The sequence below is a fragment of the Serratia nevei genome (assembly GCF_024160145.1).
GTDB classification, from domain to species: Bacteria; Pseudomonadota; Gammaproteobacteria; order Enterobacterales; family Enterobacteriaceae; genus Serratia; species Serratia nevei_A.
This window is the reverse complement of sequence record NZ_JAMYWQ010000003.1, coordinates 1-221,524: the sequence shown is the minus strand read 5'-3', so window position 1 is coordinate 221,524 and position 221,524 is coordinate 1. Positions and strand designations below refer to the sequence as shown.

At 61.2% G+C, this 221,524-nt stretch carries 227 protein-coding genes and 5 pseudogenes (1 of these 232 cut by a window edge); 127 read left to right on the top strand and 105 right to left on the bottom strand.

Annotated features, from left to right (window positions below):
• Nucleotides 1–313, top strand: partial view of a tRNA dihydrouridine(16) synthase DusC gene (dusC, locus tag M6G53_RS04570; RefSeq protein ID WP_038879839.1) — the final stretch only. Its footprint begins 620 nt before the window's first position; 313 of the gene's 933 nt are visible here — the last part of the coding sequence; the start codon falls outside the window, past its left edge; its stop codon occupies nt 311–313.
• Between the two features lie 42 nt (nt 314–355).
• On the opposite strand, the gene M6G53_RS04565 is transcribed toward dusC, so the two are convergent.
• From M6G53_RS04565 to M6G53_RS04555, 3 genes are all read right to left on the bottom strand, one after another.
• A complete protein-coding gene (locus tag M6G53_RS04565) occupies nt 356–622 on the bottom strand; it encodes a hypothetical protein (protein WP_253329320.1) in 267 nt (88 codons plus the stop codon).
• Between the two features lie 279 nt (nt 623–901).
• Nucleotides 902–1,666 (bottom strand): arylamine N-acetyltransferase family protein, encoded by a 765-nt coding sequence (locus M6G53_RS04560; RefSeq protein ID WP_253329318.1) that lies wholly within the window; start codon nt 1,664–1,666, stop codon nt 902–904.
• Nucleotides 1,667–1,755: 89 nt separating this feature from the next.
• On the bottom strand, nt 1,756–3,045 hold the full coding sequence (locus tag M6G53_RS04555) for an oligosaccharide flippase family protein (protein ID WP_366519479.1): 1,290 nt from the start codon (nt 3,043–3,045) through the stop codon (nt 1,756–1,758).
• A gap of 156 nt (nt 3,046–3,201) precedes the next feature.
• On the opposite strand from M6G53_RS04555, the gene M6G53_RS04550 reads away from it, so the two are divergent.
• Nucleotides 3,202–4,053: an ATP-grasp fold amidoligase family protein gene (locus M6G53_RS04550; RefSeq protein WP_253329314.1), complete on the top strand. Its 852-nt coding sequence runs from the start codon at nt 3,202–3,204 to the stop codon at nt 4,051–4,053.
• Between the two features lie 12 nt (nt 4,054–4,065).
• Here M6G53_RS04550 and M6G53_RS04545 read toward each other — a convergent pair whose 3' ends face one another.
• Nucleotides 4,066–4,953, bottom strand: coding sequence for a LysR substrate-binding domain-containing protein (locus tag M6G53_RS04545; protein WP_253329312.1), 888 nt, complete (start codon nt 4,951–4,953; stop codon nt 4,066–4,068).
• A gap of 116 nt (nt 4,954–5,069) precedes the next feature.
• Between M6G53_RS04545 and M6G53_RS04540 the strand changes: the two genes are divergently transcribed.
• A complete protein-coding gene (locus M6G53_RS04540) occupies nt 5,070–5,849 on the top strand; it encodes a HalD/BesD family halogenase (RefSeq protein WP_253329310.1) in 780 nt (259 codons plus the stop codon).
• A 37-nt stretch (nt 5,850–5,886) separates the two neighbouring features.
• On the opposite strand, the gene ansP is transcribed toward M6G53_RS04540, so the two are convergent.
• Both ansP and M6G53_RS04530 read right to left on the bottom strand, forming a co-directional pair.
• Nucleotides 5,887–7,353 (bottom strand): L-asparagine permease, encoded by a 1,467-nt coding sequence (ansP, locus tag M6G53_RS04535; RefSeq protein WP_253329308.1) that lies wholly within the window; start codon nt 7,351–7,353, stop codon nt 5,887–5,889.
• Nucleotides 7,354–7,788: 435 nt separating this feature from the next.
• A complete protein-coding gene (locus M6G53_RS04530; RefSeq protein WP_253329306.1) occupies nt 7,789–8,226 on the bottom strand; it encodes a PACE efflux transporter in 438 nt (145 codons plus the stop codon).
• Nucleotides 8,227–8,337: 111 nt separating this feature from the next.
• On the opposite strand from M6G53_RS04530, the gene M6G53_RS04525 reads away from it, so the two are divergent.
• Nucleotides 8,338–9,231 (top strand): LysR family transcriptional regulator, encoded by an 894-nt coding sequence (locus M6G53_RS04525; protein WP_253329304.1) that lies wholly within the window; start codon nt 8,338–8,340, stop codon nt 9,229–9,231.
• Nucleotides 9,232–9,299: 68 nt separating this feature from the next.
• On the top strand, nt 9,300–9,926 hold the full coding sequence (locus M6G53_RS04520; protein WP_253329302.1) for a LysE family translocator: 627 nt from the start codon (nt 9,300–9,302) through the stop codon (nt 9,924–9,926).
• A 3-nt stretch (nt 9,927–9,929) separates the two neighbouring features.
• Here M6G53_RS04520 and M6G53_RS04515 read toward each other — a convergent pair whose 3' ends face one another.
• Nucleotides 9,930–10,493, bottom strand: coding sequence for a DedA family protein (locus tag M6G53_RS04515; RefSeq protein WP_253329300.1), 564 nt, complete (start codon nt 10,491–10,493; stop codon nt 9,930–9,932).
• Nucleotides 10,494–10,542: 49 nt separating this feature from the next.
• A complete protein-coding gene (locus M6G53_RS04510) occupies nt 10,543–11,220 on the bottom strand; it encodes a DJ-1/PfpI family protein (RefSeq protein WP_253329298.1) in 678 nt (225 codons plus the stop codon).
• Between the two features lie 91 nt (nt 11,221–11,311).
• Between M6G53_RS04510 and M6G53_RS04505 the strand changes: the two genes are divergently transcribed.
• The 3 genes and pseudogenes from M6G53_RS04505 to pbpG all read left to right on the top strand — a co-directional run bounded on the left by M6G53_RS04505 (nt 11,312) and on the right by pbpG (nt 14,486).
• A complete protein-coding gene (locus M6G53_RS04505; RefSeq protein WP_253329297.1) occupies nt 11,312–12,256 on the top strand; it encodes a GlxA family transcriptional regulator in 945 nt (314 codons plus the stop codon).
• 45 nt (nt 12,257–12,301) lie between these two features.
• A pseudogene (locus M6G53_RS04500) lies at nt 12,302–13,405 on the top strand (adenosylhomocysteinase).
• Between the two features lie 151 nt (nt 13,406–13,556).
• Nucleotides 13,557–14,486, top strand: coding sequence for a D-alanyl-D-alanine endopeptidase (gene pbpG, locus M6G53_RS04495; RefSeq protein ID WP_253329295.1), 930 nt, complete (start codon nt 13,557–13,559; stop codon nt 14,484–14,486).
• Between the two features lie 34 nt (nt 14,487–14,520).
• On the opposite strand, the gene M6G53_RS04490 is transcribed toward pbpG, so the two are convergent.
• Nucleotides 14,521–14,976, bottom strand: a complete 456-nt coding sequence (locus M6G53_RS04490) for a GNAT family N-acetyltransferase (protein WP_253329294.1) — start codon at nt 14,974–14,976, stop codon at nt 14,521–14,523.
• A 76-nt stretch (nt 14,977–15,052) separates the two neighbouring features.
• On the opposite strand from M6G53_RS04490, the gene M6G53_RS04485 reads away from it, so the two are divergent.
• The 3 genes from M6G53_RS04485 (at nt 15,053) to M6G53_RS04475 (ending at nt 17,529) form a co-directional block, all read left to right on the top strand.
• A complete protein-coding gene (locus M6G53_RS04485; protein WP_253329292.1) occupies nt 15,053–15,457 on the top strand; it encodes a VOC family protein in 405 nt (134 codons plus the stop codon).
• Nucleotides 15,458–15,648: 191 nt separating this feature from the next.
• Nucleotides 15,649–16,506, top strand: a complete 858-nt coding sequence (locus M6G53_RS04480; RefSeq protein ID WP_253329290.1) for an alpha/beta fold hydrolase — start codon at nt 15,649–15,651, stop codon at nt 16,504–16,506.
• Nucleotides 16,507–16,608: 102 nt separating this feature from the next.
• Nucleotides 16,609–17,529: a DUF808 domain-containing protein gene (locus tag M6G53_RS04475; protein WP_253329288.1), complete on the top strand. Its 921-nt coding sequence runs from the start codon at nt 16,609–16,611 to the stop codon at nt 17,527–17,529.
• A 42-nt stretch (nt 17,530–17,571) separates the two neighbouring features.
• Here the strand turns inward: M6G53_RS04475 and M6G53_RS25720 are convergent, their stop codons facing one another.
• The 7 genes from M6G53_RS25720 to M6G53_RS04445 form a co-directional block, all read right to left on the bottom strand.
• On the bottom strand, nt 17,572–17,655 hold the full coding sequence (locus tag M6G53_RS25720) for a small membrane protein YohP (RefSeq protein WP_016928643.1): 84 nt from the start codon (nt 17,653–17,655) through the stop codon (nt 17,572–17,574).
• A 103-nt stretch (nt 17,656–17,758) separates the two neighbouring features.
• Nucleotides 17,759–18,298 carry a GNAT family N-acetyltransferase gene (locus tag M6G53_RS04470; RefSeq protein WP_253329286.1) on the bottom strand — a complete coding sequence of 180 codons (540 nt, stop codon included), beginning with the start codon at nt 18,296–18,298 and terminating at the stop codon, nt 17,759–17,761.
• Between the two features lie 347 nt (nt 18,299–18,645).
• Nucleotides 18,646–19,095 carry a type II toxin-antitoxin system PemK/MazF family toxin gene (locus tag M6G53_RS04465; RefSeq protein WP_253329284.1) on the bottom strand — a complete coding sequence of 150 codons (450 nt, stop codon included), beginning with the start codon at nt 19,093–19,095 and terminating at the stop codon, nt 18,646–18,648.
• Between the two features lie 152 nt (nt 19,096–19,247).
• Complete coding sequence (locus M6G53_RS04460; RefSeq protein ID WP_253329282.1) at nt 19,248–20,060, bottom strand: MetQ/NlpA family lipoprotein; 813 nt, start codon at nt 20,058–20,060, stop codon at nt 19,248–19,250.
• A gap of 129 nt (nt 20,061–20,189) precedes the next feature.
• Entirely contained in the window at nt 20,190–21,041 is an 852-nt protein-coding gene (locus M6G53_RS04455) for a DUF1460 domain-containing protein (protein ID WP_253329280.1), read from the bottom strand.
• A 104-nt stretch (nt 21,042–21,145) separates the two neighbouring features.
• Complete coding sequence (locus M6G53_RS04450) at nt 21,146–21,688, bottom strand: GNAT family N-acetyltransferase (protein WP_253329278.1); 543 nt, start codon at nt 21,686–21,688, stop codon at nt 21,146–21,148.
• Nucleotides 21,688–22,155 carry an acyltransferase gene (locus M6G53_RS04445; protein WP_253329276.1) on the bottom strand — a complete coding sequence of 156 codons (468 nt, stop codon included), beginning with the start codon at nt 22,153–22,155 and terminating at the stop codon, nt 21,688–21,690. The genes M6G53_RS04450 and M6G53_RS04445 overlap by 1 nt, the downstream gene beginning before the upstream one ends.
• A gap of 205 nt (nt 22,156–22,360) precedes the next feature.
• Between M6G53_RS04445 and M6G53_RS04440 the strand changes: the two genes are divergently transcribed.
• A complete protein-coding gene (locus M6G53_RS04440; RefSeq protein WP_253329274.1) occupies nt 22,361–22,951 on the top strand; it encodes a Yip1 family protein in 591 nt (196 codons plus the stop codon).
• Between the two features lie 57 nt (nt 22,952–23,008).
• Here the strand turns inward: M6G53_RS04440 and M6G53_RS04435 are convergent, their stop codons facing one another.
• The 4 genes from M6G53_RS04435 to M6G53_RS04420 all read right to left on the bottom strand — a co-directional run bounded on the left by M6G53_RS04435 (nt 23,009) and on the right by M6G53_RS04420 (nt 27,037).
• Nucleotides 23,009–23,860, bottom strand: a complete 852-nt coding sequence (locus M6G53_RS04435) for a DMT family transporter (protein ID WP_253329272.1) — start codon at nt 23,858–23,860, stop codon at nt 23,009–23,011.
• A 353-nt stretch (nt 23,861–24,213) separates the two neighbouring features.
• The gene (gene dld / locus M6G53_RS04430; RefSeq protein ID WP_253329270.1) at nt 24,214–25,917 is read right to left on the bottom strand and encodes a D-lactate dehydrogenase; all 1,704 of its coding nucleotides are present in this window, start codon (nt 25,915–25,917) and stop codon (nt 24,214–24,216) included.
• Nucleotides 25,918–26,042: 125 nt separating this feature from the next.
• Nucleotides 26,043–26,837 carry a type I methionyl aminopeptidase gene (map, locus tag M6G53_RS04425; RefSeq protein ID WP_253329268.1) on the bottom strand — a complete coding sequence of 265 codons (795 nt, stop codon included), beginning with the start codon at nt 26,835–26,837 and terminating at the stop codon, nt 26,043–26,045.
• The gene (locus M6G53_RS04420) at nt 26,834–27,037 is read right to left on the bottom strand and encodes a ParD-like family protein (protein ID WP_006324220.1); all 204 of its coding nucleotides are present in this window, start codon (nt 27,035–27,037) and stop codon (nt 26,834–26,836) included. The genes map and M6G53_RS04420 overlap by 4 nt, the downstream gene beginning before the upstream one ends.
• A 168-nt stretch (nt 27,038–27,205) precedes the next feature.
• Here M6G53_RS04420 and ddlA point away from each other — a divergent pair, with 168 nt between their 5' ends.
• A complete protein-coding gene (gene ddlA / locus M6G53_RS04415) occupies nt 27,206–28,309 on the top strand; it encodes a D-alanine--D-alanine ligase (protein WP_033637551.1) in 1,104 nt (367 codons plus the stop codon).
• A gap of 34 nt (nt 28,310–28,343) precedes the next feature.
• Here ddlA and M6G53_RS04410 read toward each other — a convergent pair whose 3' ends face one another.
• Together M6G53_RS04410 and M6G53_RS04405 are read right to left on the bottom strand one after the other, a co-directional pair.
• Complete coding sequence (locus M6G53_RS04410; protein ID WP_253329266.1) at nt 28,344–29,123, bottom strand: ABC transporter substrate-binding protein; 780 nt, start codon at nt 29,121–29,123, stop codon at nt 28,344–28,346.
• 34 nt (nt 29,124–29,157) lie between these two features.
• Complete coding sequence (locus M6G53_RS04405) at nt 29,158–30,312, bottom strand: methionine aminotransferase (protein WP_253329264.1); 1,155 nt, start codon at nt 30,310–30,312, stop codon at nt 29,158–29,160.
• A 118-nt stretch (nt 30,313–30,430) separates the two neighbouring features.
• Here M6G53_RS04405 and M6G53_RS04400 point away from each other — a divergent pair, with 118 nt between their 5' ends.
• The 3 genes from M6G53_RS04400 (at nt 30,431) to M6G53_RS04390 (ending at nt 34,756) form a co-directional block, all read left to right on the top strand.
• On the top strand, nt 30,431–31,351 hold the full coding sequence (locus tag M6G53_RS04400) for a LysR substrate-binding domain-containing protein (RefSeq protein ID WP_253329262.1): 921 nt from the start codon (nt 30,431–30,433) through the stop codon (nt 31,349–31,351).
• Nucleotides 31,352–31,463: 112 nt separating this feature from the next.
• The gene (gene bglX, locus M6G53_RS04395; RefSeq protein WP_253329260.1) at nt 31,464–33,761 is read left to right on the top strand and encodes a beta-glucosidase BglX; all 2,298 of its coding nucleotides are present in this window, start codon (nt 31,464–31,466) and stop codon (nt 33,759–33,761) included.
• A 71-nt stretch (nt 33,762–33,832) separates the two neighbouring features.
• Entirely contained in the window at nt 33,833–34,756 is a 924-nt protein-coding gene (locus tag M6G53_RS04390; protein ID WP_253329258.1) for a DUF7916 family protein, read from the top strand.
• A gap of 12 nt (nt 34,757–34,768) precedes the next feature.
• On the opposite strand, the gene M6G53_RS04385 is transcribed toward M6G53_RS04390, so the two are convergent.
• On the bottom strand, nt 34,769–35,479 hold the full coding sequence (locus M6G53_RS04385; RefSeq protein WP_253329256.1) for a methyltransferase: 711 nt from the start codon (nt 35,477–35,479) through the stop codon (nt 34,769–34,771).
• 842 nt (nt 35,480–36,321) lie between these two features.
• Here M6G53_RS04385 and M6G53_RS04380 point away from each other — a divergent pair.
• The 4 genes from M6G53_RS04380 to M6G53_RS04365 are packed head-to-tail and all read left to right on the top strand — an operon-like array spanning nt 36,322 to nt 39,859.
• Complete coding sequence (locus M6G53_RS04380; RefSeq protein ID WP_253329254.1) at nt 36,322–37,371, top strand: ABC transporter substrate-binding protein; 1,050 nt, start codon at nt 36,322–36,324, stop codon at nt 37,369–37,371.
• On the top strand, nt 37,368–38,369 hold the full coding sequence (locus M6G53_RS04375) for a FecCD family ABC transporter permease (RefSeq protein WP_253329252.1): 1,002 nt from the start codon (nt 37,368–37,370) through the stop codon (nt 38,367–38,369). Before M6G53_RS04380 ends, M6G53_RS04375 begins: the two co-directional genes overlap by 4 nt.
• Nucleotides 38,362–39,141, top strand: a complete 780-nt coding sequence (locus M6G53_RS04370) for an ABC transporter ATP-binding protein (protein WP_253329250.1) — start codon at nt 38,362–38,364, stop codon at nt 39,139–39,141. The genes M6G53_RS04375 and M6G53_RS04370 overlap by 8 nt, the downstream gene beginning before the upstream one ends.
• Nucleotides 39,134–39,859, top strand: coding sequence for a substrate-binding domain-containing protein (locus M6G53_RS04365; RefSeq protein WP_253329358.1), 726 nt, complete (start codon nt 39,134–39,136; stop codon nt 39,857–39,859). The genes M6G53_RS04370 and M6G53_RS04365 overlap by 8 nt, the downstream gene beginning before the upstream one ends.
• A gap of 28 nt (nt 39,860–39,887) precedes the next feature.
• On the opposite strand, the gene M6G53_RS04360 is transcribed toward M6G53_RS04365, so the two are convergent.
• Entirely contained in the window at nt 39,888–40,688 is an 801-nt protein-coding gene (locus M6G53_RS04360; protein ID WP_253329357.1) for an alpha/beta fold hydrolase, read from the bottom strand.
• Nucleotides 40,689–40,925: 237 nt separating this feature from the next.
• On the opposite strand from M6G53_RS04360, the gene M6G53_RS04355 reads away from it, so the two are divergent.
• On the top strand, nt 40,926–41,681 hold the full coding sequence (locus M6G53_RS04355) for a CDP-diacylglycerol diphosphatase (protein WP_253329248.1): 756 nt from the start codon (nt 40,926–40,928) through the stop codon (nt 41,679–41,681).
• A gap of 47 nt (nt 41,682–41,728) precedes the next feature.
• On the opposite strand, the gene M6G53_RS04350 is transcribed toward M6G53_RS04355, so the two are convergent.
• From M6G53_RS04350 to M6G53_RS04325, 6 genes are all read right to left on the bottom strand, one after another.
• Nucleotides 41,729–42,031 carry a hypothetical protein gene (locus tag M6G53_RS04350; protein ID WP_253329246.1) on the bottom strand — a complete coding sequence of 101 codons (303 nt, stop codon included), beginning with the start codon at nt 42,029–42,031 and terminating at the stop codon, nt 41,729–41,731.
• On the bottom strand, nt 42,028–42,663 hold the full coding sequence (locus M6G53_RS04345; RefSeq protein WP_253329244.1) for a division plane positioning ATPase MipZ: 636 nt from the start codon (nt 42,661–42,663) through the stop codon (nt 42,028–42,030). Before M6G53_RS04345 ends, M6G53_RS04350 begins: the two co-directional genes overlap by 4 nt.
• 271 nt (nt 42,664–42,934) lie before the next feature.
• Nucleotides 42,935–43,276, bottom strand: coding sequence for an HNH nuclease YajD (gene yajD, locus M6G53_RS04340; RefSeq protein ID WP_016928619.1), 342 nt, complete (start codon nt 43,274–43,276; stop codon nt 42,935–42,937).
• A 54-nt stretch (nt 43,277–43,330) separates the two neighbouring features.
• A complete protein-coding gene (locus M6G53_RS04335) occupies nt 43,331–43,792 on the bottom strand; it encodes a GNAT family N-acetyltransferase (protein WP_149572071.1) in 462 nt (153 codons plus the stop codon).
• A gap of 53 nt (nt 43,793–43,845) precedes the next feature.
• Nucleotides 43,846–44,739: a LysR family transcriptional regulator gene (locus tag M6G53_RS04330; protein WP_253329242.1), complete on the bottom strand. Its 894-nt coding sequence runs from the start codon at nt 44,737–44,739 to the stop codon at nt 43,846–43,848.
• A 59-nt stretch (nt 44,740–44,798) separates the two neighbouring features.
• Nucleotides 44,799–45,983: an MFS transporter gene (locus M6G53_RS04325; RefSeq protein WP_253329241.1), complete on the bottom strand. Its 1,185-nt coding sequence runs from the start codon at nt 45,981–45,983 to the stop codon at nt 44,799–44,801.
• Between the two features lie 369 nt (nt 45,984–46,352).
• Here M6G53_RS04325 and fabG point away from each other — a divergent pair, with 369 nt between their 5' ends.
• Nucleotides 46,353–47,105: a 3-oxoacyl-ACP reductase FabG gene (gene fabG, locus M6G53_RS04320; RefSeq protein ID WP_253329239.1), complete on the top strand. Its 753-nt coding sequence runs from the start codon at nt 46,353–46,355 to the stop codon at nt 47,103–47,105.
• Nucleotides 47,106–47,155: 50 nt separating this feature from the next.
• On the opposite strand, the gene lsrK is transcribed toward fabG, so the two are convergent.
• Nucleotides 47,156–48,721 carry an autoinducer-2 kinase gene (lsrK, locus tag M6G53_RS04315; RefSeq protein ID WP_253329231.1) on the bottom strand — a complete coding sequence of 522 codons (1,566 nt, stop codon included), beginning with the start codon at nt 48,719–48,721 and terminating at the stop codon, nt 47,156–47,158.
• A gap of 192 nt (nt 48,722–48,913) precedes the next feature.
• On the opposite strand from lsrK, the gene lsrG reads away from it, so the two are divergent.
• The 4 genes and pseudogenes from lsrG to M6G53_RS04295 all read left to right on the top strand — a co-directional run bounded on the left by lsrG (nt 48,914) and on the right by M6G53_RS04295 (nt 50,758).
• Nucleotides 48,914–49,207, top strand: a complete 294-nt coding sequence (gene lsrG / locus M6G53_RS04310; RefSeq protein ID WP_253329229.1) for a (4S)-4-hydroxy-5-phosphonooxypentane-2,3-dione isomerase — start codon at nt 48,914–48,916, stop codon at nt 49,205–49,207.
• 87 nt (nt 49,208–49,294) lie between these two features.
• Complete coding sequence (locus M6G53_RS04305) at nt 49,295–50,200, top strand: EamA family transporter (RefSeq protein ID WP_253329227.1); 906 nt, start codon at nt 49,295–49,297, stop codon at nt 50,198–50,200.
• A gap of 83 nt (nt 50,201–50,283) precedes the next feature.
• A pseudogene (locus tag M6G53_RS04300) lies at nt 50,284–50,451 on the top strand (LysE family translocator); the annotation flags it as partial.
• Nucleotides 50,452–50,539: 88 nt separating this feature from the next.
• Nucleotides 50,540–50,758, top strand: a complete 219-nt coding sequence (locus M6G53_RS04295; RefSeq protein ID WP_253329223.1) for a DUF7661 family protein — start codon at nt 50,540–50,542, stop codon at nt 50,756–50,758.
• A 9-nt stretch (nt 50,759–50,767) separates the two neighbouring features.
• On the opposite strand, the gene M6G53_RS04290 is transcribed toward M6G53_RS04295, so the two are convergent.
• From M6G53_RS04290 to M6G53_RS04270, 5 genes are all read right to left on the bottom strand, one after another.
• Nucleotides 50,768–51,616: a PA4780 family RIO1-like protein kinase gene (locus M6G53_RS04290; protein ID WP_253329221.1), complete on the bottom strand. Its 849-nt coding sequence runs from the start codon at nt 51,614–51,616 to the stop codon at nt 50,768–50,770.
• Nucleotides 51,617–51,736: 120 nt separating this feature from the next.
• Nucleotides 51,737–53,227 (bottom strand): alpha-amylase, encoded by a 1,491-nt coding sequence (gene amyA, locus M6G53_RS04285; RefSeq protein ID WP_253329219.1) that lies wholly within the window; start codon nt 53,225–53,227, stop codon nt 51,737–51,739.
• Nucleotides 53,228–53,339: 112 nt separating this feature from the next.
• Complete coding sequence (locus M6G53_RS04280) at nt 53,340–53,999, bottom strand: DUF799 domain-containing protein (protein ID WP_253329217.1); 660 nt, start codon at nt 53,997–53,999, stop codon at nt 53,340–53,342.
• Nucleotides 53,996–54,352, bottom strand: coding sequence for a DUF4810 domain-containing protein (locus M6G53_RS04275; RefSeq protein WP_253329216.1), 357 nt, complete (start codon nt 54,350–54,352; stop codon nt 53,996–53,998). The genes M6G53_RS04280 and M6G53_RS04275 overlap by 4 nt, the downstream gene beginning before the upstream one ends.
• An 18-nt stretch (nt 54,353–54,370) precedes the next feature.
• Nucleotides 54,371–55,042, bottom strand: coding sequence for a CsgG/HfaB family protein (locus tag M6G53_RS04270; protein WP_253329214.1), 672 nt, complete (start codon nt 55,040–55,042; stop codon nt 54,371–54,373).
• Nucleotides 55,043–55,522: 480 nt separating this feature from the next.
• Here M6G53_RS04270 and M6G53_RS04265 point away from each other — a divergent pair, with 480 nt between their 5' ends.
• Complete coding sequence (locus tag M6G53_RS04265) at nt 55,523–56,428, top strand: bifunctional helix-turn-helix transcriptional regulator/GNAT family N-acetyltransferase (RefSeq protein ID WP_366519482.1); 906 nt, start codon at nt 55,523–55,525, stop codon at nt 56,426–56,428.
• Nucleotides 56,429–56,512: 84 nt separating this feature from the next.
• Nucleotides 56,513–57,811, top strand: a complete 1,299-nt coding sequence (locus M6G53_RS04260; RefSeq protein ID WP_253329210.1) for an SLC13 family permease — start codon at nt 56,513–56,515, stop codon at nt 57,809–57,811.
• On the opposite strand, the pseudogene M6G53_RS04255 reads toward M6G53_RS04260, so the two are convergent.
• Nucleotides 57,786–57,968, bottom strand: a pseudogene (locus M6G53_RS04255) (diaminopimelate epimerase); the annotation flags it as partial. The gene M6G53_RS04260 and the pseudogene M6G53_RS04255 sit on opposite strands and share 26 nt — an antisense overlap.
• On the opposite strand from M6G53_RS04255, the gene M6G53_RS04250 reads away from it, so the two are divergent.
• Together M6G53_RS04250 and M6G53_RS04245 are read left to right on the top strand one after the other, a co-directional pair.
• A complete protein-coding gene (locus M6G53_RS04250; protein ID WP_436286516.1) occupies nt 57,904–58,467 on the top strand; it encodes a type III PLP-dependent enzyme domain-containing protein in 564 nt (187 codons plus the stop codon). The pseudogene M6G53_RS04255 and the gene M6G53_RS04250 sit on opposite strands and share 65 nt — an antisense overlap.
• Nucleotides 58,468–58,506: 39 nt before the next feature.
• Nucleotides 58,507–59,541, top strand: a complete 1,035-nt coding sequence (locus M6G53_RS04245) for an alpha/beta hydrolase family protein (protein WP_253329205.1) — start codon at nt 58,507–58,509, stop codon at nt 59,539–59,541.
• Between the two features lie 368 nt (nt 59,542–59,909).
• Here the strand turns inward: M6G53_RS04245 and M6G53_RS04240 are convergent.
• The 3 genes and pseudogenes from M6G53_RS04240 to bhsA (M6G53_RS04230) all read right to left on the bottom strand — a co-directional run.
• Nucleotides 59,910–60,071: pseudogene (locus tag M6G53_RS04240) on the bottom strand (diaminopimelate epimerase); the annotation flags it as partial.
• 113 nt (nt 60,072–60,184) lie between these two features.
• Nucleotides 60,185–60,442: a multiple stress resistance protein BhsA gene (gene bhsA / locus M6G53_RS04235; RefSeq protein ID WP_004939517.1), complete on the bottom strand. Its 258-nt coding sequence runs from the start codon at nt 60,440–60,442 to the stop codon at nt 60,185–60,187.
• 192 nt (nt 60,443–60,634) lie between these two features.
• Complete coding sequence (bhsA, locus tag M6G53_RS04230; RefSeq protein WP_253329203.1) at nt 60,635–60,892, bottom strand: multiple stress resistance protein BhsA; 258 nt, start codon at nt 60,890–60,892, stop codon at nt 60,635–60,637.
• 176 nt (nt 60,893–61,068) lie between these two features.
• On the opposite strand from bhsA (M6G53_RS04230), the gene M6G53_RS04225 reads away from it, so the two are divergent.
• Complete coding sequence (locus M6G53_RS04225; RefSeq protein ID WP_253329201.1) at nt 61,069–61,713, top strand: TetR/AcrR family transcriptional regulator; 645 nt, start codon at nt 61,069–61,071, stop codon at nt 61,711–61,713.
• Nucleotides 61,714–61,748: 35 nt separating this feature from the next.
• Here the strand turns inward: M6G53_RS04225 and M6G53_RS04220 are convergent, their stop codons facing one another.
• The 4 genes from M6G53_RS04220 to M6G53_RS04205 all read right to left on the bottom strand — a co-directional run bounded on the left by M6G53_RS04220 (nt 61,749) and on the right by M6G53_RS04205 (nt 64,980).
• Nucleotides 61,749–62,567 carry a MetQ/NlpA family ABC transporter substrate-binding protein gene (locus tag M6G53_RS04220; RefSeq protein WP_253329199.1) on the bottom strand — a complete coding sequence of 273 codons (819 nt, stop codon included), beginning with the start codon at nt 62,565–62,567 and terminating at the stop codon, nt 61,749–61,751.
• A 19-nt stretch (nt 62,568–62,586) separates the two neighbouring features.
• Complete coding sequence (locus tag M6G53_RS04215; RefSeq protein WP_253329197.1) at nt 62,587–63,255, bottom strand: methionine ABC transporter permease; 669 nt, start codon at nt 63,253–63,255, stop codon at nt 62,587–62,589.
• Nucleotides 63,248–64,273 (bottom strand): methionine ABC transporter ATP-binding protein, encoded by a 1,026-nt coding sequence (locus M6G53_RS04210; RefSeq protein WP_253329195.1) that lies wholly within the window; start codon nt 64,271–64,273, stop codon nt 63,248–63,250. Before M6G53_RS04210 ends, M6G53_RS04215 begins: the two co-directional genes overlap by 8 nt.
• A 263-nt stretch (nt 64,274–64,536) precedes the next feature.
• On the bottom strand, nt 64,537–64,980 hold the full coding sequence (locus M6G53_RS04205; RefSeq protein WP_253329193.1) for an acetyltransferase: 444 nt from the start codon (nt 64,978–64,980) through the stop codon (nt 64,537–64,539).
• A gap of 241 nt (nt 64,981–65,221) precedes the next feature.
• On the opposite strand from M6G53_RS04205, the gene M6G53_RS04200 reads away from it, so the two are divergent.
• The 18 genes from M6G53_RS04200 (at nt 65,222) to urtE (ending at nt 88,383) form a co-directional block, all read left to right on the top strand.
• Nucleotides 65,222–66,094, top strand: a complete 873-nt coding sequence (locus tag M6G53_RS04200; protein WP_253329191.1) for an oxygenase MpaB family protein — start codon at nt 65,222–65,224, stop codon at nt 66,092–66,094.
• Nucleotides 66,095–66,257: 163 nt separating this feature from the next.
• Entirely contained in the window at nt 66,258–67,361 is a 1,104-nt protein-coding gene (locus tag M6G53_RS04195; protein WP_253329182.1) for a suppressor of fused domain protein, read from the top strand.
• Between the two features lie 29 nt (nt 67,362–67,390).
• Nucleotides 67,391–67,918, top strand: coding sequence for a cysteine hydrolase family protein (locus M6G53_RS04190; protein WP_049201024.1), 528 nt, complete (start codon nt 67,391–67,393; stop codon nt 67,916–67,918).
• A gap of 334 nt (nt 67,919–68,252) precedes the next feature.
• Nucleotides 68,253–69,260 (top strand): tryptophan--tRNA ligase, encoded by a 1,008-nt coding sequence (trpS, locus tag M6G53_RS04185; RefSeq protein WP_253329180.1) that lies wholly within the window; start codon nt 68,253–68,255, stop codon nt 69,258–69,260.
• 117 nt (nt 69,261–69,377) lie between these two features.
• On the top strand, nt 69,378–70,211 hold the full coding sequence (phnC, locus tag M6G53_RS04180; RefSeq protein ID WP_253329179.1) for a phosphonate ABC transporter ATP-binding protein: 834 nt from the start codon (nt 69,378–69,380) through the stop codon (nt 70,209–70,211).
• 41 nt (nt 70,212–70,252) lie between these two features.
• Complete coding sequence (gene phnD, locus M6G53_RS04175) at nt 70,253–71,185, top strand: phosphonate ABC transporter substrate-binding protein (RefSeq protein WP_019454696.1); 933 nt, start codon at nt 70,253–70,255, stop codon at nt 71,183–71,185.
• A 78-nt stretch (nt 71,186–71,263) separates the two neighbouring features.
• The gene (gene phnE / locus M6G53_RS04170) at nt 71,264–72,127 is read left to right on the top strand and encodes a phosphonate ABC transporter, permease protein PhnE (protein ID WP_019454695.1); all 864 of its coding nucleotides are present in this window, start codon (nt 71,264–71,266) and stop codon (nt 72,125–72,127) included.
• Nucleotides 72,124–73,023, top strand: coding sequence for a phosphonate ABC transporter, permease protein PhnE (gene phnE / locus M6G53_RS04165; RefSeq protein WP_253329170.1), 900 nt, complete (start codon nt 72,124–72,126; stop codon nt 73,021–73,023). The genes phnE (M6G53_RS04170) and phnE (M6G53_RS04165) overlap by 4 nt, the downstream gene beginning before the upstream one ends.
• A gap of 231 nt (nt 73,024–73,254) precedes the next feature.
• The gene (locus M6G53_RS04160) at nt 73,255–73,719 is read left to right on the top strand and encodes a YehS family protein (protein ID WP_004939471.1); all 465 of its coding nucleotides are present in this window, start codon (nt 73,255–73,257) and stop codon (nt 73,717–73,719) included.
• A 176-nt stretch (nt 73,720–73,895) separates the two neighbouring features.
• Nucleotides 73,896–76,463 (top strand): putative mucin/carbohydrate-binding domain-containing protein, encoded by a 2,568-nt coding sequence (locus M6G53_RS04155; RefSeq protein ID WP_253329168.1) that lies wholly within the window; start codon nt 73,896–73,898, stop codon nt 76,461–76,463.
• A 224-nt stretch (nt 76,464–76,687) separates the two neighbouring features.
• Nucleotides 76,688–78,526, top strand: coding sequence for an allophanate hydrolase (gene atzF / locus M6G53_RS04150; protein WP_253329166.1), 1,839 nt, complete (start codon nt 76,688–76,690; stop codon nt 78,524–78,526).
• Nucleotides 78,519–82,139, top strand: coding sequence for an urea carboxylase (gene uca / locus M6G53_RS04145; protein ID WP_253329165.1), 3,621 nt, complete (start codon nt 78,519–78,521; stop codon nt 82,137–82,139). The genes atzF and uca overlap by 8 nt, the downstream gene beginning before the upstream one ends.
• 14 nt (nt 82,140–82,153) lie before the next feature.
• Nucleotides 82,154–82,855, top strand: coding sequence for a GntR family transcriptional regulator (locus M6G53_RS04140; RefSeq protein ID WP_253329163.1), 702 nt, complete (start codon nt 82,154–82,156; stop codon nt 82,853–82,855).
• A gap of 32 nt (nt 82,856–82,887) precedes the next feature.
• Entirely contained in the window at nt 82,888–84,156 is a 1,269-nt protein-coding gene (gene urtA / locus M6G53_RS04135) for an urea ABC transporter substrate-binding protein (RefSeq protein ID WP_253329161.1), read from the top strand.
• A gap of 56 nt (nt 84,157–84,212) precedes the next feature.
• Nucleotides 84,213–85,793: an urea ABC transporter permease subunit UrtB gene (gene urtB, locus M6G53_RS04130; RefSeq protein WP_253329159.1), complete on the top strand. Its 1,581-nt coding sequence runs from the start codon at nt 84,213–84,215 to the stop codon at nt 85,791–85,793.
• Nucleotides 85,793–86,869, top strand: coding sequence for an urea ABC transporter permease subunit UrtC (gene urtC, locus M6G53_RS04125; protein ID WP_253329157.1), 1,077 nt, complete (start codon nt 85,793–85,795; stop codon nt 86,867–86,869). Before urtB ends, urtC begins: the two co-directional genes overlap by 1 nt.
• Nucleotides 86,866–87,672: an urea ABC transporter ATP-binding protein UrtD gene (gene urtD, locus M6G53_RS04120; RefSeq protein ID WP_049195077.1), complete on the top strand. Its 807-nt coding sequence runs from the start codon at nt 86,866–86,868 to the stop codon at nt 87,670–87,672. The genes urtC and urtD overlap by 4 nt, the downstream gene beginning before the upstream one ends.
• A gap of 12 nt (nt 87,673–87,684) precedes the next feature.
• Nucleotides 87,685–88,383 carry an urea ABC transporter ATP-binding subunit UrtE gene (urtE, locus tag M6G53_RS04115; RefSeq protein WP_253329155.1) on the top strand — a complete coding sequence of 233 codons (699 nt, stop codon included), beginning with the start codon at nt 87,685–87,687 and terminating at the stop codon, nt 88,381–88,383.
• A 7-nt stretch (nt 88,384–88,390) separates the two neighbouring features.
• Here urtE and M6G53_RS04110 read toward each other — a convergent pair whose 3' ends face one another.
• The gene (locus tag M6G53_RS04110; protein ID WP_366519481.1) at nt 88,391–88,690 is read right to left on the bottom strand and encodes a type II toxin-antitoxin system RelE/ParE family toxin; all 300 of its coding nucleotides are present in this window, start codon (nt 88,688–88,690) and stop codon (nt 88,391–88,393) included.
• Complete coding sequence (locus M6G53_RS04105) at nt 88,675–88,938, bottom strand: type II toxin-antitoxin system ParD family antitoxin (RefSeq protein WP_253329151.1); 264 nt, start codon at nt 88,936–88,938, stop codon at nt 88,675–88,677. Before M6G53_RS04105 ends, M6G53_RS04110 begins: the two co-directional genes overlap by 16 nt.
• A gap of 134 nt (nt 88,939–89,072) precedes the next feature.
• On the opposite strand from M6G53_RS04105, the gene M6G53_RS04100 reads away from it, so the two are divergent.
• A complete protein-coding gene (locus M6G53_RS04100; protein ID WP_253329149.1) occupies nt 89,073–89,585 on the top strand; it encodes a DUF2165 family protein in 513 nt (170 codons plus the stop codon).
• A gap of 22 nt (nt 89,586–89,607) precedes the next feature.
• On the opposite strand, the gene M6G53_RS04095 is transcribed toward M6G53_RS04100, so the two are convergent.
• The 5 genes and pseudogenes from M6G53_RS04095 to M6G53_RS25570 form a co-directional block, all read right to left on the bottom strand.
• Complete coding sequence (locus tag M6G53_RS04095) at nt 89,608–90,120, bottom strand: GNAT family N-acetyltransferase (protein WP_240022887.1); 513 nt, start codon at nt 90,118–90,120, stop codon at nt 89,608–89,610.
• 33 nt (nt 90,121–90,153) lie between these two features.
• Complete coding sequence (locus tag M6G53_RS04090; protein ID WP_253329147.1) at nt 90,154–90,450, bottom strand: type II toxin-antitoxin system RelE/ParE family toxin; 297 nt, start codon at nt 90,448–90,450, stop codon at nt 90,154–90,156.
• 1 nt (nt 90,451) lies between these two features.
• The gene (locus tag M6G53_RS04085; protein WP_253329145.1) at nt 90,452–90,712 is read right to left on the bottom strand and encodes a type II toxin-antitoxin system Phd/YefM family antitoxin; all 261 of its coding nucleotides are present in this window, start codon (nt 90,710–90,712) and stop codon (nt 90,452–90,454) included.
• Nucleotides 90,713–90,780: 68 nt separating this feature from the next.
• Nucleotides 90,781–92,016: an FAD-dependent oxidoreductase gene (locus M6G53_RS04080; protein WP_253329143.1), complete on the bottom strand. Its 1,236-nt coding sequence runs from the start codon at nt 92,014–92,016 to the stop codon at nt 90,781–90,783.
• Between the two features lie 76 nt (nt 92,017–92,092).
• Nucleotides 92,093–92,212: pseudogene (locus tag M6G53_RS25570) on the bottom strand (DUF4865 family protein); the annotation flags it as partial.
• 151 nt (nt 92,213–92,363) lie between these two features.
• Here M6G53_RS25570 and M6G53_RS04075 point away from each other — a divergent pair.
• Nucleotides 92,364–93,233 carry a LysR substrate-binding domain-containing protein gene (locus M6G53_RS04075; protein ID WP_253329141.1) on the top strand — a complete coding sequence of 290 codons (870 nt, stop codon included), beginning with the start codon at nt 92,364–92,366 and terminating at the stop codon, nt 93,231–93,233.
• On the opposite strand, the gene sseA is transcribed toward M6G53_RS04075, so the two are convergent.
• Entirely contained in the window at nt 93,230–94,075 is an 846-nt protein-coding gene (gene sseA / locus M6G53_RS04070) for a 3-mercaptopyruvate sulfurtransferase (protein ID WP_253329356.1), read from the bottom strand. The genes M6G53_RS04075 and sseA overlap by 4 nt on opposite strands.
• A 106-nt stretch (nt 94,076–94,181) precedes the next feature.
• Between sseA and M6G53_RS04065 the strand changes: the two genes are divergently transcribed.
• The gene (locus tag M6G53_RS04065) at nt 94,182–94,604 is read left to right on the top strand and encodes an NUDIX hydrolase (protein WP_253329139.1); all 423 of its coding nucleotides are present in this window, start codon (nt 94,182–94,184) and stop codon (nt 94,602–94,604) included.
• Here M6G53_RS04065 and M6G53_RS04060 read toward each other — a convergent pair.
• A complete protein-coding gene (locus tag M6G53_RS04060) occupies nt 94,592–96,031 on the bottom strand; it encodes an aminotransferase-like domain-containing protein (RefSeq protein WP_253329137.1) in 1,440 nt (479 codons plus the stop codon). The two genes, M6G53_RS04065 and M6G53_RS04060, sit on opposite strands and share 13 nt — an antisense overlap.
• A 180-nt stretch (nt 96,032–96,211) precedes the next feature.
• On the opposite strand from M6G53_RS04060, the gene M6G53_RS04055 reads away from it, so the two are divergent.
• The 3 genes from M6G53_RS04055 (at nt 96,212) to M6G53_RS04045 (ending at nt 98,386) form a co-directional block, all read left to right on the top strand.
• Nucleotides 96,212–96,394, top strand: a complete 183-nt coding sequence (locus M6G53_RS04055; RefSeq protein ID WP_253329135.1) for a DUF1127 domain-containing protein — start codon at nt 96,212–96,214, stop codon at nt 96,392–96,394.
• 9 nt (nt 96,395–96,403) lie between these two features.
• On the top strand, nt 96,404–97,027 hold the full coding sequence (locus M6G53_RS04050; RefSeq protein WP_253329133.1) for a glutathione S-transferase family protein: 624 nt from the start codon (nt 96,404–96,406) through the stop codon (nt 97,025–97,027).
• Between the two features lie 228 nt (nt 97,028–97,255).
• Nucleotides 97,256–98,386 carry a Gfo/Idh/MocA family protein gene (locus M6G53_RS04045; RefSeq protein ID WP_253329131.1) on the top strand — a complete coding sequence of 377 codons (1,131 nt, stop codon included), beginning with the start codon at nt 97,256–97,258 and terminating at the stop codon, nt 98,384–98,386.
• A gap of 102 nt (nt 98,387–98,488) precedes the next feature.
• Here the strand turns inward: M6G53_RS04045 and M6G53_RS04040 are convergent, their stop codons facing one another.
• The 3 genes from M6G53_RS04040 to M6G53_RS04030 are packed head-to-tail and all read right to left on the bottom strand — an operon-like array spanning nt 98,489 to nt 101,619.
• Complete coding sequence (locus tag M6G53_RS04040; protein WP_253329129.1) at nt 98,489–100,360, bottom strand: amidohydrolase; 1,872 nt, start codon at nt 100,358–100,360, stop codon at nt 98,489–98,491.
• Nucleotides 100,361–100,381: 21 nt separating this feature from the next.
• Nucleotides 100,382–100,927, bottom strand: coding sequence for an antibiotic biosynthesis monooxygenase (locus M6G53_RS04035; RefSeq protein ID WP_038880135.1), 546 nt, complete (start codon nt 100,925–100,927; stop codon nt 100,382–100,384).
• A gap of 47 nt (nt 100,928–100,974) precedes the next feature.
• Entirely contained in the window at nt 100,975–101,619 is a 645-nt protein-coding gene (locus M6G53_RS04030; RefSeq protein WP_004939390.1) for a hydrolase, read from the bottom strand.
• A 140-nt stretch (nt 101,620–101,759) separates the two neighbouring features.
• Between M6G53_RS04030 and M6G53_RS04025 the strand changes: the two genes are divergently transcribed.
• From M6G53_RS04025 to M6G53_RS03990, 8 genes are all read left to right on the top strand, one after another.
• Nucleotides 101,760–102,671, top strand: a complete 912-nt coding sequence (locus tag M6G53_RS04025) for a LysR substrate-binding domain-containing protein (RefSeq protein ID WP_253329127.1) — start codon at nt 101,760–101,762, stop codon at nt 102,669–102,671.
• Between the two features lie 44 nt (nt 102,672–102,715).
• Nucleotides 102,716–103,084, top strand: a complete 369-nt coding sequence (locus M6G53_RS04020; protein ID WP_253329125.1) for a cell envelope integrity TolA C-terminal domain-containing protein — start codon at nt 102,716–102,718, stop codon at nt 103,082–103,084.
• Nucleotides 103,085–103,241: 157 nt separating this feature from the next.
• Nucleotides 103,242–104,273 carry a fatty acid desaturase gene (locus M6G53_RS04015; RefSeq protein WP_253329123.1) on the top strand — a complete coding sequence of 344 codons (1,032 nt, stop codon included), beginning with the start codon at nt 103,242–103,244 and terminating at the stop codon, nt 104,271–104,273.
• Nucleotides 104,274–104,313: 40 nt separating this feature from the next.
• Nucleotides 104,314–105,243, top strand: a complete 930-nt coding sequence (gene osmF, locus M6G53_RS04010) for a glycine betaine ABC transporter substrate-binding protein OsmF (protein WP_253329121.1) — start codon at nt 104,314–104,316, stop codon at nt 105,241–105,243.
• A 61-nt stretch (nt 105,244–105,304) separates the two neighbouring features.
• Nucleotides 105,305–106,465, top strand: a complete 1,161-nt coding sequence (locus tag M6G53_RS04005; RefSeq protein ID WP_253329119.1) for an ABC transporter permease — start codon at nt 105,305–105,307, stop codon at nt 106,463–106,465.
• Complete coding sequence (locus M6G53_RS04000; RefSeq protein ID WP_130018415.1) at nt 106,462–107,397, top strand: ABC transporter ATP-binding protein; 936 nt, start codon at nt 106,462–106,464, stop codon at nt 107,395–107,397. Before M6G53_RS04005 ends, M6G53_RS04000 begins: the two co-directional genes overlap by 4 nt.
• Nucleotides 107,394–108,167, top strand: coding sequence for an ABC transporter permease (locus M6G53_RS03995; protein ID WP_253329117.1), 774 nt, complete (start codon nt 107,394–107,396; stop codon nt 108,165–108,167). The genes M6G53_RS04000 and M6G53_RS03995 overlap by 4 nt, the downstream gene beginning before the upstream one ends.
• 28 nt (nt 108,168–108,195) lie before the next feature.
• Nucleotides 108,196–108,957: a phosphate/phosphite/phosphonate ABC transporter substrate-binding protein gene (locus M6G53_RS03990; RefSeq protein ID WP_253329355.1), complete on the top strand. Its 762-nt coding sequence runs from the start codon at nt 108,196–108,198 to the stop codon at nt 108,955–108,957.
• Between the two features lie 6 nt (nt 108,958–108,963).
• On the opposite strand, the gene M6G53_RS03985 is transcribed toward M6G53_RS03990, so the two are convergent.
• The 3 genes from M6G53_RS03985 to M6G53_RS03975 all read right to left on the bottom strand — a co-directional run bounded on the left by M6G53_RS03985 (nt 108,964) and on the right by M6G53_RS03975 (nt 110,534).
• Nucleotides 108,964–109,683 carry an SDR family oxidoreductase gene (locus tag M6G53_RS03985; protein ID WP_253329115.1) on the bottom strand — a complete coding sequence of 240 codons (720 nt, stop codon included), beginning with the start codon at nt 109,681–109,683 and terminating at the stop codon, nt 108,964–108,966.
• Nucleotides 109,684–109,789: 106 nt separating this feature from the next.
• Nucleotides 109,790–110,170 carry an HVO_A0114 family putative DNA-binding protein gene (locus tag M6G53_RS03980; protein ID WP_253329112.1) on the bottom strand — a complete coding sequence of 127 codons (381 nt, stop codon included), beginning with the start codon at nt 110,168–110,170 and terminating at the stop codon, nt 109,790–109,792.
• Between the two features lie 34 nt (nt 110,171–110,204).
• On the bottom strand, nt 110,205–110,534 hold the full coding sequence (locus tag M6G53_RS03975; protein WP_253329110.1) for a hypothetical protein: 330 nt from the start codon (nt 110,532–110,534) through the stop codon (nt 110,205–110,207).
• A 98-nt stretch (nt 110,535–110,632) separates the two neighbouring features.
• Here M6G53_RS03975 and M6G53_RS03970 point away from each other — a divergent pair, with 98 nt between their 5' ends.
• Complete coding sequence (locus M6G53_RS03970) at nt 110,633–111,544, top strand: LysR family transcriptional regulator (RefSeq protein ID WP_253329108.1); 912 nt, start codon at nt 110,633–110,635, stop codon at nt 111,542–111,544.
• Here the strand turns inward: M6G53_RS03970 and M6G53_RS03965 are convergent.
• The 4 genes from M6G53_RS03965 to M6G53_RS03950 form a co-directional block, all read right to left on the bottom strand.
• Nucleotides 111,532–111,708, bottom strand: a complete 177-nt coding sequence (locus M6G53_RS03965) for a hypothetical protein (RefSeq protein ID WP_016928550.1) — start codon at nt 111,706–111,708, stop codon at nt 111,532–111,534. The genes M6G53_RS03970 and M6G53_RS03965 overlap by 13 nt on opposite strands.
• A 106-nt stretch (nt 111,709–111,814) precedes the next feature.
• Nucleotides 111,815–112,735: a drug/metabolite exporter YedA gene (yedA, locus tag M6G53_RS03960; RefSeq protein ID WP_253329106.1), complete on the bottom strand. Its 921-nt coding sequence runs from the start codon at nt 112,733–112,735 to the stop codon at nt 111,815–111,817.
• Between the two features lie 111 nt (nt 112,736–112,846).
• The gene (locus tag M6G53_RS03955) at nt 112,847–113,341 is read right to left on the bottom strand and encodes a DUF2878 domain-containing protein (protein ID WP_253329104.1); all 495 of its coding nucleotides are present in this window, start codon (nt 113,339–113,341) and stop codon (nt 112,847–112,849) included.
• A gap of 181 nt (nt 113,342–113,522) precedes the next feature.
• On the bottom strand, nt 113,523–114,176 hold the full coding sequence (locus tag M6G53_RS03950) for a helix-turn-helix transcriptional regulator (RefSeq protein WP_253329103.1): 654 nt from the start codon (nt 114,174–114,176) through the stop codon (nt 113,523–113,525).
• A gap of 103 nt (nt 114,177–114,279) precedes the next feature.
• Here M6G53_RS03950 and M6G53_RS03945 point away from each other — a divergent pair, with 103 nt between their 5' ends.
• The 6 genes from M6G53_RS03945 to M6G53_RS03920 all read left to right on the top strand — a co-directional run bounded on the left by M6G53_RS03945 (nt 114,280) and on the right by M6G53_RS03920 (nt 118,863).
• Nucleotides 114,280–115,734, top strand: a complete 1,455-nt coding sequence (locus M6G53_RS03945; protein WP_253329101.1) for an MFS transporter — start codon at nt 114,280–114,282, stop codon at nt 115,732–115,734.
• Nucleotides 115,735–115,764: 30 nt separating this feature from the next.
• Nucleotides 115,765–116,613, top strand: coding sequence for an AraC family transcriptional regulator (locus M6G53_RS03940; protein WP_253329099.1), 849 nt, complete (start codon nt 115,765–115,767; stop codon nt 116,611–116,613).
• Nucleotides 116,614–116,684: 71 nt separating this feature from the next.
• Nucleotides 116,685–117,395, top strand: a complete 711-nt coding sequence (locus M6G53_RS03935; RefSeq protein ID WP_253329097.1) for an AzlC family ABC transporter permease — start codon at nt 116,685–116,687, stop codon at nt 117,393–117,395.
• Nucleotides 117,392–117,703 (top strand): AzlD domain-containing protein, encoded by a 312-nt coding sequence (locus tag M6G53_RS03930; RefSeq protein ID WP_253329095.1) that lies wholly within the window; start codon nt 117,392–117,394, stop codon nt 117,701–117,703. The genes M6G53_RS03935 and M6G53_RS03930 overlap by 4 nt, the downstream gene beginning before the upstream one ends.
• Nucleotides 117,704–117,772: 69 nt before the next feature.
• Complete coding sequence (locus tag M6G53_RS03925) at nt 117,773–118,342, top strand: helix-turn-helix domain-containing protein (RefSeq protein WP_253329093.1); 570 nt, start codon at nt 117,773–117,775, stop codon at nt 118,340–118,342.
• A gap of 2 nt (nt 118,343–118,344) precedes the next feature.
• Complete coding sequence (locus M6G53_RS03920; protein WP_253329091.1) at nt 118,345–118,863, top strand: GNAT family N-acetyltransferase; 519 nt, start codon at nt 118,345–118,347, stop codon at nt 118,861–118,863.
• Nucleotides 118,864–118,866: 3 nt separating this feature from the next.
• Here the strand turns inward: M6G53_RS03920 and M6G53_RS03915 are convergent, their stop codons facing one another.
• From M6G53_RS03915 to ompC, 3 genes are all read right to left on the bottom strand, one after another.
• The gene (locus tag M6G53_RS03915) at nt 118,867–119,697 is read right to left on the bottom strand and encodes a 5'-nucleotidase, lipoprotein e(P4) family (protein ID WP_253329089.1); all 831 of its coding nucleotides are present in this window, start codon (nt 119,695–119,697) and stop codon (nt 118,867–118,869) included.
• 17 nt (nt 119,698–119,714) lie between these two features.
• Complete coding sequence (locus M6G53_RS03910) at nt 119,715–120,566, bottom strand: GNAT family N-acetyltransferase (protein WP_253329087.1); 852 nt, start codon at nt 120,564–120,566, stop codon at nt 119,715–119,717.
• A gap of 178 nt (nt 120,567–120,744) precedes the next feature.
• Complete coding sequence (gene ompC / locus M6G53_RS03905; protein ID WP_019454643.1) at nt 120,745–121,842, bottom strand: porin OmpC; 1,098 nt, start codon at nt 121,840–121,842, stop codon at nt 120,745–120,747.
• A gap of 241 nt (nt 121,843–122,083) precedes the next feature.
• On the opposite strand from ompC, the gene M6G53_RS03900 reads away from it, so the two are divergent.
• From M6G53_RS03900 to dinG, 4 genes are all read left to right on the top strand, one after another.
• Nucleotides 122,084–122,740 carry a glutathione S-transferase family protein gene (locus tag M6G53_RS03900; RefSeq protein ID WP_038880560.1) on the top strand — a complete coding sequence of 219 codons (657 nt, stop codon included), beginning with the start codon at nt 122,084–122,086 and terminating at the stop codon, nt 122,738–122,740.
• Between the two features lie 124 nt (nt 122,741–122,864).
• A complete protein-coding gene (locus M6G53_RS03895) occupies nt 122,865–123,197 on the top strand; it encodes a carboxymuconolactone decarboxylase family protein (protein WP_049200944.1) in 333 nt (110 codons plus the stop codon).
• Nucleotides 123,187–123,579, top strand: coding sequence for a tautomerase family protein (locus tag M6G53_RS03890; RefSeq protein ID WP_047728244.1), 393 nt, complete (start codon nt 123,187–123,189; stop codon nt 123,577–123,579). The genes M6G53_RS03895 and M6G53_RS03890 overlap by 11 nt, the downstream gene beginning before the upstream one ends.
• A gap of 66 nt (nt 123,580–123,645) precedes the next feature.
• A complete protein-coding gene (gene dinG, locus M6G53_RS03885; protein ID WP_033637643.1) occupies nt 123,646–125,844 on the top strand; it encodes an ATP-dependent DNA helicase DinG in 2,199 nt (732 codons plus the stop codon).
• Here the strand turns inward: dinG and M6G53_RS03880 are convergent, their stop codons facing one another.
• Entirely contained in the window at nt 125,845–126,279 is a 435-nt protein-coding gene (locus M6G53_RS03880; RefSeq protein WP_038880548.1) for an Lrp/AsnC family transcriptional regulator, read from the bottom strand.
• Nucleotides 126,280–126,415: 136 nt separating this feature from the next.
• On the opposite strand from M6G53_RS03880, the gene M6G53_RS03875 reads away from it, so the two are divergent.
• Nucleotides 126,416–127,324, top strand: a complete 909-nt coding sequence (locus tag M6G53_RS03875; RefSeq protein WP_060421219.1) for a DMT family transporter — start codon at nt 126,416–126,418, stop codon at nt 127,322–127,324.
• A 3-nt stretch (nt 127,325–127,327) separates the two neighbouring features.
• Here M6G53_RS03875 and prpR read toward each other — a convergent pair whose 3' ends face one another.
• Nucleotides 127,328–128,929, bottom strand: a complete 1,602-nt coding sequence (prpR, locus tag M6G53_RS03870) for a propionate catabolism operon regulatory protein PrpR (protein ID WP_253329085.1) — start codon at nt 128,927–128,929, stop codon at nt 127,328–127,330.
• Between the two features lie 247 nt (nt 128,930–129,176).
• Here prpR and prpB point away from each other — a divergent pair, with 247 nt between their 5' ends.
• The 7 genes from prpB (at nt 129,177) to M6G53_RS03835 (ending at nt 137,148) form a co-directional block, all read left to right on the top strand.
• Complete coding sequence (gene prpB, locus M6G53_RS03865) at nt 129,177–130,067, top strand: methylisocitrate lyase (protein WP_253329083.1); 891 nt, start codon at nt 129,177–129,179, stop codon at nt 130,065–130,067.
• 33 nt (nt 130,068–130,100) lie between these two features.
• On the top strand, nt 130,101–131,264 hold the full coding sequence (gene prpC, locus M6G53_RS03860) for a bifunctional 2-methylcitrate synthase/citrate synthase (protein WP_253329081.1): 1,164 nt from the start codon (nt 130,101–130,103) through the stop codon (nt 131,262–131,264).
• Between the two features lie 40 nt (nt 131,265–131,304).
• Complete coding sequence (locus tag M6G53_RS03855) at nt 131,305–132,756, top strand: bifunctional 2-methylcitrate dehydratase/aconitate hydratase (RefSeq protein WP_253329352.1); 1,452 nt, start codon at nt 131,305–131,307, stop codon at nt 132,754–132,756.
• Nucleotides 132,757–132,835: 79 nt separating this feature from the next.
• Entirely contained in the window at nt 132,836–133,465 is a 630-nt protein-coding gene (locus M6G53_RS03850) for a LysE family translocator (RefSeq protein WP_253329079.1), read from the top strand.
• Nucleotides 133,466–133,617: 152 nt separating this feature from the next.
• Nucleotides 133,618–134,247 carry an FMN-binding negative transcriptional regulator gene (locus tag M6G53_RS03845; protein WP_253329077.1) on the top strand — a complete coding sequence of 210 codons (630 nt, stop codon included), beginning with the start codon at nt 133,618–133,620 and terminating at the stop codon, nt 134,245–134,247.
• Between the two features lie 38 nt (nt 134,248–134,285).
• Entirely contained in the window at nt 134,286–135,245 is a 960-nt protein-coding gene (ybiB, locus tag M6G53_RS03840) for a DNA-binding protein YbiB (protein ID WP_253329075.1), read from the top strand.
• Between the two features lie 46 nt (nt 135,246–135,291).
• Nucleotides 135,292–137,148, top strand: a complete 1,857-nt coding sequence (locus M6G53_RS03835; protein WP_253329073.1) for a M3 family metallopeptidase — start codon at nt 135,292–135,294, stop codon at nt 137,146–137,148.
• 63 nt (nt 137,149–137,211) lie between these two features.
• Here M6G53_RS03835 and M6G53_RS03830 read toward each other — a convergent pair whose 3' ends face one another.
• From M6G53_RS03830 to M6G53_RS03820, 3 genes are all read right to left on the bottom strand, one after another.
• On the bottom strand, nt 137,212–137,847 hold the full coding sequence (locus M6G53_RS03830) for a carbonic anhydrase (protein ID WP_253329071.1): 636 nt from the start codon (nt 137,845–137,847) through the stop codon (nt 137,212–137,214).
• A 287-nt stretch (nt 137,848–138,134) separates the two neighbouring features.
• The gene (gene bhsA, locus M6G53_RS03825) at nt 138,135–138,395 is read right to left on the bottom strand and encodes a multiple stress resistance protein BhsA (RefSeq protein ID WP_015377148.1); all 261 of its coding nucleotides are present in this window, start codon (nt 138,393–138,395) and stop codon (nt 138,135–138,137) included.
• A 166-nt stretch (nt 138,396–138,561) separates the two neighbouring features.
• Nucleotides 138,562–139,191 (bottom strand): flavin reductase family protein, encoded by a 630-nt coding sequence (locus M6G53_RS03820; RefSeq protein ID WP_253329069.1) that lies wholly within the window; start codon nt 139,189–139,191, stop codon nt 138,562–138,564.
• Between the two features lie 118 nt (nt 139,192–139,309).
• Between M6G53_RS03820 and rlmF the strand changes: the two genes are divergently transcribed.
• The 5 genes from rlmF to M6G53_RS03795 all read left to right on the top strand — a co-directional run bounded on the left by rlmF (nt 139,310) and on the right by M6G53_RS03795 (nt 144,274).
• Nucleotides 139,310–140,275, top strand: a complete 966-nt coding sequence (gene rlmF, locus M6G53_RS03815) for a 23S rRNA (adenine(1618)-N(6))-methyltransferase RlmF (protein WP_253329067.1) — start codon at nt 139,310–139,312, stop codon at nt 140,273–140,275.
• A 293-nt stretch (nt 140,276–140,568) separates the two neighbouring features.
• Nucleotides 140,569–141,873: a methyl-accepting chemotaxis protein gene (locus M6G53_RS03810; protein WP_253329065.1), complete on the top strand. Its 1,305-nt coding sequence runs from the start codon at nt 140,569–140,571 to the stop codon at nt 141,871–141,873.
• Between the two features lie 186 nt (nt 141,874–142,059).
• Nucleotides 142,060–142,629 (top strand): TetR/AcrR family transcriptional regulator, encoded by a 570-nt coding sequence (locus tag M6G53_RS03805; protein ID WP_253329063.1) that lies wholly within the window; start codon nt 142,060–142,062, stop codon nt 142,627–142,629.
• Nucleotides 142,630–142,640: 11 nt separating this feature from the next.
• Complete coding sequence (locus M6G53_RS03800) at nt 142,641–143,279, top strand: GNAT family N-acetyltransferase (protein ID WP_253329061.1); 639 nt, start codon at nt 142,641–142,643, stop codon at nt 143,277–143,279.
• Complete coding sequence (locus M6G53_RS03795; protein WP_253329059.1) at nt 143,267–144,274, top strand: alpha/beta hydrolase family protein; 1,008 nt, start codon at nt 143,267–143,269, stop codon at nt 144,272–144,274. The genes M6G53_RS03800 and M6G53_RS03795 overlap by 13 nt, the downstream gene beginning before the upstream one ends.
• A gap of 10 nt (nt 144,275–144,284) precedes the next feature.
• Here the strand turns inward: M6G53_RS03795 and glnQ are convergent, their stop codons facing one another.
• From glnQ to dps, 5 genes are all read right to left on the bottom strand, one after another.
• Nucleotides 144,285–145,007 (bottom strand): glutamine ABC transporter ATP-binding protein GlnQ, encoded by a 723-nt coding sequence (gene glnQ, locus M6G53_RS03790; protein WP_025159986.1) that lies wholly within the window; start codon nt 145,005–145,007, stop codon nt 144,285–144,287.
• Nucleotides 145,004–145,663 carry a glutamine ABC transporter permease GlnP gene (glnP, locus tag M6G53_RS03785; protein ID WP_019454487.1) on the bottom strand — a complete coding sequence of 220 codons (660 nt, stop codon included), beginning with the start codon at nt 145,661–145,663 and terminating at the stop codon, nt 145,004–145,006. Before glnP ends, glnQ begins: the two co-directional genes overlap by 4 nt.
• Nucleotides 145,664–145,766: 103 nt before the next feature.
• Nucleotides 145,767–146,510, bottom strand: a complete 744-nt coding sequence (glnH, locus tag M6G53_RS03780) for a glutamine ABC transporter substrate-binding protein GlnH (RefSeq protein ID WP_253329057.1) — start codon at nt 146,508–146,510, stop codon at nt 145,767–145,769.
• A 338-nt stretch (nt 146,511–146,848) separates the two neighbouring features.
• On the bottom strand, nt 146,849–147,115 hold the full coding sequence (locus M6G53_RS03775) for a DksA/TraR family C4-type zinc finger protein (RefSeq protein ID WP_253329055.1): 267 nt from the start codon (nt 147,113–147,115) through the stop codon (nt 146,849–146,851).
• A gap of 140 nt (nt 147,116–147,255) precedes the next feature.
• Nucleotides 147,256–147,759: a DNA starvation/stationary phase protection protein Dps gene (dps, locus tag M6G53_RS03770; RefSeq protein WP_253329052.1), complete on the bottom strand. Its 504-nt coding sequence runs from the start codon at nt 147,757–147,759 to the stop codon at nt 147,256–147,258.
• A 366-nt stretch (nt 147,760–148,125) separates the two neighbouring features.
• Here dps and M6G53_RS03765 point away from each other — a divergent pair, with 366 nt between their 5' ends.
• Nucleotides 148,126–148,677, top strand: a complete 552-nt coding sequence (locus M6G53_RS03765; RefSeq protein ID WP_253329350.1) for a shikimate kinase — start codon at nt 148,126–148,128, stop codon at nt 148,675–148,677.
• Here the strand turns inward: M6G53_RS03765 and nanQ are convergent.
• Both nanQ and rhtA read right to left on the bottom strand, forming a co-directional pair.
• On the bottom strand, nt 148,659–149,126 hold the full coding sequence (gene nanQ, locus M6G53_RS03760) for an N-acetylneuraminate anomerase (RefSeq protein ID WP_253329050.1): 468 nt from the start codon (nt 149,124–149,126) through the stop codon (nt 148,659–148,661). The two genes, M6G53_RS03765 and nanQ, sit on opposite strands and share 19 nt — an antisense overlap.
• Nucleotides 149,127–149,257: 131 nt before the next feature.
• On the bottom strand, nt 149,258–150,145 hold the full coding sequence (rhtA, locus tag M6G53_RS03755; RefSeq protein ID WP_253329048.1) for a threonine/homoserine exporter RhtA: 888 nt from the start codon (nt 150,143–150,145) through the stop codon (nt 149,258–149,260).
• A gap of 400 nt (nt 150,146–150,545) precedes the next feature.
• On the opposite strand from rhtA, the gene ompX reads away from it, so the two are divergent.
• The gene (gene ompX / locus M6G53_RS03750) at nt 150,546–151,064 is read left to right on the top strand and encodes an outer membrane protein OmpX (protein WP_253329046.1); all 519 of its coding nucleotides are present in this window, start codon (nt 150,546–150,548) and stop codon (nt 151,062–151,064) included.
• Nucleotides 151,065–151,150: 86 nt separating this feature from the next.
• On the opposite strand, the gene M6G53_RS03745 is transcribed toward ompX, so the two are convergent.
• Nucleotides 151,151–152,134 carry a nitrilase family protein gene (locus M6G53_RS03745; protein WP_253329044.1) on the bottom strand — a complete coding sequence of 328 codons (984 nt, stop codon included), beginning with the start codon at nt 152,132–152,134 and terminating at the stop codon, nt 151,151–151,153.
• 91 nt (nt 152,135–152,225) lie between these two features.
• On the opposite strand from M6G53_RS03745, the gene M6G53_RS03740 reads away from it, so the two are divergent.
• Complete coding sequence (locus tag M6G53_RS03740; RefSeq protein ID WP_253329036.1) at nt 152,226–153,098, top strand: LysR family transcriptional regulator; 873 nt, start codon at nt 152,226–152,228, stop codon at nt 153,096–153,098.
• Nucleotides 153,099–153,102: 4 nt separating this feature from the next.
• On the opposite strand, the gene M6G53_RS03735 is transcribed toward M6G53_RS03740, so the two are convergent.
• From M6G53_RS03735 to M6G53_RS03715, 5 genes are all read right to left on the bottom strand, one after another.
• On the bottom strand, nt 153,103–153,633 hold the full coding sequence (locus tag M6G53_RS03735) for a GNAT family N-acetyltransferase (protein ID WP_253329034.1): 531 nt from the start codon (nt 153,631–153,633) through the stop codon (nt 153,103–153,105).
• Nucleotides 153,634–153,987: 354 nt separating this feature from the next.
• Entirely contained in the window at nt 153,988–154,500 is a 513-nt protein-coding gene (locus M6G53_RS03730; RefSeq protein WP_253329032.1) for a hypothetical protein, read from the bottom strand.
• A gap of 122 nt (nt 154,501–154,622) precedes the next feature.
• On the bottom strand, nt 154,623–155,390 hold the full coding sequence (locus M6G53_RS03725; protein ID WP_253329030.1) for a molybdopterin-dependent oxidoreductase: 768 nt from the start codon (nt 155,388–155,390) through the stop codon (nt 154,623–154,625).
• A complete protein-coding gene (locus M6G53_RS03720) occupies nt 155,383–155,988 on the bottom strand; it encodes a cytochrome b/b6 domain-containing protein (protein ID WP_063988827.1) in 606 nt (201 codons plus the stop codon). Before M6G53_RS03720 ends, M6G53_RS03725 begins: the two co-directional genes overlap by 8 nt.
• A 12-nt stretch (nt 155,989–156,000) precedes the next feature.
• Nucleotides 156,001–156,627: a hypothetical protein gene (locus M6G53_RS03715; protein ID WP_253329028.1), complete on the bottom strand. Its 627-nt coding sequence runs from the start codon at nt 156,625–156,627 to the stop codon at nt 156,001–156,003.
• A 140-nt stretch (nt 156,628–156,767) separates the two neighbouring features.
• On the opposite strand from M6G53_RS03715, the gene M6G53_RS03710 reads away from it, so the two are divergent.
• From M6G53_RS03710 to M6G53_RS03670, 9 genes are all read left to right on the top strand, one after another.
• The gene (locus M6G53_RS03710) at nt 156,768–157,439 is read left to right on the top strand and encodes a heavy metal response regulator transcription factor (RefSeq protein ID WP_253329026.1); all 672 of its coding nucleotides are present in this window, start codon (nt 156,768–156,770) and stop codon (nt 157,437–157,439) included.
• A complete protein-coding gene (locus M6G53_RS03705; RefSeq protein WP_253329025.1) occupies nt 157,436–158,857 on the top strand; it encodes a heavy metal sensor histidine kinase in 1,422 nt (473 codons plus the stop codon). The genes M6G53_RS03710 and M6G53_RS03705 overlap by 4 nt, the downstream gene beginning before the upstream one ends.
• Nucleotides 158,858–159,385: 528 nt before the next feature.
• Nucleotides 159,386–160,225 carry a winged helix-turn-helix domain-containing protein gene (locus M6G53_RS03700; RefSeq protein ID WP_253329023.1) on the top strand — a complete coding sequence of 280 codons (840 nt, stop codon included), beginning with the start codon at nt 159,386–159,388 and terminating at the stop codon, nt 160,223–160,225.
• Between the two features lie 167 nt (nt 160,226–160,392).
• The gene (locus M6G53_RS03695) at nt 160,393–161,022 is read left to right on the top strand and encodes a helix-turn-helix transcriptional regulator (protein ID WP_253329020.1); all 630 of its coding nucleotides are present in this window, start codon (nt 160,393–160,395) and stop codon (nt 161,020–161,022) included.
• A gap of 421 nt (nt 161,023–161,443) precedes the next feature.
• Nucleotides 161,444–162,031 (top strand): common pilus major fimbrillin subunit EcpA, encoded by a 588-nt coding sequence (gene ecpA, locus M6G53_RS03690; protein WP_253329018.1) that lies wholly within the window; start codon nt 161,444–161,446, stop codon nt 162,029–162,031.
• A 76-nt stretch (nt 162,032–162,107) separates the two neighbouring features.
• Entirely contained in the window at nt 162,108–162,776 is a 669-nt protein-coding gene (locus tag M6G53_RS03685) for an EcpB family pilus assembly chaperone (protein WP_253329016.1), read from the top strand.
• Between the two features lie 50 nt (nt 162,777–162,826).
• Complete coding sequence (locus tag M6G53_RS03680; RefSeq protein ID WP_366519477.1) at nt 162,827–165,346, top strand: CS1-pili formation C-terminal domain-containing protein; 2,520 nt, start codon at nt 162,827–162,829, stop codon at nt 165,344–165,346.
• A complete protein-coding gene (gene ecpD, locus M6G53_RS03675) occupies nt 165,336–166,967 on the top strand; it encodes a fimbrial adhesin EcpD (protein WP_253329014.1) in 1,632 nt (543 codons plus the stop codon). Before M6G53_RS03680 ends, ecpD begins: the two co-directional genes overlap by 11 nt.
• A 9-nt stretch (nt 166,968–166,976) precedes the next feature.
• Nucleotides 166,977–167,645: a fimbrial biogenesis chaperone gene (locus M6G53_RS03670; protein WP_436286515.1), complete on the top strand. Its 669-nt coding sequence runs from the start codon at nt 166,977–166,979 to the stop codon at nt 167,643–167,645.
• Here M6G53_RS03670 and M6G53_RS03665 read toward each other — a convergent pair.
• Both M6G53_RS03665 and M6G53_RS03660 read right to left on the bottom strand, forming a co-directional pair.
• On the bottom strand, nt 167,642–169,108 hold the full coding sequence (locus tag M6G53_RS03665; protein ID WP_253329012.1) for a sensor histidine kinase: 1,467 nt from the start codon (nt 169,106–169,108) through the stop codon (nt 167,642–167,644). The genes M6G53_RS03670 and M6G53_RS03665 overlap by 4 nt on opposite strands.
• Before the next feature lie 3 nt (nt 169,109–169,111).
• On the bottom strand, nt 169,112–169,825 hold the full coding sequence (locus M6G53_RS03660) for a winged helix-turn-helix domain-containing protein (RefSeq protein ID WP_253329011.1): 714 nt from the start codon (nt 169,823–169,825) through the stop codon (nt 169,112–169,114).
• 150 nt (nt 169,826–169,975) lie between these two features.
• Here M6G53_RS03660 and M6G53_RS03655 point away from each other — a divergent pair, with 150 nt between their 5' ends.
• The 4 genes from M6G53_RS03655 (at nt 169,976) to M6G53_RS03640 (ending at nt 172,244) form a co-directional block, all read left to right on the top strand.
• The gene (locus M6G53_RS03655) at nt 169,976–170,587 is read left to right on the top strand and encodes a cytochrome b/b6 domain-containing protein (RefSeq protein WP_061872175.1); all 612 of its coding nucleotides are present in this window, start codon (nt 169,976–169,978) and stop codon (nt 170,585–170,587) included.
• 10 nt (nt 170,588–170,597) lie between these two features.
• Nucleotides 170,598–171,374 carry a molybdopterin-dependent oxidoreductase gene (locus M6G53_RS03650; protein ID WP_253329009.1) on the top strand — a complete coding sequence of 259 codons (777 nt, stop codon included), beginning with the start codon at nt 170,598–170,600 and terminating at the stop codon, nt 171,372–171,374.
• 58 nt (nt 171,375–171,432) lie between these two features.
• Nucleotides 171,433–171,708, top strand: a complete 276-nt coding sequence (locus M6G53_RS03645; RefSeq protein ID WP_253329007.1) for a pentapeptide MXKDX repeat protein — start codon at nt 171,433–171,435, stop codon at nt 171,706–171,708.
• 65 nt (nt 171,709–171,773) lie between these two features.
• Nucleotides 171,774–172,244: a YkgB family protein gene (locus M6G53_RS03640; RefSeq protein ID WP_253329005.1), complete on the top strand. Its 471-nt coding sequence runs from the start codon at nt 171,774–171,776 to the stop codon at nt 172,242–172,244.
• A gap of 44 nt (nt 172,245–172,288) precedes the next feature.
• Here the strand turns inward: M6G53_RS03640 and M6G53_RS03635 are convergent, their stop codons facing one another.
• Complete coding sequence (locus M6G53_RS03635; protein ID WP_060421320.1) at nt 172,289–174,328, bottom strand: choline transporter; 2,040 nt, start codon at nt 174,326–174,328, stop codon at nt 172,289–172,291.
• A gap of 398 nt (nt 174,329–174,726) precedes the next feature.
• Here M6G53_RS03635 and betI point away from each other — a divergent pair, with 398 nt between their 5' ends.
• From betI to betA, 3 genes are all read left to right on the top strand, one after another.
• The gene (gene betI, locus M6G53_RS03630) at nt 174,727–175,329 is read left to right on the top strand and encodes a transcriptional regulator BetI (RefSeq protein ID WP_253329003.1); all 603 of its coding nucleotides are present in this window, start codon (nt 174,727–174,729) and stop codon (nt 175,327–175,329) included.
• A 14-nt stretch (nt 175,330–175,343) separates the two neighbouring features.
• Nucleotides 175,344–176,816 carry a betaine-aldehyde dehydrogenase gene (gene betB / locus M6G53_RS03625; protein ID WP_253329001.1) on the top strand — a complete coding sequence of 491 codons (1,473 nt, stop codon included), beginning with the start codon at nt 175,344–175,346 and terminating at the stop codon, nt 176,814–176,816.
• 138 nt (nt 176,817–176,954) lie between these two features.
• Nucleotides 176,955–178,622: a choline dehydrogenase gene (gene betA / locus M6G53_RS03620; protein ID WP_253328999.1), complete on the top strand. Its 1,668-nt coding sequence runs from the start codon at nt 176,955–176,957 to the stop codon at nt 178,620–178,622.
• Between the two features lie 101 nt (nt 178,623–178,723).
• On the opposite strand, the gene M6G53_RS03615 is transcribed toward betA, so the two are convergent.
• From M6G53_RS03615 to M6G53_RS03605, 3 genes are all read right to left on the bottom strand, one after another.
• On the bottom strand, nt 178,724–180,349 hold the full coding sequence (locus M6G53_RS03615) for an FMN-binding glutamate synthase family protein (protein ID WP_253328992.1): 1,626 nt from the start codon (nt 180,347–180,349) through the stop codon (nt 178,724–178,726).
• Between the two features lie 185 nt (nt 180,350–180,534).
• Complete coding sequence (locus M6G53_RS03610; protein ID WP_004939094.1) at nt 180,535–181,125, bottom strand: LuxR family transcriptional regulator; 591 nt, start codon at nt 181,123–181,125, stop codon at nt 180,535–180,537.
• Nucleotides 181,126–181,146: 21 nt separating this feature from the next.
• The gene (locus M6G53_RS03605; RefSeq protein WP_253328990.1) at nt 181,147–181,863 is read right to left on the bottom strand and encodes an EAL domain-containing protein; all 717 of its coding nucleotides are present in this window, start codon (nt 181,861–181,863) and stop codon (nt 181,147–181,149) included.
• A gap of 514 nt (nt 181,864–182,377) precedes the next feature.
• Here M6G53_RS03605 and M6G53_RS03600 point away from each other — a divergent pair.
• The 4 genes from M6G53_RS03600 to M6G53_RS03585 are packed head-to-tail and all read left to right on the top strand — an operon-like array spanning nt 182,378 to nt 187,344.
• Nucleotides 182,378–182,920: a fimbrial protein gene (locus tag M6G53_RS03600; RefSeq protein ID WP_253328988.1), complete on the top strand. Its 543-nt coding sequence runs from the start codon at nt 182,378–182,380 to the stop codon at nt 182,918–182,920.
• Between the two features lie 48 nt (nt 182,921–182,968).
• Nucleotides 182,969–183,655 carry a fimbrial biogenesis chaperone gene (locus M6G53_RS03595; protein WP_074054705.1) on the top strand — a complete coding sequence of 229 codons (687 nt, stop codon included), beginning with the start codon at nt 182,969–182,971 and terminating at the stop codon, nt 183,653–183,655.
• A gap of 12 nt (nt 183,656–183,667) precedes the next feature.
• Nucleotides 183,668–186,262, top strand: a complete 2,595-nt coding sequence (locus M6G53_RS03590) for a fimbria/pilus outer membrane usher protein (protein ID WP_253328985.1) — start codon at nt 183,668–183,670, stop codon at nt 186,260–186,262.
• Nucleotides 186,263–186,276: 14 nt separating this feature from the next.
• Nucleotides 186,277–187,344, top strand: coding sequence for a fimbrial protein (locus M6G53_RS03585; protein ID WP_436286514.1), 1,068 nt, complete (start codon nt 186,277–186,279; stop codon nt 187,342–187,344).
• Nucleotides 187,345–187,417: 73 nt separating this feature from the next.
• Here M6G53_RS03585 and M6G53_RS03580 read toward each other — a convergent pair whose 3' ends face one another.
• The 8 genes from M6G53_RS03580 to M6G53_RS03545 form a co-directional block, all read right to left on the bottom strand.
• Entirely contained in the window at nt 187,418–187,876 is a 459-nt protein-coding gene (locus M6G53_RS03580; protein ID WP_074054702.1) for a helix-turn-helix domain-containing protein, read from the bottom strand.
• A gap of 207 nt (nt 187,877–188,083) precedes the next feature.
• Complete coding sequence (locus M6G53_RS03575) at nt 188,084–189,664, bottom strand: malate:quinone oxidoreductase (protein WP_197766575.1); 1,581 nt, start codon at nt 189,662–189,664, stop codon at nt 188,084–188,086.
• Nucleotides 189,665–190,125: 461 nt separating this feature from the next.
• Nucleotides 190,126–191,553 carry an alkaline phosphatase gene (gene phoA, locus M6G53_RS03570; RefSeq protein ID WP_253328981.1) on the bottom strand — a complete coding sequence of 476 codons (1,428 nt, stop codon included), beginning with the start codon at nt 191,551–191,553 and terminating at the stop codon, nt 190,126–190,128.
• Nucleotides 191,554–191,682: 129 nt separating this feature from the next.
• A complete protein-coding gene (locus M6G53_RS03565; RefSeq protein WP_253328979.1) occupies nt 191,683–192,390 on the bottom strand; it encodes a glutathione S-transferase N-terminal domain-containing protein in 708 nt (235 codons plus the stop codon).
• Between the two features lie 75 nt (nt 192,391–192,465).
• Entirely contained in the window at nt 192,466–192,831 is a 366-nt protein-coding gene (locus M6G53_RS25655) for a GNAT family N-acetyltransferase (protein ID WP_253328977.1), read from the bottom strand.
• Between the two features lie 62 nt (nt 192,832–192,893).
• Nucleotides 192,894–193,151: a YjhX family toxin gene (locus M6G53_RS03555; RefSeq protein ID WP_004939031.1), complete on the bottom strand. Its 258-nt coding sequence runs from the start codon at nt 193,149–193,151 to the stop codon at nt 192,894–192,896.
• Nucleotides 193,152–193,384: 233 nt separating this feature from the next.
• A complete protein-coding gene (gene cynS, locus M6G53_RS03550) occupies nt 193,385–193,855 on the bottom strand; it encodes a cyanase (protein ID WP_253328975.1) in 471 nt (156 codons plus the stop codon).
• 19 nt (nt 193,856–193,874) lie between these two features.
• On the bottom strand, nt 193,875–194,528 hold the full coding sequence (locus M6G53_RS03545; RefSeq protein ID WP_253328974.1) for a carbonic anhydrase: 654 nt from the start codon (nt 194,526–194,528) through the stop codon (nt 193,875–193,877).
• A gap of 114 nt (nt 194,529–194,642) precedes the next feature.
• Between M6G53_RS03545 and cynR the strand changes: the two genes are divergently transcribed.
• Nucleotides 194,643–195,593 carry a transcriptional regulator CynR gene (gene cynR, locus M6G53_RS03540; protein WP_253328972.1) on the top strand — a complete coding sequence of 317 codons (951 nt, stop codon included), beginning with the start codon at nt 194,643–194,645 and terminating at the stop codon, nt 195,591–195,593.
• Here the strand turns inward: cynR and M6G53_RS03535 are convergent.
• Entirely contained in the window at nt 195,517–195,948 is a 432-nt protein-coding gene (locus M6G53_RS03535) for a hypothetical protein (protein ID WP_253328970.1), read from the bottom strand. The genes cynR and M6G53_RS03535 overlap by 77 nt on opposite strands.
• Before the next feature lie 339 nt (nt 195,949–196,287).
• On the bottom strand, nt 196,288–197,592 hold the full coding sequence (locus M6G53_RS03530; RefSeq protein WP_253328969.1) for an MFS transporter: 1,305 nt from the start codon (nt 197,590–197,592) through the stop codon (nt 196,288–196,290).
• Between the two features lie 694 nt (nt 197,593–198,286).
• On the opposite strand from M6G53_RS03530, the gene M6G53_RS03525 reads away from it, so the two are divergent.
• On the top strand, nt 198,287–199,879 hold the full coding sequence (locus tag M6G53_RS03525) for an ABC-F family ATPase (RefSeq protein WP_033637709.1): 1,593 nt from the start codon (nt 198,287–198,289) through the stop codon (nt 199,877–199,879).
• 51 nt (nt 199,880–199,930) lie between these two features.
• On the opposite strand, the gene moeB is transcribed toward M6G53_RS03525, so the two are convergent.
• Nucleotides 199,931–200,686 (bottom strand): molybdopterin-synthase adenylyltransferase MoeB, encoded by a 756-nt coding sequence (moeB, locus tag M6G53_RS03520; protein WP_253328967.1) that lies wholly within the window; start codon nt 200,684–200,686, stop codon nt 199,931–199,933.
• A gap of 2 nt (nt 200,687–200,688) precedes the next feature.
• Nucleotides 200,689–201,927 carry a molybdopterin molybdotransferase MoeA gene (gene moeA, locus M6G53_RS03515; RefSeq protein ID WP_253328965.1) on the bottom strand — a complete coding sequence of 413 codons (1,239 nt, stop codon included), beginning with the start codon at nt 201,925–201,927 and terminating at the stop codon, nt 200,689–200,691.
• Between the two features lie 157 nt (nt 201,928–202,084).
• Here moeA and M6G53_RS03510 point away from each other — a divergent pair, with 157 nt between their 5' ends.
• From M6G53_RS03510 to M6G53_RS03475, 8 genes are all read left to right on the top strand, one after another.
• A complete protein-coding gene (locus tag M6G53_RS03510; protein WP_060421380.1) occupies nt 202,085–202,621 on the top strand; it encodes a DUF924 family protein in 537 nt (178 codons plus the stop codon).
• A gap of 358 nt (nt 202,622–202,979) precedes the next feature.
• Entirely contained in the window at nt 202,980–203,936 is a 957-nt protein-coding gene (locus tag M6G53_RS03505) for an isoaspartyl peptidase/L-asparaginase family protein (protein WP_253328963.1), read from the top strand.
• A 19-nt stretch (nt 203,937–203,955) separates the two neighbouring features.
• Nucleotides 203,956–205,830: a dipeptide ABC transporter ATP-binding protein gene (locus tag M6G53_RS03500; RefSeq protein WP_253328961.1), complete on the top strand. Its 1,875-nt coding sequence runs from the start codon at nt 203,956–203,958 to the stop codon at nt 205,828–205,830.
• A gap of 23 nt (nt 205,831–205,853) precedes the next feature.
• Nucleotides 205,854–207,389 carry a glutathione ABC transporter substrate-binding protein GsiB gene (gene gsiB / locus M6G53_RS03495; protein WP_253328959.1) on the top strand — a complete coding sequence of 512 codons (1,536 nt, stop codon included), beginning with the start codon at nt 205,854–205,856 and terminating at the stop codon, nt 207,387–207,389.
• A gap of 52 nt (nt 207,390–207,441) precedes the next feature.
• Nucleotides 207,442–208,362, top strand: a complete 921-nt coding sequence (gsiC, locus tag M6G53_RS03490) for a glutathione ABC transporter permease GsiC (RefSeq protein ID WP_038880960.1) — start codon at nt 207,442–207,444, stop codon at nt 208,360–208,362.
• Between the two features lie 9 nt (nt 208,363–208,371).
• Nucleotides 208,372–209,280 carry a glutathione ABC transporter permease GsiD gene (gene gsiD / locus M6G53_RS03485; protein WP_253328958.1) on the top strand — a complete coding sequence of 303 codons (909 nt, stop codon included), beginning with the start codon at nt 208,372–208,374 and terminating at the stop codon, nt 209,278–209,280.
• A gap of 81 nt (nt 209,281–209,361) precedes the next feature.
• A complete protein-coding gene (locus M6G53_RS03480) occupies nt 209,362–209,604 on the top strand; it encodes a type II toxin-antitoxin system CcdA family antitoxin (RefSeq protein ID WP_078061989.1) in 243 nt (80 codons plus the stop codon).
• Between the two features lie 2 nt (nt 209,605–209,606).
• Complete coding sequence (locus M6G53_RS03475; RefSeq protein WP_253328956.1) at nt 209,607–209,915, top strand: CcdB family protein; 309 nt, start codon at nt 209,607–209,609, stop codon at nt 209,913–209,915.
• Nucleotides 209,916–209,950: 35 nt separating this feature from the next.
• On the opposite strand, the gene fghA is transcribed toward M6G53_RS03475, so the two are convergent.
• From fghA to ptrR, 3 genes are read right to left on the bottom strand one after another with little or no spacing between them, the layout of a single operon-like run.
• Nucleotides 209,951–210,793 carry an S-formylglutathione hydrolase gene (gene fghA / locus M6G53_RS03470; protein ID WP_015377214.1) on the bottom strand — a complete coding sequence of 281 codons (843 nt, stop codon included), beginning with the start codon at nt 210,791–210,793 and terminating at the stop codon, nt 209,951–209,953.
• 14 nt (nt 210,794–210,807) lie between these two features.
• On the bottom strand, nt 210,808–211,932 hold the full coding sequence (locus M6G53_RS03465) for an S-(hydroxymethyl)glutathione dehydrogenase/class III alcohol dehydrogenase (RefSeq protein ID WP_253329344.1): 1,125 nt from the start codon (nt 211,930–211,932) through the stop codon (nt 210,808–210,810).
• Nucleotides 211,933–211,962: 30 nt separating this feature from the next.
• Nucleotides 211,963–212,883: a putrescine utilization regulator PtrR gene (gene ptrR, locus M6G53_RS03460; protein ID WP_253328953.1), complete on the bottom strand. Its 921-nt coding sequence runs from the start codon at nt 212,881–212,883 to the stop codon at nt 211,963–211,965.
• 105 nt (nt 212,884–212,988) lie between these two features.
• Between ptrR and M6G53_RS03455 the strand changes: the two genes are divergently transcribed.
• From M6G53_RS03455 to mglC, 7 genes are all read left to right on the top strand, one after another.
• Nucleotides 212,989–214,146, top strand: coding sequence for a YbfB/YjiJ family MFS transporter (locus M6G53_RS03455; RefSeq protein WP_253328951.1), 1,158 nt, complete (start codon nt 212,989–212,991; stop codon nt 214,144–214,146).
• Nucleotides 214,147–214,390: 244 nt separating this feature from the next.
• A complete protein-coding gene (folE, locus tag M6G53_RS03450) occupies nt 214,391–215,056 on the top strand; it encodes a GTP cyclohydrolase I FolE (protein ID WP_004938969.1) in 666 nt (221 codons plus the stop codon).
• 79 nt (nt 215,057–215,135) lie between these two features.
• Nucleotides 215,136–216,308 carry a DUF418 domain-containing protein YeiB gene (yeiB, locus tag M6G53_RS03445; protein WP_301286106.1) on the top strand — a complete coding sequence of 391 codons (1,173 nt, stop codon included), beginning with the start codon at nt 215,136–215,138 and terminating at the stop codon, nt 216,306–216,308.
• Between the two features lie 126 nt (nt 216,309–216,434).
• Nucleotides 216,435–217,472 carry an HTH-type transcriptional regulator GalS gene (gene galS, locus M6G53_RS03440; protein WP_253328949.1) on the top strand — a complete coding sequence of 346 codons (1,038 nt, stop codon included), beginning with the start codon at nt 216,435–216,437 and terminating at the stop codon, nt 217,470–217,472.
• Nucleotides 217,473–217,735: 263 nt separating this feature from the next.
• Entirely contained in the window at nt 217,736–218,728 is a 993-nt protein-coding gene (gene mglB / locus M6G53_RS03435; RefSeq protein ID WP_253328947.1) for a galactose/glucose ABC transporter substrate-binding protein MglB, read from the top strand.
• Between the two features lie 99 nt (nt 218,729–218,827).
• Nucleotides 218,828–220,336, top strand: a complete 1,509-nt coding sequence (mglA, locus tag M6G53_RS03430) for a galactose/methyl galactoside ABC transporter ATP-binding protein MglA (protein ID WP_253328945.1) — start codon at nt 218,828–218,830, stop codon at nt 220,334–220,336.
• Between the two features lie 11 nt (nt 220,337–220,347).
• Nucleotides 220,348–221,358, top strand: coding sequence for a galactose/methyl galactoside ABC transporter permease MglC (gene mglC, locus M6G53_RS03425; protein WP_253328943.1), 1,011 nt, complete (start codon nt 220,348–220,350; stop codon nt 221,356–221,358).
• Nucleotides 221,359–221,524: the final 166 nt, after the last annotated feature.

The following is a 221,524-nucleotide window of genomic DNA, read 5'->3' as shown; positions in this document are numbered from 1 at the left end:
GAGCGCGCAGGATTGCCTGCAGGCGACCGGCTGCGACGCCATCATGCTGGGGCGCGGCGCACTCAACGTGCCGAACCTGAGCCGGGTGGTGAAGTACAACGAGCCGCGAATGCCCTGGCCACAGGTGGTCGAGCTGCTGCAAAAATACGTCCATCTGGAAAAGCAGGGCGACACCGGCCTGTATCACGTGGCGCGCATCAAACAGTGGCTGGGCTATTTGCGCAAAGAATATGACGAAGCCACCGAACTGTTTAGCGAAATACGCGCGCTGACAACCTCGGGAGATATTGCGCGCGTCATCTGTCGCAGCTAAAAATAAACCCGCACGCGGCGGGTTTATTTAATGGCGACGTTATCAGGCAGCTTTGTCGAGACGGTTTAATTCTATCTCGATATCCTGAATGGTTTTTTCAAGCCCTTCCAGGCAGGCACCCTGTTTATTCAGCAGGTCGTTAATGGCTTCGGCGAATGCCTTATTTTTGCATTCCCCCTGATCGAAGGCCAGCCAGTGTGTGGAGAGCGTCTCGGTATTCGACTGCGCATAGTGGCGCATTTCCTTCAGCTGGGAAGCGACGTTACGTAAATTATCCAGCTGCGCCTGTGCGTTTGCATTATTGCTCATGAATTTCTCCTTGAGTTGGCCGTTAAATAATTTCGACTGCGAGATTAAGCTTACCTCATCTAAATAAAAATATCACCCTTGGTGGACAGGTTGGTTATTTTTTGTTGAATGTGGTTGCATGTATTATTTGGCTGAACAAGGACTTGGGAAGAATTGTAAAAATAGATAAATACGGTTTTTTCGGTTATTTCCAGCCACCCCAGACGGGATGGCCGTTATTCTAACGCTTAAGTGCCGGCGTCGTGCCGGAGAATTTATTTTGTCTCGTGAACTTCTCTCTCAACGATCCACATCGATGGCGAAATGCTGCCACAGCGCGGCGCGCCGTTCCTCTTCCGAATGCAGCGTCGTTTCGTGGCGCTGGTGCTCTTCGGTCACGATCAGCTTCATGTCGCTGAGGGTCACCCGGCCGTGTTCTGTCGGCCGTGAACACACCAGGCGCTGGGTGAAATGCGACTGCGGCGAGGTGCTGTGGAAGCGGCACATTTCGTCGAACTCATGCCACTCGCGCGGCTGAACGGTAAAGCGATACAGGGTTTTGGCATGTGAGCGTTGGTCGCCGTTGCGGCGTTCCAGCAGGTAATACTCGCCCTCCCGCTCCAGGTGGAAGGTGCCGCTGGCCTGCGGTTGCGGCTCGCCGATGACGATCTTCAGCGGCGTCAGGAAGGAGTCGCCGAAACCGACGTCCACCAGCCAGGCCTGGCCTGCCAGATCCACCCGCAGCGCCAGATGGTCGTAGGGCGGGCCGAAATGGCCGTCGCGCGCGCGGATCTCGCCGGAAATAAAGCTGACTTTGAAACCGAGCTCCCGTAACAGCAGGGCGAACAGCGTGTTCAGCTCATAACAGAAACCGCCGTGGTTGCGCTCGACCACTTTGCTGAACAGCGCCTCCGGCGCCAGCTGAATACCCTGATGATAAATAATGCTCAGGTTCTCGAACGGAACGCTCAGCATGTGGCGATGGTGCAGCTGTTGCAACGTGGGGAGGTCAGGGCGGACGGCGCCGCTAAAGCCGATGTGCTGCAGGTAGCGTTGGGTATCCACAGGGTGTCTCGCATGAGAAAAAGTAGGCATAAAATAGCGGGCTTTGCGGTTTTTGTGAGCGCATTACGTGCTGCGCCTTGGCCGCCGGATTATTTTCCCGGCGGGCGTCTTAGGTAAAGCGCCGGGTTCAGTGAGCGCAGATGCATTTTCAGCACGGCCCCCCGTTGAAAGAGGTAGTTGAGTACGGTCAATGACAGCAGTTCGGTCAGCAGGGTGCTGTAAGCGGCGCCCATCATGCCGTATTGCCGAATCAGGCAGTACGACAGGGGAATATTGATGATAAACACCAACAACATTTTGCGGGAAAGGAACCCATAACCGGAAAACAGCACGATGTATTTATAGGCCACGGTTCCCAGGGCGGAGAGCAGGGTGGCGACGGCCAATACCCCCATGGCGGCATAGGCCGCCAGGTATTGCTCGCCGTACAACAGCGCGATGATCGGTTTGCCCAGCCAAACGATCCCGGCGACGATGACCAAGGCGATGACCAGCACTAACCCATTCAGTTTGGCTGCGGCGCGCATCGCGTCTTCGCGCCGATAGGCGAATATTTTCGCGAAGAACGAGGTGATGACGGCATTGGTAACGAACATCCAGGCGGTCGCCAACGTAATGGCGACGGAGTAAATGCCCAGTACCGAAGCGGAAACGAACCACATCAAAAACAGCTGCGCCAGTCGGGTATATATGGCGATGGAGACATTGGATATCGCCAACGGCAGGCCGCTGGCGAGCAGATAGCGCACATATTTGCGACGAATATGGCCGGGGGCCGAAAAGCCCGGATGGCGGCGATGATAAAGGTGATGGCGGATCAGATAGGGGATGAGGTACACCATCACGATAGGGATGGCCAGAAAGTACAGATGCAGATCAAAATAGACGATCAGCCAGCGGGCCAACAAGGCGCTGGCTAAGCCGGCCACGTTGGCCATGGTATTGAAACGCGATTCCAGCCGGGCGTCATGGTAAATGGCGAAGATGTCTTTGAGTGAGAAAAACGAGGCCAGGAACGTCGCGGCGCAAAAGTAAAAGGTCGTGAAGTCTTCCCGCAGCCCGGTGTAAAGCAAGATGATCGCTGAAAGCACCACGAAACAGGTTTGCCTAAGCCGGTTGGTGGAGAACATCAGCGCTGCGCCGGATCGCGGGTTGCGGCTAATGCGTTTGAAGAGGACGGTGTCCGAACCCAGCAAGGCCAACGTTTGGGTAATGGCGAAAATCGCAGTGGCAAAGGTGATCTTTCCGAAGCTTTCCGGCCCAATATACTTGGCCATATAGGCAGTGATAAATACAACGCCGAGGATCGACACCGTCTTTTCCGCTATCATCCAGGATGCGTTTCTTATTATGCTGAAGTCTATGATTTTTAATTTCACTGACGCTTCCCTGAACACCCGGTGATATAGGATTATTCTGCTTTTTTTACTCTTTCATTATCGCGAAGTCTGTTTTTTATTTTACAATTCAAGCCAATTGCATTTAAACTTTAGGCAGATCTTATATCATATTGTATTAATGGATGAGTCAACGGAATGAGAAAATTCGTAAAATACCTCTATAAGGTTTCACCTGACTTTGTTTATTATCAATTGTCGCATTATTTTGTTCACGGGTGCTTCGTCAACTTTTTGAATCCTAAGAGCTTTTCTGAGAGGATTTATCACAGGATGCGCTACCCGCGCGAAGAGTTCAGCCTGCTGGCAGACAAGGTGGCGGTGAGGGATTATATATCTCGTCGCGTTTCGGAAAAATACCTAACGCCGGTTCTCATGATAACCAGGAATTTTACTGAGGAGGACTACATGTCATTGCCTCAATCTTTTGTTATCAAAACAAATAATGCTTCACAGCAAGTGAAAATTGTCAGAGATAAAGATAGGGTGAGTTATGACGAGATTGCGAATACTCTCAAGGCATGGTCAAAAATAACGTATTGGAAGCGCTTTCGTGAGAAACACTATGCGAAGATCCCACTGCAAATTCTGGTTGAAAACCTGTTGGACATCGAACGCGACGGTGAACTGATCGACTACAAAGTGCATGTTTTTAACGGCAATCAGCCTTACCTGTTCGTGGAGTTGCTGCGTGGCGGCCCGGAGCCGACGTCGCTGGAATTTTTGGACCGCCATGCGCATCACTGCTTCTTTAGCCAAAAAGGTATCCCCCAAATCAATACGTTGCGCGAGAAGCCTGAATTTTGGGATGAGATGATTGAGGTCGCTCAAGCCGTTGCCGCCGATCTGGACTACTGCCGGGTCGATTTCTACCTGACGCGCGACAGGCTCTATATCGGCGAACTGACGCTCACCCCCGGTGCAGGCAATGAGGTGTATCAACCGCGCGCCACGAACCTGTTGCTGGGCGAAATGATGGCCAAAACCTGAACGATACGCCGCTCACTGGGCCAGCTCCTGCAGCCAGCCCAGAAACGCCGCCGCGCCGGGTTTTTCCAGCGTGCGCGGTGGGTAAATCACGTAGTAGGGTTTGCTGAGCGGCAGCGCCGGTTCGGCCAGGGTGACCAGCTGGCCTTCCGCCAGTTCACGGGCGATCAGCCGCCGCTGGCCGAGCAGCACCCCGCGCCCTTGCACGGCGGCGTCGATAGCCAGCGAAGTCAGGTTATAGGTGAGCCCACGCCGCGCCGGCGGCATTCGATCGGCGGCGGTGAACCACTCGTGCCAGCCCGGCAGAAACTGGCTCTCCTTGCCCCAGTCGACGTGGATCAGCGGCTGTTGCGTCCAGTCGCCGCGATCGCGCAGCGCCGGGCTGCACACCGGCTGCACCCGATCCTGAAACAGCCGCACCTTTTCCAGCAGCGGATAGTCTTGATCGCCGAAGCACAGGGCGAAGTCCGCCGCCGAATGGGCGAAATCGACCGCCGCATGGGTCGCGTGCAGCCGCAGATCGCCGTCGGGGCACTGCGCCAGCCAGTCGCCCAGTGCCGGGTTCAGCCACTTGGAGGCCAACGCCGGCAGGGCGAACACCGTCAGCGCCTGTTTGCCGCGCTGGCGCTCGACGTGCTGCTGCGCCACGCGCAGCGTTTCGAATGCCTCCTGCACGTAGGCCAGGTAATCCACGCCCTGTTCGGTCAGCGTAACGCCGCTTTTGGCGCGGATGAACAGCGTGATCCCCAGGTGTTGTTCGAGCTGGCGGATTTGCTGACTGACGGCGGCGGCGGTCAGCGCCAGCGTATCCGCCGCGCGGGCCAGGCTGCCGGTGCGGGCGGCGGTTTCGAACGCCAGAATGGCGCTCAGTTTGGGCAAGCGTGCACGGGAGGGTGAGTGCATGGGCAGGGCTATCGCTAAGAATTGGTTAGCTTATCCATAACGTATTTTTGTTATGGCGGCAATGCGCCATTCGCTACAGTGAGACGCATCCGGCTATCGCACACGAGGGGAATGTCATGCCGCAACTTGCCGATATTATCGATCTGTCCGCCCATCCCATCGACGGCGCCGCGTTCCGCGCCCGTTGCCGGCAAACGCTGGAGCGCACCGGTGCGCTGGTGCTGCCGGGATTTCTGCGCCCCGCCGCGCTGGCGACGGTGCGGCTGGAAGGCGCCGAACAGCATCACGCGGCGTTTTACGCCACCAGCAAACACAATGTTTATTTGCGGCCGCAGGACGACGCGCTGCCGGCCGACCACGCGCGCAACCGGCTGGTGGTGTCGTCCAAGGGCTGCATTACCGACGAGGATATTCCGCCGCACTCGCCGCTGCGTGCGCTGTACGATGCCCCGGCGTTTCGCGCGTTCCTCTGTGCGGTGCTGGATGAAGCGCAGCTGTATCCCTACGCCGATCGGCTGTCGTCTATCAACCTGCATTACGCCCACACCGGCCAGGAGCTGGGATGGCACTTCGACAACTCGTCGTTTGCCATCACGCTGCTGATCCAGAAACCGCAGGCGGGCGGGCGTTTCGAGTACGTGGAGAACCTGCGCGACGCCGATCGCGGCGAGATGAACTATGCCGGGGTCACGCAGGTGCTGGACGGGGAGCGGGCGGTCAAACGGCTGGCGATCGAGGAGGGGGATTTGGTGCTGTTTCGCGGGCGCAACGCCCTGCACCGGGTGACGCCGACTGAAGGCGACACCACGCGCATGTTGGTGGTGCTGGCCTACAATGCGCAGCCGGACGTGATGCTGTCGGAAAGCGCCAGAATGACGTTCTACGGCCGGTTATAGCGGATAAAAAAAACCGCCCGGAGGGCGGTTTGTCGAATCAGTGCGGGTGTTGCTCTTCGTGAGCCTGCTGTTCCAGCTTCACTTCCTGCGCGCGCTTGCGCAGGCCGAACCAGCCCAGCGTCAGCAGCACCGCCAGCACCGGAATGGTGGCGATGGTCCAGGTGCCGTTCGGGTAATCGAACGCCATCATCACCACCACGATCAGCAGGAACGCCAGCGTCAGCCAGGAGGTGAACGGCGCGCCCGGCATTCTGAAAGACACCGGCTGCGCGCGGCCTTCACGGATGGCTTTGCGCAGGCGCATCTGGCAAACGATGATAAATGCCCAGGAGGCGATGATGCCGAGCGAAGCGATGTTCAGTACGATCTCGAATACCTGCGACGGCACCAGATAGTTGAGCACCACGCCGATCACGTAGATGCCGCAGGTGACCAGGATGCCGGCGTAAGGCACCTGCTGGCTGCTCATTTTGGCCATCAGCTTCGGCGCGGAGCCGCCCATCGCCAGCGAGCGCAGGATGCGGCCGGTAGAGTAAAGGCCGGAGTTGAGGCTGGACAGCGCGGCGGTCAGCACCACGATGTTCATGATGGTGCCGATGTAAGGCACGCCCAGCTTGCTGAAGAAGGTGACAAACGGGCTTTGGCCGGCCTGGTAGGCGTTCCACGGCAGCAGCAGCACCAGCAGCACCACGGAACCGACGTAGAACAGGCCGATGCGCCAGATCACGCTGTTGATCGCTTTGGGCATCATTTTGGCCGGATCTTTACACTCGCCGGCGGCGGTGCCGATAAGCTCAATGCCGGCGAACGCGAAGATCACCCCTTGCACCAGCACCAGCGCCGGCAGCAGGCCGTGCGGGAACATGCCACCGTTTTCGGTGATCAGGTGCATGCCGGTGGTGTGGCCGGCCACCGGGGTGCCGGTGCCGAGGAACACCACGCCGACGATCAGGAACAGCGCGATGGCGGCGACCTTGATCAGCGCGAACCAGAACTCCATTTCGGCGAACCATTTCACGCCGATCATGTTCATGGTGGCGACGATGCCGAGCGCGCCGAGGGCGAACAGCCATTGCGGCACGTCGGCGAAGGTGCCCCAGTAGTGCATGTACAGCGCTACCGCGGTGATGTCGACGATGCCGGTCATCGCCCAGTTGAGGAAGTACATCCAGCCGGCGACGTAAGAGGCTTTCTCACCGAGAAATTCGCGGGCGTAAGAAACGAAGCTGCCGCTGGAAGGGCGATGCAGCACCAGTTCGCCCAGCGCGCGCAGGATGAAGAAAGAGAAGATCCCGCACACCAGATAGACCAGCGCCAGCGCCGGCCCGGCCAGTTCGAGGCGGCCACCGGTACCGAGGAACAAGCCGGTGCCGATCGAACCGCCGATGGCGATCATTTGGATCTGCCGGTTGCCCATGCTTTTGTGATAACCGGATTCATGGGAGTCTAGCCAGCGTCTTCTGGCGGCGTGTTTGTCGTCCGCCGACTTTTTTTGTGAATGCATTATCCGTCCTGTTTACCTGTCTATGATGAACTTCGCCCTGAGCTGCAGAGCAAACGATTGCCATCAGCAATCGTAATGAGAATGAGGTCGTGGCATCATTCCGCTGTTTATTGTGTATACAGCCGCCGTTAAATAACGGCGTGGCATGCTACCGTTTCCCGATAAATGTGGCAAAAAAACCTGTGCGCAAAGCGTGAGCAATGGTGTGTATTTTTTAAACTGAAAACAAAAGCGCATATTATTCAGTAAGATGAGTCTCATTATCAACACGGAAATATCGAACGATAAAAGTGATTGAAATCACAGAATAATAATTACCGTGCAAACTAAAGGGATTTGAAGGTTATTTCGCGTGAGGGGGAAGGCGGGCGGAAAATAAAGCGATGGCGCCTGCGCGGCGATGGGCGTGCGCAGGCGAATCGGACGAGGGGGTTTTTAGGCGGATTCACCGGCCGGCAGAGCCGAAGCCGGCAGGCCGAACAGCTTGTCGAACGCCCAGTTAAACAGGAAGGTGTAGCAAGGAATGATGACGATCAGCGCCATATCCAGCAGCAGCGCCTGCCACAGCGTGATGCCCATCCACCAGGCGATCAGCGGGATTAAAAATACCACCAGCGTCAGCTGAAACCCGACCGCATGCAAAATGCGGCGTTTAAGAGTGCGGGTGCGCGACACCTGGCGGCTCTCCCACCATTCGAATAAGGAATTGTAAATGAAGTTCCAGCTGACCGCGAGGGTGGTGATCACCACCGCCAGCGGCCCGGTGCTGGTTGGCGCGTGGCCCGACAGCAGCGCCAGCCCCAGCGCCGAGATCGTCATGCCGATGATTTCATAAGCGGTGACATATACCAGTTTGCGTTTGACGCCTTGCATTGTTTTCTCCCGATCTGTTTTTAGTTGCCTCTGTGGCGACGGCGGCTAAGATAGCGTCAATCACATTGATAGAAAAAGTCAGGAGCTGTCAGTTTAACTGACAGGTTAACGATGAACTTTTCCAGCGACAATATCGAACTGTTTTTGGCGGTGCTCGATCGCGGCTCGTTTTCCGCCGCCGCCCGTGCGCTGCGGCGCGTGCCGTCCGCCGTCAGCATGGGCATCGCCAACATGGAGGCGGAGCTCGGTTTCGCGCTGTTCGATCGCTCGCACCGCGAACCGACGCCGACCGCGCTGGCCCTGGCCCTGGCACCGCACGCCCGCCTGATCGCCGGGCAACTCAAGCAGCTGCAGGTGCACGCCATCGAACTTTCCCAGGGGCTGGAGAGCCGGCTTTCGATCGGCGTGGCGTCGGACATCAACGGCGCCGGCCTGCTGGCGGCGGTGAAAACGCTGTCGCAGCGTTATCCGCTGCTGAATATCGAAGTGCTCAGCGCGCCGCAAGATGACGTGTTGCACCTGCTGCACCAGGAGCGCATCGGCGTTTGCCTGGCGTTCGGCGGGTTGAACATCAACAGCGCCGAACAGTTCCACTTCGTGGGCGCGGAATCGCTGGTGGCGATGCTGTCGCCGCAGCATCCGGCGCTGGACGGCGCAGCGGGCGAGCTGTTTCTCGAGGATTTGGTCAACGTGCGGCAGATCATGGTGGCCAGCCGCGATCTGCCGATCGGCGATCTGCGCCCGCAGGTGGCGGAGGCTTACTGGCGCACCGACAGCCTGCCGATGGCGCTGAACATGGTGGAAGCGGGCCTGGGGTGGGGCAATTTTCCGCTGTCGCTGGCCGAGCCGCTGCTGGCGCAGGGGCGGCTGGTGCGGCTGAAATTCAAAAACACCAAGAACGAGCTACGCTTGCCAATGCATCTGATCTGGCTGAAGCACCGCCCGCTGGACAAGGCGGCGCGCGAACTGGTCGAGCTGATGCGCGCGGCGCCGCAGGGATCTTGACGCGCCGCCATTGCTTTTGTTTTCACCTCTGCGCTAGTTTGAATAAAAAATGACAACGGAGAGTGGGCATGTTGAGCGAGACGGCGCTGTCGATAATCAGCATTACCGGCGCGATTGCGCTGGGGGCGATGAGCCCGGGACAAAGTTTTATTCTGGTGGCGCGCACAGCGGTGGCTTCTTCGCGTAGCGACGGTATGGCAGTCGCGCTGGGGATGGGCGTCGGATGCTTTGTCTTCGCGCTGTTGGCCCTGCTGGGACTGCAGTCGCTGTTGCTGGCGCTGCCTTGGCTATACGGGACGTTAAAGCTGTTAGGCGGCGCTTACCTTATCTATCTGGCGTTCAACATGCTGCGTGGCGCCAATCGACCGCTGAACGTGGGTGACGCTGGCGGGCAGCCGCTGGGATGGCGCAAAGCCTTCACCACCGGTCTGCTGACCCAGTTGGGCAACCCGAATACTGCCATTGTCTTCGCCAGCGTGTTCGCCGCGTTGCTCAGCCACGCGATCGCGCCGTGGATGTATGTGGCGTTACCTTTGATCGCGCTGGCGGTCGATGTGGCGTGGTACGCCTTTGTCGCCTTCGTGCTTTCTTCGCCGCGCCCGCGCCGGATTTATCTGCGCTTCAAGGCCTGGTTCGATCGCTTGAGCGGCGGCGTGCTGGCGCTGTTGGGCATCAAACTGATGCTGAGCCGCTGAGCTTCACTCCGCGTGGCGTTTGCGCCACCAGAAGCGCACCAGCAGGATGGCGGCGATCGCCAGCGCGACAAACAGCAGGCTGGAGAGCTTTTTGTCGAAGCCGGTCACGAAGCTTTCGATCGCCTGGCCGCCGAAATAGCCGAGCATGACGAAGATCGTCGCCCACAGAATGGCGCCGAGGATGTTGAGCGGCACGAAGCGCGATGGTGGCAGGCGGCTGGCGCCAATCAGCACCGGGCCGATGATGCGAAAGCCGTACATAAAGCGCACGCCGAGCACGAACAGTATCGGGTGGCGAGCGATTAGCCTTCTGGCGCGTGCGATGCGCTTTTCCTGCCCCTTGAGCCGCGACAGGATCCGGCCTTCGAACCGGCGGCCGGCGAAGAACAACAGCTGATCCCCCAACGTGCCGCCGAGCGCCACCACCGCAATCACCCACGGCCAGTGCAGCAGCCCTTCATGGGCGGCGATGCCGCCCAGCAGCGTGATGGTCTCCCCCTCCGCCAGGCAGCCGATAAACAACGCCCAGTAACCGTAATCCGTAATGTAGTGGGCCAAATCGGTCATTCCTCACTCCTTATGTGGCTGACGCATAAGGGCAAGTATACGCCGATCGCTAGCCCTGAGCGATCTGCGCCACCAACGATCTGCGCCGCGCCAGACTTTCTGCCATCTGCGCCTGTACCCTGGCGTAAATGTGTGGCGGGGCCAGTTCCGGCGTGCCGCCGGTGAACGGCGGGGCCGGGGCGTATTCCAGATAGAGTTGGATCGTCTGGGCAGTGTCTTCGCCGTGCAGTTCGGCGATCAGCGCCAGCGCAAAGTCGATGCCGGCGGTGACGCCGCCGCCGCTGATCACGTTGCCGTCGCGCTCAACGCGTGCAGCGCTGGGTATGGCGCCGAACAGCGCCAGGCTGTCGCGCATCGACCAGTGGCAGGCGGCGCGTTTGCCCGGCAGCAAGCCGGCGGCGGCCAGGATCAGCGAACCGGTGCACACCGAGGTCAGGTAGCGGGCATCGGCGCCCAGCCGCCGGATTTGCCGCATGAATGCTTCATCCTGCAGCGCCTGGGTGCAGCCGCTGCCGCCCGGCACGCACAGCACGTCGCAGCGCGCGATCTCCGGCAGCGGGCGCAGCCGGGTGAAATGCAGGCCTTCCGATTCGACATCCGCGCCGTCTACTGAAGCGACGATGATTTCCGCGCCCGGCATGTGGCGCAGAAACTGCAGCGGGCCGGTGAAATCGAGTTGGGTGACGCCTTGATAGATGGGAAATACAATCACGAGTGGTTCAGACATGACATTCGCCTCATTTTTATCGTTGGACCTGGGCCATAATAGCCGCCCTGTTTTTGGCTGTTATGACAGATAACCCTCAAAAAGCGCCATCATGAAAACGATCGGTTTTGTGGTTTTTCCCGGTTTCAACCTGCTGGACTTTGCCGGCCCGCTGGCGGCGTTCGATAACGTCAGCCAGTTTACCGACCCACCGGCCTACCGCTGCGTGGCGATCTCGCCGCAGGGCGGGATGGTCGCCAGCTCGGCCGGGGTGGAGATCGCCACGCAGCCGTGCGGCGACGAGCGTTTCGATACGCTGGTGGTGGCCGGCGGCAGCGGCAACGTGATGGCGGCGCAGTCGCCGGCGCTGGTGGCGTTTCTGACGACCCACAGCCAGCGAGCGCGGCGCATCGCCAGCGTGTGCACCGGCGCGTTTATTCTGGCGGCCTGCGGTTTGCTGGACGGCAAGCGCGCCACCACCCACTGGTATCATGCGGCGCGGCTGCAGCAGAGTTATCCGCGCATCCGCGTCGACAGTAACCGTATCTTCATTCGCGACGGCGATATCTGGACCTCGGCCGGCATCAGCGCCGGCATCGATCTGGCGCTGGCGTTGATAGAAGACGACCTTGGCGCCACGATGGCGGCGGGCGTGGCGCGGCAGCTGGTGGTCTACCACCGGCGCCCCGGCGGGCAGTCGCAGTACTCGCTGCTGCTGGCGTTGAACCCGTCGTCGGATCGCATGCGCGCCGCGCTGTCGTTCGCGCGCGAGCACTTGCACCTGCCGCTGTCGGTGGCGGATCTGGCCGACGCCGCCTGCCTGAGCGAGCGCCAGTTCGGTCGGTTGTTCCGCGCCGAAACCGGGCAGACGCCGGCCAAGGTGATCGAACAGCTGCGGGTGGAGGCGGCCAGGGTGCGCATCGAAGAGAGCGCCGAGCCGCTGGAGGCGATCGCCCGTTCGGTGGGATTCAGCGATCCGGAGCGCATGAGGCGGGCGTTTATCCGCGTCTTTGGCCTGTCGCCGCAGGCGATCCGCCGGCTTGGCCGCGCGGGATAACTTTTTTGCCACGCCGGGCGGCGGGGCGCAGCAGAGGAGCAACGGATGTATCAGGATTTCGACAGTGAATTGAACTGGGCGATGCGCCATATGCCGCGCACCCGGGCGGCGGTGGCGGCGTTGCCGGATCTGCACGGGGTGCGGCTGGCGTGCAATATGCACCTGGATCTGAAAATGGCGCCGCTGGTGGCCGGCCTGCTGGACAAGGGCGCGGCGATCTTCCTGACCACCTGCAATCCCACCACGGTGCAGGACGACGTGGTGGCCTGGCTGGAACGGCGGGGCGCGCAGGCCTATGCCTGGCGCGACATGAGCGCCGGCGAATGGTCGGCGTCCTTCGACCGCGCGCTGGCCTGGCAACCGACTCACCTGTGCGAAATGGGAGCGGATTTGACCACCCGCCTGCACCAATCGCCGAGCGGCCCGCCGATCGTCGCCGGGCTGGAAGCCACCGGATCGGGCATCAACCGGTTGAACGGCGTGGCGCCGCGCTACCCGATCTTCAACTGGGACGATCTGCCGGTGAAAGAGGGGCTGCACAATCGGCATATGGTCGGGCTGACCGCCTGGCACACCTTCTTCCAGACCACCCATTTGACGCTGCACGAAAAGCGCGTGCTGGTGATCGGCTAGGGCCTGGTCGGGCAGGGGACGGCGGCGGCGGCCAGGGCTTACGGCGGCCAGGTGATGGTGGCGGAAATCGATCCGGCGCGCGCGCTGCAGGCGCGTTATGACGGCTGGCAGGTGGTGGATTTGGCGAGCGCTGTTGCCCAGGCGGACGTGATCGCCACCGCGACCGGCGCCAAAAACGTGCTCTCGGTGCAGCATCTGCAACAGGCGCAGGACGGCGTGTTTATCCTTAACGTCGGCCACGTGGCGGAAGAGATCGACGTCGGCTTCCTGCAAGGCCTGCCGCACCACGAGCCGATGCCTTATGTGAACGCTTACCAACTTAATGAAAAGACGGTCTATTTGCTGGCCAACGGTTCGATGTTCAACCTGACCGCCGGCTACGGCGACAGCCTCAACGCCTTCGATGTGACGCTGGCGGTGATGGCGGCCGGTATCGGCCATATCGTCGGCGCGGGGGCGCGGCAAACGCCGGGGCTGTACCTGTTGCCGCAGTCGGCCTGGCAGCCGGCGCTGTAACTTTTTTTATGCGGGCGTTCATCCCAGAGCGCCCGCGGGCTGCGTCGTTTTTCGGCCGACAGAATTTGTCACAAATCCGCCATACAATCCCAGTGCCAAGCGCTGAACCCTCACATATAATTCGCTGAGTTCAAGCCCCCATTTCAGAGTAATGCCTGTGAAAATACGTGTTTTGGTTCTGACCCTGCTCGCTTTGCAGGCGGGTGCAGGCTTTGCGCCGCGCGCGCTGGCCAGCGACAACGCCGCCGCTCTGCATGCCACCCAGCCGGAGCTGGCCTCCGGCAGCGCGATGGTCGTCGATATGCAAACCCATAAGGTGATGTATGCGCGCAACCCGGATGAAGTGGTGCCGATCGCCTCGATCACCAAGCTGATGACCGCCATGGTCACGCTGGACGCGCACCTGCCGCTCGATGAGATGCTGTCGGTGGATATCCGCCAGACGCCGGAGATGAAAGGGGTTTATTCGCGGGTGCGGCTGAACAGCGAAATCAGCCGCAAGGATATGCTGCTGCTGGCGCTGATGTCGTCGGAAAACCGCGCCGCCGCCAGCCTGGCGCATCACTACCCGGGCGGCTACAACGCCTTTATCAACGCGATGAACGCCAAGGCCAAGGCGCTGGGCATGACTCATACCCGTTACGTCGAACCCACCGGGCTCTCTATCCATAACGTGTCGACGGCGCGCGATCTGACCAAGCTGCTGATCGCCACCAAGCAATACCCGTTGATCGGCCAGCTCAGCACCACCACTGAGCGGATGGCCAGCTTCAAAGACCCGAACTACACGCTGCCGTTCCGCAACACCAACCATCTGGTGTACAACCCGAAATGGAACATTCAGCTGACCAAAACCGGCTTTACCAACCAGGCGGGCCACTGCCTGGCGATGCGTACCGTGATCGGTAACCGCTCGGTGTCGCTGGTGGTGCTGGATGCCTTCGGTAAATATACCCACTTCGCCGACGCCAATCGCCTGCGCAGCTGGATTGAAACCGGCAAGGTGACGCCGATCCCGGCCGCCGCCCGCGACTATCGTCGCCAAAAAGACGCCAGCCTGGCGAAGAACGACAGCGAATAACCCGCCTGGCGGCCTGCTCTTTTGCAGCAGGCCGCTATCGGCCCTCGGGCCGCCTGATGACAAATCCCCGCTCGCGATCGCCGTCGAAACCCGCTTTGAGATAAAGCTGGTGCGCGCCAGTGCGCTGCTGCCCCGACAGCAGCATCACCTTGTAACAGCCTTTGCGCCAGGCCAGCTGCAGCGCGTATTCGATCATCGCCAGCGCCACGCCGTGGCCGCGATAGGGTTCCGCCGTCACCAGGTGCTCGATGACGCCGAACGGCTGCGCCTGATGCGCCAGCCCCGGGATCAGCGCCAGCATGCAGGTGGCGATCGGCTGTTCCTCGTCCGCTGCCACCACCAGACGGATCGCCGGATCGTCCAGCAGGCGCTGCAGGGTGCGGCGCGCGTCGTCGGCGCGCAGTGGCGCGTCCTGCGGGCGCAGCTCGCGATACAGCGCCAACAGGCCGTTGAGATCGTCCGGCTGCGCCAGGCGATGAATGATGCTCATGGTTGCTCCTTTCCGCCGCTTCAACGGTAATCCGCTATCCTCCATTAATACCACAACGATTGCCGGAGAGGATGTTATGAGTCAGGTTTCGACCTTTGTCATGTTCCAGGGGGAGGCGCAGCAGGCGATCGACCTCTATAGCCAGGTGTTTGATCGTTTTCGGCTCATGCAGGTACAGCATTACGACCCGACGCCGGACGGCCGGCGATTGATCAAGCATGCCGCCATCGATTTCGACCGGCAGAACCTGGTGTTTATCGACAGCCCGATCAGCCATGATTTCGGCTTTACGCCGGCGGTGTCGCTGTTCATCAACCTGCCGAACGAACAGGCGCTGGAGCAGGCTTTCCACCGCCTGGCGGCGGGCGGCAAGGTGCTGATGCCTCTCGACGACTACGGCTTCAGCGCCCGCTTCGGCTGGCTCAACGATCGTTTTGGGCTCTCCTGGCAGCTCAATGTGCCGGCGGGGGATCTGCCCTGAGGCTGAGGGGGAGCGTGCAAAAGGCATGGCAGTTGCTGCTGTTATTTCATATGCTTACCGCCGGAATGGCAGGGGTGCTGCCGTAGGAAATACCGACAACATCAGGGAAAGGTGCACTTTGATTGATTTTGACCGCTATGTTGAGCAAGCGAAGTCTTACGCTGAGTGGCCGGGGGCGGGGGGGGGATACGTTGTCCGGCCGCGTTGAGGGCTTGAGCTATCGCCTGTATCGGCAAACTGCCGAGAGCGAAGACGTGATCGTGGTTTATCACGGCGGCGGGGTTAACAGCGCCGCCGGGTATGACATTCTTGCGCGCCAGCTGGCCGCCGAGCCAACGCTCGCGGTGTGCCTGGTCGATATTCGCGGGCATGGCGATTCCACGGGAGAGCGGGGGACGGTTGAGCGGCCTGAGCGTATTTGGCGCGATGTCGATGTCATCCTGGCGGAAATGCGCCTGCGTTTTCCGTTAGCGCGCAGGCACCTGCTTGGCCATTCCAGCGGCGCCGGGATGTTGCTCAACTACCTGACCCGCTATCCCTGCGAACAGCAGGCGGACAGCCTGATCCTGCTGGCGCCCGAGCTGGGGCCATTTGCCGGGATGGCCCGCGATCTGGCGGCGACGGCCCGTTTTGCCCAGGTGCGGCAATGGCCTTTTGTGGCCAATGCGCTCAGCGGTGGGCGGTGGTTTGGGCAATCCCGGGCGGTCAGCCTGAATTTTCCCCCGGCCGTGCTGGCCGCCGCCCCCGATTTTGTCTGCCAATACAGCGTCAATATGGCTAACGCCTTGACGCCACGCACCCCGGCAAAGCAACTGGCGGCGCTGCGATTGCCGACCTTGCTGCTGGCGGCAGCGCAGGATGAGTTGTTCAGCGCGCAATCCTTGCAGCGTTTCGTCGAACAGCATGGCAGTGTGCATGTTGCCTTTGGTTTGCTTGAGGGCAGTACGCATTTATCGTGCGTCTTTGAGGCCCACGGCCCGGTCCTTCAACATATCTCACGCGCGTTCGCTCTCGGCGCTGATGAGAGCCTGTCAGGCGAGAGGTTTTAACGTCCGCCCGGCGTTTTCCGCGATCCTCCCATATCCTTTCATAACGCTTTACCACTATGCTAAACGGATAATGAATCGTGAATATGAAAAGGATGAATCATTTTGGCAGGAAGTAGCTTACTTACCCTTATCGACGACATCGCCTCGTTGCTGGACGACGTTTCTTTGATGAGCAAGATGGCGGCGAAAAAAACCGCCGGGGTACTGGGGGACGATCTGGCGCTCAATGCGCAGCAGGTCACCGGTGTTAAAGCCGACCGCGAACTGCCGGTGGTGTGGAGCGTCGCCAAAGGCTCGTTGATCAACAAGGCGATCCTGGTGCCGCTGGCGCTGCTGATCAGCGCTTTCGCGCCCTGGGCGATTACGCCGCTGCTGATGGTGGGCGGCGCCTACCTGTGCTACGAAGGGTTCGAAAAGGTGTTTCACAGCCTGAGCCACGGCAAGGCGGCGCAGGAGGAAAAATCGGACGGGCCCGGCGCCAATGAGGATGCCGCGGCCTATGAGAAGCGCAAGGTGAAAGGCGCAATACGCACCGACTTCGTGCTCTCCGCCGAGATTATCGCCATCACGCTGGGCACCGTTGCCGGCGCCACCTTCAGCCAGCAGGTGATCGTTTTATGCGGCATCGCCGTCGTGATGACGCTCGGCGTGTACGGCATCGTCGCCGGCATCGTCAGGCTGGACGATCTGGGGCTGTATTTGAGCCGCAAAAGCAGCGCGTTGGCGCGCTCCCTCGGCGGCGGCATCGTGCGCGCCGCGCCTTATTTGATGAAAACGCTGTCGATCGTCGGCACGGTCGCCATGTTTATGGTCGGTGGCGGTATCCTGACCCACGGCCTGCCGCCGGTGCATCACCTTTTCGAAGATTGGGCCTCGTACACCACGGTGGTGCCGACGTTTGGCCATATCTTGCAGGGTGCGGTTCCGGCGCTGCTGAACGTGGCGTTCGGGCTGGTCGCCGGCGGCGTGGTGCTGGCGGTGGTGTCGGCGCTGGGCGCGGTGCGCGCGCGTTTCAAGGCATGATGAAAAGTCTCGCCCCGGGCGGGGCGGGACGGTGCAGACGCTTTAAAAAATCAGTTTGAGAACGCCGGTAATCGTCAACAAACCGACAATAAAGATGATGGCGACAATCCACAGAATAATTTTCATTTGATTCTCCCTTACCCGTTAAATGTGGCGCGCAACTGGCGCTAACTCAATGAAATCATTCTTCACTATAGACGCTAACTTCCTATCGTGCGTCGCCTTGCATTCAGGGATGCCGATTGTCGCCCGCGCCCAGCGCGCGCTGCATGAGGTGGGTGTCGCGCCATTCCCCCCGTTTGAACCCCACGGCCTTTAACGTCCCGACGCTGGTAAAGCCGAGCGACTGGTGCAGCGCCAGCGAGCCGCGGTTGGCGGCGGAATCGCCGACGATCGCCAGCATCTGGCGCCAGGGGCCTTGCTCGCAGCGGGCGATCAGCGCGCTCAGCAGCGCCTTGCCGACGCCTTTGCCCTGTTGCCCCTCGGCGATATACACCGAGTCTTCCACGGTAAAGCGATAGGCCGGCCGGGGGCGATACGGTGTGGCATAGCAGTAGCCCACAATACGGCCTTCGCTTTTTGCCACCAGCCAGGGCAGCCCGGCTTCTTGCACCTTGCTCAGCCGCAGCTGCATTTCCGCCAGGGTCGGCGGCTGTTCTTCAAACGAGGCGGCACCGTACAGCACGTGGTGGGTGTATATGCGCAGCACGGCGGCCATATCGCCCGGCGTGGCATCGAGGAGGCTGAGTAAGGGAGCGGAGAGCGTCATGGTAATGCCTGTTTACCTTGGAAATCAGCGGATGAACGCCATTATGCGCGCCGCTCGCCGCCGGGGTAAATCGGGTTTTCTTATGGTGAGATAAGAAAACCCTATGGGGTTGTCAGCCGCGCATCGGCAAACCCTGGCTGTCGTCATGATGCAGTGTGCGAACGGTAATGCAGGAGCGGGGAGAGAAGATTGCGATTTAAAAATCGGTGGGCGCCAGAGAGGCAAAAGCCCAGCTTGATGGCTGGGCTTCGCAGGTCCCTGAAAGGGAGGGTATAGCATAAGGGCCTTTATCGGCTACGGCGACAATTTCACCTGATTTGCCTGTTTTGTCAACAACAGCGTACTGGTCAGAACAGCATATTTCTGGCATTGACCGACTTAATGACGGCGCGTTGTATGTCAGCAACAAGCTCGCGCGACAGACACTGGGTAAGAAAGCCTCTCTCTTTACGGGCTCTGTTCAGCCGTTGGCGGCTAACTTGCTGCACCAGATCGCCCTTTGCCCAGCGCGTTTGCGGATGAAAGAATCTCATATCTTCGATGAGTTCACGCGTAATTTCGATGTGCAATCCCCGTTCGATCTTGTTCGAATCTCTGGTGGTCGACAGCGGTACGATAATGCAGGCGTTGCCGTTAATTTTGCCGTTTAACACAACAACTAAACGGTTCTTCACCATTTCTGGTGGAATGTGGCCATCATAAAAGCCGGCTTCATGCGGTTGGCAGACTGAGAGGGGATAGTTGCCATAGTTGCACTCGAGAATTTCCCCGACCTTGGGGGCAAATTTGATCGGCATCGAGACACTCCTTTGTTGTGAACAATCCGTGTTATGGAGTAATGAGCATGCGGGCGTTTTGCTTTTAGAGAAAGGTGTGGCGTAAGTAAACGGGGAATGAAAGTGAAATATTGCGGATTCGTACGCAGAATCCGCCTTGATGGTGGCCGAATTTACCAGCCTTTCACCGCGCCGCCGTTGAAGATTTTCTCGGCGGCCTTGGCCACTTCGTCAGACTCATAGGCCTTGATGAAGTTCTGCACGTTCGGCGCGTCCTTGTTGTCTTCGCGGGTGACGATGATGTTGGTGTACGGAGAGTCCTTATCCTCGATGAAGATGCCGTCTTTGGTCGGCGACAGGCCGGTCTGGTTGATGTAGGTAGTGCTGATGACGGCGACGGTGACCTTTGGATCGTCCAGCACGTGCGGCAGCTGCGCGCCTTCCAGCTCCATGATTTGGTAATGGTGCGGGTTGGCGCTGATGTCCAGGGCGGTAGGCAACAACCCCTTGCCTTGTTTCAGCGTAATCAATCCGGTTTTTTCCAGCAGCAGCAGGGCGCGCCCCAGGTTGGTCGGATCGAGCGGGATGGCGATCACCGCGCCGTCCGGCAGCTCTTTGAGCGATTTTATCTTTTTGGAGTAGCCGGCCATCGGGAAGACAAAGGTATTGCCGACCGCCACCAGCTTATAGCCGTGATCTTTATTTTGCTGTTCGAGGAACGGGCGGTGCTGGAACACGTTGGCGTCCAGTTCGCCCTTGTCGGTAGCGTCGTTCGGCAGCAGTGAACCGCTGAAGCCGACCAGCTCGACGTCCAGCCCGTATTTCTCCTTCGCCACCTGTCTGGCGACTTCCGCCACGTCCTGTTCCGCGCCGTTGACGACGCCGACCTTGATATGATTCTGATCGGTTTTTTGATCGCAGCCCTGAAGCGCCAATACGGCGGCGAAGGCCGCTGCCAGAGGGGTGATACGCCAGCGTAAGGTCATCGAATTCTCCCTGAAAAGAACAATAAAATCAGTTGTTTTTTGTCCTTACAGCTAAGCCTGAACCGCCGATGAAGTCAAACGCTCGCTCAGCATAAACGGCTATAGCTTATAGCCGTTATGCGGCGGGGATTATCGGCTGAGCGAACGCAGCACCACGATGCCCGGCGTAGCCATCACGTAATCCATAAAGGGCGAATCGACCACCCGCATGTTGGCCTGGCGCGAAGAGGCGTTGCGCAGCACCGGGCCGCTGTCGGTCATCACGAAGATGCCGGTGTGGGTCACGTCCAGCCCGTCCAGGTTGGTGTAAATACCGATGTAATCGCCGGTGCGCAGCTGGGCCAGCACCTTGTCGTCGACGTTGTCGCTGGGGATATAGGTCACGCTGCGTTGTACGTTGGGCAAACCGGGCAGGTAGCTGCTGCCGTCCGCCTTGCGGTTGAGGGTTTTCACCAGGGTGACGGCGTGCGGGCTGAGCTGCGCGGTGATGTCTTCGGCCACCTGGTGCGGCCGCTGCGCCCAGTCGGTGAAGAAGTGTTTGCGCTGCGGGAAGGCGATTTTGCCGTCGACGTAGCGAATGTCTACCAGACGCTGTACGAACTCGCCCTCGCTGCGGGCGGTGCTGAGCGCTTCCACATAATCGATGTAGGTGAAGCAATCCAGCCCGCGGAAGTCGATCACCAACTGCTCGGGCGTGCTCTGCGAACCGATCAGACGGTTGGCGAGATAGGGCGTGCCGAGAAACTCGCGCGAAATCAAATCGACGGTGCGGCCATGCGGCTGTGCGGCGGGCCAACCGGCGCGCAGCGCGAGGATCTCACGCAGCTTGCTGCGGGTGCCGGCGTCCATCTCCGGCTGCACGCCCGGCGGCGAAACGGTGACGTCGGTCGGCGGCGTTGCGGGGGTGACGGCGGCGGGGCGATCGGCGCATCCGCTCATGGCGATAGCTAACATCAGTAAAACAACCTTGTTCTGGTTCATACGGCCCTCCCTGGGTGTCGCTGGTTTATCAGAGTCAGTGATAACAGTTCTCATCCGATGGTAGGGGTTAAAAAGTAAACATAGCCTCAATGGCGGCCGATAAATCAGTAACCGATTTCGCTATTGAACGGCAAATACCAGAACAGCGCGATTTCGTGATCGGCGATCTCCGGCTCGGCGCGGTACAGCAAACGGTCGATGCCGCCGAGAATAAACCCGTAATGCTGGTAGCAGCGACAGGCGGCCAGATTGTTGTTCTGCGTCTCGAGCATCATACCCGAGGTTTCCTGCTGCCGCGCCCACCGTTTGGCGCAGTCCAGCAGCGCCCCGGCGATGCCCTGACGGCGCGCGTGAGCGCTGACCGCGATCTCGTCGATCAGGGTGTAACCGTTCCAGTTTTTGCTCAGCGTGATGTGGCCAACGGCTTCGTCTTGGCGATAGGCCAGGAAGGTTGCGCTGTCTTCGTTGGCGAACGGCGCCAGGGGATACTGCTTGCGAAATGGCGCCACCGGGCGGGTTGGCCAGCTATCGACCGGGCTGTCGAACTGTGGCAGGGCGTAACAGCGGATGGTAAAGCCGAAATCGCCACGCGTCAGGTAATCATCGGGCAGCGCCTCAATGGCCGCGATGCGGATGACCGGGGTCATTACGGCAGCTCCCGCAGCAGGCGCGCCGGGTTGCCGGCATAGATCCCCTTGCGGGTGATGTCGCGAGTCACGACCGCCCCGGCGCCGATCACCGCGTCGCTGCAGATTTCCACCGCCAATACCGTGGCGCCGGAGCCGATGGACACCCGATCGCCGACGCGCGTGCGCCCCCAGCTGGCCGGATCGGCATTGGGCGCGCCGTTTTTGAACAGATCGTTGGCGAAGGTAACGCCGTGGCCGACAAAGCACGCTTCGCCGAGGGTGACGTATTCGCAGATAAAGCTGTGCGACTGAATTTTACTGCGCGCGCCGATGCTGACGTGGCGCTGGATCTCCACGAACGGGCCGATGAAGACATCGTCGCCGAGCCGGCAGCCGTACAGATTGCAGGGCTCGACAACGGTGACGTTGCGCCCGGCGTCGACGTCGACGATCCCCGCCTGGCGGGTAGTGATAACGGATGACATGACCTTCCTCGCAGCCTGGTTTTTATGGTGGGAGTATAAGACAAAGCGCTGCGGCGTTGCGCTTTCCGCACGTTTTTTCGCCGAAAGACTATAATGAGTACAGGGGAGAGAGCCCCGTGGCCGCAATCCTCGCACGGGTAGCTGTCCGTCGGAGGTGTGAAATTCGTTCGCCGATCGCGGCCTACGGCGAGATAGGAGGTGTCTCATGGTCAGTCATGTTTGGGGACTTCTGGCGCATCCCAGCGCCGAGTTCGAACAGATCAAAAGCGAGAATGAAAGCGTCTCGCACCTATACACCCATCACGTGTTGCTCTTGGCGGCAATCCCGGTGGTCTGCGCCTTTATCGGCACCACCCAGTTGGGCTGGCTCTCCGGCGAGGGACATGCCATCAGGCTCGACATGTTTACCGCGCTTTATACCGCCGTGGCGTTCTACCTGCTGATGCTGGCGGGCGTAGCGGCCATGGGGAAAGTCATTCACTGGATGGCGCGGCGTTATGAATCGCGCCCAACGCTGCACCGCTGCATGGTGTTCGCCGGCTACGTGGCGACCCCGATGTTCCTCAGCGGCGTGGTGGCGCTCTATCCGGTCGTCTGGCTGTGTCTGTTTGTCGGCATAATCGGCCTGTGCTATTCGGGCTATCTGCTGAATCTGGGGATCCCGCACTTCCTGAATATCGACAGTAAGGAAGGGTTCATCTTCTCCAGCTCGACCTTCGCCATCGGCATTCTGCTGCTCGAGCTGCTGCTGGGGCTGACGGTGCTGCTGTGGGGGTACGGTTCCTGGTTGTTCTGAGTTAACGGTTGTTGTGTTCGCCCCCGCGCCGGTGGAACGGCGCGGGGGCTTTTGCTTTTATACGCGGCGGAAAACCAGCATCACGCCGAGCACGATGCCCGCCATGCCCAGCAGGCTCAGCGCCGCCAGCGCGTGGCCGAGCAACAGGTAGTCCAGCAGGGCGGTCACCGCCGGGATCAGATAGAACAGGCTGGTGACCTGCACCAGGTTGCCGCGCTGGATCAGGCGATACAGCAAGAAGGTCGCCAGCACCGAGATCACCACCGCCATCCACAGCAGCGGCAGCACGAACGCCGGCCGCCAGTCGACCCGCAGCGGCTCAAACGGCAGCGCCAGCGTACACATCAGCAACCCGACGGCATACTGCAGCGGCAAGACCGACAGCGGCGGCTGCGTCATGCCTTTTTGCAGCAGGGTGCCGGCGGTCATGCAGCCCAGCGCGATAAAGGCGAACAGCATGCCGCTCAGCGAGAAGTGGGCCACCATCAGGCTTTGGTACACCACCAGCGTTAGCCCGACCATTGCCAGCGCCAGGCCGAGCGCCCGCAGCCCGGTGCAGCGCCGTTCGGTGATGAATTGGGTGAGGATCGGCTGTACGCCGAGCAGCGTCGCCAGCACGCCGGGTGTAATACCCTGTTCCAGCGCCAGCAGATAGCAGATTTGATAGCTGCCGATCATCAGCACGCCAATCAGCGCGACGCGCCGGCGGGTGCCGGGAGCGGGCAGGCACTGGCGCTGCCACAGGCCGATGGCCAACAGCACCGCCAGCGCGATGGCGCAGCGGAAGAACAGGAAAGCGAAGGCGGAGGCGTGCTCCAACCCCCAACGGGAGAAGATCGCGCCGCTGCTCCAAAGCAGGACGAACAGCGTAGCCAGGCCGGCATTGGCCCAGAGAGAAGGTAATCGCATATCAATTTCACCTGTCGTGAAAATTACAGGCTCCGGCGCGCGCGGCGGTCTACGCCTGAACGCAACAGATCAATAAGCCGGAGGTAAAAAGTCGGTTTGGCTTAGCGCACAACCACACTGCGTGGCGGGTAAGCGGCAACCGCTGAAACGACAGAGGAAACGGCGGGTGGGGCGGAGGAAGCACACAGCAAAACGACGGCCGGAACGGTCGCGTTGGTCGGATCTGTGCTGTGCGCCAATGGAGTCATGTGGGAACCTGGAAACCGGGAATAAGACGAACTGCCTTAAACATAGTCAAGTTCGCCGGGGCGTGCAACACCTTTTGCTGCGCCACGGCGTAACAGGGAGCGCTGTCAACGTTCTTCGGCCCAGCCTTTGCGTTTGCTGGTTTTGCCGATGCCGGGGTTGAAGCTGTTGGTCGGATCGGCGGTGCGGTAGAACGCCTGCAGATCCGCCTTGGCGTGGTACAGGTGGCCGACGTTATGCTCCGCCGGGTACTCGGCGCCGCGCCGGTTGAGGATCTCGAGCATCTTTTCCTTTAGCGCGTGGCTGTCGACGCCCTTTTTCACCACGTAGTCCTGATGGAACACGTGGCACATAAAGTGGCCGTAATACAGCTTATGCACCAGCTGGCTGTCGATCTCCGGCGGCAGGGTTTCGAACCAGTCGGTGTCGTTGCGGCGCAGGGCGATATCCAGCGCCAGAATATCCTCCACCTTGTCGGCGTGCACCGCATGGTAGCGCACGGCGGCGCCGGCGGCGGCGAAGCGGTGCAGGAAGGCCTTTTTGCCTTCGTCAGGCGTGCAGGCGAAGAAAGCGCCTTCGGCCTGGGCGAAGTACTCGGTCAGGTAGCGCTGCGCTTCGTCTACGCCGGGGCCGGCCATCTTCAGCAGCAGGTGATGTTCGAAACGTTCGCGGTATTCCTTCATGCGCGTCGGCAGGTGGCTCGGCGCCAGATGGCTCAGGCCCTGCATCAGCCGGTCGGTCAGGTTGTGCGGCAGCAGCGGCAGCTTGCTCAGGCTGGCGTCCATACGGCCTTTCAGGGTGAAGAAGCGCGGCATCTGATCGGTGCCGAGCTTGTCGATCATCATGAAGGTGTCTTTGCCGTACACCTCGGCGATGTCGAAGATATCGCGGTGCATGTACTCACCGGCCACCGGCAGGTTTTCGAACTGGCTCAGCATGTGGCGGCGCAGTTCGGTCAGCACCGCGGTGTCGTTGGTGCCGATATAGAACACCTGCTCTTTGCCCTCTTTCTCGAAGGTGTCGAGCCGCACCGCGAACACCGCCAGCTTGCCGGCGCAGCCGGAGGCTTCGTACAGGCGGCGTTTGTCGGCGTTGAAGCGGGAAGGGGTGTCGGCATCGACGTCGCGCACCCGGCTGGCGTACTCGTTATCCGAGGCGCGCAGCTCGCCGTATTCGACGTCTTCCGGGCGATAGTCGCCTTTTTCCAGCCGGGTGAGGATCTCTTCCGGCGTGTCGCCGAGGCGGATGCCCAGATGGTTCACCAGGCGCAGCTGGCCGTCTTCCCCTAGCTGGGCGTACAGCGCCATTTCGGTATAGGCCGGGCCGCGTTTCACCAGCGAGCCGCCGGAATTGTTGCACACGCCGCCGATCACCGAGGCGCCGATGCAGGAGGAACCGATCACCGAATGCGGTTCGCGGCCGTAGGGCTTGAGCAATTTCTCGAGGTGGTGCAGGGTGCTGCCGGGGAAGCCGACCACCTGCTTGCCGTTGTCCAGCACCTGAATATGGTCGAGGCGCAGGGTGCTGACGATGACGATGTCGCGGTCATAGTCGTTGCCGCTGGGGGTTGACCCTTCGGTCAGGCCGGTATTGGCGGCCTGCATGATGACGATTTTGTCGGCGGCCACGCAGGCCTGCAAAATACGCCACAGCTGCAGCAGGCTGGTGGGAAACACCACCGCCAGCGCCTGGCCTTCGCCGGAGCGGAATCCCTTGCGATACCGCTCGGTGTTGCGATCGCCGGTCAACAGCTGCGGGCCGCCGACAATGTCTTTAAGCTGGTTGATAAATGCCTGATTGCCTGACTGCATGCTGCCTGTCTCCCTGTCATCCCCGTTGCTTTAACTGCGGCGCCGGAGTGCCGCATATAAGCTAAGAGGCTATCAATTAAATAACTTATTAAGCTATCAGCTTGCCAGGCTAATGGCTTGCGGGTTTAGTAGCGCTCGGCGTAGCCGGCCCGGCGCTCTTCGTCGCGTAGCGTCAGGATCTCCACGCCGTCGGCGGTGACCGCCACGGTGTGCTCCCACTGCGCCGACAGTTTTTTGTCGCGCGTCACCACCGTCCAGCCGTCTTTCTTCTGCTTGATGCGGCGGTCGCCCTGGTTGATCATCGGCTCGATGGTGAACACCATGCCTTCCTGCAGCACCATACCGCTGCCGGGTTGACCGTAGTGCAACACCGCCGGCTCTTCATGCATATCGCGGCCGATGCCGTGGCCGCAATACTCCCGCACGATGCTGTAGCCGGCCTGCTCGGCGTGCCGCTGGACGGCATGGCCGATATCCCCCAGCGTGGCGCCCGGTTTCACCGCGCGGATGCCCTGCCACATCGATTCATAGACGTTGTTCACCAGCCGTTTGGCCAGCGGCGTCACCTGGCCGATGCAGTACATCTTGCTGGAGTCGGCGATATAGCCGTCGTTTTCCAGCGTGATGTCCACGTTGACGGTCATGCCGGAACGCAGAATTTTGCTGGCCGACGGCACCCCGTGGCACACCACATCGTCGATTGAGGTGTTGAGCACATAGGGGAAATCATACTGCCCTTTGCTGGCCGGGCGCGACTTCAGCTCTTCGACGATAAACGCTTCGGCGCGATCGTTGATCTCCATGGTGGAGATGCCTTCGACAATCACCTCATCGAGCATAGCAAACACTTTAGCCAGCAGGGCGCCGGAATGGCGCATTTTGGCAATCTCTTCCGGCGTTTTAATCACAATCTGTTTCACCCGACAATCTCCTTCAGCGTCAGCGCGTTATCTTTCATCATCTTTTTTACCAGCTGCGGGTAGGTCAGTTCCGGATGGAACTCCGCCAGCATGCCGATCTTGATCCAGTACTCGGCCTGCGCGTTGATAGAACGCGTCATGGTCAGGCTGGCGAGGCGCAGATCGTCATGCAGCGCGTCTGAAATTTTTACGATGCCCATCGGCGTCTCCCTAAGTGAACAATATACGAAGTGTATACGTTATGGATGGTGGCGATGTGGCATTCTGTGGCGTAAGAAGATTCTGGCAACAACGATTGCCGCCGCCAGACAATGCGTTTATTGTGATGAACGACTTTTTTGCCATGATTTTTCAGAAGGATTTAAGGCGTGACTAAACTACGTGTTGGGGTGATTTTTGGCGGTAAATCGGCGGAGCATGAGGTGTCGCTGCAGTCGGCCAAAAACATTGTGGATGCAATCGACAAAGAGAAGTTTGATGTCACGCTGCTGGGGATCGACAAACAGGGGCAGTGGCACATCAACGACGCCTCCAACTACCTGCTCAACGCCGAGAACCCGGCGCTGATCGCGCTGAACCGCTCGAACAAGAACGTGGCGCTGATCCCGGGCCAGGAAAAACAGCAGCTGATCGAAGCGGGCAGCGCCGGCGCGCTGGGCCAGCTCGACGTCATCTTCCCGATCGTGCACGGCACGCTGGGGGAAGACGGCTCGCTGCAGGGGCTGCTGCGCATGGCCAATATGCCGTTCGTCGGCGCCGGCGTGCTCGGTTCGGCGGTCAGCATGGACAAAGACGTGACCAAGCGCCTGCTGCGCGACGCCGGGCTGGCGGTGGCGCCGTTCGTCACCCTGACGCGTGCCAACCGCGCCGGGTTTACGTTTGAGCAACTGAGCGAGCGCCTCGGCCTGCCGCTGTTCGTCAAGCCGGCCAACCAGGGCTCGTCGGTCGGGGTCAGCAAGGTGGAAAACCGCGCCGAGTTCGACGCGGCGGTATCGCTGGCCTTCAGCTTCGATCACAAGGTGCTGGTGGAGTCGGCGATCGTCGGCCGCGAGATCGAGTGCGCGGTGCTGGGCAACGACGATCCGCAGGCCAGCGTGTGCGGCGAGATCGTGCTGAGCGACGCCTTCTACTCTTACGACACCAAATACATCAATGAGCAGGGCGCTCAGGTGGTGGTGCCGGCGGCAATCGCGCCGGAAGTGAGCGACCACATCCGCGAGGTGGCGCTGAAGGCGTTCCGCGCGCTGGAGTGCTTCGGGCTGGCGCGGGTTGATGTGTTCCTGACGCCGGACAACCAGGTGGTAATCAACGAAATCAACACGCTGCCGGGCTTCACCAATATCAGCATGTATCCCAAGCTGTGGGCCGCCAGCGGCGTCAGCTATCAGGCGCTGATCACCCGCCTGATCGAATTGGCGCTGGAGCGCCATCAGCAGGATCGTGCGCTGAACAGCTCGGTGTTCGATCGCTAAACGCGGCAGGGGGCGGCGGTGCCGCCCCCGTCTATCACTTCACCGTCACGTCGATATCGCCGAAATACTTCTTCGACAGCGCCGCCACCGTGCCTTGCTGTTTCACTTTGGCGATGGCGGCATCCAGTTTTTTCTTCAGCGCCTCATCCCCTTTGCGCAGGCCGAAGGCGATGCCTTCACCGAGGATTTTGTCGTCGCGCACCGCCTTGCCGACGAAGGCGAAGCCCTTGCCGTCCGGCTGCGACAGGAAGCCGCTTTGCCCCGACGGCGCCATCACCAGCGTGGCGTCGAGCCGACCGGCCGCCAGATCGAGGTAAACCTGATTCTGATCCTGATAAGACACCACGTCCACGCCCGCCGGCGCCCAATGGGTTTTGGCGTAAATCTCCTGAATCGATCCTTGCAGCACGCCCACGTGTTTGCCCGCCAGCGATTTGGCGTCCGGCAGCAGGCCGCTGTCGGCCTTGGCGATCAGGCGGTTCGGCACCTGATAGATGGCGTCGGTAAAGGCGATCGCCTGACGCCGCTGTTCGGTCACGTTCATCGCCGAGTTGATGGCGTCGAACTTGCGCGCCTGCAATGCCGGGATCAGGCTGTCGAACGAGGTTTCCACCCAGCTGCATTTCAACTGCGCGGCGGCGCATACCGCGTCGCCCAGTTCGATGTCGAACCCTTCCAGTTTGCCGCTGGCGGATTTGGATTCGAACGGCGGATACAGCGCTTCCAGGCCGAAGCGCAGGCTGTTTTCCGCCGCCAGCGAAGAGCCGGCGGCCAGCAGGCATCCGGCGGCGAACAGCGTTTTCAGTGCTTTCATAGGCAGTGCCCCTTTCCCATGGTCGGACAAAAAATTACGCCTGGCTCAGGCGGCGCGCGCCTTCCAGCAGGGTCTCGTTATCTTTGGAAAAACTCAGCCGGATAAGGCCGGTATTGGTGCCGTCGCTGTAGAACGCCGACAGCGGGATCGTCGCTACCTTCGCTTCGCGGATCAAGCGTACGGCGAAATCATTGTCGCTTTCGTGACTGAAGCCGCTAAAACGGGCCAGCATGAAGAAGCTGCCGCGGCTGGGCAGCAGCTCAAAGCGCGAATCCTGCAAGGCGCTGGCCAGCAGATCGCGCTTTTGTTGGTAAAACGCCGCCAGCCCCAGGTAGCTCTGCGGGTTGGCGAGCGCGGCGGCGAAGGCGTGTTGCATCGGCGTATCGGCGGAGAACACCATAAACTGGTGCACCTTGCGGATCTCGTCCATCAGCGCCGCCGGCGCCAGGCAGTAGCCGACGCGCCAGCCGGTGACGTGGTAGGTTTTACCGAACGACGACACGATCACGCTGCGTTCCGCCAGCTGCGGATAGCGCGCCATGCTGTGGTGAATTTCGCCGTCGAACACCACGTGTTCGTAGACCTCGTCGGACAGGATCACGATGTCGGTGTCGCGGGTCAGGGCGGTCAGGCGTTCGATGTCGTGCTCGTCAAACACTGCGCCGGTCGGGTTGTGCGGCGTGTTGACGATGATCATGCGCGTTTTGCCGTTGATGGCGGCGGCCACTTCGTCCCAGTCGACGCGAAAATCTTGCAGCGACAGTTTGATCGCCACCGGCGTGGCGCCCTGCAGGCGCACGATCGGCGCATAGCTGTCGAACGCCGGTTCGAAATAGATCACCTCGTCGCCGGGATGCACCAGCGCGCTGATCGCCGAGTACAGCCCTTCGCTGGCGCTGGCGATCACCGTGATTTCTTCGTCGGCGTCATAGCGTGCGCCATACAATCGTTCAGCTTTTTCCGCCAGAGCAGCACGTAACGCCGCCACGCCGCTCATCGGCGCGTATTGGTTATGACCTGCGCGCATGGCTTGCGCCGTAGCCTCGATCAGCTGCGGGTCGCCGGCGAAGTTGGGCGCGCCCTGCGACAGATTGAGGGCCTGATGTTCGGTGCTGAGTTGGCCAATGACGGTGAAAATGGTGGTGCCGACGTCCGGCAGCTTCGAGCGGGATGAACAGGCGCTCTGCATGATGGGCTCCAGGCAAACAGGGAAGTGTTGAGCGATTAAGCATCAGCCGGCGTAGGCGGACAAGGGAAAGTTTGTCATACTTGCCATGCACTACGATCATACCTAATCGAGGCCCGCTATGCCGATATCCCTGCCGTCGCTCGACGTGTTGAAAACCTTCGTGGTGGTGGCGCAACGCCTCAACTTTACCCATGCCGCCCGGCAACTGCACCTGACGCAGGGGGCGGTCAGCCGGCAAATTCTCGGGCTGGAGCAGCGCTTGGGTTATCCGCTGTTCAGCCGCCAGGCGCGCGGTTTGGCGCTGACGCCGCAGGGCGCGCAGCTGCTGGCGCCGGTGCAGCAGGCGCTGGGGCAGCTGGACGAGGCGCTGACGCGGGCCGCCGCCCCGCCGGGGGCGCTGCGCATCAAATGCCCGACCTGCGCGATGCGCTGGGTGCTGCCGCGCGTGATTCGCCTGCAGAATGAACGGCCGGACATGCATATCGAGCTGACTGCCTCGGTGTCGCACGGCCTGGATTTCAGCACCGAGCAGTTTGACGCCGCGGTGGTATTCGGCCGGCCACCGGGTAAAAAGCTGGCCGCGCACCTGCTGTTCGACGAAATCCTCACGCCGGTCTGCACGCCGACGTTTCTGCCGCCGGCGCCCCGGCTGGCGGATTTGACGGACAAAACCCTGCTGCACCCGACGCGCGATCGGCGCGACTGGCTGCGCTGGCTGAAGGCGGCGGGGGCCGATGCGCTGCCGTCCGGCAAGGCTCAGCATTTCGATACTCTCGATCTGGCGATGAGCGCCGCGCTGCAGGGGTTCGGCATCGCCATCGGCGATCTGTGCCTGCTGGAGGAGGATATTCAGGCGCGGCGCGTCGTCACGCCTTTCCCGCTCTGCGTCAGCAGCGGCGCGGCCTATTATCTGGTCTATCCTGAACGCGGGGCGCCGCAGCCGGCGTTGGCGCCGCTGATCGATTTTCTGACGGCGGAGGCCGCCGACAGCCGCGCCCGGCTGCAGAATTACCTGCCGATAACCTGTAATGCTTTGTAAACATTACCGATGCGAATTCCCTTGGCGATGAAACAGAGTGTGGCAAACTGTTTCTTCACTCCGATTAAACCCCGCGGCGTTGGCAGCGGAAACACGCCTGAGATAAAACAAGATGAAATGGCTTTGTGTGGTGAGTATGTTGTCCGGTCTGGCCCTCAGCCCGGCTTTTGCGCAGGAAACGCCGATAACGCAGGGCATTCACGCCCAGCAGCGCGACGCCTTCGTGTCCCATTTGATGAAGCAGATGACGCTGGAAGAGAAGATCGGCCAGCTGCGGCTGATCAGCGTCGGGCCGGATAACCCGAAAGAAGCGATCCGCGAGGGCATCCGCAAAGGGCAGATCGGCGCCATCTTCAATACCGTCACCCGCCCGGACATTCGGGTGATGCAGGATCAGGCGATGCAGCTCAGTCGCCTCAAAATTCCGTTGTTCTTCGCCTATGACGTGGTGCACGGCCAGCGCACCGTGTTCCCGATCAGCCTGGGGCTGGCGGCCAGCTTCGATCTGGAAGCCATTGCGCTCAGCGCCCGCGTGGCGGCGCAGGAGGCCAGCGATGACGGTCTGAACATGACCTTCGCGCCGATGGTCGATATCACCCGCGATCCGCGCTGGGGCCGGGTCTCCGAAGGCTTCGGCGAAGACACCTGGCTGGTGTCGAAAATCGCCAAAGTGATGGTCGACGGTTTCCAGAACGGCGACCCGGCCAAGCCCGGTTCGGTGATGGCCAGCGTTAAGCACTTTGCGTTGTACGGCGCCGTCGAAGGCGGCCGCGATTACAACACCGTCGACATGAGCCCGCTGCGCATGTATCAGGACTATCTGCCGCCTTACAAAGCGGCGGTGGATGCCGGCAGCGGCGGGGTGATGGTGTCGCTCAACTCGGTGAACGGCGTGCCGGCCACCGCCAACCCGTGGCTGCTGAAAGACCTGCTGCGCGACCAGTGGGGCTTTAAAGGCATCACCATCAGCGACCACGGCGCAATTAAAGAGCTGATTAAACACGGCGTGGCCGCCGACGCGCGCGACGCGGTGCGGCTGGCAATCACCTCCGGCGTCGACATGAGCATGAGCGACGAGTTTTACGACAAATACTTGCCGGGTCTGGTGAAAGACGGGCTGGTGCCTGAAAGCGATATCGACCGCGCCTGCCGCGACGTGCTGAACACCAAGTACGACATGGGGCTGTTCACCGATCCGTATGTGCATCTGGGCCCGGCGGGTTCCGACCCGCAGGACACCAACGCCGAAAGCCGTCTGCACCGCGCCGAGGCGCGGGTGGTGGCACGCAAAACGATGGTGTTGTTGAAGAACGATAAGCAGACGCTGCCGCTGAGCAAGCAGGCGACCATCGCGCTGGTCGGGCCGATGGCCGACAGCCAGCGCGACGTGATGGGCAGCTGGTCGGCCGCCGGAGTGGTCAAGCAGTCGGTGACCCTGCGTGAAGGGCTGGAGCAGGCGGTGGGCGACAAGGCGCGCATTCTTTACGCCAAGGGCGCCAACGTCACGCAGGATAAGGGCATCATCGACTACCTGAACGAGTATGAGCCGGCGGTGGCGTTCGATACCCGTTCGCCGCAGCAGATGATCGACGAAGCGGTACAGGCGGCGAACAAGGCCGACGTGGTCGTGGCGGTGGTGGGGGAATCGCAGGGTATGGCGCATGAGGCCTCCAGCCGCGCCGATATCACCATCCCGCAGAGCCAGCGCGATCTGATCGCCGCGCTGAAAGCCACCGGCAAGCCGCTGGTGCTGGTGCTGATGAACGGCCGGCCGCTGGCGCTGAGCTGGGAGAGCGAGCAGGCGGACGCGATGCTGGAAACCTGGTACAGCGGCACCGAGGGCGGCAACGCGGTGGCGGACGTGCTGTTCGGCGACTACAACCCGTCGGGCAAGCTGCCGATGACCTTCCCGCGCTCGGTCGGCCAGATCCCGATGTACTACAACCACTTGAACACCGGCCGCCCGTTCGGCAAGGAGAATCCGGGCAAGTACACCTCGCGCTACTTCGATTCGCCGAACGGCCCGCTGTATCCGTTCGGTTACGGCCTGAGCTACACCACCTTCAGCCTGTCGGATCTGAAACTGTCCAGCCCGACGATGGCGCGCAACGGCAAGCTAACCGCCAGCGTCACGCTGAAAAATACCGGCAAGTACGACGGTGCCACGGTGGTGCAGCTGTATCTGCAGGACGTGACCGCCTCGGTCAGCCGGCCGGTAAAAGAGCTGCGCAACTTCAAGAAAGTGACGCTGAAGGCCGGCCAGTCGCAGCAGGTTGAGCTGCCGATTAGCGAAGACGATCTGAAGTTCTACAACGCCAGCCTGAAATGGGGGGCGGAGCCGGGCAAATTCAACGTGTTTGTCGGCCTGGACTCCGACAACGTGCAGGCGCAAAGTTTTACGCTGAAGTAACCCTGTCCCCCTCGTTCGCCGCGCTGAGCGAGGGGGCATCCATTCCCGCTAACGTCATCGGAGCTTGCCTCATGAAACGCTATCTGGACTGCAGCGCCAGCGATCTGGCCGATATCGGCAAAGCCGATCTGCTCTACGCCATTCGCGCCAGCGAAGGGCGCATCTTGGTCAGCGAAACCATCGCGGTCACTCAGCCGCTGCTCAATAACGTCACCAACGCCGAGCTGGCGGCCAGCCAGGGCGCCGACCTGCTGCTGCTGAACCTGTTCGACGTCGATCAGCCGCATATCGCGGGCCTGCCCGCCGACGTGCCGCCGCAGGAGGCGCTGCGCACGCTGCAGCGCCTGACCGGGCGGGTGATCGGGGTGAACCTGGAGGCTGTCGATCCGGCCTTTGCCACCAAACATAACGACTTCTGGCAGATGACGGCGGGCCGCGCCGCTACCGCCGAGAATGCGCGCAAACTGTATCAGCTCGGCGCGCGCATGCTGGTGCTGACCGGCAACCCGAACAACGGCGTCAGTAATCGGGCGATCGCCGCCGCGCTGAAAGCGATCCGCGATGAAGTGGGCGACGAGATGGTGCTGGTGACCGGAAAAATGCACGGCGCCGGCATCGTGCGTGAAAGCGGCAGCCAGCTGATCGGCGAGCAGGACATCGCGCTGTTCGTGGAGAACGGCGCGGACATCGTGCTGCTGCCGGCGCCGGGCACCCTTCCCGGCATGTCGCAGGAGAAAGTGGCGGCGCTGATCGCCTTTGCCCAGCGGCAAGGCGCGCTGGCGATGACGGCGATCGGCACTTCGCAGGAAGGCGCCGACGTGCAGACCGTACGGCAGATCGCGCTGATGAGCAAAATGGCCGGGGCGGATCTGCACCATATCGGCGATACCGGCTATCTGGGGCTGGCGCTGCCGGAAAATATCTTCGCCTACAGCGTGGCGATTCGCGGCGTGCGCCACACCTACAGCCGCATGGCGCGTTCAATCAACCGCTAAACGCTCCGGCGCTCAGGTCTTTTGCGCTGTCACGATGCTGTGGTAGCCGAGCGACGGTATCACCTGCGGGGTATCGAAGCCGACGTCGCTCAGCAGGTCGCTGATGTCCTTGCCGGAATATTGGCGGCCCTGCGTCGTCCAACCCAGCATCAGCAGGTTGTAACCGGCAAGCGTGGACGGGCCGTCATTGCCGTCGTCGAACAGCGCTTCGTGGATGACGATCCTGCCGCCGACGGGGAGCGAGTCATAGCTCTTTTGCGCCAGAAAACGGTTTTTGTCCGCCGTCCAGCCGTGAAAGACATTGGAGTACAGATGCAAATCCGCCGTTGGATAGGGATCGTGCCACATATTGCCGCCGTGTGTGCTGATGCGGTCGCTGAAACCGTAGCGCTGCGCATAGTCGGTGGCCAACGGGCACACTTCCGGCAGATCGAAGACGATGCACGTCAATTCCGGCCAGTGGGACATCATACCGATGGCGTGAGTGCCGGAGGCACCGCCGATATCCAGCGCCACGCGGTGCGTCGACAGGGAAAGTCGCGTTGGCCACAGGCTGGCCGAGCCGATGCTCAGGCTGTGCATGGCGCGGGTGAATCGATCGGCTTTGTCGGCATCGATCTCGTGCGTTTCGTACACCTCCTGTTCGCCGTAGACCTGAGGCGTGTTTTTTCGCAGCGCACCCTCCAGGTTTTTCAGCGAGAAATTTTCGCCGTTTTCATACAATAAATCCCAATAATAACCAAAATAGTGCGGGCTTTTTTTTAGCAGGAAAGTTTCTGTTTCCGCTGTAAGGTGAAACTTTCCTTTATTAGTGGTCACTAATTTCAATGCGGCCAACGCTGCCGTTATGGCTTCGGCCGGTCGCCTTTCCAGTCTGGTCGCGGTGCAAATATCGGCCAGGCCGCAGGGGCGTTCGGCAATAAGTTCAAATATCCCCAGGCGATGCGCAATAATTACCGCGGGATAAAGGTATAGATTCATGGTGATATCGAAAATGATCTTGTCATCGTGTTGCGGCGGCCGTATGGAATGATTCATGCGGGGCTTCTCCTGTTGAGGTGTGGTACACCCTGAGAGGCTATGTCATGCCTGCGATTTTGGCAAAGGGCGGCGCAAAATATCCCGTTCACCAACGCTTGTATGGCGAATAATCTCTTGGTGAGATTATTTTTATTGAGAGCACGCGCAATAAAATAATGCCGGACGGAAAACGATAACTCAATTATGTTTTTTATTGTATTAATGGTTAATTTAATCGCAGTTATCAACGCACTCTGCTGAGGCAAATCGGCGTCCATCGATATTCACTTTCGTTTTATGAATAATTAAAATTTAATGCCTTCATTATTAAAAGGAGTCAACTCTGAAAAACGCATTCCGACCGGCATGATTAGCACGAACCTGGGTCTGTTCAACATCGCCAATGCCGGCGGGTTCATTCCCTGGCTCCTATTCACGCTGCCTCTTTCCGCCTGAGCCGCCACCCCGGTTTGATCCCGCTGATTGTTTCACCAGGCTCATCGCTATATCATTATCTATATAACGATAGTCAACCGGTCACTGCCATGTTTAACTTTCTCCCGCGCCTGCTGCTGGCGCTTGCGTTATTTTCCTCCGCCGCCCTGGCGGATCGCCAGGTCACCGACCAGCTTAACCGCCAGGTTACGCTGCCCGATCACATTACCCGCGCGGTGGTGTTGCAACACCAAGCGCTGAACCTGCTGGTGCAGCTTGACGCCATGCCGCAGGTGGTCGGTGTGCTCAGCAGCTGGAAAAAACAGCTGGGGCCAAACTACCTGCGGCTGGCACCGGCGCTGGCAACCCTGCCGATGCCGGGCGATCTGACCTCGGTGAACATCGAGAGCCTGCTCGGCCTGCATCCGCAGGTGGTGTTCGTGGCCAACTATGCGCCGCCGGAGATGATTGCGCAGATCGAACGGGCGGGCATTCCGGTGGTGGCGGTCTCGCTGCGCCGCGAAGCGGCCGATCAGGCGGGCAAAATGAATCCCCGGCTGGGCGATGAAGATCGGGCTTATACGCTGGGCCTGCAGGACGGCATTCGCCTGATTGGCCAGGTGATGGGGCGTCAGCCTCAGGCCGAAGCGCTGATTAAGGACGTCATCCAACAGCGCGCGTTGGTCGCCGAACGGCTGCGCGATCTGCCGGAAAATCAACGGGTGCGGGTGTATATGGCCAACCCCGATCTCACCACCTACGGCGCCGGCAAGTATACCGGGTTGATGATGCGGCATGCCGGTGCGGTCAACGTGGCGGCGAAGGAGATTCAGGGGTTCAAACAGGTTTCTATCGAGGATGTCCTGAAGTGGAACCCGGCGGTGATTTTCGTGCAGGAGCGCTACCCGGACGTGGTGAAACAGATCCTGACGTCAGCGCAGTGGCAGCCGATCGACGCGGTGAAGAATAAGCGGGTCTATCTGATGCCGGAGTATGCCAAGGCTTGGGGGTATCCGATGCCGGAGGCGATGGCGCTGGGTGAGTTGTGGATGGCGAAAAAACTCTACCCGCAGCGTTTTGCCGATATCAATCTGCAGCAGCGGATCGACGCTTACTATCAACGTTATTACCGCGCCACCTGTTGCCAGAGCGGGCAATGAGGCTGGGCTGGCTGGCGTTGTTGACGCTGTGCTGCGCGCTGTTTTCGCTCGGCGTTGGCCGCTTTCAGGTGCCGATGACGCACAGCCTGATGATTTTGCTGGAGCCGTTCACCGGGCAGCATTATGCAGGCATCGATGCTATCCAACGCCAGGTGATCCTGGGGGTGCGCGTGCCGCGGGTGCTGTTGGCGATGGGCGCCGGCGCGGCGCTGGCCCTGTGCGGCGCGGCTTTGCAGGGCGTCTTTCGCAACCCGCTGGTCGATCCGCATATCATCGGCGTGTCTTCCGGCGCGGCGTTTGGCGGCACGCTGGCTATTCTGCTCAGCCTGCCGTTGGCGGCACTGTTGCTGTCGGCTTTTGTTTTCGGCATGGCGGCGCTGCTGCTGATTTTCACTCTCACCAGCGCGATTGCACGGCGCAATATTCTCTCTTTGGTACTGGCGGGGGTGATCCTCAGCGGTTTCTTCTCCGCCTGCGTCAGCCTGATGCAATATCTGGCGGATACCGAAGAAAAACTGCCGAGCATCGTGTTCTGGCTGCTCGGCAGCTTTGCCACCGCCGATCGGCAAAAGCTGCTGATGCTGTTTGTGCCTTTGCTGTCGGCCGGCGGCTTGCTGCTGGCGCTGCGTTGGCGCATCAATCTGCTGTCGTTGGGCGATGAGGATGCCGGCGCATTGGGCATCAACGTTGAGCGCACCCGCTGGCTGATTTTGACGCTGTGCGCCGCCATCGTGGCGGCCCAGGTGGCAGTCAGCGGCAGCATCGGTTGGGTCGGTCTGGTGATCCCGCACGTGGCGAGGCGGCTGGTGGGGCCGGATCATCGGCGTCTGCTGCCGGCTGCGCTTTGCCTGGGCGCGCTGTACATGTTGGTGATCGACGATTTGGCGCGCACGCTGAGCAGCAGCGAAATCCCGCTGGGCATTCTGACCGCGCTGATTGGCGCGCCGCTGTTCGCGCTGCTGCTGCGCCGCGCGCAAGTGAGAGGCTGGCATGACTGACACCTTATTGGCCGCCAGGGGTGTGCATTTCGCCTGGCCGGGCGGGGCACCGCTGTTCCAACGGCTGGATGTACAGCTGCGGCGCGGCGAGGTGCTGGCGGTATTGGGCCCGAATGGGCGCGGCAAGAGCACGCTGTTGCAGCTGTTGTTAGGCAGCCTGACGCCGCAGTCCGGCGAGATTGAGCGCCACGGTGAGATGGGCTTTGTCCCGCAGCACTTTGCGCCGCCGTTCGCCTATCGGGTGCTGGATATCGTATTGATGGGGCGGGCGCGCCATGTCGGCCTGTTCCGTTCACCGTCAGCCGAGGACCATCGGCTGGCGAGAGAAGCGTTGCAATCGTTGGATTTGCAGGGGCTGGCTGCGCGTGAATTCGGCAGCCTATCCGGCGGCCAGCGCCAGTTGGTGATGATCGCGCGCGCGTTGGCGATGCGCTGCGAGGTGTTGATTCTGGATGAACCGACTTCGGCGCTGGATCTGCATTACCAGGATCGGGTGTTGAGCCTGATGGCTCGCCTGGCACGGGAGCAGCAGTTGGCGGTGGTGTTCTCCACGCACCAGCCGAACCATGCCCACGCGGTGGCCGATCGGGCCTTATTGCTGGGCAAAGAAGGGCGCAGCCGGCTCGGGCCCTGCCGCGAGGTGTTAACGGCGCAGTCTCTGTCGCCCCTGTTCGAACTGGCTATCGAACGGGTGCCGCTGACGGTGGCGGGCCGCCGCTATGCCACGCTGGTGCCGTTGTATCGCAGCCAACTGGAGCGACATGATGAGTGATATCCTGCTGTTTGCCGCCGGCAGCCTGCGGCTGGCGTTTGCGCCGCTGCTGTCGGCGTTTCAGCGGCACATCGGGCAAAAAGTCACGGCGGAATTCGGCCCTGCGGGGTTGTTGCGCCAACGGATAGAGAACGGCGAGCGGCCACAGCTGTTCGCTTCGGCCAACCTGGCGCACCCGCAAAGGCTGGCGGATCTTGGGATGGCGGGCGCAGTGCAGGTTTTTGCGCGTAACCGGCTCTGCGCTACGGTACGCAACGTGCCGGCGCTCACCGGGCGTCCGCTGCCGGAGGTGCTGTTCGACCCGCGCTGGCGCCTTGCCACCTCGACGCCGGGGGCCGATCCCTCCGGCGATTATGCGCAGCGGCTTTTCGAGCGCTGTGAGCAATACTGGCCGGGGCAAGGGGAAGCGTTGCGCCGCCGGGCGCTGCCGTTAGTGGGCGGCATCGACTCCGCGCCGGTGCCGGCGGGCCGGCTGGCGGCGGAGTATCTGATCGCCGGCGGGCAGGCGGATATTTTTCTCGGCTACGCCAGCTATGCTCCGGCGTTGGCGGTTTACCCTGCGTTGGCGGTGCGGCCGTTGCTGCCGCCGCTGGACATTGAGGCGGATTACGGTTTATGCCTGTTGGAGGACGGCGCACAGCGGTTGGCCGCATTTATCTTGAGCGAACAGGGGCAGGAAATCCTGAGCCGGCACGGATTTATGCGGCGCACGGAATGACTCGCCGGGCCAGGCGGCCCGGAGAATCTTACCAGAACAGCGGGGTGGTGTTTTCAGCCAGAAACGCCAGCAGCGTTTCGTTGACCGCCGTCGGGTTTTCCTTGTTGCTGATGTGCCCGGCGTTGGGGATCTGTACGTGCCGACAGCCGAGAAGATCCGCCATGCGCTGGCCTTCCGCCGGCGGGCGCGGCTTATCCTGTGCGCCGGTGATGACGATGCAGGCGGCGGTGACTTTTTCCAGCAGCGCCAGCTTGTCGGGGCGGCCGAAGATCATCCGGCCCAGCGGCACGATGCTCTCGCGCAGGCGATCGGCGGGCAGGCTCTGCAGATGGGCCAGCAATGGCTGTGACAACGCATCGGGCACTTCGTCGGAATAGAACTGCGCGGCGATATATTCCAGCAGTGGCGAAGTGATGGCGCCGGCCTGTTCAACGTCGGCCAGCATGCCCATATAGCGCTGCCGCGCCTCCGGCGTTTCGTCGCCCAGGTAGCTGTCCATCAGCGCCAGCACCTTGACCCGCTCCGGCGCCAGTGCTGCCAGCTCGGCGCCCCACATACCACCGACGGACAGGCCGACGATACCGAATTCTTCAATATCCAAATGATCCATCAGCGCCAAATGATCGGCGGCGATATCCGACAGGCTGTTTCGCCCGGCCGGCAGCGCCGGTGAGTCGCCGTGGCCCCAGAGATCCGGCACGATCAGACGGTAGCGTTTAGCCAGCGCTTCAAACTGCGGCGCCCACATGTTCAGATCGAACAAATAGCTGTGGCCCAACAGCAACGGAAAACCTGAACCCACGTCGAGGTAATGCAGGGATTTGCCCATCGTTGGCATCTTATCGGTTCCTTATATAAAGATATTCCCGGCTGCTTATATCACACTCATATTCAACTCGCGGTATTAATTTACCTTAAATTACTCAGGCGCGCGCTTATTTTTAATTTGTTTTGATAACAAGAAGTCAATGAAAGGTGACATTAAGGATAATATTCTGGTCGACACAAAAACCTTGGTTTATGCTGATGTTCCTTTCGGTATCGAATAGATAAACAGGACGTCGCGATGAAAAGGCTTTTCAGACTATTAATTATTTTGCTTGTCATTTTGCTGCTGGCCGTGGTGCTGTGGTGGTTCTTCGGGCGCGGCAACCCCAATGCGCTGTGGCAGATAGTCAGCCAACAGTGCGTGCCCAATCAGCAGCAGAACAACGATCCGGCGCCCTGCCTAAAGGTCGATTTAACCGAAGGTTATGTGCTGTTTAAGGACAACAAAGGCCCTTACCACGATCTGGTGATGCCAACCGACAAGGTCAGCGGCATCGAGAGCCCGGTATTGCAGACGGAGCAGGCGCCGCCTTATTTCGCCCAGGCCTGGAATAACCGCGAACATATATCCGGCGAGCTGGGTAAACCGTTAAAAGACGCGTGGGTTTCTCTGGCGATCAATTCGAAATATGGCCGTTCTCAGAATCAACTGCATATTCACGTTGCCTGCCTGCGTCAGGATGTCTATAACGCACTGGGGGAACAGGTGCAGCAATTAGACCAGCAATGGCGGCCGCTGGCGGTAAAATTGGTTGGCCATCAATATCTGGCCAGAAAATTGGCGGGTACTGATTTAACGAAAGAAGACCCGTTCCGTTTGCTGCAAAACTATGTGAGTGAGCAGGGCGACAGTATGGCTAATTATGGCCTGGCGCTGGCGGTCAGCCCGCAGGGCGAGATGCTGTTGTTGGCAAACCGTTTGAAGCTGACCGATCTGAACCTGGGCTCGGCCGGTGAAATTCAGGACTACCAATGCGCAGTGGCGGGGAACTGAAGATGATGACAACTCGCCGGCTGCCTTGGCCGGCGGTTGCCGTGCGGTCAGAGTTTCTTCAGCAGTTCCAGCAGCTGCGCTTCGTTTTTCTCCGCCAGCCCGTCGATCGCCAGCTTGATGATGTCGGAGCGGGTGATACGCACGATGCCGCTGCGTGCCGCCTGGACGATCACCTCATCGACGGCGTCAATGTGGTTGTCCGTCAGGCTGACGGAGATCGCCTTGTAGGTGCGCTTGCGGCCGGCCGGTTTGGCTTCCGGCGCGGGCGCCGCCACCGGCAGCGTGTGCGAGGTGGCGCTGTTGATGAATTCGTCTTCCGACATGCGGTGGGTGGGGGTGCGTTTCTTCACAGGATCACCTCTTTCACCAGACATTCAATTTCGGTCTGCGCCTTTTCGTTGTTCGCCTCATGCACGGTGATGGCTTCGCCCCAGGCGTCGCGGTAAATCTTGCGGTCGCACAGGCGGTGGCTCACCAGCGTGAACTCCGGGTATTCGCTCAGCACCTGCGCCGCTTCGTTGGCTTCATTGATGAAGATATTGGTCGGGCACATGTTCAGCACGATGTAGCCTTTGACCTTCTCGTTATATTCCTGCGCGGTGGAGAACATCTCCGACAGATAGCCGACGGTGTCGAGATCCATTTGCGAAGGGCGCAGCGGCGAGAGGAACAGATCGGCGGCCAGCAGCCCGGAACGCAATTCGGCGCTGTCGCGGCCGGCGGTGTCGACGATCACGTAGTCGTAATGGCGATCGAGCTCCAGCAGCGTTTCCTTGATTTTGCCCGAGGCGGCCACCACCGGAATGTGCGGCAGCCCTTCGACATTCTGACGGTCGTTGTACCAGGTCATGATCGATTTCTGGTCGTCGGCGTCGACGATGATCGCCGTCTTGCCTTGCTTGAGAATCAGATACCCGGCGATATTCACCGCTTTCGTCGATTTGCCGACGCCGCCTTTTTGCGAGCCAATCAGAACAATCATGCTGCCATCTCTCAAGTTATTAAGCTGATAACTTATTAAGTTAATGTGCTTGTTAGGTTGATAATCAAACAGGTTAACAACAACAACTCGCGAACAATATGCACCAACTGCGGCGGCTTGCCAAGCCAGTATGTCGTTAACTACGCAGCTTATTTTGCGGTGCATGGGCCGGATGGGTAAGTAGGAATTCTCTGGGAAATGGCGATGCGGTGGCGGGTTTTATTAATTTGACAGCTTAATAAGTTAGTTACTTATTAAGCTGTTGCCGACATTATTTCTTCATCATCGCCTTCAGGTTGGCGAACGGGTTGTGGGTGGCGACGCCGACATCTTTCTGCGCGTCTTCACCGGCCACCACCGTCGAACCGTATTGATCGGCCTCGGTGTATTTCGAGTGCTCGTGGTCGTGGCAATACAGGCACAGCATTTCCCAGTTGCTGCCGTCTTCCGGGTTGTTGCTGTGATCGTGATCGATGTGGTGCACCGTCAGTTCGCGCAGGTTGGAATAAACGAACTCGCGCGAGCAGCGCCCGCACACCCAAGGGAACAGTTTCAGCGCTTTTTCGCGGTAGCCGGTTTCCAGCTTCGCATAGTTTTTGGGGATATAGGCCATGGTGGTCGTCCGTCGTGAATCACTATGCGGCAAATAATAACACACTGCGTGCGGCTACAACGTGCGGCTCATCACCGTGACGGCTTCGCCGGCGATCTGGCGTTGCTCCAGCGAGCGCCAGCCGAGTTTCTGATACAGCGCCTGCTGATCGGGCGTGTACAAATAGAGTTCGTCTATGCCTTGGGCCCGGCCGTGTTCGACGCAGCGTGCAATCAGGCGACGGGCAATGCCTTGGCCGCGGTGCTGCGGGTGAGTGAAGACTTCGCTCAGCCAGTATTGGCGCTCCGGTTTATCCGCCAGTTCATACAACGTCAGGCTGGCGGTACCGAGAATCTGTTGTTGCGGCGACAGCGCCAACAGCACGACGCCCCGCTGCCCGGGCGCGCAGCGTTCGGCCAGACGCTGGCTGATGGTGTCGCGGCTGCTCCATTGCGCAAAGGCGCCCCATTCCTGATGCAGTAACTCGGCCAGTTCGTCAATACGCCGGCGATGTGCCGGCAAAGGTTCGATACGCATGGTGCGACCATTTCGTTGCCCGGAAGATAAGCCACTATAGCCGGCGAGAGCGGTTAATGAAATGTCTCCACCGCCCAGTCGATAAACGCCCGCAGCTTGCCGCTGAGGTGGCGGTTGGAAGGGTAAACCACGTACATCTGCTCCGGCGGCGGCTGCCAGTCGTGCAGCAGGCTGACCAGCTCACCGCTGTCGAGGTGCGGCTGCGCCATAAAGCGATAGGTCTGGATGATGCCCAACCCGGCCAGGCTCGCCGCCAGCAGCGCGTTGCCTTCGTTGATGCTGACCGGATAGCGTTGCTGGATGGCGATCTCTTTGCCGCGCTCGACATAGCGTTGCGGATGGATGCGGTCGTTGACCGGATGGCGATAGTGCACCATCGGAAAACCCTGCTCCAGATCGCACGGGTGGTGGGGGGTGCCGTGGCATGCCAGGTAGGCCGGGGTCGCGCAGCTTACCCAGTCCAGATCGAACAGGCGGCGGGCGATCAGGCTGGAATCGGCCAGCGGGCCGCTGCGGATCACGCAGTCGGTGCTGTCGCTAATGAGATCGATCACGCGGTCGCCGACGCTCAGATCGATCTGTATTTGCGGGTAGCGCGCCAGAAAATCGGGCAGGGCGGGCAACAGCAGCCGGCGTGCGGTGCCGCCGCCGGTGTCGATGCGCAGCACGCCCTGCGGAGAGCTTTGCGATTCGGTCAGGCAGCCTTCCACCTGCTCCAAATCCGCCAGCCATTTCACCGTATTCTGGTAATAGCATTCGCCTTCGCGGGTGACCGACACGCTGCGGGTGGTGCGCTGAAACAGCTTGGTCTGCAGGTGATCCTCCAGATTCTGGATCAGCTTGGTGACCGTGGCCTTCGGCATGCCCAGCGAATCGGCGGCGCGGGTGAAGCCGCCGGTTTCTACTACGCGGTTGAACACCCGGATGGCGAGTAAATGATGATCCATAGGCTCTCAGCACAACGTCCCGGCGGCGGCCGGGGCGCGTTTCTGCGGATAAATAAGGATTAACACTGTTTAGCGCCAATCGCGCCGGAGCGCAAGCTGAGGCCGAACACCAACGTGGCGGAGAGGATCAGCGCGCCGCCGAACAGCATGGCGCTGCTGACGCCCTGCCAGTCCACTACCTCGCCGCCCAGCAACGCGCCCGAGGCCAGCGCGATCTGCACGACGCACACCAGCAGCGCCTGGCCGGCTTCCGGCGCCTGCGGCACCGCGGTGAACATCCAGTTGGTGGCGCATACCGGCACGGCGCCAAAGGCCAATCCCCAGACCATCACCAGCAGCGTGGCGCCGCCGAGGCCGCTGAGCAGCGGCGAGACGATGAGGATGGCTGCCAGCATGGCGGCGATCAGGATAAAGGTGGCGCGCAGGCTGTACTCCCCAAGACGCTCGCCAAGGAACGTACCCAGCAGGCCGATGGCCCCGTAGGCCAACAGCTGAAGCGAGATCGCCGACGGGCTGAGCACGAATACCTGTTGCAGCAGGGGCCGCAGGTAGGTGTAGGCGGCGAAGTGGCCGATGAACAACAGCACGATGGCGATCAGACCGATGCGCGCCATCGGCAGGCGCAGCGGCAGCACCAAATCGCGCGCCGTAACCGGCCGGGAGGGCGGCACCGAGGTCAGCAAGCGCAGCTGCGCCAGCAGCACGCCGATCGCCAGCGCCGCGCCGCCGAAGAAGGCGGCGCGCCAGCCGAGCAGATCGCCGATCAGCGCTCCCGCCGGCACGCCGCACACTGCGCCGACCGAGACGCCGCTGAGGATCAGCGCGGTGGCGCGGCCCTGGCTGGCTTCCGGCACCAGATGACGGCCGTAGTTGGCGGCGAACGACCAGAAACCGCCGACGCAGATGCCCAGCAGCACGCGGCCCAGCAGCATCATCGGGAAGTTGACGGCCAGCGCCGCCACCAGATTGGAGACGATCAGCAGCAGCGACAGCCCCAGCATCAGCAAGCGTCGATCCAGACGGCCGGAAATCAGGCTCAATGCGGGGGCGGCCACCGCCGCCACGATGCCGGGCATAGTGACCATCAGCCCGGCGGTCCCGGTGCTGACGCCGAGCGAGGGGGCGATGTTGGTCAGCAGGCCAATCGGCAGAAACTCGGTGGTGACCATGACAAAACAGGCGACCGTCAGCGAGAAGATCGCCGGCCACGGGGATGATGCAGGTTTATCTTTATGATTCAGCATAATGCCGCTCGTCTTGGGTGAATGCGCAGGCCGCGCTCGGGGCGCGGCGTGACCGAAGTCACAATTTACGGCAGGCGAGAGCGGCGGATAAATCCGTTGGCGGTGGTAACACTGTTTCTGAGGGGAAACAATCGGGGTTGACGGTGAATGGAACGACGAATAACCATTAATAAAAATAGCGTTATAAAGCAGCGCCAATATTCTTATTTAAGCGCAATGGTATTTATTGAAATAATTTTCTCTCTAATTTTTCATTAGGTATTTAATTAATATTAAACGTGGCTTGTTTGACTTGTCGACTCTTCAATTATAACGTTAATTGATTTTATTTTTCAGTTTCAACAGAGGTGGTTATTAATGGAGAGCAGCATGGAAAGTAGAACGGTCATGGTGACCGGCGGGAGCAGCGGCATCGGGTTGGGCATTGCGCTTTATTTTGCTAAAAAAGGTGCTCGGGTGGGGATTGTGGGGCGAAGCGCAGAGAAAATCGCCGTCGCGCAAGAAAAAGCGCAGGGGATGGGATTGGCGCTGCAGGGTTATGCTTGCGACATCCGGAACGCCGATAAACTCAAGGCGGTCGTAGACGCGTTTTCATTGGAAAACAACGGACTGGATGTGTTGTGTTGCAATGCGGGCGTTTTTCCTTCCGTGCCGCTGCATCAGATGACGGAGCAACAGTGGGATGATGTGCATGCCATTAACAGCAAGGGGACCTTCTTCAGCGTACAGGCGGCGTACCCTTGGTTGAAGCAATCGGCGTGTGGGCGAATTGTTTTGACCTCATCGATTACCGGACCTTTAACGGGGTATCCCGGCTGGGCGCATTACTCATCGAGCAAAGCGGCGCAGCTGGGCTTTATGCGCTCTGCGGCGCTTGAGTTTGCCGCCGATAATATTACCGTCAACGCCGTTTTGCCGGGCAATATTATTACCGACGGATTGAGTGAAATGGGGGCGGACTATATTGCAGATATAGAGAAAGGCGTCCCGTTGAAACGTTTGGGCACCGTGGACGATATCGCTGCGGCGGTGTTTTTCCTGGCCTCGCAGGAGGCCGGTTATATTACCGGGCAGACGATCGTCGTCGACGGCGGGTTGGTCTTGCCTGAGACCCTTACTTAAACCTGAGCGCACAATAGCCATGTCGGGTGCCCTGCGGCGCCCGGCAATGTTTACAGCCCCGGCGCTTTCCACAGCGAAGTGGTCAGGCCGTTGTCCACCAGCGTCAGCTGATCGGCGTAAACCTGCCGCCAGGTTTCTTTCTGTTCCTGATACAGCGCATGGTTGGTCAGGTCAGGCTGATGCTCGCGTTCCCAGCGCACCAGGCGCTCGCCGGTCTCGGCCAGCGACTCGTACAGCCCGGCGCCGACGCCGGCGGCGATCGCACAGCCCAGCGCGGTGGCTTCTTTCACCACCGGCACCCGCACCGTCAAACCGGTGACGTCGCTGAGGATCTGGCTCCACAGCTTGCCCTTGGCGCCGCCGCCGGCGAACACCAGCGAGCGCGCCTGCACGCCGGAGAAGGCGGCGATCTGCTGCAGATTGCAGGCGGAGACGATGGCGGCGTTCTCCTCCAGCGCGCGGAACAGCGTTTGCTTATTGCAGCGCTCCGGGTCGATCGACATGTTGATGAACGACGGCGCCGCGTGGTACCAGGTTTTGAAATGCATGGCGTCGGAGAAAATCGGCATCACGCCGTAGGCGCCCGGCGGCACCCTGGCCGCCATCTCTTCCAGCAGGCTATACGTGTCGACTCCCAGCCGCTCCGCCAGCAGCTTTTCCTCGGCGCAGAAGGCGTCGCGGAACCAGCGCATGGTCAGGCCGGTAAAGAAGCTGATGGATTCCGCCTGCGCCATGCCGGGAATGACGTGGGGATTGATGCGGATGTTCATCTCCGGATCGATGGCCGGCTCCGGCAGGTTGACGATCTGCTGCCAGAAGGTGCCGCCGAGCACCGCCGTCTGCCCGGCGCGCACGATGCCGAGCCCCAGGCTGCCGAGCTGCACGTCGCCGCCGCCCATCACCACCGGGGTGCCGCGCAGCAGCCCGCTTTCCTGCGCCGCCTGTTCGGTGACGCGCCCCAGCACACTGCCGGTCTCTTTCACCGGCGACAGGATGTCGGCACGCAGCCCGGCCATGTCGAGCAGCGCCGGCCGCCAGTCGCGGCTGGCCAAATCCAGCATGCCGGTGGTGCCGGCGTTGGAAGGATCGACCGCCAGCTCGCCGCTCAGCATGTTGGCCAGCCAGTCGCTGATCATGGTCAGCGTCGCCGCCTGGCGGTAGATGTCCGGCCGATGGTGCGCCAGCCACAGCAGGCGCGGCATGGCGCTCAGCGCCAGCGTCTGGCCGGAGTATTGATACACCTCGCGTTCGAAGCCGTGGTTGTGCAGCTCTTTCAGCTCGCTGACTTCATGGCTGGCGCGCGCATCGACGTTGGCGCAGGCCCAGATCGGCACACCGTTGCGGTCATACAGGACGATGCCTTCACGCATCGAGCAGCAGGCCACCGCGCGTATTGCCTGCGCCGTCAGCCCGGCGCGCTGCAAGGCCTGGCGAATGCACTGGCAGGCCAACTGCCAGTTGCGGCTGAGGTCAAACTCCATCGAGCCGGGCACGCCCGGCACCGCCAGATGCTGCCACTCCGCCTGGCCGTGTGCGATCTGGTTGCCCGCCACATCGAAGATCACCGCGCGAATGCTGCCTGTTCCTGCGTCCAGCGCCATCAAGTAGTTGTCCATAGCCTATGCTCTCAGGGGGAGGAGTGTTAACTATAGATGCCGCCGCCTTACCCCGCCGGGGGAGAAGCGGGCATCGCCGGTGCGATTTGTGAGCCAGACGGCAAAATTGCCGTTGCGGCGGGCAATCGACGGGAATAAACCTATGGTTGGAAAGAGTCATTTTGCGGTACGCCGTCTAAACAAGGAGTTGCCATGCACGTCACATTGGTTGAAATCAACGTTAAACAGGACAAGATCGACGAATTTATCGACGTTTTCCGCGCCAACCACCTGGGGGCGATCGAAGAGCCGGGCAACCTGCGCTTCGACGTGCTGCAGGATGAGCATATTCCAACGCGGTTCTACATCTACGAAGCCTACCGCGATGAGCAGGCGGTGGCGGCGCACAAGCAGACCCCGCACTACCTGCAGTGCGTGGAGAAGCTGGAAGCGCTGATGACCGGCCCACGCAAGAAAACCACCTTTGTCGGCCTGATGCCCGAATAACCGTCGGCGTTTGCCGGTGTCCAGACGCCCGGTTTGGTTGTAACCTGCAAGCTAAAGCGAATTTTCAATGGGATAAGCGGGGCGAGGATGACATTGCGCGATCGGCTGTTGGCGCTGTTGGTGGTGGTGATCTGGGGCGTGAATTTCGTCGTGATCAAGTTTGGTTTGCAGGGCATGCCGCCGTTTCTGCTGGCCGGAATGCGTTTTTTGCTGGTGGCGCTGCCGGCGATCTTTTTCATCCCGCGCCCGACGATCCCGTGGAAATGGCTGCTGCTGTACGGCATGACCATGAGTTTCGCGCAATTCGCCTTTCTGTTCGTCGCCCTCAAGGTGGGCATGCCGGCGGGGCTGGGGTCGCTGGTGTTGCAGGCCCAGGTGTTCTTCACCCTGCTGCTGGGTGTGGTGCTGATGGGGGACAAGCTGCGCGGCAACCATGTCGTCGGTATCGCTATCGCCAGCGGCGGCATGTGGCTGCTGGCGCAGGCCAGCCTGCATAGGCCGGGCAGCGGCGCCGTACCCTTGGCGGGCCTGCTGCTGACGCTGGCGGCGGCGTTCTCCTGGGCGCTGGGCAATCTGACCAACAAGAAGATCCTGGCCGGTTTCCCGCAGCGCAACATTCTGTCGCTGGTGGTGTGGAGTGCGCCGATCCCGGTGGTGCCATTCCTGGTTTGCAGCTGGCTGTTCGACGGCCCGCAGGCGGTGCTGAGCAGCCTGAGCCATGTACAGGTCGGCACCTGGTTGGCGATCGCCTATCTGGCGTTCGCCGCCACGCTGTTCGGTTATTCGGTGTGGGGCAGCCTGCTGGGGCGCTACGAGACCTGGCGCGTTGCGCCGCTGACGCTGCTGGTGCCGCTGATCGGGCTGTTCGCCGCCTGGCTGCTGCTGGACGAAGCGCTGTCGCCGGCGCAGTTCGGCGGCGCATTGCTGGTGCTGGCCGGAATGGCGGTCAACACCTTCGGGCTGCCGCGCCGCCGGGCGGCGATCGCGCGTTAACCCGCACAGGGCAATTTCGTTCAATACCTTGTCGGCGGCGCCTGGCACCCTGGCTCCTGCGAATATTTTCTCAGGTGCCCATCATGCATATCTATCTTTCCATGGCCGCGTTTGCGCTGGCGGCTTCCATCACGCCCGGCCCGGTCAACATCGTCGCATTGAGCGCCGGGGCGCAATTCGGTTTTGGCGCGACCCAACGCCACGTGTTCGGTGCCACGTTGGGGTTTACCCTGTTGCTGGTGTTGCTGGGATGAGGCATGCTCCCGCTGTGCGTCGCGCAAGAACTGCGGCGGCATCACAGTGTTATAGCCTGAAAGCGACGAGGGGGGGGAATGGCGGATGATGATTTTTAACGTGTTCGGCCGTCTGCTGGGCGTGAAGCGCATCGGGGACGAATGGCGGCTGTTCCGCGTGACGCTGCCGGAGCGCAAGTATGCCCCCAGCTACGATATCGTGCTGCCGGCCGATCTGCGCGAAGAGGAGATCGCCGGCTATCTGGCGGATATCTATCATGAGGCGGCGACGCCGCAGCGGCCGGACGTATTTCGCGTCGAATAGCGCGGCGCGTTACTCTTCCGCGTTGCGCGCCATCATGCGGCGCCGGTGTTCCTCGCCGGCGGCCTGGATCTCTTCCAGCACTGAGCCGACGTCGGCGCGCTTCTGGAGTTCGCTGAACCGGCCGCTGAGGACGCTGTCCGGCGTCAGATTGCCTTCCTGATACAGCGCCCAAATCTCTTTGGCGTATTGGCTGTCGCGCAGCTCCGGCGCGAACTGGCCGTAATACTCGGCCAGATTGCCGATATCGCGTTCGAACATGCTTTTGGCGTGGTTGTTGGCGGCGGCGTCCACCACCTGCGGCAGATCGATGATCACCGGCCCGTCTTTATCCATCAGCACGTTGAATTCCGACAGGTCGCCGTGCACCAGCCCGGCGCACAGCATGCGCACCGCGTAGTTCATCATCAGGGCGTGATCGGCGCGCGCCTGTTCCGGCGTCAGGATGACATCGCTCAAGCGCGGCGCCACCAGGCCATCTTCGTCGGTGATCAGCTCCATCAGCAGCACGCCGTCCAGGCAGATGTCCGGCTGCGGCACCCGCACCCCGGCCTTGGCCAGCAGATACAGCGCGTCCACTTCGGTGTTTTGCCAGGCTTCTTCCTGCTGCTGGCGGCCGAATTTGGAGCCTTTGCTCATGGCGCGCGCGTCGCGGCTGTTGCGCACCTTGCGCCCTTCCTGATAGTGCACGGCCTGCTTGAAGTTGCGCTTCTCGGCCTCTTTGTACACTTTGGCGCAGCGGATCTCATCGCCGCAGCGCACGATAAACACGTCGGCTTCTTTGCCGCTTTTCAACCGGCGGATGACGTCGTCGATTAATCCGTCATCAACCAGCGGCTGGAGTCGTTTTGGAATTTTCATGCAGCCTTGTACCCTATTTAGGCTCCGGTGTGAATGGCTTGCGCAGTTGATAGCGTAAGTTAGACCCGAAAGGCAAACATTAGTTTTGCCGCCTCGCCATCATGACGTGGCGGCGGGTGCTCACAGGCTGGCGGCCGGCACCCAGACGCTGACGCTGCCGGCGTTGACCGGGAAATGGGCGCTGCCCTGGTCGTCGGTGGTGATTTCCTCCTGACGGTTGCCGAGGAAATCGCGCCAGGCGGTGTGCGCCAAATTGGCGCCCAGCGCGACCGTCTTGCCGCTCTCGCCGCCGTTGGTCAGCACCACCACACAGCCGGGGGCCTCGGCGGTGCCGGCGCGGCTGAAGGCCACGCAGTGGCGGTCGTCGAAGTAATCGGTTTGCGGGCCGTTGGCGAAACGCTGGCGGGCGGCGATCAGCTTCTCCAGCTCCGGGATCGCCGGCATGTCAATCTGGTACTCGCCGCCGTCGCGCCCCTTGTCGCGGTAGCTGGCGCCATACAGGTCGGGGTAAAACACGCAGGGCACGCCCTGTTCGCGCAGCAGGATCAGCGCGTAGGCCAGCGGCTTGAACCAGGGTTCCACCGGCGCTTCCAGCGATTGCAACGGCTGGGTGTCGTGGTTGGCGACCAGCGTTACCGCGTGGGCCGGATCGGCGGCGGTCAGGGTATCGGTGAAGATCTGCGCCATGTCGAAGCCGTCGCCCTGTTTCGACGCCTGATGAAACTTCAGGTGCAGCGCCACGTCGAACAGCATCACCTTGCCGTCCACCAACTCGATGTATTGTTGCAGCGCGCTCAGATCGTGCGACCAGTATTCGGCGACGATAAACAGGTCGCGCTGCGCGCTGCCGCGCACGTGATCCGCCCACTCTTTGAAGAACCAGGCGGGAATGTGTTTGGCGGCGTCCAGGCGGAAGCCGTCGCACGGCAAGGTTTCCAGCAGCCAGCGCGCCCAGTATTTGAGTTCCTCCGTCACGGCGGCATTGCGGAACTCGACGTCGGCCCCCATCAGATAGTCGTAGTTGCCTTTTTCGTCGTCGACCTGATCGTTCCAGCCGTCGTCGCCATAGTCGTTGGCGATTTTGAATACCCCTTTGTCGTCCGGCTGCTCAACGTAGTCGATGCCGCTGAAGCATTTGTAATCCCAGATAAATTCGGAATGCACACCCTGGCGGCCGGGGAAGGTGAAACGGGTGTAGGCCAGCGCGTCGAAACCCTGATCGTCGATGTTGTTGCGGTTGTCGGCGTCCACCTTGAACACGTGTACCTGTTCTTTCTCGTCCGCGCCGAGCTTGTGGTTGAACACCACGTCGTAGAGCACCCCCACGCCGTGTTCGCGCAGCGTAGTGGCGGCATGTTCGAGCGCCGCCCTGTCGCCGTATTTGGTGGCCACGCTGCCTTTCTGGTCAAACTCGCCCAGATCGAACAGATCGTAAGTGTCGTAGCCGACGGAGTAGCCGCCGGAAGCGCCCTTGCAGGCGGGCGGCAGCCACAGGTCGGTGATACCCAGTTCGGCAAGGTGCGGGGCGCGTTCGGCTGCCTCCTGCCACAGTTTGCCGCCGTCGGGGTAGTACCAGTGAAAGAATTGCAGCAGGGTGGTTTTTTTCGTCATGAGGCAGAGTCCCGGTTAGCCAGAGGGAGAAGCGCTGTTAAAGCATGGGCTACTTTTGGCAAAAGGGACAAGTTTGGCATGGGCGGCCCGAGAAGGCCGCCCGAGAGACCGCTTAACGCTGGCTGGCGTAATGAGGCGAGCGCGGGCCATATAGAATGGCGCCGTTCTGGCCGGTCGCCGACAGCAGGCGGGTGTTGGCAATGGCGCCAACATCGAATCCTTTGTCGCTGATGGTATCGGCGATTTGTGAAATCGCGGCGCTGATCACCATGCCCAGCAGGCCTCCGGAGTTGTTGTTGTTGCCTTCGTTGCTGGATGCGGTGGCGCTGCCGGCCCACAGCTGCTTGCCGTTACGCAGATCGACCAGGCGAGCGGTTACGGTCACGCGAGTTTCGCTGCTGATCACCATATAGCTGGTGCCGTATTGCGTGACATCCAGATACAGCACGGTGTCGGCACCGAAAATCTGGTGCAGTTTTTGCGAGCTGACGGCGCGAATGTCGTTGGCGTTGGTGAGACCGTTCTGCAGGAAGGTTTCTTCCACCACGGCGACCGGCAGCACATAGTAACCGGCCTCGGCTAACGGTAAGGTGGCGCTGGCGAGCACGCTGTGGCTGGCTTTGACGTCCGGCGACTGATTAACCGGCGGCAAGACCAGGATTGACTTCGGCTTGCTCTCATGGAACGCCGCATAGTCATAAGGTGTTTGCTTGGCACAGCCGCTCAGCAACAGGGTAGCGGCAACGCCGAGGAATGCGAGTACGCGCTTCATTTAAAACTCCCCTTATCCTTGGCCATCAGGAAATTCATAAACGGTGCCGATTCCGGGAACAGCGTTTTTTCCGTGTTGAATTCACCCATTGCTTGCTCGCCAGCGCCGGTTTTGCTGTACAGCAGCCCCAGCTGCGCATGCAGACCTGGCGGTACGGCTTTATCCTTGGCGCGGGATTTCTCGACGATCTCTTTCAGCGTGGCGATCTGCTGCTCAGGGCTTTGCCCATCCTGCTGGTAGTATTGATAGAGAGAAGTTTGGTAGCCATCCCAATTGTAAAGCGTTTTCGGCGCGGCGCAGCCGGCCAGCAGGGTTGCTGCGAACAGCGCCCCGCCCATTTTTTTAGTTATCATCTTTCTGCTTCTATTCCGTTAGTTGGCAGGGCGCCATGCGCCGCTTTCGATACCGGCGACCAGGTTGTTGACGGCTTCACGCATGGCCAGATCCAGCACCTTGCCGTTGAGGGTAGAGTCGTAGCTGGCGGTGCCGCCGAAACCGATGATTTCGCGGTTGGACAGTTCGTATTCACCGGCGCCTTGCGAGGAGTAGACCACTTCTGAGGTTTGTACGTTAACGACGTTCAGATTGACCTTGGCGTAAGCGACCTGGGATTTACCACGGCCCAAAATGCCCCACAGCTGATGATCGCCGACTTCTTTGCGGCCAAACTCGGTGACATCGCCGGTAATCACGTAGTTGGCACCTTTCAACGTTTGCGCTTTCCCCTTGATGCCGGCTTCGGTTTTCAACTCTTCCATATTGGCGCGGTCCAGCACGTTGAAACGGCCGGTCTGCTGCAGATGCGTGATCAGGATAGTCTTGGACTGATTGCCCAGTCGATCGACGCCGTCGGAGAAGATACCGTTCATGTAGCTGGAGCGGTTATCGAATTTACCGACGGCGATAGGGCTGCGTGGGCCCTGATAAGTGGTGTTGTAGGAAGCCACTTTCGGCACTTCCAGGGAGCGGGATGATTCGGTCGCGCAACCCGCCAGCAAAGTGACGGAAAGGGCGACGGAACAGACGGCGAGTGATTTTTTCATTGGTATGCAATCTCTCCATGAGCATAAAACAGCGCGGGAGCAACCCGCGCCCGACGTTTCTACAGCGGCGTTGCCGCCGTTATAGAAACGGCGCGATCCTGCCATGAATGTGTAACAAATTACAACAAGATATCGGCATTAATGTCGCGATTAACAATGCTGTAACCCATTGTAATACAATGGGTTGGTATCATTTCTGCGCGCTTCGTTGCATGATTTTCACGATTGTGCGTTTTTTAACTGGTTTATTGTTTTATCAATCGTAAATTAACGGATTTTTATCATGAAATATTTATGTTAACTGGTTTTTTATTTTGACCACTGTTACGTTTTGCATCAGCTGCGCCGTCATATCGGGGTTCATGGCGGCTTAAGGATCCGTTAAGGTAGTGAAAACTAGGTAACACTATCAACCAAGTGTCATTCTTCAGCTGTAGCTAACCGGGGATATCAATTGTGGACATCAGAGATTTCAGAGCATTGGCGCGTAGTTTGGTCAGAGAGTTCGGCATGTTGAATAAGCAGAGCAACGGCTCGCGCTTTTCGCCGCTGCAGATCCATCTGATGATCGAGGTCAGCGAGCAGCCGCTGGGCGTCACCGAGCTGGCGGCCCGATTGTGCATCGACAAGGCCAGCGCCAGCCGGGCGCTGCGCGGCCTGGTCGCCGCCGGCGTGGTAGAAACGGTGGACCACCCGGATGACAAGCGGCACAACCTGCATCGGCTGAGTAAAAAGGGCGGCAAGACGCTGGCCGGTATCGAGAACGACGCCGACGGTTTTATGCAGGCGGCGCTGGCGCAACTGGACGACGATGAGCTGGCGAGCACCACGGCGGCGATGAAAAAGATGACCGCGGCGTTGCGCAGCGCACGCAAACAGCGTGACGCCAACCTGCGGGTGCGGCCGATCGACGCGCGCGACGACGCGGCCATGGCGGCGATCATTCGCGACGTGTTTCGCGAGTACGGCATGGACAAGATGGAAGGGGTCAGCCTGCACGATCCGGATCTCGATCGGCTGACCGGTCTGTATCGCGACAACGGCGGCCACTACTGGGTGCTGGAGCGGGACGGGCAGGTGGTGGGGGGCGTCGGCATGGCGCCGCTGGCGGGCGAAGAGCCCGGCTATTGCGAGCTGCAGAAGCTGTTCTTCAAACCCGGCGCGCGCGGGCTGGGCATGGCGCGCTATATGGTGGTGCAGGCGCTGAAGGCGGCGCGGGCGGCGGGGTATCGCTACTGCTACCTGGAAACCACCGAACAGTTGAAAGAGGCGATCGGGTTGTACTACGCCCTGGGGTTCACGCTGTTGACGGAACGGCGCGGCAATACCGGCCACCACGGCTGCAACGTGTGCATGCTTAAAAATCTGCAGAACGACGATATGTGAGCGGTTTCAAGGTTAGCGCCCGCGCCTTGTGCCACCCTGTTAACCGTTTGATAACAATCACAACGTTTTATCAGGGAGAAAACTATGTTGGGGGATCCGATGGCGCTGTCCGCGCTGGTCACGCTGGTGGTCATCGCGTTATGGGCCAGCGCCCGCTTGCCGGAGTATTTGGTTGCGCTGCTGTTCTTCGCGGCGGTGATGGTGTTGCAGCTGGCACCCGCCGCGGTGACCTTTTCCGGTTTCGCGTCTTCCGCATTCTGGCTGGTGCTCAGCGGTTTCGTGCTGGGCACCGCCATCCGCAGCACCGGCTTGGCGGATCGCCTGGCCAACCGGCTGTTACCGCACCTGGCCGGCTCCTGGCCCCGCCTGGTGGGCGGCGTGGTGGCGATAAGTTACGCGCTGGCGTTTGTCATGCCTTCCAACATGGGGCGCATTACGCTGCTGATGCCAATTGTCATGGCGTTGGCCGATCGCGCCGGTTTGGTAGAGGGCTCGCGCGGCCGCATCGGTTTGGCGCTGGCGGTGGGGTTCGGCACCTTCCAGCTCTCTGCCAGCATCCTGCCGGCCAACGTGCCCAATCTGGTGATGAGCGGCGCGGCGGAAAGCGCCTACGGCAGCCACTTCGCTTATCTCTCTTACCTGCTGTTGCACGCCCCGGTGCTCGGGTTCGCCAAAGGCGCGCTGCTGACGCTGTGCATCTGCGGCCTGTTCCGTGCGCGGCCGCAGCCGGTGGCGGCCGAGGCGGCGCAAACCCCGCTCAGCGCCGCCGAATGGCGGCTGATCGCGCTGTTGGGCGCTACGGTGTTGCTGTGGATGACCGACAGCTGGCACGGCATCGCTCCCGCCTGGATCGGGTTGGCGGCGGCCTGCTTCTGCCTGCTGCCGCGCATCGGTTTTCTCAACGGCGAGCAGTTCGCCACCGGGGTTAACGTGCGCACCTGCATTTACGTGGCGGGGATCCTGGGCCTGACCGCGCTGGTCAGCCATTCGGGTCTCGGCGATCGGCTGGGCGGTGCGCTGCTGGCGATGATGCCGGACCTGCACGGCAAACCGTTTACCGCGTTCGGTTCGCTGGTGGGGATCACCGCGCTGCTGAATTTCGTGGTGACCGCCAACGGCGTGCCGGCGCTGTTTACCCCGCTGGCGCAGGCGTTGTCTGCGGGCAGCGGCCTGCCGCTGCTGACGGTGCTGATGACCCAAGTGATTGGTTACGCCACGCCGCTGCTGCCGTATCAGGCTTCGCCGATCGTGGTGGCGATGGGGATGGGCAAAGTGCCGGCGCGTGAAGGGCTGAAGCTGTGCCTGCTGCTGGCCGCGCTCAGCTTTGCGCTGCTGGTGCCGTTGGACTATCTGTGGTTCAGGCTGCTGGGGTGGATCCCGTAAACAGCCCCGCGCCGCCGGCAAAACAATCTTCGTCCAGCGTCAGGGTGGCGATTTTATGCACCGGTCCGCGCATGCTGACCTGAAAATCGCCGCTGAAGGCGATCTGCAGTTCGCCGCCCGGCATCCGCACGCTAACCCGATCGTCGGCTCGTCCCAGCTATCTTGGTGGCGGGTTTGGTGTTCCTTATTTTCAGGGCGACAAAGAGCTGGATGTGGCATCCGTAGGGGAGGCCATGCATGCCCTGGTCGCCAAAGCAGAGCAGCACCTGCCCGAAGCCGAGATCATTCTGGAACTTGGACGCTTTCTCGTCGCACCTGCGGGGATCTATGTTGCGAAAATCATTGACCGCAAGGTATCGCATGACGTGACCTATCTGGTCGCTGATGGTGGGATGAACCATCATCTTGCTGCTTCAGGCAACTTAGGTCAGCTTATCCGTCGCAACTATCCAGCCGTCATCGGTAACAGAGTGCAGGGCGAACAACGCGAAGTGGGCCCGTTGTGCACACCGCTGGATATTTTGCTGAACCAGGGGGATATCGCTGTAGCAGGACCGGGGGATTATATTGTTATTTTCCAGTCAGGCGCTTATGGTTTGACCGCCAGTCCGAACGGTTTTCTTAGCCAGAAAAGCGCGGCAGAGGTTTTGGTCTGAGTCAGGTCAGATTCGATTGAATAAAAGGTGATGATTTTAATGAGTAAGTTACTCAGCGGTGCAATTAAGTTTATTCGCCATACCGCGCTTTATGCCCTCTGTTCGGGCTTTACATTTTTTGCCTGGGCCCAGCCCGCTGATGAGGCGGGTTTTCGCAGGCTGGCAGTCATTGACCCTGTCGCGAAGAAACCAATGGAAGCGGTCTGGTTCTATCCCGGGAATATGAGCGGGAATACGATGAGCAACTTTGGCCCCTACCATGTGTCGGCACGCAACGCAGTGAAAATGGCACCCGGGCGCTATCCCCTGATTGTAATTTCACATGGCAACGCAGGAAGTTTGTGGAGCCATCATGATCTGGCAACCTCGCTTGCCCGTCAGGGCAATATCGTGATCACCCTGAGTCACCCCGGCGATAATTACAAAGATCAGTCAGGCGCGGGTGCGGCGAGCACCCTGTACGGCCGCCCTCTGCAAATCTCCGCTGCGATTACGGCAGCGCTGAGTACCCCGGATATACGCCAGCATGTTGACGCCGACAAAATTGCTTTTATCGGTTTCTCATCCGGTGGTGAAACGGGATTACTACTGGCAGGTGGCAGGATTGATCCATCACGCTACGTTAGCTACTGTGAAAATCATCAGGCAGAAGCCCTGTGTCTGGCAAAAGGGCATATTAAAAACGATGGTCCCGCTCTCGCACCTGAATCGGACCCGCGCATTAAAGCTTGGGTTCTGATGGCGCCAGTGAGTGCACCTTTCGCCCCTGAGTCCCTTAAAATCTTCACCAAACCGACGCTAATCTTCACTGGTGATAAGGATGAAGAGCTCTCCTGGCGCGAGAACACCGGCGAGCTGGCAAAAATTCTGCCCGTCAAACCACAACTGAAAGTCATTTCTGGCGCCGGGCATTTTGTCTTCCTTGCCCCCTGCTCGACAGAATTGCGGACTGCCATGCCACTGTTGTGTGAAGATCCACCGGGGATCGATCGAGTGGCTCTGCACAGCATGATTGAGAATGATATCACCCGTTTCCTTACCGGAGTCTGGCAAAAAAGTAGAGGGGGCGCTTAAGGATATTGTAGTACGTGTCACAACGATACGGCCTGGAGTGGCTTAATCAGCAGCAAGTTTACTCGGTTCAGATTCAACGGGTAAGTATAGCGGTTTGCCAACATAATGCCTTTGCTCGCAAACATCCGGCTCTGTCGTATTAAGGTAGCGTCAGATAACATGCTGTTTTTCTGAATTGTTGTCACCTGTAGTGGCAAACTGAATTTGGCCACCTAAGTTGAGGCGATATGCCCACCTCAAAATTTCGCAGGTGAACCAATGGGCAAAGGTAAGCGTACATCGTGTACCGTCTGGTGATTTTCTGACACATTTGCCAAAGTGGTTTCCACCAAAGTAGTAGGAACCACTTTGACAGATATTCAAAAAGCGGCGTCGCCGCTGTCGATCAGCAGGTCGTCGGAACCGATGCCGTAATGCGGGTGGCACAGCAGGCGGATCTGTTCCTGGCTCAGACGATCGGCGAACGAATGGTGGCATATCAGGTAGTCGTTGCCCAGGCCGTGATATTTGTGAAACAGCAGGGGAGTCATGGCGTTGCTCGGCTCAGCAAGAAAAGGTTGCTACAGCTTACAACAGAACGTTGGCGTCAAAACAAACAAAAGGCGGCCTGAGCCGCCCTTTTGCGCGATTGCCGGTGTGGCAATTAATTGTAGATGATCGCGGTACCGTGCAGTTTGTTGTCGCCGGTGGTGGCGATGATCTGGAAGGATTTGGCGCCGGCTGCGTCGGCTTTGGCCGCCAGTTTGTTTTCCAGGCTGCTCAGGTCGGACGCACCGCTGACGGTGACGACGCCGGCTTTTTGCAGATCGGCCGGTTGAGCATTGACCAGTTCGGCGGCGAAGCTGCCGAAGGAGACGGAAGCCAGTGCGATGGCGGCGATGGTCATTTTCAGGTTTTTCATAGTCTTATTTCCTATCTGTGTTCTTTACAATGTTTGTTTGGTAAGGTCGTTAAATTAATTAACGATCGATAATTTAATGTTAGATGCCGGTTTGACAGATTGCAAGTATTTTTTTAATAATCGTTAATTAATTTTTTTTACGCCCTGGCGTTGTGAGCAAAAGAACAGGCAATCCGTTGGCTTAATACGTTGTTATTGATAGATTTCTGCGGTGCCATGCAGCTGGTTGTTACCGCCGGCGCCGATGATGCGGAAGGATTTGGCACCGGCCTGATCGGCTTTGGCTGCCAGGCTGCTTTCCAGCGAGGTCAGATCCGACGAGCCGCTGACGGTAACGACGCCCACTTTCTGCTGGTCAGCCGGTTGGCTCTGGACTAAATCGGCGGCGAAGCTGCCGAAGGAAACGCTGGCCAGAGTGAGTGCTGCTAAGGTTAATTTTAAGTTTTTCATAATGTTATTTCCTTTCCGATAACGGTAAATAGAGGGTTTTAATCCGCTTCGCTAATTTATCTTAACGATCGATAACTAAATGCTAATAGGTTCTCGACGAGCGCGCAATATTTTTTTATAATGATCGTTAAGTTATTTGTGCTAACCCTGCTGTGGAGCGGGACAGGAGAGGAACGATGAGCATCAATGAAACGGTCTGCGGCAAAAAAAGCCGTGGCAGACCGAAACAATTTGATCGCGACCGGGCGCTGGAAAGCGCGCTCGAGTTGTTCTGGCGGCACGGTTATGAAGCCACCTCGCTGGCCGATCTGGTGGAAGTGACCGGCGCCAAGGCACCAACGCTGTATGCGGAGTTCGGCAACAAGGAAGGGATGTTTCGTGCGGCGGTAGAGCGTTATCTGCAAAAGTACACGCAGTGCGCCAACCAACTGCTGGAGCAGGATCTGCCGGTGGCCGAGATCGTCGAAGCCTACGTGCGTTCTTCCGCCGACGTATTTACCGACCCCGATACGCCGTCAGGCTGCTTTATGGTGTGCGCCTCCGCCGCGCTGTCGTCGGCATCCGATGACATCGCGCAGATGCTGCGCAGGAAGCATCATGCGCAGGAAGCGGCGCTGAAAGCCTGCTTCGATCGCAAGGTGCAGCAGGGCGAACTGCTGGCGAAAACCGACACCGCGCTGCTGGCGAAATACGTGATTTGCACCATTGAAGGTATGTCGGTACAGGCGCGCGAAGGGGCAAGCCGGAGCGATCTGCTGCGGTTGCTGGAGGCGTTGATGCTGGTGTGGCCGCGGCTCAGCCAGATTGGCAATAAGGTGTAACAACCGGCCCGGCTTTTACCGGGCCGTGTAACCCCTTACTGATTGACCGGGATCACCGCACCCTGGTATTTCTCGCGAATAAAGTCCTGAATCGGTTTGGAGTGCAGCACCTTGACCAGCGCCACGATCTCCGGCTTGTTCACGTCGGCCTTGTGCACGGTGATGATGTTGGCGTACGGGTTGTTTTCGCCGCTTTCGACCGCGATCGGATCTTTGGTCGGATTCAGCCCGGCGTCGATGGCGTAGTTGGCGTTGATCACCACCGCGTCGCCTTCGTCGTTGTTGTACATCTGCGGCAGCAGCGCGCCCTCGACGTTAGCCTGGAACTTCAGGTGTTTCGGGTTTTCCACCACGTCGCTGATGCGTGCGTCCACCTTACTCACCCCCGGTTTCAGCTTGATCACGCCTTCCCGCTCAAATATAGACAGGATACGGCCTTCTTCCGCCACCGCGTCGCGCATGATGATTTTGCCGTTTTCCGGCAGATCTTTCAGGCTCTTGTACTTCTTCGAGTAGATGCCGATAGGCTCAATATGGATCGCGCCGGCGCTGACGAAGTCATAGTTCTTGTCGTCGGCGTGGTCTTTCAGCACCGAGTTCAGGTAAGGCACGTGCTGGAAGTAGTTGGCGTCGATGTCGTGGCTGGCCAGCGCGGTGTTCGGCAGGATGTAGTCCTGAAAGCGCTTGATCTGCAGATCGATGCCTTCCTTCGCCAGTATCGGCTTGGCCTGTTCGAGGATCTCGGCGTGCGGCACGTTGGAGGCGCCGACCACCAGCTTGGTCGCCGCCGTGGCGCCAAAAGCGGCGAGGGTGGCGACGGAGGCGAAAGCCAACATCAGTAGGTGCTTTTTCATCATTGTTTTCCTTGGTTAATTAACGTTTATCGAGCGTTCTTGTCAGGGTGTCGCCGATGAACTGAATGACGAAAACGATCAGCAGAATCGTCAGCGTCGCCACCAGCGTCACGTCACTGTGGTTGCGTTGGAACCCTTCCAGGTAGGCCAGGTTGCCCAGGCCGCCGGCGCCGATCACCCCGGCCATCGCGGTGTAGCTCACCAGCGCGATCAGGGTGACAGTGATGCCGGAAACCAGCGCCGGCGAGCTCTCCGGCAGCAATACGCGGAAAATCAGGGTGCGGTTTTTGGCGCCCATCGAGCGCGCCGCCTCGATCACCCCTTTGTCGACCTCGCGCAGCGCGATCTCCACCAGCCGGGCGTAGAACGGCGCCGCGCCGACGATCAGCGCTGGCAGGGCCGCGTCCGCGCCGAGAATGGTGCCGATCAGCGACTTGGTGAACGGGATCAGCAGCACGATCAGAATGATGAACGGAATGGAGCGGAAGACGTTGACCAACACGGAGATCAGCGAGTAGATCGCCCGGTTCTGCCACAGTTGGCCCTTCGAGGTTAAAAACAGCAGCACGCCGAGCACGATGCCCAGCACCAGCGTGGCCAAACCGGCGATGCCGGTCATGTACAGCGTTTCCCAGGTGGCGTCCCACAGTTGGTCCAGACGCAGGTGGGGGAACAGGGATTCAATCATGTTGGATAACCTCGACGGCGATGTCTCTTTCGTGCAGCAGGCTGAGCATGTCGGCGACCTGTTGTTCGTTGCCTTCGGCGTGGATGTACAGTTCGCCGAACGACCCGTTGAGGGTGTGGCTGATCTTGCCGTGCAGAATGTTGATGGACAGGGCGTAGCGCCGGATCACTTCGGCGATCACCGCCTGATGGGTTTGCACGCCGACAAAGGTCAGCTTGAAAATCGCCCCCGGCAGATGGGCGGTGAGCAGCGGGTTGAAACTCTCTTCGGTGTCCGCATACTGCGATACCTGTTTGACGAACTGCCGGGTGATCGGCTGCTGTGGCCGGGTGAACACGTCGAGCACCGGGCCTTCTTCGACGATGCGGCCGTTTTCCATCACCGCCACGCGGTGGCAGATTTTGCGCACCACGTGCATCTCGTGGGTGATCAGCACGATGGTCAATTTCAGCTGGCGGTTGATGTCTAGCAGCAGGTCGAGAATGGCGTCGGTGGTCTGCGGGTCGAGCGCCGAGGTGGCCTCGTCGCACAGCAGCACGCTCGGGTTATTGGCCAGCGCGCGGGCGATGCCGACGCGCTGTTTCTGGCCACCGCTGAGCTGCGACGGGTAGGCGTCTTCACGCCCCTGCAGGCCGACCAGCGCGATCAGCTCCGCCACGCGCGGCGCAATCTGCGCCTTGGGCACGCCGGCGATCTGCATGGAAAAAGCAATGTTTTGGCTGACGGTGCGCGACCACAGCAGGTTGAAGTGCTGAAACACCATGCTGATTTTCAGCCGCGCCTGGCGCAGATGGCTGCCTTTGGCGCGAGCGATATCGAAGCCGCCTACGTCAATGCGGCCGCTGGTGGGCGTTTCCAGGCCGTTGAGCAGGCGGATCAGCGTGCTTTTGCCGGCGCCGCTGTAGCCGATGATGCCGTAAATTTGCCCGGCTTCTACCGCCAGACTGACGTTGTCTACCGCCACGATGCGGCCCTGTGTGCTGTCAAAAGTTTTGCAAACGTTCGAAAGAACGATCATAGCGAAGCGGATCCTTATCGATACTTCACAGCATTCCGTCCGGAGCGCGGTGCGCCGGACAGGGGGCGTTCGGCTTTACGGCGGGCACAACCCGGCGGGAAGTGGCGGACGGAACCTCTGTTGCGGGTGAATACCGGGCAATCCTACCGAGGGTTTATAGTGACAGGAAGAATGTAAAATCTATTACTTATTCTGATTTGATATATTAGACGGCGGGTGAAACGTGCGGGGAGAAAACCGGCCGCAGGGCGGCCGGCGGAGGGCTAGTGTTTGTCCAGCTTCATGTGCAGCAGCGGGAACGGGTTGCCCTGGCCGTCGAGCGGCGAGCGGCCGGTGATGACAAACCCGTAGTGGCGGTAGAAGCCGCTGGCCTGCGGGTTTTGCTCGTTCACGTCCAGCTGCAGTTCATCGTGCAGCGTTTCCGCGTGGGTCAGCAGCGCTTTGCCCACCCCTTTGCCGCGCCGATCGGCGTCGATAAACAGCATTTCCACCTTGTTGCCGTTCAGGCCGATAAAGCCGCAGGGGTGCCCCGGCCGGTCTTCGGCCACCCAGACGTTAACCGCCGGCAGGTAGTCGTTCAGCACCAGCGGGAACAGCTGTGCGATATTGTCTTCGGTTAAAAAATGGTGAGTGGCGCGCACCGAACGCAGCCAGATATCTGCCAATTGCGCGTTGTCTTCCGCCGCGCGTGCTCTGATGGTAATCATCGAACTCTCTGCTATCTAAGTTGGAGGAAAAAAACTAGATAGAGGTTTTGTGGGGTTAGTGCCGAATTAACGTGGGTTAACGCCCTGCAAAGCGCCTCTGCAGTGGATCGAATAGGCCCGCCTTATGACAAGCGGTATAACAACTGTAATTCAGTAAGTTAATGCTTTCAACCGCCGCAGGGCGTAATGGGGCGCCCGCCGCGTGCTACACTGGCCGCTGAATGAGCGAGAGGGCAGCAGGATGGAAGCGGTACGCGCAGCGATAGAAAAACAGGTGCTCAGCCTGACCGGGCTGGCGCTCGGCGGCGTCGATTTTGAGAACCCGCCGGGCGATCCGGGCTTGTTCGGCCCGCAGTCGGTCATCTGGCAGGTTCACCGCGATTTCACCCCGATGCTGTGCGGCGGCGTCAGCGCCTTGCTGCTGCAGATGCTGCACCCGCTGGCGCTGGCCGGGGTGTGGGATCACTCCAACTTCCGCGAAGATATGATTGGCCGCCTGCGCCGCACCAGCCAGTTCGTGTCGGTCACCACCTTCGGCCCGACCGCCGAGGCGGAGCGGCTGATCGCCAAAGTCAAAGCCATCCATCTGCGGGTGACCGGCGTCGGCAGCGAGGGCACGCCTTATGCCGCCAGCGATCCGGCGCTGCTCACCTGGGTGCATGTGGCGGAGAGCAGCCGTTTTCTGGCCAGCCACCTGCGCTACCGCAACCCGCATCTTTCCCGCGATTTGCAGGATCAATACTACCGCGAAGCGGCACGCGTGGCCGCCGCGCTGGGGGCGACCGCAATTCCTCAGTCCTGCGCGGAGGTCGAAGAGTACCTGCAGGCGATGCAGCCGCAGCTGGTCTGCGATGAACGCACTCGCGAGGTGGCGCGCATTCTGCTGAAGGCGCCGGCGCCGAGCGCATTGGCGCGCCCGCTTGGCGGGCTGGTGATGCAGGCGGGCATCGATCTGTTGCCCGAATGGGCGCAGCGGCAGTTCGGTTTTCATCCGGGCGCGCTGCGGCGGCGGCTGGTGCGAACGGGCGCCGCAGGCCTCGGCAAGGTGCTGGGCGCGTCGATGCGCAACGGTTCCTATCAGCGCGCGGTGCGGCGCATCACTCAGCCGTCATGAGCCACAGCCGCTATAATTCGTCTTTGTTTATCTTCGTTTACGGACGCTTTTGAGACTTTTACGGGTGATCCGGCCAGTAATGCGTTTTACACTTGGGGGCAAAGCCACATTCCATTTTTGGCGCGCAGCCGATTCTGCCGTGCCCTGACCCTATTGAGGTGATATGAACGAGTCATACGTACTTGCTGAAGTCAGCAATGAGAACCAGACGCTGGTCGCGGTGGTTCAGCAAGGGAGCAGGGCCGCCTATTTTTATATCTATCCCGCCGAAGCCTACAGCGATCGCTATCAGGTGCGCGCCTGCTGGCTGCGCAACCTGGCCGCCGCGCCGCTGCAGGAAGATCGCGCCGCGCTGGATCAAGGGCAGCCGCCGATGCTGGCGGCGGAGTTTTGCCGCAATCTGGAAGGCGAAGCGCCGCTGAACCCGGAAGGGCTGATGGTGGTGTGGAACGAAAGCGACGACGGCGCAGCCCTGTGGTATTACGGCCAGCTTTTGGCGGTGATCCCCGGCTGGAGCCTGTATATTGACCATTCGGTGTGCTATTCCGCCAGCTGCATCAAAGAGAGCCCGTTGGCTTATCCGCTCGGCTCGGCCTCGACCAACACCCAGTATGCGCAGGCGGAGAGTACCCGCCAGTTCTGGCGCAGCTGGCAGCGTGAAGAGGGCAACCCGTGGCCGAAGATGCAGCGCGATTTTCAGGCGCGCTATGAGCCGCATTTTGGCCCTTCGGTGAAGTACTACGCCATCGATCAGGGCAAGTGGCCGCCGATGGCCATCACCCAGCACGAGCGCGACGGCATCTACTACTTCCTCACCATGGGGGTCAGCATCCGGCCGATGCCGTGGGTGGAGATCCTGTTCAACGACGAGGCTTCGCGCTATCGCCGCATGGAGATGGCGATCGCCATCGACAGCCAATACATGACCGAAGACAACGCGGTGCAGATGGCCAGCGCGCTGGCCGGTTTCGCGCACGCGCCGTGGGCGCGGCTGACCTGGATCGGCGAAGGGCATACGCTGGAGTCGGACGTGGCGCCGCTGGGCTACGAGGGCTATATTTTATCGTCGTCCTTCTACCCGCATAGCGCGCACCTGACTCTGCCGCAGCAGTACGGCGATCCGGTGAACCTGTTCTGGGCCAGCCCGGTGTTTACCGCCGAGCGGCAGCTGGCGCACGCCACGCCGAACGGCGGGCACGATCTGGTGAACCGGCTGCGGGAGCAGGGCGTCGACCATATTTTCCGCCCGCGCCAGCCGGTGTGCTGACGCCACTTATCTTCGCTTCGGGAGCCGCCATGACCACCGCGCTGTTGATTATCGATGTGCAGGAAGGGTTGTTTACGCCGCCGCCGGCGGATGCCGCGGGTACCGTTGCGCGCATCAATCAGCTGAGCGAGCGCGCCCGCAGGGCGGGCGTGCCGGTTGTCGTGATTCAGCACCACACGCCGGACGACGAGCTGCGGCACGGCAGCGCCGCCTGGCAAGTGCTCGCGGCGCTGAAGGTGGCGCCGGGCGACCACCGGGTGGATAAAACCACGCCGGACTCGTTCCTGCGCACCTCACTGGGTGCGTTGCTGATCGCCAACGGCGTATCGCAGCTGGTGGTTTGCGGCTACTCCACGCCGTTTTGCATCGACACCACGGTGCGCAGCGCGGCGGCGCACGGCTATCCGGTGACGCTGGCGGCGGATGCCCATACCTGCCACGACAAACCCTATGCCGACGGTCTGCTGATCCGCACCCACCATAACGAGACGCTGTCGAATATCGAAAGCTTCGGCGTGCCGATCCGCGCCGTTCCCGCGGCGGACATCGTGTTCTGAGAACGGAAAAACGGGGGCCGAGGCCCCCGTTCGTTATTTCAGACCCGCCCGCCGCGCCGCCACCTTGGCCAGCGCCAGACGGGATCCTGCGGGGGAATGCTTCTCGGCGGCGATCACGCCGTCTTACGCGCCGGCGGCGGGCTATTGACGCGCTGCCGCTGCGGGTATACCTTGATGGCATGAATATATCGATGCACTCCACCCACAATCAGTCATGGTGGCGCCTCTTCTGAGGCGGCACGAGTATTCACATCTCTTTTTAATGCCGCCGGTTTGGCGGCATTATTTTTTGTGGCGTTGATCCGGCGGTCTACAGACCTTCAGGAGCACTGTCATGAGCTACACCATTCTTACCGGCGATCGCGCCACCGGCCCACTGCATTTAGGCCACTTCGTCGGCTCGCTGCGCCAGCGTGTCGAACTGCAGCACCAGCATAACCAAACGGTGATGGTGGCGGACCTGCAGGGCCTGACCGACAACGGCAACAACCCGCAAAAAATCAGCGCCAACGTGCTCAACGTCGTGGCCGACTATCTGGCGGTGGGCATCGATCCACACAAGACCACGATCTGCCTGCAGTCGGCGCTGCCGGCGTTGGCCGAGCTGACGATGTACTACCTCAACCTGGTCAGCGTGGCGCGGCTGGAACGCAACCCGACGGTGAAAAACGAAATCGCCGAGAAGGATTTCGCTCGCAGCCTGCCGGCCGGTTTTTTGATTTATCCGGTCAGCCAGGCGGCGGACATCACCGCCTTTGGCGCCACCCACGTGCCGGTCGGCGAGGATCAGCTGCCGATGCTGGAGCAAACCAATGAGATCGTGCGGCGTTTCAACCACATCGTCGGCCAACCGATATTAACGGAGTGCCAGCCTTTGTTGAGCCACGTCGGGCGTCTGCCGGGGCTGGACGGGCAGGGCAAGATGTCGAAATCGCGCGGCAACGCCATCCAGCTTGGCGCCGGCGCCGACGAGGTGCACAAGGCGGTGATGAGCATGTTCACCGACCCCGGCCATCTCAACGTCAGCGATCCCGGCCGGGTGGAGGGCAACATGGTGTTCACCTACCTGGACGCCTTCTGCGAAGACGCCGCGCTGGTGGCAGATCTGAAGGCGCACTATCGGCGCGGCGGGTTGGGGGACGTGAAAATCAAACGGCTGCTGGAGGATTGCCTGCAGAGCCTGCTCGAGCCGATCCGCACCCGCCGCGCCGAATTCATCGCCGATAAAGGCGAGCTGACGCGCATCCTGCAGCACGGCACCCGCCGCGCGCATCAGGTCAGCCAACAGACGCTGCAACAGGTCAAGACGGCGCTGGGGCTGGACTTCTTCACCCTGGCGTGAGGCGAACGCCGGGGCGGCACGCGTCACGCCCCGGCCATAAAACCATCATCCCACTGTCATAAACTTATCCGTTAATAGGTGCCCATAATGATTAGCCACTGAAACCAGAGATATCATATGGCTCAGGCACTGTTAAAATTGGCACAGCACGACTTTCCAGGGCAGCACGCCGCCGCATCCCGCAAAGTATTATCGGTAAAGGGACTTGGCAAGGCCTACAAAGCGCAGCAGCGCGTGCTGGATGACATCAATTTCGATCTGCACGCCGGCGAATTCGTGGCGGTGATCGGCCGCTCCGGCGCGGGCAAGTCCACGCTGCTGCACACCCTGAACGGCACCATTCCTTCCAGCTGCGGCGAGATGCTGCACTTCGAAGACGATGGCGCGGTGCAGGATATCGCCCAGCTGGCCGGCCGCCAGATGCGCCAGTGGCGCGCGCGCTGCGGCATGATCTTCCAGGACTTCTGTCTGGTGCCGCGGCTGGACGTGATGACCAACGTGCTGCTGGGCCGTCTGAGCCACACGTCTACCCTGAAATCCTTCTTCAAACTGTTCGATGACGCCGACCGCGCTCGCGCCATCGAGCTGTTGCAGTGGCTCAACATGCTGCCGCACGCGCTGCAGCGCGCCGAGAACCTCTCCGGCGGCCAAATGCAGCGCGTCGCCATCTGCCGCGCGCTGATGCAAAACCCGCAAATCCTGCTGGCCGATGAGCCGGTCGCGTCGCTCGATCCGAAAAACACCCGCCGCATCATGGACGCGCTGCAAAAAATCAGCGAAGACGGCATCGCGGTGATGGTGAACCTGCACTCGGTCGAACTGGTGAAAGAGTATTGCTCGCGGGTGATCGGCATCGCCCACGGGAAGATCGTGTTTGACGGGCATCCTTCGCAACTGAACGAACGGATCCTGCACCAGCTGTATGGCGAAGAAGCCAATCAGATCCATTGAAGCACTTTTGACCTTTACCCTTTACACACAAGGCACACCTAATGAAAAAAGTATTGAGTCTGACCACCCTGATGGCCGGCGCGATGATGGTATTTAATGCTGCCGCAGCGGATGCGCCGAAAGAGCTGAACCTGGGCATTCTCGGCGGCCAGAACGCCACCCAGCAGATCGGCGATAACCAGTGCGTGAAGCAGTTTCTGGATAAAGAGTTGAACGTCGATACCAAGCTGCGCAACTCGTCCGACTATTCCGGCGTGATCCAGGGCCTGCTGGGCGGCAAGATTGACCTGGTGCTGAGCATGTCGCCGTCGTCGTTCGCTTCGGTCTACATCAAGGATCCGAAAGCGGTGGATATCGTCGGCATCGCGGTCGACGACGTCGACCAGTCGCGCGGCTACCACTCGGTGGTGGTGGTGAAGGCCGGCAGCCCGTACCAGAAACTGGAAGACCTGAAAGGCAAGGCCATCGGCTTCGCCGATCCGGATTCCACCTCCGGCTTCCTGATCCCAAACCAGGCGTTTAAAAAGCTGTTCGGCGGCACGGTCGACAACAAATACAACAACACCTTCTCCAGCGTCACCTTCTCCGGCGGCCACGAGCAGGACATCCTCGGCGTGCTGAACGGCCAGTTCGAAGGCGCGGTGACCTGGGCGTCGATGATCGGCGACTACAACACCGGCTACACCAGCGGCGCGTTCACCCGCATGATCCGCATGGATCACCCGGACCTGATGAAACAGATCCGCATCATCTGGCAGTCGCCGCTGATCCCGAACGGCCCGATCCTGGTGAGCAACTCGCTGCCGGCCGACTTCAAGGCCAAAGTCGTCACCGCCATCAAGAAGCTGGATAAAGACGATCACCAGTGCTTTATCAAAGCGATGGGCGGCAAACAGCACATCGGCGACACCACCCTGGCGGAATACCAGAACATCATCGATATGAAGCGCGAGCTGACCAAAGGCGACCGTTAATTCCCGGCTGCCTCGGCCGTCCGAATGAAGGGGTTCAGCGTGCTGAACCCCTTGTTCCATAAAGATGGAAGACCTGTTTTGAATACCGATTTCGCACACTATTACCAACGGATCCGCAGCAAGCAAAAGCGCGAAGCGCTGCTGTGGTCGCTCGGGCTGGTGGTGCTGTACCTGGGCGCCGGCAACCTCGCCGAGTTCAACCTGCACACCGTTTGGGTGTCTATTCCGCACTTCTTCGACTACCTGGCCGAAACCATTCCGACGCTGCATTGGCATTTGCTGTTCGCCGACGGGCGCACCGAGGGCTCGCTGGCCTACTGGGGTTACCGCCTGAATATCCAGCTGCCGCTGATCTGGGAGACCTTGCAGCTGGCGCTGGCGGCGACCATTTTCTCGGTGCTGGTGGCGACCGTGCTGGCGTTTCTGGCGGCCGGCAACACCTATACCCCGGCCTCGGTGCGGCTGGCGATCCGCACGCTGGTAGCGTTTTTGCGCACCATGCCGGAGCTGGCGTGGGCGGTGATGTTCGTGATGGCGTTCGGCATCGGCGCCATTCCCGGCTTCCTGGCGCTGGCGCTGCACACCATCGGCAGCCTGACCAAGCTGTTCTACGAATCGATCGAAACCGCCTCCAACAAACCGGTGCGCGGGCTGGCGGCCTGCGGCGCTACGCCGCTGCAGCGCATGCGCTTCGGCCTGTGGCCGCAGGTGAAGCCGGTGTTTCTCTCCTACAGCTTCATGCGGCTGGAGATCAACTTCCGCCAGTCGACCATTTTGGGGCTGGTGGGCGCGGGCGGCATCGGCCAGGAGCTGATGACCAACATTAAACTCGACCGCTACGATCAGGTCAGCATGACGCTGCTGCTGATCATCGTGGTGGTTTCCGTGCTCGACTACGTGTCGGGCGAGCTGCGCAAGCGCGTGGTGGAGGGGGCAAAATGATAGCGGGCACTCCGGCGTCGGCGGAAACGCTGCGCCAGTTGAAACAACAGCATCCGGCGATCTTTGCGCAGCAGGGGCGCTACCTGCGCACCGTCGGCCTGATCGCGCTGGCGATCGTGCTGTATTACGTGTTCTTCTTCCTGGTCTTCGGCATTAGCTGGCCGCAGTTTATCAACGGCTGCCAGCAGCTGGGGCGCTATTTCCTGCGCATGTTCGTCTGGCACGACTTCGTCAACTGGCCGTTCATGTACTACTTCCAGCAGATCGGCATCACCATCGCCATCGTGTTCGCCGGCACCATCACCGCGTCGCTGATCGCGCTGCCGCTGTCGTTCTTCGCCGCGCGCAACGTGATGTCGACGCCGCTGCTGCGGCCGATTTCGGTGGTGGTGCGCCGCTTGCTGGACGTGCTGCGCGGTATCGACATGGCGATCTGGGGGCTGATCTTCGTGCGCGCCGTCGGCATGGGGCCGCTGGCCGGGGTGTTGGCGATCGTGATGCAGGACGTCGGGCTGCTGGGCAAACTGTACGCCGAAGGGCACGAGGCGGTGGACAAGTCCCCCAGCCGCGGCCTGACGGCGGTAGGCGCCAACGGGTTGCAGAAGCACCGCTACGGCATCTTCACCCAATCGTTCCCCACCTTCCTGGCGCTCAGCCTGTACCAGATCGAGTCCAACACCCGCTCTGCGGCGGTGCTGGGCTTCGTCGGCGCCGGCGGCATCGGCCTGGTGTACGCGGAGAACATGCGGCTGTGGAACTGGGACGTGGTGATGTTCATCACCCTGATCCTGGTGGTGGTGGTGATGATCATGGACAAGGTCTCGTCGATGCTGCGCAACAAGTACATCATCGGCGAAGACATCCCGCTGTATCAGCAAAAAAGCCAAATCGATTGAGAAACCCCTTGCCGATCCCTATACTGCCGCACATTCAAGGTGTGCGGCCATACCCGTCATACTTGGAGCTGCCTCTTTGTTGGCTGCATTTGCGCGCCCCGGTCACATAGTTAACTATGCTCCGGGGGCTTACAAATTTGCCGCCGCGATGCAACTCCAATTATTTTGGGTATGGGGCATTTTTTTACAATGCGCACGTCCCCGTTAGACAAGTAAAGGCAATGCAATCCCATGATGAACAACGACGTGCTGCGCAGCGTGCGCTATATGCTGAGCATTAACAACGCCAAAATGGTCGAGATTATCAAACTGGACGATTTCGAGGTGGCGGTGTCGGCGATGGACGCTTACGTGATCAAAGAAGGCGAGCCGGGCTACGAGAAGTGCCCGGACGAAGTGATGGCGCACTTCCTCAACGGCCTGGTGTTCTTCAAGCGCGGCAAGGACGACAAGTTCCCGGCGCCGGCGGTTGAGCTGCCGATCACCAATAACCTGGTGCTGAAAAAGCTGCGCGTGGCGTTCGAGCTGAAAGACACCGACATGCACCAGATCTTCACCGCGGTGGACTTCCGCATCTCCAAGCCGGAGCTGAGCGCGCTGTTCCGCAAAGAAGGCACCAAGAACTACCGCCCGTGCGGCGATCAGATGCTGCGCTACTTCCTCAAAGGGTTGGCGCAGCGCGTTCGCGGCGAGTAACGCGCAGCGTTCACCGAGCCTCAGGCGCAATCGCAAGGTTGCGCCTTTTTTATTGCCGCTCTCCCGCCCGCCGTTGTTGTACTGGCCCTCAGCCATCCGCCATCGATGGAGGGCGGCCGCCCCTCCGGTTACTTTCTCATGGTCAATTCAATCACCGAAACCATGAGGAAAGCAGGATGCCAACCATCACGAAAACCCAATCACTTTACACGTTGACCCGGCCGGTCTGGCTGGATGCGGCAGGCATGAGCAAAGGTATCGATCACGATCGCCAGCACCTGGGCATCATTCTCGCCGCCGGGCAGGTGCTGCGAGTGCGGCAGACCAACGCGGCGTTTACCGGCAAGCTCATGCTGCGCTTGCTGAATGACGACAGCAAAACGGAGGCTGAATTCAGCGTCGGCGCGAGCTGGGTCGAGGCCCAGGTCAATGCCGTCTCGGTGCCGTTCATCGATACGCCGTACGGGCAGGGCGAACCGGCGCTGGAGTTCGAGTATCCGGACACGGCGAAAGCGCTGCCGGTTTATCGCCGTGGCGAAAACGAAGCCGCATTCTTCGCCCGTTGGGACGATCGGGACGCCGAGTTTGCGCTGGTCGATGCGGAATACGCGGTGTTGCTGGTGCCGAAAATCAGTAAGCCGGCGCTGAAGTCGCTGGGCGAAGCGAAAAACATCGACGGGCTGATCGCCTACTATGACCGCATTTTCACCTTCTACAATGCGCTGACCGGCGTCTCGTTCGAGGCTGAACACGAATCCGATCGCAATATTCGCAACCGCTACTTTATGAAGGCCGATAAGCACGGCGCCGGCGCCGCGTATTACGGCGGCCGCTGGACGGCGGAAACCAGCGATTCGGTCAGCAGCTTCTGGCTGACGCCGAAAGACAGCAACTGGGGCAGCCTGCATGAGATCGCGCACGGCTATCAGGGGCACTTTATGGGCGACAAATATTTCTCCACCGGTGAGATGTGGAACAATATTTACGCCGCTTGCTATCAGGACGTGATGCTGGGGGAACGCAAATACCAGGAGGGATGGCTGTATAACTACGGCAACGCGGCCGGCGTCGAGAAGAAAATCGTCGATCTGATCGCTCAGGGCACGCCGCTCAACCAGTGGGATCTGCGCTCCAAGCTGTTCTTCGCGATGCTGATGGTCGACAAGGCAGGCAAGAACGCCTTCACGCACTTTAACCAGCAGTATCGCCAAAGCTGCAATACGCCGGGCTTCGTGCCGTCCGAACATGCCTTGCTGGACCTGCTGTCGGCAAGCTTCGCCGCGGCCGGCGAGCAAATCGACGTGACGCCGTTCGTCGAACTGACCGGCGGCGTGATCACCCAAACGCAGCGCGATCTCAACGCGTTCAGCCACGCCAAGGCGGTGTACCCGCTGTATCAACTGGTGGATGCGCAGAGTTTGCCGGCGGTGCAGGCACAGCTGAAGCTGGATTCCTCCCTGCGCCTGGTCGATTCCTCTCAGCTCAAGGCGAGCGGCCTGAAAGGCGATGTCGCCCTGAGCCTGGATATCGATGACTTTGCGCAGATCTACGGTGAGGATCTTGTCCTGATGGAAGGGGCGCGCTATGCCCACAAGGTCCGTATCGACGCGCCGACCCTGGCCCTGAATGCGTTGCCGATCGGCGTGTACACCCTGCGGTTGCCGACCGGCAAAGATCGCAAATATCGGCCGACGGCGGCTTATCTGACGGTGAAACAGGGGAAAAACGCGGTGACGCTTCGCTTCGAGCGCAAAGCCGCTTCGCCGATCGTGTCGCAGGAGATCAACCTGTTGGGCCTGAGCGATGCGGTCTTCGCCACCGTGGTCGTCGATCGCGCCAAAGGGGCGGTGGTGGTTGACGTGACCAGCACCACGCCGCACGCCTACTTCCCCGGTGAAACCTATGCCCGGGTGACGCTGCGCGATCGGCAGGGTGCGGTGCGTTTCACTAAGGAAATTCAGGGCACTGAGGCTACATTGAGTCATGACGAGCTGCCGTTTGCCGAAGGCGACGACATCGAGATTTATCATGTGGAGCCGAGCCGGGTGCGTTTGAATCCGGCGGCGGCCGGCGTCATCGACAACAAAAACAAAACCAACGTGCTGCGTATCGAAACCAGCGGGCTGAAAAACCCGGCGTTGTCCGGCGATCCCGAGCAGGCGCTGCTGGCGCGCCTGGAGCAGGCGGCGCAGCGTTTGCGCCGCCTGTTGCCGGCTTACTACGCGCCGTCATCGTCGTTCAAGGACGATATTTATCTGGCGATCGGCGCCTTCGCCGAGCCGCAGCGCGAGCCACTGTTGGCGACCTATCGGGATTGCCTGCCGGCCGATAATACGCCGCCGGGCGCTAACGTCGGCAATGCGTTTACCGTGGCCGGCAAAGGGATCGGCGATCGCCAGTTTTTGACCTGCGCCGTCGATCTGGTGAAGAAAACCGTGACCGTGACGCTGGCGGCGGGGATTGCTCACCACTATTTTGCCGACAGCTACGCCTTCATCAGCGTGACGGATGCGGACGGAAACACCTTGCTCAGCTACGACGTCATCGGCAGCCAAAATCAACAGGCTAAAATCTGGGTGCTGCCGCTGTCAGGCTACGGCGGTGAGGTGATCCATCTGCGGCATGAAGAGCCGGACAACCGTCTGGCGATCGTCAACGAGATGCAGCATGTGCGGCTGGCGGAGAAGGGCAAGCAACAGACCTACTGCATTACGCCGGTCGGTTTGAAACGCATCAAGGATTGATCCCCATCGGCCTACCGGGGCGGCGAGTGCCGTCGCCCCGGTTTTTCCGCTTCGTTATCCCGCCATTGCACTCTTTTTGTTCTCCCGCTGCGCGCCGCTGGTGCAGGCCGTTCGCCGTCACCGTCATAAGTTTTAATTATAATTTATTGAAATCATGAGATTAAAAATTGGCACGCCGGTTGCTCTGTTGAATCCCATCTTGTGTACCAGATGGAATTCAGCCGATGAGCGATCCTGTTGAAGCCTGTGGTTTTACCCTCAGTGAATGGCAACACCATTATCAAACCCGTCCGGCGGGCGAGCGCCTCGCCTGCGTCAGCGCGACGATCGAAGCGCTGGTCGCCGGGCTGAACCCGGACGATAACGCCTGGCTGTATCTCGCCACGCCGGCGCAGCGCGAGCAGCAGTACCGGCAACTGGCACAGTTGCTGGCGGCGGTCGCCGGCGATCTCAGCCGCCTGCCGCTGTTCGGCGTGCCCTTTGCCATCAAAGACAATATCGACGTCGGCGGCTGGCCAACCAGCGCCGCCTGCCCGGCGTTCACCTATCAGGCTGCGGCGGACGCCACCGTGGTCGCCAACCTGCGTGCCGCCGGGGCGATCGCCCTCGGTAAAACCAACCTCGATCAGTTCGCTACCGGGTTGGTGGGCACCCGCTCACCTTATGGCGCGGTGGTCAACAGCTTCGACAGCCGCTACGTCAGCGGCGGTTCCAGCTCCGGCTCCGCCTCGGTGGTGGCGCGCGGCCTGGTGCCGTTCGCGCTGGGCACCGACACCGCCGGTTCGGGGCGCGTGCCCGCCGGGTTCAACAACATCGTCGGGCTGAAGCCGACCAAGGGGCGGTTGTCCAACCGCGGCGTGGTGCCGGCCTGCCGCTTGAACGATACGGTATCGGTCTTCGCGCTGACGGTGGCCGATGCGGCGCAGGTGGCGGAGCTGGCGAGCGGCTTTGACGCGGCAGATCCGTATTCCCGCCCCGATCCGCATACCGCGCCGGCGGATATTCCCGCCGCGCCGCGTTTTGCCATCCCCGCCCAACTGGAGTTTTTCGGTGACGCGCAGGCCGAACGGGCGTTTCACCGCGCGCTGGCGCAGCTGCAGGCGGGCGGCGCCACGCTGGAACCTCTCGATTTCGCGCCGTTTCGCACCCTGGCGGAGCAGCTGTATTACGGCCCCTGGGTGGCGGAGCGCACCGTGGCGATTGAGCAGGTACTGGAAGCGAGCCCGCAGGCTATCGATCCGGTGGTGCGCGGGATTGTCGGCAACGGCCTGGGCTACAGCGCCTGCGACGCCTACCAGGCGGAATACCTGCGTGCCGAATTGGCGCGGCAAATCGCCCAGCGGCTGGCGCCGTTCGACGCGCTGGTGGTGCCGACCGCGCCCACTATCCGCACCCTGGCGGAGATGGCGCAGGAGCCGGTGCTGTTCAATTCGCAGTTCGGCACTTACACCAATTTCACCAACCTGGCCGATCTGAGCGCCCTGGCGCTGCCGGGGCCGCTGCGCGAAGACGGGCTGCCGGCGGGCATCACCCTGATTGCCCCCGCCTGGCATGACCGGGCGCTGGCGGCGTTTGGCCTGCGCTGGCAACGGCAAAGCGCCTTGCCGCTCGGGGCTACCGGCCGGGTATTGCCGCCGCAGCCCGCGCCGGCCCCGTCGGCGGGGCACGTGCGTCTGGCGGTAGTGGGTGCTCACCTCAGCGGTATGCCGCTCAACGTCCAGCTGACGCAGCGCGACGCGGTGCGGGTGGAGCAAACCGTCACCGCCCCCTGTTACCGCCTCTACGCGCTGGCCGATACCGAGCCGCCGAAGCCGGGGCTGGCGCGCGTGGCGCAGGGGGCGGCGATCCTTCTTGAGCTGTGGGACATCCCGCTGGCCCGTTTCGGCGAGTTTGTGGCGGAAATCCCGGCGCCCTTGGGCATCGGCACGCTGCTGCTGGCGGACGGCCGGCGGGTGAAGGGGTTTATCTGCGAAGCCTGGGCGCTGGAAGGCGCCACGGATATCACTGAGTTTGGCGGCTGGCAGCCTTATGTCGCCAGCCTTAAGGGGCACGAACATGTTTAATACCGTACTGATCGCTAACCGCGGCGAAATCGCCTGCCGCGCCATTCGCACCCTGAAACGCCTGGGCGTCACCAGCGTGGCGGTTTATTCCGACGCCGACCGCAATGCGCCGCACGTCACCGAAGCCGATAAGGCGGTGGCGCTCGGCGGTGACAAGGCCGCCGACAGCTACCTGCGCATCGACAAGATCCTTGCGGCCGCCGCCGCCACCGGCGCGCAGGCGGTCTACCCCGGCTACGGCTTTTTGTCCGAGAGCGCCGAGTTTGCCGAAGCCTGCGAGGCGGCGGGCATCGCCTTTATCGGCCCGACGGCGGCGCAGATCCGCGAGTTCGGCCTCAAACACCGGGCGCGCGAGCTGGCGGGGTTGGCCGGGGTGCCGATGACGCCGGGTACCGGCTTACTGGAGAGCGTTGAGCAGGCAGTTACCGCCGCCGCGCGTATCGGCTACCCGGTGATGCTGAAAAGCACCGCCGGCGGTGGCGGCATCGGCCTGACGCGCTGTGACGACGAGGCGGCGCTGCGCGACGCCTACGACAGCGTCAAACGGCTGGGAGAGCAGTTTTTCCGCGACGCCGGCGCCTTTATTGAACGCTTCGTCGATCGCGCACGCCACGTCGAGGTACAGATTTTCGGCGACGGCCAGGGGCGGGTGGTGGCGCTCGGCGAGCGCGATTGCTCGCTGCAGCGCCGCAACCAAAAGGTGGTGGAGGAAACCCCGGCGCCGCACCTGCCGGCGGCGACCCGCCAGGCGCTGCATCGGGCGGCGGTGGCGCTGGGCGAATCGGTGAATTACCGCAGCGCCGGCACCGTGGAGTTCATTTATGACGCCGCGCGCGACGAGTTTTACTTCCTGGAAGTGAACACCCGCTTACAGGTCGAGCACCCGATCACCGAGATGGTCACCGGCCTGGATCTGATCGAAGGCATGTTGCAGGTGGCGGCGGGCGACGCGCTGGATTGGGCGGCGCTGCAACGCGCGCCGCAGGGCGCGGCGATCGAAGTGCGCCTCTACGCCGAAGATCCGCTGAAGAACTTCCAGCCCAGCCCCGGCGTGCTGACCGAGGTGCATTTCCCCGCCGACGTGCGCCTCGACGGTTGGGTGTCGACCGGCAGCGAAGTCTCGGCATTTTACGACCCGATGATCGCCAAGCTGATCGTGCACGGCGCGGATCGGGAGCAGGCGCTGGAAAAACTGCGCGTGGCGCTGGCGGCGACCCGTTTGCACGGCATCGCCACCAACCTCGATTATCTGCGGCAGGTGATCGCCACGCCGCAATTTCAGCGCGGCGACGTCTGGACGCGCCTGCTGGACAATGTGCGTTTCCAGCCGCACTGCCTCGAAGTGCTGCAACCCGGCACCTACAGCAGCGTGCAGGATTATCCCGGCCGCCTCGGCTATTGGGACATCGGCGTGCCGCCATCCGGCCCGATGGACGACTTCGCGTTCCGGCTGGCCAACCGCATCGTCGGCAACCACCCGGCCGCCGCCGGGCTGGAGTTTACCCTGCAGGGGCCGACGCTGCGCTTTCACTGCGACGCCATCATCGCGCTGACGGGCGCGAGCTGCCCGGCCGATCTGGATGGCGAGGCGGTCGCTTACTGGCGGCCGATCGCGGTGCGGGCCGGGCAGGTGCTGACGCTGGGGCGCGCCACACACGGCTGCCGCACTTATCTGGCGGTACGCAACGGCTTTGACGTGCCGGTGTATCTCGGCAGCCGTTCCACCTTTGCGCTGGGCCAGTTCGGCGGCCACGCCGGGCGCACCTTGCGCGTGGCGGACATGCTGGCGATCGCTCAACCGGCGCTGGCCGCCAGCACCACGCCGGCGCCGATCGCCGCGCCGCAGGCGATGGACGACAGCCTGATCCCGCACTACGGCGACCAGTGGCACATCGGCGTGCTGTACGGGCCGCACGGCGCGCCGGACTTTTTCACCGCCGAATCAATAGAGGCCTTCTTCGCCACCGACTGGCAGGTGCATTACAACTCCAACCGCCTCGGCGTGCGCCTGGCGGGGCCGAAGCCCGAATGGGCGAGAGAGGACGGCGGCGAGGCGGGTTTGCATCCTTCCAACGTGCATGACTGTGAGTACGCCATCGGTGCAATCAATTTCACCGGCGACTTCCCGGTGATCCTGACCCGCGACGGGCCCAGCCTCGGCGGCTTCGTCTGCCCGGTGACCATCGCCAAGGCCGAGCTGTGGAAAGTGGGGCAGGTGAAGCCGGGCGACCGCATCCGGTTCCATCCGATCGGCTTTCGCCAGGCGCAGTCGCTGGAGCAGGCGCAGCTGGGCAGCATCGAAGCGCTGGCGGCGGTGAAGGCCATCACCCTGCCGCCGCCGGATCTGGCCCCGGCGGAGACCGTTTCCGCCGCGGTGCTGGCGGCGCTGCCGGCGGCGGAAGGGCGCCCGGCGGTGGCGTATCGCCAGGCGGGGGACGGTTACATCCTGATGGAGTACGGCGACAACGTGCTCGATCTGGCGCTGCGGCTGCGCATCCATCTGCTGATGCAGTCGCTGCGAGAGGAGGCGATACCGGGCGTGGCGGAGCTGGCGCCGGGCGTGCGTTCGCTGCAGATCCGCTACGACAGCCGACAGATTAGCCAGGCCGATCTGCTAGAGCGCCTGCTGGCGCGCGAACGGGCGCTGGGGGACGTCAGCCGCCTGAAGGTGCCGACGCGCACCGTCTGGCTGCCGATGGCGTTCGAGGATTCGGCCACGCTGGGCGCGGTGGATCGCTATCAGCAGACGGTGCGCGCCTCGGCGCCCTGGTTGCCGAACAACGTCGATTTCATCCAGCGCATCAACGGCCTGAGCCGACGCGAGCAGGTGCGTGACATTCTGTTCGACGCCAGCTATCTGATCCTCGGATTGGGAGACGTTTACCTCGGCGCGCCCTGCGCGGTGCCGCTCGATCCGCGCCATCGCCTGCTGAGCTCCAAATACAACCCGGCGCGCACCCACACCGCCGAAGGGACGGTCGGCATCGGCGGCATGTACATGTGCATCTACGGCATGGACTCGCCGGGCGGCTACCAGCTGGTGGGGCGCACGCTGCCGATCTGGAACAAATTCCTCAAAAACCCGCAGTTCACCGCCGGTGAGCCCTGGCTGCTGCGCTTCTTCGATCAGGTGCGCTTCTACCCGGTCAGCGAGCAAGAACTGGACGAGCAGCGCGAAGCGTTCCGCGAAGGGCGCATGCAGGTGCGCATCGAAGAGAGCGAATTCGACTTCGCCGCCTACACCAATTTCCTGGCCGACAACGCCGAGGCGATCGCCGACTTCCAGCATCGCCAGCAGCAGGCGTTCAGCGCCGAAGTGGCGCGCTGGCGCAGCGATGACGACGAGGCCGAGGCGCAGCTGTTGCCGCCGGTTGAAGAAGACGCGATCGACGGCGATCTGGTCAGCGCCGATCTGAACGGCAGCGTGTGGAAGATCCTGGTGGAGCCGGGGCAGGCGGTGGCGGCCGGGCAGCCGCTGATCGTGGTCGAGGCGATGAAGATGGAATTGGCGGTCACCGCGCCGCGCGCCGGGATCGTCAAACGCATCAGCTGCCGGCAGGGGCGGCCGGTCGGGCCGGGCGACGCCCTGCTGTGGCTGGAAAAAGCGGTCTGAACGGCGGGGCGACGATGCAAATCACCAACGGGGAGCACAAGGCGCGGCCGGAGGGGCTGGCGGCGCGCATTTATCTGCAGCTCAAGGCCGACATCTTCGAGTTTCGCCTGCTGCCGGGCGATCGCTTCAGCGAAAGCGACGTGGCGCAGCGCATGGCGGCCAGCCGCACGCCGGTGCGCCAGGCGCTGTTTCGGCTCGAGCGCGAAGGCTATGTCGAGGTGCTGTTTCGCAGCGGCTGGCAGGTGCGGCCGTTCGATTTTGCCTACTTCGAAGAGCTGTACGACCTGCGCATCGTGCTGGAACAAGAGGCGGTGAAACGGCTGTGCGAATGGCCGGCCGGGGAAACGCCGGCCGCGCTGGCGGCGCTGAACCGTTTTTGGACCGAAGCGCCACGTCTGGCGGACGGCCAGGCGCTGTCGCAGCACGATGAGCAGTTTCATCAGGCGTTGGTGGCCGCGGCGGGCAACGGCGAGATGGCGCGCATTCACCGCGAGCTGACCGAAAAGATCCGCATCATTCGCCGGCTGGATTTCACCCAGCAGGCGCGGGTGGACGCCACCTACCGCGAACACGCCGCCATTTTGCAGGCGATCCTGCAGCGGCAAAGCGGGATGGCGCAAGCGCTGCTCGGCGAGCATATCGCCGTCAGCAAGGCAGAGGTACGAAAAATAACGCTGCACATGCTGCATCAGGCGCGGTCGGCGCAACGATTTTGATTTCGTTTTCACACACATCAGGAGATTGAACTATGCAACGTCGTCGTTTTATCAACGCTTTTGCGCTGTCCGCCGCCGCGATCGGCCTGGGCCTGGCCTGGAGCGCGCAGGCCGCCGACACCATCAAGGTCGGCATTCTGAGTTCGCTCTCCGGCACCATGGCGATTTCCGAGACGCCGCTGAAGGATGTGGCGCTGATGACCCTCGACGAGATCAACGCCAAAGGCGGGGTGCTCGGCAAAAAGCTGGAGCCGGTGGTGGTGGATCCGGCCTCCAACTGGCCGCTGTTCGCCGAGAAGGCGCGCCAGTTGCTGAGCCAGGACAAGGTGGCGGCGGTGTTCGGTTGCTGGACCTCGGTCTCGCGCAAGTCGGTGCTGCCGGTGTTTGAGGAGTTGAACGGGCTGCTGTTCTACCCGGTGCAATACGAAGGCGAAGAGATGTCGCCGAATGTGTTCTACACCGGCGCGGCGCCGAACCAGCAGGCGATCCCGGCGGTGGAATACCTGCTGAGCGAGGACGGTGGCGGCGCCAAGCGCTTCTTCCTGCTGGGCACCGATTACGTCTATCCGCGCACCACCAACAAGATCCTGCGCGCCTTCCTGCACAGCAAAGGCGTGCAGGACAAGGATATCGAAGAGGTCTACACGCCGTTCGGTTACAGCGATTACCAGACCATCGTCGCCAACATCAAGAAGTTTGCCGCCGGCGGTAACACGGCGGTGATTTCCACCATCAACGGCGACTCCAACGTGCCGTTCTACAAAGAGCTGGCCAACCAGGGCGTCAAGGCCACCGACGTGCCGGTGATCGCCTTCTCGGTCGGCGAGGAAGAGCTGCGTGGCATCGACACCCAACCGCTGGTGGGCAACCTGGCGGCCTGGAACTATTTCGAATCGCTGGATAACCCGACCAACAAACAGTTCGTCAGCCAGTGGAAAGCCTACGCCAAGGCGCACAACCTGCCGAATTACGCCACCGCGGTCACCAACGATCCGATGGAGGCGACCTACGTCGGCATCCACATGTGGGCGCAGGCGGTGGAAAAGGCCGGTACCACCGACGTCGATAAGGTGCGCGCGGCGATGGCCGGGCAAACCTTCGCCGCGCCGTCGGGCTTCACGCTGACCATGGACCAGACCAACCACCACCTGCACAAGCCGGTGATGATCGGCGAGATCGAGGGCAACGGCCAGTTCAACGTGGTGTGGCAGACCGAAGCGCCGGTGCGCGCACAGCCGTGGAGCCCGTATATCGCCGGCAACGACAAGAAGCCGGATTACCCGGTGAAAGGCGGCAAGTAACGTCACTCAGCGCCGGCGCGGCCCCACGCCCGCCGGCCCAACAGAAGAGGCAGCTGATGCAATCTCCGTTTTTATCTTCTTTGCGCGTCGGGCTGTGGCTGCTGTGCGCCTGGCCTCTGCTGGCGCAGGCCGGGCCGGCCGGTGAGTTTGCGGCGGCCAACCGTGCGCAGCAGGCCAAACTGCTGCAGGCGTGGGCGGCCGAGCCGGACGTCGCGCGCCTGCCGCTGCTGCAGGGGCTGCAGCAAGAAACCGTGGCGATCGACGGGGCGAAGCGCGCCTTTATCCGCCAGGGCGATCGCTATCTGCCGCTCGAGGGCGAGGCGGCCCCGGTTGGCGAACCGAAGAAGGTGTGGCTGAACAACCGGCTGCGCATTCTGATCGCCAACGCATTGTCGGCGCAGCGGCTGGTCAGCGCGGACGCGGCGGTGCGGCTGCAGGCGGCGAGCGCGCTGCAGCGCGAAGCGAACGGCGAGCAGCTGCCGCTGTTGGCCCGGCAGCTGGCGCGGGAAACAGACCCGCAGGTCCATCAGGCACTGAGCCTGGCGCTGGCTAACCTGCAGCTGGCCGACGGCAATCCGCAGGTGCGTTTCAATGCGGTGCGGCTGTTGGGCGAGTCGGGCGAACCGGAAACCCGCGCGCGGCTGCAAGCGTTGACCGACGCCGCCCACGAGCCGGACGCCGCGGTGCGCGCCGAGGCGCAACGCAGCCTGCAGCAGGTGCAGCATCGCCTGATGATCGGCGATCTGCTCGGCCAGGCGTTCAGCGGCCTGTCGCTCGGTTCGATCCTGCTGCTGGCGGCGCTCGGGCTGGCGATCACCTACGGCCTGCTCGGCGTCATCAATATGGCGCACGGCGAAATGCTGATGCTCGGCGCCTATTCCGCCTACCTGGTGCAGGGGCTGTTTCAGCAGTTTGCACCGCAGTGGCTGGCGCTCTACCCGCTGGCGGCGCTGCCGGTGGCGTTCGCCATCACCGCCGGGATCGGCATGCTGCTTGAGCGCACGGTGATCCGCCACCTGTACGGCCGGCCGCTGGAAACCCTGCTGGCCACCTGGGGCATCAGCCTGGTGTTGATCCAGCTGGTGCGGGTGCTGTTTGGGGCGCAGAACGTCGAGGTCGCCAACCCGGCGTGGCTGTCGGGCGGCGTGCAGCTGCTGCCGAACCTGGTGCTGCCGTGGAACCGCATCGCGGTGATCGCGTTCGTGCTCTTGGTGCTGGCGATGACCTGGCTGCTGCTGAACAAGACCCGGCTCGGCATGAACGTGCGCGCGGTGACGCAAAACCGCGCGATGGCGGCCTGCTGCGGCGTGCCCACCGGGCGGGTAGACATGCTGGCCTTCGGGCTGGGATCCGGCATCGCCGGGCTCGGCGGGGTGGCGCTGTCGCAGTTGGGCAACGTCGGGCCGGAGCTGGGGCAAGGTTACATCATCGATTCGTTCCTGGTGGTGGTGCTCGGCGGCGTCGGCCAGCTGGCGGGGACGGTGGCGGCGGCTTTCGGCCTCGGCATCGTCAACAAGATCCTCGAGCCGCAGATCGGCGCCGTGTTGGGCAAGATCCTGATCCTGGTGCTGATCGTTCTGTTTATTCAAAAGCGCCCGCAGGGGCTGTTCGCCCTCAAGGGCAGGGTGATTGACTGATGAGCCAACCATTGACCGTAACCGGCGTGCAGAAAGCGCCCCGGCTGGCGTTGAGCATCGGCGCGCTGGCGTTGCTGATGCTGCTGGTGATGCCGTTCATGACGCTGTTGCCGGCGGATCATCCGCTGGCGGTGTCCACCTATACCCTGACGCTGGCAGGCAAGATCCTGTGCTACGCGGTGGTGGCGGTGGCGCTCGATCTGGTGTGGGGCTATGCCGGGCTGCTGTCGCTCGGCCACGGGCTGTTCTTCGCGCTCGGCGGCTACGCCATGGGCATGTACCTGATGCGGCAGGCGGCGGGCGACGGGCTGCCGGCGTTTATGGCGTTCCTCTCCTGGAATGAGCTGCCGTGGTTCTGGAGCGGCACCCAGCATTTCGCCTGGGCGCTGTGCCTGATCGTGCTGGTGCCGGGCCTGCTGGCCTTCCTGTTCGGCTACTTCGCCTTCCGCTCGAAAATCAAAGGGGTGTATTTCTCGATCATGACCCAGGCGCTGACCTATGCCGGCATGCTGCTGTTCTTTCGCAACGAAACCGGCTTCGGCGGCAATAACGGCTTTACCGGTTTCACCACGCTGCTCGGCTTTCCCATCACCGCCGCCGGCACGCGGGTGGCGCTGTTCCTGGCGACGGTGCTGCTGCTGGCCGCCAGCCTGGCCATCGGCTTTGCGCTGGCGCGCAGCAAGTTCGGCCGGGTGCTGACCGCGGTGCGCGATGCGGAAAACCGCCTGACCTTCTGCGGCTACGATCCGAAGGGCTTCAAGCTGTTCGTCTGGACGCTGTCGGCGGTGCTGTGCGGGCTGGCCGGCGCGCTCTATGTGCCGCAGGTCGGCATCATCAACCCCGGCGAAATGTCGCCGACCAACTCGATCGAGGCCGCCATCTGGGTGGCACTCGGCGGGCGCGGCACGCTGGTAGGGCCGCTGCTCGGCGCCGGCATCGTCAACGGCGCCAAGAGCTGGTTCACCATGGCCATTCCCGAATACTGGCAGTTCTTCCTCGGCCTGATGTTTATCGTCGTCACGCTGTTTCTGCCCAAAGGGGTGATCGGCCTGCTGCGCCGGAGGAAAACCCCATGAAAGCGATGCAAGTGACCGACGAGCTGTTTACCCACCCGCTGCCGGCGGATAAATACCGGCAGCAAACCGATCCGGTGCTGCAGCTCGACAGCGTCAACGTCAGCTTCGACGGTTTTCGCGCGCTGACCGATTTGTCGCTGCGTATTGGCGTCGGCGAACTGCGCTGTGTGATCGGCCCCAACGGCGCCGGCAAGACCACGCTGATGGATGTGATCACCGGCAAGACCCGGCCGGACAGCGGCAGGGTGTTTTACGATCAGACCGTCGATCTGACCCGGCTGGCGCCGATGCAGATCGCCCACGCCGGCATCGGCCGCAAGTTTCAAAAACCGACGGTGTTCGAGGCGCTGACGGTGTTCGAAAATCTGGAGATCGCGCAGAAAACCCGCAAATCGGTGTGGGCCTGCCTGCGCGCCCGCCTGAGCAGCGAACAGCGCGACCGCATCGACGAGATGCTGAAGACCCTGCGGCTGGGGCATGAGCGTCACCGGCCCGCCGGGCTGCTGTCCCACGGGCAGAAACAGTTTCTCGAGATCGGCATGCTGCTGGTGCAGGAGCCGCACCTGCTGCTGCTCGACGAACCGGCGGCCGGTATGACCGACGCCGAAACCGACTACACCGCCGAACTGTTCCGCGAGCTGGCGGGCAAGCATTCGCTGATGGTGGTGGAACACGACATGGGGTTTGTGGAAACCATCGCCGATCGCGTGACGGTGCTGCACCAGGGGCAGGTGCTGGCGGAAGGCTCGCTGGCGCAGGTGCAGGCCGATGAACGGGTGATTGAGGTATATCTGGGGCGCTGAGGAGGCGTAACGATGCTGCAGGTAGAGGAATTGAATCAGTATTACGGCGGCAGCCACATTCTGCGCGGCCTGTCGTTCGAGGCGCGCATCGGCGAGGTGACCTGCCTGCTGGGGCGCAACGGCGTGGGCAAGACCACGCTGCTGAAATGCCTGATGGGGCTGGTCCCGGCGCGCAGCGGCAGCGTCCGCTGGCAGGGCGAAACCCTCACCGGTAAAAAACCGCATCAGCGGGTGCAGGCGGGCATCGCCTATGTGCCGCAGGGGCGGGAGATTTTCCCGCGCCTGACGGTGGAGGAAAATCTGCTGATGGGGCTGGCGCGCTTTTCCGGCGCCGCCGCGCGCGCGGTGCCGGATCCGATCTATGACTTGTTTCCGGTGCTGCGGCAAATGAAGGATCGGCGTGGCGGCGATCTCTCCGGCGGGCAGCAGCAGCAGCTGGCGATCGGCCGGGCGCTGGCCTGCCGGCCGCAGCTGTTGATCCTCGACGAGCCGACGGAAGGGATCCAGCCTTCGGTGATCAAGGAGATCGGCGCGGTGATCAAGCAGCTGGCGGCGAAGGGCGATATGGCGATCCTGCTGGTGGAACAGTTCTATGATTTTGCCGCCGATCTGGCGGACAGCTATCTGGTGATGTCGCGCGGCAGCATCGTGCAGCGCGGCGCCGGCAGCAATATGGAACAGGACGGCGTACGTGGGCTGGTGGCGATTTGACGTTGGATCAGCTGAAAAAGGATCGACTGAGCGGATCGCGGGAATGATGCAGCACTCTGATGATATTCACCTCCCGCCTGTGCTGACGAAAATAAATCAGGTGGTTGGCGACGGGCAATACCCATAGGCCGGGGCCGATTGCATCGATATTTCTGCCGAGTTGGTGGTGGCTAAGGTTATCGAAAGCCTGATACCGGTGGCGCAGATAGTCTTCGGCCACCGGTAAGCCAAAGCGCGCCAACCCGTAAAAATAGATCTCTTCCATATCGTCCAAGGCTTTTGGGCGGACGGTTACTTTCCTGCGTATCCTTGTGCTTTGCTCCGTATTCTTTCCATGAACACATCACGTTCCCATTCGACGGCTTCGCCGCTGTTCTCTCCTTCGGCAATCAGGCGCCTAAGCTCTTCCAGTTTTGAGGCGGCGGTACGTTCGCGCAAAGTGCGCACGGATTCGCGGATGACTTCGCTGGGCGTGCGGTAATCGCCGCTGGCCACCAGGTCTTCGACGAAACTACGCAGTTCGTCACCCAGATCTACCGTTAATGTTCTGCCCATTGTTCCCCCTCACTTTCGGCTATGCTGCATCATTGTAAGATTAGTTCTTACATTGTGCACGTCAAACTCTCAGGATCTCGACTGCGGCACCGCCATGAGGGCGGAAGCCGCAAGTTTATTAATTAAGGATAACCATGAACGAAATCACTGTGTCACGCCTCGGTTGCATCGTCCTGTCCCTGTTTCCGGCCCTGTGGGGGCTGTTCAGCCTGTTGAACAATACGGCGGATTTCGCCGGCACTGCGCGCAATGCGGTGGGCCCGCTGCTCGCCATGCAGGATACCTATCAGACGCCGGGGTTGATGTGGCGCGCGATCAGCGCCGACTGGGCCTGCATGTTGGGGTTGGCTGTCATCACCACGCTGGAAACGCTGGCCGGCCTATTCGCGGCCGCAGGCGTGGTGCTGATGATCGGGCGATTGAAAGGCGCTTACGCCGCCTTCGCCAAGGGCAAAGCCTGGGCGATGCTGGGGGCGCTTTGCGCGATCGCGGTGTGGGGCATCGGCTTTATGGTGGTCGCCGGCGACTGGTTTATGGCCTGGCAGGCCAAGGAGAACCCGCTGGCGGTGCAGCTGGGGGCGCTGATCTACCTGGCGCCCAATGCGTTTGCCTTGCTGTTCCTGATGCTGCAGCGGGAGCCGCGCTAAACGACGGCGGAGCGGGGCGCGGTTACAGCGCCTTGCTCATCGTCCAAAGTTCGATGGCACCCTGTTCGCTGGTGTATTGGGCCTCGCCGCATACGGCCAGGCCTTGCCGCTGATAAAAGCGCTGGGCGTCGGCGTTCTGTTTCAGCACTTCCAGCCACAGCAGGGGCTGCCGGCGTTCGACGGCCCGCCGCTGCACCTGTTCGAAAAACTGTCGGCCGAAACCGCGCCCGGCGTAGTCCGGCAGGAAGTAGATCTTTTGCAGTTCGGCGCCGCGCCGTTGGGTGGCGGCCAACAGGCTGTCGAAGTTCACGCGCGCATAGCCGACCAGGGCGTCATCCTCATAGGCCAACAGCCAGCACACGTCGGGATCGCGCAGCGTCCGTTCCAGCGCGGAGACGGAAAAATCCTCGGCCAGAAAGGCCTCCAGCTCGTGCGGGTAGCGCCACAGCTCACCGAAGTGCGCGCGATAGGTGCGGATGCCGATATCGCGCACCTGCGTTAAATCTTCCAGCAATGCCTGACGGACGGTGAACATCTGTGCCCCTTTGAGTAAGAAAAATTACAGCCGTTATTCCAGATGCCGGTGGGGCACCATCGCCTGATGCAGAATGGCAAGAACGGTGATGCCGGCAGGGCGGCTGCGGTAGTAGATCCTATGGCTGGCGTAAGGAAAACTGCGTATCTCTTCGCCCAGATCGTGAAAGTGGGCCTTACCCGCTTCCGGCATATCCGCCAGATGATGCATGACCTCTCTCAACTGCTCAAGATAGCGGCGAGATTGCGCTTTGCCCCAGTGCTCGACGGTGAAATGACGAATAGCCAACAGATCTTGTTGGGCTTGCGGGGTGAGGCGAAACGCGGGCATATCAGTCGGGTTCGTCGGTGAGCAGACGGTTGAAGAAGGCATCGCCGTCTATCGCCTTACCGGCGTCTTCCTCGGCGGTAGCCTGCGCGATTTTTTGCTGCAGCGCGCGTAATTTGAGATCTTCCAGCGCCTGGTAGTCTTCTACCGACATGACGACGACGACCGGTTTGCCGTTGCGATTGATTTGCACTGGCTCACGCTGCGCCTTGAGCAGCAAATCGCCGAATTGGGTTTTGGCCTCGTTCGCGCTGAGTGCGTACATTTAATCGCTCCAGTTAATTAAATCGTTCGATTTAACCATTATACGGTGCGATGGAAAAACAACCAATATTATTCCGGCGGGCAGGTTTCGCTGGACAGATGTCGCGGCGTTTCGCGGCGAAAGCCCAGGCCGATGATGCGGCCGAACAGGCGCGGCAGCCAGCGGCTGTTGCCGACGCGGGCGATCAGGCGCGAGCCGCCCGCCGCGCGGCGTTCGCCCGGCTTGCGTTGGCTCATTTTGATCTGCAAAAACTGGATGGCCCGGGTGGGGAATTCGCGCCGGCGCTGCACGTTCAGCAGATGCTTCAGCTGCAGCCGATGTTGGCGCAGCGGCGGGATCAGGGCGTTGGCGGCGGCCACCGCGTCCTGAATCGCCAGATTGACGCCCACGCCGCCGATCGGCGACATGGCGTGCGCGGCGTCGCCGATGCACAGCACACCCGGTTTGGCCCAGCGATCCAGACGATCGATGCGGATGCTCAGCAGCTTCACCTGATCCCACTCGACGATCTCCTGCAGGCGATCGTCCTGGAATGGCGCCACCTCGGCGAGGTGCAGCAAAAATTTCTCCAGGCCGCTGCGGCGGATCGCGTCGAAGCTGCCTTTATCGATCGAGTAGCCGCACTGCCAGTAGTCGCCGCGGTCGATCATGATGAAGTTCTGCTTCGGCCCGGTATGGCCCATCGACCAGGCCGGATCGCCCGGCTGCTTGCTGAGCTTCATCCACACTACGTCGCGCGGGGCGCCGAAGGAGCGGCTGCTGAGCGCCGCCTGCTCGCGCACCACCGAGTTGCGGCCGTCGGTGCCGATCACCAGCTGGCTGCGCACGCGGATTGGGCCCTCCGGCGTGTCGGCCAGCACGCCGCATACCTGGCCGCGGTCGTAGAGTAGCTGATGAACCTGCGTCGAGGTGAGCAGCCTGAAATGGGGGAATGCGGCGGCCTGCTGCGCCAAAAAGTTGAGGAACTCCCACTGCGGCATAAAGGCGATAAATTTGCAGCGCGTCGGCAGGCGGGTGAAATCCGCCAGCTTAATGTCGCGCCCGGCGACTTCGGCGTGCAGGGATTCGGCGCGCTGGTGCGGCAGCGTCAGCAGTTCGTCGAGCAGCCCCAGCTGGTGCATGACTTCCAGCGTCGACGGGTGAATGGTGTCACCGCGAAAATCGCGCAGGAAGTCGGCGTGCTTCTCCAGCACCGTCACGTCGATCCCCGCCCGCGCCAGCAGATAGCCGAGCATTAGCCCGGCTGGGCCGCCCCCCACGATGCAGCAGGTGGTGGCGTAAGGTGTGATCGGTGATGACGGCATGGCGGTTGACCCCGGAGAGCGGCCCGCATCCCGCGAACCGCAAATCAATGTTTAGTGTTGATAATGATTATCAATATCAAGTTTGGCTGTCAACCCGCGGCGCAGTGTGGTCAAAGGGGGCGGACAGATGGCCGACGCGGAACGGCGGGCTGTTTTGCGGCGGTTCGCGCCAGATATCCAGCCGCACTAACCGCCATGTCGTAATCGGCGGGCAGGGTGAAACGGTATTGCATCGCGAGCATAAGGATTCTCCGGAAAGACGTTGACCGGGAGAGCGTGACACGCCATCTTTATCAGTAAAATCGGTATTATTTTGATTGATGATTCAGAAAATCAGGATGGTCAGCATGGGGCGAATAACGTTCGATCTCGAGGATTTGCGCAGCTTTGTTACCGGCGTCGAACTGGGCAGCTTTGCCAAGGCCGCTGAACGGTTAGGGCGCTCGACTTCAGCGGTCAGCGCCCACCTGAAAAAGCTGGAACAGCAGGTCGGCGCGCCGATCCTGCGCAAGGCCGGGCGCGGCATGGTGATGACCGAGGCGGGGGAAACCCTGCTCGGCTACGCGCGCCGTCTGCTGGAGCTCAATGACGAAGCCGCCGCCGCGGTGCGCGGGTTGGATCTGCAGGGCACGGTGCGGCTGGGGCTGCAGGAGGATTTCGGCGAGACGTTTCTGCCGCAGGTATTGGGCAGCTTCGCGCGCGCCAATCCGAAGGTGCGCATCGAGGCGCGCATCGCCCGCAATGCCGAGCTGATCGACTGGGTGCTGAAAGGCCAGTTGGATCTGTCGCTGGCGTGGGATGGCGGTTTGAGCACGCCGTTTCATCAGGCGCTGGGGCAGCGGCAGCTGCACTGGATCGCCTCGCCCGGCTTGGCGCTGGCGCCGTGGCGGGAAGGGAATGAGCCGCTGCCGCTGGTGATGTTCGACGCGCCTTGCCTGATGCGCAGCGCGGCGACGCAGGCGCTGGATCGCGCCGGCATTCCCTGGCGCATCGCCTTTACCAGCCGCAGCCTGAATGGCGTGTGGGCGGCGGTGAGCGCCGGATTGGGCGTTACGGTGCGGGCCGCGGCCGGTTTGCCGCCTGGCCTGGTGCCGCTGGCACCCGATCTGCTGCCCGCTCTCGGCCAGCTCGGCGTGGTGCTGCACCGCGCCGAGGATCAGCCTTCCGCCGCCGTGCAGCGGCTGGCGCAGATCGTGGTCGAACGGATCGGCACTTAATCTTGGGCGATAGGCTGCTTGCCGCTCAGCTGGCCCCATTCGCTCCAGGCGCCGTCATACAGCTTGACCTGCGGCGCGCCGAGCGACAGCAGGCCGAACGCCAGCACCGCCGCCGTCACGCCGGAGCCGCAGCTGGTGATGATCGGCCCGTTGATGTCCACGCCCTTGTCGTTGAAGGTTTGGCGCAGCGCCTCCAGCGATTTGAAGCGGCCGTTCTCCAGCAGCTCGCCGTACGGAATGTTGATGCTGCCGGGAATATGACCGCGGTGCAGGCCGGGGCGCGGCTCCGGCGCTTCGGCATAAAAGCGCGGCGCGGCGCGCGCGTCGAGAATTTGCACCGGCGTGCCTAACGCCTGTTCCACTTGCCGCATATCCACCACCGCGTCGGCGTTGAACCGGGCGTTGAACGTCTGCGGCTCAGGCTGCGCCGGGCCGGTCTCCAGCGCTTGGCCCAGCGCGGTCCAGCCGTTCAGCCCTTCGTCCAGCACGTAAACATGCCGGGCGCCGAAATTGCGGAAGGTCCACCAGCCGCGCGGCGCGGAGAACTGGTTGCCCTCATCGTAAATCACCAGGGTATCGCGCTCGCTGATGCCCAGCTTGCCCACCGCCGCGCCAAACTCTGCCGCCGTCGGCAGCATGTGCGGCAGCGCGGTGTTTTGGTCCGCCACCTCGTCGATATCGAAATAGACCGCGCCAGGGATATGGCCGCGTTCGAACTCGGCAAGCATGTCTTTCTTCGGCGTCAGCCCGACCGGAGACATCCGGACGTCGATCACCGCCAGATTTTCATCGTTGATATGCTGCGCAAGCCATTGGGGAGTCACCAGAAACGGAGAGTTCATCGTCATTGTTCGCCTGTTGTGAAAACGGATTTTCACTATACACCAGGCCGCGCGGGGATGAAGTATGATGTTCAGTCAAAGAGGATGGGCGGGGAGCGGAGAAAATATGACGGATCAGGCGTTTGGCGGAGCCAAGATCGCGCTGCTGTGCGACGGTCGCTTGCTGGTTTACCAACGGGACGACAAGCCGGGCATTCCGTGGCCCGGCCTGTGGGATCTGCCCGGCGGCGGGCGGGAAAACGGCGAAACGCCGCTGCAGTGCGTGCAGCGGGAGACGCTGGAAGAATTCGGCGTGGCGATCGCCGAATGCCAGGTGACCTGGCGGCGGCGCTACGACGGCATCTTGCCCGGCTCCCCGCCGACCTGGTTTATGGCCGGCGAGATCGCCCCGGCGCAGATCGCTGCCATTTGCTTCGGCGATGAAGGCCAGCGCTGGCAGATGATGCCGGTGGCGCAGTTTATTCACCATCCGCAGGGCATCGAACATCTGCGCCGCCGGGTGGCGGAGTTTTTGCTTCAGTCCGTCTGAAGTTGCAGCACGCCGTTCGGCATCAGCCGCTGGATGGTGGCGCCGACCCGCAGCACCGCCTGTTCGATCTCCGCCGTCAGCTTAGGCGCATAGTTGATGCGCAGGCAGTTGCGGTATTTGCCGGCGGCGGAAAAGATGCTGCCGACGGCGATCTGCACGCCCTGCGGCTCGAGATGGCGGTTCAGCCGCAGGGTGTCGAACGCCTCGTCCAGTTCGATCCACAGCATAAAGCCGCCGCGTGGCCGGCTGACGCGGGTGCCGGCCGGGAAGTGCTTCAGGATAAGATCGGTCATGCGATCGCGGTTCTGCTGGTAGCGGGCACGCATGCGCCGCAGGTGCTGCAGATAGTGCCCGCCGCGGATAAATTCGGCGATCGCCAGCTGCGGCTGGGTGGCAGTGGCACCGGAGCCGATGAACTTCATGTGCAGCACCCGCTCCAGGTAGCGGCCGGGCGCGATCCAGCCCACCCGCAGCCCCGGCGCCAGCGTTTTGGAAAACGAGCTGCACAGCAGCACGCGGCCGTCTTCGTCGAACGACTTGATGGTGCGTGGCCGCGGGTAGTGATAGGCGATGTCGCCGTAGACGTCGTCCTCGATGATCGCCGCGTCGTGGCGCTGCGCCAGCGTCAGCAGCCGCAGTTTGTGGGCGTCGGGCATGATGTAGCCCAGCGGGTTATTGCAGTTGGGCGTCAGCAGGATGGCCTTGACCGGCCACTGTTCCAGCGCCATCTCCAGCGCGGCCAGGCTGACGCCGGTGAGCGGGTCGGTGGGGATTTCCAGCGCCTTGATACCCAGGCCCTTCAGCGTCTGCATGGTGCCGTGGAAGCAGGGCGAGTCGACCGCCACGATGTCGCCGGGTTGGCAAACGGCGCGCAGCCCGGCAGAGATCGCTTCCTGGCAGCCGGTGGTGATCAGCAACTGATCGGGGCCGATTTGGCAGCCGGAATCCAGCAGCAGACGAGCGACCTGTTCGCGCAGCGCGGCCACGCCCTGAATGCTGTCGTAGTACAGGCTGCGCAGGTCGCCGTGGCGGGCGGCGTTGCGCAGGGCGACGATCAGCGGTTTCATCGTCGGTTCAGCGATATCCGGCATGCCGCGCCCCAGCTGGATCAGGCCCTCGCGCGGCCGGCTGCGCACCAGCTCCAGCACCTGCTCCCATTGCGAAATGTCTACCGGCCGCTGCACCGGCGCCGTCATGGCGGGCAGCTCGGCCTGCGCGCGCTGCGTATGCACGAAGTAGCCCGACTTCGGCCGCGCTTCCACCAGGCGCTGTTCCTCCAGCAGCCGGTAGGCTTGCTGTACCGTACTGATGCTGACGCCGTGCTCCTGGCTCAGCGTGCGCACCGAAGGCAGGCGGTGGCCGGCCGGATACAGCCCTTGCTGAATGCGTTGGCTGAGAATGGCGGCCAGGGTGGCGTAGCGTGTCATACAGAGGCCTCTTATCAGGATGAAGAATTAAAAAACCGGTACAGATGCTTTCAAAGTAAACCATTCAGCGGTTTTTTTGGCACAGCTGTATGAAAAAAATAGCGCCAGCGTGAATCTGTATTGTTTTCCTCCCGGCGAGCATGATGACTGCAACGTGAAAACATCAGGGAGAATAACAATATGCCTCTGTTTGCTGGTACGCCGCGGCGGCGCTCGGTAGGGGGGTCACGCTGGCGTCTCTATCTGTTGCGACACAGAACGAGAAAGGAGCTGTTACTGCTGAACGACAGGCAGCTGGCGGACATCGGCTTGACGCAGACGGAAGCCCGGCGTGAAGGCTATAAACCGTTCTGGAGAGAATAAGGAAAGCAAATGCTGAAACTATTGGGCAAGGCTTCATCGATCAACGTGCGTAAGGTGCTGTGGACCTGCCAGGAGCTGGGGTTGCCGCTGGCGCGGGAGGACTGGGGCAGCGGCTTTCGCTCCACGCAGGAACCGGCGTTTCTGGCGCTGAACCCGAACGGCCTGGTGCCGGTGCTGATCGACGGCGAGCGGGTGCTGTGGGAGTCGAACACCATATGCCGCTATCTGGCGGGGCGGGAAGGGCGCTGCGATCTGCTGCCGCAGGAGCCCGGCGCGCGCGCGGCGGTGGAGATGTGGATGGACTGGCAGGCCACCGATCTGAACGGCGCCTGGCGCTATGTATTCATGTCGCGGGTGCGTGGGCATGCGGATTATCAGGATGCCGCCAGCCTGGCCGCCGCCGAGCGTGAGTGGAACCGGCTGATGGGGCTGCTGGACAGGCATTTGGCGCAGCACGGCCCTTATGCCGCCGGCGCCGCCTTCACGCTGGCGGACGTGGTGCTGGGGCTGTCGCTGAATCGCTGGCTGATGACGCCGTTCGAACGACCGGATTATGCGGCGCTGGCGGCCTATCAGCAGCGCCTGCTGCAACGCCCCGGCTACGTGCAGCACGGCGCCAACGGTTTACCGTGATATGAAATAAACGGTTCATTTTATCTCGTCCGGATACGGCAGGCCGTGTCTGGACTTTCTGCGTTGCATCATCCCGTCAACGTTTCATGAACGGCATCACGAATGTGAACTTTATTTTCCCGTGTGCTTGTTGTTGAAATTTATATTCCATATAAACCCGTTATCAGACGGCGCGTTTCATTGAGCTGCGCCTGGTTCTACGCAGGATTTTGATCACGGGAGAAAATGATGAAACAGGTACGCGTTGGGTTAATCGGCACCGGTTATATCGGGCGTTGTCACGCTATCGCCTATGCGCAGGCCCCCACGGTCTTTCCTCTGAAAGGGGAACTGGTGCTGGAGATGCTGGCGGAAGTGGCGCCCGAGCTGGCGGCGCAGCGCGCCAGCGAGTTCGGTTTTGCGCGCTCGACCGGCGATTGGCGGCAGCTGGTGGCCGATCCGGCGATCGACGTGGTGGACATCTGCGCGCCCAACTTCTTGCACAAAGAGATGGCGCTGGAGGCGATCCGCCACGGCAAGCACGTGTATTCGGAAAAGCCGCTGGCGCTGGACGCCGCCGACGCGGCGGAGATGGTGCAGGCCGCCCGCGCCAAGGGCGTGAAAACGCTGGTCGGTTTCAACTACATGAAGAACCCGACCAGCCAGCTGGCGCGCGAGATCATTGCCAACGGCGAAATCGGCGAGGTGGTGCATTTTTACGGCACCCACAATGAGGATTATCTGGCCGACCCGCGTACGCCGATCGACTGGCACTGCCGCCGCGCCAGCGCCGGGCTGGGCGCGCTGGGGGATCTGGCGGCGCATATCGTCAACATGGCCCACTACCTGGTGGGCGATGTCGTGGCGGTCTGTGGCGATATGCAGACCGTGATCAAACAGCGTCCTGACCCGCAAGATCCGGCGCGCCTGCTGCCGGTGGAAAACGAAGATCAGGCCAGCGCGCTGCTGCGTTTCGCCGGCGGGGCGATGGGCACTCTCGAAACCTCGCGCATCGCCTGTGGGCGTAAGATGGGGCTGACCTATGTGGTCACCGGCACCAAGGGCACGCTGAGCTATACCCAGGAACGGATGGCGGAGCTGAAGGTGTATCGGCACGATGAGCCGGCGGAGCGGCAGGGGTTCAAAACGCTGCTGGTGGGGCCGAAGCACCCGGACTACGCAGCGTTCTGCATCAGCGCCGGGCACGGCATCGGCTTTAACGATCAGAAGACGGTGGAGATCCGCGATCTGGTCAACGGCATCGCCGCGGGCGATCGCATGTGGCCGGACTTTGAAGAAGGCTGGAAGGTATCTTGCGTGCTGGATGCGATAGCCGCCTCCGCCGAGCAGCGGCGCTGGCTGGAGATCAACCGCGATTGAAAATGAAATGGCGCTCTCCCGTGGACAGCGCCATTAGGCTGTTATGTTGTTAACTTAATATCTTATTAAGCTAGTTGCATAATAAGTTGCTGACCTGGCAACTTAGAACGAGAAGCACGAACAGCCGAACGCGCCCCAGAAGGCATTCTCGTCCGACACTGGGATGCTGGAACGGCGCGCAATGTCATGCTGATGCGCGTGTACACCGCACGGGCCACAGCATTGGTGCGCCTGGCTCAGCACGCCGACTTTGGCCGCCGCCGACGGCGGCGCGGAGCGGTAGTGGCCCGGCACCCGGGTGACCGGCGACCACTCCGGCAGCACCGGCAGCGGCGGCGGCGCCAGCGGCGAGAAGCTGCCGGCGGCGTAGACCACCTTGCCGTCCACCACCGTCATTACCGACTCGATGCCTTTGATCTGCTCTTCCGGCACGCTGAAATAGTCCTGCGACAACACTGCCACATCCGCCAGCTGGCCGACCTTGATCTGGCCTTTTTTGCCCTGTTCGGTGGAGAACCAGGCGCTGCCTTGCGTCCACAGCATCAGCGCCGTTTCGCGATCCAGCCGGGCGCTGTCGTCGTACATCGCCATGCCGCCGACGGTGCGGCCGGAAACCAGCCAGTACAGCGCCGTCCACGGGTTGTAGCTGGCGACGCGGGTGGCGTCGGTGCCCAGCCCGACCGGCAGCTCGGCCGCCAGCATTTTCGCCACCGGCGGCGTATGTTTGGTGGCTTCGATGCCGTAGCGGTCGGCGAAATATTCGCCCTGGAACGCCATGCGGTGCTGCACCGCAATGCCGCCGCCCAATGCCTTGACCCGCTCGATATTGCGCTCGGTAATGGTTTCGGCGTGGTCGAACAGCCAGTGCAGCCCGTTGAACGGAATGTCGCGGTTCACCTTCTCGAACACGTCCAGCATGCGGCTGATGGACTCGTCATAGGTGGCGTGCAGGCGGAACGGCCAGCGGTGCTCGACCAGATGGCGCACCACCCGCTCCAGCTCGTCTTCGGTACCCGGCGGCAGATCCGGGCGCGGCTGCAGGAAGTCTTCGAAGTCGGCGGCGGAGAACACCAGCATCTCGCCGGCGCCGTTGTGGCGATAGAAGTCGGTACCCTGACCCGGCTTGAGCATGTCGGTCCACAGCTCGAAGTCTTCCAGCTCCTGCTTCGGCCGCTGGGTGAACAGGTTATAGGCGATGCGGATGGTCAGCTGCTTTTTCTCGTGCAGCTCGGCGATCACCTGATAATCCTCCGGGTAGTTCTGGAAGCCGCCGCCGGCATCGATGGCGCTGGTGAGGCCCAGACGGTTCAGCTCGCGCATAAACTGGCGGGTGGAATTGACCTGCTGTTCCAGCGGCAGCTTCGGCCCTTTCGCCAGCGTGGCGTACAGGATCATGGCGTTGGGCTTGGCGATCAGCATGCCGGTCGGGTTGCCGTTGGCGTCGCGCTGGATCTCGCCGCCCGGCGGGTTCGGCGTGTCTTTGGTGTAGCCGACCACCTTCAGCGCCGCGCGGTTGAGCAGCGCGCGATCGTAGAGGTGCAGAATAAACACCGGCGTGTCCGGCGCCGCCTGGTTGATCTCGTCCAGCGTCGGCATGCGGCGTTCGGCGAACTGGAATTCGGTCCAGCCGCCGACCACCCGTACCCACTGCGGGTTTGGCGTGCGCAGCGCCTGCTCTTTCAACATGCGCAGGGCGTCGGCCAGCGAAGGCACGCCTTCCCAGCGCAGCTCCAGGTTATAGTTCAGGCCGCCGCGGATCAGGTGCAGGTGCGAGTCGTTCAGGCCTGGAATAGCGGTGTGGCCATGCAGGTCGATCACCTGGGTTTCCGGCCCGGCGTGCTGCATGACTTCGCTTTCGCTACCGACCGCCAGAAACTTGCCGTCGCGGATGGCGACCGCCTGTGCGGTGGGATTTTGGCGATCGACGGTGTGAAACTTGCCGTTGGTGATGATCAATGAAGCGTGGTGGTTCATAACATTCTCCCGGCGAACCGCCTAGCGGCGGGTCAGCCATTGATGAAAAACGCGAGTCACGATGGGCATCCACAGGTACACCACCAGGGCGACCACGGTGGCGTCATTGAGAAAATGGCCGAGCAGCGTGCCGTCCAGCTGCGGCAGCACCAACCCCCAAAACCAGGGCACCAGATTGGTGGAAGGGAAAATCACCAGCAGGGTGATGATGAACTGCTTCCACTGGGGCGGCTGGCGCACGCCGGGGTTGGGCGGGGTAAACCAGAACTCCGCGCCGGGGCGGATCTCGATATGGTCGCTCTCCAGCAGCAGCGGGGTGACTTCTTCGATGTATTGCTTGCGCAGCGGCGAGTGGATCCAGCGGTACAGGTTGTCGAGGTTGTCGAAGCGGACCAACACCGTATAGGCCTGTTCGTCGCCGGAAGGGCGGATGACGTTGACGCCCAAATGGCCGGTGAAGCCCGCGGCGTCGGGCATGATGCGGTTCAGCCAGGCCTCATAGGCCTGCTCGTTCCCCGGCGCCAAACGGTGGGTGATCACCAGCGTGACATGCTGCGGATGGGCCATAAAACCGACTCCTGAAAATACCCCGGCGCAGGGCCGGGGCAAGGGGATTATTTCACCGTGCGAGCCGGTGCGTGGTGCACCATGGTGTAAGCGTAGTCGACGCCCATGCCGTACGCGCCGCTGTGTTCGCGCACCAGCGCCATCACCGCGTCGTAGGTATCTTTGCGCGCCCAGTCGCGCTGGTACTCCAGCAGCACCTGCTGCCAGGTCACCGGCACGGCGCCGGCCTGCACCATGCGGTCGATCGAACGCTCGTGCGCATCGACGGAGGTGCCGCCGGAGGTGTCGGTCACCACATACACTTCATAGCCGGCTTCCAGCGCCATCAGCGCCGGGAAGGTCAGACACACTTCGGTCCACAGCGCGGAAATCACCAGCTTTTTGCGGCCGGTGGCTTCCACGGCTTTAACGAAGGCCGCGTCTTCCCAGGAGTTCATCGAGGTGCGTTCAATCGGGGTGATTTCAGGGTGTACCGCCAGCAATTCCGGCCAGATATAGCCGCTGAAGCTTTCGGTTTCTACCGAGGTGAAAAGGGTGGGGACGTTGAAAATCTTGCCCGCCTTCGCCAGGCCGACAACGTTGTTTTTCAGTTGCTGACGATCAATATTAGCCACGCCGAAGGCCATTTGTGGTTGATGATCGATAAAAATCAGTGCGGAGTTGTCTTTATCAAGCAGTTGAAACTTGGACATAATTTACCTTCCCAGTGATATTTCGGTTGAACATCTGATGAGTGTAACGCCGATAAAACGCATGGTAGGCAGAGGGCGATTTCAAAGATACCGCAGAATTTTTGCCGACTTGTTGAGTTTTTTTATACACGGGAGAAAGCATGAGATTAAACCTGGAAGCGCTGCTGATTTTGGACGCGCTGGACCGGCACGGATCTTTCGCCGCCGCGGCCGCCGCACTGTTTAAAACCCCTTCGGCACTCAGCTATATGGTGCAAAAGCTGGAGAACGATCTCGACATCACCCTGCTGGACCGTTCCGGCCATCGGGCGAAGTTCACCGATACCGGCAAGCTGATGCTGGAAAAAGGCCGGGTGCTGCTGCGGGCGGCGCAGGATCTGGAGCAGCAGGCGCGCTACGTGGAGAACGGATGGGAAAGTGAGATCACGCTCGGCATCGACGCCTCCTTCCCGTTTGCCCGCCTGTTGCCGCTGATCGACGAGTTCTATCGGCAGCATCATCATACCCGGCTGCGTTTCAGCCACGAGGTGCTGGCCGGCTCCTGGGAATCGCTGGTGTATGGCTGCGCCGACATTATCATCGGTGCCATCTGCGAGCCGCCATCGCGGGTAGGTTATGCGTTCAGCCGGCTGGGGCAGCTGGATTACGTGTTCGCCGTCGCGCCGCAGCATCCGCTGGCGACGTTACCGGAACCGTTGCCGAAGGACGAAATCCGTCAGCACCGGGCGGTGGTGGTGCGCGACACCTCGCGCGTCAACGCGCCGCAGAGCCTGAACCTGCTCGAAGAGCAGGATACGCTGACGGTCTACGGTTTCGACGCCAAACTTCAGGCGCAGTTGGCCGGGTTGGGCTGCGGCTATCTGCCGCGTTCTCTGGCGGAACCTTACCTGAACAGCGGCGAACTGGTGGCGAAACGCGTTGAGTCAGAGCGCTGCAGCGACGTTGCCTATTTCGGCTGGCGGGAAAGCGCCAGCGGCTTGGCGGCCAAGTGGTGGCGTGAGCGATTGCAGCGCTACGCGGATGACGGCGAGGCTTACCCGGCGGCGCAGTAAGGGCCGCGCGATAAGGATGACTCCCCCCAATAAGGACATAGGGAATGAAAAAGACACTAAGCCTGTTGGCGTTGCTGCTGCTGAGCGGCTGCGGCGCCGGGCGTCAGGCCGGCATCCCGTTGCCGGGGCCGCAGGCCGAGGCGCTGGCCACGGCGCCGCTCAGCTATCCGGTGCGGGTGCATAACGCGGTGAGCCGCGAGCTGCGTTTGCCGGAGCGCGCGCGCGGCCAACGTTGCGCCATCAGCATTCGGCTGCGGCCGGACGGCAAGCTGGCGAGCAGCAAGATCGTGAGGGGCGACGCGCCCCTGTGCGCAGCGGCGAGCGCGGCGGTGCAGCATGCGCAGTTCCCGCCGATGGCCAACGCCACCGAGTACGCGCTGTTCAACGCCGTGGTGCTTGATTTCGTTCCCTGAAGGGAAGGTCATCGACGGGCCGCCTGCGTGGCCCGTTTTTTCGCTTTTACGGGTACGCAACCCGCTGAATTTTCACTTAGCTTTGCCATTTTCGTTATTTTGAACGCCGCCACGGCTCACGGATACTGGGAGAAAATCTCTCACCGCGAGCCGCAGCATGTCCCACGCCCACTATTTGCACCCCGAACAGCGCGAACGAATCAGGCAGCTTTATCGGCGCCGACATTGGCGAATGGAATTGCCCACCTGGGGGATCATGGCGGCGGTGTACGGCGGCTGGTTCGGCGTAGTGCTGGGGTGGCAAACGCTGGGCCCGTGGCTGGGCGCGCCGCTGCTGATCCTGCTGACCACCTGGTATATGTCGTTGCAACACGAGCTGATCCACGGCCATCCGACGCGCTGGCCGCGCGTCAATCAGCTGTTCGGCCTGTTGCCGCTGGCGGTGTGGTATCCCTACGGGCTGTATCGCGATTCGCATCTGCGCCACCATCGCAACGACCACCTGACCGATCCGCACGAAGATCCCGAAAGCTATTACTTCAGCGCCGCGCAGTGGCGGCGCTATCCTCGCCTGTTGCCGCTGCTGGCCGCCGTGCGCAATACGCTGATCGGCCGGCTGTTCCTCGGCCCGGCGCTGGATATCGCCGCGACCCTGGCCGGGGCGGTGAAAGCGCTCATCTCGGGGGAGTGGCGTGCCTGGGGCATGTGGGGAGTGCACCTGTCGCTGTTGGCGATGCTGCTGTACTGGCTGCAGGCACAGGGTATCGGCATGGCGTTTTACCTGCTGGCCATCAGCTACCCGGCGCTGGCGCTGACCAAGGTGAGATCGTTTTTTGAGCATCGCGCCGTGGACGCACCGCAGGCACGATCTATTATTAATGAGGCGGGCTGGCCGTGGCGGCTGCTGTTTCTCAATCTGAACTACCATTTAGTGCACCACGATCTGCCCGGCCTGCCCTGGTATGGTTTGCGCGAAATCTATCTGGCGGAGCGTGAGGCGTATCAGCGGCGCAGCCAGGGATTTGTCGCGCAGGGCTACGGCGAGTGGCTGCGCGATTACGCCCTGACGCCGATCGACGTTGGCGTGCATCCGTTGCGCGCCGGTGAACCGCAGGGAGAAGGCGATGCCCTGCCGACGGAAAAATTTATTGCGCGCTGGAAGCGCGTTTCTCAGGATTTTCCAACCTAACCGGTCCATGAGCCGGAAAACGTATAACCAGAGGAAAAGTATGGCAATCACCTTATCACGCGGACGTTCCTTTGCCGTCGCGCTGGCCCTGCTGGCCACCGGCGGTCTGGCGCAGGCGGCCGACTCGGTGCGAGTCGGCTCCAAGATCGATACCGAAGGTTCGCTGCTCGGCAACCTCATCGTGCAGGTGCTGGAAGCCAACGGCATCAAGACCACCAACAAGCTGCAGCTCGGTACCACCAAGGTGCTGCGCGGGGCTATCACCTCCGGCGAGATCGACATCTATCCGGAATACACCGGCAACGGCGCGTTTTTCTTCTCCGATGAGAAAGATCCGGCGTGGAAGAAGGCCCAGGCCGGCTTCGAGAAGGTGAAGCAGCTCGACTACGACAAAAACAAAATCGTCTGGCTGGATGCGGCGCCGGCCAACAACACCTGGACCATCGCCATTCGTCAGGACGTGGCGCAGGCCAACCATCTGAAAACGCTGGCGGATCTCGGCAAGTGGATCAACGGCGGCGGCAAGTTCAAGCTGGCGGCCTCGGCGGAATTTATCGAGCGGCCGGATGCGCTGCCGGCGTTCCAGAACGCCTACGGTTTCAAACTGAATCAGGATCAGCTGCTGTCCCTGGCCGGCGGTGACACGGCGGTGACCATCAAGGCGGCGGCGGAGCAGACCTCCGGCGTCAACGCGGCGATGGCCTACGGCACCGATGGACCGGTGGCGGCACTGGGGCTGCAGACGCTGGCGGACCCGAAAGGCGTACAGCCGATCTACGCACCGGCGCCGATCGTGCGCGAAGCGGCGCTGAAGGCGCACGCCAATCTGCCTGAGCTGCTGAAGCCGGTATTCGCCTCGCTGGACGGGCCGACGCTGCAAAAACTCAACGCGCAGATCGCCGTAGAAGGCCAGGACGCCAAACAGGTGGCGGCCGCTTACCTGAAAGAGAAAGGGTTTGTTAAGGGATAATGCCGAGGTGCCCCCTCTGCCGTCGGGAGAGGGGGTAAACCGAGGGAGCCGGAGCGTTTCTTTGACTATCGCCGTAAAACATCGCGTCTTGTTGACGCTGTTCATGCTGTTGCTGCTGGCCGCGTTCGGCCTGCCGTTCCTCAGTTATGCCCCCAATCGCCTGTTGTCGGGCAAAAGCCTCTCCTTGTTCTCCCTGCTGCACGGCCCGGCGCTGTGGCTGCTGTTGCCGCTGGCGGCATTGGCGATCCTCAGCCTGTTGCCGCCGACGCGGGGGCGGGCGCTGCTGGCGGCGCTGGCCGCCTGCGGGGTGCTGACGCTGGCCTTCTGGATTAGCGGGCAGGCCGCCGAACGCCTGGCGCAGGAGGGATCGCGCCTGGCGCGCACCTCCTGGGGCAGCGGATGCTGGCTGACGATGGCGCTGAGCCTGCTGATCGCCGCCGACGCCATGGCGCGCATCACCGCGTCGCACCTGTGGCGCATGCTGGGCAACGCGCTGGTGCTGGTGCCATCGGCGCTGCTGCTGTTCGGGCATCAGCTCGATCAGCTGTCGCTGCTGAAGGAGTACCACAATCGCCAGGAGGTGTTTGACGCCGCGCTGTTGCAGCACCTGACGATTCTGCTGGCGACGATGGCGCCGGCGCTGGCGATCGGCGTGCCGCTCGGGGTGCTGTGCTTTCGCTCCGAACGCTGGCAGCGGCCGATTTTCTCCGCGCTGAACATTATCCAGACCGTGCCGTCCATCGCGCTGTTCGGCCTGCTGATCGCGCCATTGGCGGGGCTGGCGACGGCGGTGCCCTGGCTGGCGGAGCACGGCGTCAGCGGCATCGGCATGGCGCCGGCGATCGTGGCGCTGGTGCTGTACGCGCTGTTGCCGCTGGTGCGCAGCGTGGTGGCGGGGCTGCAAAGCGTGCCGGCCGGGGTGATCGAATCCGCCACCGGCATGGGGCTGACGCGCGGGCAGATCTTCCTGCGCGTGCAGCTGCCGTTGGCGCTGCCGCTGTTCCTGACCGGCGTACGCGTTCTGGCGGTGCAAACCGTCGGCATGGCGGTGGTGGCGGCGCTGATCGGCGCCGGCGGCTTTGGCGCCATCGTGTTCCAGGGGCTGCTCAGCAGCGCGCTGGATCTGGTTTTGCTGGGGGTGATCCCGGTGGTCATGATGGCGGTCATCGTCGATTCGCTGTTTAAATTTTGGGTTTCAATCCTGGACGTATCGCGCCGATGATTCACTTTGAGCAAGTCAGCAAAATTTTTCAGGGCAAGCCGGCGGTCGACGATCTCACGCTGCACATCGCCGAGGGCGAATTCACCGTGTTGATCGGCACCTCGGGTTCCGGCAAGTCCACGACGTTAAAAATGATCAATCGCCTGATCGAACACGATCGGGGCAAGATTCTCTTTGCCGGCGCAGAGATCCAGTCGTTCAAACCGCAGGATCTGCGGCGGCGCATGGGCTATGCGATCCAGTCGATCGGCCTGTTCCCGCACTGGACGGTGGAGGAGAACATCGCCACCGTGCCGCAGCTGCTGAAATGGCCGCGTGCGCGCATTCGCGATCGGGTGACCGAGTTGCTGGAGCTGTTGCACCTGGAGCCGGATCTGTTTCGCCGCCGCTATCCGCACCAGCTGTCCGGCGGGCAGCAGCAGCGGGTGGGGGTGGCGCGTGCGCTGGCCGCCGATCCCGAGGTGTTGCTGATGGACGAACCGTTCGGCGCGCTGGATCCGGTCACCCGCGCGGCGCTGCAGGCGGAGATCGCGCGCATTCATCAGCTCTCCGGTCGCACTATCGTGCTGGTGACGCACGACATCGATGAAGCGCTGGGCTTGGCAGACCGCCTGGTGCTGCTCGATCAGGGACGGGTGGTGCAACAGGGCACGCCGCTGGCGTTGCTGACCGCGCCGGCCAACGACTTCGTGCGCGATTTCTTCGGCCGCAGCGATCGCGGCATCAAGCTGCTGTCGCTGGGAACGGTGGCGGAGCGGGTGCGGCCCGGCGCCGCCGAGGGCGAGCCGATCGCCGCCGCCATGAGCCTGCGCGAGGCGCTGTCGGTGTTTGTGGCGCGCGGCAGCGACTGCCTGCCGGTGGTGGATGAACGGGGCGAAGCGTTGGGGGTGTTGCACTTCAACGATCTGATCGCCGGGCAGGCGCTGTCATGAGCGGGCGCGTCTGGCGTCTGCTGCGCGATCCGCTGCCTTGGACGCTGGCGCTGCTGTTGGCGCTGGTGTTCGGCATGGATCGTCTGCGCGGCCTGTTCGCCGCCTGGTTCCCCGATCTGGAGCGGCCCATTTATCAGCAGGACAGCTTTATCGCGCTGGTGGGGGCGCACCTGGCGCTGGTGGCGATCTCCAGCCTGATCGCGGTGGCGCTCGGCGTGGCGGCCGGCGTGGCCGTGACCCGGCGCAGCGGCCGGGAGTTTCGTTCGCTGGTGGAAACGGTGGTGGCGGTGGGGCAGACCTTCCCGCCGGTGGCGGTGCTGGCGGTTGCGGTGCCGGTGATGGGCTTCAGCGAACAGCCGGCGATCATGGCGCTGGTGCTGTACGGCCTGTTGCCAATTCTGCAGGGCACGCTGGCGGGCATCGAATCGGTGCCGCCCGCCACGCGCGAGATTGCCCGCGGCGTGGGGATGAGTGCCTGGCAAATTCTGTGGCGGGTCGAATTGCCGCTGGCGGCGCCGGTGATCGTCGCCGGGATCCGTACGTCGGTGATCATCAACATCGGCACGGCGGCCATCGCTTCCACCGTCGGCACCAAGACGCTCGGCTCGCCGATCATCATTGGTCTGAGCGGGTTTAACACCGCCTATGTGATCCAGGGCGCGGCGGTGGTGGCGTTGTTGGCTATTATCACCGATATGCTGTTCGAACGTTGGGTGCGTTATCTCACCGCCTGGCGTCAGCAGACGCTGGCGACCACTCCGGCGGGATAAGGGGGAAATGATGCAGGTGTCTCTACCGATGTACGGCGTTGGCCGGGAGCAGGCCGAATCCTTCTGGCAGGTATTGCGCGACAAGCTGCTGCGGCTGGGGCTGCCGGCGGCGCCGGAGCGGCTCAGCTGGCCGGACGATCTGGCACAGCACTGGCGGCGCGACGATCTGCTGCTCAGCCAAACCTGCGGTTATCCGTTGGTCAGCACCTTGCCGCAGGTGCAGCTGATCGGCACCTACCATTATCGGGTTGAAGGGTGCGACGGGCCGAATTACCGCAGTTGGCTGGTGGTGCGCGCGGGCGATCCCGGCGAACGGCTGGCGGATTTTCGCGGCCGAACGGTGGCCTATAACAGCACCGATTCCCAGTCCGGCTACAACGGCCTGCGCACGCTGATCGCACCGCTGGCGCAGGACGGGAAATTCTTTGGTGCGGCGATTGCCTCCGGCGCGCATTATCAGTCGCTGAAGCTGATCCGCAGCGGGCAGGCGGATATCGCCGCCATCGATTCGATCAGCATGGAACTGCTGCGCCGTGCGCAGCCGCAGGCGCTGGAGGGGCTGAAAATCATCGGCCGCACGGCGGCGGTGCCCGGCCTGCCGCTGATCACTGCGGCGGGTACGCCGCCGGAACAGGTGGAAATCCTGCGCGCCGGCGCCCGGGCGATGCTGGATGAGGCGGTCAGCGACCGCCTGCTGATCGGCGATTTCAGCCTGGTGCCGCGTTCGGCCTACCAGATTATCCGCGTGCTGGAACAGCAGGCCGCCGCGCAGGGCGTGACGGCGCTCTAGCCACCGTTACAGCAGGCCGCCGCCGTCGATGTCGATCACGCTGCCGGTCACGAAGCCGTTCTCCATCGCCAGCAGGTAACCCGCCGCGACGTCGGCCGGCTGGCCGACCCTGCCGACCGGCAGGCTGCCGCCAACCCGTTCGAACAGCGCCTGACGCTGCGCGGCGCTCATGCCGTCATAGGCTTCGGTGGCGGTGATGCCGGGGCTGACCACGTTCACCCGCCGCGGCGCCAGCTCCTTCGCCAGCTGCTTGCCGGCCGCTTCCAGCGCGGCGTTGATGGCGGTTTTGACCAGCTGACCGCCGAGGTATTTACGCGACAGCTGGCCGGAAGTCAGGGTGATGGAACCCTGCGGCGCCAGCGTCGGCAGCGCCGCCTGCACTGCGCGCAAACTGCCCCAGAATTTGACGTTGAAGTCGGCCTGCGCCTGTTCCAGGGTGGTCTCCGCCAGCGGCTTCGCTGCCACCAGCGGCCCGGCGGTGATCACCAGATGGTCGAAAGCGCCGACGGCGGCAAACAGCGCGCGCAGCGACGCTTCATCGGCCAGATCGGCCTGCATCAGGCGCAGCGCGCCGTTCTTCTCTCCGGCGTGGGGCAGGCGGCGCGAAGCCAGCACCACTTCAGCGCCGCGCGCCGCCGCCGCGTAGGCCACCGCGGCGCCAATGCCGCTGGTACCGCCCAGGATCACCAGTTTTTGTCGTTTCAGGGGGGAATCGGGAATCGTCATGTTAAGGCCTCTTTTAGGGTAAGTTTCAACGGGATCTATCTTTCCTGATTGAAAATGACCTAACAATCGGCCTTGCTGACAAACACTTATTAATATTTTTTAAAGATTACGCGGCGCTAAAGCGGGCGTTTAACTTCTGATCCACGATAATTTCGAAGTCGGTAAACAGCGCCCGGGGTTTTATCGAGCGCCCCTGTTTTTCCAGTGACACCAGGCCGTGCCCGCTCAGCGTTTTCAGCGTGGTTGACAGGTTGCTGACCTGGCGGCCGGACAGTTCGGCCAGCTGGCTGATGGTCTCGGGGCGGGCGGTGTCGATAAGACGCAGCAGGGCGATATTCTCGTTGCTGAGCACCTGGGCCAGCGCGATCATCGACGTGAACCAGACTTTGGGTTCACGTTCCTGCGGCTGGTATTCTCCTTTCGCGATCGCCAGTATGCGCTTGCGAATCAGTTCTTCAGGCATCACGCCAATCAATGCTTTCATCATCAACCTCGATTTTCTCTCTTGCGTATGACTTCATCTATCCGGGTAAAAAAATCCTCCACCAACTGATAGGCGGAATAAAACTCGTAGGGTGAACCTTTGTCCGTCGGGAATCATGTTGATGATCGTAAACGACGCGGCCTGAAAATTTTCCTTTGCGAGGGGTTTTAATGGCATGCGCGTTGTCTATGCCAAAAACCCAGGTATTGTGGTTATCATGCAGGGTCAAATTGTAACGGATGCCGTGAGGGATAAAGGCGGTTTGGGTCACCGTCCAGGCCTCAATCTTCCACCAATAGCCATCTTCACGATTGACCCGCGTGCCGTGCAGGCTAAGGATGTAGTCCAGTCCATTGTGTTCATCCATTGATCGAAACTCCATTTGTTATGACTTAATCATAACTATTGGGCGTTTTATCGTCAATCCGTTACGCCGTGAAACCGGCTCTCCAAGAAGGGAAACGCATGACCTCATTTGTCGATCTCGAGGTGTTTGTCCGCACGGTGGACGGCGGCAGTTTTTCCGCCGCGGCGCGCGCGCTGGATATCACGCCGGCGGCGGCCAGCGTCGCGGTGAAAAGGCTGGAGCAGCAGCTGGGCGCGCGGCTGCTGGTGCGTTCCACCCGCAGCCTGCGGTTGACGGAGGAGGGCGCGCGCTATCTCGACAGCGCGCGCCTGGCGCTGGGGGCGTTGGCCGAAGGGGAGCAGGCGATCCGCGAAAAGCATCAGGGGCTGTCCGGGGTGCTGCAGATTTCCGCGCCGTCGGATTTTGGCCGCAATCTGCTGCTCTGTTGGCTGGACGAGTTCCGGCTACAGCATCCGCATATTCAGCTGCAGCTTTTGATCAACGATCGGCAGGCCGATCTGTTGCGCGAACCGGTGGACGTAGCGTTGCGTTTCGGGCCGCTGGCCGACTCTTCGCTGGTGGCGCTGCCGGTTTTGCCGCAGCACCGGCGGCTGATCTGCGCCAGCCCGGATTACCTGCGGCGGCACGGCACGCCGCAAACGCCGGCCGATTTGGCCCGGCACAGCATTCTGGTGTATCAGCCCAGCGGCAAACGGCAGGTGGAATGGCGGCTGTGGCGCGGTGAGGAGCTGGTCGAAGTGCCGCTGAACGGCAGCTATTTTACCGATGACGGCGAGATCGCGCGGCGTTGGGCGCTGGCCGGCCACGGCGTGGTGCGCAAGTCGGCGATCGACGTGGTGGCGGATATTCGCGCCGGGCGGCTGGTGCAGCTGTTGCCGGAATGGCGCAGCGACGCGGTGCCGATCAATCTGCTTTGCCCGCATCGCTCGCAGGTGTCGGAACGCGTCAGGCAACTGCAGCGCTTTTTACAGCAGCGCTGCCAGCGCTGGATGGACGATCACTTGGCCTGAAGGGTTTCGGTTTGCGCCGGCGTGGCGGCGGCATCCCCGGCGGGCGCGCTTTCTTCGTGCGGGGTGGTAGAACGGGTGTAGATGTTCAGCCCGGCGAGAAATACGCCGCCCAAAGAACCGAAGGCGCACAGGGCGATGACGATGACGAACGCTTTTTTCAGCATAGGAATAATTTCGCAGGTTGCTTGGAACAGCGGGAATTATAGCCCCTTCGCCGGGTGAAACAAGAATCGTTTTTAACGGCGGCCCACAGACCGCCCTTTGCGATCGCTACCGTTCGCTGTCGATGGCCTGCACGCGTGCCGGGCGGGTGAACAGGTATTTCCCCAGCGTCACCAGCACCACCGCTGCCACGATGATCACCAGCGCCAGCCACTCGCGCGGCGCCAGCGATTCGCCGGCAAAGCCGATGCCGAGCAGCACCGCCACCACCGGATTGACGTAGGCGTAGCTGGTAGCGACCGCCGGGCGCACGTTCTTCAACAAGAACATATAGGCGCTGATCGCCAGCATCGAGCCGAAGACGATCAGATACCCCAGCGCCAGAAAGCCGCTGGTGCTCGGCATCTGCGCCAGGTGCTCGCCGCTCAGCCAACTGGCGACCAATAACACCACGCCGGCGACCAGCATCTCCGCCGCGCCGGCCATCGGCCCGGCCGGCAGCGAGATGCGCGATCCCAATACCGATCCGAAGGCCCAGCTGGCCGACGCCAGCAAAATGAGCAGCGCACCGGTCGGGTTGCCCACCAGGTTGTTGCCGGTGTTGAGCAGCACGATGCCCACCAGCCCGAGCGCGATGCCGGCCCATTCCAGTTTGGTGTTGCGCATGCCCCACAGCAGGCTGAAGCAGAGAGTGAACAGCGGCACCGTCGCCACCATCACCGCGGCAATGCCGGACGGCACGTGTTGGTGTTCCGCCACCGTCACCAGGCCGTTGCCCACCGCCAGCAGCAGAATGCCGATGGCGCCGGCGGCCAGCCACTGCTTCGGCGTCGGCAGCGCGTGGCCGCGCCAGGCCAGGAAAGCGAACAGCACGATGCCGGCCGTCAGAAAGCGAATGCCGGCCATCATCAGCGGCGGCCACTGCGCGACGCCGAGGCGAATGACGAAGTAGGTGGAGCCCCAAACGATATATAACGTGAACAACGCCCCGATCAACGGCAGGACGCTACGGCTTTGTTGGCTAAGCATAGGGATTGTGTTTTTGCAGGGGTGATTATTATTAGAACGCTCAGTAAACCCGATCGGGCAACGGATAAGCAATGGCTTTCGGCATTATTTTTCCCGGCTGCCGCAAGCGGTTCAGCTGTCCTGCCGTTTCCACCGTAGCCAGCTGACGGCCGGCAGGTAAATCGACCAGCCGACGGCCAGCAGCAGCAGCATGAACTCCGGCGGCACGCCGGGCAGCAAGGCGTCCAGCTTCCAGGACACGGCGTAGGCGAAGGGGCCGACGGCGGCACCCAGCACCGCCAGCGGCCAGGGGGCCGCTCTGACCACGTCCAGCAGCCAATACCACCAGCAGCCGAAGCCGATCCATAGCGCGACGGTCCAGAGCGGCAGGCCGTGTTGTCCGCTGTAATGCAGCACGCCGCTGTAGCTCCATAGCCCATCCATGCCGATACCGCCCAGGGCGGCCAGGGCCGCACCTTTACGGCGGGCGGCGGGGGTAAAGATCAGCGCCAGCGCCGCGCCGGCCAGCAGTATGCCGTTGAGCCGATCGCGAGTCAGCAGCGCCAGCAGCCAGCAGACGCCCAGTCCCAGCGTCGCCAGCCAGAATCCGGCATGCGGCTTCTTCATCGTTCAACTCCCGTGGGGTTACTCTGCCGCTGCGCGCGTTAAGCACGCCGACGAATTCGTCAGCGCGGGCGCAAGGCCCGCCGTTTGCCTGAATGTTCGATAATTCAACCTTAGAAGGGAAGGTGCGGGGTGCACAAGCAGAATAATCTGTACCGGTTGAAAACGTGGGCAAAATCCGCTGTTACAGGAGCGAAATGCGATAGGCGCAGCGGCGCGAGCCGGCCAGAATGTGTTCGGCGCGCTCCACCTGCGCCTGCAGCACCTCGGTGAAGATGCTCAGCTCCGCCCGGCAGAAACCCTGGCAGACAGCCGCGGCGGCGCAGATCGGGCAGTGGTTCTCCACCAGCAGGTAGGCACCGTCCTCCTCCTGGCGCCATTCGGCCATATAGCCTTCGCGGCAGCGGATCTCGGTCAGGCGCGCCACGCGCTCCTGCAGATCGGTGGCGCCGATCATCGCCTGTTTGTAGTTGATGCGGTTTTCCTGCTCGCGGGTCTCGATCAGCACGTCGATCGCCTGTTCGCCCAGCTTGTCGCGCACGGTGCGCAGCAGCTGCACCGTCAGGTCCGCATGGGTGTCGGGAAAGCGCGCGTTGCCGGCCGAGGTCAAATGCCACAGCTGCACCGGGCGGCCCACGCCGCGCGTTTCCGCCACCGCTTCGACCAGCCCTTCTTTCGCCAGCTTGACGAACTGCTGACGGGCCGCCTCACCGGTGGTGCCGAGCACCTTTCCTGCGTCTGAAGCTTGCTGCGGGCCGCGGGTTTTCAATAGCGTCAGCAAGCGGTCACTGACCGATTGTGCGGTGCTGCCGCTATTTTCCAAGTTTATTCTTGACATATTTCTCCGCCTCGCCCTAACTTATTCCAAGATAACTCTTGTTAAATTTAACGCAATCTCATGACCAACTCAATGCCATTCCTCTGAAAACAGGACGACAACCGTGATAACCCATGACGATAGCCGCTGGAGCGACCTTTTCTCCGGCAAAAATGCGGCCAGTGCGATCGCGCTTTCACTCGGCGTAGCGCTGCATGCCATCAATATTCTGGTCGCCACCACCATTCTGCCCTCGGTGGTGCAGGATATCGGCGGGCTGGATCTCTACGCCTGGAACACCACGCTGTTCGTGGTGGCGTCGATCCTCGGCTCCGCGCTGTCGGCCCGCTTGCTCAGCGGCTACGGCGCGCGCAGCGCCTATCTGGTGGCCTCGCTGTTCTTCATCGCCGGGGCGGCGCTGTGCGCGCTGGCACCGAGCATGCCGGTGATGCTGGCTGGCCGCACGGTGCAGGGCTTCGGCGGCGGGCTGATCTTTGCGCTCTCCTACGCGATGATCAACCTGGTGTTCGAGCAGCGGCTGTGGCCGCGCGCCATGGCGCTCATCTCGGCGATGTGGGGCATCGCCACCCTGGTGGGGCCGGCGGTGGGCGGCATTTTCGCCGAGCTGCACGCCTGGCGTTGGGCCTTCGGCATTCTGCTGCCGATCATGGCGCTGTACGCCGCGTTTACCTTCCTGATCCTGCCCAAGGGCAAAGCGCAGCAGGCGGCCGCGCCGTTGCCGGCCGCCCAGCTGCTGCTGTTGACCGTGGCGGTGCTGGTGGTGTCCGCCGGCAGCCTGGCGCACAGCGCCTGGATCAACCTGGCGGGCATCGCGCTCTCGCTGTTGCTGATGGCCTGGCTGCTGAAGCGTGAAGCGCACTCGAGAGCCCGCCTGTTACCGCACGGCGCACTGCGGCGCGGTTCATCGTTGGCGGCGCTCTACATCACGACCGCATTGCTGGTGATCGGCATGACCAGCGAGATCTTCGTGCCTTATTTCCTGCAGCTGCTGCACGGCCAGTCGCCGCTGATCTCCGGCTATATCGCCGCTGCCATGGCCGCCGGCTGGACGCTGTCCGAGATCCTCAGCTCCGGCTGGCGCGGGGCGGGCATTCGCCGGGCGATCGTCAGCGGGCCGCTGTTTGTGCTGGTGGGGCTGCTGGCGCTGGCGATCCTGATGCCGGTGCCGTCCGGTGGCCACTGGCAGGCGCTGGCGCCGATCGTCATTGCGCTGCTGCTGGTGGGGTTCGGCATCGGCTTCGGTTGGCCGCACCTGCTGACGCGCATTTTGCAGGTGGCGCCTGAGGCGGACAAAGACATCGCCGGCGCTTCCATTACCACGGTGCAGCTGTTCGCCACCGCGTTCGGGGCGGCGCTGGCCGGGATGACGGCCAATCTGGCGGGGCTGAACGATCCGGGCGGGGCGGTGGGTGCGGCGTCGGCGGCGCGTTGGCTGTTCCTGGCGTTCGCGCTGGCGCCGCTGCTGGCGGTATTCAGCGCCTGGCGCTGCGCGGCGATCGCGCTGCCGGGCGCCGAGACGGGCAATTTTGTACAAACCCCGCCCTCGCGTGAGTGCTAGAATGGCGCTCATTCAGCGGAGGTAGGCAAGATGAAGGTGGAAGGCGCAGCGCGCAAAGCATCCCGGGAACAGGCCCATTTCATGCACGTCGACGATCTCGGCGGGCTGGAAGTGCTGCAGGCCACCTACCGCCGCCAAACCTTCTCGCGCCACAGCCATGAAGGCTTCTGCGTCGGCGTCATCGACGACGGCGCCCAGCGCTTCTACCGCACCGGCGGCGAACACGTGGCGCCGCTGGGCAGCATCATTCTGGTCAACGCCGACGACATCCACACCGGCAGCTCCGCCACCGAAGAGGGATGGTCGTATCAGGCGATGTACCCGACGCCGGAGCTGCTGGCGTTTTTGTCGCGCGATCTGAAAACCGGCGCCGGCGCGACGCCTTATTTCCCCAACCCGGTGGTGCACGACGTCGGCCTGGCCGGCCAGCTGCGGATGGCGTTCAGCCTGCTGCGCAGCGATGAGAACCGGCTGATGAAAGAAACCATGGTGTTCTCGGCGCTGACCTGGCTGATGCTGCGGCACGGCAAAAGCCGCATCGATCCCGCGCCGCAGAGCCGGGCGCAAAGCCAGGTGGCGCGGGTGAAAGCCTTTCTCGACGATTTCCCCGAGGCGGACATTTCGCTGCTGGAGCTGGCGGAGCGGGTGGCGCTCAGCCCTTATTACCTGCTGCGGCAGTTTCAGCTGGCCACCGGTCTGCCGCCGCACGCCTATCAAATTCAGGCGCGGCTGCGCAAGGCGCGCGGCATGCTGAAGGCCGGCAGCAGCGTGCTGGACAGCGCGCTGAGCTGCGGTTTTCACGATCAAAGCCATTTCCACCGCCATTTTCGCAAGTCGATGGGCATCACGCCGGGCGACTACGTCAAATCGCTGAAATAACCGGGCAATCGGGTGCAATACCCGTGTGCGCCTGCGCCGTAAGCTGGCTTCTTCAACCGAAGGAGAAGCCCATGACTGATTCAATCCCCCTCATCACGCCGCCGTCTGCCCGCCTGCGCCCTGCGCTGCAGGGCGGGGTGGCGATCTTGCCGCTGTGCCTGGCGGTGGTGCCGTGGGGCATACTGGCGGGCTCGATGGCCCTGCAAAACGGCCTGATGCCGGCGCAGGGGCTGGGCATGTCGGCCATCGTGTTCGCCGGGGCGGCGCAGCTGGTGGCGATGGGCATGCTCAAGGGCGGCGCCGGGCTGCTGGCGATCCTGCTGTCGACCTTTTTCGTTACCGCCCAGCATTTTCTCTATGCGCTGCGGCTGCGGGAGCGCATTGCGCCGCTGCCGTTACGCTGGCGGCTGGCCCTGGGATTCTTGCTCACCGATGAACTGTTTGCGCTGACCGGCGAACAGGCGCCGGCGCGTTTCGACCGCTGGTATGCGCTGGGCGCCGGGCTGACCTTTTACCTGTGCTGGTTGCTCTCCACGCTGCTCGGCATCGTAGCCGCCGGCAGCGCCGGGGATCTGGACGGTTATGGGCTGGATTTTTCCATCGCCGCCACCTTTATCGCCATCGTGGTGCCGCTGGTGCGCAGCCTGCCGGTGTTGGCCTGCGTGCTGACCGCTCTGCTGCTTTCCATTGTATTGCACCATTTCCAGACGCCGGGCGCGTTGGCGATCGCCACCGTGACGGCGATGCTGGTCGGGCTGCTGTGCAGCGGGGGGCGCCGATGATCTGGCTGACGATGGTCTTGATGGGGCTGGTGGTGTTCTTCAACCGCTACTGTTTTTTGGCGCCGGGATTGCCGCTGCGCTTATCGCCGCGCGTCAAAACCCTGCTGAGCTTTTCCGTGCCGGCGGTGCTGACGGCAATTTGCGGGCCGATTGTCGCCTTCAGCGGCGACCAGCTGCGCGCCGCGCCGGATAACCCTTACCTGTGGGGGGCGGTATTTGCGGTGATACTGGCATTCTTCCTGCGCAATATGCTGGCGGTGGTGTTGCTGAGCATGTTGATATTCATCGCGCTGCGCGGCATTTTTTAAAATTCGCTTGCCATATCTCTTATTTGAGATTATTTCTCTTATGTGGGATTTTTAAGCGGAGTGTGAGCGATGGATAACGGTTTGGAGACGGCCGATCTGAGGTTGGCGCAGCGGCTGGCGGATTTGCGCCAGCAGCAGGGGGGGTCGCTGGAGGCGCTGGCGCAGCGTACCGGCCTTAGCCGGGCGACGCTCTCGCGGGTGGAGCGCGCCGAAACCAGCCCGACGGCAGCGCTGCTGAACCGGCTGTGTGCCGCCTACGGGGTGACCATGTCGCGCCTGCTGAGCGAAATCGAAGACGAACCGCCGGAGCTGTTGCGGCCGCCGCAGCAACCGGTGTGGGTCGATCGCGCCAGCGGTTTTCACCGTCGCTCCGTTTCCCCGCCTGCCGCGCTGTATAAGGCCGAGTTTATCGAAGCCCGGCTCGATGCCGGCGCGCAGATCGATTACGACCTGCCGTCGATTCCGGCGCTGGAGCATCACCTCTGGCTGCTGTCCGGGCGGCTGGAGCTGACGCTGGAAGGGCGCGTTTTCCGGCTGTCGCCCGGCGATTGCCTGCGCTACCGCCTGTTCGGCGCTTCCCGTTTCCATGTTCCCGGCGATGAGCCGGCCCATTACACGCTCGTTATCTGCAGGCCATAGCCATGATTGAATTGCAACAGTGGGGCGCCGACGCGGCGCAAAACGCCGTGGCCGACCTGGCCGAGATGCTGCACGCCAGCGTGGCGCACGGCGCCAGCATCGGTTTTGTCATGCCTTTTACGCTGGAACAGGCGCGGGCGTTTTGGCAGGGGCTACTGCCGGCCCTGGCGCGGGGAGAGCGCGCGATGCTGGTGGCGCTCGCCAACGGGCGGCCGGTCGGCACCGTGCAACTGTTGTTGGCGATGCCGGACAACGGCCGCCACCGGGCGGAAGTGGTCAAGCTGATGGTGCACCCGCAGGCGCGGCGGCAGGGCGTCGCGCGGCTGTTGATGCAGGAAGTGCAGGCGCTGGCGGCACATCATCGCCGCAGCCTGTTGGTGCTGGATACCCTGAGCGGCAGCGCGGCGCAGGGGTTGTACCGCCAATTGGGATTCGAAGCGGCGGGCGACATCCCGCAATACGCCCGCGCCAGCGACGGCGGGGCATTGGAGGCCACCTGCTATATGTACAAACTGCTGTGAGGCTTAGCGCCCGCTCCAGGCTTTGATCGCCTGTTGGCGCACCTGCAGCTTCTGCTGCGGCGTCAGCTTGTTATAGTCACGGGCCAGCCCGCTTTCCCAATCGCCGTACATGGGGTTGGGCAGCACGATGAATTCGGTGCCGAACTTGCCCTGGTTCTCGCTGACGAACGCCCGGCGCTGCGCATTGTCCTTGTGGTAAGTCGCGGCGCCAAAGTCGTTCAGGTTGTCGCCCGCGTACACCACGATGTCATAGCCGGCTTGTTTGATGGCGTCGAAGCGCGCCTGCTTATTGGCGGTGTCGGTGCTGAGCAGCACGGTCTTTTCCGACATGCCGGTGAAACCGAGCTTCTGCATGTTGGCCACCGTGGCGCCGTATGCGCTCTGCTTGCGGTTCGAGACGTAGAACATCGTCCCCTGATGGGCGTTAACGTAGCGGGCGAACGACACTGCGCCCGGTACCGCGCCGGCCTGTTCGGCCTGCGTCCATTTGGCCCAGGTGGCGCCGTCGTACGGCTGGCCCTGCTGCGCCTGCCAGCCGGAGTAGGCGCTGTTGTCCAGCAGGGTTTCATCCAGATCGACCACCACCGCCTTTTTACGGCCCGGTGCGGCCCTGGCTTGATCGAAGGCGCGCTGGGCGCTGTTGAACGCCTGATGCGCCAACGCCTGGTATTCGCCGGACTGTTGGAACCAGTTCACCGCCAGCACCGACTGATCCGCCAGCCGTTGCTGGGCCTGGGCGTCGGTGTGCGGCGGCTGCGCGCAACCGGCCAACGTCAGCAGCGCGACGCCGACCGCCGCGCCGAGGGTGAGTTTCCTTGCCTGTTTTCCTGCCATCGTTATCTCTCTCGGTTTTATTCTTGTGGGCTGTCCAGCAGCATATCCATCTCGAACTGGCGCAGGGGATCCTGCCGCCAGCCAAGATGCGTAAAGAAGGGGGCGGCCACTTCGGGTACAAAGACGTTGGCGGTCAGCGGCCAAGGGGCGAAGCGCGCTTGCAGCGCAGCCAGCAAGGTGCGCGCATGCCCCTGGCCGCGGTGCTGCGGCGGCACGTAGATCAGGCGCAGCCAGCAGTGCTCGGCGCCGGGCATCACCACGGCGTAGGCTTGACGATTGAGCGTATAGGCTTGCGGTTTGCCCGGCAGCTTGAACAGCGATTCGGGGGCGATCAGCCAGGGCAGGTCGGTGGCGCCTTCCGCAGTCAGGCGATGGCTGACGGTCAGCGGATCGACCGCCTGCAGCGCCGCCGTGCCTGGCGGCACTTGTGCCGGCGCCTGGTGGCCGGTCAGGGTACGCACGATGCGCAGCCCGGCGCGGTGGTACAGCGCCAGCGCGGCGTCGTTGCCTTCGATCACTTCCAGCGACAGCCGCCGGTCGCCGCGTTGGCGGGCTCCTGCCATCAGCCGCTGCATCAGCGCCTTGCCCAGCCCCTGGCCGCGCATCTCCGGGCGCACGGAAAAGGCCGCGATCCGGCTGTGCCGGCCGCGGCGGGCGATCAGCGCCAGCGCCACCGGTTGATTGCGGTGGGTGACGATCAGGCTGTCGTTCAGGCTGAGGTCTTCGGCACCGAAGCGCGCGGCGAAGGTCGGTCCGTCGAGCGCGAAGCGCACGATGTAGTTTTCAAAACAGTGGCTGAGGATTTTCGCCAGTTCGTCGCTGCTGTAACGCAAGGCGTTGTGGTAGTCGAAGCGTCCGTCGTGATGCATGGCTGATTCCGCTCGGGGGAAAGCTATACATGTAGACCCGTTTGTTTGGCAAGGCAAGCGGGGGAATTCGTTGGCGGGAAAATAAAAACAAAAGAGCCGGGCGCAGCCGCCCGGCGAAATAAAACTCTGGGTATCAAGTGACGCTAAAGTTTGCAGTGGTGGTTATTCATTCATCACATCAGAACTGGTAGGTCAGGGCGACGGCAATCACGTTGTCGTCTTTCAGACCCAGTTTGTTATTGCTGTCGAGCTGGTTGATTTTATAATCGACATAGGTCGACATGTTCTTGTTGAAATAGTAGTAGGCGCCCACATCGATATATTTCACCAGGTCGGTATCGCCGATGCCTTCAATATCTTTGCCTTTCTGCTGAACGTAGCCCAGCGATGGACGCAGACCGAAATCGAACTGATATTGTGCAACCAGTTCCAGGCCTTCCGCTTTATTGGCGAAGCCGCTGACGGAGGTGGAGCGGTTATTGATGGTGGCGGTGCCGGAAATAGGCGCGATGTTGCGGCTTTCCGAGTAGGTGGCGGCCAGGTAAACATCGTTGTTGTCGTATTTCAGACCGGCGGCCCAGATATCGGCCTTGTCGCCTTTGCCGAAGGTGCCCGCTTTTTGGCTGGCGGTTCGGTTGGAAGAGGCATAGGCGGCGCCCACGCTCAGGCCGTCGATAATTTCATAGCTGGAGGAGAGGCCCCAGCCGTCGCCGTTCGCCTTGCTGGCAGAGCGGCCGTCGTTTTCGTTCTTGCCCTGGTACTGCACGGCGAATTTCAGGCCGTCAACCAGACCGAAGAAGTTGTTATTACGGTAGGTGGCCACGCCGTTGGTGCGGCCGTTCATGAAGTTGTCGGTCTTGACGTAAGCGTCGTCGCCGAATTCAGGCAGCATATCCGTCCAGGCGCCGACGTCGTAAATAATGCCGTAGTTGCGACCGTAGTCGAAAGAACCGAAGTCTTTATATTTCAGGCCGGCGAAGCCCAGACGCGTTTTGGTGTCTTTGGTACCGTCGGATTCAGAATGGTTGGCGGCGATCTGATATTCCCACTGGCCGTAACCGGTCAGCATGTCATTAATCTGGGTCGCGCCTTTAAAGCCGATACGGACGTAGGTTTTATCACCGTCGTTGCCGGCATCATCGGAGAAATAATGCAGGGCTTTTACACGGCCGTAAAAATCGAGTTTGTTGCCGTCTTTATTGTAGATTTCTGCTGCCTGTGCCGCTTGCGCAAGTAAAAGTGCCGGAATAATAACGGCCAGAAGATTACGTTTCATGAGTTACCCTGCTTTATTCGATTGAAAGACGCTTATCATCAGTTGCATTGCTGTTTTACTGTGCCGCCTGATTGTTTGCGGCGGAGAATTTTTACCGTAGTAATGTGATCTATTTATGACAAAAAATTCATTTTTATGTCGAACGATTAAAAAAGTCGCGCAAAGGGTGAATTTTTTCTTCAGCCGACGGTCGGTGGCTGGTCTACAGTTACCGATACCTTGTTCCGCTGCGGGAGGAATCATGCACGATACTTATACGTTGTTCGGTACGCAGGGCTGTGGCTCGACGATCGTGGCCGCCGCGTTGGCGCTGACCGCTTTTCCCTGGGGCTACGAGGAAGTGGATTACACGCAGGACGGCCCGGAGCGGGACCGCCTGTTAGCCCTGAACCCGCTGGGTCAGGTGCCCACCTTAGTGTTGCCCAATGACGAAGTGATGACGGAGAGTGCGGCGATTATCCTGCTGCTGCACGATCGCGCACCGCACGCCGAGCTGGCGCCACCCGGCGGTTCGCCGCTGTTGCCGCGTTTTCTGCGCTGGCTGCTGTTCATCAACGCGGAGATTTACCCCACCTTCACCTATGCCGACCATCCGCAGCGCTGGCAGCCGCAGGCGGCGGGGGCGGAACAGCTGAAAAACGCGGTAATGGCTTATCGCGAGCGTTTATTGCAGCAGCTGAACGCCGCCGCCGGTGCCGCAGGCCCGTGGTTTCTCGGCAAGAGCTTCAGCGCGTTGGATCTGTACGTGGCGGTGATGTGCCACTGGCGGCCGGGTCGCGCGTGGTTCCGGCAACACTGTCCGCGGCTGTACGCCATCGCTGAACGGGTGGAACAGCGGCCGGAGCTGAATGCGCTGCTGAGCGCGCAGTTCGACGGCGTTGCCCCGCTGGAATCCTGAATCCTCCCCGCCGCCCGGCGGGGAACCCTCCCGTTTTTCTGAACCGAGACTGCCGAAAATCCCGATTTTCACCTGCCGCGCCGGCGGGTAGCGTAAGGCTATCCGCAACTGACAGGAGAGTGTGATGCCATCAGAATCCCAGGCCGGCCAACAGGCGTTCGGCGATATTGCCCCCAAGCTGGCGCAGCTCAGCGACCGAGTGTTGTTTGACGATATTTGGCAGCGGCCGGCGCTGAGCCCGCGCGAGCGCAGCCTGATTACCGTCGCCGCGCTGGTGGCGCTCAACCGCGTGGAACAGCTGCCGTTTCACCTGCAGCTGGCGCAGCGCAACGGCGTGACGCGTCAGCAGCTGGCCGAGCTCATCACCCATCTGGCGTTCTACGCCGGCTGGCCCGCGGCGGCGTCGGCCGTGGCGCGCCTGCGCGAGCTGGAACAGGAGGCCAATCATGCCGTTTAGCCGTATCGCCCTGCATCAGGGTAAGTCCGCCGACTATCTGCAAACCCTGTCCGACAGCCTGCATCAGGCGCTGGTGGAGGCCTTTGAGGTGCCGCCGACGGATAAATTTCAGGTGATCGATCAATACCGCCCCGGTGAGCTTATCTACGATCGCGACTATCTCGGCGGGCCGCGCAGCGCGGATTTCGTGCTGTTTTATATCACCGCCGGGCGGCCGCGCGACACCGATACCAAGCGGCGTTTCTACGGGCGGCTGGCGGCGCTGCTGGCGGAAAACCTGCGGCTGCGCCCCGAGGATGTGATGGTGGTGATCACCACCACCCAGTTGGACGAGTGGTCGTTCAGCGCCGGGCGCGCCTCGATGATCGATCCGCAGACGTAACTCGGGCTGACGCCGCGGGCGGTCTGTGGGACAATAGCGCCATCATTTCGTTTAGATAAGAGTTGAATGGCGCTCTCCTCCGCAGTTAAAGATCAGATTGGCCAGTGGTACAAAGCCCTGCAGCAGCAAATACCGGATTTTATTTCCCGCGCGCCCCAGCGCCAGATGATCGCCGAGGTGGCGAAGACGCTGGCCGGTGACTACCCGCGCCATCTGGCGATCGAGGCGCCGACCGGCGTCGGTAAAACGCTGTCTTACCTGATCCCGGGCATCGCCGTCGGGCGGGCGGAGAGCAAACCGCTGGTGGTCAGCACCGCCAACGTGGCGCTGCAGGACCAGATCTACAGCAAAGATTTGCCGCTGCTGAAGAAGATTATCCCCGATCTGAAATTTACCGGCGCCTTTGGCCGCGGGCGCTACGTGTGCCCGCGCAACCTGGCGGCGATGAGCACCGACGTCAGCCAACAGGGCGATCTGACGCTGTTCCTCGACGACGAGCTGGCGCCGTCCAGCGGCGAAGAGCAGGCGCTGTGCCAGAAGCTGACCAAGGCGCTGGCCCGCTTTGAGTGGGACGGGCTGCGCGATCACTATCAACAAAGCATCGACGATCCGCTGTGGGCCAAGCTGAGCACCGACAAGGCCAACTGCCTGGGGCGCAACTGCCACTATATTCGCGAATGTCCGTTCTATATCGCCCGCAAAGAGATCGAGAGCGCCGACGTGGTGGTGGCCAACCACGCCCTGGTGATGGCGGCGCTGGAGACGGAATCGGTGCTGCCGAACCCGAAAGAGCTGCTGCTGGTGCTGGACGAAGGCCACCATTTGCCGGAGGTGGCACGCGACGCGTTGGAGATCGACGGGGAAATTACCGCGCTGTCGACCAATCTGCAGCTGGACATGATCGTGCGGCAGGTCGAGCAGTGCATGACGCAGTACCGGCCGAAGAATCCGCCGGGGCTGGCCAACAGCGAGCGGCTGAAGAACCATTGTGAGGAGCTGCGCGAGCTGGTGCAGATCTTCGAGCATCAGGTCAGCGCCTACCTGCCCGGCGACAGCGTGGCAGCCGAGCACCGTTTTGAAATGGGCGAGCTGCCGGCGGAGATGGTGGAGAGTTGCGCGCGGCTGTTCAAACTGACCGATGCGCTGCGCGGGCTGGCGGAGTTCGTGCTTAACGATCTCACCGAGCAGACCGGCAAGCATGACATCGTGCGCCTGCACCGGTCGATCATTCAGATGAGCCGCACGCTGGGCTATCTGGAAGCGATGAGCAAGCTGTGGCGGCTGGCGGCGCTCGACAAGTCGTCCAACGCGCCGATCTCCAAATGGGTCACGCGCGAGCTGCGCGATAACGTTACCCATCTCTACCTGCACTGCGTCGGCATCCGCGTCAGCGACCAGCTGGAGAAGCTGCTGTGGCGCAAGGTGCCGCACGTGGTGGTCACCTCGGCCACGCTGCGTTCGCTGAACAGCTTCGCGCGTTTGCAGGAGATGAGCGGGTTGAGCGAGAAGGCCGGCGATCGCTTCGAAACGCTCTCTTCGCCGTTCAATCATGTCGAACAGGGCAAGATTGTCATTCCGCAGATGCGCTATGAACCAGCGCTCGCCAACGAGGCGGAGCACCTCGAGGAGATGGCGCGATGTTTCCGCGCCGAGCAAGCGAGCGGCAAACACAAAGGCATGCTGATCCTATTCAGCAGCCACCGGGCGATGCAGACTTTCCTCAGCTACGTGACCGATCTGCGGCTGATGCTGCTGGTGCAGGGCGACCAGCCGCGCTACCGGCTGGTGGAAGAGCACCGCAAGCGGGTGGAGAAGGGCGTCGCCAGCGTGCTGGTGGGGCTGCAATCGTTCGCCGAAGGGTTGGATCTGAAAGGCGAGCTGCTGACCCAGGTACACATTCACAAAATTGCGTTCCCGCCGATCGACAGCCCGGTGATCATTACCGAAGGCGAGTGGCTGAAATCGCTGAAGCGCTATCCGTTCGAAGTGCAGAGCCTGCCGAGCGCCTCGTTCAACCTGATCCAGCAGGTCGGCCGCCTGATCCGCAGCAACCAATGCTACGGCGAGATCGTGATCTACGATCGCCGGCTGTTGACCAAAAACTACGGTTCGCGGCTGTTGGCGTCGCTGCCGGTGTTCCCGATCGAACAGCGCGCGGTGCCGGAGGCCGACAAGGCGCATCTGGCGGCGCTGAAATCCGCCGCTGACGCGGCCAAAAAAGAGAAGAAGCGCGGCAACCCGTTTGCCCGCAAGCGGCGGCGTTAATCAGAGCAGCGGCGGCAGGCGGCGTTTGACCGGCGTGGTTTTCACGATCGAGGTGTTGCTCTGCGCATGCTCGGCCAGCCGATCGAGGGTGTGGTCGAGCTGTTCCATCGAGTGCGCCACCAGCCGCACGATAAAGCAATCTTCGCCGGTCACCTTATCGCACTCGACCACTTCCGGGATCGCCTGAATCAGCTGTTCAACCTTCTTCAGCATGCCCGGCAGCGGCTTGATACGCACCAGTGACTCGAAGGCGTAGCCCACCGCCTGCAGATTGACGTTCAGGGTATAGCCCTGGATCACGCCGCTTTCCTCCAGCCGCCGCAGCCTTTCCGACGTGCTCGGCGATGACAGCCCCACCTGCGCGCTCAGCGTCTTCAACGACGCGCGTGCGTCCTGCGCCAAAAGAGTCAGGATCTGGCGATCGATATCATCCATAACGCCTCCGTTAGGTATTTTCTTTATTATAGCTACGAGAAAAAGGCAGTTAAGCATATCTGCCTTTTTTATGCTATGGAAAGCCGCCCGGCGAAGCCGCAAGCTATGCCTCTGGGCAAGTTTGGAGGAACGCAGAATGAATGCAGAGATAAAACGCGGCTCGCTGGAGATGACGGCGGCGATGCTGATTTCCGGCTCCATCGGCTGGTTTGTGCTGATGTCCGGCCAGCCGGTGGTCAACGTGGTGTTTTGGCGCTGCGCGGTGGGGGCGCTGGTGCTGCTGGCGGTGTGCGGCGCGCTGGGGCAGCTGCGGCGCGATGCGCTGACGCGCGCCACGCTGCTGCTGGCGATCGCCGGCGGCGTCGCGCTGGTGATCAACTGGCTGCTGCTGTTTGCCGCCTATTCCTATGCCTCTATCTCCATCGCCACGGCGGTGTACAACACCCAGCCGTTTATACTGGTGGGGCTGGGGGCGCTGTTTCTGGGGGAGCGGCTGACCGCCCGCAAGCTGCTGTGGCTGGGGCTGGCGTTCGGCGGCATGATGCTGGTGGTGCTGGCGCAGCCGCGGCAGGCAGGGGAACAGAGTCATTATTTGGCGGGCATTGCGCTGGCGCTCGGGGCGGCGTTTTTCTACGCCCTGATGGCGCTGGCGGCCAAGCGGCTGAAGGGCACGCCGCCGCATCTTATTGCGCTGATCCAGGTGGCGGTGGGGGCGGTGATGCTGTTGCCGCTGGTGGATTTCCACGTTTCGGCCAGCGTTGGGCAGTGGGGAATGCTGGCGACGCTCGGCGTGCTGCACACCGGCCTGATGTATGTGTTGATGTACGGCGCCCTGCAGAAGCTGCCGACCAACCTGATCGGCTCACTGTCGTTCATCTACCCGGTCGCCGCCATGCTGGTGGATCGCCTGGCGTTTGGCCACCGCCTGTCGGCGTGGCAGCTGCTGGGCGCGGCGATCATTCTGCTGGCGGCGGCGGGCATGAACCTGCTGGGCGAGCGGCGAGCGCGGCTGCTGCCGGCCTCGGACGGCCGGCGCGCCGGCTGAGCGTCAGACCGGGTGCTTCAAGCGACGCCATAAGGTGGTGCGGCTGATCCCGAGCAACCGGGCGGCGGCGGCGTGGTCGCCCCCACATCGCGCCAGCGCTTCATGAGCGGAGACGGGCACCGCCGGCGTCTCGGGCGGCGTGCCCGCCGCCAGCTCCGGCAGCAGCCACCGCAGCGTCTCGCCGCTGGGTGCGGCGCCGGTGCTCAGCATCAGCGCCAGCCGCTCCATCATGTTGCGCAGTTCGCGCAGGTTGCCGGGCCAGGCGTAATGACCCAGCGCGGCGTAACAGCCGGCTATGGCGGCGCGCAGCGGCCCCGTCAACGGCACGTCGAGCGCCGCCAGCGATTGTTTCAGAAAGTGTTCCGCCAGCAGCGCGATATCGCCGCCGCGCGCCCGCAGCGGCGGCAGCTGCAGCCGCAGGGCGCTCAGGCGGTAGAACAGATCGGCGCGAAAGTCGCCCCGTTGGATCGCCTGCTCCAGGTGGTTGTGGGTGGCGCTGATGACGCGAAAGTCGACCGCCACCGGCTGCTGCCCGCCGACCCGGGTGACGGCCTTCTCTTCCAGCGCGCGCAGCAGCCGGGTTTGCAGGTGCAGCGGCATTTCGCCGATCTCATCCAGAAACAGGGTGCCGCCGTTGGCGGTTTCCAGCAGCCCGCGTCGGCCGCCGCGCCGTGAGCCGGTGAAGGCACCTTCCTCATAGCCGAACAGCTCCGCCTCCAGCAGCGATTCGGCGATGGCGCCGCAGTTGATGGCGACGAACGGCGGCGTCGCGCCCCTGGACGCCGTGCCGCGCCGGGAAAAGTACTCCCGGTGGATCGCCTGCGCCGCCAGCTCCTTGCCGGTGCCGGTTTCCCCTTCAATTAATACCGCCGCCGGCGAACGGGCGTACAGCATGATGGTGCATCGCACCTGCGCCATCTGCGGGGAGTCGCCCTGCAAATCACCCAGCCCGTAGCGCGGCTGCAGGGTATTGCGCGCGGCATAATCGCCGCCGCGTTTGCCGCCGCCCAGCATCAGGCGCGACACGTCCAGCGCATCGCTGAAGGCGGCGCGCAGGGTGGCGGCGGAATAGAGAAAAATGGCGGTGAGCCCGGCCTCTTCCGCCAGATCGCTGATGAGGCCCGCGCCGACCACGGCCTGAATGCCGGCGGCTTTCAGCTCGGCGATCTGGCTGCGCGCATCCTCTTCGGTGACGTAGCTGCGCTGCTCCAGCGGCAGATCGAAGGTTTGCTGGAACTCCAGCAGCGCGGGCAGAGGGGTCTTATAGGTGATGACGCCGATCCGATCGGCGGTTCTGCGCGCCTTGCTCAGCGCCTGCAGCAGATCGAAACCGCCGGGCTTGACCAGGATGACCGGCACCGACAGGCGGCTTTTCAGGTAGGCGCCGTTGGAGCCGGCGGCGATGATGGCGTCGCAAGGCTCGGTCGCCAGGCGGGCGCGGATGTGCTGCACCGCCTCCTCAAAGCCGAGGCGGATCGGGATGATGGTCGCCAGATGGTCGAACTCGAGGCTGATATCCCGGAACAGATCGAACAGGCGGGTGACGGAGACGGTCCAGATCACCGGTTTGTCCGGCGCGCGGGGCGGCGTGATGTGATCGTTCATATTGCTTTACCAAAAATGGAAGAGGCGGCATTAGGTGTAGCCCGGTTTCAGTGATGTTTCAAACGCGTTGCGTGAAACAGCAATTGAAACGTTAACTGAAACGTTTTTTATCCCTTGGCCTGGGTGATGGCGGAGAGCATTTTGTAACTCACTTATTTTTATCGCTTTTAATTTTTCCCCTCACCGAAGTACAACCTGGCCCGCCCCTTGCTTTGTCTGTTTCATCTGGATAATCGGAGAAAACGTCATGACGCTGCGCTCACCCGGGCTCGCCTTTCGTCAGGCCCTGAGTAAAGAAAAACCCCTGCAAATCGCCGGCGCGATCAACGCCAACCATGCGCTGCTGGCCCAGCGGGCCGGCTTCCAGGCCATCTACCTTTCCGGCGGCGGCGTGGCGGCCGGTTCGCTGGGGCTGCCGGATCTGGGCATTTCGACCCTGGACGATGTGCTGACCGACATTCGCCGCATCACCGACGTTTGCCCGCTGCCGCTGCTGGTGGATGTGGACAGCGGTTTCGGCGCTTCGGCGTTCAACGTCGCCCGCACGGTGCGATCGGTGAGCAAGGCCGGGGCGGCGGCGCTGCATATCGAAGATCAGGTCGGCGCCAAGCGCTGCGGCCATCGCCCCAATAAGGCCATTGTCTCCACCGAAGAGATGGTGGATCGCATCAAGGCGGCGGTGGATGCACGCAGCGATCCGGACTTTGTGATCATGGCGCGCACCGACGCGCTGGCGGTGGAGGGACTGGAGGCGGCCATCGAGCGCGCTCAGGCTTACGTGGCGGCCGGGGCCGACATGCTGTTCCCGGAAGCGATCACCGAACTGGGCATGTATCGCCGCTTCGCCGAGGCGACGCAGGTGCCGATCCTGGCCAATATCACCGAATTCGGCGCGACGCCGCTGTTTACCACCGACGAGCTGCGCAGTGCCCAGGTGGATATGGCGCTGTATCCGCTGTCGGCCTTCCGGGCGATGAACCGCGCGGCGGAGCGGGTGTACCGCGCCCTGCGCGAGGAGGGCACGCAGAAAAGCGTCATCGACACCATGCAGACCCGCAACGAGCTGTACGACAGCATCAACTACTATTTGTTTGAAGAGAAACTCGACGCTCTGTTCGCTCGCCAGCGCGACGAATAGGCGCCATTCACGCAGAAGCCAAACGAGGACAGTATGAGCCAAGCGATCCCCCCGCAAAGCCCGACTGGCGATAAGCCGAAAAAATCCGTGGCGTTATCCGGCGTGCCCGCCGGGAATACCGCGCTGTGCTCCGTAGGGCGCAGCGGCAACGATCTGCACTACCGCGGTTACGACATTCTCGATCTCGCGCACCACTGCGAGTTTGAAGAGGTTGCCCACCTGCTGATCCACGGCAAGTTGCCTAACCGCGATGAGCTACAGGCCTATAAACACCGTCTCAAAGCGCTGCGCGGCCTGCCCGCCAGCGTGCGCACGGTGCTCGAGGCGTTGCCGGCGGCGTCTCACCCGATGGACGTGATGCGCACCGGCGTCTCGGCCCTCGGCTGCACGCTGCCGGAAAAAGAACAGCACGGCGCGGCCGGCGCGCGCGACATCGCCGACCGGCTGCTGGCGTCGCTGGGATCGATGCTGCTGTATTGGTATCACTACAGCCACAACGGCGAGCGCATTCAGCCGGAGACCGACGACGATTCCATCGGCGGCCACTTCCTGCACCTGCTGCACGGCGAAGTGCCTTCCGCCAGCTGGGAAGAGGCGATGCACGCGTCGCTGATCCTGTACGCCGAGCATGAGTTTAACGCCTCGACCTTCGCCGGCCGGGTGATCGCCGGCACCGGATCCGACGTCTATTCGGCGATCGTCGGCGCCATTGGCGCGCTGCGCGGGCCGAAGCACGGCGGCGCCAACGAGGTGTCGCTGGAGATCCAGCAACGCTATGAAACGCCGGACGAAGCGGAAGCCGACATTCGCCGCCGCATCGACAACAAAGAGGTGGTGATCGGCTTCGGGCACCCGGTATACACCGTCTCCGATCCGCGCCATCAGGTGATCAAAGAGATCGCGCGGCGCCTGTCGCAGGAAGCGGGCGCGATGAAGCTGTATGACATCGCCGATCGGTTGGAAAGCGTGATGCGCGACACCAAAAAGATGTTCCCCAACCTCGACTGGTTCTCGGCGGTGTCTTATCACCAGCTGGGGGTGCCCACCGAAATGTTCACGCCGCTGTTTGTCATGGCGCGGGTGAGCGGCTGGTCGGCGCACATCATCGAGCAACGGCAGGACAACAAAATCATTCGCCCGTCCGCCAACTATACCGGGCCGGAAGCGCGGGCCTTCGTACCGCTGGATCAGCGCTGAGCGCCGATCGATATTCACTATGGAGTCTTCGGGAATCATGATGCTTGAGTCTGCCAATACCCGCCGTCCGCCGTTCGATCGCGAAATGATCGATATCGTCGATTATGTGATGAAAGAGGCCGTCGATACCCCGGCGGCGTACCGCACCGCCCACTATTGCCTGCTCGATACCCTCGGCTGCGGGCTGGAGGCGCTGAGCTATCCGGCCTGCAAGAAACTGATGGGGCCGGTGGTGCCGGGCGCCGAGGTGCTGAACGGCAGCCGGGTGCCGGGCACCCGCTTCCAGCTGGATCCGGTGCAGGCGGCGTTCAATATCGGTGCCATGATCCGCTGGCTCGACTTCAACGACACCTGGCTGGCGGCGGAGTGGGGCCACCCGTCGGACAACCTGGGCGGGATCCTGGCGGTGGCCGACTGGCTCTCGCGCCAGGCGGTGGCGGCGGGCAAGGCGCCGCTGACCATGCGGCAGGTGCTGATCGCCATGATCAGGGCGCATGAGATCCAGGGCTGCCTGGCGCTGGAAAACGCCTTCAACCGGGTGGGGTTGGATCACGTGCTGCTGGTGAAGGTGGCGTCCACCGCGGTGGTGGCGCAGCTGCTCGGCCTGAGCCGGGCGGAGATCCTGAACGCGGTGTCGCTGGCGTGGGTGGACGGGCAGTCGCTGCGTACCTATCGCCACGCGCCGAACGCCGGCACCCGCAAATCCTGGGCGGCGGGGGATGCGACCGCCCGCGCGGTACGGCTGGCGCTGATGGCCGCCACCGGCGAAATGGGCTACCCCTCGGCGCTGACGGCGCCAACCTGGGGGTTCTACGACGTCTCTTTCAACGGCAAGCCTTTCCGCTTCCAGCGGCCGTACGGCGCGTACGTGATGGAGAACGTGCTGTTTAAAATTTCGTTCCCGGCGGAGTTCCATGCCCAGACCGCCGTGGAGGCGGCCATGACGCTGCACCGCCAGATGCAGGCCGCCGGTAAAACCGCCGCCGACATCGCCAGGGTGAGCATCCGCACCCACGAGGCCTGCCTGCGCATTATCGACAAACAGGGGCCGCTGGATAACCCGGCGGATCGCGATCACTGCATTCAATATATGGTGGCGATCCCGCTGCTGTTCGGCCGGCTGACGGCGGCGGACTACGAGGATCGGGTGGCCGAGGATCCGCGCATCGATGCGTTGCGCGGCAAGATCCGCTGTCACGAAGATCCCGCCTTCACCCGCGATTATCACGATCCGGAAAAACGATCGATCGCCAATGCGCTGACGGTAGAGTTCGCCGACGGCAGCAGCCTGGATGAGGTGGCGGTGGAGTACCCTATCGGCCATGCGCGGCGGCGCGAAGAGGGCATTCCGCTGCTGATCGAGAAGTTCAAAACCAACCTGGCGCGCCAGTTCCCGGCCCTGCAGCAGCAGCGCATTCTCGAGGTGTCGCTGGACCGGCAGCGGCTGGCGCAGATGCCGGTCAACGAGTATCTCGATCTGTGGGTGATCTGACGCGAGTGACGCTGACAAGCCACGTCGGCGTCGCTATGATGGACGCTCCATTCCCGTCCCTCTTCTTATCAGGTGATTCATGATTGATGCCGCAACGCTGTTGTTGTTTTCCGGTGCCTGCGTGGCGCTGGCGCTGACCCCCGGCCCGGATATGCTGTTGATCGCTTCGCGCAGCGTCAGCCAGGGGCGGCGCGCCGGTTTCGCTTCGCTGGCGGGCATTCAGCTCGGCACGTATTGCCACGCGTTGGCGGCGGCGCTGGGGTTGTCGCAACTGTTCGTCGCCGTGCCGCTGGCCTACGACGCGGTAAGAATGCTGGGCGCCGCCTATCTGCTCTATCTGGCGTGGAAAACGCTGCGAACCGGCAGCAGTTTGCAGGCTTCCGCCGGGTTGCAGGCGGTGCCGACGGCGCGCATTTTCCGCCAGGGGCTGTTCACCAACATCCTCAACCCGAAAATGGCGCTGTTCGTGCTGGCGCTGTTCCCGCAGTTTATCGATCCGCGTTCAGGCTCGGTGGTGGTGCAGATGCTGGCGCTGGCGACGGTGCTGAATCTGGTGGGGTTGCTGATTAACGGCGGGGTGATCCTGGCGGTCAGCGGCATGAAAAGCCGCTTCGCCGGCCGCCGCTTCAGCGCCCGCTGGCCGAACTACCTGCTGAGCGGGGTGTTCGCCGGGCTGGCCTGCAAGCTCATTTTCGACAGCCGCCGCTAAATCCTTTCATGATGCGCGCTCGCGCAACGGCGGCGCTCATCATTTTCTGGCTTAAGTGGATCACCCCATTACTCCGCATACTGGATCTTAAGTAGACCGCTGGTGGGTGCTTTACTGTCGCTATCATGAGAGAGCGATAAGGAGCCATACTGATGTTTCAACCCGCCGCATTTCGCGAAGACGATCTGGATGCCCAGTTGGCGCTGGTGCGCGCCCACCCGCTGGGGCTGCTCGTCAGCCACGGTGAGCAGGGATTGACGGCCGATCCGCTGCCGTTTTTGGCCGACGTCGAACAGGGGCAGATCCGGCTGCGGGCGCACCTGGCGCGCGCCAACGAGCACTGGCGGCGGCTGCAAAATACAGCGGAGTGCCTGGTGATTTTTCAGGGCATAGAGGGCTATGTGTCGCCCGGCTGGTACCCGAGCAAGCGCCAGACCGGCAAGGTGGTGCCGACCTGGAATTACAGCGTGGTGCAGCTGTATGGCGTGCCGACGGTGATGGACGACCCGGCCTGGCTGCGGCGCCAGCTGATCGATCTGACCGCGCAGCAGGAAGAGCACCGCCCGGCGCCCTGGCGGCTCGACGATGCGCCGGCCAATTACATCGCCGCGCAGCTTAAAGGCATCGTCGGTATCGAGATCGCCGTCACCCGGCGCGAAGGCAAATGGAAGATGAGCCAAAACCGCAGCGCCGACGATGCCGCCGGGGTGATCGACGGGCTGCGCGATGGCGATGAGGCGCAGCGGCGGCTGGCGGCGGAGGTTGAGCGGCGGCGCGGATAGGGTATGCTAACCGAAGAGTGAGCTGAGGGAACCTTCGGATGGATTACACCAAAATTATCAAAGAAATAGGCCGTGGCAAAAACCATGCGCGCGACCTGGACCGGCAGACCGCTTTTGAGCTGTATCAGGCGATGCTGGCCGGGGCGGTCCCCGAGCTGGAGCTGGGCGGCATTCTGATCGCGCTGCGCATTAAGGGTGAGGCCGAAGAGGAGATGCTGGGCTTCTACCAGGCGATGCAGCAGCAGGTTTTGCCGCTGCAGGCGCCGCAGGGGCGGCCGCTGCCGGTGGTGCTGCCGAGCTACAACGGCGCGCGCAAGCAGGCCAACCTGACGCCGCTGCTGGCGCTGCTGCTCGCGAAAGTGGGCCTGCCGGTGGTGGTGCACGGCGTGCTGGACGACAGCACCCGCGTGACCAGCGCCGAGATTTTCCGCGCCCTGGGGCTGCCGTGGTCGGAACTGGCCGTTCACGCCCAGCAGCGTCTCGATAACGGCGAGGCGGTATTCATGCCGGTTTCCGCGCTGTCGGCGCCGCTGGCGCGGCAGCTCGGGCTGCGTTGGCGCATGGGGGTGCGCAACAGCGCCCATACGCTGGCCAAGCTGGCGACGCCGTTCGGCGAACAGGATGTACTGCGCCTCGCCAGCGTCTCACACCCGGAGTATGTCGGCCGGGTGGCGTCGTTTTTCCGTCAGATCGGCGCCCGCGGGCTGTTGATGCACGGCACCGAAGGGGAAGCCTATGCCAACCCGCTGCGCTGCCCGCAGATTCACTATATTGTCGGCGGCGAACAGCGCGTATTGCTGGAGCGTACCTTGCAGGATGAAACGCCGACGTTGCCGGCGGCGAAAGACGCGGAAACCACTGCGCGCTGGACCGAGCGCTGCCTGGCGGGTGAGGTGGCGATCCCGCAGGCCATCCAGCGGCAGATCGCCTGTTGCCTGGTGGCCGCCGGCCAGAGCGAAACGCTGGAGCAGGGGCTGAAACGCCTGCATCAGGCCTAAGCGCGACTATACTGGGATATTTCCTCATCGGCTGAGAAGGACGGTTATGCAACAGGCTCTCGATTACTTCAATCAATTGAACCAGGATTACCTCGACGTACACCGCGCCAAAGAAGAGCTGTTCTGGCAAAACTACATGGGCACCGGCGGTGAAGACGTGTCGGCGCGCTTTTCCGCCGCGGAAAGCGCCTATAAGCGCTTTATCGCCGAACCGCGCCGGCTGGCGGAGATCCGCAATCTGCTGGCCGGGTTGGCAGCGCTGCCGCAGGAGGCGCAGCGCGATGCGTTGATCCACGGCCTGCAAGGCTGGCTGCGTTTCTTTGACTGTAACGCGATTGAAGATCCGCAGGCGCAGGCGCTGTTGGATCAGATCATCCACGCCGAATCCGATCTCTACTCGCGCCGCAAGGGCTACCAGCTCACGCACCTGAATGCCGACGGCCGGCGGGTGGCGGCCTCGCTCGGCGAGCTGTTGACCAATCAGGCGACCAACCCGAACGAAGACTACCGCCGCAGCTCGCAGCAGGCGCTGCGCGATCTGGAGCAATGGCTGCTGCATAACGGCCTGCCGGAGCTGATCGGCCTGCGCAACCGCTTTGCGCGCCAGATGGGCTATCGCAACTATTTCGACTACAAGGTGAACAAGACCGAGCGCATGACGCCGGAGCAGCTGTTCGCCATTCTGGATCGCTTCGAGGGGGAAACCCGCGAGGCCAACGCGCGCAGCCTGCAGCAGCTGGCGGCCGACAAGGGCAGCCAGGCGCTGGAGCCGTGGAACGTGCGCTTCGCCAGCGCCGGCGACGTCACCCGCCAACTGGATCCTTACTTTCCGTTTGCTCGTTCGCTGGAGCGCTGGGTCGACAGCTTCAAGCGCCTGCATATCGGCTTTGGCGGCGCCGAGATGAACCTCGATCTGCTGGTGCGCAAAGGCAAGTATGAGAACGGCTTTATGCACGGCCCGGTGCCGCCGTTTGTACGCCAGGGGGAATGGGTGCCGGCGCGCATCAACTTCACCAGCCTGGCACAGCCGGGACAGGTGGGCAGCGGGGCTTACGGGCTTAATACCCTGTTCCATGAGGGCGGCCACGCGGCGCACTTCGCCAACATTCGCCAGAACGCGCCGTGTTTCTCGCAGGAGTTCCCGCCGACCTCGATGGCCTATGCCGAAACCCAGTCGATGTTCTGCGACAGCCTGCTGGACGACGCCGACTGGCTGAAACGCTATGCGAAAAACGCCGCCGGCGAAGCGGTGCCCGATGCGCTGATCGAAGCCGGCATCGCGGCGCGCCAGCCGATGCGCGCGTTCAACGAACGCCATATCCTGCTGGTGCCGTACTTCGAGTGGGCGCTGTATCAGTGGGATGACGAGCAGCGCACGCCGGAAGCCATCACCGCGCTGGCGCGCGAGGTCGAGCAAAAGATCCTCGGCATCAGCGGCAGCCCGCGCCCGACGCTGGCAATCCCGCATCTGCTGTCGCTGGAGTCCGCCTGCTCTTACCAGGGCTATCTGCTGGCGATGATGGCGGTGGAGCAAACCCGCCAGTTCTTCCTGCAGCGCGACGGTTACCTGACGGACAATCCGGCCATCGGCCCGGATCTGGCGCGACATTATTGGCTGCCGGGCAACAGCGTCAGCCATGACGATACGCTGCGCAGCCTGACCGGCGAAGGATTTAACCCGGACTCTCTGGCGCAGGCCTGTAACCAGACGGTGGCGCAGGCGTGGCATGAGGCGCAGCAGACGATGGCCGCCGCCGCCGCGCGCCCTCAGCCGCCGGCGGATTTCGATTTGGCAGCGCACATTCGGGTGTTGGACGGCGAGACGGTATTGGCGGACAACGCCGACGGTGACGAACGGATGTGTCGCGACTTCGCCGCCGCGATAGAGGCGCGGTTGGTTTAAGGCTGACAATAAAATCCACGCGGCAGCGTGGATTTTATTTAATGGTTAAAACCGGGCGTTATTTTATTCGAAATAGACGTCGGGATTATCGGCCAGGGAAACGAAGCTCTTGGTGTTTCTGTCCAGCGTACGAATTTCGCCGCTTTCGATGTCGTACACCCAGCCGTGCAGGCGCAGCCCGCTGTTGCGCAGACCCACCGCCACAGAAGGGTGGGTTTTGATATTATTTAGCTGTGCGATAACGTTCTCTTCCACCATAGCGTTAACTTTGTCTGTTTCGCTATTCCAGGTTTTCTTCTCGACCACCGCTTTGGCCGCATCCGCGTAGTGCAGCCAGTGGGCTACCGCAGGCATGGGATCGAGACACTGGCAGGATGCGATAGCCTTCATGGCGCCACAGTTCGAGTGGCCACAAATCACGATATCAGTGACGCTCAGTGCCACCACCGCGTATTCGATAGTCGCAGAAACCCCACCCGGCTCCGGGCCAAAGGAAGGAACGATGTTACCGGCGTTGCGGATAACGAACAGTTGCCCGGGTTCTTGCTGTGTCACCAGCTCGGGCACCAGACGGCTGTCAGAACAGGAGATAAACAGCGCTTTAGGATTTTGGCTGGAGGCCAGGCTGCGAAAGAGTTCTTTACGCTGCGGGAAAATCTCTTTCTGGAAACTGAGGAAACCTTCAATGATATGTTGCATACAACGCTCTCTGCATCTGTAGTCTGCGTAACATGATAATCATCCTCTCCCGTTAGTCCAGCAATGGGGTGGTAAAAAAATGTGTGTTCATCCCCCCTGCAAACCCCACTAAATACGGGGTTTCTACCCGTTTCCGGCAGCATTGTCCGGTTCGTTTAGGCGTGGGGTGCTGACAAAGCGGACGGCAAGAAACTCGCTGTCTTACCCATTCAGCGCTAATGCACTTGAACATAAAAAAAGCCCGCCGGGGTGAGAGCCGGCGGGCTTTTTGACGTCTGGGGCGGTGGTTATTTGTAGATAACCGCGGTGGCGTGCATCAGGTTATTACCGCTGGTGGAGGTGATGGTGAAAGCCTTGGCGCCTGCCGCATCGGCTTTGGCGGCCAGCTGCGACTTCAGGCTGCTCAGGTCGGTCGCGCCGCTGGCGACGATCACGCCGGCTTTTTCGAATTGGGCGGCATCCTGGGCGCTGACGTGTTCAGCGGCGAAAGTGGTGAAAGAAACGGTGGCCAGGGCGATAGCAGCAGCAAAAGTTTTGATGGTTTTCATGTTCGTCATTCCTGTCAAAGTGAATTAGGGAGAAAGGGGATGCCTTTCGATGGGAGGATTATTGCGCAGTGTCAGGCAGGATGAAATCGGAGAGTGTTGAAGTTTTTATTCAGATTTTTTGATTATTAATTCCCCCGTCCCTCTGCGGTATAAACGGGGGTGACAATCAGCGCGTCGGACGCGTCAGATCGAAACGCTGCTGTTCGGAAATGCCGTAGTAGGCGGTCGGGCCGCCGGCACGCAGGATAGGTTCGGCGGCGGCGGTCTGGTAGACGCCGTGTTCGTCCAGCAGCGCCGGATCGAGGTGCACCGCCACCACCTCGCCCAATACCAGCCAGGTTTCCACCCGTTCACCGGCGGCGGTTTGCAGCTGAATGCACTGGGTCAGCCGGCATTCGAAGTTAACCGGGCTTTCGGCTACGCGCTCGGCTTTAACCCGGCGCCCAGGCAGCGGCGTGACGCCGGCGAAGGCGAATTCATCCTCGCCGCGCGGCAGGTTGATGGAACTGTTGTTCATCGCTTCCGCCAGCGGGCGCGTCGCCAGATTCCAGACGAACTCGCCAGTTTCCACGATATTCGCCACGCTGTCTTTCCAGCCGGTGCTGGCGAAACCGATGATGGGCGGGCGATAGTTGAAGCAGTTGAAAAAGCTGTAGGGCGCCAGATTGCGCAAGCCGGCGGCGCTGCGCGAAGAAATCCAGCCGATGGGGCGCGGGCCGACGATGGCGTTCAGCGGATCGTGCGGCAGGCCGTGGCCGGCGGCGGGTTCATAATAGTAGCGAGATTCACGGCTCATGGGGGACCCTGTGGCAATCGATGAAGCTTTCATTGTGCCGGGTTTCCCGCCGCTGCGCCATTGTGGGCGGGATGTGTTATCTTACGCGCCGGAAATACCTTCAAGAGAGCCCGTCACGGTGGAAAAAAAGAAAACCTTCCCGCAGCAGAAAAGCGGCCTGCATCCGCGCAACCGTCATCGTTCGCGCTACGACTTCCCGGCGCTGATCGCCAGCTGCCCGCCGCTGGCGCCGTTCGTGAAACCGAACGCCTGGGGCGATGTCTCGGTGGACTTCGCCGATCCGGCGGCGGTGAAAATGCTCAACCGTGCGTTGCTGCAACACTTTTACGGCATCGAGCACTGGGATATTCCGGCGGACTACCTGTGCCCGCCGATCCCCGGCCGCGCCGATTATCTGCACCACCTGGCGGATCTGCTGGCGACCAGCAACGGCGGCGAGATCCCGCGCGGCAAGGGTGTGGCGATCCTCGACGTCGGCGTCGGCGCCAACTGTATTTACCCGATCGTTGGCCTGCGCGAATACGGCTGGCGTTTCACCGGGTCTGAAATCGATCCGGTGTCGCTCAACTCGGCCAAGATGATCGTCGAGATGAACCCGACGCTGCGTAACAGCGTGCGTCTGCGGCTGCAAAAACAGCCTGAGCTGATTTTTGGCGGCATCATCGGCGCGGCCGAGAAATTCGACGCCACCCTGTGCAACCCGCCGTTCCATGCGTCCGAGCAGGAAGCGCGCGCCAGCACCCGCCGCAAGCTGCATAAGTTGGGCAAAGGGGAAGTGGCCGACAAACCGGTGCAAAACTTCGGCGGCAAGAACAACGAGCTGTGGTGCGAAGGCGGCGAAGAAGCCTTTGTGCGCAAGATGGTGGAAGAGAGCGTCGGCAAGGCCAACAACTGCCTGTGGTTCACCTCGCTCATCTCGAAAAACACCACGCTGCCGGCCATTTACCATGCGCTGAAGGTGGCGGGCGCGGCCGAGGTGCGCACCATCGAGATGGCGCAGGGGCAGAAGATCAGCCGCTTCGTCGCCTGGACCTTTCATGACGCCGAGCAACAGGCCGCCTGGGCAGCCGAACGCTGGCGTTAATCCTTCCGGCGCCGGTCACCTGCCGGCGCCGACAAAAATCCGCATTTTACCTTTCAATTTTCATCACTTACGTTATTCTCAATACGGGTTTAATAATAAAAATCTTAGGCTGTTGGTTTATTTAAATTCGAATAATTACTTTACTGAATAAATAAATTTAATCCGGTTAATAGCAATAACCAGAAGGATCGGCGCTGCCCGTTCCTTCCGCGATGGCACGTCTGCGTGTGGGCGCGGCATGTGGCCAGGAAAAATAAGAAAAGCGCCATCATCTGCTACAAGGACTACACCTTATGCTTTTACGATTCAGTCAGTTAACTACCCACAAAGGCGCCGAGTTGAGCGCGATAGAACACGCCGTGCCGATGATCGTATTCTCCCCCGATGGCACGGTATTGCGCGCCAACGATCTTTTCCTCAGCACGCTGGGATTTCAACGCGATGACGTGATTGGCCGGCATCACCGTATTTTCTGCGATCCGAACTATGTCGCCAGCCCGCTGTACCGCAAACATTGGGAGACGCTGAATCAGGGGCAACCTATCACGGACACCATAAAACGCATCGCGAAAAACGGCGAGGCGGTATGGCTGCAGGGCACCTATGCGCCGGTGCTGAATAAACAGGGCAAGGTGGTGGAAATCGTCAAGATCGCCAGCGAAGTGACCGAGCGAGTGACCCAGGCGCAGGAACACCGCAGCTTGCTGGCGGCGCTGAATCGCTCGATGGCGATGATCGCTTTCACGCCGCAGGGCACCATTGTCAGCGCCAACGACAATATGCTGGCGCTGATGGGCTATCGGCTGGAAGAGGCATGCGGGCAGTCGCATGCGGTGCTGTGCCCGCCGGCGTTCGCCGCTTCCGACGATTATCGGCGGCATTGGCAGCGCCTGGCGCGCGGCGAGTTCATCACCGGGCGTTTTGAGCGTCTCAACCGGCGCGGCGAACGGGTATGGCTGGAGGCCAGCTATAACCCGATCCTCGACAACGAAGGCCAGGTGGTGAAAGTGGTGAAGATTGCCCAGGACATCACCCGGCTGATGCAACAGCAGCAGCACGAAGAAGAGATGGTGCGTAACGCGCATCATCTGTCGCTCGATACCGATCGGCAGGCGGCGCAGGGCGCGATCATCGTGCAGCAGGCGGTGAAAGGCATGCAGCAGGTCGAAGCGGCGGCGCGCGAAACCTCGGACGTGGTCACCGAGCTCGGTAAGTGTTCTCAGCAGATCGGCACCATCGTCGAAGCCATTCGTAAAATCGCCTCCCAAACCAACCTGCTGGCGATTAACGCCTCGATCGAAGCCGCCCATGCCGGTGAGCACGGGCGCGGTTTTGCGGTGGTCGCCAACGAAGTGCGCACGCTGGCGGAACAGTCGCGCAAGGCGGCGACCGAGATCGAACGCATGACCAAGTCCATTCAGCAAGGCGTGGCGGCGGCGATTGCCGGCATGGCAACCTGCGTAGAGCAGGCCGGCGGCGGCGTGGCGCTGACCCACGATGCCGGGGAAGTGATCAACCAGGTCAACATCGGCATGCACGACGTCGTGAAGCTGATGCAGGCGTTTACGTCGGTGAAACAGGGCGACGCGCTGCACTGAGATTTCGTCGCGCCGCCCGCCGAAAACGGGGCGGCGTTTTTATCTTCCCGCCGATTCGCGCGCTGTTGAGCCGTGGTTCAATTTTACCGGCCTATGCTATCCTTAAATGTGAATGAACGTTCGTTCATTAATTAATGTTTATTCGATGGCGCCAGGCGCCCCCCTTCACCGTTTCGGGAGTGGCCGATGGGAAACCGAGAAAAGATTGTCGAGGCCGCGTTGCACAGCTTTACCCATAAGGGGTTTCACCAGACCAGCATGCGGGATATCGCGCAGGCGGCGGGCGTCAGCGTTGGCAACCTCTATAACCACTTTACCGGCAAGGAGGCGCTGATCGGCGAAATCGCGCTGCTGGAAAACGGCGTTTTCGCCGAGTTCGCCGCCGGGTTACGGGCCGACAGAAAGCGGCCGAAGCAGGCGCTGTCGGCCTTTCTCACCGCTTATCACGCCTTTGTCGCTGAACCGGCCAACGTGCAACTGTCGGCGGAGATCGTGGCGGAGGTCGCGCGCAACCCGGCGTTGGCCGAACCGTTCAGCGCCAACCAGCGGCAGCTGATTGAGGCGCTGGCGACGGTTATCGCCGAGGCTCAGCAAATCGGTGAGATTGCACCGGCGATAGCGCCGTTACCGCTCGCGCAGCTGGTGCTGGACGTGATCGACAGTCAGGCCTGGCGGCAGGCGATCTTTACGTCGTCCGCGCCGGAGGAGACCACGCCGGTGCGGCTGTTGGAACAGCTGCTCTACCGGCATCCCTAGTCGAGGTGGATATGCTGCACATTGAGCCGTACCGCGATGCTGACCGCCTGCAAACGGCGGCGCTGATCTACGCCGCGTTCTGCGACAAGTTCCAGCGAGCGCGCCGTCTGAGCCCCCGCCTGCAGTGGCGTTTGTTCTATCGGCTGTGGAGTTGGAAGCAAGGCGGCAGCCGGGAGCGCAGCTTCGTGGTGAAGCAGGATGAACAGGTGGTGGCGGCCTTTGCCCTCAATGCCGCCGCCGACGAGAACAACGCCGGGCGGCGTCCGCATGCCTTGACGATTTGGCGGCTGTGCCGCCGCTATGGTTGGCTGAACGTTTGGCGCATGTATCTGCAAATGGCGGTGTTGCGGCACACTCCGGCGGCCGATGAACTGTATCTCTCTTACCTGGCGGTGGCCGAGAATCAGCGCGGTAAAGGGGTGGGCAAGCGGCTGCTGCAGTGGATGAACGACTACGCTGCCGGGCAAGGCGCGGGCCGGCGCCTGAGCCTGCACGTCAGCCGGCGCAACGTGGATGCGCTGCGCCTGTATCGGCGCTGCGGTTTTCAGGTGCGGCGAGAAGAGCATTACGCGTCGTTGGGATGGCTGTTCGGTCAGGCCGACTGGGTGTTGATGGAGAGACGCTGCGGGGAGGCGACGTGCGCAAAATAGGACTGTGCAGCGTGGTGCTGTTCCTGCTGGCGCTTGGGTGGGTCATTTTCGTCAACGACTTTCGCTTCGTCACCGAACCGGTCACGGTGACCGCCGGCGGCAACCGGCTGACCGGCACGCTGGTGTTGCCGCAGCATGCGCCGGTCAAGCCCGGCGTCGTGGTGTTTGTGCATGGCGATGGGCCGGCCAACGCCAGCCGCGACGAAGGCTATTACGGCATTTGGGAGGCGATGGCGCAGCAGGGCTACGCGGTTTTATCGTTCGATAAGCCGGGCGTTGGCGGCTCCGGCGGCAACTGGCTGCATCAGACCATGGCGGATCGCGCACGGGAAACCGCCGATATCATCGACTGGGCCCGGCGGGACGGGCGCTTCGATGCGCGCTGTGTGGGGCTGTGGGGCACCAGCCAGGCGGGGTGGGTGATGCCGGAGGTGGCGCGTTTGCGCCCCGACATTGCCTTCACGCTGGCGCTGGCACCGGCGATCAACTGGCTGCGGCAGGGGCGCTATAACACCCGGGCGGCGATGGCGGCGGCAGGGGACGATGAAGCGCACATCCAGGCGCGCGAGGCGCATTGGCGCCATATCCAGACGCTGCTTGAACAACCGGGCGGCTACGCGCAGTACCGCCGCGAGTATGGCGCCGCCGCTGCATTGAGCGCCGACCGTTGGCGCTTTATCCGCGCCAACATGGCCAGCGACGCGACGGCGGGATTGCGGAATTTCAACACGCCGGTGCACCTGATACTGGGCGGGCGCGACCTCAACGTGGACGCGGACGAAACCGAGCGCGTTTATCGGCAGACGATCCCGGCCTCGCTGCTGACGGTGACGCGCATCGACGAAGCCGACCACGTGATGATCAAACCGCTGTTCGCCCGCCATCCGTGGCTGGTTAACCTGGTGGGGCTGTTTGCGCCGCGCTCGGTGCAATACGACGCCTACCGGCAGGACGTGGCGGCCTTCCTGGCCGCCCAGCCCTGCGGGCGCCGTTAACCGGCCAGGATCATGACACGTGCTGCAGGAACTCCCGCAGACGCGGGCTTGGCGGATGGTTAATCAGGTCGTGCGGGTTGCCGTCTTCGGCAATCCGCCCCTTGTCGATAAAGATCAGGCGCGACGCCACTTTTTCGGCAAAGCCGACTTCGTGGGTGACGATGACCATCGTCATGCCTTCCTCGGCCAGATCCTGCATCACCTTCAGCACTTCGTGACGCAGCTCCGGATCGAGCGCGGAGGTCGGCTCGTCGAACAGCATCATTTTCGGCTTCACCGCCAGCGCGCGCGCAATCGCCACGCGTTGCTGCTGGCCGCCAGACAGTTCGGACGGGTAGTGGTGGGCGCGCTCCGCCAGACCGACCTTGGCCAGCAGCTCGCGCGCCAGTTTTTCCGCATCGGACTTCTTCGCGCCGCGCACGCGGATCGGGCCGAAGGCGACGTTTTCCAGCGCCGTCAGGTGCGGGAACAGGTAGAACTGCTGGAACACCATGCCGGCTTCCTGGCGGATCAACCGATCGTCCACTTTCGGATCGTTGGCCTTCAGACCGTCGACGATCAGATCGCCGCTGGTGACCTCCTCCAGCTTGTTGATGCAGCGCAGCAGGGTGGATTTACCCGAGCCCGACGGCCCGATAATCACCACCACTTCGCCTTTGTCGATCTTCAAATCGATGTTGTGCAGCACCTGGGTTTGGCCAAAATGCTTGGAGACGTTTTTAAATTCAATCACAGGATTTTCATCCTTCTTTCCAGACGACGCAGCACGAAGCTCAGCACCAGGGTAATAATCAGATAGATAACCGCCACGGCGCTCCAGATTTCCAGCGCGCGGAAGTTACCGGCAATAATTTCCTGACCCTGACGGGTCAGCTCCGCCACGCCGATCACGATGAACAGCGAGGTGTCTTTGATGCTGATGATCCACTGGTTGCCCAGCGGCGGCAGCATGCGGCGCAGCGCCAGCGGCATAATGACGTAGCGGATGGTTTCACGGCGCGACAGGCCCAGCGCCAGGCCGGCCTCGCGGAAACCGTTATGAATCGACAGCACCGCGCCGCGGGTGATTTCCGCGATGTAGGCGCCGGAGTTGATCATGATGGTCACCACCGCCGCGGTGAACGGATCGATGCGCAAGTCGCTAAATGCCATCGGCAGGGCGAAGTAGATGAACATCACCTGTACCACGATCGGCGTGCCGCGAATTACTTCGATAAACACCAACGCGATGTGGTTGGCGATCCAACCGCCGTAGGTGCGGGCAAAGCCGGCGACGAGGCCGATGATCAGGCCGCCAATCAGACCGAGGACCGAAATCCACAGGGTCATTTTGGCGCCCTCTAACAAGATAGGAATGGCGGGCCAGATGGCGCTCCAGTCGAACTGCATGATATTTCTCCCGGTGATCCCAAACGTGGGTATCAGATACAACGAAGCGCAGGGGGCTAAGCGACCCCCTGTGCTTAAGTTAATAGCTTGCTAAATTCACAGCTTACTTAGGTTCGGTGCCGAACCACTTCTTGTAGATCTCGTTATAGGTGCCGTTCGCACGCAGGGTTTTCAGCGCGCCGTTCACCTTTTCGCGCAGCTCGTCGCTGCCTTTAGGGAAGGCGATGCCATACTGCTGTGCTTCCAGCGAATCGCCTACGGTTTTGAACTTGCCGGCGCCGGCCGTCTTAATGAAGTATAGGATGTTTGGCGTGTCGTGCAGCACCGCATCGGCGCGCTTGGTGCCCAGCTCCATATAGGCGTTGTCGATGTTAGGGAACTGACGCAGATCCTTGGTTTTGATGTGCTGCTTGGCGTAATCCACCGAGCCGGTGCCGCTCTTCACCGCCACCACTTTACCGTTCAGATCGTCGATGCTTTTCACGCTGTTGTTGTCGGCGTTGACCATCACCAGCAGGCCGCTTTTGTAGTAGCCGTCGGAGAACTCGATGGCTTTCTTGCGTTCATCGGTGATGGTGATGCCGGCCAGCGCCAGATCGACGTTTTTGGTCTGCAGCGCCGGAATGATGCCGCCGAAGTCCATCGGCTTCAGGGTGTAGTCCAGCTTCAGCTCTTTGGCGATGGCGGCCCACAGATCGATGTCGAAGCCGACATATTGGTCGCCTTGCTTGAACTCGAAAGGAACGAAAGCGGTGTCGGTGGCAACCACCAGTTTGTCTGCTGCGTGGGCGCTTACGGCAAAGGCCAGAGAAAGTGCGGCCAGGGAGACTTTAAAAATCGACTTCATGAGAGGAATTCCTGTACAGGTTGCGGATTACCCATTTTTTATATTGCAGTTGGTGCCATGAAAAAATCGTGCCATGTTTTCAACTACTATAAAAACAAAGAGTTAGTTCGTGATGTTGTGCCGTAAAGGCGAATTGTTATGGTTATGCACCAAAGTGAGGCACCGAAATGGTGCGTAAGAATTATCTTGGTGCACGGCGCTATCATTAACCAAACTTTGGCTGTGAAACAACCGTTCTTTAACGATTTTGCTTCAATATTGATAACTAACTCTAACTTTCATGACGCACTGACGGTGCAAGGGAGAGGGCGCGAGGGGGAAAAGGGCAGCAGATAAGGCTAGCGCAGCTGGCTGTCTTTGCTGCCGCGCCGGTTGTACAGGCGGATGGCCGAGTGCTTTTTATCTTGTTCGGTCTGGCAGGCGAGGCAAAAACGCACGCCCGTTAACGCCTTGCGGCGCGCTTCGGGGATCGCCTCCGCGCATTCCTGGCAATAGCGTTCGCTCTCGCCGTGCCCGAGCGCTTCACGCGCGCGCTGCACCGCATCGTCGACGGTGGAATCAATCTGATCTTGTACGGCGCCGTCTGCCGTCCAGCCGCTGGCCATCATCACCTCCTGACAAGGTTGCCTTACCGTTTAATAGGGGCCGTTTTTCGTACCGTGCAACGGCCGAGCAAAAGAAAACAGGCCGGGCAAAGCCCAGCCTGTTCAGCCCGGAACGTCGGGCGCTCTGCAACGCTTGCGCGTTACTCGATATTGGATTCGATGAACCACAGGAACTTGTCCAGATCGCGCGAAGCGGCGGTGAACATGTCGGCGGTGTCTTCATCTTCCACTTCGGTAATCGCCTTGCGGATATCATTGGCCACTACGCCGTAGCGGTCGGCCAGCGCTTTCAGGTGCTCCTGCACGCTGTGGATATTGGTCGGATAGCTTTTCAGTGGCGTCCGATCGTTGACTACCTGCACGGTGCCCAGCGCGACGCCCCCCAACTGCACCACGCGCTCGGCGAAGGTATCCTGGTGCTCGATGATGGCGGTGCGGAAGCCGTCCAGCATTTCATGGACCGCAATAAAATTCGCGCCGCGCATGTTCCAGTGCGCCTGTTTGGTGATCAACGAGAGATCGATGAATTGCACGACCTGATGGTTCAGCGCCTTGATGGCGGCCAGTTTGACTTTTTCGTCCTGGTCGTTACGGGTATACAGCAGATCAGAAGATTTCGTTTTCACCAGTTTAGCGGTACTCATATCAGATATCCTCTTGATTAGTCGTTGTCCTATTTCGTTACGGCTTCAATTATAGCAGGGGTGTTTATTTTTGCCGTACGAAAATGGCTATTGCACAAATAGGAATGGCCTAATGATGATGTTTTTTTTTGAGTTTTTGTTTTAATTAACCAAATGATTTAATTCGTTATTTTTATATTGATGCATAAATTTATTATTTATTACAGTGACGGTTTATCCCTGTTGCTTTATTTTCTTTGCGCCTGTTGTTTTCGGGTTAATTGTCTATTTGTTATCGCAGTGTTAATTTTAAGCCTATTCAGATTGATAGCCGTAATTGATGTAGTTACAGTAAGGAAATTATCCTCTCTGTATGAGTGGCGAGTGATGAAAATTAACGTCGTCGGCACCAGCGGCAGCGGTAAGAGCACCCTGGCGCGTCAACTGGCGGAACGCCTCGGCGTTCCCTATATCGAGATGGACAGGCTGTATTGGCGGCCTGGGTGGCAGGGGACACCCGATGGCCTGTTCCTGGCGCGGCTTGAACGGGCGCTGGCCGAAGCGGGCGAAGGCTGGGTGCTGGACGGTAACTACAGCCGCACGCAGCCGATCAAATGGCGCGAGGTCGATTATATTCTGTGGCTGGATTACGGTTTCGGCCGTACGCTGTGGCAAGCCGTGCGCCGCGCGTGCCGGCGTGCAGCCGGCAAAAGCGAGCTGTGGCCGGGCACCGGCAACCGGGAAAGCTTCCGTCGTTCTTTCTTCAGCCGCGAGTCGATCGTGCTGTGGACGATCCGCACCTACCGCAAGAACCGGCGAAAATACCTGGCGGAGATGGCCCGTGCCGGCGGCGGATGCCGTTTCATGCGCTTGCGCTCTCCCCGCCAGGCCGCTGATTTTCTACGGACGCTGCCGCAGGGTCACAGCAGCAGCCGGTGATGGATCCTCACCACCGCTTTTTTGATCTGCTGCGGCCGTTGCCACAGACAGCCGGTTTTGTGCGGCTCCATCTGGAAAAAGATCGCGTACATACCGTGCGTCATATGCAGCGTTTGCGGGTGACGTTTGATGTCCAGCAGCAGAAGATCGCTGTTTTCTGCGTGTGGCCGTTCGCGATGCCAGTCGCCCGCCAGGCCGTATTCGATGCGCTCTTCGCCGCTGATCAACAGATGCAGCGCGATGTATTCCTGATGCATTTCGGCGCGCTTCTCCGCCGCCGGCGCGGTGGTCAGCGTCATCACGTCCATAAAGATGTTGTCGCCGTCGATAGGGTGATGCCCCGGCGTTAGCTCGGGCAGATCGCATCGACGTAGTTCGGTCAGGGTTGAAACCAGTGCCGGCGCGAGTCCGCGGCCGAAGCGTGGGTTGAACAGGCTGTTGTGAATCACTGTTATTCTCCATGTGAGCGAAAGTCCAAAGAGCCTGCGATACAGGCTAAGGGGAAGTATGCCGATTTGTCACGCGGAAAACAGTTAACCCGCCTGCATTCCGGCATTGCGGTAGGCAGGCGAGTCAGCGATCAGGAAAGGCTTTCGAGGCGCGGTTTGGGGCGGATGGTCAGAGTGGATCCCATCGAGGCGGCGATAATGGCCGCCAGCGCCAGCCATTGCACGCCGCTCAGGTGTTCGCCGAGGAACAGCATGCCGGACAGCGCCGCCATCGCCGGTTCCAGACTCATCAAGGTGCCGAAGGTGCGCGCCGGTATTTTGGGCAGCGCGATGATCTCCAGCGAATAGGGCAGTGCGGTGGAGAGGAGCGCCACCGCCAGCGCTACCGGCAGAATATCGATATTGAACAGGGCGCTGCCGGTTTGCCAGGCGCCGATCGGGCAGAACACCAGCGCGGCGATCAAGGAGCCGAGCGCCACCGTACCGGGGCCGTGATCGCCGCCGGCCTTCTGACCGAAGATGATATAGACGGCCCAGCAGGCACCGGCGCCGAGTGCGCAGGCGGCGCCGAACGGATCGATCCCGCCTACGCCGTGGCCGAGCGGCAGCAGGAACCACAGTCCGGCGATCGCCAGCGCTACCCAGAGGAAGTCGATCGGCCGCCGGGAGGAAAACATGGCGACCGCCAGCGGGCCGGTAAATTCCAGCGCCACGGCGATGCCGAGCGGCACGGTGCGCAACGACAGGTAGAACAGGTAGTTCATCGCGCCGAGCGACAGGCCGTAAATCAGCAGCGGCAAGCGGCTGCCGGCGGCGATGCGCATGCGCCACGGGCGGAAGATAATGAACAGAATCAGGGTGCCGATGAAAAGACGCAGCGTGGTGATGCCTTCCGCGCCCACGATCGGGAACAGGCTTTTGGCCAACGAGGCACCGCTCTGGATCGATACCATGGCGATGATTAACAGACAGATAGGCAGCAGCGCGGAGGGCGCTCTGCCGGAAGTAGATAATGACATCCTTAACAGGCCTTTTATGCGCCGTTCCTCAGCCTTGAGAAAACGGTCGTAACGGGGATGCGAGCAGTGTAAATGAAATGGCGAAAATCTGTCTGAGAAAAGCGCGCATCGCGGTGAAATCCGCCGATCCTCGGATGAGATGTGGCGAATTTGGTCAAAAAGTGCGCTTTTTCTTAAGAATTATCTGGATATTAAATAGGTGATTTTTGTCACAGAAAGCCGTAGAATACGGCCGAAAATAGAGCGAAAAGAAGAAGATACACTGTTCTTGAAATCTTCTGTTACACGATATAAAGCATTAGACACTCATTTCAAGGCAGAGTTTCACGCTAATTTTTGTTATATTTTCAATGTATGAACAAATGGATGTACTTAATAATAAAACGCGTTTGAGGTGGTTATGAAAAAAATTGCATGTCTTTCCGCAGTAGCAGCTTGCGTATTAGCAGTTAGCGCAGGTACCGCATTCGCTGGTCAGAGCACCGTATCCGCTGGCTATGCGCAGGGCGATTTCCAAGGCGTTGCTAACAAGGCCGATGGTTTCAACCTGAAATACCGTTACGAGTTCGACAACAACCCACTGGGCGTAATCGGTTCCTTTACCCATCTGGAAAAGGACGGTTCTCAGGACGGTTTCTACAACAAAGCTCAGTACAACTCTATCTCTGCCGGTCCAGCTTACCGCATCAATGACTGGGCGAGCATCTACGGTCTGGTTGGCCTGGGTTACGGTAAATTCACTACCAACGCTCAGAACGGCACTTCTCGTCACGACACCGCTGACTACGGCTTCACCTACGGTGCCGGTCTGCAGTTCAACCCAATCGAGAACGTTGCCCTGGATGTCGGTTACGAGCAGAACCGCATTCGCAGCGTTGACGTTGGCTCTTGGAACGTTGGCGTAGGCTACCGCTTCTAAGCCTGTTCGTGCCTGCGGGCATGAACCTGCGGCAAACGTTGCCGCACCGATAAAAAATCCGCCTTCGGGCGGATTTTTTTTATCTGTTATTGGCCGCTGCGCCCCGTCGGCTGCGTCGAGAAGCGCGCGCTGCGGGCGTCGCGCTCATAGCCTTGCGGTTCGGTCAGCAACCCGTACAGCTCGGGACGGCGTCCGTAAATCCAGCGGCGGCCGGTGCTGAGCGGGATCAGCGCCAGATCGAGCTCGGCGCTGACCATTCGGTCTTCCGCCGCCCAGGTCTCCGCCACGATGCGGCCGTAAGGATCGAGGATCATCGCGTTGCCGGTGCGCACTTCGTCATCATCGCGGCCCACGCCGTTGCTGAACAGTACAAACAAACCATTATCGTGAGCGCGGGCCGGCAGCCAGCGCATCAGCCAGCCGCGCCCGTGTTCGCCGCGAAAGGCGGCTTCTATCGCCTGCGGATCTTCTGCCCGCCGCTGCCACAGCGCCTGCGGGATCGGCTTCATGCCGTGCGGGCTGCGCGAATGGGTGCCGCCGGTCTGGTGCGGAGCCATCAGCACCTCCGCCCCCAGCAGCGCCGTCGCGCGCACATTCTCCACCAGGTTATTGTCCCAGCAGATCAAGACGCCCACGCGCACGCCCCAGGGCGTGTCGAACACCGTATAGCGGTCGCCGCTGGCGATAGCCGGGTGCTCGAAGGCGTGCAGTTTGCGGTGCACATGCAGCTCGCCGTCCGGCAGGCAAACGGCGTAGGCGTTGTAACAACGGCCGTCGTCGCCCAGTTCGATCAGCCCGACGCCGATCGCCATGTTGTAACGCTCCGCCAGCGGGCGAATGCGCGCCAGCGAAGGGCTGGTAGCGATCGGTTCCGCCAGCGCGCGCACCTCGGCGTCGGACAGATGGCGTACGTGCCAATAGCCGGTGATGCACATTTCCGGGAAGGCCAATAGCTGTATCTGCTGCTCGGCCGCCTGAGCGATAAAGCGCTCCATGGTCGACAGGTTGTCATTCTTATCGTTGGCGCGATGCTGGAATTGCACCGTGGCGGCGCGAAGTGAAGGGGTCATGGTGTCTCTCCGGTTGGGGTCTGCGTTGATTACAGCAGGTGGATTGATTACTGTATAATCAATTAAATTCCCTATTCGATAACCTGATGGAATGGATATAAAACAACTGCGCGCCCTGGTGGCGCTGGCCGAACAGGGCAACTATCGGCAGGCGGCGAGCCTGCTGTGCATCAGCCAACCGGCGCTGAGCAAGCAGATTCAAGCGCTGGAAACCCAGCTTGGCGTGCGGCTGTTCGAGCGTGGCCGACAGGGGGCGGTGCTCACCGCCGGTGGGCAGCGGCTCTACCCGGAGGCGCAGGCGCTGGTGGAACAGTACCAGCAGTTTCAGCGGCGCGCTCGGCGGGTAGCGCTCGGAGAAGCGGGGCGGCTGGCGCTGGGATTTGGCCTCTCCAGCTTCCATCTGGCGCCGCAGCTGGTGGCCGCATTCCGCCAGCGTTTTCCCGAGGTGGCCATTGGGCTGGAGGACATGCCGTCGGAGCGGCAGTATCAGCTGTTGCTGCAGGGCGAGTTGCAGGCGGGGTTCGTGCGCTTGCCGGTCACTACGCCGCTGTGCGGCGTGGCGTTACTGAGCGATCGGCTGGTGCTGGCCGCGCCGGGCGCGCTGGCGCTGCGGGCCGACGATCTGATGGCGCGTTTCACTCAGTTGCCGCTGTTGCAGCTGACCCCTAAGCGCGGGCGCGGGCTGAGCGATCAGTCGCTGCGGTTTATCGCCGCTCATCGGTTGACGCCGAACGTGGTGCAGCAGGCCGGCGATATCCAGACGCTGCTGGCGCTGGTCGCCGCCGGCGTTGGCGTCGCGCTGCTGCCGCACAGCATCACGCACATCGCGCCGGTTGGCATCGACATTCTGCCGCTGAGCGGCGAAGAGACGGAGTGGCAGGTCGGTATCGCCTGGGATCCGCAGCGCGCGGACGCGCTGCGGGACAACTTCATTCAGACGGCGTTGGCGGTGCAACGCGCTTAGGCATTCAAAGCGGGCAGTGCATCACGACGATCGGGCTCTGGTGATACTCGCTGCGGTGGCTTTCGCAGAAACCGACCTTTTTCGCCAGCGCCAGCGAAGCCTGGTTTTCCGGCGAGATGATGCAGACGGTTTTCTCGCCAGGCAGGTGCGTTTTACCCCAGGCCAGCGCCGCCCGCAGTGCCTCGGTGGCGTAGCCTTTGCCGTGCGCCGAGCTCACCAGCGTCCAGCCCATTTCCGGCGCATCGAGCGCCGGGGTAATGTCGCGCAGGAAGTTGGAAAAGCCGATGCTGCCGAGGTACTCGCCGCTCAGTTTGTCACGCACCGCCCAATACCCGTATCCTAACAGCGCCCAGTGGCCGACGTAACGCATCAGGCGCCCCCAGGAGTCTTCCCGGTCGCGCGGCGTGCCGCCGATGTAGCGCACCACCTGCGGATCGGCCCACAATGCGGCCAGCGAACCGAAGTCGTCCAGCGTGTGCGCGTCCAGCCGCAGACGTTCGGTGATAAGCGTTGGCGCGGTGTTGATGACGGTCATGTTGCTGCTCCTGCACAGGGTGAAAGGCGATGAAAAACAACGGCGTTCAGTATGCCAGAGAAATCACATCGCCAGCCACAACGGCCGGGTGAACAGAAAGCCGCTGAGGCCATCGTCGAGGCGGACCGCCGCCGCACAAGAGGCAATCGAGCAAGCGGGGCTTGGGGGGCTGACGGCAGGGGAAGAGGAAATACGAACCGGAATCAGGATGAAAGTTCGCTATCGATGCCCCATGCGGGCGCTTCACTTGCTTCAACGCCGCTGCGTTCGCGCCATTCGCGGCGTCTTTGTTCCCACCACTCTTCGTGGAAGGCTCGCATTTCTTTCAGGCGCTGTTCCTTAACGTGCTGCTGGTCAGTATGGGAGGTTATGGGGGCTACGCGGGATTTCGATGACATAGAGGCCGTCCTTTACAAACTCTACTTTGTATAAATAATGCCCTGCATGGGCGTATTTTTTCAACAAAAAATCATAAATTTTAGCTAATACCGGTCTTAACGGTGCACTGAAGATGATCCTGGCATGATACTGATAGGCAAACTTGAGAAGGGTTTCCCTGATCCCAGCTACGAATAAGCGTTCGCGTTGAAGAAGGGTGTAATGCATTGCGGTATAGGTATCGAAAGCTGAGCGCTGATGCCTGTTTGCGTCGCTCAGCGCCTTGACATCATAAAACTCCAGAGAGAAAGCATTATTGAGGAGAGCCGTCTCCACGTACACTGGGGCAAACCAATGGTGCATGTTTTGCCCAATTTTCTTGAAATCCAAATGATAGACGGCCGTTTTACCATCACCTTTTCTTACTGCAATCTGATACCGGTATGTGTCTGCTATCCCTGTGTGTGACGCCCTCACATCAATCTCCATGATAAAATCCTTTTTACTATTATTTTTCCTATAGTTATCCCCGTTGTGACGAACAGATTATTAACCGAGGCGGAGAAGATCCTCCAGCCGCCGATGAGGCTTATGCGCAGCGCCACGCAAAACTAAATGCCGCTGAACCAGTTGTAGCCCTGATCTTCCCAATACCCGCCCGGATTGACGTCGCTGACGAAGATCGCGGCGATATGTTTGGCGTTTTTGAACCCCAGTTTGGTTGGCACCCGCAGCCGCAGCGGGTAGCCATAGTCCGCCGGCAGCGCCTTGCCGCCGAAATCCAGCGCCAGGAGGGTCTGCGGGTGCAGCGCGGTGGCCATGTCGAGGCTGGAGTAGTAACGATCGGCGCATTTGAAGCCGACGTAACCGGCATTCAGATCCGCCCCGACGTGTTGCAGAAAGGTGCGTAGCGGCACGCCGCCCCATTGGCCGATGGCACTCCAGCCCTCAATGCAGATCAAACGCGTGATCTGGCTTTGCTGCGGCAGCTGCTGTAGCTGTTCCAGCGTCCAGGGGGTTTTTTTCTCCACTTTCCCGGCGACCTCAAGCCGGTAGCCGGCGAGATCGATCTCGGGAACGTTGTATTCCGGGTAAAACGCGTTGAAGGGGAAAGGGTGGGTAATCTGATCGGGCCGGTAAGTTTGCGCCAGCCGCTGGCCGCTGAACAGCCAGGCCTGCACCCGGTCGTTCCAGCGCGACATGGCCCACAGCACCTTATCCACCCGATCGCCGTCTTGCAGGTTGCAACCGGTGAGCATGGCGATCCCGCCCAGCGTCAGGCCGGAACGCAGCATCAGGCGGCGCTGCAGATTGACCAACTGCTTTTTTTGGTCCGGTTCCAGTTTTGGCGCGGTTGTCCGCGGCTTTTTCTCATTCATGTTTGCCACCCGTTATCATCGCCCACAGCGTTTTGGGCACGACGATCACCATAAAGACGTGGATCGCCACGAACAGGCCGATGCCGGCCATGGCGAAGAAATGCACGTAGCGCGCGAAATCGAACCCGCCAAACAGGGCGACCAGTCCCTGCAACTGAACCGGTTTCCAGATCGCCAGCCCGGACAGCACCAGCAATAGGCCCAGCGCCAGCACGCCGAGGTACATCAGCTTCTGGATGGCGTTGTAGTGGCCATGCCGGTGACGCAGGCGCAGCGTCAACGCCAGCCAGATATCCTGCCGTAGCGCGCCGACGCGCAGCGGCAACAGATCGCGGCGAAAATGGCCGCTGAACAGGCTCCACAGCAAATAGCAGACGGCGTTGAGCGCCAATAGCCACATCACCGCCAAATGCCAACCAATCGCGCCGCCCAGCCAACCGCCCAGCGTCATCTGCGGCGGAAAGCGGAAATCGAACAGCGGCGAGGCGTTATAGATCTCCCAACCGCTCATAAACATGCACACCATGGCGAACAGGTTGATCCAATGAGTGATTCGAACCGGCCAGCGATGCACCGGCCGCGACGCGTTGGTTTTCATGGCGTTCTCCGGTTACATCGGCGGCACGGTGCCGTCTTTGCCGGCGGAAATGCGGGTGGCGATGCGCTCGCCCTTATCGTTGACGGCGGAGAACAGCACGATGTGCACGCCCGGTTTCAGCAGGCTCACATCGCCCGGATCCAGCGTCACGATCGGCACATCCTCCGGCACGACGACGGTTTTCTGCTGGTTGCCGTAGGTGACGGTCAGGGTACGGCCGTTGGATTTCACCAGTTTGCCGACGGTGCCGTTGGTCATGGTGTCCACTTTGCCGTCGGCGGATTCCCAGGCCGAGTGCCCTTCGCCGGTGCCGCGCAGGCTGGCGGCGAATACGTGCACTTCCAGCGCTTTGAGCGTGCCGTCCGGCTGCGGCACGGCGGCGGTGCCGATAAAGCTGTCCGGTTTGATGTCGTCCAGCGTGGCTTTGGACACGCTGAGCACTTTGGTCTGATCGTTCAGCTTGACGCTGAGTGTCTCGCCTTTGCGATCGGTCAGCTGCAGATTGCCGTCGGCCACCTGGCTGATGGTACCGCGCAGCGGCGCGATGACGTTGCCCGGCGTTTGAGCGGCGGCGGCCAGGCCGCTGGCCAGCAGCAAGGTGGATAACAGTAAACCGGCTATACGATAAGGGGTAATCATAATGTTCTCCTGAAATGAGTGTGCCGGTTAAGCATGGTTGAGCCATTGGGTCAGCGCCATGGCCGTTTGATGACATTAATGTCATCAAGTTTGTCCGCCGAAGCTGCTAGTATTTTTGCAGACGTAACGAGGTGGCGAGCATGCGAATACTGGTAGTTGAAGACGATATCGGCACAGGGGATTACCTGAAGAAAGGGCTGGGGGAAGCGGGGTACGGCGTCGATTTGGCGCGCAACGGCACCGACGGGCTGTTTCGCGCGTTGGAGCACAGTTACGATGCGATCGTGCTCGATGTGATGCTGCCGGGGCTGGATGGCTGGCAGATTATCGAGGTGCTGCGCAAGAAAAGCGACGTGCCGATTCTGTTTCTCACCGCCCGCGACGGCGTGCAGGATCGCATCCACGGCCTGGAACTGGGCGCGGACGATTATCTGATTAAACCGTTTTCGTTTACCGAACTGGTGCTGCGTTTGCGCACCTTGCTGCGCCGCGGGCCGGCGCGCGAAGCCGATCATTATGCCATCGCCGATCTGCAGTTGGACGTGCTGCGCCGTCGGGCGGTGCGCCAGGATCAAGTGATCCCGTTGACCAACAAGGAGTTCATGCTGCTGCACCTGCTGGTACGGCGCGAAGGCGAAGTGCTGTCGCGCACGCAGATAGCCTCTCAGGTGTGGGACATGAATTTTGACAGCGACACCAATGTGGTTGACGTGGCCATCAAACGCCTGCGCGCCAAAATAGACCGGCCGTTCGACGTCAAGCTGATCCACAGCGTGCGCGGCATCGGCTATGTTTGCGAGCCACGCTCGTGAGCGGGCGCGCTTCACGTCGGCCGGTATCGCTGACGCTGCGCACCGCCACGCTGTTCGCGCTGGTGGCCGCGTTGGTGGTGAGTGGGACGGGCGGGTATCTGTATAGCGCCATGCGCCAGGAAATGACGCTGCGCAGCGATCTGCAGGTGACCGGGCGCGTGGAGTATTTCCGCCATTTGCTGGGGCAGCGCTTTCCTTTGGCGCGTCTTACCGCCAATAACGGCCTGTTTGAAAACATGCTGGGCAATGAACAGGACGTGCTGATTTTCCAAGTTCCAGGACAAAAGCCGCTCATCAACGTGAACCCGGCCGGGGTGGCATTGCCGCCGATCGCGCCGACGCCGGCCGGCCAGGCGCAGACGTTGGCCGCCGTGCGCGGCGGGGAAACGGCGCTGGGGGTACCGCTGCGCGCGGCTTCGGCGATGGTGCGCCTGGAAGACGGCAGCCTGTTGCAGATCTCTGCCGCGCACGTGATGGTCAACGAACAGAAGATGCTGGCGCGCTACCTGCGGCGCATCGTCGCGGCGGTGGCGGTGGCTTTCCTGCTGATTGCGCTTTTGGGGTATGGGGTCATGCGCCGGGGATTGAAGCCGTTATGGCGCATGGCGGCGCAGGCGGCGCAAATTGCGCCCAATACGCTGTCGACACGCCTCAGCGAGCAGGGGGCGCCGAAGGAGTTGCAGCAGCTGACCCGTTCGTTCAATGCGATGCTCGATCGGTTGAATGAAGGCTATCAGCGGCTGACGCAGTTTTCCGCCGATCTGGCCCATGAGATCCGCACCCCGGTGGGGGCGTTGATGGGCCAGTGCCAGGTGGCGCTTTACCAGCCCCGTAGCGTGGAGGAGTACGAAACCCTGCTGTCGAACAATATGGATGAGCTGGAGCGCATTTCCCGCATGGTGGAAAACATCCTGTTCCTGGCGCGCGCCGGCGAGGCGCAGTCTGCGTTGAACTACAGTCGACTGGATGTGGCGCTGGAGCTGCGGCGGGTGGCAGATTACTTCGAGGGGCTGGCGGAAGAACGCGGTATCGCACTGCGCTGCGAAGGAGAGGGGACGCTGAAGGCGGACGCGATGCTGTTCCAGCGCGCGTTGAGCAACCTGGTGGCTAACGCAGTGCGTTATGCCGACGAAAACAGCCGGATCGTCCTGCGGGCTGAACGGCGCGCCGATGCCTGGTGGGTACAGGTTATCAATCAGGGGCCGTCGATCGCGCCGGCACAGCTGGAAAAGCTGTTCGATCGCTTCTATCGCGCCGATCCCGCGCGCAGCGCCGGCAATCATGCCAGTGGGCTGGGGCTGTCTATCGTGCGCGCCATCATGACGCTGCACGGCGGTGAGGTTCGTGCGCAGTGTTCCGATGGCCAGGGATCTGCTTGCTTGACCTTGAGCCTGATATTCCCTTCATCAGTTCAATGAGCTACCGCGAATGTTTTCGCCCGTTGCGGAAAACGCGACAGGCGTCATTCGTAAGTTTTTCCTTTCATTATTATTTCTCATCGCCTTGGCCGAAACTGAATTTTAACATTTGCGGCGCGGCAAGCGCGTTAATTCATCGGGCTAATGCGGATGGACTGCGGTCTGTGATTACGCTCAACATTCACGTGTTATTATTTTTTTATTAAAATTTAGTTCTGCGGTCTTTTTTTAAGATGATTTTCCTTAAAATTGATAATTTGCAACACAAAAAACTAACTTTGTGGTTTTTGTCACGTCAATATATCAATGGATGTGGTGATTGGTTAACCTTTGGTTATGGTTTACAAGAAAAATCCTATATAAACGGTGGTGAGGTGAAAAAGCGTATTTCGTGGCGTTAATTGAGTGGTTTTTCTTGCCTGTGCTTGGGTATTTTCGCGAATTACCTGATTAAATATTTATTTAATATTTCATTAACATTTGACGCCAAACTATAAATGATCGCTATAGTGAAAACATGTGAATAAAATGAAATATAGATTTAATAACCATATTCTCTTTGACGCAGACACCAGAACCCTTAGCCCAACAGATTTTTCTGACGATCCCATATCCATATCCAGTCCTTCCAAACGGTTGTTGCTGTTGTTGATTGCCCACCATGGTGAGGCCGTAGGGCGTGAACTGATATTCAAGAAGGTCTGGGACGATTACGGCATGGTGTCCAGCAATAATAATCTTAATCAGTGCGTCAGCAAATTGCGTCGGGTGATTAAAAATCTTGGCGTCGAGGATGAGGTCATTGTTACGGTCCCTAAAGTGGGTTTTATGTTGCGTGATGAGATTACCATCGAGTCTTATGAGGACGCGGAAGATATTCACGGCGCGGAGCCTGCCGCGGCTGTGCCGGGATCTGCGCCCGATGCGGCGGTCAATCCGGCGTCCGACACCGTCATCGACGGGGCCTCTTCTCATCTTGGTTATTCCCGCCGTGGGTGGCTGATGTTCAGCGCGTTGGTCATGGGGGGGATCCTCATGGCTATTGCTGTCACGGCCTATTTCAGCGGCTCGGGGGCCCGGCAGGAGAGCTACCTGGGAAAGTCGGGCAACTGTAAGGTTTTCATGTCGTTGCCTGATGCCTCGGCGACGGTCAACGCCAGCCTGAATCGGGATATTCTGGCTTACGCCGCGCACCAAACGGGAGAATGCAGCGGCGATGAGTTTTTGCTGGTGGTGCGCAGCAATCAGGTCAGGGCTTACATTTCCGGCATTTCCCGCTTATTCCTGCTGCGCTGCAAGATCTTGCGTGAACATAAAATGGAGATCTGTTCAGGTTTGGAAAGCGACAATGCCGAGTTTATTAATTGACCATGGATAGCCGCTGGCCCAACGCGATTGAAAGGACAGTGGATATGACAAAAAATTAAAGTATTGAAATAGAACGTTCGATTTTCATTTGGCGGGTTGCCGTGTGGCTTTTATCGAGAGGTATTTCTCTTTCTCTACCGCTTTCTACCTCATTATGGTGATTATGTATGGTTAAAGCCGATTTCGGTGATGCGCTGCTATTTTTTGAACCCAGCTATTTAGTGAGAAGAGGAATGGAAGCCTTTCTCGTTACCCGATCACGTGACAGCTATTTTGTCGATACCCTGAGGGGGCTGGAGGGGGCCTTGAAAGAGGGAAAGCCTCGCGCGCTTATTATGGAGTTATATCATCAGAACGAATATTTGTATGATGTATTACGGTTCGTGCTGACGGCAAAAAATGTCTGGCCGGAAATTCCCTTGGTGATTTTCACCGCTGTTGAACATCCCGGTATATTAGCGTTGTTGGCGACGGATACGCGCATAGCTATAGCGGCAAAGGATGATCCTTTGCATTGCCTGAGCGATGCCATTGCGGCTGCGGGTGAGTTCTCCGGCTATCGTTCCCCGCGTATTCGCGCCCGGTTGGTGCATTCGGCGGCCGCGTTATCTGACAGTGAATGGCGAGTTTTGGCCATGATGGTTGCCGGCGCATCTCCACGAAGCATCGCCAACGTGACCCGGCGAAGTTACAAAACCATCAGCTCTCATAAACTGAATATCATGCGAAAACTGGGCCTCAATCAGGCCGGTTTTATGCGGCTTATTCTTACCCTGAGAACCCGATATCCTTCCTGACACGTGGCGATAAGCCCCTTTTCTCTACAGCGGCCGATCTGGATTGGCTGCTTCCCCCTGCGTAAATCCAATCAATCCTCCCCCTCACCGAACAACGCCGGCGCTGAAATTTTGCACCGGCAAGGGAAGGGCGAACAGAGCATATTTGTGGTTAAACAATACCCGCCTTGCAGGGGGTAAACCACAATGTGATTGTGCTTTCATCAAAGGCTTAATCCGCTTTTTAATGTGATTGATGAGGGTTAAAACATTAATTGCGGGATTTAAATCTAAATATTTGAACTTTAATAGTTAATGATTCTTTTTTGATCGGTCGGGGATATTCTTGTGGCGTCAAGCAGACTGGCTAAACGCAGTGATGCAAACGGCTGGCTGAGAATGGACGAAAGAAAACATATTCAACATTGAAGGGAGTTATACCATGAAGAAAATGACACTGGCCCTGGCGATCGTTTCCGCCTTTGCAGCGGTCAGCACAGCTCAAGCTGCCGACGTTACCGCTCAGGCGCTGGCAACCTGGTCTGCGACCGCCAAGAAAGACACCACCAGCAAACTGGTTGTGACGCCGATTGGCAGCCTGGCCTTCAACTATGCCGAAGGCATTAAAGGTTTCAACAGCCAGAAAGGCCTGTTTGACGTCACCGTGGAAGGCGATACCACGGCCACCGCTTTCAAACTGACCTCAAAACTGGTCTCCAATACGCTGACTCAGTTGGATACTTCCGGTTCTACGCTGGAAGTTGGGGTGAACTATAACGGTGCGGTGGTCGGGAAAACGGCTGAAACCATCATGATCGACACCACCGCCGGCATTTTGGGCGGCAATCTGAGTGCCCTGTCCAACGCCTACAACCAGGCCGGCCGCACCAGCGCGCAGGATCAGTTCACCTTCAGCATCATCGGCGCGACGTCAAACGGCACCACTGCCGTCACGGATTTCAGCACGCTGCCGGAAGGTATCTGGAGCGGCGACGTCAGCGTCGAGTTCAACGCGACCTGGACTTCCTAATCCCCGAACGATCTGCATCTGGCAGGGGGGAGACCTCCTGCTATTTATCGCTCATCAACGCCAGTGGAATACCGCAATGACACGCTTTTCTCTCGCCGCCACCCTGATGTTAATGCTGCTGCGGCCGGCTTTGGCTCTCGATGTGGGTGAGATCAGCTCCTTCATGCCAGGCGACAGCGCGCGCCTGAGCAAGGAAATCAAAAACACCACCGACAGCGGCCGGCTGGTGAACATCAAGATCGAACGCATTTCCAGCCCCCTGGCCTCCGGGAGGGCGATCCCGATGGGCAGCCGGGATGAAATGCTGCTGTCGCCCGCCAGCCTGATCCTGCCGGCCAACGCCAGCGATGTGATTCGCTTTTACTACCAGGGGCCGAATGACGCTCAGGAGCGCTACTACCGCATCGTTTGGTTTGATCAGGCGCTGAGCGAGGCGGGGCAAAACTCGGCTCGGCGCAATGCCGTGGCCACCACGTCGGCGCGCATCGGCACCATTTTGGTGGTGGCGCCTCGGCAGGATCGCTTCGCCTATCAGTTTGCCAACGGACGGATCAAAAACACCGGCAACGCCACGTTCAAAGTGGTGGCCTACGGCAATTGCAGGAACAAGCAAGACGGCAGCGACTGCAAGGAAAATTATTTCGTGATGCCGGGGAAGGATCGCGCCTTCAGCAAGGTTGACGTCAACGATAAAAAAGGGCGCGTCGCGCTGTGGCACGGCGAACAGTTTATCCCGGTGAAGTAATGCGCGCGTTATCCACGATGGATGCAAAACAATCACGCAAGGAGTGGCATGTGAACGCTGTGCTGTTGAAAACGCTTTTGGCTGCCGGTGCGCTGGCGCTCCCGACGCTGTTGCCTGGCCGCATGGCGATGGCGGCCGGTTTGACGCAGATTAACGGCGTACTGATCCCGCAAACCTTCAGCCTGGCGTTGCGCGAGGGGATGAGTATTCCGCTGTTGTTGCATTATGAAAAGAGCGATGGCGTCAAAGACGACAGCCGCATCGGGCATGCCTTTCTCTACCTGGATCAGGCCAGGCTGAAGATTCGTCGGGTGACGCTGGAGGATAACGACGACGGCGCCCGGCTGACGGCGGCGATTGCCGGCCAGCTGCAGGCTTTGCAGGATGCGCCATTCGATCGGCAGCAGCATATCCGGGTCGCGGACGACGCCTGGCTGGCGCTGGATTTCCGGCAGCTCAACCTGCAGCTGGTGGTGAAAGAATCCGCGTTGGGGACGGTGCTGCGCGCCCGCTCGAGCGACATCGGCGCGTCCAGCGTGGATGCCGTAAGCAGCACGCTGGATTATAACCTCGGGGTCTACGATAACCGGGCCCGCGCCAGCGAAGGCAACACCTCCAGTTATTTATCGCTCAACAGCGTCACGGCGTTGCGTGAACACCACGTGGAGTTGAACGCTTCAATCTACGGTATCGGCAGCGGCGATGAAAACGCCACGCTGTACAAAGCGATGTACGAGCGTGATTTCGCCGGCCGCCGTTTCGCCGCCGGCATGCTGGACAGCTGGAATCTGCAGTCGCTGGGGCCGGTCACGACCATCAACTCGAGCAAGATTTATGGTCTGTCCTACGGCAACCGCGCCAACTCGACGGTATTCGATAATTCCCAATCGCTGACGCCGATCGTGGTTTTTTTCCCCTCGGCCGGCGAGGTGCATCTGTCGCGCGACGGGCGGCTGCTCAGCGTACAAAACTTCACGATGGGCAACCATGAAGTGGACACCGGCAGTTTGCCCTACGGCATTTATGACGTAGAGGTGGAGGTCGTGGTCAACGGCAAAGTGGTGGATAAACGCATGCAACGAGTGAATAAATTGTTCAGCCCCAATCGCGGCACGAATGCGCCGCTGGCCTGGCAATTCTGGGGCGGGATGCTGCGCATGGACGACTGGCGCGGCGAACGGGATCGCCACCGCCCGGCGAAGGACTCTTATTTGCTTGGCGCTTCGGCTACCGGCAATCTGCAAACGCTTAATTGGGCGCTGTCGGGGTATTCGTTTGACGGCAACGCCGTCGGTGAGAGCCGCATCAGCCTGCCGGTGACCGAGTCGATTCAGATCAACCTGCAAAATATGGCGGCCTCCGATCGCTCCTGGAGTTTGGTCAACAGCGTCAGCGCCGCGTTGCCCGGCGGCTTCAGCAGCGTATGGATCAATCAGGAGAAAACGCAGATTGGCGATCGTCTGAGGCAAAATGACGCCTATAACCGCGCCGTTGGCGGCAGCCTTAACCTGGGCGCGCTGTGGTCTCCGCTGGGCACCCTGAGCGCCAGCTACAACGACGATAAGAAGAACGACAGTCACTATTACAACGCCGATTATTACCAGAATATCTTTACCGGCCGCTTCGGCACGCTGGGCGTACGTGCGGGTGTGCAACGCTATAACAACGGCAGCAGTAACGCCAATACCGGCAAGTACATCGCGCTCGATTTTTCACTGCCGATGGGCAACTGGTTCAGCGCCGGCGTTTCCAACCAGAATGGCTACACCACCGCCAACCTGGCGGCGCGCAAGGACATCAAGGACGGGCCGATCCGCACCCTGGGCGCTAACCTGTCGCGGGCGATTTCCGGTGATACCCGCAGCGACAGCCGCTTCAACGGTGGCGGCTATGCGCGCTTCGACACCAAGTATTCCGCCGGCACGCTCAACGTCAGCAGCTCCGCCGATGGCTACGTTAACAGCAGCCTGACCGCGAGCGGCAGCGTGGGTTGGCAAGGGCGTGATATTGCCATCAGCGGCCGCAACGAAGGCAACGCCGGGATTATCTTCAATACCGGCATTGAAAACGACGGCCTGCTGACCGCACGGGTTGACGGCCGGATGGTGAAGCTGAGCGGCAATAAGAATTACCTGCCGTTATCGCCGTACGGTCAGTACGACGTTGAGCTGATGAACAACAAGAACTCGGCGGAGAGCTTCGACATCGTCACCAGGCGCAAGAGCAAGCTCACCCTGTATCCGGGCAACGTGGCGGTGATCTCGCCGGAGATAAAACAGATGGTGACGGTTTTCGGCCGCATCAAGGCGGAGGACGGCACGCTGCTGGCCAACGCCTATATCAAGAACCATATCGGCCGCACCCGCACCGATGAGAAAGGCGAATTTATCATGGACGTCGACAAGAAATTCCCGGTTATCGATTTTACCCACGGCGGCAATCAGACATGCGAAGTGGATTTGGATTTGAGCAAGGCGCAAGGCGCCGTGTGGGTCGGCGACGTGGTCTGCACCGGGCTGAAAACCTATGCGGGCAATATGCCATCCGGGGAGTCTGACCATGAGAGCTAACGTTGCGCTGTTGTTGGCGCTGGTCGCCCCCGCGCTGCAGGCGGCGGTCAGCGAGACCAACTGGCCGGATGCGGCGGTAATGAAGTTTGTCTTCGTGGAGAACAACGCCGACGACAACTTTTTCGTCACGCCGGCCGGCGGGCTGGATCCGCGCATGACCGGTGCCAACAAGTGGACCGGGCTAAAATACGGCGGTTCAGGCACTGTCTATCAGCAAAGCCTGGGGTACGTGGATAATGGTTACAACACGGGGCTGAATGCCAACTGGCGCTATGACATGTGGCTGGAAAATGCGCCGATCAAGAATCCGTTCCTCGGCTTGCGCTGCATCAACTGGTATGCCGGCTGTAATATGGATACCAGCTTGATTCTGCCGCAGACCACCGACGAAAAGGGATTTTACGGTGCCGTGGTCACACCCGGCGGCGCAAAATGGATGCACGGCATGATGTCGCCGAGCTTCTATCAGTATCTGAAACAGATGGCGGCGGGCGAAGCTTTCAGCATGCAGATCAACGGTTGCCAAACGTCGGTGGCTTACGACGCCGCGGCCGGCGGCCGCTGTCGGGATCAGGCCAGCGGCCGCTGGTACAAGCGCACCGTCACGCACAGCAAGGCGGCCCACCTGCGCTTTGTCAATACCAACGCCGTATCGGAAGTGTTCGTCAACAGCGATGGGGTGCCGATCATCGGCGAGGGCAATGCCGATTGCAAGAACCAGACCATCGGCGCCCGCTCAGGCATCATGTGCAAGATGGTCAACTACGATTTGCAGACCGACGGCAGCGTCAGCAATACCTCGATTCATATTTTCCCGGCGATTAACCATGCGGCGCTGTCATCCGCGGTGAACGCCGCCGACCTGCAGTTCAGTCTGAACGGCAACACCTGGAAAAACACGTCGGGCACCGGCAGCTACTATACCTTTAACGAGTTGAAGAGCAGCAACGCCGTCTATGTGTTCTTCTCCAGCAACTTCTTCAAACAGATGGTCGCACTGGGGATTTCCGACAGCGGCACCCGCGATCTGATCAATTTCCGTTTTCAGAACACCACCTCGCCGGAGTCGGGATGGTATGAGTTTTCCACCTCAAACCAGCTGATTATCAAGCCGCGCGATTTCAGCATCAGCATCATTTCCGATGATTACGACAACAGCCCACACCGTGAAGGCTATGTCGGCCCGACGGAGCCGGCGCTGGAGTTCGGCTACTTCGTGACCACCAGCGGCAAAACCGCTGCCGATCAGGTGAGGGTGATGGCGACCGGGCCGACTCAGGCGATCGACGGGGTGAACTACTGCCTCTTTTCTTCTGCGGATAACAGTACCCGGGTGCCGTTCCCCGCCACCCTCGGCATCACCACCAGCACCAACGGCCAGCAGAGCTTCGCCGCCGGTTGCGATGGCCAGTGGCACGACATGACCAACGCGCTCTGGAGCAGCACCCCGTGGAATGATATCTCCGGCGAAGTGGGGGTGCTGAACAAGACCCGCGTGACCTTTAGCATTCCAATGAATAATCCGATCTCGCTGAGAACCGTCGACGGCAACGGTTGGTATGGCGACGTCAGCGCCGCCGGTGAAATTCATGTCGAAGCCACCTGGCGCAACATCAATTGAGGACAGGGTGTGAAACTTGTGCTGATAGGGTTGCTGTGTTTGTCTTTCCCCTTTACCACCGCCGCGATCAATGTCGGTACCCTGACGTTTGCCATGGATCAGGATCGCTCATTCACCGCCAAGCGGGTGTTGAATAACAACCGCAGCGCGCGCCTGTATCAGGTGAGCATTCGCGCCATCGATCGGCCGGGAGAACGCGAGGTGCGCAGCCGGCCGGCGGATGGCGAACTGCTGTTCGCGCCGCGTCAACTGACGCTACAGGCCGGGCAGGCGGAGTACTACAAATTTTTCTACCGCGGGCCGCAGGATAATCGCGAGCGTTATTACCGGGTATCATTTCGCGAAGTGCCTACCCGGTTGTTCGAGCCGGGGCCGCGTCAGGGCGCCGGCGTCAACCTGGAGCCGATCGTGGTGATGGACACCATTCTGGTGGTGCGCCCGCGCCAGGTAAACTTTGCCTATCGGCTCGATACCCAACGCGGCACGCTCACCAACACCGGTAACACCTACTTCAAGTTCCTGCTCAAGCCGGGCTGCAACAGTACGGATGAAGAGGGCGTCACCGAATACCTGCGCCCCGGCGATACGCTGACCCATGCGGGCATTCGGCTGAAAGGGCAGAAATTCATTATTTATAACGACAAGTTTATCAGCGTCGATCGCAGCTGCCTCGATTAACGCGGCGGAATGGCGAAGCGGAAGCAGGCGCCACTGTGCGCTTGTTCGATCAGCTGAATATCGCTGTCGTGCAGCTGCAGAATGCGCCGCACGATCATCAGGCCCAGCCCGCCGGAAGGGCGCCGGGTGCCGCTCAGGACAGACGGGCGCACGAACAGATCGGCGCGCAGCGTTTGCGGAATGCCGGGGCCGCTGTCGCTGACCTGCACCATCACCCGATCGTCTTGCCGCCACAGCCGCACGCCAATGTCGCCGCCGGGCGGCGTATGGCGAATGGCGTTGTCCAGCAGGTTGGTCAGCACCCGCTCAATCATGCTGAGATCGGCGAACACCGGTGGAATGCCAGGGGGAATGTCGGCGTGCAGCCGCTGGTTGCGCGCCTCCGCCGCCAGCTCGAACTTTTGGAACACGTCTTGCAACAGCTCGCTGAGGGAAAAAGGCTCTTTCTGCGGTTTCACCACGCCGTACTCCAGCCGCGCCAGCTCGAACAGCTCCTGCGCCAGTTTGCCCACCTTGCGGCTCTGTGCCAGCGCGATCTCCAGATAGCGCCGCCGATCGGCTTCGCTCAGGGTGGCGGCCTTGACCGACAGCGTCTCCAGATAGCCGTGCAGCGAGGTGAGCGGGGTGCGCAGATCGTGCGAGACGTTGGCGATGAATTCACGCCGCAGCCGATCCTGCTGCGCCAGCGTTTGCCACTGTTCGGCAAGGCGCTGCGCCATGCGGTGAAAGGCCTGGTGCAGCTGGCTGACTTCGTCGCGCCCGGGCCGTACCGCCGGCAGCGCCGCGTAGGCCTGCACCGCCTCGATGCCGCCGCTGTCCAGCGCGCTGACCTGCCGGGTCAGGCGACGGATAGGGCGCGTCACCCAATAAAACGCGAAGCCGCCGGCCAGCAGGCTGAACAGCACCATCAGCCCTGAGGTCCACAGCGCCATCCTGACCGCCGAGTTGAACTGGGCGTTGCTGGCCAGCGCCGTGTAATCCTCGCCGAGCAGCACCACGTACAGGTAGCCTTCGATCCGGCCATCGACCTTGAGCGGCGCGACGCTGAACACCTTGCGCCCGTCCGCGCTGCGCGGATCGTCGCCATACACCGGCATCGGCGCGCCACCGAGCAGCGCCTGCAGCGGCGGCAACGCGACCCGCTGCCGCTTCAGATGCCCGGCCGGCGCGGCGTTGCCGATAATCGTGCCCTGCTTGTCGAGCAGGTAAACCTCAACGCTGGGATTCACCGCCATCAGCTGATCGAACAGGGTATGCACCGCCTGCGGATCCGGCCCGTTCACCCCCAGCAGCGGGTTGCTGTCGGCGATATGCTGCGCCAGGTTGCCGGACAGGCGCTGGATCACCGCCTGGCTGTACTGGGTGCTGCTGCGCACCTGCATCCAGCCGGAAAAGGCGCAGCCGATGACGATCAGCAGCGCGAAGATCAGCGTGAGGCGTTGCGCTAACGTAAGGTTTTTCATGGCTCACTCTTGCGGCGCGGCCGCGAATTTATAGCCCATGCCCCACACCGTGAGGATGCGCTCGGGTTCCGCCGGGTTGCGCTCGATCTTGATGCGCAGCCGGTTGATATGGGTGTTGACGGTGTGCTCATACCCCTCGTGCTGATAGCCCCAGACCTGATTCAACAGGCTCAGGCGCGAGAACACCTGGCCCGGGTGGCGGGCGAAAAAGTACAGCAGGTCGAATTCGCGCGGCGTCAGCTCGACCGGCTGCTGGTGCAGGTGCACTTCGCGGGCGATGGGGTCGATGGTCAGATCGTTGAAGCTGAGCACGCCGGCGTCCATGCGCAGGTTGCGGCTCATCGCTTCCTGGCGGCGAAACAGCGCCTTGACCCGCGCCACCAGCTCCAGCATGGAGAAGGGCTTGGCCAGATAGTCGTCGGCGCCCAGCTCCAGCCCCAGCACGCGATGCACCTCGCTGGAGCGCGCGCTGGTGATGATGATCGGCGTGTAGCGCGTCATGGTGCGCGCCCGGCGGCAAATCTCCAATCCGTCCACGCCCGGCAGCATCAGATCGAGGATCAGGGCGTCCCAGCCGCCCTGATCCAGCATCGCCATGCCCCGGTTGCCGTCGGCTGCGTGGCTGATGGCGTACCCCTCGTCGCGCAGATGCAGCTGCAGCAGCTCGGCGATGTCGCCGTCGTCCTCGACGATCAAAATTCGTTTTGGCTTGTCCATTCTCATTACCGCTGATTGCCCGTTTCTCTCTGAAGTCTACACAACCCCCCGCGGCGGAGTTATCACATTTTATTTAACTTTGCGTGAGGTCTTGGGGAACAAATTCGGGGAATACTCGGCTCATCGCCTCATTGGTCGCCAGGAGTTCGCATGAGCCTCACCCTCACCCCGGAACAACGACAGACGGTGCACCCGCTGTGGCTGCGGTTGACGCACTGGCTGAATGCGCTGGCGATGCTGATCATGGTGACCAGCGGCTGGCGCATCTACAACGCCTCGCCGCTGTTCAACTTCAGCTTTCTCAATGAGCTGACGCTCGGCGGCTGGCTGGGCGGCGCGCTGCAGTGGCACTTCGCCGGCATGTGGCTGTTCGGCGTCAACGGGCTGTGCTACCTGCTGATCAATCTGGCCAGCGGGCGTTTCAAACGCAAGTATTGGCCGCTCAGCCCACGGCAGTTTCTCGCCGATGCCGGCGCCGCGCTGCGCGGCAGGCTGCAACACGCCGACCTGCGCCACTACAACATGGTGCAACGCGTGGCCTATCTGTCGGTGATGATCCTCGGCGCGTTGAGCGCCCTGTCCGGGCTGGTGCTGTGGAAATCGGTGCAGTTTCCGCTGCTGCGCACGCTGCTCGGCGGCTATGAGGCGGCGCGCTATATCCACTTTTTTGCCATGTCGGCGCTGGTGGCCTTCGTCGCGATTCACCTGGTGATGGTGGCGTTGGTGCCCCGGACGCTGCTGGCCATGCTGCGCGGACGCTAAGGAGTTCACGATGGAAAAGGATAAACGGATCATGACGATCGATGAAGGGCAGGCGATTGTCAAAGAAGCGCAGCGGCTGTTGAGCGCGTCGTCGCGCCGCCGCTTCCTGCGCAACGGCCTGACGCTGGGCGGCATCGCCATGCTCACCGGCTGCGATCTCAGCGATAACGCCAACGTCGAACAGGCGCTGAGCCGCATCTCGCGCTTCAACGATCGGGTACAGGGCTGGCTGTTCAACGGCGATCGCCTGGCGCCGGTCTACCCGGAATCGATGATCACCCGGCCGTTCCCGTTCAACGCTTTCTACGCCGAGGAGGACGCGCCGGACATCAACGGTGACGACTACCGGCTGGAGGTGGCCGGACGGGTGCAAGACAAACGCGCCTGGAGCCTGCCGCAGCTGCACCGAATGGCGCAGGTCAGCCAGGTAACGCGCCATATCTGCGTCGAGGGCTGGAGCGCCATCGGCAAGTGGGGCGGCGTGCCGTTCGCGACCTTTCTCAAGGCGATCGGCGCGGATCTGAGCGCCCGCTACGTCAGCTTCAAATGCGCCGACGACTACTACACCAGCATCGACATGGCCACCGCGCTGCATCCGCAGACGATTATCGCGCTGACCTATGACGGCCAGATCTTGCCGCGCAAGTACGGCTACCCGATGAAGCTGCGCATGCCGACCAAGCTGGGCTACAAGAATCCGAAACACATTCAGGTGATCGAGATCACCAACCGCTTCCCGGGCGGTTACTGGGAAGACCAGGGTTATAACTGGTTTGGCGGCAGCTGAGGCGGCCGCCGGCCATTCTCCGGCACTCCGTGCCTTTGACATGACGGAAGGAAATACCATGAAAAAGTTATTCGCAATGATGATGTGCAGCGCGCTGATGCTGGGCGTGGCCGGTGCCAACGCCGCCGATGGCATGAGCAAAGACGCGATGAAAAAGGACGGCATGAGCCAGATGTCTCATGACGGCATGGCCAAAGACGGCATGAAGAAAGCGTGCATGGACAAGGAGTGCATGAAGAAAGACGCCATGAAAAAGGATGGCATGGCGAAAGACGGTATGGCCAAAGACGGCATGAAGAAAGACGAAATGAAGAAGGACGCGATGGGGCACTAAGCCGCCGCACCCCGCGGCCGCAAGCGGGCGAACCGCGGCGGCCGTGGGCAACATAAGGAGAGAGGATGATGCTGGCGACATGGCTGCGGCGCTTTCAGCGCTCGAACGGCGACGTTATCTTTATGCGCGCAGCGCTGGTGGTGATCTTCGCCGCCTTCGGTTACGCCAAATGGTTTGATTACGAGGCGCAGGGGCTGGTACCGCTGATCGGCAACAGCCCGCTGCTGAGCTGGATGCATCAGGCGTTCGGCATCCGCGGCGCCAGCTATGCGCTGGGCGTCGCCGAGTGGAGCTTCGGTTTGCTGCTGCTGGCGGGATTCTGGTCGCGGCGGCTGGGCTTGCTGGGGGCGATCGGATCGACGGTAACCTACCTGACCACGCTGACGCTGATCTTTTCCACGCCGGGGGCCTGGGAGCCTTCCGCCGGCGGTTTTCCGGCCATGGCCGGCGCCACCAGTTTTTTAATCAAGGATTTGGTGTTGCTGGCCGGTTCCCTGGTGCTGCTGAAAGCCGACTTGCCGGCCGAGCCGGCATAAAAAAGGGCGTAGCCTGGCTACGCCCTCTCGTTATTTATCGACCGTCACATATCCGGGAAGGTCAGGGTGCCTCCTGGCGCTTCGCGATGAATGTGCAGGAAGTTCAGGTGCTTCTCGTACTGGTCGAGGATATCGCCTATCACCTGTTCCTTGCTGTAGTCCATCAGATCGTTGCCCTGGGTGCCTTCCATCAGGAAGGTTTCCAGCCGGTAGTAGTGCGACTTGCCGGAGCGGGCGCGGTAGGTGAAGCCCGGCACCGAGTAGCGCATCGGCCAGATCTGATAGATGAAGTTCTGTTCCTCGCCCAGGCGCACCAACAGCTCCAGGTGGTTCAGGCGCTCGTCTTCAGTCGGCGGCACTTCGCTGAACTCCACCTTCGCGCCGCGCAGCTCCAGCTCGCGCGCCACGTCCTGCATCGCCGGACGGCAGACTTTATCCAACATTTTCTGCGTGTACTGGGTGCCTGGGTAGTTCATCACCCGCGACAGGCGCTGTTTCCAGTTGAGCACGTCGTGGCTGGAGACCGGCACCGGCGCCAGGGTGCTGAGCGCGCTGGCCTTGCGGTAGTCTTCCACCCGCAGCGATTTATACAGCCCGGCCATCACGAAGAAGATCACGAAGCTGAACGGCAGGCCCATGATCACCGTGGTTTTCTGCAGCGCCGGCACGCCGTCGGTCATCAGCATACCGATGGTCAGCAGGCCGATGGCCACCGACCAGAAAATCCGCAGCCAGTTCGGCGCATCATTATTGATGTCGGCCAGGCGCGAGGTGAAGTTGCCCAGCACCAGCGAGCCGGAGTCCGCCGAGGTGACATAGAACAGCAGGCCGGTGATGGTGGCCACCGAGGCGCTGAAGGTGAAGCCGGGGTATTGCGCCAGCAGGCTGTAGAAGCCGCGCTCCGGGAACTGCATCACTTCCTGCGCAAACTCGGCGTTGCCGTGAATGATCTGGTACAGCGCGCTGTTGCCGAAAATAGACAGCCACAGCAGGGTGAACACAAACGGTATGATCAGCGTGCCGACCACGAACTGGCGAATGGTGCGCCCGCGCGAGATGCGCGCCAGGAACAGGCCGACGAACGGCGACCACGCTACCCACCAGGCCCAGAAGAACAGCGTCCAGTTGTTCATCCACTCCACCGGCCGATCGAAGGCGAAGCTGTTGAGTGTCATGCCCATAAAGCGGTTAACGTAATCGCCGACGTTGAGCACCAGCGCGTTGAGCAGGAACTCGGTGTCGCCGAAGAACAGTACGAACAGGATCAGGCCCAGCGCCAGCAGCACGTTCAGCTCGGACAGGATGCGGATGCCCTTGTTGACGCCCGAGGTGACCGAGATGGTGGCCATGATCACCGACAGCAGGATCAGCGAGCCCTGCACTGTCAGGTTTTCCGGGATCTCGAACAATACCTTGAGGCCGTAGTTGAGCTGCACCACGCCAATGCCCAGCGTGGTGGCGATGCCGAAGATGGTGCCGAGCACCGCAGCGATGTCCACGCTGTGGCCGATCGGGCCGTTGATGCGCTTACCGAAAATGGGGTACAGCGCCGAGCGGATGGTCAGCGGCAGGTTGTAGCGATAGCTGAAGTAGCCGAGGGCGATGCCCATCAGCGCATACATCGACCAGCCGGTCAGGCCGTAGTGGAACAGCGTCCAGACCATCGCCTGGCGCGCGGCCTCCAGCGTTTGCGCGTCACCTTCCGGCGGCATCATGTACTGGGTCACCGGCTCGGCGACCGAGAAGAACATCAGGTCGATGCCGATGCCGGCGGCAAACAGCATCGCCGCCCAGCTCATCAGGCTGAACTCCGGCTTGGACTGTTCCGGCCCGAGCTTGATCGAGCCGAAGCGCGAAGCGGCGATAAACACCACGAACACGATATACAGCGTCGCCGCCAGCAGGTAGTACCAACCGAAGGTGGCCGACACCCAATTCAGCGTGCGGGTGATCCACTGCCCGGAGAAGTCGGTGAAAAAAATGGTCATCAGCGAGAAGGCCAGGATCAGCCCCGCCGAGGTGAAGAAAACCACAGGGTTGAGGCGGTCCTGCTGCGGTTTGGAGGAGGTTTCGTGGGTTGTCATCGTCATCCTCTGAACTGAGAAAATCGTGCCGCTCCGTATTCCGGGGCGCGTTGGCCGCTGAAAAACGGGCGAATGAAGGCGGCGGCCGTCTCCGTAGAGGAGGGCCTGAATGATGCCGCTTTCGCCTGTTAATGAAGCGCCGGCGCGCTTCGCGGCGGGAACCGCTTACAGCCACTGATTTTGGTCAGATTCGTTAATTACCTCACAAAAATCAGCCAGTTCCACAACCAGATAGTACAAATTTTTAACCAGGCGGCAATAAAATATATGCAATTTTTATTGAACGTTCAATCAAAAAAAAGTTTAATAGTCCGCATGATGACCTGAATCACGGGCGAAACGGCAGTGAAATTTGCCCGCTGAGATAAGGCCGAAGTCGGTTTTGTGAGAGTCGAAATATGCCAAAGGTAGGAATGCAGCCAATCAGAAGGCAGCAGTTGATTGATGCCACGCTCGCCGCGGTAAACGAAGTGGGAATGCATGACGCCACCATCGCGCAGATTGCGCGGCGGGCCGGCGTTTCCAACGGCATCATCAGCCATTATTTCAAGGACAAGAATGGCCTGCTGGAAGCCACGATGCGCTATCTGATCAGCCATCTGGGCGAGGCGGTGAAGCTGCGGTTGCAGGCGCTGACCGATAACAGCCCGGCGGCGCGGCTGCAGGCGATCGTCGCCGGCAACTTCGACGACAGCCAGATCAACAGCGCGGCGATGAAGACCTGGCTGGCCTTTTGGGCCAGCAGTCTGCACCAACCGCAGCTCAACCGGCTGCAGCAGGTGAACGGCCGCCGGCTCTATTCCAACCTGTGCGCCGAGTTTCGCCGCGTCATGCCGCAGCCGCAGGCGCGGTTAGCGGCCAAGGGGCTGGCGGCGCTGATCGACGGACTGTGGCTGCGCAGCGCACTGCGCGGCGCGGCGTTCAACCAGGCGCAGGCGCTGGCGCTCACGACCGAATACATCACGTTCCAACTCCGGGGGCAGACGCCGCCCGGGGGATAACCCAAGGAGATCCTATGTCCCGTTTTGGCTTGCAGAAGCTCTATATTCATGGCGCCTATGTAGACAGCACCGCTGGAAAAACCTTCAACGCCATTAACCCGGCGAACGGCGAAGTGCTGGCTGAAGTCCAGTCCGCCGGCGCTGAAGACGTCGATCGTGCGGTGGCCAGCGCGGCCAGCGGGCAGAAGGTGTGGGCGGCGATGACGGCGATGGCGCGTTCGCGCATCCTGCGTCGCGCGGTGGATATTCTGCGCGAGCGCAACGATGAGCTGGCGGCGCTGGAAACGCTGGATACCGGCAAAGCGATGTCGGAAACCACCGCGGTGGACATCGTTACCGGCGCCGACGTGCTGGAGTACTACGCCGGCCTGATCCCGGCCATTGAAGGCGAACAGATCCCGCTGCGCGAAACCTCGTTCGTCTACACCCGCCGCGAACCGCTGGGCGTGGTGGCCGGCATCGGCGCCTGGAACTACCCGATTCAAATCGCGCTGTGGAAGTCCGCGCCGGCGCTGGCGGCGGGCAACGCGATGATCTTCAAACCGAGCGAAGTCACGTCGCTGACGGCGCTGAAGCTGGCGGAAATTTACACCGAAGCCGGCCTGCCGGACGGCGTGTTCAACGTGGTAACCGGCAGCGGCGCGGAGGTAGGGCAGTACCTGACCGACCATCCGGGCATCGCCAAAGTCTCTTTCACCGGCGGGGTGAAAACCGGCAAGAAGGTGATGGCCAACGCGTCGGGGTCGACGCTGAAGGAAGTCACCATGGAGCTGGGCGGCAAGTCGCCGCTGATTATCTTCGACGACGCCGATCTGGATCGCGCCGCCGATATCGCCATGATGGCCAACTTCTACAGCTCCGGCCAGGTGTGCACCAACGGCACCCGCGTCTTCGTGCCGGCTGCGCTGCAGGCGCAGTTTGAGGCGAAAATCCTCGAGCGCGTGAAGCGTATTCACCTCGGCGATCCGACCGATCCGCAGACCAACTTCGGGCCGCTGGTCAGCTTCGCGCACATGGAGTCGGTGCTGCGCTTTATCGAGAGCGGCAAGAACAGCGGCGCGCGCCTGCTGTGCGGCGGCGAACGCGTTACCCACGGCGAATTCGGCAAGGGCGCTTACGTGGCGCCGACGGTATTCAGCGACTGCCGCGACGAGATGGAAATCGTGCGCGAGGAGATCTTCGGGCCGGTGATGAGCATTCTCAGCTACCAGAGCGAAGAGGAAGTGGTGCGCCGCGCCAATGACACCACCTTCGGCCTGGCCGCGGGCGTGGTGACCAACGATCTGGCTCGCGCGCACCGCGTGATCCACCAGTTGGAGGCCGGCATTTGCTGGATCAACACCTGGGGCGAGTCGGCGGCGGAAATGCCGGTCGGCGGCTACAAGCAGTCCGGCGTCGGCCGCGAGAACGGTCTGACGACGCTGGAACACTACACCCAGATCAAATCGGTGCAGGTCGAGCTGGGCGAATACGCCTCGGTATTTTAACTATCCCCGTCGTCTTTCGAGCCGCAGCCGCGTTGGCTGCGGCCGACAATCTCTAGAGCGCCCAAATACACAGCCTGCTGCCAAGCCGCACTTCGCGTCTTTGCCTGACCAGGCCTCTATAAAGTAAGGAGATAATGAATGGAATTTGACTACATCATTATCGGTGCCGGTTCCGCCGGCAACGTGTTAGCCACGCGATTGACCGAAGACGCCGACGTCAGCGTCCTGCTGCTGGAAGCCGGCGGCCCGGATTATCGGATGGATTTCCGTACTCAGATGCCGGCCGCGCTGGCGTTTCCGCTGCAGGGCCGCCGCTATAACTGGGCGTATGAAACCGATCCTGAGCCGCACATGAACAACCGCCGGATGGAATGCGGCCGCGGCAAAGGGCTGGGCGGTTCGTCCCTGATCAACGGCATGTGTTACATTCGCGGCAACGCGATGGACTTCGATAACTGGGCCAAGGCGCCGGGTCTGGAAGACTGGACCTATCTGGACTGCCTGCCGTATTTCCGCAAGGCGGAAACCCGCGATATCGGCCCGAACGATTACCACGGCGGCGAGGGCCCGGTGAGCGTCACCACGCCGAAAGCCGGTAACAACGAACTGTTCCACGCGATGGTGGAAGCCGGCGTGCAGGCCGGTTACCCGCGCACCGACGATCTGAACGGCTACCAGCAGGAGGGCTTCGGCCCGATGGATCGCACCGTGACGCCGAAAGGGCGCCGCGCCAGCACCGCCCGCGGTTATCTGGATCAGGCGCGTTCGCGGCCGAACCTGAAAATCGTCACCCATGCGCTGACCGACCATATCGTGTTCGACGGCAAGCGTGCGGTGGGCGTCAACTATTTGCAGGGCGACAGCAATCAGCTGACCCACGCCAAAGCGCGGCGCGAAGTGCTGCTGTGCGCCGGTGCCATTGCCTCGCCGCAGATCCTGCAGCGGTCGGGCGTCGGCCCGGCGGCGCTGCTGAACAGCCTGGATATCAAGGTGGTGCACGATCTGCCGGGCGTCGGGGAAAACCTGCAGGATCACCTGGAGATGTACCTGCAGTACGCCTGTAAGAAACCGGTGTCGCTGTACCCGGCGCTGCAATGGTTCAACCAGCCGAAGATCGGCGCGGAATGGCTGTTCAACGGCACCGGCATCGGCGCCAGCAACCAGTTCGAGGCCGGCGGCTTCATCCGCAGCCGCGCAGAGTTCGCCTGGCCGAACATTCAGTATCACTTCCTGCCGGTGGCGATTAACTACAACGGCAGCAACGCGGTGAAGGAGCACGGCTTCCAGGCGCACGTCGGCTCGATGCGTTCGCCAAGCCGTGGCCGGGTGCAGGTGAAGTCGAAAGATCCGCGCCAGCACCCGAGCATTTTGTTCAACTACATGGCGACCGAGCAGGACTGGCAGGAGTTCCGAGATGCTATTCGCATCACGCGCGAGATCATGGCGCAGCCGGCGCTGGACGAATACCGCGGCCGCGAGATAAGCCCGGGGCCGCAGGTGCAGACCGACGAACAGCTGGACGCTTTCGTGCGCGAGCACGCCGAAACCGCCTTCCACCCGTCCTGCTCGTGCAAGATGGGCGAGGATGAGATGGCGGTGGTCGACGGGCAGGGCCGGGTGCACGGCATGGAAGGATTGCGGGTGGTGGATGCGTCGATCATGCCGCTGATCATCACCGGCAACCTGAACGCCACCACCATCATGATCGCCGAGAAGTTAGCCGATCGCATTCGCCGGCGCGCGCCGCTGCCGCGCAGCACCGCCGACTATTACGTCGCCGGCGATGCGCCGGTGCGCAAGCAGTAACCGACACGCCCTCTCGCCGTTGAGGGGGAGGGCCGCCGTAGCAAGCAACCCCTCTCCATATGCTCTTCCCCAAGGCGAGGGGGCAACTCTCTTGTATCCCATCATGCCGCCGGCAGCGAGATCGCCTGATCGAAACTGGTGGGCGTCGCCATACGCCACATGCGGGCGTAGAACTCGCTTTTGATCTCCGGCTGCAGCAGCGCGCCCGGCTCCAGGTAGTAATAGATATCGGCGTACACCTTGATCTCGGTCGGCGTGATGCGGCGCAGCATATGGTGCGAGGTCAGCTGCTCCGGGCGGCTGACGCCGGCCGCCGCCAGCATGTCCGCCAGCGCTTTCACCGTATTTTGATGGAAGTGGTAGACGCGTTCCGCCTTGTTCGGCACCACCAGCGCCTTTTGCCGCAGCGGATCTTGCGTCGCCACGCCGGTCGGGCAGTGGTTGGTGTGGCAGCTTTGCGACTGGATGCAGCCGACGGCGAACATAAAGCCGCGCGCCGAGTTCACCCAGTCGGCGCCGAGCACCAGCACGCTGGCGATGTCGAACGCGCTGATGATCTTGCCGCTGGCGCCTACCTTGATCTGGTCGCGCAGGCCGCAGCCCACCAGCGTGTTATGCACGAACAGCAGCCCTTCGCGCAGCGGCATGCCCATGTAGTTGGAGAGTTCGAGCGGCGCGGCGCCGGTGCCGCCTTCCTTGCCGTCTACCACGATGAAATCCGGCAGGATGCGGGTGTGCAGCATCGCCTTGACGATGGCGACAAACTCCCAAGGATGGCCGATGCACAGCTTGAAACCGACCGGCTTGCCACCGGACAGCTCGCGCAACTGCTGGATGAAATGCATCATTTCCAGCGGCGTGGTGAAGGCGCTGTGCGAGGCCGGCGAGATGCAATCGACGCCTTGCGGCACGCCGCGGGTGGCGGCGATTTCCGCATCCACCTTCTTCGCCGGCAGAATGCCGCCGTGGCCGGGTTTGGCGCCCTGGCTGAGCTTGATTTCAATCATTTTCACCTGTGGGCTTTGCGCCTGTTCGGCAAAGCGCCGCGGATCGAAATGGCCGTCGGCGGTGCGGCAGCCGAAATAGCCGCTGCCCAGCTCCCACACCAGATCGCCGTTGTTTTCCCGGTGATAGCGGCTGATGCTGCCCTCACCGGTGTCGTGGTAGAAATTGCCCTTGGCCGCGCCGAGGTTGAGCGCGCGAATGGCGTTGGCGGAGAGCGCGCCGAAGCTCATGGCCGAAATGTTGAAGATCGACGCGGAGTAGGGCTGGCGGCAGTCGGCGCCGCCGATGGTGATGCGAAAACTGGTCGGATCGGCGGCTTCCACCGGCCGCATGGAGTGGCCGATGCACTCATAGCCGGTTTGGTAGACGTCCAGCAGCGTGCCGAACGGCTTGTCGCCCATCTCGTTTTTCGCCCGGCGATACACCAGCGTACGCTGGGTACGCGAAAACGGGATCTCCTCATTATCCTGCTCGAGGAAATACTGGCGCAGTTCCGGACGGATGAATTCGAAGAAGAAGCGCAGGCGGCCGATGATCGGGTAGTTGCGGCAGATGGCGTGGCGCTGCTGCGTGAGATCGTAAATACCCAGCACCATCAAGCCACCGCAGGCCAGGGCCGGCAGCCAGAACCACGGATGGTTGCGCATCATGATTAAGAAAACCAGGGTGAGCAAGATGCTCAGCACAAAGCAGGTGTAGCGGCTGAATAAGGACGACTTCATAACATCTCCTGATGTTTATTTTAATCCACACGACATGACTCACGGATAATCCGTGTGCAAATCGTAGCCAACAGGAGAGGATGTTGTGTGTCTGTTGCTGCTTTGTCGCCGGTTGTTACATTAATTTAACTTGGCGGGGGAGGGCAGGTTGCCGCGCGGCGTACCGCGCAACAAGCCAGGGCAGGTTATTTGCCGGCGACGAAGATGGTGCTCATGCTGCGCAGCCGCAGCTTTTTCATCGCGCTGTATTTCTGCGAGAAGATGGTTTTTGGGTGCGTACCGCGCTTTTCCGCAATGTGCAGCAGGCTGTCGCCGCGCAGCAGATTGAAGATCACGTCGCTTTCCGCCGGGCTGAGCTCGCGGGTTTTCTGTACCCGGATGCCGCCCGGCTCTTTGCTTTCCAGCAGCCGCTGGATTTTTTCCTGCAGCGAATAAAGCGGAATGCGGGTGGAGACCAACTCGACGGAAATCCCCAGGATCGACAACAGTTTCACCACGCGCTCGTCGTCATAGAACACCAACAGGCGCGTTTTACTGTTGTACTGCTGGTGCAGGGACACCAGGCTTTCGATCACGTTGACGCTCTGTTCGAGGTTTTGCGAGGTGAAAATTAGTGCGATATCGTGCTTGGTGATCTTCTCTGCTTTGGCGCCGCCGTGCATGAAATCGGAAAACAGGCGGATATCGTACGCGCCGTAGTGTTTCTTCAGCAGCACCGACAGGCCAACATAGCTGTACTTACACTCACTAATCACAAGAACGTTGTTTTTAGACATAGGGCAAACACCAATACCGAGTTAAAAGTATTCAGCTGTAAGAAGCGAGTTCAAATCCTTGATGCTGGATTCCTTCCACAGCTTTCCCTGCAGTGCGTAATATGGCATTTCATCCAGCCATTTCTTGTGTTCGGGAGTTTCAACTCCTTCGATAATTACCTTGTAATGATTAAGGTAAAAGAAGCGCAGTAACGCGCGCATCAAGCCCTCGCCGCCGGACTTCTTCATGAAGTCCCAAAGCAGAAAACGGTCGAGCTTAACGAAGCGGAACTGGCTGTTGTACAACGCGGAAAAACCCGCATAGCCAGAACCAAAATCATCGAGCCAAAATGAATAACTATTCAATGACGGATCGCCGTGCACGCGATCTTTCACCAGCCGGGTTGAATTCTCGCTGATCTCGAAATGAATACAGCGCATGGCATTAATTCTTTCGGCAAAGTGACTATTCGCCAGCGATTGCAGAGAATAATCGTCAACATTCAAAGTGGCGATCACTTGGTTTTCATGAAACCAGTGTTTGTATTTATCGATCAGGTTGATCTGATCCAGCAAAATCTCAATCCGGGTTGCGCTATCGGCGTGGCGAAAGAACTGTTCAGGAGAAAAATGGGCATATTCGCTATTAAACGTAAAGCGAGACAGACATTCAACGGCCAGCAATTGTCCCGATTTCGCGAACATTGGCTGAAAAACATAATTAATGCCGTTATTTTTCTCTCTGAAAGAACCGCTCATTTCCCAATCCTTGGATTGATATTTAACTTGTTGATTTTAAATGATTAAAAAGAAAGTTACTCCGGGTTTATTGGTAAATTTCTTATTTAAAACGTCAGGGTGACCGAAGCGTGTCGACAGACCATTTAACGCGTCATTCGTGCCAAAGTCCAAACGTCGCAATATGTTACTGAATGTAAATATTCAGGATATTATCCTAATTTTCAGGCCTTAAAGCAAAATCTTGAACTTTGCAGCTTTCCCAAACACAGATTATTCCTATTCATATGAATCGTCAACATCGATCGATAGGTATTCGCCGATAGTTTATTCCTATCAAGAGGGGGCGTATGAATGTTTTAAACGATTTAACATTAAGAATATGCTTAGTCTATATTTCGTCCGGCAATGAGTTCATCGAGGCAACGCTCCTTTTCAGCAAGGGAGTGCTATCGCTGAGTGTATGCTCAGTGGCGGCAATATATATATAAGCCCGCCACTGAATCGATTATTTTATTGTTCTATGGAGCTGGAAATGAAAAAAGTATTATTGCCTTTGGCTGCCCTGGTATTGTCTGCAACTGCTTCCAACGCAATGGCAGCAAACGGCACTGTTAAATTCACTGGTGAAATCAAACAGTCTACCTGCCAGGTAACTAGCGATACTCAGAATAAAGAAGTTTACCTGGGCACTTACCCAACTTCCGCTTTCCCAACTGTGGGTTCTAAATCTGCTTCCAAAGCTTTCCAGATCTCTCTGGAAAAATGTGATGCCGGCAGTTACAGCCTGCGTTTCGACGGTAATACCGTTGCCGGCAACCCAGACCTGCTGTCCGTAAGCAACGTTGGCGGCACCGGCACTGCAGCTACCGGCGTGGGTATCGAAATCACCGACAACAACAACAAACCGTTCGCTATCGGCGACGGTACCAACATCAAAGACGACGTAGCGAAAGTCACCGTCGCTGCTGACGGTAAAGCGACCTTCAACCTGCAGGCTCGTTACCGTTCATTCAACAGCAACGTGACCGCAGGTCTGGCTAACGCCACCAGCCCGTTCACCATCGAATACAAATAATCGTCTTTCAGGACACACACGGCCAAGGATGGCCCGTTGAGGAAACCGATGAAAAAGTTCTTTGCTGCTCTGCTGATGCTGGGCGCCTTTAACAGCTACGCCGGTATCCAGGTAGATGCCACTCGCGTGATCTATAAAGGCGACGACAAATCCGCCTCGTTGCCAATTCATAACGATGCTTCAGAAGCTTATATGGTGCAGACCTGGCTGGACACTGGTGACAGAAACCAAGTGCCGAAAAATCTGCCTGTCGTTGTCGTTCCACCGATTCTGAAATTGGACGCCGCCAAAACCGCGGTGCTGCGCTTTATCTATTCCGGTAATGGTTTACCGCAAGATAAAGAAACCCTGCTGTGGATTAACGTGCAGGAAATTCCACCGGCGCCGAAGCAGGAAAACGTGCTTCAGGTTGCGGTGCGTACCCGAATCAAACTTTTTTACCGGCCGGTGGCGTTGAAAACGACGCTGGACGAGCAAGTGCAAAACTTGCGTTGGCAGCGTGAAGGTTCACGCCTGCAAGTGGTTAACGATGGCCCGCTGCATATCACCTTTGGGGCGCTGCACTTGAAAAACAGCGCGGGCAAGACCGTGGATGTGGACGCCAATATGGTGAACCCGAAAGATCGCTTATCGATCAACATCCCGGCCGGCGTCAGCGTCGGCAACAAGATTGCTTTCAGTTATATCAACGATTTTGGCGGTAGAACGGAAGTCAAGGACGTTCCAGTACAATAAGAGAGACAGGGAATGGCAAATCAACGAAAAGTAGCAGGCGGAACAACGCGGCTGACAAGGCTGATCCGAATTGCAATCATTGCCGCCAGTGCGCCGATGTTATGGAGTGAATCGGCGCTGGCAGAATTTAACATGTCGTTTATTCACGGCGATGAAAACCTGAGCAACGCGGAAGCGGTCGCCCAGGGCGATGCTTTGCAACCGGGCGTTTACCCATTCGACATCTACGTCAACCTGACTCAGGTCGATCATAAGGATGTTACTTTTCGTCAGGTTAAAGGCCAGGCCGCGTCTCAACCCTGCCTGAGAGTTGAAGACCTGCGCAACTACGGCATCAAACTGCCGGAAACCTTGCAGGCCGGCAGCTGCGTTGATCTGCCCGCGTTGATTAAAGACGCCACCGTCAGCTATGACGCGGCGGTGCAGCAGATCAACATCTCCGTACCTCAGACCATGATGGATCTGAGCGCGATCGGTGCGATCCCGCCAAGCATGTACGATGAAGGCATCAACGCGCTGTTCGCCAACTATAACTTCAACTACAACAAGAACAGCTATCGCCGTGATGACGCTGACGACAGTGAGTACATGTTCCTCGCGTTGAACAGTGGCCTTAACCTGGGCAGATGGCGCCTGCGCAACAACTCCACCTGGGACAAACAGAGCGGCAGCAGCAGCAACTGGACCAACGTCTCCTCCTGGGCCGAGACCGACATCGTGCCATGGCGCAGCCGTTTGGTGATGGGGCAGGCGAGCACCAACAACAGCGTGTTCAACAGCTTCCAGTTCCGCGGGGTGCAACTCTCCAGCGTTGACGACATGCTGCCGGACAGCCTGCGCGGTTATGCGCCGGTGGTGCGCGGCGTAGCGGCGACCAACGCCCGCGTCGAGATCCGCCAGAACGGTTACGTCATTTACAGCACCAACGTCGCGCCGGGTCCTTTCGAGATCCACGACGTCTATCCGCATACCAACAACGGTGACCTGCAGGTCACTGTGAACGAGGCCGACGGTTCGCACAAAACGTTCAGCGTCGCCTACTCTTCCGTGGCCAACATGCTGCGCGAAGGCATTTGGAATTTCCAGCTGACCGCCGGTAAATACCACAACGGTAACGGCGGCTATCAGCCGAAGCTGATCCAGGGCACTGCGGCATACGGCATGAACTATGGCCTGACGCCGTTCGGCGGCGCCATCATCGCCGAGCATTACCGTTCCGCCGCCGTGGGTATCGGCAAGAGCCTGGGAGCCTGGGGCGCCATCTCCGTGGACGGTTCAGTCTCCGACACCGAGCTGGCGAACGGCGATCGCAAGCAGGGGCAGAGCTTCCGCTTCCTGTACTCCAAGTCGCTCAACCAGATGGGCACCAACTTCCAGTTGGCGGGCTATCGCTATGCGACGTCCGGTTACTACGATCTCAGCGATGCGGTCCAGGAACGCAACAGCTGGCGCAACGGCGTCTATGCCAATGATTACTGGGATCCGAACGATCTGCTGCCGGGCCAACCTTCCTGGAGCAACAACCAGAAACGCACCCGATACACTGCGCGCTACGGCAACAAACGCGAACGCGTCGAGCTGTCGCTCAGCCAGCAGCTGTGGGCGGGTGCCAGCCTGTATGCCAACGTCAGCCACCAGAACTACTGGGGCATGTCCGGCAACGATCGCACGATTCAGCTGGGCTACAACGACGGCTTCAAGCGTATTTCCTATGGCGTTTATCTGCAGGATACGCGTGGCCAGTACGGTTATTCCGACCGCAGCGTGAACTTCACGGTGTCGATCCCGCTGGATTGGGGCCAGAACAACAACTCGACCACCGCCAACTTCAGCGCGGCGCACAGCAAACAGAGCGGCGACAGCTACTCGACCGGCATCAGCGGCACCATGCTGGACGACCGTCGCATGAACTACTCGGTCTCCACCGGGCATACGCAGTCCTCCGGCCAGAGCAGCAACCTGAACCTGGGCTACAGCAGCAGCATCGGTAACATCGACGGTAGCTATGCCTACAGCTCGAAATACCGTCAGGAAGGGCTGGGTGTCTCCGGTGGCCTGCTGGTGCACTCCGGCGGCGCGACCCTGACGCAGCCGTTGCAGAACACCATCTTGCTGGTGGAAGCGAAAGACGCCAAAGGCGTGCGTCTGGAAAACCAGCCGGGCGTGACCATCGATCGCTTCGGTTATGCGGTTGTACCGTCGGCCACCGCTTATCGCTACAACTATGTGGCGCTGCGCACCGAAGATTTTGGCCCGGGCCTGGATGTGCCGGTGGCCAGTAAGCAAGTCGTACCGACCGAGAAATCGGTGGTGAAGGTGAGTTTCGATACCTTCAAGGGCGTCAGCCTGCTGATTAACGCTCGTCTGGGTGATAACGGTTATCCGGCCATCGGCGCCGGCGTGTTCAACGAGTCCGGCCGCAACAGCGGCACCGTGGGCCTGAACGGCGCGACCTATGTTTCCGGGGTGAAAGCGGGTGAAAAACTGACGATCAAATGGGGCCCGAAAGCCGATCAACAATGCGTACTGCCGATCCCGGCGAACGTGGGCGACAAACAAGCGGCCATGGGATATCAGGAACTGACCCTGCAATGCCAAAAACTGTAAGGTACACCATGAACTTGAGCAAATTAGCACGTAACACACTTCTGTCGGTGGTGGGGCTGGCGGGGTTGGCGATGGCGCAACAGGCGGCGGCGATGCAGTGCCGTTTCGGCAACTCGACCGGCAGTAGCAAGCCAACCGGCAGCGTGACGCAGGATATCGACGTCGGCCGCCCGATCGTGCTGGCCGCCAGCGACTTTGTGGCGGGCAATCTGATTTGGCGTTCGCAGAACTTTACCTCCACCTTTACCTGTTGGGATACCGACAGTAACCCGAAGGGGGAGAACGCCTACATTTACTGGAACCCGCAGAACTCGTTCGGCGCCTTGGACAAGTCGTTGTCCATTGGGGTTTCTATCAATGGCATCGACTATGATTCGGTCAACCTGCTGCAGAGTGGCAAGACGCCGACCGGCCCAAATCTGGGGCCGGGTACGATCCGTACCAACGGCAGAAGTCCGGCGGCGCCGCAGGCGGTGACTGCGACCTATTCGGTGTATATCAAAGCCACCGGGGTGAAGCCGCCGGCGGGCAACTTCGCGCCGCTGGCGCGCGCTTCGCTGTTCCAGATTGACGGCGTGGGTGGCCTGAACTCCACCAAGGATGGCAACTTTAACGCCTATATCAAAGGGCTGGACAAGATCCGCGTGATCCAATGCAACCCGCAGATCACCGTGTTGGCCAACAACGGCGCCAGCGTTGATTTTGGCGTGCTGACCAGCTCCAGCGCCAAAATCGGCACTATCGCCAAGCAGGTGCCGTTTGATATCAAGGCCAGCCTGAGCGGCGGCGAATGTGCCGGCCAGTCTCTGCAGGCCAGCTTCAGCAGCACCAATGCCGATCCGTCAGATAACACGCAGATCCTGCCGACCACCAAACCGGGCGTGGCGATCTTCCTGACGCAGCAGCGCGACACCAACAAAACGCCGATCCCATTGCAGACCAACGTGGATTTTGGTGGCGTGCTGCAGGATAAGCAGAACGAAGTGAAAGAGACCTTTATCGCTAACCTGAAGTGGCTGACCAATACGCCGACGACCGGGGTGTTCAACGCCACCGCCAACGTCGACGTCACCTTCAAATAATCCGGTGTCGCTTCAGTAAAAAAGGGTTCAGTTCTCGCGAACTGAACCCTTTTTGCGTGTTATGTCGCGCTTATCAACGCAGCCCCATCCAGCTGGTGCAGACGCCTTCCGGCGGCTTGCCGGCATACCAGCGAGGCAGCGTGGGGGCATCGTGGCGCGGTTCGGCCTCTACTTCTACCGGCTGCGCCGGCCATTCCGCGACGTCCCAGCGGGTGGTGCGGCGGTAGACCGCCGGGGTTTTGCCAAACTGTTTCTTGAAGGCGCGTGAAAACGAAGGCTGAGAGTCGAAATGGTATTGCAGGGCGATATCCAGGATCGGGCGCGGGCTGGAGCGCAGCGCCTGCGCCGCCTGCGAAAGGCGCCGCTCGCGGATATAGCTGCCGAGCGCGTGGCCGGTGGTGCTGCGGAACATGCGCTGCAGGTGCCATTTGGAGTAGCCTGACTTGGCGGCGACGTTATCCAGCAGCAGCGGCTGGTCCAGATGAGTTTCAATCCAGTCTAGTAAATCGTGAATGATATTGACGCGATCCATGGTTTAAGTTCTCCCGCAAAAACGACATTCAGGTCACAATGACTTAGCTTAATTATCCAAGAATATGCTTTGATAATAGGCGTGAGTGCGCCGTTACGCAAGGGTAAACCGGGGGGGGGAAAGGTGGCCAAAAATGCTCTTTGAACGGCAGGGGGATAAAAGAAAGGCCGCACAAAGCGGCCTTTTCAGCTGGAAACGGGTGGAAAATCAGTTGGTTTCCGGTTTCACTTCAATGTAGTTCAGACCCAGTACGCTGCTGGTGTAGCCGCGGATCTTGTTGGTCATCTCGATATCGCCGTTCAGCTTGTGGCCGTAGGACGGGATGATCTCTTTCAGCTTGCTCTGCCATTCCGGCGTCGCCACTTTGTCTTTGAACACGGTTTCCATCAGGTGCAGCATGATTGGCGCAGCGGTGGAAGCGCCCGGCGAAGCGCCCAGCAGAGCGGCGATGCTGCCGTCTTCAGAGCTGACGACTTCGGTGCCGAACTGCAACACGCCACCTTTATCCGCGTCTTTCTTGATGATCTGCACACGCTGGCCTGCGGTCCACAGTTTCCAGTCTTCCTGCTTGGCGTCCGGGAAGTACTCTTTCAATGCGGCGAAGCGATCGTCGTCGTTCATCATCAGCTGGCCGACCAGGTATTTCACCAGATCGAAGTTATCCAGCCCGACGTGGGTCATCGGCATCAGGTTCGAGGTGCTCAGCGAGTGCAGCAGATCGAACAGCGAACCATTCTTCAGGAACTTGCTGGAGAAGGTGGCGAACGGCCCGAACAGCAGCACGCGCTTGCCGTCCAGCATACGGGTATCCAGGTGCGGCACGGACATCGGCGGCGAACCTACGCTGGCCAGGCCATACACTTTGGCCAGGTGCTGGTTGGCGATCGCCGGGTTGGTGGTGACCAGGAACTGGCCGCCGACCGGGAAGCCGCCGTAGCCGTCGGCTTCTGGGATGCCGGATTTCTGCAGCAGGGTCAGGGACGCGCCGCCGGCGCCGATGAACACGAACTTGGCGTTAACGGTGGTTTCTTTACCGTCGCGGTTCAGATCGGCAACGGTCACGCTCCAGGTCTGGTCGGCGTTGCGCTTGATGTCGCGCACTTCGTGGCTCAGGTTCAGCTTGAATTTGTCGCTGGTGCTCAGCGCGTCAACCAGCTGGTGGGTGATTACGCCGAAGTTAACGTCGGTACCCAGCGGCATGCGGGTCGCGGCGATTTTCTGCGCCGGATCGCGGCCGTTCATCACCAGCGGCGCCCACTGTTTGATTTGCGCAGGATCTTCGGAGTATTCCATGCCGCGGAACAGAGTGCTGTGCTGCAGCGCCGCGTAGCGTTTACGCAGGAAGTTGACGTTGTCGTCGCCCCACACGAAGCTCATGTGCGGCACGCTGTTAATGAAAGATTTCGGATCTTTCAGGACAGCGTTCTTCACCTGATAAGACCAGAACTGGCGGGAGATTTCGAAAGACTCGTTGACCTTCACCGCCTTGCTGATGTCGATGGTGCCATCGGCTTTTTCCGGCGTGTAGTTCATTTCGCTGAAGGCGGAGTGGCCGGTACCGGCGTTGTTCCAGCCGTTGGAGCTCTCTTCCGCTACGCCATTCATGCGCTCGTACATGTCGATGGTCCAGGTCGGCTCCAGCTCATGCAGATAGGTACCCAAGGTGGCACTCATGATGCCGCCGCCGATCAACACCACGTCGACGGTTTTATTCTTCTCTTCAGCCGCTGCCTGCTGCGTAACGCTAAACAGGCTGAGACTGAAAATCAGGACGAGTAATTTTCTCATTGAATTAAATCTCTTGTGTGTAAATTCTACTCATTGCAGGTGAAAGAATTTAGCGGGAGTTACCCTGGAAAATAATGAAGCCGACCGCCCGGCGTGAGCCGATAGGCAGCGATAATGCCTTTTTGTTAATAGGGTTTTTAACGAAAAGTGAACTATTGCAGGCCGTCCGGATGCAAATTGATCGGTTCACGTTACTGGCGGGGTATTATTGTTTGCGAGAATGTTAAAAACTACTTTTGTAACTAAAAAAAATGAATATAAGCAAAAATCGGTCGGTTGTTGTCGCAGGAATAAACAGAGAGGGGAGAAAGGCCGTATAACCGCGTTATTCTCAGGGGTTAATTGCCGCGCAATTAAACGTTATTTCGTTATCACACAATAATTGCGGTTAAATTGCAAATACGTATCGGTAACCAAGAATAAATGGCCGCCGTTACGGACGGCCAGGATCCACAAGGCGGTTACTTGATGCCCATCGCATCACGCATGGTGAAGAACAGATCGGTCTGATCGGTCAACCCCACCACGTTGGCGGCGTGCGGGCCATAGGCCGCGACGCGCAGTTGGGTGCCGGTGTGCCCCTGCGATTCTTCTTCCGAGTTGCCGTAGCTCAGGGTCATCGGCGCGCCGTCTTTGGTGGTCAAGGTCTGGGTCAGACCCGGCGCTTTGGCGTCGGCGGCGACGATCTGGCTGGAGTGCGCGTGGTCGGCGGTGACGATCACCAGCGTGTTGCCGTCGGCGCGGGCGAAGGCTAGCGCTTGTTGCACCGCTTCGTCCAAATCGACGGTTTCGCCAATCTGCCCGCACGGGTTGGCGGCGTGATCCTGCTTATCGATCGACGCGCCTTCCACCTGCAGGAAGAAACCGTTCGGGTTATCTTTCAGCAGCGCGATGGCTTTTTCGGTCATCGCCGCCAGCGTTGGCGTGGCGGCGGTGCGCGCCGGGTTGTTTTCGCAGGTCACCGCCGGTTTGTCGAGGTTGCCGTGATAGCTGGCTTTCGGCCCCAGCCAGCGCACCGGCATGTTGCCGTCGGCGAACAGCCCCAGCAGCGGTTTTTGCTGGTTGGCCAGGGTGACGGCCTGCAGTTCATCCGCGTTGCTCACCCACTGATAACCCTGTGCCGCCGCCTGCTCCTTCAGCGATTTGCCTTGCCATTCGCCGCTTTTCGCCAGCTGGTTGAAGGATTTCGCGCCGCCGCCCAGCGTGACGTCGGCGCGGGTTTTCAGCAACTGCTCGGTGATGGAGCCGCGGCCGCCGTTTTCCAGCGCGTTAGCGGCGCATTTCTCGCTGGTTTCCTCCGGCCCGTAGCACTTGCGCGAGGTGACGTGCGACACCAGTGCCGCCGGCGTGGCGTCCTGCAGTTCGGCGGTGGAAACGTTACCGGTGGCCTTGCCGGCCGCCTTGGCGAGCTCCAGCAGCGTTGGCTGGTCTTTGCCGTTCACGTCTACGCCGAGCGCGCCGTTATAGGTTTTCACCCCGGTGGCCCAGGCGGTGGCGGAGGCGGCGGAGTCGGTCACGTAATCCGGCTTGTGGGTTTTCTTGTCCAGCGAGTAATGGGTGTATTGCCCGGTCAGCGGCAGGGCGTCGATGCCCTTGAAGTAACCGCCTGCGCCCTCGGCGTAGTTGCGCGCGGCGGTGATCTCGGAATTCCCCATGCCGTCGCCGATCAGCAGGATCACGTTTTTCACCGTTTTGTCCGACAGCGACGCCTTCAGCGCGGCGGTCTGATCGCCGGCCAGGCGACGGGCGCCGCCCGGTTCGGTGAGGTTGCCGCGCGCGGCGCGTTCGGTCAGGCCATCGGCATTGGCCGAGGTTTCCGCCGCGATGGCGGAGGAACAGAGCAGGGCGGACAGCACGGCGCCGGCGATCAGGGATACAGCAGGTTGCATGGGTAAGCTCCTTGTCGTAATACAACAATGTAAATAACATCAAATTGTTACGTAAGGAGAGTAGAGCAGAGGGATGACAATTTTATGACAGCGAAAGGCGGGATGGCCTGGCGGCCACCCCGCTTGGCGTCAGGCCGCGCGCGCCGGGATAGCCAGCCCACGCTGCACCGCCGGCCGCGCCAGGCCGCGCTCCAGCCACTGCGCGACGCGCGGGAAACTGTCGAACTCCACCAGCTCGCGCGCCTCATAGAAGCCAATCAGGTTGCGCACCCAGCCCAGCAGCGAAATATCGGCGATGGTGTAGTCCGCGCCCATGATCCAGTTGCGTCCTTCAAGGCGCGTTTCCAGCACGCCGAGCAGGCGTTTCGATTCGTTTTTGTAGCGCTCCAGCGGCCGTTTGTCTTCATACTCGCGCCCGGCGAATTTGTGGAAGAAACCGAGCTGGCCGAACATCGGCCCGACGGCGGCCATCTGGAAGAACACCCATTGAATGGTTTCGTAACGCTGCGCCGGATCCTGCGGCAGGAAATGGCCGCTCTTTTCCGCCAGGTAGAGCAGAATGGCACCGGATTCGAACAGCGCCAGCGGCCGGCCGCCGGGGCCATCGGGATCGATGATCGCCGGGATCTTGCCGTTCGGGTTCAGCGCCAGGAATTCCGGCGTCCAGGTTTCGTTGCTGCCAATGTCGATCAGGTGCGCCTCATAGGGCAAGCCGATCTCTTCCAGCATGATAGACACCTTGACGCCGTTCGGCGTCGGCAGGGAATAGAGCTGTAGCCGTTCCGGATGCTGAGCCGGCCAGCGTTTGACGATCGGGAATTGGGTGGAATCGAGCATGGAAACTCCTCGGGTTGGCGGGGGGCGCTTAAGCATACCCCTTGAGTATTGCAGTAAAACTACCCCGCCGCCGGGTTACACCGTGAGCTCAAAATGTGCGGCCAGCGCTTTTTTACCGGCGGGGGTCAGCTGCAGCTCGCGGCTGTCGAGCCGGCGGACGATCCCCCGGCTCTGACTGGCCGGCAGCACCGACACCGGCGCCAGCCCGTACCAACCGGCGGTGCCGTTGCTGAGTATGACCGGCGAGACGGATGCGTGCCCGATCGGTGTGCCATTGTGCTCAGCGACCAGCGACAGGGTGAGAGCGCCTGCTGCACGCAGCGCGTTGACGATAAACTGCTCGGTGTGGCTGCTGTGTTCGGCATGCAGGAACGCGGCGTCGGTCAGGGTGGCGATGGCGTCGACGTCGGCCGGCGTTTCGTGGCGTAAAGTGATGTTCATGGTTGTATCCTGATTAAATGAGGCTGAGCCGACCGGGCTGCCTGCCCGGCCGGTATCGATGATTAACGGTTATCCAGCTGCGCCCGCACGGCCTTGAGCCCGGCGAAGGTGACGCGATAAGGGCGCCCCTGGCGAGAGAGGATCAGGCGTTTGGTTTTGAGTTTGGTGAAGACGGCCAGCGAGCAGTCGGCCAGGCCGAGCCCTTCGCGGGTGTAGCATTCGACGTGGGTGACGCGACCGGCGTCGTTGCGGGTGAAGGCGATATAGCCGCCTTTGGCCAACACGTGCAGCACGCGTTGTTCCGCTTTGGAAATGTTCATGTTGGGAGATCCTGTAATAACCCCAGATACGCGCATCCCCGCGCAAACGCGCGTCGGATACGTCAGAGTCCCTCGCCATACGGCAAGGAAGCGACTATCGGGTGGTTACAATCTCCAACATACAGGCCTCGGGCAGTGAAAAACGCCATGGCGGCGTTTCAGCGCAGTTAATGTAGCCAATGGCCGGTTGGCTGTCAATTTGCCGGCGGCGCGGGCCGCCGGCGAAAGGGCAATCAGAAAGGCTTGGTCGGCAGGTATTTGCCGTCCAGGGTGATCACCGCGCGTTCGCCGCCTTCCGGATCGGCGACCTTTTTGATATCCAGCTTGAAGTTGATGGCGCTGATGATGCCGTCGCCGAACTGCTCGTGCACCAGCGCTTTCAGCGTGGAGCCGTAAACCTGCAGCATTTCATAGAAGCGATAAATGGTCGGATCGGTCGGCACGCCGCCGGGAATGCTGCCGCGCAGCGGGATGGTTTGCAGCAGCCGCACTGCTTCTTCGTCCAACCCCAGCTTGGCCGCTACCGTGCGCGCCGCCGGTTCCGGCAGCGCATGCTGCCCCAGCAGCGCGGCGGTGACGAACGCCAGGCTGAGACCGGTGCCCTCGGCCAGCGCTTCGAACGTCAGGTTATGGCGGATCTTGGCGGCCATGATGGTGTCGGTGAGCGCTTCGCGCGGGGCGGCGTTATGCAGAGAGTGTGTCATGTTAGCTCCTTTTGTTGACTTAAAAACGGGCGATCGCCGGGGTGGCGGTCACGTCGGGATGGGTGGCGAGCGGCACGAAGCGGCGGGTTTCGCCGTCCAGCGCCTCGATAGCGCCGCTGGCGATGTCATAGACCCAGCCGTGCAGCGTCAGGCGGCGCTGATCCAGTGCCAGGGCGACGGAAGGGTGCGTTTTGATGTTGTTGAGCTGGGCGATGACGTTTTCGCGCACCATCGACGCGACCCGGGCCTCGTCGGAGGCGTGCGGATAAGCCTGATTGACCGCCTTGGCGGAATCGGCGTAACGCAGCCAGCCGGCGACCGTCGGCAGGTGCTCCAGACACTGGCAGGTGGCGATGGCGGTCATCGCGCCGCAGTCGGAATGGCCGCAGATCACGATATCCTCCACGCCCAGCGCTGCGACGGCGTACTCGACCGAGGCGGTAACCCCGCCGGGTTCTGGGCCGAAAGAAGGCACGATGTTACCGGCGTTGCGGATCACGAACAGATCCCCCGGCTCGCGCTGGGTGACCAGCTCCGGCACCAGGCGGCTGTCGGAACATGAGATAAACAGGGTGCGCGGGTTTTGGCGGGTCGCCAACTGCTGAAACAGCGCCGTGCGTTCAACAAAGGCTTCGCGCTGGAACTTCAGGAAGCCTTCAATCACCTCTTTCATCCGTTTCTCCATTGGGTGTCGTTATGCGATGGCGGCATGATGAACGCTGCTGGCTATAGGGTCTAAGACCCATTTATAATGCTGGCTATAGGTTTTACTAATAGCTGGGGCGCTATGCTGCTGCGACACATCCGTTATTTTCTGGCCGTTGCCGAACAGGGCAACTTCACCCGCGCCGCCGAAGCGCTGCACGTCTCGCAACCGACGCTGTCTCAACAGATCAAGCAGCTGGAAGACACACTGGGGGCGCCGCTGTTCGATCGCAGCGGCAGAGCCGTGCGCCTGACCGACGCCGGTGAGGCGTGGATGCGCTATGCGCGGCTGGCGCTGCAAGATCTGGACGCCGGCGCGCGGGCGATCCATGACGTGGCGACGCTGGCGCGCGGCCATTTGCGGCTGGCCATGACGCCGACCTTCACCGCCTATCTGGTGGGGCCGGCGATCGATGCGTTCTACCGCCGCTATCCCGGGATTACCCTGAGCATTGAGGAGATGGCGCAAGAGCGAATTGAGGCGCTGCTGGCGCAGGATCGGCTGGATCTGGGGATCGCCTTCGAGATGGCGCAGTCGGCGGAGGTGGAAGCGGCGGCGTTGTTCTGCGAGACGCTGGAGCTGATGGTCGGCGCCGACCATCCCCTGGCGTCTCATCGCCGGCCGCTGACGTTGGCGGAGTGGCAACATCTGCCGCTGGCTTTGCTGAGCGGCGACTTCGCCACGCGCCAGTTTATCGATCGCTACTGCACGCAGCTGGGATTTCGGCCGCAGGTGGCGGTGGAGGCCAACGCGCTGGGCGCCATCGTCGAGATCGTGCGGCGCGGGCAGCTCGCCACGCTGCTGCCGGCCGCCATTGCGCGCGAGCACCGGCAGTTGAAAAAAGTGGCACTGGCCAACGCCATGCCGGTGCGGCAGGCGGTGTGGCTGCAGCGCAAAGGCGCTTACCGCAGCGCCGCCGCGCAGGCGTTTATTGCCGTATTGCAGGAACAGGGCGTTACGCCAACGCGCCCCAGCGCTGCGTCATCCCCAGCAGATGCACCAGCCCGAAGCCGAGGCAAATCAGCGAGCTGACGACGATGAAGCGCTGGCTGCGGCCGGTATCGCGCAGAGCGAACGGGCCGGCGACGCCGCGCAGCAGGTAGATAAAGGTGATGATAAACAGCGCGGGCCGCAGCAGCGGCAGCGGCGCGATCAGGCCTGCGCCGGAAAGCGCATACAGCGACCAAATAAACAGCATCAGCGCGATACCGGCGGTGACGATTGCCGGGAATTTTTTACCCGCTTCCGCCGCCTTAATGAAGCGATCGCCGGCGCCGCATAGCCGATAGCCGCGCGGCCCGGCGGCGATCACCCAGATATGCAGCAGGGCGGCGATGGCGCTCAGCGCGGCGCCGATCAGCAGTGCGGTGTTATAGAGGTGTGGCATGGTAGCGCTTCCCTGTCAGCAAAGTGGTTGGCATGAAGCGTAGACCAGAAAAGGCGAATTAACCGAACGCCGCAGGGAAAAGGGGGAAGTAATGAGGCTGGCGACAGGCCTGCTGAACATCGATCAGCTCACCACCCTGCGCAGCATCACGCCAAGGGGGGCGACAACAGGATCGGTGAGTTGCGGGCCGTCGGTAAAACGAACATTACCTAAGTCAATTACGCGGGATCGGAGCATGTGATGCGGCGCGAAAATGGCGCCAGAGAGAGGACGCGGGTGGTGGCGAACATGCGTGCGCGGCTGGAAAAACACCTGCACTGGCCGGCCACCCGCAGGCCCTTACTCGGTGTGGCGTTCGCGGAACAGCAGGGTAGCGAGCAGGCTAACGGTCAGCATGCCGGTTACGTACCACGCCGGCGCCAGCGGGTTGCCGCTGGTCTCCAGCAGCCAGGTGACGATCAGCTGCGCCGAGCCGCCGAACAGCGTCACGCCGAAGGCGTAAATCATCGAGGTGCCGGTGGCGCGTACGTGGCGCGGCAGCGCCGAGACGATCAGCATGGTGCTGGCCAGCATGTTGATCCCCAGCGCGCCGATCAGCAGGATGCGGAAGACGATCGCCAGCCACAGGGTTTGCGTGGCGCCGAGGAACCAGAAGGTTGGGTAAATCAGGATCAGCGATGTAAAGATCGAGAACAGCAGCGGCCTTTTGTAATTCTGGATCCGATCGACATAGCGCCCGGCGTAGTAGACCGCCACGATCTGCACCACGGAGGCGATGCAGCTGAAGAGATAGGCGGTCGGGCCGGCGATGTGATAGGTCTGCATCATGTAGGTCGGCATGTACAGCAGCACCACGTAGACCATCACGGTGCCGGACATGATGACCAGCACCCCCAGCAGCAGATCTTTGGCATGGTTGCGCACCAGATCCCACACCGGGTTAAGCGGCTGCCGCGCGTGATCCGGCTGCTCGCCGCTGTAGGTCTCTTCCAGATGCTTACGGATATACACGCCGACGGGAATGATCAGCAGGCCGATGATGAACGGCACGCGCCAGCCCCAGGCATACAGCGCCTCTTCCGGCAGAAAATAGGTGAGCGCCAGCCCGCAAGAGGCGCCGAGCAGGGCGCTGACGCCCTGGCTGATCGCCTGCCAGCTGACGAAAAAGCCACGCTGGTTGGCCCCGGCCGATTCCAGCAGCAGCGTGGTGGCCGAGCCCACTTCACCGCCGGCGGCGAAGCCCTGAATCAGGCGGCCGACCACGATCAGCAGCGGCGCCAGAACGCCGATTTGCGCATGGGTCGGCGCGAAGGCGATCAGGGCGGTGCCGATGCCCATCAGCATGATGGTCACCAGCATGGCGGCCTTGCGGCCGACCCGGTCGGCATAGGCGCCCAGCACCATACTGCCCAGCGGGCGCATGATAAAGCCGACGCCGAACACCGCGACCGACATCAATAAAGAGCCGTAGGCGCTGTCGCTGGGAAAATAGAGTTTGCCGATAATGGCGGCAAAGAAGCTGTATACGGTGAAGTCGAAAATCTCCAGGCCGTTGCCCAGGCTGGCGCCGACAATCACTTTGTAATTTACCGCGCCTTTCTCCGCCGTTTGGCTTTTGGGCAATGTGTTTTCAGCAGCGTTCATCGTTATCTCTCGCGATAGGTGGACAGTGTGTTGTTATTATTTTCTGGCCAGAGTGGCGTTATCCGGGGCGACGATCATCGTGCTCCAAAACGCCAACAAAATGGCAATGTCACTTTTACATATACTTGTATGTACAATCATATGCAATAAGAGTACAGCTAACGGACGAATGGAGGTTTGATTTTTCTATCTTAATGTATTAAATCGTCTTTGTTTGATTTTTATCTTAGGGTGGCAAAAATAGGCAGTGCCGTTTTAGTGAGCTACAACGCATTAATCATCTAAAAATCCCAGACATTTAAGAAGGCGGTCACAAAATGTCGCGTAAAGCAGAATATGTGGCGAGAGTCGGCAATAAATAGAGTTAAATAGACGTGTGTTGACTGTATTAATGATTTCCAAGAGGTGATCTTGCGCGATTTATTCGTATCAGTGACGGTATCTGGCGAGAATAAATTTCATTTTCCATTTTAATTAAAAAAGTGAATTAATATATTTGGTGAATTGGTTGCAACTATTGCACGCCCGGTTGCGTGAATTCCTCCCGTGACTTTCATCGGCGTTATTCAACGCAGGTATGACTCATGCGCTGCCACCGCTCAAAATGTCACCAAAACTTCCCGCGATCTCTGCACCCCGTTGTGGCATAATGCGCGCCAAATCACATTCCCTATGCATATAAAGAGCGAGCGCTGTGTTAAGCACCAACAACATCACCATGCAGTTCGGCAGCAAGCCGTTGTTTGAAAACATCTCTGTTAAATTCGGCGGCGGCAACCGTTATGGCCTGATCGGCGCCAACGGCTGCGGCAAGTCCACCTTTATGAAAATCCTCGGCGGCGATTTGGCGCCAACCGGCGGCAACGTGTTCCTCGATCCGAACGAGCGCCTGGGTAAACTGCGTCAGGATCAGTTCGCCTTCGAACAATACAGCGTGCTGGACACCGTGATCATGGGCCACACCGAACTGTGGGCGGTGAAGGAAGAGCGCGACCGCATCTACGCCATGGCGGAGATGAGCGAAGAAGACGGCTATAAAGTGGCCGATCTGGAAGTCGCTTACGGCGAGATGGACGGTTACACCGCTGAAGCGCGCGCCGGCGAACTGCTGCTTGGCGTCGGTATTCCGGTGGAACAGCACTACGGCCCGATGAGCGAAATCGCGCCGGGCTGGAAGCTGCGCGTGTTGCTGGCGCAGGCGCTGTTCTCCGATCCGGAAATCCTGCTGCTCGACGAACCGACCAACAACCTGGACATCGATACCATTCGCTGGCTGGAGCAGGTGCTGAACGAACGCAACAGCACCATGATCATCATCTCGCACGACCGTCACTTCCTGAACATGGTCTGCACCCACATGGCGGATCTGGACTACGGCGAACTGCGCGTTTATCCGGGCAACTACGACGAATACATGACCGCCGCCACCCAGGCGCGTGAGCGTCTGCTGGCCGACAATGCCAAGAAGAAGGCGCAGATCAACGAGCTGCAATCGTTCGTCAGCCGCTTCAGCGCCAACGCCTCCAAATCCAAGCAGGCCACCTCGCGCGCCCGCCAGATCGACAAGATCCAGCTGGAAGAAGTGAAGGCCTCCAGCCGCCAGAACCCGTTCATCCGTTTCGATCAGGACAAGAAGCTGTTCCGTAACGCGCTGGAAGTGGAAGCGCTCACCAAGGGCTTCGACAACGGCCCGCTGTTCAGCAAGCTGAACCTGATGGTGGAAGTGGGAGAGAAGGTTGCGGTGCTGGGTGCCAACGGCATCGGTAAAACCACCCTGCTGAAAACGCTGGTGGGCGACGCACAGCCGGACAGCGGCACCGTGAAGTGGTCGGAAAACGCCCGCATCGGTTACTACGCGCAGGATCACGAATACGAGTTCGACGATACCCTGACCGTGTTCGACTGGATGAGCCAGTGGAAGCAGGAAAAAGACGACGAGCAGGCGGTGCGCAGCGTGCTGGGCCGTTTGCTGTTCAGCCAGGACGACATCAAGAAGAAAGTGAAGGTGCTGTCCGGTGGTGAGAAGGGCCGCATGCTGTTCGGCAAGCTGATGATGCAGCGCCCGAATATTCTGGTGATGGACGAACCGACCAACCACCTGGATATGGAATCCATCGAATCGCTGAACATGGCGCTGGAGATGTACGAAGGCACGCTGATCTTCGTCTCCCACGACCGTGAGTTCGTCAGCTCGCTGGCGACGCGCATTCTGGAAATCACCCCGAACAAGGTGATCGACTTTACCGGCAACTACGAAGACTATCTGCGCAGCCAGGGCATCGTGTAACCCTCGCGGCAACGCATCAGGGCGGGCATTATCCCGCCCTTTTTTTATCCGTCATTTCCCGCCGCACACCTCGCAGTGCGGATCCTTCGGCAGCTTCATCTCACGGAACTGCATGCTCATCGCATCGAACATCAACAGCTTGCCGCGCAGCGGCTGACCATAGTCGGCCAGCAGCTTGATGGCTTCCATCGCCTGCAGGGTGCCGATGGTGCCGACCAGCGGCGCCATCACGCCCGCTTCGACGCAGGTGAGGGCGCTGTCGCCGAACAGCCGGCTCAGGCAGCGGTAGCAGGGCTCGCCCGGCTGATAGGTGAACACGCTGAGCTGGCCCTCCATGCGGATCGCCGCGCCGGAAACCAGCGGCCTCTGCTGCGCGTGGCACAGGCGGTTCAGGGCGTCGCGCGCCGCCACGTTGTCGGTGCAGTCCAGCACCAGATCGCAGGCGGCGATCTCTGCCGCAACCGCCTCATCTTCCAAACGGCCGTCGATCGCGTCGATGCGGATATGCGGGTTGATGGCGCTCAGTTCCTGCCTGGCGGAGGCGACTTTGCTCTGGCCGATGCGATCGTCGCGGTGCAGGATCTGGCGCTGCAGGTTGGAGAGCGAGACGGTGTCGAAATCCACCAGCACCAGATGGCCGACGCCGGCCGCCGCCAGGTAAGGCGCGGCGGCGCAGCCCAGCCCGCCCAGCCCGGCGATCAGCACGCGGGCGGCCTTCAGCTTCTCCTGGCCGTCGAAGTCAAAGCCGCGCAGCACGATCTGGCGGTTGTAGCGCAGCGCTTCGGCGTCGGTCAATTCCGGCAGCATGCTCAGCTCCTTAACAGGGCGTTGAACGGCTCGATCTCCACCGTTTCGCCTACCGCCACCGAACCGCGTTCGCGCTCCAGCACGATGAAACAGTTGCCCTGGCTGTAGGAGCTGAAGACGTGCGAGCCCTGGTGGCCGGTGGTGCTGACCTCCAGTTCGCCCGCGGCGTTGCTGCTGAACACGCCGCGCTGGAAATCGAGGCGGCCCGGCGATTTCTTCAGCGGCGTCAAGGCGCGCGCCCGCAGGCGCGGCGGCAGGCGCCAGTCGCTGTGGCCGGCCAGCTTCGCCAGCAGCGGCTGCACCAGCTGGTAGAAGGTCAGGGCGGCGGAAACCGGGTTGCCCGGCAGGCCGCAGAACCAGGCGTGGCCCAGCTTGCCGAAGGCGAAGGGTTTGCCGGGTTTGATCGCCAGCTTCCAGAAGCTGACCTGGCCCAGTTCGTCGAGCATCTGTTTAGTGTAGTCGGCTTCGCCGACCGAGACGCCGCCGCTGCTGATCACCACGTCGGCCTGGCTGTCCGCCCGTTCGAAAGCGGCGCGCAGCGCATCGCGATCGTCGCGGATAATGCCGAGATCAAGCACCTCGCAGCCCAGCTGTTCCAGCATCAGGCGCACCGCGAAACGGTTGGTGTCGTAGATTTGGCCCGCCTGCAGCGGCTGGCCGACCGGCTGCAGCTCGTCGCCGGTAGAGAACACTGCCACCTTCAGCTTACGCATTACCTGCACCTCGGCGACGCCAAGCGAAGCCAGCAGCGGCAGCTGCGCGGCGCCCAGCTTCACGCCCGCCGGCAACACGCTCGCGCCCCGGCGAATGTCTTCACCCGCCAGACGGATATTCTGGCCGGCTTCAACCGGCGCGGTAAAACGCACGCCCTGGTCGCTCACCTCGGCCTGCTCCTGCATGACCACCGCGTCCGCCCCGGCCGGGATCGGCGCGCCGGTCATGATGCGCACGCAGCTGTTGGCCGGCCATTGGCCGTCGAACGGCGCACCGGCGAAGGCCTTACCGGCGACCGGCAGCGGCGCATTGGCCGCCAGATCGGCGAGGCGCAGCGCATAGCCGTCCATCGCCGAGTTGGCGAACGGCGGCACGTCGAGCGGCGAGACCACCGGCGCGGCGGTGATGCGGCCGGCGGCGGCGGTCAGGGCGACGGATTCGCTTTGCTGCAGCGGCGCGATCTGCCCAAGCATTTTTTCCAGCGCTTGCTCCAGGGAGATGAGATCGGAAGTATGGCAATGATCCATAAAGGAAACTCCGTAATCAGGGTGCGCTAAAATAGCGACAAAGTGCGGGTATTATGGCAGAGAACGCCGGGGGGGAGAACGGGTTATGCTTGCCATCTTTCGTACTGCGGCGCCGGGGTGAATGGGTATAAACTCTGCAAAACAGAGGAGCATCATAATGCATAAACAGGTTATCGAGTTCTGGTTCGACGAGATCGAACCGATCATGTGGTTTAAAAAGGACGACGATTTCGATCGTCTGCTGCACAGCCGTTTCGGCGAAATCTGGCGGGCAGCGGCGGCGGGGGAGCTGGCGCACTGGCGCGACACCATCGAAGGGCGCCTGGCGGAGGTGATCGTGCTCGATCAGTTCAGCCGCAACCTGTTCCGCGGCACGCCGCAGTCGTTCGCCTGCGACGGCATGGCGCTGATCCTGGCGCAGGAGGCGATCCGCAGCGGCGAGTGCGAACGGCTGAGCCGCGAGCAGCGTGGCTTCCTCTATCTGCCGTTCATGCATTCGGAATCGCCGCTGATCCACCAGCAGGCGCTGGTGCTGTATACCGAGCTCAACAACGGCGACCAGCTGGAGTTCGAGCTGCGGCATAAGGCGATCATCGATCGTTTCGGCCGCTACCCGCATCGCAATGCGATATTGGGGCGCACCAGCACGCCGGAAGAAGAAGCCTTTTTACAACAGCCTGGATCAGGCTTTTAATCGTTGGATCATCTGCGCCCGGCCGGGGAAAAAACAGCAGGCCGGGCGCCACAATAAGCGTTATTCAGCGCGAACGTTTATTTCCTTACGCCATGCCGCTATTTCCGCACGCGAAATTACCAATCATCTCAGCCGCAGGATAAGCGGTTTGTCGTTTTTTATAACCTGCTGTTTTTATTCCAATAAGCTATTTCAAGGTGCGAAACGGTCTAAGCGCGCTACGCTAAAAGCGGGGCGTGGACGTTATGCTGTACTTCCACTGCAGGACTAAATAGAGTCGAAAAAGACTGAATAATAATGATACCGCGCTCAGCTTATTCGCTGCGCAACGGCGGGATTAACACAGGGTGTCAGGCAAATGAGCAAACCAGTGATTGCCATTCATGGCGGCGCGGGCGCAATTACCCGGGCGGCGCTGAGTGCGGAAAAAGAACGGCTGTATATCCAGGCGCTGTCCGAGATCGTGGCCGCCGGGCAGGCGATATTGGCGCAGGGCGGCAGCGCGCTGGACGCGGTGACCGAAGCGGTGCGGCTGCTCGAAGAGTGCCCGCTGTTCAACGCCGGTAAAGGATCGGTGTTCACCCATCAGGGCACCCACGAGCTGGACGCCTGCGTGATGGACGGCCGCACCTGCGATGCCGGCGCCGTCGCCGGCGTCAGCCGCATACGCAACCCGGTGCTGGCGGCGCGCGCGGTGCTGGAAAACAGCGAACACGTGCTGTTTGCCGCCGAAGGCGCCGAGAAGTTTGCCGCGGCCCACGGCCTGGAACTGGTCACCCCCGATTTCTTCTTTACCCAGGAACGTTTCGATCAGCTGCACCGGGCCCAGGCGGAGCAGGGCCGGGTATTGCTCGATCACGACGGCGCGGCGCAGGCCGGCGATCCGCTCGATCCCGATCGCAAATTCGGCACCGTCGGCGCGGTGGCGCTGGATGCGCTGGGCAACCTCGCCGCCGCCACCTCCACCGGCGGCATGACCAACAAGCAGGCCGGGCGGGTGGGCGACACGCCGATCATCGGCGCCGGTTGCTATGCCAACAACGCCACGGTGGCGGTCTCCAGCACCGGCACCGGCGAAATCTTCATGCGCGGCGTGGCGGCCTATGACGTCTCCGCCCTGATTGAATACGGTGGGCTAAGCCTGCAGGCGGCCAGCGATCGGGTGGTGATGGAGAAGCTGCCGGCGCTCGGCGGCAGCGGCGGCATGATCGCCGTCGATCGTCACGGCAATATTGCGCTGCCGTTCAACTGCGAGGGGATGTATCGCGGTTTTGGTTATGTCGGCGATGCGCCATCCGTCGGGATTTATCGCTAAGCGTTCACCGGGAGGGTGCATGACCGACGTTTCACTCCGGCCCGCTGGCGGCGGGCCGTCATTGCCGCCGCAGCGGGTGCTGACGGTGCGCGATCTGAGCATCAGTTTTCCTCAAGCGGACGGCGCCGTGGCAGCGGTGCGCAACCTGTCGTTCGATCTCGATCGCGGCGAGACGCTGGCGATCGTCGGTGAGTCCGGCTCCGGCAAATCGGTGACTTCGCTGGGGCTGATGCGGCTGGTGGAGCAGGGCGGCGGGCGCATCGTCGGCGGCGCCATGACGCTGCGCCGGCGCGACGGCGCGCTGCTCGATCTGGCGCGCGCCTCGCAGAGCACGCTGCGCACGGTGCGCGGTGCCGACATGGCGATGATCTTCCAGGAGCCGATGACTTCGCTTAACCCGGTATTTCCGGTCGGCGAGCAGATCGCCGAATCACTGCGCCTGCATCAGGGCATGGACCGCCGCAGCGCGCGCCAGGAGGCGCTGCGCATGCTCGATCTGGTGCGCATTCCGGAGGCCAAAGAGGTGCTGGGGCGCTACCCGCACCAGCTTTCCGGCGGCATGCGCCAGCGGGTGATGATCGCCATGGCGCTCTCCTGCAAACCGGCGCTGCTGATCGCCGATGAACCCACCACCGCCCTCGACGTCACCATTCAGGCGCAGATCCTGCAGCTGATCCGCGTGCTGCAACGGGAGATGCAGATGGGGGTGATCTTCATTACTCACGACATGGGCGTGGTGGCGGAGATCGCCGATCGGGTGCTGGTGATGCGCCGCGGCGAGCAGGTGGAACAGAATCGGGTGCGCGAGCTGTTTGCCGCGCCGCAGCAGGCCTATACCCGGGCGCTGTTGGCGGCGGTACCGAAGCTGGGGGCGATGGCCGATCGGCCGCTGCCGGCGAAGTTTCCGCTGCCGGGCGGCGAGGAGGATACGGCGCCGCAGGATACCGTGCCGCCAGATGCTGCGCCGATCCTGCGGGTGGCGCATCTGGTTACGCGCTTTGATCTGCGCGGCGGGCTGTTCAATCGGGTTACTCGCCGGGTGCACGCGGTGGAAAACGTCAGTTTCGATCTTTACCCCGGCGAGACGCTGGGGCTGGTGGGCGAGTCCGGCTGCGGCAAGTCCACCACCGGGCGCTCTTTGCTGAAGCTGGTGGACAGCCAGAGCGGCACCATCACCTTCGCCGGGCGGCGGATAGATCAATTGAAGGGGCCGGCGCTGCAGCACCTGCGGCGCGATATTCAGTTTATCTTTCAAGATCCCTACGCCTCGCTCGATCCGCGCCTGACGGTCGGTTTTTCCATCATGGAGCCGCTGCTGGTGCACAACGTGATGCGCGGCCGGGAGGCGGAGCAACGGGTGGCCTGGCTATTGGAGCGCGTCGGCCTGTTGCCGGAGCATGCGCGCCGCTACCCGCACGAATTCTCCGGCGGCCAGCGCCAGCGTATCTGCATCGCGCGCGCACTGGCGCTGAACCCGAAAGTGGTGATCGCCGACGAGGCGGTCTCGGCGCTGGACGTGTCGATTCAGGCGCAGATCGTCAATCTGTTGCTCGATCTGCAGCGCGAGTTCGGCATCGCTTTTCTGTTTATTTCACACGACATGGCGGTGGTGGAGCGCATCAGCCACCGGGTGGCGGTGATGTACCTCGGGCAGATCGTCGAGATCGGCCCACGGCAGGCGGTGTTCGACAACCCGCAGCATCCCTACACCCGCAAGCTGATGGCGGCGGTGCCGGTGGCCGATCCCGCTCATGCCCACAAACGGCAGCCGCTGCCGGCCGATGAGATCCCGAGCCCGGTGCGCGCGCTGGGCGATGAACCCGTTACCGCACCGCTGGTGCAGGTTGGCGCCGGGCACTTTGTCGCCCGCCACCCGATCGCCGGTGCTTTTTAAAGACCTCAGGAGAGACAAGCGACATGAAGCACACATTCAAACGCAATGCGCTGTTGGCCGCCGTACTGCTGGCGGCGGGAACCGGCCCGGTCTGGGCGGCGAAGGACGCGGTGATCGCCGTGGCCTCCAACTTCACCACCCTCGATCCTTACGACGCCAACGACACGCTGTCGCAGGCAGTGGCCAAGTCTTTCTATCAGGGGCTGTTCGGCTTCGACAAGGACATGAAGCTGGTGAACGTGCTGGCGGACAGCTATGAGGTCAGCAAAGACGGCCTGACCTACACCGTCAAACTGCGCCAGGGAATTAAATTCCACGACGGCACCGCGTTCAACGCCGAGGCGGTGAAGGTAAACCTCGATCGCGCCAGCAACCCGGACAGCCACCTCAAGCGCTACAACCTGTTCAAGATGATCGACAAAACCGAAGCGGTGGACGCCAATACGGTGAAGATCGTGCTGAAGGCGCCGTTCTCGGCGTTCGTCAACAACCTGGCGCACCCGGCGGCGGCGATCATCTCGCCGGCGGCGCTGAAGCAATACGGCAAGGAGATCGGTTTCCACCCGGTCGGCACCGGGCCGTATCAGTTCGTGACCTGGAACCAGACCGATTTCGTCAAGGTGAAGAAGTTCGACGGCTACTGGCAGCCGGGGCTGCCGAAGCTCGACAGCATCACCTGGCGCCCGGTGGTGGATAACAACACCCGTGCGGCGATGTTGCAGACCGGCGAGGCGACCTTCGCCTTCCCAATCCCTTACGAGCAGGCCAAGGTGCTGGAGGGCAACGCCAGGCTGGACGTGGTAGCCGCGCCGTCGATCCTGCAACGTTACATCAGCATGAACGTCACCCAAAAACCGTTCGACAACCCGAAGGTGCGCCAGGCGCTGAACTACGCCATCAACAAGGACGCGCTGATCAAGGTGGCGTTCGCCGGTTACGCGGTGCCGGCGGAAGGGCCGGTGCCGCCGGCCATCGACTTCGCCGCCCGCTATAAGCCGTGGCCGTACGATCCGGCCAAGGCGCGCGAGCTGCTGAAAGAGGCCGGCTACCCGAACGGCTTCACCACCACGCTGTGGTCTTCCCACAACCACAGCACCGCGCAGAAGGTGCTGCAGTTCACCCAGCAGCAGCTGGCGCAGGTGGGGGTGAAAGTGACGGTGACGGCGATGGATGCCGGGCAGCGTGCGGCGCAGGTGGAGAGCGTCGGGGTGAAAGACACCGGCGTGCGGCTGTTCTACACCGGCTGGTCGGCCTCGACCGGGGAAGCGGACTGGGCGCTGTCGCCGCTGTTCTCTACTCAGGCGGCGCCGCCGAAGCAGTTCAACACCGCGTTCTACAGCAATCCGCAGGTGGACAAGGATCTGGCCGATGCGCTGGCGACCACCGATCGCGCCGAGAAGCAGAGACTGTATCAGGACGCGCAGGATCGCATCTGGGCCGACGCGCCCTGGATCTTCCTGGCGACCGAACGCCTGCTGTCGGCCAACAGCAAACAGCTGAGCGGTTTCTACGTGATGCCGGATACCTCGTTCAACTTTGATAACGCCGATCTGAAATAAGGCGCCCATCCCCGCCCGTGGCCAAGCGGCGGCGGGCGGGGGAAGGAATGAGATGCTCAATTATTTTCTGAAACGACTGCTGGGCCTGATCCCGACGCTGCTGATCGTGGCGGTGCTGGTATTCCTGTTCGTCCACCTGCTGCCGGGCGATCCGGCGCGGCTGGCGGCGGGGCCGGAGGCCGACGAGGCGGTAGTGCAGCTGGTGCGCAAGGATTTGGGGCTGGATAAGCCGCTGCCGCAGCAGTTCGCGCACTTCTTCGTCAACGCGCTGCGGGGCGACTTCGGCATCTCGATGGTGTCCAAACGCCCGGTGAGCGAAGAGATCGCCTCGCGCTTTATGCCGACCTTCTGGCTGACCGTCACCAGCATGCTGTGGGCGGTGGCGTTCGGCCTGGCGATCGGCGTGGTGTCGGCGGTGTGGCGTAACCGCTGGCCGGATCGCCTCGGCATGACGCTGGCGGTGTCGGGGATCTCGTTCCCGGCCTTTGCGCTCGGCATGCTGCTGATGCAGGTGTTCTCGGTCGAGCTGGGCTGGCTGCCGACGGTGGGCGCCGACAGCTGGCGGCACTACATTCTGCCTTCGATCACCCTGGGGGCGGCGGTGGCGGCGGTGATGGCGCGCTTCACCCGCGCTTCGTTCGTCGAGGTGTTGCAGGAGGACTACATGCGCACCGCGCGCGCCAAGGGCGTGCGGGAAAGCGTGGTGGTGATGAAGCACGGCCTGCGCAACGCGATGATCCCGGTGGTGACCATGATGGGGCTGCAGTTCGGCTTCCTGCTCGGCGGTTCGATCGTGGTGGAGAAGGTGTTCAACTGGCCGGGGTTGGGGCGGTTGCTGGTGGACTCGGTGGAGATGCGCGATTATCCGGTGATCCAGGCCGAGGTGCTGCTGTTCTCGCTGGAGTTCATTCTGATCAACCTGCTGGTGGATATGCTGTACGCGGCGATCAACCCGGCGATTCGTTATCAATGAGGACGCGGCATGATTAAGCATTGGCGGCGCAACGCCGCACTGAAGGCGATGCCGCTTATCGACTCCAACGCGGTACGCACGCCGTGGAGCGAGTTTTGGCGGCGTTTTCGTCGCCAGCGGGCGGCGCTGGTCGCCGGCCTGTTGGTGCTGTTGCTGATTGCGGCGGCGCTGCTGGCGCCTTATCTGGCACCGTTCGATGCGGAAAACTATTTCGATTACGACCGGCTGAACGAAGGGCCTTCGCTGATGCACTGGCTGGGCGTGGATTCCCTCGGACGCGATATCTTCAGCCGCATCCTGATGGGCACGCGCATTTCGCTGGCGGCCGGGGTGTTCTCGGTGCTGGCGGGCGGGGCGATCGGCACCCTGCTGGGGCTGCTGGCCGGCTACTATGAAGGCTGGTGGGATCGCCTCACCATGCGCGTCTGCGACGTACTGTTTGCGTTTCCCGGCATTCTGCTGGCGATCGGCGTGGTGGCGATCATGGGCAGCGGCATGGCCAACGTGATCGTTGCGGTGGCGATCTTTAGCATTCCGGCCTTCGCCCGCCTGGTGCGCGGCAATACGCTGGTGCTGAAGCACCTGACCTATATCGAATCGGCGCGCAGCATTGGCGCCTCGGACTGGACCCTCATCCTGCGGCACATTCTGCCGGGCACCCTGTCTTCGATCGTGGTCTATTTCACCCTGCGCATCGGCACCTCGATCATCACCGCCGCCAGCCTGTCGTTTCTGGGCCTGGGCGCCCAGCCGCCGACGCCGGAGTGGGGGGCGATGCTCAACGAGGCGCGCGCCGATATGGTGATCGCGCCGCACGTGGCGATCTTCCCCAGCCTGGCGATATTCATCACCGTGCTGGCCTTCAACCTGTTGGGCGACGGATTGCGCGACGCGTTGGATCCGAAACTGAAGGGGTGAGGGTATCACTGAATTGGCATACCCCTGTGTTACGAGTATAATTGGTGAAAATTTGACCCTTGTATATTACAGGGATGAGGAATGGATATGGCAAATAACAATGTGACGAAAAAGACAGTCAACGTAACCATCGATCGCGATCTTTTCCAGCGCGCAAAATCCCTGGGCGTCAACGTGTCATCCGTATTGACAGACGCATTGAGCGTTCGTGTCAGGGACATTGAGATTCAACAGTGGCGCGAGCAAAATCGCGCGGCGTTAGAAGAACTTAATCGCATCACTGAAGAAAATGGTTTGTTGTCTGATGAATATCGGACATTTTGAATATGCAGTTTAACGTATATGACAATACGTATCCGGCATCAGCCTATCCCTACTTACTGGACGTTCAAAGCGATCTTATTGATGTCCTCTCGACCCGGTTAATGATCCCTCTTTATGCGTTGGATAACGTCAGGGTTAAAATTTCTGCACGTTTATGCCCGGAGATTGAGGTAAACGGCGAAAAGTTTCTCGTTATGACCCATGAGATGGCTGCCGTACGTATTTCACAGATCGGGAAGGCCGTTGGTAATGCCAATGAGCATAGGAATCAAATTAAAGCTGCCATCGATTTTCTGATTGATGGCTTTTGAAGAAATCCGGGCGGTTAACCGCCCGGATTTTTTTATCAGCGGAACAGGTGCTCGGCGTGGAAGCGCAGGTGATCTTCCACGAAGGTGGCGATGGTGAAGTAGCTGTGATCGTACCCCGGCTGAATGCGCAGCGTCAGCGGCCAGTCGCGCTGGCGCGCCAGCTCCGCCAACCGCGCCGGCTGCAGCTGGTCGGCCAGGAACTGGTCGTCGTCGCCCTGGTCGATAAGGACCGGCATTTTTTCCGCGCCGCTGGCCAGCAGATGGCAACTGTCGTACTGCAGCCACTGGCTTTCGTCGCTGCCCAGATAGGCGGTGAACGCCTTGCGGCCCCACGGCACCTGGCACGGGTTCACGATCGGTGCGAACGCCGATACCGAGCGGAAGCGCTGCGGATTGCGAAACGCCATCATCAGCGCGCCGTGGCCGCCCATCGAGTGGCCGAAGATCGACTGACGATCGCTGACGCTGAAGTGCTGTTCGATCAGCGCCGGCAGTTCAGCGCTGATGTAGTCGTACATGCGGAAATGGCGATCCCACGGCGCCTGGGTGGCGTTCAGGTAGAACCCGGCGCCCTGGCCCAGATCGTAGCCTTCGTCGTTCGGCACTTCGTCGCCACGCGGGCTGGTGTCCGGCATCACCAGCACCAGGCCCAGCTCGGCGGCGATGCGTTGCGCGCCGGCTTTCAACGTGAAGTTCTCGTCGTTGCAGGTCAGCCCCGACAGCCAGTACAGCACCGGCGGCGGGTTGTCATCGCGCGGCGGCGGCAGGTAGATGCTGAATGTCATGTTGCAATTCAGGCTCTGCGCCGCGTGGCGATAGCGCTGCTGCCAGCCGCCGAACATACGGTGCTCTTCGAGAAGTTCCAATGACAACGTCATCTCTGCCTCCTGGCTTATTGGTCGAAGTGGATGACGGAACGGATCGATTTGCCTTCGTGCATCAAATCGAACGCTTCGTTGATCTGCTCCAGCCCCATGGTGTGGGTGATAAAGTCGTTCAGCGCGAATTCGCCGTCCAGATAGCGCTCGACGATGCCCGGCAGCTGCGAACGGCCCTTGACGCCGCCGAACGCCGAACCACGCCAGACGCGGCCGGTCACCAGCTGGAACGGACGGGTCGCGATCTCTTCGCCCGCGCCTGCGACGCCGATGATCACCGATTCGCCCCAGCCCTTGTGGCAGCACTCCAGCGCGGAACGCATCACGTTGACGTTGCCGATGCACTCGAAGGAGAAATCGACGCCGCCGTCGGTCAGCTCGACGATCACTTCCTGAATCGGCTTGTCATAGTCTTTCGGGTTGATCAGATCGGTGGCGCCCAGCTTGCGGGCCAGATCGAACTTGCTGGTATTGATGTCGATGCCGATGATGCGGCCCGCGCCGGCCATCTGCGCGCCGATGATCGCCGACAGGCCGATGCCGCCCAGGCCGAAGATTGCCACGGTGTCGCCCGGTTGCACTTTGGCGGTGTTCATCACCGCGCCCATGCCGGTGGTCACGCCGCAGCCCAGCAGGCACACTTCTTCCAGCGGCGCTTCCTTGTTGATTTTCGCCAGTGAGATTTCCGGCACCACGGTGTACTCGGAGAAGGTGGACGTGCCCATGTAGTGGAAGATCGGCTTGCCATCCTTGAAGAAGCGGGTGGTGCCGTCCGGCATCAGCCCTTTGCCCTGGGTGGCGCGGATCGCCTGGCACAGGTTGGTCTTGCCGGATTTACAGAATTTGCACTCGCCGCACTCCGGGGTGTAGAGCGGGATCACGTGATCGCCGACCGCCACGCTGGTGACGCCTTCACCGACCGCTTCCACCACGCCGCCGCCCTCGTGGCCGAGGATCGCCGGGAACACGCCTTCCGGATCTTTGCCGGACAGGGTGTAGGCGTCGGTGTGACAAACGCCGGTGGCGACGATCCGCACCAGCACTTCGCCTTTTTGCGGTGGCATCAGCTCGACTTCTTCGATCTTCAGCGGCTGGTTCGGGCCCCAGGCAACGGCGGCGCGGGTTTTGATCATCTCCATCATAGTCTCCTCAGTGGTTTTCTTTTTAAATCAGGCGATTTCGACAACGTCTGATAAATCGTTGGGGGTGCTTGCATCAACAGCGGCGGTTTCCGTCTGTTCAATAATCAACTCTTTCAGCGCGCGCACGTTCGGCCCGAATGCGTCGCGGCGCCACAGCAGCCAGGTGGCGGTGTCGGCCACGTCCGGCGGCAGGGGGTGAACCCGGACCCGCTCATGGCCCGGCAGCAGGCTCAGCACCGAGTGCGGGATCATCGCCAGCCCGGCGCCGCTGGCGACGCAGGCCAGCATGGCGTGATAGGACTGGATCTCCATAATTTGCCCCGGCCGCGCGCCTTCGCGCTTGAACCAGGCCTCCAGCCGCAGGCGATAGGAACAGCTGGCGCGAAAGGCGAACAGCGTTTCGCCATGGGCGTCTTTGGCGCTGTGGATCGGCGCGTGATCGAGACAGGAGATCACCACCATATGTTCAGGATAGGCGATGCAGCCGTTCAGCTCGTCATAGGGTACCGGGCCGTCGACCAGCGCCGCGGCCAGCGTGCCGGCGCGCACTCGATCGGCGATTTCGCCGGAGGTGCCGGTGGTCAGCGACAGCGAAACCTGCGAGAAGCGCTGGTGGTAAGCCGCCAGCAGCGAGGGCAGGCGGGTGGCGGCGGTGCTCTCCATCGAGCCGAGGGCGAAGTTGCCCGCCGGTTCGCCGGCGTGGGTGATGCTCATCGCCTCGTCGCTCAGCGCCAGGATGCGGTTGGCGTAGCACAGAAAGTTATGGCCCATCGGCGACAGGCGCAGGCGCTGTTTTTCGCGGATAAACAGATCGGCGCCCAGCTCCTGCTCAAGCTGGCGCAGCCGGGTGGTCAAATTCGACGGCACGCGGTGCAGCTGCTCGGCGGCGCGGGCGACCGAGCCGGTTTCTGCCACGCAGCAGAACATGCGAAGCTGGGTCAGATCCATAATATTCTCGTTTCGTGATGAACTTGATAACTATTATTCAGTTTTTGTGAGTTTAATACTGCGGCATGATACTGGCAACGTTCTTTTAACCTTTTGGATACCGGTATGGCTTTACGTATTGCCTTGAGCGGTTTTGCCGCGCTGATCGTCGCGATGGGCATTGGCCGCTTCGCTTTCACTCCCCAGGTGCCGCTGATGATCGCGGAACACCAGTTCAGCCTGACCGGCGCCGGGCTGGTGGCGGCGATCAACTATTTGGGCTACCTGTGCGGCGCCTACGACGCGATGCGCGCCACGCGCCACGTCGAGCGGCGTTTGTGGCTTGGCGTGTGGGGCGCGGTGCTGCTGACGCTGCTGTCGGCGCTGGCGCAGAATGAGTGGACGCACGGTGCGCTGCGCTTTGTGATTGGCTGGGCCAGCGGCTGGGCGATGGTGCTGGTGGCGGCCTGGACCAACGAGCGGTTGGCGCACTATGGCCGGCCGGCGCTGAGCGCGGCGGTGTTCGCCGGGCCCGGTGCCGGTATCTTCCTCAGCGGCATGCTGGCGGTGGGCATTAACACGCTGGGGCTGACGGCGGCGCAGGCCTGGCTGGTGTATGGCGGGCTGGCGCTGGTGTTGGTGGGGGCGATTAGCGCCTTTCTGCCGCGTAGCGGCGAACTGCATCGCCCGGACGTGGCCCCGGAGCCGCTGCTGCTGACGCCGGCGCTCAAGCGCCTGGTGTGGAGCTACAGCCTGGCCGGTTTCGGCTACATCCTGCCGGCGACCTTCCTGTCGCAGATGGCGGCGGCGCGTTTTCCCGGCAGCCTGTTCGCGCAGTTCGTCTGGCCGGTATTCGGCGGTGCGGCGGTGCTGGGGATCGTTATCGGTATTTTGACCCGCCGGCGGCTGACCACCCAGACTCGGTTGGCGATTACGCTGTGGGTACAGGCGCTGGGCGTACTGAGCGCCGAAGTGGTGCCGGGCGTGGCCGGCCTGGCGCTCGGGGCGTTGCTGACCGGCGGCGGTTTCCTCTGCGTGGTGCAGCTTGCCCTTCAGCACGGCCGTGAATTGGCGCCGCGCCATGCGCGCTATATGGCCGGGTTGCTGACCACCGGCTATGCGATCGGCCAGCTGGTTGGGCCGATGCTGTCGGCGCTGTCGACCGCCATGACCCATCGGCTGGAGCCGGCGCTATACGTGGCGGTGGCGGTGTTGTTGGTGGCCGGTGCGCTGGTGGTGGATACCCCGGCGCGGCGGTTGGCGCAAAAAACGGCAATGCGGTGATTAAAATCCATACAAAAAACGTGGGATCCCGCAGCCGGCCTGATTGTGCTAAATGCGAATAATTCACCTGCGGATGACGCACAATCACTGGATAATCGCCGCGCTCTCATCTACAGTGGGGGCAAAATCTTGACCGGGTTCACGTTATCCATCACGCAAACCTTGCCGTCACGAGAGCAAGCAATTCGCCGGCCGCACGCCCTACCAGGCCGCCGGCGGGTTCCGTCCGCAGGAGAACAAGTACATGACATCATTAAGTAAAGAAGCCGCGCTGGTGCATGCGGCGCTGGAAGAGCGTGGTCTGGAGACGCCGCTGCGCGGGGAAGTGCTGGATCGCGAAACGCGTAAGCGCCGCATCAAAGAGCACATGACCGAAATCATGCAGCTGCTGAATCTCGATCTGTCCGACGACAGCCTGGCGGAGACGCCGCATCGCATCGCCAAAATGTATGTCGACGAGATCTTCTCCGGGCTGGACTACGCCAACTTCCCGAAAATCACCGTTATCGAGAACAAGATGAAGGTGGATGAGATGGTGACGGTGCGCGATATCACGCTGACCAGCACCTGCGAGCACCACTTCGTGACCATCGACGGCAAGGCCACCGTGGCCTATATCCCGAAAGACTCGGTGATCGGCCTGTCGAAGATTAACCGCATCGTGCAGTTCTTCTCCCAGCGCCCGCAGGTGCAAGAGCGCTTGACCCAGCAGATCCTGGTGGCGCTGCAGACCCTGCTCGGCACCAATAACGTGGCGGTATCGATCGATGCGGTCCATTATTGTGTCAAGGCGCGCGGCATTCGCGACGCGACCAGCGCCACCACCACCACCTCGTTGGGGGGGCTGTTCAAGTCCAGCCAGAACACCCGCCAGGAGTTCCTGCGCGCGGTGCGTCATCACCAGGGGTGATGGCGTTGCGGGGCGACCCGCACGACGACAACAGGCGCCTGCGGGCGCCTTTTTCATGAGCGGAAGACAGCGATAAAAAATGAACAGTCACCCTCTGCCGCGTATCGCCACGCTGGACTGCGTGCGCGGTATCGCCATTCTCGGCATTTTATTGCTGAACATCAGCGCCTTCGGCTTGCCGAAGGCCGCCTACCTTAACCCGGCCTATCTGGGCATGCCGTCATCGCGCGACGCCTGGACCTGGGCGCTGCTCGATCTCTTCGCCCAGGCCAAGTTCCTGGCGATGTTCGCGCTGCTGTTCGGCGCCGGGCTGCAAATGCTGCTGCGGCGCGGCAAAAGCTGGATCCGCGCGCGGCTGTCGTGGCTGGTGCTGTTCGGCCTCGCGCACGCCATCTTCCTGTGGGACGGCGACATTCTGCTGGCCTATGGGCTGATCGGCCTGGTGTGCTGGCGCATGATCCGCGAAGCCAAAGAAACCTTCCAGCTGCTGAAAACCGGCGTGGTGCTGTACCTGATCGGCGTAGCGGTGCTGCTGCTGCTTGGCTTCGTCTCGCACGGTGAGCCGGGCAGTTTCTGGCAGCCGGGCGTGGCGGAGCTGCAGTACGAGAAGTTCTGGAAGCTGCAGGGCGGTTTCGAAGCCTGGCGCAGCCGCGCCGATCTGCTCTCGTCCAGCCTGCTGGCCATCGGCGCGCAGTATGGCTGGGAGCTGGCGGGGCTGATGCTGTTCGGTGCCGGGCTGATGCGCAGCGGCTGGCTGCGCGGCAGTTATTCCTCCGGTTATTACCTGCGGCAGGCGGCGTGGCTGCTGCCGCTTTCGGTGCTGATCCAGCTGCCGGCGGTGGCGTTGCAATGGCAGGTCCACTGGGACTATCGCTGGAGCGGTTTCCTGCTGCAGGTGCCGCGCGAACTGGGCGCCCCGCTGCAGGCGATGGGCTATCTGGCGCTGTGTTACGGTTTCTGGCCCGCCCTGTCGCGCATGCGCATCGCCCGCTGGCTGACCCTGGTGGGGCGCATGGCGCTGAGCAACTACCTGCTGCAAACGCTGATCTGCACCACGCTGTTTTATCGCTTCGGTCTTTATGAGCAGTTCGATCGGCTGCAGCTGCTGGCGTTTGTGCCGCTGGTCTGGCTGGCTAACCTGGCGTTTTCCGCATTGTGGCTGCGTTATTTCGCGCAGGGGCCGATGGAGTGGCTGTGGCGCAAGCTGACGCAGCTGGCCGCCGGCGCAGCGGAACCCAAAGCGCTGAAGTGAGCGCTGGCCGGCAGGTTAAAAAAATGTATGTAAACGTTTTCTTTCCTGTGACGTAATTCACGCGAGCAGCGGGCCAATCGGGGTAGGATAGCGCCACCGGCCACTACCCCGATTTCAGGATCCCGCATGCCTCCAGTTCATCCGATCACCATTCGCGACGTGGCGAAACGCGCCGGGGTCTCCGTGGCGACCGTTTCCCGCGTGCTGAACCACAGCGCGCTGACCAGCAAGGAGACGCGCGAGCAGGTGCTGCAGGCGGTGGCGGATCTGGGCTATCGCCCCAACGCCAATGCGCAGGCGCTGGCGACCCAAAGCAGCGATACCCTGGGGGTGGTGGTGATGGACGTCTCCGATCCGTTCTTCGGCGCGCTGGTGAAAGCGGTAGACACGGTGGCGCAGAAACACCACAAATACCTGCTGATCGGCAACAGCTATCATCAGGCGGACAAAGAGCGCCACGCGATCGAAGTGCTGATCCGCCAGCGCTGTAACGCCCTGATTGTCCATGCCAAAGCCCTGAGCGATGCCGAGCTGATCGGCTTTCTGGATCAGGTGCCGGGCATGGTGCTGATCAACCGGATTATCCCCGGCTATGAGCCGCGCTGCGTCGGGCTGGATAACGTCTGCGGCGCCGAAATGGCGATGCGCCTTTTGCTGTCGCAGGGCCATCGGCGCATCGGCTATCTGGGCTCCAATCACCCGATCGAAGACGGGCCGCTGCGCCAGCAGGGCTATGCGCAGGCGATGGCCGCCGCCGGGCTGGCCACGCCCGACAACTGGCGAGCCTACGGTTCGCCGGATCTGCAGGGCGGCGAGGCGGCGATGGTGGAGCTGCTGGGGCGCAACCTGCAGCTGAGCGCGGTGTTCGCCTACAACGACGCCATGGCCGCCGGCGCCATGGCGGTGCTGAAAGAAAACGGTATCACGGTGCCGCAGCATTTCTCGCTGATTGGCTTTGACGACATCCCCATCGCGCGTTACACCAGCCCCAAACTCACCACGGTGCGCTACCCGATCGTCTCGATGGCCACGCTGGCGACCGAGCTGGCACTGCAAGGCGCAGCAGGCCTGGCGGAGCCGCAGGCCGGTCATCTGTTCATGCCGACGCTGGTGCGCCGCCATTCTGTCGCCCCCTGGCAAAGTGAGGCGACGGTCACTCTCTGACGATTTAATCTTGTGTAACCGTTTTCAATCTGTGAGAAAATTCACAGAATATTAACATCGCGCCGTCTATGCTCTAGGCGTTTTCCGGCGCAAAGGCCCTTGCCGCTGTAACCTAACCTCGCGCTGACACAGCATTTCTCGGAAATAACAAGATCCACGGACGACAGGTATTGAGTGGAAATCGCCTGGCCTGGGGTGTGCGCACTGCCGGTGACCATTGGCTCAAAGACGAGTAATACCCTACACAGAACCGGAGACTGACAATGAATAAGAAGGTTTTCACCCTGGCCGCCATGGCCGCAGCCATGATGTTTGGCGCCGCAGCCCATGCTGACACCCGTATTGGCGTCACGATTTACAAATACGACGACAACTTCATGTCGGTGGTGCGCAAGGCGATCGAGAAAGACGCCAAGGCTTCACCGGACGTCACCCTGCTGATGAATGACTCGCAGAATGACCAGTCCAAGCAGAACGATCAGATCGACGTGCTGCTGGCCAAAGGCGTGAAAGCGCTGGCGATCAACCTGGTCGACCCGGCCGCGGCGCCGGTGGTTATCGATAAGGCGCGCGCAAACGATATCCCGGTGGTGTTCTACAACAAAGAACCTTCCCGCAAGGCGCTGGACAGCTACGACAAGGCGTATTACGTCGGCACCGACTCCAAAGAGTCCGGCGTGATCCAGGGCGAGCTGATCGCCAAACACTGGAAAGCCAACCCGGCCTGGGATCTGAACAAGGACGGCCAGATCCAGTATGTACTGCTGAAGGGCGAACCGGGCCATCCGGATGCCGAAGCGCGCACCACCTACGTGGTGAAAACGCTGAACGACCTGGGCATCAAGACCCAGCAGTTGCAGATGGATACCGCGATGTGGGATACCGCGCAGGCGAAAGACAAGATGGACGCCTGGCTCTCCGGCCCGAACGCCAACAAGATTGAAGTGGTGATCGCCAACAACGACGCTATGGCGATGGGCGCGGTGGAAGCGCTGAAAGCGCACAACAAGACCAGTATCCCGGTGTTTGGCGTCGATGCGTTGCCTGAAGCGTTGGCGCTGGTGAAATCCGGCGCGATGGCGGGCACGGTGCTGAACGACGCCGACAATCAGGCGAAAGCCACCTTCGAGCTGGCGAAGAACCTGGCGGCGGGCAAACCGGCCACCGAAGGCACCCAATATAAAATCGAAAATAAAGTCGTGCGTATTCCTTACGTCGGCGTAGATAAAGACAACCTGTCTCAGTTCATTAAATAAGAATTGAGATCCCGCTAAGACCCCGCCTGCGGCGCCAACACCAGGAATACCGCAGGCGGGGATGTTTACGACTGCAAGATCGTTAAGCCAGGTGTATTTATGGCCGATAGCTCACGCGAGTTTCTGCTGGAAATGACGGATATCTGTAAGTCGTTTCCCGGCGTCAAAGCCTTGGACAATGTCAATTTACGCGTCCGTCCGCACTCGATTCACGCCCTGATGGGGGAGAACGGCGCGGGGAAATCGACGTTGCTGAAATGCCTGTTCGGCATTTACAAAAAAGACAGCGGCAGCATTGTGTTTCAGGGCCGGGAGATCGATTTCAAGAGTTCGAAGGAAGCGCTGGAGCACGGCGTTTCCATGGTGCACCAGGAGCTGAACCTGGTGCTGCAACGCACCGTGATGGACAACATGTGGCTGGGGCGCTACCCGACCAAAGGCCTGTTCGTCGATCAGGAAAAAATGCTCAAGGACACCCAGGCGATCTTCGACGAGCTGGATATCGACATCAACCCGCGTGAAAAGGTGGGCAACCTGTCGGTGTCGCAGATGCAGATGATCGAGATCGCCAAGGCGTTCTCCTACGACGCCAAGATCGTCATCATGGATGAACCGACCTCCTCGCTGACGGAAAAAGAGGTCAACCACCTGTTCACCATCATCCGCAAGCTGAAAGAGCGCGGCTGCGGCATCGTCTATATCTCGCACAAGATGGAAGAGATCTTCCAGCTGTGCGACGAGATCACGGTGCTGCGCGACGGCCAGTGGATCGCCACCCAGCCGCTGGAAGGGCTGGACATGGATAAGATCATCGCCATGATGGTCGGCCGCTCGCTCAGCCAGCGCTTCCCTGACAGGCAGAACACGCCGGGTGACGTGATCCTCGAGGTGAAGAACCTGACGTCGCTGCGCCAGCCCTCGATCCGCGATGTGTCCTTCGATCTGCATCAAGGCGAGATCCTCGGCATCGCCGGGCTGGTGGGCGCCAAGCGCACCGATATCGTCGAGACGCTGTTCGGCATTCGCGAAAAGGTGGCGGGCACCATCAAGCTGCACGGCAAGGCGATCGACAACCACAGCGCCAACGAAGCGATCAACCACGGTTTTGCGCTGGTGACCGAAGAGCGCCGATCCACCGGGATTTACGCCTACCTCGACGTGGGCTTCAACTCGCTGATCTCCAATATCCGCAATTATAAAAACAGGCTCGGCCTGCTGGATAACGCGCGGATGAAGAGCGACACCCAGTGGGTGATCGACGCCATGCGGGTGAAAACGCCCGGGCATCACACCCATATCGGCTCGCTGTCCGGCGGCAATCAGCAGAAGGTGATCATCGGCCGCTGGCTGCTGACGCAGCCGGAGATCCTGATGCTGGATGAGCCGACGCGCGGCATCGACGTGGGCGCCAAGTTCGAGATTTACCAGCTGATGACCGAACTGGCGAAGAAGGGCAAGGGGATCATTATCGTCTCGTCCGAAATGCCGGAGCTTTTGGGGATCACCGACCGTATTCTGGTGATGAGCAATGGTCAGGTTGCGGGCATCGTTAACACCAAACAGACCTCGCAAAATGAAATCTTACGTCTTGCCTCCCTGCACCTTTAAGGATCGGAATTATGAACGCGCTAAATAAAAAAACCTTATTTACCTATTTCAAGGAAGGCGGCATTTACGTGGTGTTGCTGGTGCTGTTGGCCATCATCATCATTCAGGATCCGACTTTCCTCAGCCTGATGAACCTGAGTAACATCCTGACGCAGTCTTCGGTGCGCATCATCATCGCGCTGGGCGTGGCGGGGCTGATCGTGACCCAGGGCACCGACCTGTCCGCCGGGCGGCAGGTAGGGCTGGCGGCGGTGGTGGCGGCGACGCTGCTGCAGTCGATGGATAACGTCAACAAGGTGTTCCCGCACATGGAAACCTGGTCGATTCCCCTGGTCATCCTGCTGGTGTGTGCGGTCGGCGCGGTGATCGGTTTGGTTAACGGCCTGATTATCGCCTATCTCAACGTGACGCCGTTCATCACCACCTTGGGCACCATGATCATCGTCTACGGCATCAACTCGCTGTATTACGACTCGGTCGGCGCTTCGCCGGTGGCGGGCTTCGATCCGAAGTTCTCCGCCTTTGCCCAGGGCTTCTTGCGCTTCGGCGACTTTAAGCTGTCGTACATTACCTTCTATGCGCTGATCGCCATCGTCTTCGTCTGGATCCTGTGGACCAAGACCCGCTTCGGCAAGAACATCTTCGCCATCGGCGGCAACCCGGAAGCGGCCAAGGTGTCCGGGGTCAATGTGCCGCTGAACCTGATCATGATCTATGCGCTGTCCGGCGTGTTCTACGCCTTCGGCGGCCTGCTGGAAGCAGGGCGCATCGGCAGCGCCACCAACAACCTCGGCTTTATGTACGAGCTGGACGCCATCGCCGCCTGCGTAGTCGGGGGCGTCTCCTTCGCCGGCGGGGTGGGTACGGTGTGGGGCGTGGTGACCGGGGTGATCATCTTCACCGTCATCAACTACGGCCTGACCTATATCGGCATCAACCCGTACTGGCAGTACATTATCAAGGGCAGCATCATCATCTTCGCCGTGGCGCTGGACTCGTTGAAATACGCCAAGAAGAAGTAGATTTATCGCCTCGCAGACAACAAAGGCCGGCCTATTGCCTAATGCTGGTCACTTAAGGGTGACCAGCAACTTTTTTATCTGGATATTTCCTGCTTCTGGCCCGGAGTTCTCTAGGATAACTTCGCTCTCTGCGCCCTGGTAGTACCAGCCATTTCGCCTGTTCATA

Excerpts from the sequence above, each read along its gene's own strand:
- M6G53_RS03830 (WP_253329071.1), bottom strand. The coding sequence starts at position 137,847 with ATGCAACATATCATTGAAGGTTTCCTCAGTTTCCAGAAAGAGATTTTC.
- M6G53_RS03530 (WP_253328969.1), bottom strand. The coding sequence starts at position 197,592 with ATGAACGCTGCTGAAAACACATTGCCCAAAAGCCAAACGGCGGAGAAA.
- urtD (WP_049195077.1), top strand. The coding sequence starts at position 86,866 with ATGAAAGCGATGCAAGTGACCGACGAGCTGTTTACCCACCCGCTGCCG.
- osmF (WP_253329121.1), top strand. The coding sequence starts at position 104,314 with ATGGCAATCACCTTATCACGCGGACGTTCCTTTGCCGTCGCGCTGGCC.
- M6G53_RS03810 (WP_253329065.1), top strand. The coding sequence starts at position 140,569 with ATGCTTTTACGATTCAGTCAGTTAACTACCCACAAAGGCGCCGAGTTG.
- M6G53_RS03610 (WP_004939094.1), bottom strand. The coding sequence starts at position 181,125 with ATGTCTAAAAACAACGTTCTTGTGATTAGTGAGTGTAAGTACAGCTAT.
- M6G53_RS04460 (WP_253329282.1), bottom strand. The coding sequence starts at position 20,060 with ATGACCTTACGCTGGCGTATCACCCCTCTGGCAGCGGCCTTCGCCGCC.
- glnP (WP_019454487.1), bottom strand. The coding sequence starts at position 145,663 with ATGCAGTTCGACTGGAGCGCCATCTGGCCCGCCATTCCTATCTTGTTA.
- M6G53_RS04410 (WP_253329266.1), bottom strand. The coding sequence starts at position 29,123 with ATGAAAGCACTGAAAACGCTGTTCGCCGCCGGATGCCTGCTGGCCGCC.
- M6G53_RS04095 (WP_240022887.1), bottom strand. The coding sequence starts at position 90,120 with ATGTTCACCGTCCGTCAGGCATTGCTGGAAGATTTAACGCAGGTGCGC.
- M6G53_RS03640 (WP_253329005.1), top strand. The coding sequence starts at position 171,774 with ATGATGCTGGCGACATGGCTGCGGCGCTTTCAGCGCTCGAACGGCGAC.
- M6G53_RS04105 (WP_253329151.1), bottom strand. The coding sequence starts at position 88,938 with ATGGGCAGAACATTAACGGTAGATCTGGGTGACGAACTGCGTAGTTTC.
- M6G53_RS04405 (WP_253329264.1), bottom strand. The coding sequence starts at position 30,312 with ATGCAGAGCGCCTGTTCATCCCGCTCGAAGCTGCCGGACGTCGGCACC.
- M6G53_RS03645 (WP_253329007.1), top strand. The coding sequence starts at position 171,433 with ATGAAAAAGTTATTCGCAATGATGATGTGCAGCGCGCTGATGCTGGGC.
- M6G53_RS03855 (WP_253329352.1), top strand. The coding sequence starts at position 131,305 with ATGCTTGAGTCTGCCAATACCCGCCGTCCGCCGTTCGATCGCGAAATG.
- M6G53_RS03720 (WP_063988827.1), bottom strand. The coding sequence starts at position 155,988 with ATGAAAACCAACGCGTCGCGGCCGGTGCATCGCTGGCCGGTTCGAATC.
- M6G53_RS04435 (WP_253329272.1), bottom strand. The coding sequence starts at position 23,860 with ATGCGATTACCTTCTCTCTGGGCCAATGCCGGCCTGGCTACGCTGTTC.
- M6G53_RS04025 (WP_253329127.1), top strand. The coding sequence starts at position 101,760 with ATGAGATTAAACCTGGAAGCGCTGCTGATTTTGGACGCGCTGGACCGG.
- M6G53_RS03875 (WP_060421219.1), top strand. The coding sequence starts at position 126,416 with ATGAATGCAGAGATAAAACGCGGCTCGCTGGAGATGACGGCGGCGATG.
- cynS (WP_253328975.1), bottom strand. The coding sequence starts at position 193,855 with ATGACACACTCTCTGCATAACGCCGCCCCGCGCGAAGCGCTCACCGAC.
- M6G53_RS04445 (WP_253329276.1), bottom strand. The coding sequence starts at position 22,155 with ATGTCATCCGTTATCACTACCCGCCAGGCGGGGATCGTCGACGTCGAC.
- glnH (WP_253329057.1), bottom strand. The coding sequence starts at position 146,510 with ATGAAGTCGATTTTTAAAGTCTCCCTGGCCGCACTTTCTCTGGCCTTT.
- M6G53_RS03980 (WP_253329112.1), bottom strand. The coding sequence starts at position 110,170 with ATGATGAAAGCATTGATTGGCGTGATGCCTGAAGAACTGATTCGCAAG.
- pbpG (WP_253329295.1), top strand. The coding sequence starts at position 13,557 with ATGCCTGTGAAAATACGTGTTTTGGTTCTGACCCTGCTCGCTTTGCAG.
- M6G53_RS04000 (WP_130018415.1), top strand. The coding sequence starts at position 106,462 with ATGATTCACTTTGAGCAAGTCAGCAAAATTTTTCAGGGCAAGCCGGCG.
- M6G53_RS03660 (WP_253329011.1), bottom strand. The coding sequence starts at position 169,825 with ATGGACAAGCCAAAACGAATTTTGATCGTCGAGGACGACGGCGACATC.
- M6G53_RS03910 (WP_253329087.1), bottom strand. The coding sequence starts at position 120,566 with ATGCATCACGACGGACGCTTCGACTACCACAACGCCTTGCGTTACAGC.
- ptrR (WP_253328953.1), bottom strand. The coding sequence starts at position 212,883 with ATGGATCTGACCCAGCTTCGCATGTTCTGCTGCGTGGCAGAAACCGGC.
- M6G53_RS03765 (WP_253329350.1), top strand. The coding sequence starts at position 148,126 with ATGAAAATTAACGTCGTCGGCACCAGCGGCAGCGGTAAGAGCACCCTG.
- M6G53_RS04380 (WP_253329254.1), top strand. The coding sequence starts at position 36,322 with ATGTTTAACTTTCTCCCGCGCCTGCTGCTGGCGCTTGCGTTATTTTCC.
- M6G53_RS04075 (WP_253329141.1), top strand. The coding sequence starts at position 92,364 with ATGGGGCGAATAACGTTCGATCTCGAGGATTTGCGCAGCTTTGTTACC.
- M6G53_RS03615 (WP_253328992.1), bottom strand. The coding sequence starts at position 180,349 with ATGAAGTCGTCCTTATTCAGCCGCTACACCTGCTTTGTGCTGAGCATC.
- M6G53_RS04205 (WP_253329193.1), bottom strand. The coding sequence starts at position 64,980 with ATGATTACCATCAGAGCACGCGCGGCGGAAGACAACGCGCAATTGGCA.
- M6G53_RS03635 (WP_060421320.1), bottom strand. The coding sequence starts at position 174,328 with ATGACAACCCACGAAACCTCCTCCAAACCGCAGCAGGACCGCCTCAAC.
- M6G53_RS04545 (WP_253329312.1), bottom strand. The coding sequence starts at position 4,953 with ATGCACTCACCCTCCCGTGCACGCTTGCCCAAACTGAGCGCCATTCTG.
- bhsA (WP_253329203.1), bottom strand. The coding sequence starts at position 60,892 with ATGAAAAACTTAAAATTAACCTTAGCAGCACTCACTCTGGCCAGCGTT.
- gsiD (WP_253328958.1), top strand. The coding sequence starts at position 208,372 with ATGATTAAGCATTGGCGGCGCAACGCCGCACTGAAGGCGATGCCGCTT.
- M6G53_RS03655 (WP_061872175.1), top strand. The coding sequence starts at position 169,976 with ATGAGCCTCACCCTCACCCCGGAACAACGACAGACGGTGCACCCGCTG.
- M6G53_RS03880 (WP_038880548.1), bottom strand. The coding sequence starts at position 126,279 with ATGGATGATATCGATCGCCAGATCCTGACTCTTTTGGCGCAGGACGCA.
- lsrG (WP_253329229.1), top strand. The coding sequence starts at position 48,914 with ATGCACGTCACATTGGTTGAAATCAACGTTAAACAGGACAAGATCGAC.
- M6G53_RS04390 (WP_253329258.1), top strand. The coding sequence starts at position 33,833 with ATGAAACGCTATCTGGACTGCAGCGCCAGCGATCTGGCCGATATCGGC.
- M6G53_RS04030 (WP_004939390.1), bottom strand. The coding sequence starts at position 101,619 with ATGTCCAAGTTTCAACTGCTTGATAAAGACAACTCCGCACTGATTTTT.
- M6G53_RS04450 (WP_253329278.1), bottom strand. The coding sequence starts at position 21,688 with ATGACCCCGGTCATCCGCATCGCGGCCATTGAGGCGCTGCCCGATGAT.
- mglA (WP_253328945.1), top strand. The coding sequence starts at position 218,828 with ATGGCCGATAGCTCACGCGAGTTTCTGCTGGAAATGACGGATATCTGT.
- M6G53_RS04085 (WP_253329145.1), bottom strand. The coding sequence starts at position 90,712 with ATGTACGCACTCAGCGCGAACGAGGCCAAAACCCAATTCGGCGATTTG.
- M6G53_RS03930 (WP_253329095.1), top strand. The coding sequence starts at position 117,392 with ATGATCTGGCTGACGATGGTCTTGATGGGGCTGGTGGTGTTCTTCAAC.
- bglX (WP_253329260.1), top strand. The coding sequence starts at position 31,464 with ATGAAATGGCTTTGTGTGGTGAGTATGTTGTCCGGTCTGGCCCTCAGC.
- rhtA (WP_253329048.1), bottom strand. The coding sequence starts at position 150,145 with ATGTCATTATCTACTTCCGGCAGAGCGCCCTCCGCGCTGCTGCCTATC.
- M6G53_RS03500 (WP_253328961.1), top strand. The coding sequence starts at position 203,956 with ATGACCGACGTTTCACTCCGGCCCGCTGGCGGCGGGCCGTCATTGCCG.
- M6G53_RS03565 (WP_253328979.1), bottom strand. The coding sequence starts at position 192,390 with ATGCTCGATTCCACCCAATTCCCGATCGTCAAACGCTGGCCGGCTCAG.
- M6G53_RS03985 (WP_253329115.1), bottom strand. The coding sequence starts at position 109,683 with ATGACGATTCCCGATTCCCCCCTGAAACGACAAAAACTGGTGATCCTG.
- M6G53_RS04280 (WP_253329217.1), bottom strand. The coding sequence starts at position 53,999 with ATGAAGCGCGTACTCGCATTCCTCGGCGTTGCCGCTACCCTGTTGCTG.
- M6G53_RS03555 (WP_004939031.1), bottom strand. The coding sequence starts at position 193,151 with ATGAACATTTCCAAAGCGGAACAACGCGTGCTGCACGTGTTGGCCAAA.
- M6G53_RS04015 (WP_253329123.1), top strand. The coding sequence starts at position 103,242 with ATGTCCCACGCCCACTATTTGCACCCCGAACAGCGCGAACGAATCAGG.
- yedA (WP_253329106.1), bottom strand. The coding sequence starts at position 112,735 with ATGCTTAGCCAACAAAGCCGTAGCGTCCTGCCGTTGATCGGGGCGTTG.
- M6G53_RS03455 (WP_253328951.1), top strand. The coding sequence starts at position 212,989 with ATGGCTTTACGTATTGCCTTGAGCGGTTTTGCCGCGCTGATCGTCGCG.
- M6G53_RS03475 (WP_253328956.1), top strand. The coding sequence starts at position 209,607 with ATGCAGTTTAACGTATATGACAATACGTATCCGGCATCAGCCTATCCC.
- M6G53_RS03920 (WP_253329091.1), top strand. The coding sequence starts at position 118,345 with ATGATTGAATTGCAACAGTGGGGCGCCGACGCGGCGCAAAACGCCGTG.
- M6G53_RS03995 (WP_253329117.1), top strand. The coding sequence starts at position 107,394 with ATGAGCGGGCGCGTCTGGCGTCTGCTGCGCGATCCGCTGCCTTGGACG.
- M6G53_RS04215 (WP_253329197.1), bottom strand. The coding sequence starts at position 63,255 with ATGATTGAATCCCTGTTCCCCCACCTGCGTCTGGACCAACTGTGGGAC.
- M6G53_RS04200 (WP_253329191.1), top strand. The coding sequence starts at position 65,222 with ATGGAAGCGGTACGCGCAGCGATAGAAAAACAGGTGCTCAGCCTGACC.
- M6G53_RS04470 (WP_253329286.1), bottom strand. The coding sequence starts at position 18,298 with ATGACGCTCTCCGCTCCCTTACTCAGCCTCCTCGATGCCACGCCGGGC.
- M6G53_RS04080 (WP_253329143.1), bottom strand. The coding sequence starts at position 92,016 with ATGCCGTCATCACCGATCACACCTTACGCCACCACCTGCTGCATCGTG.
- M6G53_RS04040 (WP_253329129.1), bottom strand. The coding sequence starts at position 100,360 with ATGAACCACCACGCTTCATTGATCATCACCAACGGCAAGTTTCACACC.
- M6G53_RS25720 (WP_016928643.1), bottom strand. The coding sequence starts at position 17,655 with ATGAAAATTATTCTGTGGATTGTCGCCATCATCTTTATTGTCGGTTTG.
- M6G53_RS04160 (WP_004939471.1), top strand. The coding sequence starts at position 73,255 with ATGATGAACAACGACGTGCTGCGCAGCGTGCGCTATATGCTGAGCATT.
- M6G53_RS03915 (WP_253329089.1), bottom strand. The coding sequence starts at position 119,697 with ATGGCAGGAAAACAGGCAAGGAAACTCACCCTCGGCGCGGCGGTCGGC.
- M6G53_RS04065 (WP_253329139.1), top strand. The coding sequence starts at position 94,182 with ATGACGGATCAGGCGTTTGGCGGAGCCAAGATCGCGCTGCTGTGCGAC.
- M6G53_RS04455 (WP_253329280.1), bottom strand. The coding sequence starts at position 21,041 with ATGAACCAGAACAAGGTTGTTTTACTGATGTTAGCTATCGCCATGAGC.
- M6G53_RS04270 (WP_253329214.1), bottom strand. The coding sequence starts at position 55,042 with ATGAAAAAATCACTCGCCGTCTGTTCCGTCGCCCTTTCCGTCACTTTG.
- M6G53_RS04045 (WP_253329131.1), top strand. The coding sequence starts at position 97,256 with ATGAAACAGGTACGCGTTGGGTTAATCGGCACCGGTTATATCGGGCGT.
- M6G53_RS04465 (WP_253329284.1), bottom strand. The coding sequence starts at position 19,095 with ATGCCGATCAAATTTGCCCCCAAGGTCGGGGAAATTCTCGAGTGCAAC.
- phnC (WP_253329179.1), top strand. The coding sequence starts at position 69,378 with ATGGCTCAGGCACTGTTAAAATTGGCACAGCACGACTTTCCAGGGCAG.
- phnD (WP_019454696.1), top strand. The coding sequence starts at position 70,253 with ATGAAAAAAGTATTGAGTCTGACCACCCTGATGGCCGGCGCGATGATG.
- M6G53_RS03535 (WP_253328970.1), bottom strand. The coding sequence starts at position 195,948 with ATGCCACACCTCTATAACACCGCACTGCTGATCGGCGCCGCGCTGAGC.
- M6G53_RS03730 (WP_253329032.1), bottom strand. The coding sequence starts at position 154,500 with ATGGAGATTGATGTGAGGGCGTCACACACAGGGATAGCAGACACATAC.
- M6G53_RS03590 (WP_253328985.1), top strand. The coding sequence starts at position 183,668 with ATGGCAAATCAACGAAAAGTAGCAGGCGGAACAACGCGGCTGACAAGG.
- yeiB (WP_301286106.1), top strand. The coding sequence starts at position 215,136 with ATGAACAGTCACCCTCTGCCGCGTATCGCCACGCTGGACTGCGTGCGC.
- ansP (WP_253329308.1), bottom strand. The coding sequence starts at position 7,353 with ATGCATTCACAAAAAAAGTCGGCGGACGACAAACACGCCGCCAGAAGA.
- M6G53_RS04520 (WP_253329302.1), top strand. The coding sequence starts at position 9,300 with ATGTTGAGCGAGACGGCGCTGTCGATAATCAGCATTACCGGCGCGATT.
- M6G53_RS03975 (WP_253329110.1), bottom strand. The coding sequence starts at position 110,534 with ATGGATGAACACAATGGACTGGACTACATCCTTAGCCTGCACGGCACG.
- M6G53_RS04565 (WP_253329320.1), bottom strand. The coding sequence starts at position 622 with ATGAGCAATAATGCAAACGCACAGGCGCAGCTGGATAATTTACGTAAC.
- M6G53_RS03695 (WP_253329020.1), top strand. The coding sequence starts at position 160,393 with ATGGTTAAAGCCGATTTCGGTGATGCGCTGCTATTTTTTGAACCCAGC.
- betI (WP_253329003.1), top strand. The coding sequence starts at position 174,727 with ATGCCAAAGGTAGGAATGCAGCCAATCAGAAGGCAGCAGTTGATTGAT.
- urtC (WP_253329157.1), top strand. The coding sequence starts at position 85,793 with ATGAGCCAACCATTGACCGTAACCGGCGTGCAGAAAGCGCCCCGGCTG.
- M6G53_RS03685 (WP_253329016.1), top strand. The coding sequence starts at position 162,108 with ATGACACGCTTTTCTCTCGCCGCCACCCTGATGTTAATGCTGCTGCGG.
- prpC (WP_253329081.1), top strand. The coding sequence starts at position 130,101 with ATGAGCCAAGCGATCCCCCCGCAAAGCCCGACTGGCGATAAGCCGAAA.
- M6G53_RS03820 (WP_253329069.1), bottom strand. The coding sequence starts at position 139,191 with ATGAGCCGTGAATCTCGCTACTATTATGAACCCGCCGCCGGCCACGGC.
- fabG (WP_253329239.1), top strand. The coding sequence starts at position 46,353 with ATGGAAAGTAGAACGGTCATGGTGACCGGCGGGAGCAGCGGCATCGGG.
- M6G53_RS03510 (WP_060421380.1), top strand. The coding sequence starts at position 202,085 with ATGCATAAACAGGTTATCGAGTTCTGGTTCGACGAGATCGAACCGATC.
- M6G53_RS03605 (WP_253328990.1), bottom strand. The coding sequence starts at position 181,863 with ATGAGCGGTTCTTTCAGAGAGAAAAATAACGGCATTAATTATGTTTTT.
- M6G53_RS03970 (WP_253329108.1), top strand. The coding sequence starts at position 110,633 with ATGACCTCATTTGTCGATCTCGAGGTGTTTGTCCGCACGGTGGACGGC.
- M6G53_RS04440 (WP_253329274.1), top strand. The coding sequence starts at position 22,361 with ATGGTCAGTCATGTTTGGGGACTTCTGGCGCATCCCAGCGCCGAGTTC.
- dps (WP_253329052.1), bottom strand. The coding sequence starts at position 147,759 with ATGAGTACCGCTAAACTGGTGAAAACGAAATCTTCTGATCTGCTGTAT.
- dinG (WP_033637643.1), top strand. The coding sequence starts at position 123,646 with ATGGCGCTCTCCTCCGCAGTTAAAGATCAGATTGGCCAGTGGTACAAA.
- M6G53_RS04260 (WP_253329210.1), top strand. The coding sequence starts at position 56,513 with ATGTTGGGGGATCCGATGGCGCTGTCCGCGCTGGTCACGCTGGTGGTC.
- M6G53_RS03575 (WP_197766575.1), bottom strand. The coding sequence starts at position 189,664 with ATGAGAAAATTACTCGTCCTGATTTTCAGTCTCAGCCTGTTTAGCGTT.
- M6G53_RS03465 (WP_253329344.1), bottom strand. The coding sequence starts at position 211,932 with ATGGAGATGATCAAAACCCGCGCCGCCGTTGCCTGGGGCCCGAACCAG.
- urtB (WP_253329159.1), top strand. The coding sequence starts at position 84,213 with ATGCAATCTCCGTTTTTATCTTCTTTGCGCGTCGGGCTGTGGCTGCTG.
- folE (WP_004938969.1), top strand. The coding sequence starts at position 214,391 with ATGACATCATTAAGTAAAGAAGCCGCGCTGGTGCATGCGGCGCTGGAA.
- M6G53_RS04195 (WP_253329182.1), top strand. The coding sequence starts at position 66,258 with ATGAACGAGTCATACGTACTTGCTGAAGTCAGCAATGAGAACCAGACG.
- M6G53_RS03890 (WP_047728244.1), top strand. The coding sequence starts at position 123,187 with ATGCCGTTTAGCCGTATCGCCCTGCATCAGGGTAAGTCCGCCGACTAT.
- M6G53_RS04330 (WP_253329242.1), bottom strand. The coding sequence starts at position 44,739 with ATGGATCATCATTTACTCGCCATCCGGGTGTTCAACCGCGTAGTAGAA.
- ecpD (WP_253329014.1), top strand. The coding sequence starts at position 165,336 with ATGAGAGCTAACGTTGCGCTGTTGTTGGCGCTGGTCGCCCCCGCGCTG.
- M6G53_RS03775 (WP_253329055.1), bottom strand. The coding sequence starts at position 147,115 with ATGGCCAGCGGCTGGACGGCAGACGGCGCCGTACAAGATCAGATTGAT.
- M6G53_RS03665 (WP_253329012.1), bottom strand. The coding sequence starts at position 169,108 with ATGAAAAACCTTACGTTAGCGCAACGCCTCACGCTGATCTTCGCGCTG.
- cynR (WP_253328972.1), top strand. The coding sequence starts at position 194,643 with ATGCTGCTGCGACACATCCGTTATTTTCTGGCCGTTGCCGAACAGGGC.
- M6G53_RS03800 (WP_253329061.1), top strand. The coding sequence starts at position 142,641 with ATGCTGCACATTGAGCCGTACCGCGATGCTGACCGCCTGCAAACGGCG.
- M6G53_RS04050 (WP_253329133.1), top strand. The coding sequence starts at position 96,404 with ATGCTGAAACTATTGGGCAAGGCTTCATCGATCAACGTGCGTAAGGTG.
- M6G53_RS03725 (WP_253329030.1), bottom strand. The coding sequence starts at position 155,390 with ATGAATGAGAAAAAGCCGCGGACAACCGCGCCAAAACTGGAACCGGAC.
- M6G53_RS04295 (WP_253329223.1), top strand. The coding sequence starts at position 50,540 with ATGATGATTTTTAACGTGTTCGGCCGTCTGCTGGGCGTGAAGCGCATC.
- mglC (WP_253328943.1), top strand. The coding sequence starts at position 220,348 with ATGAACGCGCTAAATAAAAAAACCTTATTTACCTATTTCAAGGAAGGC.
- M6G53_RS04155 (WP_253329168.1), top strand. The coding sequence starts at position 73,896 with ATGCCAACCATCACGAAAACCCAATCACTTTACACGTTGACCCGGCCG.
- M6G53_RS03940 (WP_253329099.1), top strand. The coding sequence starts at position 115,765 with ATGAAGGTGGAAGGCGCAGCGCGCAAAGCATCCCGGGAACAGGCCCAT.
- ompX (WP_253329046.1), top strand. The coding sequence starts at position 150,546 with ATGAAAAAAATTGCATGTCTTTCCGCAGTAGCAGCTTGCGTATTAGCA.
- M6G53_RS04090 (WP_253329147.1), bottom strand. The coding sequence starts at position 90,450 with ATGCCCGCGTTTCGCCTCACCCCGCAAGCCCAACAAGATCTGTTGGCT.
- amyA (WP_253329219.1), bottom strand. The coding sequence starts at position 53,227 with ATGACGAAAAAAACCACCCTGCTGCAATTCTTTCACTGGTACTACCCC.
- M6G53_RS04035 (WP_038880135.1), bottom strand. The coding sequence starts at position 100,927 with ATGGCCCATCCGCAGCATGTCACGCTGGTGATCACCCACCGTTTGGCG.
- M6G53_RS04490 (WP_253329294.1), bottom strand. The coding sequence starts at position 14,976 with ATGAGCATCATTCATCGCCTGGCGCAGCCGGACGATCTCAACGGCCTG.
- betB (WP_253329001.1), top strand. The coding sequence starts at position 175,344 with ATGTCCCGTTTTGGCTTGCAGAAGCTCTATATTCATGGCGCCTATGTA.
- gsiC (WP_038880960.1), top strand. The coding sequence starts at position 207,442 with ATGCTCAATTATTTTCTGAAACGACTGCTGGGCCTGATCCCGACGCTG.
- M6G53_RS03595 (WP_074054705.1), top strand. The coding sequence starts at position 182,969 with ATGAAAAAGTTCTTTGCTGCTCTGCTGATGCTGGGCGCCTTTAACAGC.
- M6G53_RS03480 (WP_078061989.1), top strand. The coding sequence starts at position 209,362 with ATGGATATGGCAAATAACAATGTGACGAAAAAGACAGTCAACGTAACC.
- ompC (WP_019454643.1), bottom strand. The coding sequence starts at position 121,842 with ATGAAACGTAATCTTCTGGCCGTTATTATTCCGGCACTTTTACTTGCG.
- gsiB (WP_253328959.1), top strand. The coding sequence starts at position 205,854 with ATGAAGCACACATTCAAACGCAATGCGCTGTTGGCCGCCGTACTGCTG.
- M6G53_RS03965 (WP_016928550.1), bottom strand. The coding sequence starts at position 111,708 with ATGCTGAAAAAAGCGTTCGTCATCGTCATCGCCCTGTGCGCCTTCGGT.
- ybiB (WP_253329075.1), top strand. The coding sequence starts at position 134,286 with ATGGATTACACCAAAATTATCAAAGAAATAGGCCGTGGCAAAAACCAT.
- M6G53_RS04100 (WP_253329149.1), top strand. The coding sequence starts at position 89,073 with ATGAACGAAATCACTGTGTCACGCCTCGGTTGCATCGTCCTGTCCCTG.
- M6G53_RS03700 (WP_253329023.1), top strand. The coding sequence starts at position 159,386 with ATGAAATATAGATTTAATAACCATATTCTCTTTGACGCAGACACCAGA.
- M6G53_RS03545 (WP_253328974.1), bottom strand. The coding sequence starts at position 194,528 with ATGAAAGAGGTGATTGAAGGCTTCCTGAAGTTCCAGCGCGAAGCCTTT.
- dld (WP_253329270.1), bottom strand. The coding sequence starts at position 25,917 with ATGCAGTCAGGCAATCAGGCATTTATCAACCAGCTTAAAGACATTGTC.
- M6G53_RS04245 (WP_253329205.1), top strand. The coding sequence starts at position 58,507 with ATGAGTAAGTTACTCAGCGGTGCAATTAAGTTTATTCGCCATACCGCG.
- M6G53_RS03805 (WP_253329063.1), top strand. The coding sequence starts at position 142,060 with ATGGGAAACCGAGAAAAGATTGTCGAGGCCGCGTTGCACAGCTTTACC.
- M6G53_RS25655 (WP_253328977.1), bottom strand. The coding sequence starts at position 192,831 with ATGAACATCACTTTACGCCACGAAACGCCGGCCGACGTCGACGCCATC.
- M6G53_RS04290 (WP_253329221.1), bottom strand. The coding sequence starts at position 51,616 with ATGAAAATTCCAAAACGACTCCAGCCGCTGGTTGATGACGGATTAATC.
- M6G53_RS03715 (WP_253329028.1), bottom strand. The coding sequence starts at position 156,627 with ATGATTACCCCTTATCGTATAGCCGGTTTACTGTTATCCACCTTGCTG.
- yajD (WP_016928619.1), bottom strand. The coding sequence starts at position 43,276 with ATGGCCTATATCCCCAAAAACTATGCGAAGCTGGAAACCGGCTACCGC.
- M6G53_RS04530 (WP_253329306.1), bottom strand. The coding sequence starts at position 8,226 with ATGCAAGGCGTCAAACGCAAACTGGTATATGTCACCGCTTATGAAATC.
- trpS (WP_253329180.1), top strand. The coding sequence starts at position 68,253 with ATGAGCTACACCATTCTTACCGGCGATCGCGCCACCGGCCCACTGCAT.
- M6G53_RS04505 (WP_253329297.1), top strand. The coding sequence starts at position 11,312 with ATGAAAACGATCGGTTTTGTGGTTTTTCCCGGTTTCAACCTGCTGGAC.
- galS (WP_253328949.1), top strand. The coding sequence starts at position 216,435 with ATGCCTCCAGTTCATCCGATCACCATTCGCGACGTGGCGAAACGCGCC.
- M6G53_RS04345 (WP_253329244.1), bottom strand. The coding sequence starts at position 42,663 with ATGATTGTTCTGATTGGCTCGCAAAAAGGCGGCGTCGGCAAATCGACG.
- M6G53_RS04020 (WP_253329125.1), top strand. The coding sequence starts at position 102,716 with ATGAAAAAGACACTAAGCCTGTTGGCGTTGCTGCTGCTGAGCGGCTGC.
- M6G53_RS03935 (WP_253329097.1), top strand. The coding sequence starts at position 116,685 with ATGACTGATTCAATCCCCCTCATCACGCCGCCGTCTGCCCGCCTGCGC.
- M6G53_RS04370 (WP_253329250.1), top strand. The coding sequence starts at position 38,362 with ATGACTGACACCTTATTGGCCGCCAGGGGTGTGCATTTCGCCTGGCCG.
- moeA (WP_253328965.1), bottom strand. The coding sequence starts at position 201,927 with ATGGATCATTGCCATACTTCCGATCTCATCTCCCTGGAGCAAGCGCTG.
- M6G53_RS04540 (WP_253329310.1), top strand. The coding sequence starts at position 5,070 with ATGCCGCAACTTGCCGATATTATCGATCTGTCCGCCCATCCCATCGAC.
- M6G53_RS04365 (WP_253329358.1), top strand. The coding sequence starts at position 39,134 with ATGAGTGATATCCTGCTGTTTGCCGCCGGCAGCCTGCGGCTGGCGTTT.
- phoA (WP_253328981.1), bottom strand. The coding sequence starts at position 191,553 with ATGCAACCTGCTGTATCCCTGATCGCCGGCGCCGTGCTGTCCGCCCTG.
- M6G53_RS04325 (WP_253329241.1), bottom strand. The coding sequence starts at position 45,983 with ATGCTGAATCATAAAGATAAACCTGCATCATCCCCGTGGCCGGCGATC.
- M6G53_RS03710 (WP_253329026.1), top strand. The coding sequence starts at position 156,768 with ATGCGAATACTGGTAGTTGAAGACGATATCGGCACAGGGGATTACCTG.
- M6G53_RS03990 (WP_253329355.1), top strand. The coding sequence starts at position 108,196 with ATGTACGGCGTTGGCCGGGAGCAGGCCGAATCCTTCTGGCAGGTATTG.
- M6G53_RS03900 (WP_038880560.1), top strand. The coding sequence starts at position 122,084 with ATGCACGATACTTATACGTTGTTCGGTACGCAGGGCTGTGGCTCGACG.
- M6G53_RS04220 (WP_253329199.1), bottom strand. The coding sequence starts at position 62,567 with ATGAAAAAGCACCTACTGATGTTGGCTTTCGCCTCCGTCGCCACCCTC.
- sseA (WP_253329356.1), bottom strand. The coding sequence starts at position 94,075 with ATGAACTCTCCGTTTCTGGTGACTCCCCAATGGCTTGCGCAGCATATC.
- M6G53_RS03850 (WP_253329079.1), top strand. The coding sequence starts at position 132,836 with ATGATTGATGCCGCAACGCTGTTGTTGTTTTCCGGTGCCTGCGTGGCG.
- bhsA (WP_015377148.1), bottom strand. The coding sequence starts at position 138,395 with ATGAAAACCATCAAAACTTTTGCTGCTGCTATCGCCCTGGCCACCGTT.
- M6G53_RS04060 (WP_253329137.1), bottom strand. The coding sequence starts at position 96,031 with ATGACACGCTACGCCACCCTGGCCGCCATTCTCAGCCAACGCATTCAG.
- betA (WP_253328999.1), top strand. The coding sequence starts at position 176,955 with ATGGAATTTGACTACATCATTATCGGTGCCGGTTCCGCCGGCAACGTG.
- M6G53_RS03925 (WP_253329093.1), top strand. The coding sequence starts at position 117,773 with ATGGATAACGGTTTGGAGACGGCCGATCTGAGGTTGGCGCAGCGGCTG.
- prpB (WP_253329083.1), top strand. The coding sequence starts at position 129,177 with ATGACGCTGCGCTCACCCGGGCTCGCCTTTCGTCAGGCCCTGAGTAAA.
- M6G53_RS04420 (WP_006324220.1), bottom strand. The coding sequence starts at position 27,037 with ATGGGCATCGTAAAAATTTCAGACGCGCTGCATGACGATCTGCGCCTC.
- M6G53_RS03895 (WP_049200944.1), top strand. The coding sequence starts at position 122,865 with ATGCCATCAGAATCCCAGGCCGGCCAACAGGCGTTCGGCGATATTGCC.
- M6G53_RS04055 (WP_253329135.1), top strand. The coding sequence starts at position 96,212 with ATGCCTCTGTTTGCTGGTACGCCGCGGCGGCGCTCGGTAGGGGGGTCA.
- M6G53_RS03600 (WP_253328988.1), top strand. The coding sequence starts at position 182,378 with ATGAAAAAAGTATTATTGCCTTTGGCTGCCCTGGTATTGTCTGCAACT.
- M6G53_RS04190 (WP_049201024.1), top strand. The coding sequence starts at position 67,391 with ATGACCACCGCGCTGTTGATTATCGATGTGCAGGAAGGGTTGTTTACG.
- phnE (WP_253329170.1), top strand. The coding sequence starts at position 72,124 with ATGATAGCGGGCACTCCGGCGTCGGCGGAAACGCTGCGCCAGTTGAAA.
- M6G53_RS04225 (WP_253329201.1), top strand. The coding sequence starts at position 61,069 with ATGAGCATCAATGAAACGGTCTGCGGCAAAAAAAGCCGTGGCAGACCG.
- M6G53_RS04305 (WP_253329227.1), top strand. The coding sequence starts at position 49,295 with ATGACATTGCGCGATCGGCTGTTGGCGCTGTTGGTGGTGGTGATCTGG.
- M6G53_RS03950 (WP_253329103.1), bottom strand. The coding sequence starts at position 114,176 with ATGTCAAGAATAAACTTGGAAAATAGCGGCAGCACCGCACAATCGGTC.
- urtA (WP_253329161.1), top strand. The coding sequence starts at position 82,888 with ATGCAACGTCGTCGTTTTATCAACGCTTTTGCGCTGTCCGCCGCCGCG.
- M6G53_RS04375 (WP_253329252.1), top strand. The coding sequence starts at position 37,368 with ATGAGGCTGGGCTGGCTGGCGTTGTTGACGCTGTGCTGCGCGCTGTTT.
- uca (WP_253329165.1), top strand. The coding sequence starts at position 78,519 with ATGTTTAATACCGTACTGATCGCTAACCGCGGCGAAATCGCCTGCCGC.
- urtE (WP_253329155.1), top strand. The coding sequence starts at position 87,685 with ATGCTGCAGGTAGAGGAATTGAATCAGTATTACGGCGGCAGCCACATT.
- M6G53_RS04335 (WP_149572071.1), bottom strand. The coding sequence starts at position 43,792 with ATGCGTATCGAACCTTTGCCGGCACATCGCCGGCGTATTGACGAACTG.
- M6G53_RS04550 (WP_253329314.1), top strand. The coding sequence starts at position 3,202 with ATGAGAAAATTCGTAAAATACCTCTATAAGGTTTCACCTGACTTTGTT.
- M6G53_RS04525 (WP_253329304.1), top strand. The coding sequence starts at position 8,338 with ATGAACTTTTCCAGCGACAATATCGAACTGTTTTTGGCGGTGCTCGAT.
- M6G53_RS03845 (WP_253329077.1), top strand. The coding sequence starts at position 133,618 with ATGTTTCAACCCGCCGCATTTCGCGAAGACGATCTGGATGCCCAGTTG.
- lsrK (WP_253329231.1), bottom strand. The coding sequence starts at position 48,721 with ATGGACAACTACTTGATGGCGCTGGACGCAGGAACAGGCAGCATTCGC.
- M6G53_RS04515 (WP_253329300.1), bottom strand. The coding sequence starts at position 10,493 with ATGACCGATTTGGCCCACTACATTACGGATTACGGTTACTGGGCGTTG.
- prpR (WP_253329085.1), bottom strand. The coding sequence starts at position 128,929 with ATGAACGATCACATCACGCCGCCCCGCGCGCCGGACAAACCGGTGATC.
- M6G53_RS03580 (WP_074054702.1), bottom strand. The coding sequence starts at position 187,876 with ATGGATCGCGTCAATATCATTCACGATTTACTAGACTGGATTGAAACT.
- atzF (WP_253329166.1), top strand. The coding sequence starts at position 76,688 with ATGAGCGATCCTGTTGAAGCCTGTGGTTTTACCCTCAGTGAATGGCAA.
- M6G53_RS03735 (WP_253329034.1), bottom strand. The coding sequence starts at position 153,633 with ATGACCGTCATCAACACCGCGCCAACGCTTATCACCGAACGTCTGCGG.
- M6G53_RS03955 (WP_253329104.1), bottom strand. The coding sequence starts at position 113,341 with ATGAAGAAGCCGCATGCCGGATTCTGGCTGGCGACGCTGGGACTGGGC.
- bhsA (WP_004939517.1), bottom strand. The coding sequence starts at position 60,442 with ATGAAAAACCTGAAAATGACCATCGCCGCCATCGCACTGGCTTCCGTC.
- M6G53_RS03740 (WP_253329036.1), top strand. The coding sequence starts at position 152,226 with ATGGATATAAAACAACTGCGCGCCCTGGTGGCGCTGGCCGAACAGGGC.
- M6G53_RS04510 (WP_253329298.1), bottom strand. The coding sequence starts at position 11,220 with ATGTCTGAACCACTCGTGATTGTATTTCCCATCTATCAAGGCGTCACC.
- fghA (WP_015377214.1), bottom strand. The coding sequence starts at position 210,793 with ATGACGTTGTCATTGGAACTTCTCGAAGAGCACCGTATGTTCGGCGGC.
- M6G53_RS04355 (WP_253329248.1), top strand. The coding sequence starts at position 40,926 with ATGAAAAGGCTTTTCAGACTATTAATTATTTTGCTTGTCATTTTGCTG.
- M6G53_RS04485 (WP_253329292.1), top strand. The coding sequence starts at position 15,053 with ATGAGTCAGGTTTCGACCTTTGTCATGTTCCAGGGGGAGGCGCAGCAG.
- moeB (WP_253328967.1), bottom strand. The coding sequence starts at position 200,686 with ATGCTGCCGGAATTGACCGACGCCGAAGCGCTGCGCTACAACCGCCAG.
- mglB (WP_253328947.1), top strand. The coding sequence starts at position 217,736 with ATGAATAAGAAGGTTTTCACCCTGGCCGCCATGGCCGCAGCCATGATG.
- M6G53_RS03835 (WP_253329073.1), top strand. The coding sequence starts at position 135,292 with ATGCAACAGGCTCTCGATTACTTCAATCAATTGAACCAGGATTACCTC.
- M6G53_RS03505 (WP_253328963.1), top strand. The coding sequence starts at position 202,980 with ATGAGCAAACCAGTGATTGCCATTCATGGCGGCGCGGGCGCAATTACC.
- ecpA (WP_253329018.1), top strand. The coding sequence starts at position 161,444 with ATGAAGAAAATGACACTGGCCCTGGCGATCGTTTCCGCCTTTGCAGCG.
- M6G53_RS03650 (WP_253329009.1), top strand. The coding sequence starts at position 170,598 with ATGGAAAAGGATAAACGGATCATGACGATCGATGAAGGGCAGGCGATT.
- M6G53_RS04210 (WP_253329195.1), bottom strand. The coding sequence starts at position 64,273 with ATGATCGTTCTTTCGAACGTTTGCAAAACTTTTGACAGCACACAGGGC.
- M6G53_RS04400 (WP_253329262.1), top strand. The coding sequence starts at position 30,431 with ATGCCGATATCCCTGCCGTCGCTCGACGTGTTGAAAACCTTCGTGGTG.
- M6G53_RS03745 (WP_253329044.1), bottom strand. The coding sequence starts at position 152,134 with ATGACCCCTTCACTTCGCGCCGCCACGGTGCAATTCCAGCATCGCGCC.
- M6G53_RS04360 (WP_253329357.1), bottom strand. The coding sequence starts at position 40,688 with ATGGGCAAATCCCTGCATTACCTCGACGTGGGTTCAGGTTTTCCGTTG.
- M6G53_RS04275 (WP_253329216.1), bottom strand. The coding sequence starts at position 54,352 with ATGATAACTAAAAAAATGGGCGGGGCGCTGTTCGCAGCAACCCTGCTG.
- M6G53_RS04140 (WP_253329163.1), top strand. The coding sequence starts at position 82,154 with ATGCAAATCACCAACGGGGAGCACAAGGCGCGGCCGGAGGGGCTGGCG.